We start from the raw sequence: 201,968 nt of genomic DNA, 5'->3' as shown, positions 1-201,968 counted from the left end.
CTCCCACCCGGCTGACCGCCGCGCTCACGGCCGCCCCTCCGCCCCACAGGGAAAGAGCCAGATAAACGAGAGCGGAGCAGACTGCCGAGCCGATCAGAACTCGATAGCGCCATCCGGAGAGCTTCACAGACTGATTCATAGATTCAGTCTCTTGAAAATCGGCTGGGGTATAGCCCGTATCAGACACATGATCCAAGCCCAGAATCCGGGTACGTAAAGCACCGCCTTCCTGGATTCGATGCCCGCGACAATCCGTCGGGCGACTGTCTCCGGTTGTGCAACCAGTAACGCCGGTATCTTCAGCCCCTGCGTCATCGGCGTATCGACAAATCCGGGTTTGATCGTGATCACATGCACGCCCGACTTGAACAGACGTGGGCGTAAACCTTCACAAAATGTGGAAACCGCTGCCTTGGCTGAACCGTAGACATAGTTGCCGGGCCGCCCGCGATCCCCGGCAACCGAGGAAATAACCGCCAGCGTGCCGCTGCGCTGGACAGCCATCCGGTCAGCCAGCAGCGTCAGCAGCGCAATCACCGAAGTGCCATTGGTGACGAATGCCTGCACAGTCAGCTCGATGCTTTTTTCGCACGCGGTCTGATTCGGCAAGGAGCCGTAGGCAATCAGGCAAATATCCACCGTCTGCAATGTCGCCAGGCAGTTCTCCAACATCATCGAGTGCGCGGCGATTTCGTTGACATCCATCACGTACGGCGTAACCGCACTCGCACCGCGTATTTGCAGGTCGGCGCAGGTCTGTCGCAGTTTTGGCGCATCCCTGGCGACAAGAAAGAACTGACTGCCTTCAGCCGCCCAATGACGCGCGCAAGCGCTGGCGATCGCCGATGTGGCGCCCACAATGAGTATTTTTTTCATTGAATGACTCGCTGCCAGAAACGGGAAATCAGGGCCGGGTCACGCATCGCTTCCACTTGCTCCCAGGCGGGATAGGCTCGGCGGAAATCACTGCCGCTCATGTGGGCGTCCTTTGCCGGATACAAACGGCCACCCGCTTCCCGGACGATGGCATCGAGGCTCGGCAGGAGTTTTCTGCTCAAGGTTTTGTTCTGTGGAAAGTCCAGCGCCAGTGAGGTGCCCGGCATTGGAAATGACAGCAGCCCGGGCGATGCGATATCGCCGCAGCGCTTGAGTACTGCGAGAAAGGATCCGCTGCCGCTGCGGGCAATGGATTTGAGCAGTTCGGCCAGTGCCGCTGGGGCCACCGAGCTTGGCAAGACACACTGAAACTGCTGGAAGCCCTTGTGTCCGTAAAGGCGGTTCCAGTGCTCGATGCTATCCAGTGGATAGAAAAATGGACGGTAAGCAAGCGTGCGACATTGCCTGATTACCGGTTGCCGTTGCCAATAAAAATGGTTGAACAGTTTCAATGTGATTGGATTGACCAGCGACACGGGCAGCCGAATCGGCAAACGCAGCGAATGTGAAGTGGCAGCCTCAAGCGGACCCGTTTCGCAATGATTGCCGGCCGTATAAACACCCCGCCCTTGCGCACTCCCCTTGGCCAGACAATCGATCCACGCAACGCTGTATTCGTGGCCGGCATCCATTTCACCCGACAGGTCAAAGAATGCCTTCAAGCTGTCAAAGCGCACCCGCAAGGTATCGATGAGGCTGGACTGGATTCTGCGCAGGCGAAGACTTACCCAAGTGATGATCCCCGTAAGGCCCAATCCTCCTATTGAGGCTGCAAACCACTGCGGGTTTTCCGATGCGGAACACACCATCGGCGGTTGCATGGATCGATGCAAACCGAAACTCATCACAGAATGGGCAAACGTGCCGCAGCGATGATGATTTTTGCCGTGCACATCATTGGCCACCGCACCGCCCAGCGTCACATGTTGCGTCCCGGGCGTAACGTGCAAAAACCAGCCGCGCGGGATGGCCAGTTGCAGAATCTCGCCCAAGGTGATTCCGGCCTCGGCACAAATCCAGCCGTTATCCCAATCGGCATCTATCAAGCGATTCAGAGTACGCATTTGCAACACATGATCACTGGCAGCCAGACAGCTGTCGCCATAGCTTCGGCCATTGCCGAAGGGCAACGAAGAGCCGTAAATTTCGACCACCCGATGCCACTGCGGTCCCAGGTCGGTTTGCCAGTGGCATGGATGGCCGGTTTGTGGAGCGGAGGGGTAATTGCCCCATGACGAGAGCGACAATTGAGTATTCTCCCTGCGGTAACTGAGCCCGTTGACAGTTTCGTGAGTCACTCGAAATAATTGATTTCAAACTTGTTGCTGTGTTCTTCCTCACGAAACGCCCTCAGTACACCTCTAAGTTTGACAGCGGATACTGAGTCCACTGCATAGAGAGACACTGAGTCCTCTGCCGAGGTTATATTTGGAACGACCAACTTCAAACTGGCAACTTTTATAAAATACGCCGGCCGCTTGCTGAACCACTCGTCATAAATAAAAGCGTATTTAACATCGTGACGCCTCATCAAATCACCGATCCACAACGAGTTACTTTCCAAGCGCCCAAATTTCAACACTTCATAATTCGCCAGACCGGTGAGGTCTAGTACATATTGATCGGTCACCAATGAAACCAGCCCCAAATCGTTGACGGCTAACGGCTCATTCAAACGAGAGGCAATCAATGCCATCATGTACTGTTGATTGTAGATATTGGCAGATGCCCATGGCGTACTCAATGTCACATACACAAAGCTGGTAAAGGCCACAGGCAAACAACTGAATACCACTAGCATCCAGCGCCCGCTCAGATACCTGCTGCAGGCCACCAGAAAAAAAAGCGAAACAAATGCAAGCCAATACACTTCATATCGGCCGTACCAACCCGACTTGCCAAATACCATATGCAGCACCGTGACGTTTAACAACAGCAACACCAGTGCCATTCTTCTGGAGTAAATACAGCAAAGCATCAACACACCGAAAACCACCCAACCCCATAGCTTGAATTGCGCCAGCGCATGTGCAGCAAGGGATTGAAGATCGGAAATATCTGATTTGGAAAGTACCGAAGATGGCAACACATCGAGTCCGACGCTTTGCAGGAACAGGCTGAAGGCTGCAAGGGCCATCAGTATGGCAACACCACAATAAACTACTCTCCAGCGCTCACCGCTCATAAAAAGATAGCCCAAGGCGGGAAAGGAAATTGCCAAATCTTCGTAACGTACCAGCGGCAGCAAGAAAATCGCCAAATACAGAACGATCGATACTTTTTGTTCTCCGAAAAACTCTTTACGAATAACACCTGCGGCAATCAAAACCGTCAGATAAACTTGCAAGCTGTGTTCCATCCCGTTGAAGACAAGTCCATATAGATTCAACGAAAAAAAACAACCCCATCGCGATCAGCACCGAAAACTGACGATTCAAGCGCTTCAACAAATCAAACATCAACAGAAAAGTCAGAAGCGAAAAGATGATATTCAGCACCAGTGGCGCATAGTAAAACGCATCCCCCAACATTGAGAAAGGCGCAAGCAAAACAGGCCATATAATGCTTGACGAAGGGGCAGAATACTCTCCCGCGTTAACTCCGTAGTGCCCCGCCCATATATTCCTGGCCATCTTCATATGAATATATGGATCATCCAGCGTATAGATCATCACACCATGATTCATCATCATGATCGATAGAAACAAAACACCTGCCGGAACAAAAAAAATGAATACGGCTGTCCATACTTCCGGAGCGCTTATGCGCTGACTTGCGGAAACGCTGGTTATGACTTCACCCATTTTTGATTAAACCCTTGATCAGCCTAATGAATAGCCACAGGCACGGTGTGCTCTGGCTTATTCGTTTCATGCCGCCACCCAGAAAATCAGACAAAACACTGCGCCCATTGCCAGGCTCAGGCGATCACGCACGGCAAAGACCACCGGGTCGTCATTCATCCGGCCGCGATGGGTCAGCAACCAGATTCGGGTAATCCAGAGCAGCAGCACGGGGCAGGCCAGCCAAATCCAGCGAGGGTGCGCATACAGCGCGGTCGTCGCACCGTCATGGATGTAAAGCGCCAGCACCATGACAGCCAGGTACCCGGATGCAGCGCCCAACGAGGAGAGCATTGCCAGATCCGCTGGAAAGTAGTCGCGTCCGCCGGTTCTCCCGGTGATGCCGCTGTTGAGCGCCAACAACAGTTCGGCGTAGCGCTTGATCAGCGCCAGGCTCAAAAACATGAACATGGAAAAGGCCAGCATCCAGACCGTCAGTTCCAGTTCGAAAGCAGCTCCGCCAGCAATGATGCGCAGGGTATATAGAAGGGCCAAAGCAATGACATCGAGCGCCATAAGCCGCTTCAGCACCAGCGAATAAACCAGCGTCAGCAAGTAATAACAGGCAAGTACCACCACGAATTGACGCGGCAGCCAGATCCAGGCCCCCGTGAAGGCCACCAGCAACAGCAGAGGAAAAACCATCAACCCGGACTTGATCGACAAATTTCCACTGGCGAAGGGTCGAGCGTGTTTGGTTGGATGCTTGCGATCATCGGCAAGGTCAAGCAGGTCGTTCAGAACATAGACACCCGATGCGCATAATCCAAAAAACAGGAAGGCCAGCACGCCGTACCACAACGACATCGGATTGACCAGTTGATGCGCGGCGAGCAAGGGAATAAAAATCAGGGTGTTCTTCACCCATTGATGAATGCGAAAGGCTTTGTACCAACTCCTGAAGTTCGAAGCGTAGGCACGATCCACCTGAACGACGTTGCCCAAGTGCCTGGCGGCAAGTTCGACACCCGGTAACGGATTGACGACATAGCCTTGCCTGGCGGAACGCCATACCGGGAGATCGTCGAGTGAGTTGCCGACGTAGTCGAATCCCCCGTCACCGTACAGCTCCACCAACAAATCACGCTTATTCATCCCCGACAGGTTGCACTCAAGCGTGGTTGCCAAAACCTCATCGAACACCTTCAGGTGCTCAGCTATGCGTAACGCCAACGAATGATGGCTGGCCGTGGCCAGCACTATTTTCCGGCCGCTGTTGCGTTGCGCCTCGATCATCCATAGAACATCCGGATCGTAGGGCAATGTCGTGACATCGATGGCCGTTGCATGAGCTAACTGTTCTTTCAGGTAGGATCGACCGCGACCGAGCCAGATCAAGGGTTTGCAACATTGCAGCGGGGCCTGCCTCATAAAGGCCATTGCACATTCGAACAACAGATCAGTCTTCAGAAGCGTTCCGTCCAGATCGATGACGAATGGCGTCGTCGACAGGCAAGGGGCATTTACCGACGGTGCATCAGGCAGAGATACGTTCATGGCTGGCGCTCCCGACACAGCACAAACCGGAAAAAGCAGTACCCCAGCAGCAGATTCATCAGGGAAAACCCAGACACCGTCACCAGCCCCGGCAAATTGCGTGAATCGGCAAATACGCCCACGCCATAACTCAAAACACCCATCACGCTCATGAACATCAGATACGCCACCACCGACGTTCGGGTCTCGAACGTGTAGAGCGCGTTCATGTAAAACGAGAAGGATGCGGCAATGCAAAACGCGGCGAAGTTACTGGCAGACTGGTCCAACTGAACCGCGCTGCTCAGTACAAAAAAAATCTGCCAGTGAACCAGCGTTGCGGCCAGGCCGATTGCCGTTTGCGCGGGAAATCCTTTCCACAAGATCCTCATCGTCAATCCTTGCTGTCACTGCAACGGGCGGGGCTTTCACGCTAGGGCAAGGTACGGGTGCGGTCTACTGTCAGAAATTACAGGTAGGCGCTGGTTTCTGACCAACGGTCACCATTGCAATAACCGCCCGTGGGGCGGCTCTTTCATGACGATGAAGCCGTAGTCGCCGATCAGGTAGAGGCGGTAATAGAGGCTGTCCACCAAGGGTGGATAGCCCATCAGACCGGCGTGGGTCGCGTTGCGCCGTTCGCGTTCTGCAACCACATTGGTGATGCCCGCCGACGGCAGGGTTTCGGCGAGCATGAAGTAGTCGATGTTCAGCAAGTAACGCAGCACCGGCAGTTGTTTGAACGTCCCCTCCGCCCCCGCGAGCCAGCGGTCGGAGTACGTCACCGAGAGATAAATCCGTTTGGCTTCGCGCAGTTCTCGATGGGACGAGATGTCGTGGCTGAGGCTGTAGAGCGCACTGCTGGCGAACGTTTTTTCCATCGTCAGCACCCGGCCATAAGCGAAGGACAGCGACAGCGTGGCCAGAAGCGCAATCGCCAACACCAAAGGCAACCGTTGATGCAGCGGCATCAACCCCAGCCAGGCCAGATAGAACAGCAACATCAACAGCACGCCAAACCCCATCAGGGCGCGTGCGCCTTCATTGAAATCGCGAAACAGCAGGGTCATGCCCGGCACCAGCAGCACAACCAGCGGCAATGCCAGCAGGCAGCTGAAGCTCAGCAGCAAGCCCTTGGCGCGGGACAGGTGGCGCTCGCGAATCTGCCGCCCCAACTGCACGGCGCCGGTCACAGCACACAGCACCAGCGCAATAAAAACCGCCGTGTAACCGCCGTGAAACAGCAGCGCAACCTTCTCCATCACCCGAGCGAGATTGATGCCGATCTGCAGCCACGGATCGGCGCCGGGATTGAGCAATTGCGCGCGCCCGGCGTCAGTGAATGGATAGGCCGTGACGCTGTAGATCAGCACCGCCAGCAGCAGTTGCGCCAGCCGCCAGCCTGACCGGTGCCAGAGTTCATCCCACGGCACTTGCCGATGAACATTGCGCAGCAATTCCAGGCAGCACAACCCGAGAAACACATTCAGGCTGATCTGATACAGCCCGATCGCCAGCGCCAGCAACGCTGACGGCACCAGCCATCGCTGAATGCGTGAAGCGCCGCAAAAAGTGATCGCGTAAATCACCGCGACCAGACTCAGTGCCATGCCGGCCCCGTCGTATTGATAGGACAGGTTCTGCAACAGGAAGGGGTTGTACCAGAGCGGCAACGGCACCAGACAGCAGGCCAGGGTCGGTTCGGGAAAATAATGGAAGGTCAGCCGGGTCAGAGCGAACGACATCACTACGGTGGCGAGCAACAGCGGTAATGGAAAAATGTTCGGTGCTGCGCCGGTAAATGTCAGCGCCTGATACAGCCAGTCCATGAACAACCGCCCCTGCGCCGCCCAGGCATTGCCGGCAGCCAGAGTGCGCCAGTTGTCGTCGATGTAGGGGAAGTCGGCGAGGATCAGCGGCAGGATGTAGAGCAACGTGGCGATCAGGAAGAACAGTACGACCTGACGGCGGCCTAGTTCTCGTACGAGAAAATCGCTGATCCTCATACCTGCGCCTCTGTTCACGGCTGCGCTGGAAACAACGTAGATAAACCTTCGAACATGACTCTGAATCAGAAGTCGTTTTTTGCGCTGATTTCAGACCAGCGGCATCAACTCACACCCATGAAAAAGCCCCGGACTTTCGACCGGGGCTTTCAGGTTTCAGCGACAACGAATTACGAAGCCGAACGCATCGCGCCCTGTACCGAATCCTTCGGTTGCAGCTTGAACACGTAGAACAACACGGTCAGCAGCACCAGGAACGCCGGGCCCACATACAGCGCCACGCGAGTATCCGGGAAGTACGCCATCAGGCCGACCACCAGCACCAGGAACGCCAGCGCCAGATAGGAGCTGACCGGGAACAGCCACATTTTGTACTTCAGGCCGGCCCGTTCGCTGGCGCTCAGGCCTTTGCGGAATTTCAGCTGGGCCAGCAGGATCATCACCCAGGTCCAGATCGCGCCGAAGGTGGCGATGGATGTCACCCAGACGAAGACTTTTTCCGGTACCAGATAGTTGAGCAGCACGCCCAGCAGCAGGGCGAAGATCGACAGCAGCAACGCCCGACGCGGTACGCCGTTGCTCGAGGTGCGAGCGAAACCGGCCGGCGCCTGACCGTTCTGCGCCAGGCTGTAGAGCATGCGACCGGTGCTGAAGATGCCGCCGTTGCACGACGACAGTGCGGCGGTGATCACCACGAAGTTGATGATGCCGGCGGCGGTCTTGATGCCCAGACGCTCGAAGGTCATCACGAACGGACTGCCCTGGGTGCCGATTTCGTTCCACGGGTAGATCGACAGGATCACGAACAGCGCGCCGACGTAGAACAACAGGATCCGCCAGAACACCGAGCCGATCGCATTCGGGATGGTCTTCTGCGGGTTCTTCGCTTCACCGGCGGTCAGGCCGATCATTTCCACGCCCAGATAGGCGAACATCACCATTTGCAGCGACATCAACACACCCGTCACACCGTTGGGCATGAAGCCGCCGTGGGCCCACAGGTTGGAAATCCCCAGCGCCACGCCGTCGTTGCCGAAACCGAAGGCGATGATGCCGATGCCGCCGAGCACCATGGCGATGATGGTGACAATCTTGATCAGGGCGAACCAGAACTCGAATTCACCGAAGGCCTTGACCGCGATCAGGTTGATCGAGCCCATGCTGACCAGCGCCGCCAGCGCCCAGATCCAGCGCGGCACATCGGGGAACCAGATGCCCATGTACACCGCCACCGCCGTGATTTCAGCGACGCAGGTCACCAGCCACAGGAACCAGTAGTTCCAGCCAGTGAGAAAGCCCGCCAGCGGGCCGAGGTAATCCTGTGCGTAACGGCTGAAGGAGCCGGCGACCGGGTTGTGCACGGCCATTTCGCCGAGGGCGCGCATGATCACCAGGATCGCCAGACCGCCGATGATGTACGAGAGCATGATCGCCGGGCCGGCCATTTCGATGGCCTTGGCCGAACCGAGAAACAGACCGACACCGATGCAGGCGCCGAGCGCCATCAGGCGAATATGCCGTTCACCGAGTTCGCGTTTGAGCGGACCGCCTTGAGCGGTTTCGCCATGGGGCGGGTGATTGCCGACTGGCATGGGGGACTTCCTCGTCTTGTTATTGGATGTGACCACCGAGTGTTCAGCGTCGGCCGATAAGCCTGCGCCTGGGTAAAACCGGCCCTGCCTCGTGGGCAGGGCCGTCCCGCAGAAGCAACCTGCGGGATCAGCGGGCCGTGCAGTATAAAAAGCTTGCGACAGGTTTTTTCACTCTATAAGGCATCTGATTCAGACGTAAACCTCGACAATCTTGCGGTTTACGAGACAAATCATCCTGCATTTCGAGGATTATTCACCGCACAAATGGGCGCGGAGTATTGCACAGCAATGGTGCAACGTCATGCCGCAACCGGGTCTGAAGGTTTACTCAGATGACGCCGGCCACCGTTCTTCACAATTTTTTCACCGACGCCAACCACCGACTAAGCTTCAGACAAGTCCGATCAATCTGCGTGAATGGATCAATCGACTATGGGCGCTTTGTGGCAAACCGATTCGAGTGAAAAAGTGGTTCCGACTGAACGTGTGGATGAAGCGCCTGTCCCTGAAAAACCCCGTCGCAATCGGCACGGGTGGAAGGCTTTCTGGCTTCTGGTGGTGATCATCGCGATTGTCGTGGGCCTGGCTGCGATGAAGGAAATGCGCACCTCGCGTTTTCAGTCCCGCGAGGTCAGCCAGTACGCCGCCAAACTCAAGTACGAATTGCAACCGGGGCCCAGCGAAGCGATCCGCTATCCAGGCAACGGTCCGTTCGATCTGCGTCTGGGTTACAGCTCGCTGGACGAATTCCTGCCACGGCTGATCAAGCGCAACTACGTGATCACCGAGCAGACTCGCTTCTCCCCGGCCCTGCTCAATTACACTGACAAGGGCCTGTTCGTGCCCTATTCAGAGAAGATCCAGGCCGGGCTGTCGATCACCGATTGCCGGGCCGCGCCGCTGTATCAGTACAACTATCCGCAACAGCTGTATTCGAGTTTCGAGTCGATTCCGCCGGTGGTGGTCAACAGCCTGCTGTTTATCGAAAACCGCTTTCTGCTCGACCCCAGGCAACCGCTGGCCAACCCGGCGGTGGACTGGCCGCGCTTCGGCATGGCCGCGTGGTCGCAAGTTGCCAAGCTGCTGCACTTGCCGGGGCAGTCGGCCGGTGGCAGTACCCTGGCCACGCAACTTGAGAAATACCGCCACTCACCCGATGGCCTGACGGTGTCCGGCGCGGAGAAAATCCGCCAGATGATTTCCGCCAGCGTGCGCGCCTATCAGGGTGGCCCGGACACCTTGCCGGCGCGGCAGAACATCGTTCGCGATTATCTCAACAGCGTGCCGCTGTCGGCGGTGCCGGGGCATGGTGAGGTACATGGCATGGCCGAGGGCCTGCGGGTCTGGTATGGCGCCGATTTCAACGAGGCCAACCGAACACTCGCCAGTACCGCCACCGATCCGAAATCCATGGCGGACAAGGGCCTGGCCCTGCGCGAGATGCTCTCGCTGATGATCGCCCAGCGCCGCCCTTCGCATTACCTGACCAAGGGACGAGAAGAACTGGTCGAACTGACCAACAGCCACTTGCGCCTGCTCAAGCAGAACGGCGTGATCGACGCTGCCCTGGCCGATGCCGCGTTGGCCAGCACCATCAGCTACCGCGACTGGCAGACCCAGCCGACGATTCAGCCGATCGAAACCAACAAGGGCATCAGTGTCGCCCGCAGCCGGCTGGCGTCGATGCTCAACCGTCCGCTGTACGACCTTGACCGCCTCGACTTGTCCGCCACCAGCACCCTGCAAGGCGAACTGCAAACCCAGGCCACCACTTACCTGAAGAAACTCGCCGACCCGGCCTATGCCGCTGAAATCGGCCTGATGGGCGAACGCCTGCTGACACCCACCAGCACCACTCAGGTGCGCTACAGCTTCACCCTCTTCGAGCTGACCCCGGACGGTTCCCGCGTGCGGGTGCAGACCGACAGCACCGACCAGCCGTTCGACATCAACGAGGGCAGCAAGCTGGAACTGGGCTCCACAGCCAAGATGCGGGTGCTGACCACCTACCTGCAAATCATCGCGGAGCTGCATGACAAGTACGGGGCCATGAGCGCGCCGGAACTGAAAAAAGTCGAGGTACCGGATCAGGATCGCCTGAGCCAGTGGGTGATCGATTACCTGATCCAGAACAAGGATCACGACCTGTCGAAGATGCTCTCCGCCGCCCTCGACCGCAAATACTCGGCCAGTCCTGGCGAGGCGTTTTTCACCGGTGGCGGCCTGCATGTGTTCCATAACTTTCGCAAGGAAGACAACGGCCGCCTGCCGACCCTGCGCGATGCCCTGCGCGAGTCGATCAACCTGCCGTTCATTCGCCTGATGCGCGATCTGGTGCGCTACACCACCTACTCAGGTCCCAACAACAGCGCCGAACTGCTCAAGGACGACCGCGACCCAAGACGTCAGGAATACCTCGCCTCGTTCGCCGACCGAGAGGGCACCTCGTTCCTGCTCAAGTTCTGGAAAAAGTACCGGAACAAGGACACCCAGGCCCGGCTCGACACCTTCCTCGACAGCATGCGCCCGACTCCGATCCGCATGGCCGCCGTGCACCGTTACCTGCTGCCCGACGCCAGCCAGGAAGACTTCAACACCTTTGTGCGCTCGCATCTCAAGGGCGTCAAAATCACCGAAAAACTCACCGACGAACGCCTGGAACGGCTCTATCTGGCCTACGGCCCCGGCACCTACGACCTGCCGGATCAGGGTTTCATCGCCAAGGTTCACCCGCTGGACCTGTGGATGATCGGCTACCTGCTCAACCACCCGGACGCGACGTTCAAGGACATCGTCAAGGCCAGCCAGTTCGAGCGCCAGGAAGTCTACAGCTGGCTGTTCAAGAGCAAGCACAAGGGCGCCCGCGACAGTCGCATCCGAACCATGCTGGAAATTGAAGCGTTCCTCGACATCCATCAGCGCTGGCAGAAAGTCGGCTATCCATTCGATCACCTGGTGCCGTCGCTGGCCACCGCGATCGGCAGTTCCGGCGACCGCCCCGCCGCGTTGGCCGAACTGATCGGCACCATTCTCAACGACGGCGTGCGCATGCCGACCCTGCGCATCGACAGTCTGCACTTTGCCGCCGGCACGCCTTACGAAACGAAACTGGTCAATGATCCTCACGTCGGCAAACGGGTGATGCCGTCCGAAGTGGCCACGGCGATGCGTGAAGCGCTGTCGCAGGTGGTGGACTCGGGAACGGCCAAACGTGTTTCCGGCAGTTTCAAACTGGCTGATGGAACACCGCTGACCATGGGTGGAAAAACCGGTACCGGTGACAACCGGATCGAGGCCATCGGCTCCGGCGGGCGAATTCTCAGCTCGAAATCGATCAACCGCACGGCGACCTTCGTGTTCTACATCGGCGACCACCATTTCGGCACGCTCACCGCGTTCGTGCCGGGGCGTTCGGCGGAGAACTTCAAGTTCACCTCGGCCTTGCCGGTACAGGTCCTCAAGGGCATGGCGCCGATTCTGATGCCTTACCTGCAACCGGGCAGCGACTCACAGTGCCGTGCCCCGCAGACAACGACCGTGGCCCTGGCTTCAGATTGAACCGATAGTGGGCGGTAGTTATGTGTTTTATACATATCAATATTCAATGATTAACGTATCAACCCGACACGGAGACAACAGGCATTTAAACTAATTAATCGAGACATTGAACGTTAGGCTGAGAATTCATTACTTGTTCAAGGCCTGCACAATGACAGCAACATCCACATATAAAGGGCAACATTACGATTTAATTAAATCGCGCATCGATCCGGTATTCAGGGCTATGCAATTGCATCGGGCCCGAGCCCTGGGAAAGGCGTCACTCAACCGTGAGTCATGGATGGTCACGACTCCGGATGCCGAGCTGGAACGCCTGTCCGCCGATAACCGCCGCGCCTGGGGCGCGCAGAACCGCATTGACAGAATGCTCGGGAGCCTTCAGGACGTTTATGCATTTGCCGAGCCTTTGCTGAAGAAGAAGTTGCTCGAACAGTTCAATGTCGAAGTCGATGTGAGAAATACATACGTCAGACTCTACGAGGCGGCGACAACCCCCTGGTACGTGATTGATATCACGAAAGCGTCACGGGCCCGCACCGTTTCAATGCTCGACGCCGCGCTGCACAACTTCGCGCACGATGAAACCTATCAACACTACTCGACATTCATTATCAAAACCGATGCGGCCCGCGACTTGTTCGACGTCTCGCCGATTGGCAAAACAATCAGCATCAGCCAGTTTCAGACGCTGTGCCGGGAACTGGACATCGGGGCCCGGTACAGGGCCCATCTCGAAACATTCCTGCTGAACAAGGAGCCAGTCGCCGAGACCTATCTGCGCACACGCGTCGAGCAAAGTCAGCAAGCTGAGCTGAAGGCTGCCGCCCGCATGGCGCAGATCAAAAAGGACATTGGCCCCGGTGCCTACGTGTTGATTCGCGAGCTGTTGCTGGGCCGGCAGAATCTGGTACTCGACGGTCAGGCCATGTGCGTCTGCGATCTGGGCCTGATGGACCTGACCTTGACGGGGATCGTGATCATTCGCCCCGACCCGGCACAGGCGCAACACTCGCAGAAAATGATTGCCTACGTGCCGCACGACCCCGACCACCCGCTCAAGGAATACGCTTCGACACTGGCGTTCATGGACGAGCTGACACGCCAGTTACGGGCAAACAGAACGCTGCCGTCCTCCGGTATCAGCTATCGCCAGTTTTTCAGCCAGTTTGTTGATCAGGAACAGCGCGGGCACTTTTTCGCCGGGCTCGAGCAGCGCCTGACGTATGTCAAATGGTACGCCAGGGAACCGGGGGATCCGCGACCGTCCTGGCGGGAAACCCCGGTCGAGAAACCTCAGCTGCAATTCAGCGCACCGCCGATCACAGCCCCCCTGTGGACGTATCTGTACCAGCAACGACTCAATAAAATTCTCAACGACGCGCGCGGTCTCGCAGTATCGACCGCCGATGCCGACAGCCACGCGCGCTGGGCCTGGTGGGAGAACTTCAAGAAGATCGCCTCGGACATCTTCAATGCCGCGCTACTGGTGATGACGCCCTTTGTTCCGGGACTGGGCGAACTGATGATGGCCTATACCGCTTATCAGATCGTCAACGACGCCGTCGAGAGCGTGGTGGACATGATCCAGGGGCATTGGGTCGAGACGGCAGAATATGTGGTGGGAGTCCTGACCGATGTCCTGCAACTGGAAATCTTTGCCGCCGGTTCTGAAACAGGTCACGCTTTGGGGCTCAAACCGTCACTCTTGGTAGAGGGAATGAAACCGGTACAGTCGTTCGACGGTAAAACCCGTCTCTGGCACCCGGACCTCAGACCTTACGAACAACCGCAGCTGGCGCCACCGAAGACATCACGCCCCGATGCACTGGGGCTGCACAGGCATGCCGGCAAGATTGTCTTGCCACTCGAGGGCAAGCACTACGAAGTGCAGCGCGACCCGCGCAGCGGACTTCATCGGATTCGCCACCCGACACGCCCAAACGCCTATTCGCCCGAGCTGCGCCATAACGGTCAGGGAGCCTGGGTCCATGAGGGGGAAAAACCGCAGGACTGGCACGGCCCCAGGCTCATGCAGCGCCTTGGTCATAGCGTTGATGGCTATACCACCGCCGAACAGGATCACCTGCGCAATATCAGCGGGACGCCGCAAGCTTCGCTGCGACGCATGCACGTCGAAAATGCCGCTCCCCCGCCCCTGCTGGCCGACACGCTCACACGCTTCAACACTTGGAATGAGGCCAAAAACGTGGGCCGGCTGATCCGCTCGGGGCAGCCGCTGGACCCGGCCTCGTACTGGTTTGAACGAATGGTGCCGGACATGCCCGGCTGGCCGGCCGACAAAGCCCTGAAGGTTTATGAAAACGCCGATCTGACCGGTAGTTATCGCCAGTACGGCAACCGGCAAGCCACGGACCGGCAGACGCTCGGCATCAGCCTGGCCGACATGATGGCCGGCAAGCTCCCGGAGCGGCTCGTGAATTTCCTGGACGATACGCAAATGAAAGCGTTGCTAGGCAACCAGTATCCGAAAAACCAACGGGCACAGGTCTTGCGCAACCAACTGGCGGATATCGTGGAAACCCGCACGCCGGACATCTTCCAGTACCAGTACCGACTCAAGGATCACAACAGCGATGCCCGGGTTCAACTGCTGCAGCAGCAGTATCCGCAACTGCCTTCCAGGGTCGCTGAAACCCTGCTGACAAGAGCGACTCCCGATGAACAGCAGGTCATGCTCGAGGAGCGACGCATCCCGCTGCGCCTTAGGGACCAGGCCCGGGAAAGCGCTTTTGAGGTCAGCGCTGCGCGCGCGGCTGAAGGCTTGCATGAGCCGGCACTGAGGGGGCCCGACACCGAACGCCTGACCCTCAATGCCCTGAAGTTTCATACCGACACGTTTGCCGATTTACGCATCGATGTGCGCGAAGGCACTTATGACGGTCCGCTACGCTGCAGCGCAGGCAGTACAGAGGCCACGACCCGACGTGTGTTGATCAGGGACGAACATGGCCAATATGAAGTGCGCGACGGCGCGAACCATAAGCTGCACGAGGGCGGCGACTTGTATGAGGCCATCCTGCAGGCGCTGCCTGCTGACAAGCGCGCGGCCCTGGGCTATCGCACCGGGCAGGGAGAAATGTTCAGGCAATGGGTGATGGCCAAAACCCAGGCGCCCGCCGAGCGCAGGACATTACTCGCCCGGCCCCCGATCCGCCCGGTCGTACCACTGGAAACCGAGTTGCTGCTGCGCGGAGGGGGACTGTCCAGAGAGGCCCGGACCGTGGAAGAAAAAGTCAGGAACCTCTATCCGCATTTCAACGAAAACGAAGTAGCGGCTTTCAGCCGATCGCTGCATGCCAATGGCGATCCTCATGCGCATATCGATCGGCTTGAACGCGAGCTCAAGACGTTGAAGCAGGAACTCGAACAGTGGCGACAACGCTACCTGAGCAATTGGGATCCCGATGCCGCCGATACCAACCTGCCTCAAGGCTACTGGGACTATCATCGCAAGGGCGGACGCTTCATTGCCGACCGGCTGCTGGAGTGTTTCGAAAGAAAGTCCGAAGTGTTCGGCGAGCGCTCCACGAGCCTGGAGAGCGGCTATGCGCTGGATCTGTCCAAGGAGTTTCTAGCCCATGACCTTGAACGTTGGTGGCGGGAGATGCCGAGCGAGCTCAAGCCCTGGCTCGAACAGGTCACGACCCTGAACCTGGATGGCTCACGGTTCTCCCCGGCACCGAACGGTCTGCTCAAGGACTTTCATCATCTGCGCCAGTTCAGCGCCAGAGGCTGTGGATTGCCCGCACTCCCTGAAAGCGTCGGCAAGATGCGGCTGCTCGAGACACTGCGCCTGAACGACAATCAGATCCGGTTGACGCCTCCCGCCCTTGAGCAACTGCGTAATCTGACACGCCTTGAAACCCTCAGGCTGGATGACAACCCTCTGGGCACGCCGCCGAATATCGAGCGTATGCCCAGACTCAAGGTGTTGAGCCTGGTGAACGCCCATATCGACACCTGGCCCGAGGGGCTGTTTGCGAAGGCCCGGCCTCGAGGCTTCTTTCTGGACCTGCGGATGAACACGATCAGGGATGTCCCCCAGGTACCTCTGGGCTCCAATGAAGCGCAGCTGATTGCACGCTCCCGACTTCACGGGGATCGGTTGTCGTCGTCCGCGCGCGCCACGTTCGAGGCGTACAGAACGTCGGTGGGCAGGGCCCCTCACGACACCTATTCCACTGTCGCCGATGACCTGCTCGAACGGTGGCCCGTCTCTGTCGACACGTCCTTTATGGAAGAAACGGCGGGCGTGGGTGCCTACCGGGCGGAAGCCTGGCATGCGGTGGCCAGCGAACCCGGTTCCGACGGATTTTTCAGGGTTCTGCAAGACCTGACCCGTTCCGCCGATTACGAGCAGGGGGGAGAGGCGCAGGACCAGTTGACCGACCGTGTATGGCGAATGATCGGTGCCATGGACATCGATACGCCGCTGCGCGAAGACCTGTTCCTCATGTCGACCGATCCTGAAGGCTGCGAGGATGCCGGCGCCCAACTGTTCAACAACATGGGCGTCAAGGTACTTGCCTCCGAGGCCCGCTCGTTTTCCACCCACCGCGCGGAACTGGAAAGCAAGCTGGTAACGCTGGCCAAGGGCTCGGCGCGCCTTGGACAAGTCGGCGAAATTGCCCGGGCAGACATCCGGGCGCGCGAGGGCAACCCCGATGAGGTCGAGGTGCATCTGGCCTATGAAACCGGTCTGGCCAAACGCCTGGAACTGCCCTGGCAGTCCGAAGCCATGAAGTTTCGCCCGGTCGCCGGGGTCGATGACGCGACCATCGACCGTGCGTACGACACAGTGATCGAGCGCGAAACAGGCGACGGTCTGGTCAACCAGATGATCGAGCAGCCGTTCTGGGAAGCGTACTTGCGTGAGACCTGGCCTGGAGAATTCGAAAGCAATAAACGTGTTCACCTGGAAAAATTCGATCTGCTGGAGGATCTGCGCTCGGCCCAGGAGGACTGGGTTCGTTCGGCACAGCTGCCGCCGGAACAACGCTATCTGCGCAGGCATGCCCTCAGTGAGCTTGCCCGCAAACTGTCCGTACCCGAGGAGGAAGTCTTCACACCAGAACCGATGAGCGACCAGACCTACGAACGCTTGCTGCGAGACATCGGCTATCAGGAGAAGGAACTGAGCAGAAGGCTGACCCGCGAAGCCATGAGCCGGGCGAGGATCTGACCCTCGCCACGCCCTGAAGGCAGCTGCCTTCAGGGCGTGGCACAGGCGCGACCTAGACCTCCGAATCCCAGATCACGGTGATGTTACCGGCATACCGTCTGGCCTTGCCGGGTTGCAACATCTGCTCCACGTAGAACGCCGGTATTTCAAAGTGCAAGGTGCCCGCCGCCCGCTCCAGAACGCGCTTGGGTTGAAAGATCGTCCCCTGCGAATCGTCCGTCAGAGGCCTTTGTCTGACCGGTTGACCGGCCATGTCGGTGATGCCGTGAGGCAGGCTCACGCTGAGGTAGACCTGCGGGAACGTCGAGCCGGTTTCGGTATCACGCAGGGCACAGGCACCGATACCGCCATACTCGCACTGGAAGAACATCTTGAATTTCGAAGAGGCGGAAATGTTGAAGGTCTGATCCCGGAACAGTCGTGCAGGCCGGCGTCCTTCCTGAAGCCAGGCCTGCCAGCCGCCCTGCGGCACCAGTTCGATCCTGTTGCCACCCGGCGGCAGGGCGACCTTGAGTACATGCTGGACATCCAGTACGAAGCGAAAGGTAAGGCTCGAATTGTCCGGCAGCATGTTGTCGCCCATGTCAAAGTCGCCGCCAGGCGCGATGGAATAACTCAGTTCCCCCGTGTACAGCCCCGCCGACATGACCAAGGGATCGGGGGTGCGCAGTTCGTAACCCAGATCCAGGTAGTCGTAGGTCATCCACGGAATGGAGTAGGCTGCTGCCTTGCTGCACGCCGAATCGCTCGGGGTCCGCCAGAAAAACGTATAACTGTCAGGCCCGTAGGTGGCCATCGCGCCATGCTGACAGGAGCCGGGCGCACCTCCCCATGAGCCACCGACCCACAATCGATTGTGTCCCTCCAGATCGTTCGAGGCACCCGTCAGATCGGTCACGGTGTCGCTCAGGACATATTGCGATCCAAGGGCTCCGATCCGGATTTCCACGGGATGCGACTCCCCCGTCACCACATTCGAGACGTTCAGACTTCGCCACTGCGCTGGCGCCTTGAGCGTCGCCCCGGCCCGTTCGGGCGCTCCGGGTTCGATGGCGTGGATTGCGGAAAAACGCAGTGGCAACCGTAGACCGGACAGGTTGTAGGCCTTGCAATCATTGACGTATGTGGCGCAATAACCACTCTGCGGGGTCTGGTTGATGAATTGATTGTTTTGCGGATTGGCGGGATCGGGAATGAAACTGGCGCGAATCTCTTGAGTGACCGCCAGCGCCGAGGACGAAAACACTCCTGCGAGCACGTGAACAAAAAACCATCCTTTACCGAACGTCCTGACTGTTCCAAAGCTGAAATCCATTGACCCTTCCTTGCACTGAAAGCCGTGGTGAATGCTTGAGGTTGTCCTTCAATTACCCCGCCGGAGCTGCCGCGCTGAACATGATGTTGACGGTGCCGTAGTAATCACCCGGTTTGTAGCCTCCGGCCTGCTCTCTGGGCTCGATCTCCAGGGGCACCCGCACGCCGAGCTTTGCCTCTTCGGCCGACACCACTTGCAGCGGGAACGGATTGTTGGTGAGCTCCTTGCCGTTGAATGTCACCCGCAAATTGATGTTTTCCCGAGAATCGCGGCCATTGGTCAGGTAGGGAAAACTCTCCAGGCGTGCTTCTATGGCACTGCTGTCATGTTTCACATCAAAGTTGCGACGCAGCGTTCCCAGCTTCGAAGTGTGCACATTCCAGTGCAGGCGCTGTTCACGATGTATCCAGTCCGGCTCGCTGGGAATGACATAGAAGTTCAAGGTGGGAATATCCACCGAAACGAAGAATTCGATCTCCTCGCGCGCGGCGAATGCCCAGGTTCCCGTCAACGCCAGCCCGCTGGCTGAGGTCAGAGCGATCCATTGTCTGATCATTTTCCGATACCCGTTACTTGCATGAATGAAGAGCAATTGCCTGTGCCTTCGGACGCTGTCACCCGGCGACACGCAGGTTTTTCTTCGCCTCACCTTCGACCAGAATGAAGCGGTATTCACGTCCCGGTTTCTTCTCGAACTCGAATGACTTGCCCGCCATGACATGGTGCTTGGTGGTTGGCTCGCAGTCGGTTTCATCGGTTTTCGAGCAACTCTTGAACTCATCGATCACCACCACCGTATTGCCGTTGTTACGCACCTTGTAAGCACCGGCACTGTCTTCGATCACGCTGTCGAAACGCGCATTGGCCGGACGCACGAAGAAAATGGTGCCGAAGCCGGCCATGACGTTCACGCCCGCCGTCAGCGTCTTTTTGTAGTCCTCGCGCTCTTCCTGAGAGACCGCGAATTCGTCTTCCTTTTCCGGCACCACCGGCACGAACCGCACCCGGAAATAACGCTCCTTGTCCCGTTCGCCCATAAACAGTAAACGGGTGCCCTGCATGCCCTGGGCCGGAATGATCAAACGGGCCGGGCTGGCCATCAGACCGTCCCGCGCACTGGCATCGGCCTGGACTTTCACGGGCACTTCGGAGGATGTGCCATCGGCGTTGTAAATGATTTCCAGCACATTGATCTTGACGAATGCCGTGCTGTCACCGCTGTTGTAGACACGTTTCAGATACGTGCTTTTATCACCGGCCAGATAGTCGTAGACGACGCCGATATTGATGTTCGGACCGGCGTAAGCACTTTGAAAAAGCAAACCTGCCACCAGCAGAGCAACGAGTTGTTTCATCAGCAGAACCTCGATTTGAGTACAGTGACTCGATCAGATTTCCGAATCCCAAATCACCACGACCGTACTGGAATACCTGTTTCCACGATCAGCCTTGAGTATTCGTTCGGTGTTGGCCTTGTCGATTTCGAAATGCAGGGTTCCGGGCTTGCGATCGACATAGATTCCCGGTTGAAAAACGATGGCCCTCGACTCCTGCGGGAACAGTTCCTGTCGCTTGACTGGCCGTCCACTGGTGTCGGTCAAACCGTTGGGCAGGGTCACACTGACGATGATCGGTGTGCCGTAGTTGGTCCCCTCATTCCATAATCCACAGGCCGTTACCGTTCCGGAGCCGCACTCCAGGTACATCTTGAATCTGGAGCTGGCCGAGATGTGGAAGGTCTGGTCGCTGAACAGGCGTTCCGGGGCCCGCCCTGAGTTCAACCAGCGCTGCCACCCGCCCTCGGGTTGCAAGGTAATCCGGTTGCCACCCGGTGGCAGATCCACCTTCAGTGTGTGCTGTACGTCCAGCACGAAATCCAGCGTGAGGTTGCCGTCATCCGCCCCCATGAACGGCCCCATCGTGAAATCGGCGCTGCCTCGACCGACGCTGTAGGTCAACGATCCGGTGTACAACCCGGACGACATGCTCAAAGGATCAGGCGTGCGCAACTCATAGGCGATATCGAGGTATTCGAAGGACATGTGCCCCACGTCGAATGCAGCCGTCTTGATGCAGGTTCCAGGCTGAGGCGTTTTCCAGAAAAACTGGTAAGTGGTCGGGCTGTAATAGCCAACGCCGCTGTACTCGCATGGCGGCGGCGCGTATACCCAGGAATTGCCGGTCCACAACTTTCGATGCCCCTCAAGCACATCGGTCTGTCCCGTCAGTTCGGTGACCGGTTTACTCAGTTGAAACTTCGACCCGATACCGCTGATACGGACTTCAACGATGCTCGTTTGCTGAGTTTCATGATTGATCACGTTCAACTGTCGCCATTCGGACGGCACTTTTACCCACACGCCGTTACCCGAAAACATGGGGGTGAAGGAGCTGAAGCGAATCGGCACCTGAATACTGAACATGTTGTTGTCCGCGCATTGGGCCGGATGACTGGCGCAATAACCACTGTTCGGCGTCTTGTTGATGAACACGTTTTTATTGGGTTGCGACGGATCGGGCTGGAACAGCGCCCGGATCTCCTGGTTTGCCGCGTGCGCACCTGATGTGCCCAGCACGCTCAGCAAGCCCAGCCAACAGGCTGTTTTCTTCATCGCTCAGCCCGCCTTCTGATCGGTGAATGTGGCATCGGCCAGGGTGTCGGGGCTGCAACGCAGGTCACCAATCATCAGCACGTTGTTCTCCACTCGCCCATGTTGCGGATCGAGGCGGAACTGGCACAGCAACTGGTCCGCGTAGCGAACCTCCAGCGTCGGAGAACCCTCGTTCATTTCCATGGAGAAGAACCCGTCCACTTCGCTCACTCCGCGGCTGGCGTGATTGATGACGTGATGCCCCTTGAGCGGTCGCCCCTGAGGGTCGAGCAGACGGCCGAGCACGGTCAGGGTTTTCATCACCTTCACCTTGCGATACTCCACGCCGCCCTTGTTCAAGTGATAACGGGTGCGCGGCGGTTCGATGGACGCTGCCGGCACGTCGTTGCCTTCGAAGTCGAAGCTCACGGAACTGTTCTTGTAGGCCGTGAGGGGAATGAAGTTGCGTCCCGGCCGCAGGGCTGCGCTGCCACCACTCAAGTCGTCGGCGCGCAAAGCGATGCCATCGATGTCGGACTCGACATCCACGATCATTCCCGCCCCTCGCCCCTGATGCTGGCTGGTCATCACGATCTGCTGCCCACCAATCGCTACGGTGCTGTCGAGGTTCAGCCCCCCGGTGTAATTGCCGTTGTAGGAAGAGCGCTGAACGAAACCATCGCCGTTGATACTGTCGGTGCTGAAATATGCCTGGCCGTTCAGACCGACTCCGTAGGTGTCGGTGATGAGCGTTGCCGCCACGCTCTGCAGCGCGTGACCTTCAAGGGTTTTGCGATAACCCAGAGAAGCGTTGTTATCACGGCTGCCATCGCGGGCCGTGCGGGTGCCGATGCTGCCGGAAATCTGCTGACCCGGACCGCCGAGCGCCACGTTGAGGCTCAGATCGATGCCCCGGTTGCGTGCATCGCCACTGCTGTAACTGCCGGGACGGTCGAACACTGACAGACGCCAGTTCGAGTCACTGCCAAACACCGTGGTGCGCTGGGTCCAGCCCAGGTCGACACCGATGCCCTCGACGTTACCCTCGCTGTGAGCCACCCGGGCGTTGATCGAACTGTTGCGGCTGAGACGATGATTGAGCGCCAGCGATGAATTGCTGGTCTGCCCGACGAACACATTGCGCTGACGAATGCGTGTGCCGTCAGGCAAGGTGTCGTAGGTGTCAGTGGTGTCCAGCCAGCTGCGGTTGTGACTGATCACCAGACTGCCCGAGCCATAGTTGTACAGGCCTTGCAGGTCGAGACCGGTGCCATGGTCCTCGGTCTGGTAGAAATTGGCATACAGGCTGATGCTGTTGGCCAGGGTCCAGTCGACGGAAGTGCCGTATTGCAGCTTTTCCCGGACTTGACGCGCCGACAGCCCGAGGATGACCCGCGGGTGCAGCAAGTAGTTGAGCGAAGCCCCGGCGGTTGCGTCGCCACTGGCCTGTTTGTCCCAGTTGCTGAGCAACTTGGTCTCCTGACCGGCAAACAGGTTGTAGCGCCAGCGCTCGTCGGGGTTGCGCCAGTTGTTCGGCTTGTAGACCAGCTCCTGGGTGGTCGAGGTTGTCTGGCCGTCTTCGATCAGACGCACCTCCACTTCATAAATGCCCCCGGGCAAGGGCCGGGTGTCGAGGGTCTGCAAACCGGCGGGCACCGACTGGGTGTTGATGAGCAGTCCGTCGCGGTAGATTTCCACCGACGCCTGACGGTTGGCGGTGACATAGATCGGGTAGACGCTGGGGTTTTGCAGGTCGATCGCCAGGCTGTCGGAACTGCCGTACATCACGCCCACAGTGGTATCGGGGCTGGTGCCAAAGGAACGCGGCTGACGGGTCAAGCCTTCCGACGTGGGGGTGAAATAGCCCAGGCGCAGAAAACTGCCTTGCAGTTCGCGTTGCGTGTGCAGCTCGTAGACCGCGTGATAGAGCTGGTCGTCGGGGCCACCCAGGCGGGCCAGTTGCATATTGAACGTCTGGCTCCAGTTGCCTAGGCTGCTGCTGGCTTCGAGGCCGAAACGCCCACCCAGATCCTGCTCCTGGCCGCCATTGAGATTGAGCTGATTACGCACGATCAGGCCGGTGCTGCCCTGATCCGGCTGGTCGTAAAAACGCTTGGCCTCGGTGTCGCGCTCGGCATTCTCGGTGAGGATGGAAACCAGCGAATTTTCCAGGTTGTAGTGCACCGCCAGCATTTGCTCGGGGCATTGACCGGTGCAGGATCCCAGCGCCACGCCGGGTTTGAGGTAGCTTGCCCATTTTTCCCGTTCGACGGCGCCGAAACGGTTTTCGCTGGTATCGGTGAAGTCGAGCAGGGTCAGGCGGTCATCACGAGACAGCACGATCATCGCCTCGCCCAGCGGCTGCTGATCGAGTTCGACCCGAACAGCCAGGGGGACATCAAAAAAGTGCTCCTCGAAGTCTTTCGGCAAGCCTTTGGCCTGCGCGAGCAAACTACGCGGTGTCGTACCGACAGGTTCGGGAGCCGCTACTGCGCCAGCACACAACAACAGCGCAAACGCAGCCGCGACGGGGGTCATCGGGAACATGAACACGGACTCTGATGGCGATCGGAAAAAGTCCGGCTGACAGACATTCGCGTCAGCCAGCCGGCTTTTGTTACTTCAAGGGTTAGAGCGCGGCGCCGACGGGAGGAACAGCGTCGAACATCATGGTGACTGCGCCGGTGTAATCGCCCGGGGTGAAGTTGGTGCCGGCGGCGGTGATGCGCAGCGGTGCACGGTAGTTCACATCGGACTCGGCCTCGCCAACAACCATTTGCGGGGTCTGGGTCAGAACCTTGTTATTGAACTCGACTTTGAGATCAATGATGCTTGAGCCGCCGACCAGTTTCGGCACGCCTTCCAGATAGCCATGAACCGAACCGTTGGTGTTGCGCACATCGAAGAAACCTTCCACGGGTTTCATGGTTCCGGTAATCGGGCTGAAGCTCATGTCCTGATCCTTGTTGACCAGGTCAGCATCCGTTGGCACCACATAGAATCCGTTGGTCGGTACATGGGCGACCAGGCTGATGGAGTGACGTGCTTCACCGGCAGCGAAGACCACGGAAGAGCTCAGAGCCAGAACAGCCAGTGGGGCAGCGAAAGCGATTTTCTTGAACATCGGTCAGTACCTGTTTTCTTTTAAAGGATCGAAGCGTTGAACCTTCAAATCATTCACGCCGACAGGGGCTGTGTTGACATGAAGTTTCAACGCCGGGGCATGATCGACTGTTCACTCCGGAATGTAAGCAGGCAACTTCCCACAAACTTGTAGTTAAACCAGCTCATGACCAGAAAGAAAAAACGCGATATTTTCGATATTCAAAATAACGACTGTCAGTTTAACCCTACATACAGTTTCATATAAAAAACCACACAGCAATTCCAACTAAGCAATGCAAGGATAATTGCACTTTCCAAAGCATTTACTCAATCATTTATAGAGTTTCAACTTTAACTTTCCGGTCATTGATACAGATATTTCTCAGTGTTACAGACGCTCGAAATTCGGCTTCAGATCCGCCCACCGCTCGTCAGGGAGAAGGCACGCTCAGTGAAAAAGCCCTTGCCCGCAGCAAAAGATATATCTTAAGTTGTATCTAAACACGACGAGAGAACACTGAAATGAGAGACCATCATTCCCCCCACCGCGAGCAAGGCGACAGCCGTGACGGCTTCGAAAAGCGCCATGGTCGCGAACGCGGCGGTCGCGGCCCGCGTGTATTCGCTCCGGGCGATCTGAAATTGCTGCTGCTGGCGCTGATCGCCGAGCAGCCGTGCCACGGTTACGACCTGATCCGCCAGATCGAAACCATGTTCGACGGCGCCTACAGCCCCAGCCCCGGCGTGATCTACCCGACCCTGACATTCCTCGAAGAGAGCGAAATGATCACCGGCGACGCCGAGGGCGGCAAAAAGCGTTACGCAGTGACTGATGTCGGCCGCCAATCCCTCAGCGAACAAGCGGTGGCGCTGGACGGCGTGCGCATGCGCATCGACGTCAGCAAGCGCTCGCTGCGCGGCCACGACCGGCCGCCGGAAATCCATGAAGCGGTGCACAACCTGCGCCACGCCCTGCAAATGCACCACGGGCGCTGGAGCCCGGAAGAAATCCTGCGAGTGCGCGACCTGCTCAACGACACCGCCAAAGCCATCGTCGACGGCCCCGCCGTTCAACCTGCCCCGGAGAAAGCCGAATGACCGCAGTCGATACCCAAACCATTCACCGCGTCATGCATGAAATCAAACGTCGCCGCCTGGAAGTGTTGCGGGTGGTCGACCTGACTCCACGCATGCGCCGCATCACCCTCGGCGGGCCGGAACTGGCAGGTTTCATCAGCCTCGGCACCGACGATCACGTCAAACTGCTGTTCCCGCAGAACGCCGAACAGGCCGCCGCGCTGGAAACCCTGGTGCTCGGCGCCGGCAAGAGCGACGTGCCGATGCCCGAGATGCGCGACTACACCCCGCGTCGTTATGATCTGGACAAGCTTGAACTGGACATCGATTTCGTCCTGCACGGCGACGGCCCTGCCTCGACCTGGGCGGAACAGGCCAAACCGGGGCAGTTCCTGCACATCGGCGGCCCGCGTGGCTCGATGATCGTGCCGGACATTTTCGACAGCTACCTGCTGATCGGCGACGAAACCGCCCTGCCCGCCATCGCCCGCCGCCTGGAAGGACTGGCGGCCAATCGCAAGGCGCTGGTGGTGATCGAAGTGGAGAATGGCAAGGAGCAGCAAACGCTGGAAAGTGCGGCGCAGGTCAACGTGATCTGGGTGCTGCGCGAGGGCGGCAAGGACAACCTGCTGACCACTGTCAAACAATTGCAGGTGCCCAAGGGCAATCTTTATGCGTGGGTGGCGACCGAGACCAAGGTTTCGCGGCAGATCCGCCGGGTGCTGCTCGATGAACACGGACTCGACGAGAAGTTCGTCAAAGCGGTCGGTTACTGGCGCGCAGAAGGCTCCGAAGAAGAGTGAATACGAGCGGCGGCGCTGCTAAAGGCGCCGCCCCTGCCAGCGATCAATCCCGATCACCAGCAACGCCATCAGCACAAACCCCAGCAGAATCCCCCCGGCATTGACGAACACCTGTGGATAACCCAGCAGGGCCACGTCAATGAACGGATACGCGTAAGCCCCCAGCAAATGCCCGCGCAACAGCGCATAGGCGAAGTACACCAGCGGATAGATCAGCCAAAGCGGCAGGTGCTTCAGACGCAAAGAGCCCTTCGGCACACACAACCACCAATAAGCCAGAAACAGCAGCGGCATTACGTCGTGGAGCAATTCGTCAGCGATAAACTGCCAGCCCTGCGGGTGCCACAGATGTCGCAGCAGAATGCTGTAGGCCAGTCCCACTACGGCAATGCTCACCGCGATACCACTGCTGACCCAGGGTTGCAGAAACCAGCGCCGCGCGGTGGATTCACGATCGGCCACCGCGCAGGTCAGCACCACAGCCACCAGGGTGTTGGTGAGCACGGTGAAATAACTGAAGAAACTCACCAGCCCGCCCAGCAGACTGGCGCCGACGCTCAGCCGGGCGAAGAAAATCAGGTACAGCTGAATTCCCAGCCCGGCCCAGCCCAGCACCGCAACCGAAGTGATCAGGCGTCGCCGCAAGACGGCGTTCATCTCAGAGCGGACGCTTGGTGCGCATCAGTTTCACGTACAGCCGCTCGACTTTCTCCCGCGCCCACGGCGTCTTGCGCAGAAAGGTCAGGCTCGACTTGATGGTCGGATCGCTCTTGAAGCAACGGATGTCGATGCGCTCGGCCAGGCCCGACCATTCGTAGTGGGTCACCAGCGCATTGAGGATCTGTTCGAGGGTCACGCCGTGCAGCGGATCGGGGTTGTGGTCGTTCATGCCGGGCCTTTGGGCGAAGTAAAAATGCAGAAGCCGCGCACCTTAGCCGAGGGCATGGGCGGGTGGAAGGCCTTGGATTAAATGTAGGCCAACCGGAGAAGATCGCAGCCTGCGCCAACGCCTGCAATGCGCTGTATTGCCGCACTGTTACCGAATCCGAAAGGGTTCATGTCAGCAAAAGCCCTTTGTGTTTTTGTAACAGGACATTATCCTGCCGCCCTTCTGCTGAACCGCTTCACTGCCTGCGTCAAATCGTAGCGGCCAGTTTATCCCCCAAAAAAGATCAAGAAAGACCCAATTCATGCCCGATTTTCCGTTCTCCCGAGACAGCGCTATCTCAACCCTGCGCCTGATCGGCGGCTGCACCGCCCTTGGCCTCGCCACCTGCACCCAGGCCGCCCCGGCCTTCGACAGTGAATCACCGTGGATGCTCGGTGACTGGAACGGCACCCGCAGCGAACTCGCGGCAAAAGGTATCGACTTCAAGCTCGACTACACCGGCGAAATGGGCAGCAACCTGCACGGCGGCTACGACCACGACCGCACCGCGCGCTACAGCGACCAATGGGGCCTCGGCACTCATCTGGACCTGCAAAAACTGCTCGGCTGGAACGACGCCGAATTCCAGTTGACCGTGACCAAACGCAGCGGCAACAACATCAGCAACGACCGCATCAACGACCCGCGCGTCGGAGGCTTCACCTCGGCCCAGGAAGTCTGGGGCCGTGGCCAGACCACCCGCCTGACGCAGATGTGGTACCAGCAGAAATTCTTCGACCAGAAGCTCGACATCAAGGTCGGCCGCTTCGGTGAAGGCGAAGACTTCAACAGCTTCCCGTGCGACTTCCAGAACCTGGCGTTCTGCGGCTCGCAGGTCGGCAACTGGGTCGGCGGCATCTGGTACAACTGGCCGGTCAGCCAATGGGCGCTGCGCGTCAAATATCACCTGACGTCAGAGCTGTACGCGCAAGTCGGCGCCTATGAGCAGAACCCGTCGAACCTTGATCGCGGTAACGGCTTCAAGCTCAGCGGCAGCGGCACCCAGGGCGCAATCCTGCCGATCGAACTGGTGTGGAAGCCCAAGCTCAACGGCCTGCCGGGCGAATACCGCGCCGGTTACTACTACAGCAACGCCAAGGCTACCGACGCCTATAAAGACAGCAACGGCCAGCCGGCAGCCCTGAGCGGCGAAGCCTATCGCAGCGCCTCGAGCAAACACGGCGTATGGCTCGGCGTGCAGCAGCAGATCACCAGCGTCGCCAGCGACAACTCCCGCGGCCTGAGCGTGTTCGCCAACGGCACCATGCACGACAAGAAGACCAACGCCATCGACAACTACGTCCAGGCCGGCCTGGTCTACAAAGGCCTGTTCGACGCCCGCGCCAAGGACGACATCGGTTTCGCCCTGGCCCGCGTCCACGTCAACCCGGCCTACCGCAAAAACGCCGAAGCGACCAACCAGGCCCGCGCCGTCTACGACTACGACGATCCGTCGTTCCTGCCACCGCAGGACACCGAATACAGCGCCGAACTCTACTACGGCGTGCACGTCACCAACTGGCTGACCGTGCGCCCGAACCTGCAATACATCCGCCATCCGGGCGGTGTGGACAAGGTCGATGACGCACTGATCGGCGGGATCAAGGTCCAGTCGTCGTTCTAAAAGAACGACAAAGAAACCTGTGGGAGCTGCGGTGCGACGATTCGACTTGCCAGCGATAGCGGTGGGTCAGACAGCAGATATGCCGGCAGATAGATCGCCATCGCTGGCAAGCCAGCTCCCACAGGGATCGAAGAAAAATTCGATAGCAAGACAAGTTTTTATCTGAACCATGCCCACGCCAAATCGTCATCTAAAGTGACTACAGCGCGGGACTACATAAACGTCACGGAGAATCACACTATGAGCACTGAAGGTGCTTCGAGTCGAAGCCGTCTTCTGCCGAACCTGCTCGGCATTCTGCTTCTGCTGATGGGCCTGGCCATGCTGGCCGGGGGAATCAAGCTGAGTACGCTCGGCGGCTCACTGTATTACCTGCTGGCCGGTATCGGCATCACGCTGACCGGCATTCTGATGCTGATGCGTCGTCGCGCAGCATTGGGCCTGTACGCCATCGTGCTGTTTGCCAGTACCGTCTGGGCGTTGTGGGAAGTCGGCCTGGACTGGTGGCAACTGGTGCCGCGTCTGGCGCTGTGGTTTGTCCTCGGTTTCGTGATGCTGCTGCCGTGGTTCCGTCGCCCGCTGCTGCTCGCGGGCCCGGCGCCGATGGGCACCGGCGGCCTGACCGTGGCCGTGATTCTGGCCGGCGTCACCGCCCTGGCCAGCCTCTTCACCCACCCGGGCGAAATCTTTGGCGAACTGGGTCGCGACACCGCCGACACCACCAGCACCGCGCCAGCCATGCCTGATGGCGACTGGCAGGCCTACGGCCGCACCGAATTCGGTGACCGCTACTCGCCGCTGAAGCAGATCACCCCGGCCAACGTCGGCAAGCTGCAGGAAGCCTGGCGCATCCAGACCGGCGACCTGCCGACTGCCGATGACCCGGTGGAGCTGACCAACGAAAACACCCCGCTCAAAGCCAACGGCATGCTCTACGCCTGCACCGCCCACAGCAAAGTGCTGGCGCTGGATCCGGACACCGGCAAGGAACTGTGGCGCTTCGACCCGCAGATCAAGAGTCCGGTCGGCTTCAAGGGCTTCGCGCACATGACCTGCCGTGGCGTGTCGTACTACGACGAAGCCGCGTACGCCAAGTCTGAAAACGCCGCGTCCGCTGTCATCTCCGAGGCCGGCAAAGCCGTCGCCCAGGCCTGCCCGCGTCGCCTGTACCTGCCGACCGCCGATGCCCGACTGATCGCACTCAACGCCGACACCGGCAAAATCTGCGAAGGCTTCGGCAATAAAGGCGTGGTTGACCTGACCCAGGGTATCGGCCCGTTCACCGCGGGTGGCTACTACTCCACCTCGCCTGCCGCGATCACCCGTGATCTGGTGATCATGGGCGGCCACGTGACCGACAACGAATCGACCAACGAGCCATCGGGCGTGATCCGCGCCTTCGACGTGCGTGACGGTCACCTCGTGTGGAACTGGGACAGCGACAAGCCAGACGCCACCGAGCCTTTGGCGCCGGGCGAAACCTACAGCCGCAACTCGGCCAACATGTGGTCGCTGGCCAGCGTCGATGAAAAACTCGGCATGGTTTACCTGCCACTGGGCAACCAGACTCCTGACCAGTGGGGCGCCGACCGCACCCCGGGCGCCGAGAAATTCAGCGCCGGCGTCGTGGCTCTGGACCTGGCCACCGGTAAAGTGCGCTGGAACTACCAGTTCACCCACCACGACCTGTGGGACATGGACGTCGGCAGCCAGCCAACCCTGCTGGACATGAAAACCGCCGACGGCATCAAGCCTGCGCTGATCGCCCCGACCAAACAGGGCAGCCTGTACGTCCTCGACCGTCGCGACGGCACGCCGATCATCCCGATCCGCGAGATCCCGGTTCCGCAAGGCGCCGTGAAAGGCGACCACACCGCCCCGACCCAGGCCCGTTCGGACCTGAACCTGCTGGCCCCGGAACTGACCGAAAAAGCCATGTGGGGCGCCAGCCCGTTCGACCAGATGCTGTGCCGCATCCAGTTCAAGGAACTGCGCTACGAAGGCCAATACACGCCTCCGTCGGAACAGGGCAGCCTGATCTATCCGGGTAACGTCGGCGTGTTCAACTGGGGCGGCGTCTCTGTCGACCCGGTTCGCCAGATGCTGTTCACCAGCCCGAACTACATGGCCTTCGTCTCGAAAATGGTGCCGCGCGAAAAAGTCGCCGCCGGCAGCAAACGCGAGAGCGAAACCGCTGGCGTGCAACCGAACACCGGCGCGCCATACGCGGTGATCATGCACCCGTTCATGTCGCCACTGGGCGTACCGTGCCAGGCCCCGGCCTGGGGCTACGTCGCCGGTATCGACCTGACCACCGGCAAAGTCGTCTGGAAACGCAAGAACGGCACCAGCCGCGACAGCTCGCCAATCCCGATCGGCTTCACCCTGGGCGTGCCAAGCATGGGCGGCTCGATCGTCACTGCCGGCGGCGTCGGCTTCCTCAGCGGCACGCTGGACCAGTACCTGCGCGCCTACGACGTGAACACCGGTAAAGAACTGTGGAAATCGCGCCTGCCTGCCGGCGGCCAAGCGACCCCGATGACCTACACCGGCAAGGACGGCAAGCAATACGTCCTGCTCGTTGTCGGTGGTCACGGCTCGCTGGGCACCAAGATGGGTGACTATGTGATTGCGTACAAACTGCCGGAATAAGTTTTAGCGGCGGTAAGGAAAAAGGCGATGCCCTGTGAGGGGTGTCGCCTTTTTTTGTGGGCTGCGGTTTTTAAACGGGGTGTTTATGTCCTACAGACGGGGTTTTGGCGGGGGATGTTTCTGACATGTCGCGTCGGTTGTGGCTCGGAAATGGGGTGGATAGGCTTTGGGGGTCGCTGAAACATTCAGCGAACGGGCTTCGCAGTCCGCTCAACTCACTTGGTGCATAATCGCCACCCCAAACTGAAGTGCCTCGGTACTTTTCGTTTGCTTATGGTGGCTGTGCGCGGGATACCTTCGGGTATGCCGGAGTTTGCCAAGTGATCCGGTCTGCGAACCCGCGCACAGCTGCCACCCTCCATCGCTTCGCAGCGATTCGTGGTAGCTCAATTTGTCACTTGGAGTTCCACCATGAAAAAGCCAACACCGAATCCCCCCGAATCAAACGACACCTCACCCTACGAATCCGCCGATTCGAAGAAACTCCACGAAGCCGCCGAACGCGCGCTCGACCACCATTTCAATCCGATTCCAAAAAAATGCCCCGGCCGCCGACCGAGCCAGATGTTCCAGATCTCGCCAGACATGGACGATGAAAGCCTGTTGGCCCATGCCTGTGAGTCCCTGGCTACAGCAAGCGTCATGGCCAGTGATGTAGCGGCTTTTGTCGATACGCCGCAGCGGCATCGGATCCTGGGGATTCAGCAGGTGATCATGCTGGCGGAACTGGCGGTGAATCGGGTGCTGGATAACGTCGAAGTACAACGTTACCCAACACACAGCTAAGCCGCCCTGACAAAATCGACTGCCAGCCACAAACCGCATTCGCTGGCAGATCGACTGGGACGCAGAGCGTCCCGGGCTGCATTCCCACGCAGAGCGTGGGAACGATCAAAGTCGCCCTGACGGAATCGACTGCCAGCCACAAACCGCATTCGCTGGCAGATCGATTGGGACGCAGAGCGTCCCGGGCTGCATTCCCACGCAGAGCGTGGGAACGATCAAGTTACAGCCATGCGCGGGAGGGCCTACGCCCTGCCAGGTTCCATTCCCCGGTCGACCAACCCGCGCATGGCTCCCCAAAAAACAGGATGAGCGTTAGCTCGACAAAGCTCTTGATCTTGATCCACCCGTCCCTTCGGAAGGCTGAGTGGAGGTGTTCATCCGGGGATTGGCGCGCAGCGCCGTTTGGCGAAGCCGAACTCATCGACGAAGTCGATGCCCCCGGAGGGACGCCGGAGCGAAGGAACCCGAGCCTGCGAGGGCCGAACGCCGGGACGAGCCTTTTTGGGTACTTTTTTGGCGTTTGAAAAAAGTGCCTCGCCGTAAGGGCGAAACCGCCAGCGGGCGCACCCGAAGAAACGGATATTCACCCAAAACCCCAGAGCATGGTCGGCCCAAAGGCCGCCAAGCCCAACCCCCAAAACCCTGTCAAAACCCTGAACACACAAGCAGAAACACCCACCCCCATTGAAACCACCCAAACCCTGCCCCATCTAACAGCCATACCCAATTGCGCAGGTGCCCCATGAGCGACCAGCAAGAATTCCCCGAAAACCCCGACGACATCACCGAAACCGACGCCGAACACATCGAACACCACGTCCCCGGCAAAGGCCTGGCCCTGCCCGGCCAGAACCTGCCGGACAAGGTCTACATCATCCCGATCCACAACCGCCCGTTCTTCCCTGCCCAGGTCCTGCCGGTCATCGTCAACGAAGAACCCTGGGCCGAAACCCTCGAACTGGTCAGCAAATCCGAACACCACTCCCTGGCCCTGTTCTTCATGGACACACCCCAGGAAGACCCGCGCCACTTCGACACCAAGGCATTGCCGCAATACGGCACCCTGGTCAAGGTGCACCACGCCAGCCGCGAAAACGGCAAACTGCAATTCGTCGCCCAGGGCCTGAGTCGCGTGCGCATCAAGACCTGGCTCAAACACCATCGCCCGCCGTATCTGGTGGAAGTCGAATACCCGCACCAGCCCACCGAGCCGACCGACGAGGTCAAGGCCTACGGCATGGCGCTGATCAACGCGATCAAGGAACTGCTGCCGCTCAACCCGCTGTACAGCGAAGAGCTGAAGAACTACCTCAACCGCTTCAGCCCCAACGATCCGTCGCCGCTGACCGACTTCGCCGCCGCCCTCACATCGGCGACCGGCAATGAGCTGCAGGAAGTGCTCGACTGCGTGCCGATGCTCAAGCGCATGGAAAAAGTCCTGCCGATGCTGCGCAAGGAAGTCGAAGTCGCGCGCCTGCAGAAAGAAATCTCCGCCGAAGTGAACCGCAAGATCGGCGAGCACCAGCGCGAGTTCTTCCTTAAAGAACAGCTCAAGGTCATCCAGCAGGAACTCGGCCTGACCAAGGACGACCGCAGCGCCGACCTCGAGCAGTTCGAGCAGCGTCTGGAAGGCAAGGTCCTGCCGACGCAGGTGCAAAAACGTCTCGAAGAAGAGATGAACAAACTGTCGATCCTCGAGACCGGATCGCCGGAGTACGCGGTCACCCGCAATTACCTCGACTGGGCGACCTCGGTACCGTGGGGCGTGTATGGCGAGGACAAACTCGACCTCAAGCACGCGCGCAAGGTGCTGGACAAACACCACGCCGGCCTCGACGACATCAAGGACCGCATTCTCGAATTCCTCGCGGTCGGTGCCTATAAAGGCGAGATCAGCGGCTCCATCGTGCTGCTGGTCGGCCCGCCGGGCGTGGGTAAAACCAGTGTCGGCAAATCGATCGCCGAATCGCTCGGCCGGCCGTTCTACCGCTTCAGCCTCGGCGGCATGCGCGACGAAGCCGAGATCAAGGGCCACCGCCGCACCTACATCGGCGCGCAGCCGGGCAAACTCGTGCAGGCGTTGAAAGACGTCGAAGTGATGAACCCGGTGATCATGCTCGACGAGATCGACAAAATGGGTCAGAGCTACCAGGGCGACCCGGCCTCGGCGCTGCTCGAAACCCTCGACCCGGAACAGAACGTCGAATTCCTCGACCACTATCTGGACCTGCGGATGGACCTGTCGAAAGTCCTGTTCGTCTGCACCGCCAACACCCTGGATTCGATTCCCGGCCCGTTGCTGGACCGGATGGAAGTGATTCGCCTGTCGGGCTACATCACCGAAGAAAAAGTCGCCATCGCCAAGCGCCACCTGTGGCCGAAACTGCTGGAAAAGGCCGGCGTGTCCAAGGGCAGCCTGAGTATCAGCGACCCGGCGCTCAAAGCCTTGATCGACGGTTACGCCCGTGAAGCCGGCGTGCGCCAGCTGGAAAAACAGATGGGCAAACTGGTGCGCAAAGCGGTGATGAAGCTGATCGACGACCCGAAAGCGGCGATCAAGATCGGCCCGAAAGACCTCGAAGCGTCCCTCGGCCATCCGGTGTTCCGCAACGAACAAGTGCTGTCCGGCACCGGCGTGATCACGGGACTTGCCTGGACCAGTATGGGCGGCGCGACACTGCCGATTGAAGCGACGCGGATTCACACGCTCAATCGAGGTTTCAAACTCACCGGGCAACTGGGCGATGTGATGAAGGAGTCGGCGGAGATCGCCTACAGCTACGTCAGCTCGCACCTGAAACAGTTCGGTGGTGACGCGAAATTCTTCGACGAAGCTTTCGTCCACCTGCACGTGCCGGAAGGTGCGACACCGAAAGACGGCCCGAGCGCCGGCGTGACCATGGCCAGCGCCCTGCTCTCCCTCGCCCGTAATCAGCCGCCGAAAAAAGGCGTGGCGATGACCGGCGAGCTGACGCTGACCGGCCATGTGCTACCGATTGGCGGGGTGCGTGAGAAAGTAATTGCGGCAAGACGGCAGAAGATTTTCGAGTTGATTTTGCCGGAGCCGAACCGGGGTAACTTCGAGGAACTGCCAGATTACTTGAAGGAAGGCATCACTGTGCATTTCGCCAAGAAGTTTTCGGATGTGGCGAAGGTGCTTTTCTAATTTGAAGACTGGCCCCGCCCATTGGACGAGGCCTTCTGCATATAAAAAACAGCGATAGCCATAATTATAAAAAAGAATAAAAAACTGTCACATATGACAGTTTCAATATCATTCCTGGAAAACCACACTGCCTGCTCGATCCAACGAGCAGGCCGCCATCATGCCCCAGCAAATCAAATATCTGTTCGCAAGCGGAAAAGCTGACTTTACAAGAACCGGAACGATAGCAAACATCCCTGCCCCGCTCACCGACCTTGAAATGACCCCTGAAGGAGCATTCAGTCAATTGAGCAACAGCATTAGTATCGATTTGGTTCAATACAAGGGACAAGCCAGTGAAGTTCAAGTGCAAATCTCGCTTGCAGACCCCGACAACCCTAAAGTCGTTGGTTATCATGAGTACAGGAATACTGCAGACCACAGACCTTCAAGGGAACTTTTTTCCTTTGACATTTCCAACGCCATGATCACTTCAATAAAAACACAACTGACACCCCAGACATCCTTTTTTGAGATAACCCAATTAAGTTTTGAGGCACTCTCTAATGATGGCGATCACAAGCGCACAATAACAGGAACCGCAAAACTCCTGATTAATGAAATGCAATAAACCAAACGACAACCCAGAGTGGCAAGACCATGTCAAACCTGAACGCTGTTGTTGTAACCGCGAAATTTCAATTAACGATCGATATCAAAGCTGAAGGATTTAGCTTTTCTTCAAAAACAATTGTAACGGATAACGTGGATGGCTGGACGTCTGACGGAAAAACCGTGGAACTGGACATTCTGACGGAAAACTCTGCATCCAAACAGATAATAACTCTCAAAATCTCTCAAGAGGAAGCTCCCATAGTTATCTCTATTGCCCAGAGCACATTGGGAAGAAATGGATTAAACCAAGTGCATTACAACAACATCCAACAAGATCTGGAAAGTACAACGACCAAATTATCAAGCAACCTGTTCAAATACGATGTATCGAAAATAGAACTGGAAGCAACTTCGGACTTACTTGATCAGAGCTGTAAAATTTCAGGCTTCGGAAGTATTCTGATCCACCATGTCTAGGCATTGACTCTATCTGTGGATTCTCTTGGAAAACTTCACAGATAGATCTCCATCACTCACAGCGAAATGCCCCTGAATCGCGTCCTTCGCCGTCACAATTTGTCTCATCTTCAGTTATGCTCGCCGTTCGTCGCCAACGCCGGAGCCACTGAGTCCATGTCCCCCCTTCGCCTGTTTGTCCCGCTGTCCCTCGCCCTGCTGGCCGCCTGCGCCACGCAACCGAAAACCAACGTGACCGTGGAAAAACAGAGCGAATGCCCGGTGCGGCTGAGCAACGGGCAAAATCTGATCGTCACGCTCCCGAGCAACCCGACTACCGGTTACCGCTGGGCCATCCAGGATTCGGCCGGCGGCGTATTGCGCGCCCTCAGTCCCGAGGTCTACAGCAACCCGGAAGATGCCGGCGTGGTTGGCGCGGCCGGTCTCTCGACCTGGCGATTCCAGGCTTTCGCCCCCGGCACCGGGCGTCTGCGCCTGACTTCGCAGCAACCCTGGGCGCCGGAAGTGTTGCCGGTGGAGACCTTTGACTGCGCCATTTCGGTGAACTGATCGTGGGCTGGCTGATCCTGGCGCTGATGGGCGCAGTGACCTTTCTCTATGGCCTCAGCACCCATGCAGCGCTGCTGTGTCTGCTGGTCAAACCGTTGCCGGTGTTGGCGTTGCTCGGCTGGCTGCATGACGCGCCACCCAGCGACTATCGGCGCTGGATCAGCCTCGGTCTGATTTTCTCGCTAGTCGGCGATGTATTGCTGGCGTGGCCGGGGGATCTGTTTGTGTTTGGTCTGGGGGCGTTTCTGCTGGCGCATCTGTCGTACCTCAAGGCCTACCTCAGCGATTGCCGGCGCCTGGCCCTGCTGCCGCTGATCCTGGCGCTCAGTGTGGGCGCCGTGTTGTTGGGTATCCTGATTTCCAGCGGGCTCGGTCCATTGACCGTGCCAGTGATCGTCTACGGCACCGCCATCAGCGCCATGCTCTGGCGCGCGCTCGCCCGACTCGGCAGCGGCGTACCACAACGCTCAGCGCTGCTCGCGGCGGGTGGCGCGGTGGCGTTCGTGTTCTCTGACAGCGTGATCGGCATCAACCGGTTTGTCGCACCATTTCATGCGGCACCTTACGTGATCATCCTCAGTTACTGGTTGGGGCAGTGGGGGATTGCGGCATCGGCATTTGCGAGAAGCCAAAAAAATTTATACCCCGACACAAATTAAGCTTGTGTCGGCATATTTTATTACGCAACGATCTAAAGCACTGTCATTTATTACAGTAGACGCTCATTTTCCAACTTCATAAGATCAGCCAGCCCTAAAGATAATAAAGTTTTCAGGCTATCAAAAGGATCTGATCATGAATTCACCAAACAATACCTCACCCTTAATCGCAACCGGCACCTTGACCGCCAGTGTGAATGGTATTGATAACTTTAATGCCGAAAATCTTTTATTGATAAGCGATGGAAGAACTATTGCTATTGGCGGGATCCAAAGAACCCGATCGCACTTTCACCCAGCCGGTGGCCCAGGTGCCTGAATCCTCATTTCCAGTGGACTCGGGCCGTTGACCGTGCCGGTGATCGTCTACGGCACCGCCATCAGCGCCATGCTCTGGCGCGTTGGCGTTCGTGTTTATCACCGCCTCCACTTTCCAAAATAGAGATAGATATATTTGAACTAAAAATCCGCCACCCATAATTAAGTAGAATTAAAGACTGTAAGTTCTGACAGTTATCAGCCGCTTTTTCCAATCTTAAACTGCGCCAGCGACTTCACTTCCTTTTGTCGCACATCAGAGGATTTTGAATATGGGCATTCAGAGCGGTTCATCCAATTCGGTGGCCAATACGTTCACTTACCAAATTGATAGCGGTGAGGCAGGCGAGTTTTACTATGCGCAGGGATACTCGGGAAGGTATCTCGAAATCACTGGGGCACGGGACGACTGGGAGCATCAACTTGAGCAAATGATCTTTCGATTTGATCCTGCTATCACAAGCGGGCAATACTCGCTCGACAGCCCTGTCGTTCAAGTCGGAGTACTGACTGGCTGGGTCAATATCCGTTACACCCCAATATCCATGACCCTGAAGCTCACGGTCGATCATGCGTCCCAGCACATTTACGGTGTGTACGACATTCAGACGAAAGAGGATTACGCGGGTGGCAACAACCCCGGTATCAGAGTAAATGGGCTGTTCGACGTGAACTGGAGCACCACCAATTCGCGCCGTCGATAATCAAAAAACTCTCCCAGATATAAACGTCAGACTCAGGCGGCAAACCCTGCGGTTGCCAGAGCCTGAGTCTGAAGACGTGTGAAGTCCTCAAACAACAGAATGAACCCAATTCACACAAGGCCTCCCCCCCACGCCCCGATACACGGTTTATCAGACAACCCGCGCATCTGCGCGCCAGTTTGGCTAAAATGCCGGCCTTTTCATCGACACCGCCGGAACCGCCGTGAGCAAAGAACCCGATCGCATTTTCGCCCAGCCGATGGCCCAGGTGCCTGACTTCGCCTTCAACGAAGACGTGGTGCGGGTGTTCCCGGACATGATCAAGCGTTCGGTGCCGGGTTACCCGACCATCGTCGAGAACCTCGGCGTGCTCGCGGCGCAGTTCGCTCAACCGAACAGCGTGCTCTACGACCTCGGTTCGTCCCTCGGCGCCGTCACCCAAGCCCTGCGTCGCCATGTGCGCACCGACGGTTGCCGGGTGATCGCAGTGGACAACTCGGCGGCGATGGTCGAACGCTGCCGCGAGTATCTCAACGGTCAGGATTCGATGTTCCAGGAGTTGCTGCCGGTCGAGGTGATCGAAGGCGACATCCTCGCCCTCGATTTCAAACCGGCCTCGGTGGTGGCGCTGAACTTCACTCTGCAATTCATCGCCCCGGATCAGCGCACGGCGTTGCTGTCGCGTATTCGCCAATCGTTGCTGCCGGGCGGCGCGCTGATTCTGTCGGAGAAGCTGCGCTTCAACGATGCCGAAGAACATGCGCTGCTGACCGATCTGCACGTCGCGTTCAAGCGCGCCAACGGTTACAGCGAACTGGAAATCGCCCAGAAGCGCAGCGCCATCGAAAACGTCATGAAGCCCGACAGCCTCGAAGAACACCGCGAGCGTCTGCTGGCCGCCGGGTTCTCGAAAGTCGTGCCGTGGTTCCAGTGTCTTAACTTTGCCTCGTTGATTGCCTTGCCATGATTGATCTGTCCCCCCTCGCCCGCCGGCTGGCCGGCACGCCGCTGGCCGAATGGGCCAACACCCTGCAAGTGCAGCTCGACAAGAAAATGGAAAAAGGCCACGGCGATCTGGAGCGCTGGCAAAGTGCGCTGGACGCCCTGCCGAAGATCCAGCCGAGCGAAGTCGACCTGCTCAACGGTTTGAAACTCGATACCGATTGCGACGATGAAACCCGTGCACAAATGCGCACTGCGCTGATGGGGCTGTCGCCGTGGCGCAAGGGGCCGTTCGATCTGTTCGGCGTGCACGTCGATACCGAATGGCGTTCGGACTGGAAGTGGTCGCGGGTTTCTCCGCATCTGGATCTGAAGGGCAAACGCATCCTCGATGTCGGTTGCGGTAACGGCTACTACATGTGGCGCATGCTCGGTGCCGGCGCCGACAGCGTGATCGGAGTCGATCCTAACTGGCTGTTCTTCTGCCAGTTCCAGGCGGTACAGCGTTATCTGTCAGAGCCGAATGCCTGGCACCTGCCGTTCCCGTTCGAAGACCTGCCGCCGAATCTTGAAGGCTTCGACACGGTGTTTTCGATGGGTGTGTTCTATCACCGTCGCTCGCCGATCGAGCATTTGCTGGCGTTGAAGGATTGCCTGGTGAAGGGTGGCGAACTGGTGCTGGAGACGTTGGTAGTCGAAGGTGACAAGCATCAGGTGCTGGTGCCGGAAGACCGTTATGCGCAGATGCGTAACGTGTGGTTTCTGCCGTCGGTGCCGGCGCTGGAATTGTGGCTGCGTCGTGCCGGGTTTACTGACGTGAAATGCGTGGATGTGAGCACCACCACTGTTCAAGAGCAGCGCGGGACAGAGTGGATGAAGTATCAGTCGCTGAGTGATTTCCTTGATCCGGAAGATCACAGCAAGACGATCGAAGGGTTGCCGGCGCCGATGCGGGCGGTCATCGTCGCGAAGAAGTAACGATCCCTTCCAGACACTGCAAAAAATTGTGGGAGCTGGCTTGCCAGCGATAACGGTGGATCAATCGACATCAATGCTTGATGTGCCGACGCCATCGCTGGCAAGCCAGCTCCCACAGGGTTTGATGGAGTTCTTCAGTCTGCGGGTTTTGCCCGCCGCGCTCTGAAGAACTCGGTCAACACCGCCCCACACTCTTCCGCCAGCACCCCGCCTTCATACAGCACGCGATGGTTGAGAAAGCCCTGAGTGAAGAACTGGCCCTGGCTCTGCACAATCCCGGCCTTGGGCTCCAGCGCGCCGTACACCACCCGCGAAACCCGCGAATGCACGATCAGCCCGGCGCACATGCTGCACGGCTCGAGCGTCACGTAGAGCGTGCTGCCCGGCAGACGATAGTTATCCACCGCTTGCGCGGCAGCGCGGATCGCGACCATTTCAGCGTGTGCGCTGGGATCACTGGTGCTGATCGGGCAGTTGAAACCACGGCCAATGATCTCGCCGTCCTGCACCAGCACCGCGCCCACCGGCACTTCGCCGAGTGCTGCACCTTGCGCCGCCAGCTCCAGCGCCTCGCGCATGAAGTCGCGGTCACGGCTGCGGTCGATGATCGCCGCGGGGCGAATCTGGCGCATCACTTCACCTCGATGGCGGCCATCAGGCCGGTTTCCATGTGGTCGATCACGTGGCAGTGGAACATCCACACCCCGGGGTTATCCGCCACCAGCGCCACTTGCGCGCGCTCGTTCTTGCCCAGCAGGTAGGTGTCGGTGAAGTACGGCACGATCTTGTGCCGGTTCGACGCAATCACCTTGAAACTCATGCCGTGCAGGTGGATCGGGTGCTGGTACTGAGTCATGTTCTTCAGTTCGAAAATATAGCTCTGGCCGAGTTTCAGGCTGGCGATTGGCCGGTCGGCGCAGGTCTTGTCGGTGATGTCCCAGGCCTTGCCGTTGATCTGCCACAGGCTCGGTGGCTTGCCGTTGTCGACATTCACCGACACCGAACCGACCCATTCGAAATTGAAGTTGAGTTTCTCGGCCCTGGCCAGGTCCGGCTCGGCCACCGGGTTGGCCGGCAGTGCTTTCGGCCAGTCGGTCGGCGCGTCGTTGTTGGCCACCGAACGCAGGGTGCCCAATCGAACCGGACCGTTGCGCAGCGACAGTTCCTCGCCGGCCGGCGGTGCCTTGATCGCCAGGCAGATGCGCATGCCGGGGCCGAGCCAGTATTCCTTGCCCAACGGGCGCGGCTCGACCGGGTTGCCATCCAGCGCATAGATCTGCGCTTCAACGCCGGGAATGTTGATGCGATAGGTCAGGGTGTTGTCGAGATTGAGCAGGCGTACGCGGGTGATCTGCCCGGCCGGCAACTCGATCACCGGGGTCGGCACGCCGTTGATCGTCGACAGCCGCCCCGCCGTACCGCCACGGGCGGCTTCACGCGGGATGCTGAATTCGACGAAGTTGCCCTCGTCGTCGATGTGCCAGTTCTTCAGGCTCAGGGTCTTTTCGTACTTGAACCCGGTCGGCTCGCGCTCCTCGACAATCAACGGTCCGACCAGCCCGCGCCCGAGCTCCTCGCTGCTGCTGACGTGCGGGTGATACCAGTAACTGCCGGCGTCCGGCACCCGGAATTTGTAATCGAAGTATTCACCCGGCAGTACCGGCAGTTGCGAAACATAGGGTACGCCGTCCATTTCCAGCGGCAGACGGATCCCGTGCCAGTGAATGGTCGTCGCCACGGGCAGATGGTTGATGAAGCGCACCCGCAGCCACTCACCCTGACGCACGCGCAATTCGGTGCCCGGCGCCGATGGGCCGAAGGCCCAGGCTTCGGTCTTGCGCCCCGGTACCAGCTCGACGTCCAGCGGTGCAGCGATCAGCTCATAGTCATGCCCTGCGTCGGCATCGGCCAACTTGCCCAGCCAGTAACGCGACGCGCCCCCCGCTCCCACGCCAACGACAACAAGACCGGCCAGGCCACCGAGGATTTGGCGACGGGTAAAGGACATGAACTCAACTACCTCACGTATCTGCGGCGGGCCTGTGCGCCCGCAAAAGGCGAATACGATACACCTGCGCCTGCGAAACGGTAAGGGCAGCGTGGCGGATGGCCGCACATCAAAGACGATCTCGGGTAGTAACCCTGTACCGCACTTCCCTTGAGCGAATGGGTCACCCTCCGACCTCACTCTCAAGGAATAGAGCGAATGAACCCGACAGAACAACGTACGCTGCCCAATGACGCCGACAGAGCTGCACTCAAGGTCATGGCCACCCAAGTAGTCACGGCGTGCCCGAGTCTCAACGACACGGCCCGACAGGTTGCCATTGAAGTTCTCGCCAGGCAGGGCGTTACCGGCCTCGACCCCGATCACGTCTATTACCATCGATTCAGAACAGCTCAGAGCCTGTCCACATCATTCACCGGTTGGCAGCACTATGGCGAAAAGCCCTATGAAAGCCTGACCCTGACGCAACTGGTAATACACCGGTTCCGCGCCACGGATCAGGACAACGCCGACTTGCTCGGTGTATACGGCGGTTTTTACAGCGCAGGACCAGACTCCGAAAACTTCGATGCAAGCAACGAAGTCCGGCTGCACGGTCACGAGGTGATCAACGACTTCTGGAACCTCAATTTCAGCGAGCGTTACCGCAACGGGTTGCAGTCGTTCTGGAATCAGCACTCCAGCGAATTCCGCACACTGGCCAAATGCAACTTCCTCGGCAAAGCCGTTGAAGCCCGGGAGCTCGGCCACCTGAACGACGAAGACTTCCAGACTGCAATCAGCGCGGTCATCGGACCGCTGAGCTGGCCCGTGAGCCTGCCAAGTCTGCAAGCCGAGTTCATGCCCGGCCATGGCCTGCGGGTTTGCGCACTGGATATCGACGGCCGCGTGGCCACCGACATCCTGCGCATCATCGACTCGACCGGCCGGCAAATCCTTTATGTGCCCGGCGACAACCAGCCATTTCATGTGCTGGACACCCCCGCTGACCTGCATTGGTGGGCCTTGCAACAGTTGAACGAGAAAGCGCCGCGTGAGCTCTTCCTCAAACATTTCTCGCTGGCTGACCGGCACTGGATGACCGAACACATCAGTGACCTGATGAATCGACTGGTCAGCACCTGGGGGCATTCGGATCATCATCTGATCAACCGTAACGATCACACGGTCACGGTGGATGCATTCAGCTGGCTGCGTGACTGTGCCCATAGCGCGATGTTCGCCGAAGCGGATCTTTCCCTGACCTCAAACGCGGATCTGCGCAAGAAACTGTGGATCGGTTATCTGAGCGCCGGCCTGAAAATATTTGGCCCGATGACCGTAGTGGGCTGGCCCGTGGCATTGCCGGTCATTGGCGCCAGTCTCGCCGACATGGGGCTGAACATTGACAGGGCGGTCAATGGCAGGACTGCCGCGGAACGCAAGGAAGGTGTCCTGGCGGCCATTTTCAGCGGCATCGACGCGCTGTTTAATATTCCGTTTCTCAAGGGCACAGGCGCACTGGCGGAGCTCGACGTGCCGTCAGAAGCCATCGAAGCAAGCGAACTGACAGAAGCCGATACAGCAGCGGAACTGGAGCCAGAACAACCGAATGACATCGTGCCTGTTCTGCCAGAACAGCCCTCGGTCATATCCGAACCAGTGCAAGCTTCACAAATCCCGCAACGCTTTCAATCCAACGCAATCCTCGACGGTCTTGATCCGGTTACGGAGCCGGGCAAATATCGCGGCATCTACAGACTCGACACCGATCCTCCCTACGCCATCCAGATGAACGACACGGCCTACTGCGTCCGTTACTTCAACGACTCACAGGGTGGCGGATTCTGGGCGATCATCGACCCGGCCAAACCCAGCCAACTGATCCACGCCATACCCGTGCGCTTGAACAGCGAAGGCCTGTGGGAGCGCATGACCCGACTGGGACTCAAGGGAGGCGGCCAGTGCCTGGGCAGGCAATGCACCGTCGATGTGGCACTTGAACTTGATACACGCGAACCCTCGCCCGCTGAGCCGGAGCCGTTGGTCACACAACCTGGACCGTCAAACCCTGCGCCCAGCGAGCCGCCGAACATCCGACTGGTCAAGACGCCTTACGCAGTCGATCCGCAGCGGGAGTTCGAACTGAGGCGTTGGGCCCTGCAATTACGTGAAACCCATATTCAACTGCGAATTGGCCCTGACGGCGGGCTGATCGCTCCGGATCGCTATGCCCTGTATTTCGCCGATAAAGCCCGCGCGCTTCGGATCTCCGCCAGGCGCTTCTACAAGAACCTGCCATGGGCAAACCTGCCGCCACGCCCGCCGATACCTGCAATTACCTCTTCAATGACCTTCATGGATTTCGTAGCACAGGCACTCAAGGAAGCGCCCGGTCTGGTGATCGGCGAAACCCCGGGCCGAATCACCAGCATGCGACTGATCATTGAAAACATGCCTGCTCTGGCGCGCGAAGGCGTCAAGACGCTTTATGTGCGCCGACTGCTCAGCGACTTTGCCCAGGCTGACCTGAATGCATACTTCAAGTCCGGCGTCATGTCCGAGGACTTGCAGCAGTACCTGAGTCGCCTCGGTACCGATCCGGCAGGGCGGTTCGACGAACTGGCACTGGTCAAAAGCGCCCGAGAAAACGGTATTCGAGTCCAGGCGACCGATTGCGCGGCCTCCTACAAAAGGCCCGATACGCTCGCACGGCCCGAGGAGCAAATCATGACCAATCACCTGACAGCCGACATCATGTTTATCGACAAGAACCTGAATGACGTCGGCAAGTGGGTGGTACTGACAGGCGTGGAAAACACCAATACGTTCAGGGGCGTTGCCGGCATCAGCGAACTGGAAGGCGGCATTGGCTTGCGCATTGAAGAAGTTGATCCGGGACTGGGCGAACGTGTCTCACCGGACCCAGGCATCGATATAGAACGGGGCCCGCATTCAGAAACGCTGGTACAACGCGGGACTTTCGATACCCATTACGTCGACGCGCTGGTGCAATTGGAAGCGGCGCCGGTCAGCCGAAGCGAACTGCAAATACACCGACTCCTGTATCGCGCGGGCATGTATGTTTTCGAACGTTCGCAAGGTACCTATCGGTTGTTCCACAGAAGTGTGAACGGCGAGATTGTACAAACCCCTGTCCAGACCTTCGCAGACGGGCGCTATTACATTGATCGCCCATCCTGGGGTCCGGTACACCGCGTCCCCTACGATAATCTTGAGCAGTTATCCAGCGCACTGAAACAGATGGGGCTGCAACTGCAAAGCCGCCTTCCCCACTGACCTGCCCATTGCCACAAACAAAAAAACCCTGGCCGAAGCCAGGGTTTTTCATTGCATCAATACAACCGGTGTCGCGGGATCACTCCCACTCAATCGTCGCCGGCGGCTTGCTCGACACGTCGTAAGTCACGCGGGAGATGCCTTCGATTTCATTGATGATGCGGCCGGAAACGGTTTCCAGCAGTTCGTAAGGCAGGTGTGCCCAACGTGCGGTCATGAAGTCGATGGTTTCCACGGCACGCAGGGCCACGACCCAGGCGTAACGGCGGCCATCGCCGACCACGCCAACCGATTTCACCGGCTGGAACACGACAAACGCCTGGCTGACCTTGTGGTACCAGTCGGCCTTGCGCAGTTCTTCGATGAAGATGTGGTCGGCGCGACGCAGCAGGTCGGCGTATTCCTTCTTCACTTCGCCAAGGATGCGCACGCCCAGGCCCGGGCCCGGGAACGGGTGACGGTAGACCATGTCGTACGGCAGGCCCAGTTCCAGGCCCAGACGACGGACTTCGTCCTTGAACAGTTCGCGCAGTGGCTCGACCAGTTTCAGGTTCATTTCTTCCGGCAGGCCGCCCACGTTGTGGTGCGACTTGATCACGTGGGCCTTGCCGCTTTTCGCGCCAGCCGACTCGATCACGTCCGGGTAGATGGTGCCCTGAGCCAGGTACTTGATGTTGTCCAGTTTGCAGGATTCGGCATCGAACACGTCGATGAAGGTACGACCGATGATCTTGCGCTTCTTCTCCGGATCGGCTTCGCCGGCCAGGTTGTTCAGGAACTGGTCTTCCGCGTTGGCGCGGATCACCTTGACGCCCATGTTCTCGGCGAACATGGCCATCACCTGCTCGCCTTCATGCAGACGCAGCAGGCCGTTGTCGACGAAGACGCAGGTCAGCTGATCACCGATGGCCTTGTGCAGCAGCGCCGCAACCACCGAGGAATCCACACCGCCGGACAGACCCAGCAGCACGTTGTCGGTACCGACCTGTGCGCGGATGTTGGCGATGGCGTCTTCGGCGATCTTCGACGGGGTCCACAGGGCTTCACAGCCGCAGATGTCGAGAACGAAACGCGACAGGATGCGACCGCCCTGCTTGGTGTGGGTCACTTCCGGGTGGAACTGTACGCCGTAGTAAGCGCGCTCGTCGTTGAACATGCCGGCGATCGGACAGCTCGGGGTGCTGGCCAGGATGTGGAAGTCGCTTGGCATCTTGGTGACCTTGTCACCGTGGCTCATCCACACGTCGAGGCCGAACAGGCCGTCGGCGTCGATGTGGTCTTCGATGCCGTCGAGCAGACGGCTCTTGCCGACCACGTCAACACGGGCATAACCGAACTCACGCAGTTCGGAGCCTTCAACCTTGCCGCCCAGTTGCTCGGCCATGGTCTGCATGCCGTAGCAGATACCGAAGACCGGAACGCCCAGGTCGAACACCGCTTGCGGGCAGCGCGGGCTGTTGGCTTCGTGCACGGACTCGGGACCGCCGGCGAGGATCACGCCTTTTGGCGCAAATTCGCGGATCGCATCTTCGTCCATGTCGAACGGGTGCAGTTCGCAGTACACACCGATCTCGCGCACGCGGCGGGCGATCAGTTGGGTGTATTGCGAGCCGAAGTCGAGGATCAGGATGCGGTGAGCGTGAATATCGAGGGCCATGATTCAGTCTCGTCTAAGTCATTCAGAAACAGTCGTGATTCAGAAACAACTCGGGGCTGAATAAAACAGCCCCGGTTGCTTAGCTTGTTGCTTGAAGGCTCAACCTACGCGGTAGTTTGGCGCTTCCTTGGTGATCTGCACGTCGTGAACGTGGGACTCGGCCATGCCGGCACCGGTGATCCGCACGAACTCAGGCTTGGTGCGCATTTCTTCGATGTTGGCGCTGCCGGTGTAACCCATCGAAGAACGCAGACCGCCCATCAACTGGTGGATGATCGCGCTCAGGGTGCCCTTGTAAGGAACACGGCCTTCGATCCCTTCAGGTACAAGCTTCTCGGCGCCTGCCGAGGAGTCCTGGAAGTAACGGTCGGAGGAACCTTGCGCCTGGGACATGGCGCCCAGCGAACCCATGCCGCGATAAGCCTTGTACGAACGACCCTGGAACAGTTCGATCTCGCCCGGCGCTTCTTCGGTACCGGCGAACATCGAGCCCATCATCACGCAGGAAGCACCAGCCACGATGGCCTTGGACAGGTCACCGGAGAAACGGATACCGCCGTCGGCGATCAACGGAACACCGGTGCCTTCGAGGGCAGCGGCAACGTTGGCGATGGCACTGATTTGCGGAACGCCGACACCGGCGACGATACGGGTGGTGCAGATCGAGCCAGGGCCGATACCGACCTTGACGGCGTCGGCGCCAGCTTCGGCCAGAGCCTTGGCGGCAGCGCCGGTGGCGATGTTGCCGCCGATCACCTGCACTTCAGGGAAATTCTCTTTGACCCAGCGAACGCGGTCGATCACACCCTTGGAGTGACCGTGAGCGGTGTCGACCACCACCACATCCACACCGGCATTGACCAGGGCTGCAACGCGGTCACCGGTGTCTTTACCGGTACCGACTGCAGCGCCAACGCGCAGACGACCCTGGTCGTCCTTGCTGGCCAGCGGGTAGGCCTTGGCTTTTTCGATGTCTTTGACGGTCATCATGCCTTTGAGGGCAAACTTGTCGTCGACGATCAGGACTTTTTCCAGGCGGTGCTTGTGCAGCAGCTCGCGGACTTCGTTCTTGTCGGCGCCTTCGCGAACAGTGACCAGACGCTCTTTGGGCGTCATCACTTCACGAACGGTGGCATCCAGACGGGTTTCGAAGCGTACGTCACGGGAAGTGACGATGCCGACCAGGTCGCCATCGTGCAGCACCGGAACGCCGGAAATGTTGTGCATGCGGGTCAGTTCGAACAGATCACGAACCGTGGCGTCAGCCTCGATGGTGATTGGGTCCTTGACCACACCGGCTTCGAACTTCTTGACCTTGCGAACTTCGGCAGCTTGCTGCTCGATGGTCATGTTCTTGTGGATAATGCCGATGCCACCTTCCTGAGCCATGGCAATTGCCAGACGGGCTTCGGTGACGGTGTCCATGGCGGCAGAAACCAGAGGAATGTTCAGCTCGATGCCACGGGTAAGGCGGGTCTTCAGACTGACTTCGTTAGGAAGCACCTCGGAATAACCGGGCACTAGGAGAATGTCGTCGAAGGTCAGAGCTTCTTGGCTGATACGCAGCATCGCGGGGGCTCCCGAGCGGGAAAATGGAAGCGCGCCATTATACTCAGACACCCTACCGGGCTCAATGTAAAACTTGTCTTATATCAATGTTGCTGATGTACGGGAAAAGTTGCCCTTACAGCTCGACCTTGACCCAGCTCACCGGCTGATCCAGCCAGTCGGCGAATTCGTCGATGAAACTCTGCTTGAACCCCGCCTCCAGCCAGTTGTTGAAGATGAAACCGAGGTTGGAAAACCCGCATTCCTGTAAATACAGAAAACCGTTGATATCGTCTTCATGCCCGCATTCGGGGCAGGTGAAGTTGTCGGTGCGGCCCGGCATCCAGTCTTCCAGACTTTCGAACAGCGCTTCGCCGATCTCCTGCCGGCACTCGGCGCAACCGGCCTCTTCGAGAAAACCCTTGGCCGGGGTGTAGATGCAGCGTTTGGTGATGACTTCCAGCCCATTGATCGGCTCACCGAACGGCAGCGCCTCGGGATGCAGCACCACCGCGCGGGCACCATCGGCTATGGCGTAGGCCATTCGATTGCCAGTGCGTCCGCAGGTGCTCAGTTCTTCCTTGACGATATTCTTGCGCACCAGCCAGCGCAGGATCGCCCGGGCCCGGGGCTCGTGCACCGGCAGGTTGGAGATTTTCGGGACGATGATGCTCTGCGAATTCATGAAAAGTCCTGCGGTATGGCTTCTGACGCCTTCGCGGGCAAGCCCGCTCCCACAAGGTTCTCAGTCGCTCACACATCCTGTGTACATCTGAGAAATCTGTGGGAGCGGGCTTGCCCGCGAAGAGGCCCTAAAGGCCGGCAGCTTAATCCCTGAGACAATCCGGTCAAGTGCTTAAATATCGACCGATCAGCGCCAGACCGCTCGCCAGCACCAGCCAGGTCACCAGCCGCACGAAGGCTTCGCGGGACAATCGCATGGTCAGTCGACGTCCAATCCACAGCCCCAGCGCCATAGCCGGCAACAGGCACAGCGCTAGCATCAACAAAGGTAGCTCGGCATACACCCCGGCGATGGTGAACAGACTCAAACGCACCACCGTGCTGCAACTGATCAGCGCACTTTGCGTGGCCCGCGCCGCGTCCTTGGGCAGTCGGCTGTTGAGGTAGATCGCATACAGAAAGCCGCCACTGCCGAACAACGCTCCGAACAGCCCGCCCACCGTACCCATCGGCAATGCCCACCCGGCGGACAACTGCGCCGGTCGCGCCTTGATCCACAAGCTATAAACCGCGTAGGCACTGATGAACAGCCCCATCAGCAGCAACAGCAGATCGGACTTGAGGTTAAGCAGGAAAATCACCCCCAGCGTGCAGCCCACCGCCATGCACGGCAGCAGCCGCAGCAACTCCGGTTTCGCCACATCCCGCCGCGACGGCAGCAGATTGCCGAACGCCGCGACGAAATCCAGCAGCACCAGCAACGGCACGATCTTCGACAACGGCATGAACAGAATCAGAATCGGCCCCGCCACCAGCGCCGTGCCGAAACCGGCAATCCCGAACACGATGTAGGCCAGCGCGATGGCCAGTCCGATCACCACCCAGCCCTGCGCGCCCCACGACCATTCGCTCAACAACCCCGCCACGCTCATTCGCTCGCTTCCTTTATAAGCCTGCGATGACTTTAGCCAGCGCCGAGGGTTGCGACTAATATCATCGAAACCGCCAAGCCATCTCGAAAAGGCATGCCTCGTGCTTTCAACCCGTCAATTGCGCTACTTCGTGGAAATCGCCGAGAGCGGCAGCTTCAGTGCCGCGGCCGAGCGCCTGTTCATTGCCCAGTCAGCGTTGAGCCGACAGATCAAGGACATGGAAACCCGCCTGCAAACGCCGCTGTTCGAACGCACCGCGCGCCAGCCTCGGCTCACCGCCGCTGGCGAAGCGCTCCTGCCCCGGGCGAGAAACCTGCTGAATGAATTGAACAAGGCCAGCACTTTGGCCACGGAAATTGGCCAAGGGCAGCGCGGTACTTTGCGAGTGTGCCACTCGAGTACCGTGCCGATCAGTGGTCGGTTGTTGCGCGACATGAGCGTTTACCTGGAGCAGCAGCCCGGGGTTTCGCTGGACATCGGCACGCTCTCCTCGGAGGCGCAACTTGAAGAGCTGGCCGAGGGCCGGCTCGACATCGGCCTTCTGCGCCTGCCGGTGCTGCGCCAGCGCGAGGGCATTCAGATTGTGCCGCTCTACACCGAACGTTTGCTGCTTGCAGTGCCGGCGGATCATCGACTGGCGTTGGCAGAGGCGGTCGATCTGGCGCAATTGAAGGACGAAGCGTTCATCTCCATCCCGCATCCGCAGCGCGGCGGGCTGAGTTATTTGTGCGCCGACCTGTGCATGCGTCACGGTTTCTTCCCCCAGGCTGCTCGGGTGATGTCGCGCAAGACTACGCAATTGCAGTTGATCCAGGCCGGCTTCGGCATCGCTCTGCTGCCGGAATCGATGCAGGACATCGCGCCTGCGGGTGTGAGATTTCTGCCGCTGACCGGCGATTGCCAAAGCACTGTCGCCCTCGCATCTCGGCAAAATCCCACACCTCTGGTGCAACACTTCCTCCAGACATTCACCGGCGAATGCCTTTAAACTGCGCCCCATGATTAAAGATCCCTTTGCAAGACTCGGCCTCGACCGCGAAGTCCTGACCGTCAGCCAGCTCAACGGCCGCGCGCGGGTGTTGCTCGAAGACGTGTTCAGCAACATCTGGGTCGAAGGCGAAATCTCCAACCTCGCCCGCCCGGCGTCCGGCCACGTGTATTTCACGCTCAAGGACAGCGGCGCGCAGGTGCGTTGCGCACTGTTCCGGCAGAATGCGGCGCGGGTGCGTCAGGCGCTGAAGGACGGCCTGGCGGTCAAAGTGCGCGGCAAGGTCTCGCTGTTCGAAGGGCGTGGCGACTATCAGCTGATCCTCGACACCGTGGAGCCTGCCGGCGACGGTGCCCTGCGCCTTGCTTTCGATGCCCTGAAGGAAAAGCTCAGCGCCGAAGGCCTGTTCAGTGCCGAGCGCAAGCTGCCGCTGCCGGCCCATCCGCAGCGCATCGGCATCATCAGTTCGCCGACCGGCGCGGTAATCCGCGACATTATCAGCGTGTTCCGCCGCCGCGCGCCGCAAGTACAACTGACGCTGATTCCCACCGCCGTTCAGGGCCGCGAAGCCACCGCGCAGATCGTCCGCGCCCTGAAACTGGCGGATGCCCGTGGCTTCGACGCGCTGATCCTGGCCCGTGGCGGCGGCTCGCTGGAAGACCTCTGGTGCTTCAACGAAGAAGCCGTGGCCAGGGCGGTGGATGCCTGCGTGACGCCGATCGTCAGCGCGGTCGGCCATGAAACCGATGTGTCGATCAGCGACTTCGTGGCGGACGTGCGCGCACCGACACCGTCCGCCGCTGCTGAACTGCTTGCCCCGGATTCCAGCCACCTCATCCGTCAGGTCGAAAGCCTGCATCGCCGACTGGTGATGCGCATGCGTGACCGCCTGATGCGCGATCGCCTGCGCCTTGAAGGCATGACCCGCCGCTTGCGCCATCCTGGCGAGCGTCTGCGCCAGCAGGCACAGCGTCTGGATGATCTGGACATGCGCATGCGCCGCGCCTTCGAGCGCCAGCTCAATACCCGCCGCGAACGCCTGATCCGTCTGGAAACCCGCCTCGCCGGGCAACATCCGGGACGCCAACTCGCGCTGCTGCGCCAACGCCTCGACAGCCTCGCCGAGCGCCTGCCACGCGCCATGAACGAAGGCCTGAAACGCCGTCGCCTGCAGTTGCAAAGCCAGATGCAGACCCTGCACGTGGTCAGCCCGCTGGCGACTCTCGGCCGTGGCTACAGCATTCTGCTGGATGAGCGCGGCAACGCGATTCGCAACGCCGCGCAGACTCACACCGGCCAGCGTCTCAAGGCCAGACTGGGCGAAGGCGAACTGCAAGTGCGCGTCGAGGACAATCACCTGACGCCTGTCACCCTTTCTTTACTGGACTGATCCATGCCGCGTTTTCTTGCTCCGCTGCTGTTGCTGTGCCTGACCGTCAACGCCCACGCCGACAGTTACATCACCCGCCTGCTGAACAAACCGGTGCCGGGCGGCGTGGCTGTCGTCGATCTGGGCACCGCTGCGCAAGCGCCGAAAGCCACGTATCAGGGCAAACCGGTGCTGGTGGTCAAGGAGCAGAACAACTGGCTGGCGATTGTCGGCGTTCCGTTGACCGTCAAACCCGGCATTCAGCAGATCAGCAGTGGCGGCCGAAACCTCAATTTCAGTGTCGGCAACAAGAAATACCCGGAACAGCACATCACCCTGAAGAACACCCAGCAGGTCAATCCAAACCCCGCCAACCTCAAGCGTATCGAGGGCGAACTGGCCGAGCAGATCAAGGCCTATCGCAGCTTCAGCCCGAACACCCCGAGCAATCTGCTGCTGGACAAACCGGTCAACGGGCCGCTGTCGAGCAAGTTCGGCGTGCGCCGTTTCTTCAACGGCGAAGAGCGCAATCCGCACGCAGGTCTGGACTTCGCGGTGCCGGCCGGCACGCCGATCAGGACTCCGGCAGCGGGCAAGGTAATTCTGATCGGCAACTACTTCTTCAATGGCAACACGGTGTTCGTCGACCACGGCCAGGGCTTCATCAGCATGTTCTGCCATATGTCGAAGATTGATGTGCAGAACGGCCAGCAACTGGCGCGCGGCGCGGTGGTGGGCAAGGTGGGCGCTACAGGTCGAGCGACCGGGCCGCACATGCACTGGAACGTCAGCCTGAACGATGCGCGGGTCGATCCGGCGATTTTCATTGGGGCTTTCCAGCCTTGATTTCCGGCTGAACCCCCACCAGCAGGGATTGCGCACGACGATTGGTCCGCGCAATCCCCGCAAACAATTACAGCCATATCAAGAATAAAATCTCGGAAAAAACCGCTTTCCGGATATTCCTCTCAATTTTTTTCGACTGCTTGCCATCCTCATCCCCCGCGGTTAGGGTTGAAGGCATGAAAACCTCTCACACCCTCATTCAGCTTCGCCAGCACCGCAGCCTGTGCCTCGTCAGCGCACGACTGCCGGGCTGAATCGCTGCACCTCGTCCCACGCTTTTCCAAGAACGTTCGTTCCACCGGCAGGCCGCCTCTTTTCGGCCCAGACAATAAGGAATTTCCCGATGAGCATGCTCAAAGACCCGTCTTCGAAATACCGCGCGTTTCCAGTGATCAACCTGCCGGATCGCACGTGGCCGTCGAAAACCATCGATGCCGCGCCGATCTGGTGCAGCTCCGACCTGCGTGATGGCAACCAGTCGTTGATCGAGCCAATGGACGCGGTGAAAAAGCTGCGCTTCTGGAAAACCCTGGTGCAAGTGGGCGTGAAGGAAATCGAGGCGTCGTTCCCGGCCGCTTCGCAAACCGACTTCGACTTCGTGCGTACCCTGATCGAGGACGGCCACATCCCGGACGACACCACCATCCAGGTGCTGACCCAGGGCCGTGAAGACCTGATCGAGCGCACCTTCGAATCCCTGCGCGGGGCCAAGAAAGCGATCGTTCACCTGTACAACGCCACCTCCCCTTCTTTCCGTCGCATCGTCTTCAACCAGGACAAGGACGGCATCAAGGCCATCGCCGTGAACGCCGCCAAGCTGTTCGTCAAATACGCCGCCATGCAGCCGGACACCGAGTGGACCTTCGAGTACTCGCCGGAAACCTTCAGCGCCACCGAGCTGGAATTCGCCAAGGAAGTGTGTGACGCGGTGATCGAGGTCTGGAACCCGACGCCTGAGCACAAGATCATCCTCAACCTGCCGGCCACCGTTGAATGCGCGACCCCGAACGTCTACGCCGACCAGATCGAGTGGTTCCACCGCAACATCAACCGTCGTGACAGCGTGATCATCAGCCTGCACACCCACAACGACCGTGGTACCGGCGTGGCCGCCACCGAACTGGGCCTGATGGCTGGCGCCGATCGCGTCGAAGGCTGCCTGTTCGGCAACGGCGAGCGTACCGGCAACGTCGACCTCGTGACTGTGGCACTGAACATGTACACCCAGGGTCTCAATCCTGGGCTGGATTTCTCCGACATCGACGGCGTGCGCAAAGTGGTCGAAGAGTGCAACCAGATCCAGGTTCACCCGCGCCACCCATACGTCGGCGACCTGGTGCACACCGCCTTCTCCGGCTCCCACCAGGACGCGATCCGCAAGGGCTTCGCCCAGCAGAAATCCGATGCACTGTGGGAAGTGCCGTACCTGCCGATCGACCCGGCCGACATCGGTCGCAGCTACGAGGCGGTGATCCGCGTCAACAGCCAGTCGGGCAAGGGCGGCATCGCCTACTTGCTGGAACAGGAATACGGCATCAGCCTGCCGCGTCGCATGCAGATCGAATTCAGCCAGGTCGTGCAGCGTGAAACCGATCGCCTGGGCCTGGAGATGACCGCGCAGCAAATCCACGCGCTGCTGCACAGCGAATATCTGCAAGCCAACACCCCGTACGCGCTGGTCAGCCATCGCCTGCAGGAAGAAAACGGTAACAGCGCCGTCGAAGTGGAAGTGGCGAGCAAAGGTCAGGGCGAAACCAACCTGCACTGGCGTGGCAAGGGCAATGGTGCGCTGGAAGCACTGGTGGCCGGTCTGCCGATCCCGGTTGAGATCATGGACTACAACGAACATGCCATCGGCGCGGGCACTAACGCCAAGGCGGCAGCCTACATCGAACTGCGTGTGAACGGCGAACGTGCGGTGCACGGCGTGGGCATCGATGAAAACATCACCACCGCCAGCTTCAAGGCACTGTTCAGCGCGCTGAACCGCTCGCTGAGCCAGCCGGAAGCTAAAGCGGCGTAACTGACCGCTGCAATGCAAAAGGCCCCGGAGTGCGAACTCCGGGGCCTTTTATTTTCTATCTGATCGTTCCCACGCTCTGCGTGGGAACGATCTAGGTGATCTGGGCTATCAGGTGAACTCGAAGGTATCCGCGTCCAGATTCGCCGGGAAGCGCTCGCGGTAAGCCGCCAGCGAAGCCGCTTCCAGAACCACCTTGAACACCCCGTCAGCCTCCCCCGCCGCCAGCAACGTCTCGCCCTGAAAATCCAGCACCTGACTGTCGCCGGTATAGGCAAAGCCCTTGCCATCGGTGCCAACCCGGTTGACCGCCGCCACATAGCACAGGTTTTCGATGGCCCTGGCCGGCAGCAACCGGTTCCAGTGCTGACGCCGCGCGCCCGGCCAGTTGGCGGTGTACAGCAACAGATCGGTGTCCTGAGCGTCGCGGCTCCACACCGGGAAGCGCAAGTCGTAGCAAATCAGCGGACGCACCCGCCAGCCCTTGAGTTCGAACTGCACCTGGCGTTCGCCGGGGGTGTAGTGATTGTGCTCGCCCGCCATGCGGAACAGGTGACGCTTGTCGTAATGCAGCACTTCGCCGTCCGGCCGCGCCCACAGCAAGCGGTTGCGGTGACTGCCGTCAGCGGCCTGGATGATCACGCTGCCGGTGACGACCGCGTTCAGCTTCGCCGCCTGGGCCCGCAGCCATTTGCTGGTCGGGCCGTTTTCGGCTTCGGCCAGGGTTTCGGATTCCATGGAAAATCCGGTGGTGAACATTTCCGGCAGGATGATCAGATCGGCACCCCGCGCCTGCTCCAGCAACGCGTCGAAATGCTCGAGATTAGCCTGTCGATCATGCCAGGCCAGGCTGGTCTGGATCAGCGCCAGATTCAGATCAGGCAACGCACTCAGATCACGCATAATTTTGCCGCCGCTTCCCGCAGCGTCTCCTCACGTTTGGCAAAGCACAGGCGCACCAGGCGCTGGCCTTCGGGTGGATGCTGGTAAAACACCGACACCGGAATACTCGCCACGCCATGCTCACGGGTCATCCACATCGCCATTTCGACATCGTTCAAGTCAGGGCGAATTTGCGAGTAATCGACCAACTGGAAATAGGTGCCGGTGACACGGGTGAAACTGAATCGCGACGGCGCCAGCAAATCGCAGAACAGATCACGCTTGGCCTGATAGAAGCCCGGCAGCTCTTCGACGTGTTCCGGATGCTCGGCCATGTAATCGGCCAGGGCGTATTGCAACGGCGTCACGCCGCAGAAACTGACGTACTGATGCACCTTGCGCAGCTCCGCCGTCAGGGCCGGCGGCGCCACGACGTAGCCGGTTTTCCAGCCGGTGACGTGATAGGTCTTGCCGAACGAGCTGACCACGAAGGCGCGCTGATACAGCTCTTCATGGGCCAGCACGCTGACATGCGGCACGCCGTCGAACACCAGATGCTCATAGACTTCATCGCTGATCACGTAGATGTCGCGATCACGGATCAACGCCGCCAGTTGATCCAGCTCGGCACGGCTGATCAGCGCACCGCTCGGGTTGTGCGGGGTGTTGAGGATGATCATGCGCGTGCGTGGGCTCAGGGCTGCGCTGAGTTTGTCGAAATCGATGGAGAAATCTTTCAGCCCAAGTTGCACATGCACGCAGCGCCCACCGGCCAGTTCCACCGACGGCTCGTAGCTGTCGTAGGCCGGGTCGAACACGATGACTTCGTCGCCGCTGTGGATAACCGCCTGAATGGCACAGAAAATCGCCTGGGTCGCGCCGGGAGTAACGGTCACTTCATTGTCGGCATCGACGTTGGCGCCATAACTGCGGGCAATCTTCGCCGCAATCTGCTGGCGCAGCGCCGGCAGGCCAGTCATGGGCGAATACTGGTTATGGCCGCTGGCAATGTGTCGACCGACCGCGTCGCGCAGTGCCTGCGGGCCGTCGAAATCGGGAAAACCCTGGGAAAGGTTGATCGCTCCGGTCTGCGCCGCGAGCTGAGACATCTGCGTGAAAATAGTGATGCCGACATTCGGCAGCTTGCTGGTGATCATCGGGAGCCCCTTGCAGGTGAGCTGCAAGTTTCAAGCTGCAAGCGACAAGTTTCAAGCATCAATCCTTCGCCCACAAAAAAGGACTCTGAACAGAGCCCTTCCTTGCTTCCACGCTTTAACTCGAAGTTTGCAGCCAGAACCCCGCAGCTGCTCTTTTTACTTCTTGTCGCGACGCTTCTTGTCGGCCTTTTTGTGGTGCGACATCAAGCGACGCTTCTTGTTGACCTGGCGGTCGGTCAGCGTGTTCTTGTTGCCTTCGTACGGGTTCTCGCCGCCCTTGAACTCGATACGGATCGGCGTACCGACCAGTTTGAGCACGCGACGGTAAGTGTTTTCCAGATAGCGCACGTACGACTTCGGCACTTTCTCGATCTGGTTGCCGTGGATCACGATGATCGGCGGGTTCGCCCCACCCAGGTGAGCGTAACGCAGCTTGATCCGGCGGCTATTGACCATCGGCGGCTGGTGCTCGCTGACCGCGTCTTCGAGAATCTGCGTCAGGCGGCTGGTCGGCCAGCGGGTGACCGCCGACTTGAACGAGTTCTGCACCGAAGCGTAGAGGTTGCCTACGCCAGTGCCGTGCAAGGCCGAGATGAAGTGAATGTCGGCGTAATCAACGAAGAACAGACGACGTTGCAGCTCGACCTTCACGTAGTCGCGCTCGCTCGGGGTCATGCCGTCCCACTTGTTGATAGCGATCACCAGCGCACGACCCGCCTCGATGGCGAAACCCAGCAGGTTGAGGTCGTGATCGACCACGCCTTCGCGGGCGTCCATCACGAAGATCACCACGTTGGCGTCTTTGATCGCCTGCAGGGTTTTGACCACGGAGAACTTTTCGACTTCTTCGTGGATCTTGCCGCGCTTGCGCACACCGGCGGTGTCGATCAGCGTGTACTTCTCGTCGTTACGCTCGAACGGGATGTAAATACTGTCGCGGGTGGTGCCGGGCTGGTCGTAGACGATTACCCGGTCTTCACCGAGCATGCGGTTGACCAGGGTCGACTTGCCGACGTTCGGACGGCCGATGATGGCAATCTTGATCCCGTCTTTTTCGCTCGGGCCAGGAATGCGCTTGGCTTCCTCGCCTTCGGCGACTACTTCTTCCTCTTCACCTTCCGCCGGCTCGTCATCATCGCGCGGGAAGTCGCTCAGGGCGGTTTCCAGCAGTTGAGTGATGCCGCGACCGTGGGCACCGGCGATCGGGATCGCATGGCCCATGCCCAGCGGGGCGAATTCGGCGCGGGCCATTTCCGGGTCGATGTTGTCGACCTTGTTGGCCACCACGTGGGAGCGCTTGTTACGTTTGCGCAAGTGTTCGGCGATCATCTGGTCGGCGGCGGTGAAACCGGCCTTGGCATCTACCAGGAACAGAACCACATCCGCTTCTTCGATGGCCAGCAGCGACTGCTCGGCCATTTTTTCGTCCATACCATGCTCGTCACCGGAGATACCGCCGGTGTCGATCAGAATGTAGGAACGCCCTTGCCACTTGGCCTCACCGTACTGGCGATCACGGGTCAGACCGGACAAGTCGCCGACGATGGCGTCACGAGTCCTGGTCAGGCGGTTGAACAAGGTGGACTTGCCGACGTTCGGTCGGCCCACCAGGGCGATTACGGGAACCATGCGGCTCTCCACTTCGTTATTTCAGAAAATACAAAAGCCGCTGCGAGGCAGCGGCTGGTGCTCGGGGCAACACCCGTGGGTGCTGCAAACCCTGCAGAAGCAAGGCCGCCTGGGGAATTAACCCCAAGCATAGTTGTTACTTGATGGTCAGGGCTTCCAGTTTGCCGCTGTTGCCATACACATAAATCGTGTCACCCACCACCAGCGGACGGGCACGCAGGCCGTCGCTGTCGATGCGTTCGCGGCCGACGAAACGACCGTCCACCTGACTCAGCAGGTGCAGGTAACCTTCCAGGTCACCGACTGCAACGTAGCTGGAGAACACTTCCGGCGCCGACAGTTGACGACGGGCCAGCGAGTCGTTGCTCCACAGTGCAGTAGTGGAACGCTCGTCGACGCCTTCAACGGTGCCCGACGACAGGCTTACGTAGACGTTGCCGAAACCCTGGGCAACACCGGCGTAGCTCGACGCGTCGCGCTGCCAGAGTTGACGGCCGCTTTCCAGATCCAGTGCCGCAACGCGACCCTGATAGCTGGCGACGTACAGGGTACCGCCGGACAGCAGCAGACCGCCGTCGATGTCGACCACGCGCTCCAGTTCCGAACGACCTTGTGGAATCGCGATTCGCTGTTCCCAGACCGGCACGCCGTTGGAAATGTCGAGCGCGACCACTTTACCGGTCGACAGGCCAGCCACCGCGAGGCGGTTGGTGACGATCGGTGCGCTGGTGCCGCGCAGGGTCAGTACGGCCGGCGTGCTGTCATACACCCAACGCTGGTTGCCGGTGGACGCGTCCAGACCGATCAGACGATCGTCCTGGGTCTGAACCACCACCACGTCACCGTTGTTGGCCGGTGGCGCGAGGACTTCGCTGTTGACGCGCGAGCGCCACTTCTCTTCACCGTTGATGGCGTCGAGGGCAACGACTTCACCGCGCAGGGTGCCGACCATGACCAGACCGTAACCCACGCCAACGGCGCCGGACACAGGCAGTTCGAGGTCTTTCTTCCATTTCACGTCGCCGTTGCCGCGATCCAGGCCCATCACGATACCGGTCACGTCGGCCGCGTAGATGGTGTCACCGTCGATCGCCGGCACCAGCATGTTGTAGGTTTCGCCCTGACCGTCACCGATCGAGCGGCTCCACTGCTTGTGCAGGACTACTTCTTCCTTGAAGTCGGTCAGCTCGGCCGGTGGCAGTTCTTTTTTGCTGTTGCTGCTGCAACCCGCGGCCAGAATGGCCAGAGCCAGCAATGCTGCATGCTTCCAACGGATCACGTCACGCATCCCCTTTGGCCAGGTCGTCCAGCTTGATTTGAAGGCCACCGACCGCCGCTTCATCCGACAGTGCCGCCTTGGCTTTTTGATACGCCGCGTTCGCTTCGTCGGTACGGCCCAGCTGCACCAGCAGGTCGCCCTTGAGTTCTTCGCGAGTGGCCAGGAACGACTTGTCGGCATCGCCTTCGAGCAGTTTCAGGGCTTCATCGGCCTTGTTCTGTGCGCCCAGTACCTGCGCCAGACGCTGACGGGCGATCTCGCCCAGCGCCGGGTTGGCCGGTTTGGCAACGATGGCCTTGAGTTCGGTCGCCGCGTCGTCCAGCTTGCCGCTGTCGACCGCGACCTTGGCCACGAACAGGCTGCCGTACTGCGCGTAGGCAGAACCGCCGAATTCGCTGTTGAGCTTGCCGGCCAGATCCGCAACGCGCGCGGCGTCAGGCTTGCCGTCCGGGGTCAGCGTGGTTTCCAGCAATTGCTGATAGAGCACCGAGGCGCCTTGCGACTGGTTGCTCTGATACTTGTGATAAGCCTGCCAGCCGAACACGATGACCAGCGCCAACAGGCCGCCGGTGACCAGAGGTTTGCCGTTGCGTGTCCACCAGTCCTTCAAATCCGCCAACTGTTCGTCTTCGGTACTCGACACCCCAATACTCCTTAATCGCTAAATCGGCTGTTTGGACAGCTTCAACCCTGCACGACGCAGGTGGCCAGGTGTGCAGCGAGCGCATCCCAGGCAATGCTTTGTTGTTCGCCCTGGCCACGCAGGGGTTTGAAACCTACCACTTGCTGGGCCATTTCGTCGTCACCCAGGATCAGTGCGTACAGCGCACCGCTCTTGTCGGCTTTCTTGAACTGGCTCTTGAAGCTGCCGGCGCCGGCATTGACTTGCAGGCGCAGGTTGGGCAGCTGGTCGCGTACCCGCTCGGCCAGGGCCAGACCGGCCAGCTCTGCTTCTTCGCCGAAGGCGCAGAGATAAACGTCGACCTGACGGGAGATTTCTTCCGGGATCTGCTCCAGGGTTTCCAGCAGCAGTACCAGACGCTCGATGCCCATGGCGAAACCGACGCCCGGGGTCGGCTTGCCGCCCATCTGCTCGACCAGACCGTCATAGCGCCCACCCGCGCAGACGGTGCCCTGGGCGCCGAGCTTGTCGGTGACCCATTCGAATACGGTTTTGCTGTAGTAATCCAGACCACGCACCAGCTTCGGGTTGAGCACGTAAGGAATGCCGACGGCATCCAGACGGGCCTTCAGGCCTTCGAAGTGGGCACGGGATTCGTCATCCAGGTAATCCGCCATTTTCGGCGCATCGACCAGCACGGCCTGGGTGTCGGCATTTTTGGTGTCGAGCACGCGCAGCGGGTTGGTCTTCAGGCGACGCTGGCTGTCTTCGTCCAGTTTGTCGTGGTGCGCCGAGAGGTACTCGACCAGCGCTTCACGATAACGGCCGCGGGATTCGCTGGTGCCGAGGCTGTTGAGTTCAAGCTTGACCGCATCGCGAATGCCCAGCTCGCCCCACAGGCGCCAGGTCATGATGATCAGTTCGGCGTCGATGTCCGGACCGTCGAGGTTGAACACCTCCAGACCGATCTGGTGGAACTGGCGATAACGGCCTTTCTGCGGACGCTCGTGACGGAACATCGGGCCGATGTACCAGAGTTTCTGCACCTGGCCACCGCCGGTGATGCCGTGCTCGAGCACTGCACGTACGCACGCGGCCGTGCCTTCCGGACGCAGGGTCAGGGAGTCGCCGTTGCGGTCTTCGAAGGTGTACATCTCTTTTTCGACGATGTCGGTCACTTCACCGATCGAGCGCTTGAACAGCTCGGTGAACTCGACGATCGGCATGCGGATCTGCTTGTAACCGTAGTTATCCAGCAGGCGCGAAACGGTGCCTTCGAAATAGCGCCATACCGGCGTCTGTTCCGGCAGGATGTCGTTCATGCCACGAATGGCTTGCAGAGACTTGCTCACAGAAATTCCTTAATTCGTTCGATCAGCCGCGCGCGATAACCGCTGCGTCAGCTTCGACCTTCTCGGCCGCTTTCTCGCGGATCAGCTTTTCCAGCTCGTCCACCAGATTGTCATTCGTCAGTTTCTGCGACGGCTTGCCGTCGATGTAAATCAGGTTTGGCGTGCCGCCGGTCAAGCCGATATGGGCTTCCTTGGCTTCGCCGGGGCCGTTGACCACGCAACCGATCACCGCGACATCCAGCGGCACCAGCAGGTCTTCAAGGCGCCCTTCCAGCTCGTTCATGGTCTTGACCACATCGAAGTTCTGCCGCGAGCAGCTCGGGCAGGCGATGAAGTTGATGCCACGGGAACGCAGATGCAAAGACTTGAGAATGTCGTAACCGACCTTCACTTCCTCGACCGGGTCGGCCGCCAGCGAGATGCGGATAGTATCGCCAATCCCCTCGGCGAGCAGCATACCTAGGCCTACGGCGGATTTCACTGTACCGGAGCGCAATCCACCGGCTTCGGTGATGCCCAGGTGCAGCGGCTGGACGATTTCCTTGGCCAGCAGACGGTAGGCTTCGACGGCCATGAACACGTCGGAAGCCTTCACACTGACCTTGAAGTCCTGGAAATTCAGGCGTTCGAGGTGTTCGACGTGACGCAGGGCGGACTCGACCAGCGCAGCCGGGGTCGGCTCGCCGTATTTCTTCTGCAGGTCTTTTTCCAGGGAACCGGCGTTGACGCCGATGCGGATCGGAATCCCGCGGTCGCGGGCGGCATCGACCACCGCACGCACGCGGTCTTCGCGACCGATGTTGCCCGGGTTGATGCGCAGGCAGTCCACACCCAGTTCGGCCACGCGCAGCGCGATCCTGTAGTCGAAATGGATGTCGGCAACCAACGGCACCTTGACCAGTTGCTTGATCTTGCCGAACGCCTCGGCGGCGTCCATGTCCGGTACCGAAACGCGGACGATGTCGACGCCGGCGGCTTCCAGACGGTTGATCTGCGCGACGGTGGCAGCGACGTCATTGGTGTCGCTGTTGGTCATGCTCTGCACAGCGATAGGGGCATCGCCGCCCACGGGCACATTACCGACCCAGATCTTGCGCGATTCGCGACGTTTGATTGGAGATTCGCCGTGCATGACTTATTGACCCAACTTCAGGCGAGCGGTCTCGCCACTGGTGAACGGAGCGACATCGACCGGCTGGCCGTTGTAGCTGACCTGCGCGCCACGGGCAACGCCCAGACGCACGGCAAACGGAGGCTTGCCAACGACAGACAGGCTGTCGCCCTTACGCTTGAGGCCGCTGTACAACACTTTGCCGCTGCCATCGGTCACTTGAGTCCAGCAATCGGCGATGAACTGCACCTGAACCTGCCCCTGACCTGCGGCCGGAGCAACGGGCGCTGTCGGCGCGGGTGCAGCGACGGCCGGAGCTGCCGGGGCAGCAACGGTCGGTGCAGGCGTGGCCGGAGCGGCAGGTGCCGGATTTGCAGGAGCAGCAACCACAGGCGCTGGCGTATGAGCCGGTGCAGCCGGAGTCGCAGCTGGCGCTGCGGTCTCGGTTTCGGCACCGCTCGATTCAGCCGTGGTTTCCGATTGAGGCAGCGCCAGAGCGGCCGAGCCCTCGGCTTCGCCTTCCGCGACGGCCTGGTCTTCCGGCTCGTCCAGCGGATGAATCTGGGTCGTGCCGTCGGCGCCTTCGACTTCGACGTGCTCCGGGGCGAGGCCAATCAGGTCCTTGGTGCGCTGCGAAGTCTGATCCTGCCACCAGACGAAACCACCGCCGATGACCGCAATCAGCAGCAACAGGCTGACGATACGCAAAATAGTGTGGGAAACCCGCACCGGCTCTTCGATACGGCCCAGCGCGTGGACATTGCTGCCCTGGGAGTCGGTGCCGGTGGACTGGTCGAATTGCTGGACCAGAACGGTCTGGTCCATACCGAGCAATTTGGCGTAGGCGCGAATGTAGCCGCGAGCGAAGGTATGCCCGGGCAACTTGTCGAATGCGCCGGCTTCAAGATTGCTCAGGGAAGTCACGGTGAGGTTGAGCTTGAGGGCCACTTCGGCCAGCGACCAGCCATTGCTTTCGCGGGCCTGGCGCAGGGTCTCACCGGGGTTAACGCGATTCGCTGCTACAACTTCGGGATGCGCCGCTTTCATCATTGCTCCGACAGGTATTGCTGATATTCCGGCGTACCGGGATAGAGTCGTTTTAATTGCAGGCCCGCACTGGCGGCCTTGTCGCGATCTTCAAATACTTTTGCCAACCGAACGGCGAGCAACAGACTACGTGCATTTTGCTCGGAGAGCTGGCTGAAACGGTCGTAATAGTCACGCGCGGGCACATAATGCCTGTCTTCGAATGACAACTCAGCCATTTCCAGCAATGCCCGTGGCTGCTGACGGTTCAAACGCAGCGCCTTTTCCAGCTGCTGCTGCGCCAGATCACGCTGACCGAGCTTTGCCGCCGTCATGCCGAGGTTCTCGAATACCCGCGAACGCTCAGGATACAGGGTATCGGCAGCCGCCTGTTCAAAACGCTCGTAGGCTTCCTTGTAACGCTGTTCTTCGTAGAGAAAACTGCCGTAGTTGTTGAGGATGCGCGCATCGGCGGGACGGGAGGACAAAGCCTTGCGGAAGTGTTCATCAGCAAGCGCAGGCTCCATTTCGGCCTGGAACACCAGGCCCAGCGCGGCGTTGGCGTCGGGATCCGACCCGTCCAGCTCCAGGGCTTTCTTCAGTGGAACCTTGGCCCGTTCGGTCATGCCCTGCTGCAAGTATCCCAATCCCAGCTGCACGTAGGCAGCTCGCGCTTCGTCACGGCCCTTGCTGGTCTTCATCGGGTTGTAGTCGCCCGACAGGACACAACCAGCACACAGGCTGGCCAACAGCAACAGCAGCGCAAAGCGCAGGGACATAGAGATCCTCTCTTAGTTAGTGTTCGCGGCGTTCTGTGCCAGATCGCTGTCGGCGCTCAATTCGCGCACGGCGATGTAACGTTCGCTGCGACGGGTGCGATCCAGCACCTGCCCTACCAATTGACCACAAGCCGCGTCGATGTCTTCACCACGGGTGGTGCGCACGGTGACGTTGAAACCGGCCTGGTGAAGCTGATCCTGGAACCGGCGGATGGCGTTGTTGCTCGGCCGCTCGTACCCGGAATGCGGGAACGGGTTGAACGGAATCAGGTTGATCTTGCACGGAATATCCTTGAGCAGCTCGATCATTTCCACGGCGTGCTCAAGTTTGTCGTTGACGTCCTTGAGCAAGGTGTACTCGATGGTCAGCACACGTTTCTCGCCAAGGGCGGACATGTAGCGCTGGCACGACTCGAGCAGCATCTTAAGCGGATATTTCTTGTTGATCGGCACCAATTGGTTACGCAATGCGTCATTCGGTGCGTGCAGGGACAACGCCAGGGATACGTCGATGTGCTTGGCCAGCTCATCGATCATCGGCACCACACCCGACGTGGACAGGGTCACGCGGCGCTTGGAGATCCCGTAGCCCAGGTCATCCATCATCAGATGCATGGCGGCCACGACGTTGTCGAAGTTCAGCAGCGGTTCGCCCATGCCCATCATCACCACGTTGGTGATGGCGCGGTCGATGGTAGCCGGAACACTGCCGAAGGATTTGTTGGCAATCCACACCTGACCGATGACTTCGGCGGCGGTGAGGTTGCTGTTGAAGCCTTGCTTGCCGGTGGAGCAGAAACTGCAGTCCAGGGCACAGCCTGCCTGGGACGAAACGCACAAAGTGCCGCGTTTGCCCTGGGGAATGTAAACGGTCTCGACACAGCTGCCGGACGCCACGCGCACCACCCACTTGCGGGTGCCGTCGCTGGAAATGTCCTCGCTGACCACTTCTGGACCACGGACCTCGGCAACAGCCTTGAGCTTTTCGCGCAAGGCCTTGCTGACGTTCGTCATGGCGTCGAAATCATCGACGCCAAAGTGGTGAATCCATTTCATTACCTGACCGGCACGGAAACGCTTCTCCCCGATTGAGTCGAAGAATTTTTCCATTTCCGGCTGGGTCAGACCCAGCAGGTTGGTTTTAACAGTCGATATCGTCATGGATTCACCTTCACTCTTAAGCCAATGCTTAGCGAGTGGTTACTTCAGTAGCTGCGAAGAAGTAAGCGATTTCGCGAGCAGCAGCGGCTTCGGAGTCCGAACCGTGAACGGCGTTGGCGTCGATCGATTCAGCGAAGTCAGCACGGATGGTGCCTGGAGCAGCTTCTTTAGGGTTGGTAGCGCCCATCAGCTCACGGTTGCGAGCGATGGCGTTTTCGCCTTCCAGAACCTGAACGACAACTGGACCCGAAGTCATGAAGGCAACCAGGTCGCCGAAGAAACCACGAGCGCTGTGCTCAGCGTAGAAGCCTTCGGCTTCGGCTTTGGACAGTTGCTTCAGTTTCGAAGCTACAACGCGCAGGCCAGCGTCTTCGAAGCGAGTGGTGATCTTGCCGATCACGTTTTTAGCAACGGCGTCAGGCTTGATGATGGAGAAAGTACGTTGAACAGCCATGGTGTAACTCCAGAAACGGTAATTTGCGAAAAATTAAACCCGCGAATTATACGCGGGTTCTTGGGTATTGCCTAACCTGCGAGGACGATCAGTCCAATTCATCGGCCCAGAGAGTCTGAACCGCCTCCAATACCTTCTCGCCAACACGACCAGAGGTATTGTCGAAGTCCGGCAGCTCTTTGATCCACTGCTGCAACTCGACGAAATTGACAGAATACGGATCTACACCCGGCTTGGCCTCAGCCAGCTCTTCTGCAATACGTTGAACATCATTCCAACCGTAGCTCATGACAGTCTTACCAGTCAGTGCGGCGCTTCGGCCGCATGGTTAAGCGAATATTTCGGAATCTCGACGGTGATGTCTTCTTCACCGACGATCGCCTGACAAGCCAGGCGCGACTGGGCTTCCAGACCCCAGGCACGATCCAGGAAATCTTCCTCCAACTCGTCGGCCTCTTCCAGCGAGTCAAAACCCTCGCGAATGATGCAGTGACAAGTGGTGCAGGCGCAGACGCCGCCGCAGGCGCTTTCCATCTCGATGTGGTGTTCGTGAGCCAGCTCGAGGATCGACGTGCCGGGTGCAGCGTCAACGACCATGCCTTCAGGGCAGAACTTCTCGTGGGGCAGAAAAATGACCTGCGGCATCAGATATCCTCGATTTCATTCAGATTGCGCCCGGACAGAGCGGCCTTCACCGTCTGATCCATACGACGGGCTGCAAAAGCATCGGTCACTTGCGACAGACGCTTGGTCTGCTGCTCGATGGCGTAACCATCGGTGCCTTTCATCAGTTCGGTCAGTTCCTGCACTTGCAACTCGATGACCATGCGCTCTTCAGCGTCGAGCAAACGCTCGCCATCCGCCTCAAGAGCGCCCTGCACCGCTTCGATCAGGCGCTGGGCATCGACTTGTTGCTCGCGAAGAACGCGGGCGACCTTGTCGTCATTGGCGTGCTGGAACGAATCTTTCAGCATCTTGGCGATTTCGCCATCGGTCAGGCCATAGGACGGCTTGACCTGAATGCTCGCCTCAACGCCCGAACCCAATTCACGGGCAGAGACGCTGAGCAGACCGTCGGCATCGACCTGGAAGGTCACGCGAATTTTCGCTGCACCTGCCACCATCGCCGGGATGCCGCGCAATTCGAAGCGAGCCAGGGAACGGCAGTCGGAGATCAATTCACGCTCGCCCTGCAACACGTGGATCGCCATGGCCGACTGGCCGTCTTTGTAAGTGGTGAAGTCCTGGGCGCGAGCGACGGGGATGGTGGTGTTGCGCGGAATCACCTTCTCCATCAGGCCGCCCATGGTTTCCAGCCCCAGGGACAGCGGGATCACGTCGAGCAGCAGCAGTTCGCCGCCATCGCGTTTGTTGCCGGCCAGGGTATCGGCCTGGATCGCAGCACCGATGGCCACCACTTGATCCGGGTCGATTTCAGTCAAAGGCTGACGACCGAAGGCTTCGGCGACGGCTTCGCGAACACGTGGAACGCGGGTCGAACCACCGACCATGACCACGGCGTGCACATCTTCCAGCTCGACGCCGGAATCACGAACGGCGCGGCGGCAGGCTTTGAGGCTTCGGGCAACCATTGGCTCGATCAGCGCATCGAAGGCTTCACGAGTCAGCTGAGCCTTCCAGTCGCCGTAAGCAACTTCAACACTGTCAGAATCCGTCAGGGCTTCTTTAGCGGCGCAGGCAGCTTGCAGCAGGCTGCGCTGTGCGCCCGGATCGAGGTCGGCGGACAAACCGGCGCTCTCGATGATCCAGCCGGCAATCGCGTGATCGAAATCATCGCCGCCCAGCGCGCTATCGCCGCCAGTGGCCAGGACTTCGAAGACACCGCCAGTCAGGCGCAGAATCGAAATATCGAAGGTGCCGCCGCCCAGATCGTAAATGGCGACCAGGCCTTCGGCATGCTGATCCAAACCGTATGCCACGGCCGCAGCGGTCGGCTCGTTGAGCAGACGCAACACGTTCAGACCGGCAAGTTTCGCCGCGTCCTTGGTAGCCTGGCGCTGAGCATCGTCGAAATACGCCGGAACGGTGATCACCGCGCCCACCAGCTCACCGCCAAGGGTGGCTTCAGCGCGCTGACGCAATACTTTCAGGATATCGGCGGACACTTCGACCGGGCTTTTCGGGCCCTGCACGGTGTCGATGAACGGCATGTGCGATTCGCCGCCGACAAAGCGGTACGGCAGCTGATCGCCCAATTGCTTGACGTCGGACAGGCCACGACCCATCAGGCGCTTGACCGACAGCACGGTATTCAGGGGATCGGAGGATGCGGCCAGCTTGGCCGACTCGCCGACTTCGACGCGATCGGCGTGATAACGCACGGCGGAAGGCAGGATGACCCGCCCTTCGGCATCGGCCAGCGGCTCGGAAAGACCACTGCGCAACGCAGCGACCAGCGAATTGGTAGTGCCCAAGTCGATTCCCACAGCCAGACGACGCTGGTGCGGTTGAGGACTTTGGCCGGGTTCGGCGATCTGCAGTAGGGCCATCGTGATCAGGACTTATCTGTATATCAGGCGTGCGACCGGAGCGGCACTGGGTTAATCGTCGAGGCGCTCTTCTAACTGGCGCACTTCGTAGGTGAGCTTGTCGAGGAACTGCATGCGCCGCATCAGGCGTTCGGCCTGTTCGCGTTGCGCTGCATCATCCCAACAGGCTGCGAAGCTTTCGTTGAGCTCTTCCTGGGCGGTTTTCAGGCGACGCTTGAAAGCCGCGACACCGTCCAGGTCGGCACTGTCCTGCAGATCTTCGAGCTCTTCGCGCCATTGCATCTGCTGCAGAAGAAACTCGGGATCGTGGACGGTGACTTCCATCGGCACTTCATGCCCGCTGATGGTCAGCAGGTAGCGTGCACGCTGGGCCGGACTCTTGAGTGTCTGGTAGGCATCATTGAGCCGAGCAGACTGCTCCAGCGCCGACCGCTGCTCGCGCTCGGAAGCATCGGCAAAGCGGTCAGGATGAACACCGCGCGCCAGCTCACGATAGCGCGTGGCCAACTGCTCGAGATCCAGACGAAAGCCCGGTTGCAGCTCGAATAAAGCGAAATGACAAGGAGTACCCACGACAAGCCTCAGATGTTGAAGCTTTCGCCGCAGCCACATTCACCGCGTACGTTGGGATTGTTGAACTTGAAGCCTTCGTTCAATCCTTCCTTGACGAAGTCGAGCTCGGTGCCGTCGAGGTAGGCCAGGCTTTTCGGGTCGATGATCACTTTCTCGCCGTGACTTTCGAACACCTGATCTTCTGCAACCACCTCGTCGACAAACTCCAGCACGTAGGCAAGGCCGGAACAGCCTGTGGTGCGAACACCCAGACGAATCCCTTCACCCTTGCCGCGCCCGTCGAGGGAGCGCCGCACGTGTCGAGCAGCCGCTTCTGTCATGCTGATAGCCATCGTTGACTCCTTACTCGTCGCCAAATCTTGAAAGTCAGATCAAGCCTTTCTTCTGCTTGTAATCGCGAACGGCCGCCTTGATGGCGTCTTCAGCGAGAACCGAGCAGTGGATTTTCACTGGCGGCAGGGCCAGTTCTTCGGCCAGCTGAGTGTTCTTGATGGTTTCAGCTTCGTCCAGAGTCTTGCCCTTCATCCACTCGGTAGCGAGGGAGCTGGAGGCGATAGCCGAACCGCAGCCGTAGGTCTTGAACTTGGCATCTTCGATAACGCCCTGATCGTTGACCTTGATTTGCAGACGCATCACGTCGCCGCACGCCGGAGCGCCGACCATGCCGGTGCCGACATCAGGATCTTCCGCGTTCATCTTGCCGACGTTGCGCGGGTTTTCGTAGTGGTCGATGACCTTTTCGCTGTAAGCCATGATTCTCAATCCTCACTCATCAGGGCCGCTCTTGAGACCCTGCAACTGCGCTGCGTAAACCGCCGCGTCGCTACAGGATCTGTATCCGGCGGCTTCTATATTTAGTGTGCCGCCCACTCGATCTTCGAGATATCGACGCCGTCTTTGTACATGTCCCACAGCGGCGACAGAGCGCGCAGCTTGGTAACGGCCTCGCAGACTTTCTGCGCGGCGTAGTCGATTTCTTCTTCGGTGGTGAAACGGCCGAAGGTGAAACGGATCGAGCTGTGTGCCAGTTCGTCGTTGCGGCCCAGGGCGCGCAGTACGTACGAAGGCTCAAGCGACGCCGAGGTGCAGGCCGAACCGGACGAAACCGCCAGATCCTTGAGCGCCATGATCAGCGACTCGCCTTCAACGTAGTTGAAGCTCAGGTTCAGGTTGTGCGGAACGCGGGCGGTCAGGCTGCCGTTGACGTACAGCTCTTCCAGGTGCTCGACCTGCTTGTAGAAGCGGTCGCTCAATGCCTTGATACGGACGTTTTCGGCAGCCATGTCTTCCTTGGCCACACGGAACGCTTCGCCCATGCCAACGATCTGGTGGGTCGCCAGGGTGCCGGAACGCATGCCACGCTCGTGACCGCCACCGTGCATGGTCGCTTCGATGCGCACACGCGGCTTGCGGCTGACGTACAGCGCGCCGATGCCTTTGGGGCCGTAGGTCTTGTGGGCGGAGAAAGACATCATGTCGACTTTCAGTTTCTGCAGGTCGATTTCGACCTTGCCGGTGGACTGAGCGGCGTCGACGTGGAACAGGATGCCTTTGGAACGAAGCAGCTCACCGATGGCGGCGATATCGTTGACGGTGCCGATTTCGTTGTTCACGTGCATTACCGACACCAGGATGGTGTCTTCGCGCAGCGCGGCTTCGATCATGGCCGGGGTGATCAGGCCATCTTCGGTCGGATCGAGGTAGGTGACTTCGAAACCTTCACGCTCCAGTTGGCGCATGGTGTCGAGGACAGCCTTGTGTTCGATCTTGGAGGTGATCAGGTGCTTGCCCTTGGAGGCGTAGAAATGTGCCGCACCCTTGATTGCCAGGTTGTCGGACTCGGTGGCACCGGAGGTCCAGACGATTTCACGCGGGTCGGCGTTGACCAGATCGGCCACCTGACGACGGGCGTTTTCGACGGACTCTTCGGCTTTCCAGCCGAACACGTGGGAACGGGACGCCGGGTTACCGAAGTTTCCGTCGACCAGCAGGCATTCACTCATTTTTTGCGCAACGCGCGGATCGACCGGGGTGGTCGCAGAGTAATCAAGGTAAATCGGCAATTTCATGGACTATCTCCTAAATCAGGCTGGCTGGCGTGCCGCTAGCTCTCTGGCTGTCATTCGACGGCGGACGCTTCAATCTTGTCCAGGCGCGGCGCCTTGCCATTGCAACGACGCTGATCCTGACGCTGGGCCACTTCCTGCACCTCACGGCGAGTTACGAGGTCGGCCAAGCTGATACCGCTGAGAAATTCGTGAATCTGCAGGCTCAGGTCGCACCACAGGTGATGGGTCAGGCAGGTGTCACCGGAGTGGCAGTCGCCCTGGCCCTGGCATTTTGTTGCATCGACCGATTCGTTCACCGCATCGATCACCTGAGCCACCTGGATGCCCTGCATGTCGCGGGACAACTGGTAGCCACCGCCCGGACCGCGAACACTGGAAACCAGGTTGCTGCGGCGCAGCTTGGCGAAAAGCTGTTCGAGATAGGACAGGGAGATGCCTTGGCGCTCGGAGATATCGGCCAGGGACACCGGCCCGTGTTGCGCGTGCAACGCCAGGTCAAGCATGGCGGTCACGGCGTATCGGCCTTTTGTAGTCAGTCGCATGGACAATTACCACGGAGTTCGGAATGGGCGGGAGTATGCAATTCCCGAGCATTTAAGTCAACTATAAGACCTAGTGCTTTAGTCGGGTTTACCCGCAAAAGAGCGCGCGAATCATAGCAGGGTCTGCGGCCTAATGGCACACCGGTCGGCAGCAGCCCTACAAGTGCGTCAGTGGAGCTTGGATTCGTCCTTGCCCTTGACGCAGGCGAAGTCTTCTTCACGCAGCTCGGGCAGATCTTTCGCACAGTAATTACTGCCCAGATCCTTCAGCGCGCCGCACATCCCCTCCAGACGCCCGTCCACCGCTTGCAGGTGATCGAGCAACTGGCCGATGGCGCGCGCCACCGGATCGGGCATGTCCTCGCTGACACCATAGGCGTCGAAGCCGATCTTCTCGGCCATCGCCTTGCGCTTGGCGTCAGCCTCATCATCGGATTTAACGATGATCCGGCCCGGAATCCCCACCACAGTGGCACCCGGTGGCACTTCTTTGGTGACGACAGCATTGGACCCGACCTTGGCGCCAGCACCCACAGTGAACGGGCCGAGCACCTTCGCACCTGCCCCCACCACAACGCCATCACCGAGGGTCGGATGACGCTTGCCCTTGTTCCAGCTGGTACCGCCCAGGGTCACGCCCTGATAGATCGTCACGTCATCGCCGATTTCAGCGGTTTCACCAATCACGATACCCATGCCATGGTCGATGAAGAAGCGTCGACCGACCTTGGCCCCCGGATGGATCTCGATCCCGGTCAGCCAGCGACCGAAGTTCGACACCAGCCGCGCCAGCCATTTCAGATCATTGCGCCAGAGCATGCCGGCCAGTCGATGAATCCAGATCGCATGCATGCCGGGGTAGCAGGTCAGGACTTCAAAAGCGTTACGCGCCGCCGGGTCCCGGTGGAATACGCTCTGGATATCTTCACGCAAACGCTCGAACATCATTAATCCTTCCGCTTAAGGAGCTCGCCACGGGCCGCTTTCTGGGTTTCCGTGAGGATGCCACGCAAAATATTCATTTCCGCCCGGCTGACCGAGCTGCGTCCGTACAACCGGCGCAGGCGCGCCATCAAGTGCCGCGGCTTTTCCGGATCGAGGAATTCGATGGCCACCAGGGTCTGCTCCAGGTGCTCATAGAACCGCTCCAGCTCATCCATGGTCGCAAGCTCTGCGCTTTTCACGGAGGCCACTTCTTCCTTCTCGATCTTGCTCGGCTGGCCTTGTGCAGCCAGCCACGCCATGCGCACTTCATAACTCAACACCTGCACCGCCGCCCCGAGGTTCAGCGAGCTGAATTCAGGATCGGAGGGGATGTGCACGTGATAGTGACATCGCTGCAGCTCGTCATTGGTCAGGCCGGAATCTTCACGACCGAACACCAGCGCGATCTCCGCGCCCTGCCCGGCCTCCTCGACCACTTTGATTCCGCACTCGCGCGGATCCAGCAATGGCCAGGGAATGCGCCGGTCACGGGCACTGGTGCCGAGCACCAGATTGCAACCGACCAGGGCGTCTTCCAAGGTGGCGACGACTTGCGCGTTTTCAAGGATGTCACCGGCACCCGAAGCGCGGGCATCGGCTTCGTGATGCGGAAAGACTCGCGGATCAACCAGCACCAGACGCGACAGGCCCATGTTTTTCATGGCGCGCGCGGTCCCGCCGATGTTTCCCGGATGGCTGGTGTTGACCAGGACGACACGAATATTTTGCAGCACGGCGGGCGCTCTCGGACTCGGCAAAGGGGTGCAAATCTTACAGAACAGCCTACCGTTAAGCTATGAAAGCGAACAGCGACCTTCACCTGAAGAAAAGTTCTGATAGAATGCGCGGCTTTCTTTAACAACCTTAGGTGACACATCCATGCAGCCCATGCTGAATATCGCGCTGCGCGCCGCCCGCAGCGCCAGTGAACTGATCTTCCGCTCCATCGAGCGCCTGGATACCATCAAGGTCGACGAAAAAGACGCCAAGGATTACGTATCCGAGGTCGATCGCGCCGCCGAACAGAAAATCATCGACGCCCTGCGCAAGGCTTACCCGAATCACTCGATCATGGGTGAAGAGACCGGCCTGCACGCCGGCACCGGCATCGAAGGCGAAGAATACCTGTGGATCATCGATCCACTGGACGGCACCACCAACTTCCTGCGCGGCATTCCTCACTTCGCTGTCAGCATTGCCTGCAAATACCGTGGTCGCCTGGAACACGCTGTTGTTCTGGATCCGGTTCGCCAGGAAGAATTCACCGCCAGCCGTGGTCGCGGCGCTCAACTGAACGGTCGTCGCCTGCGTGTCAGCGGTCGTACCAGCCTGGACGGCGCCCTGCTCGGCACCGGTTTCCCGTTCCGTGACGACCAGATGGACAACCTCGACAACTACCTGGGCATGTTCCGCGCCCTGGTTGGCCAGACTGCCGGCATCCGCCGCGCCGGTTCGGCAAGCCTGGACCTGGCTTACGTAGCCGCCGGCCGTTTCGACGCGTTCTGGGAGTCGGGTCTGTCCGAGTGGGACATGGCCGCTGGCGCCCTGCTGATTCAGGAAGCAGGCGGCCTGGTGAGCGACTTCACCGGCGGTCACGACTTCCTTGAAAAAGGCCACGTCGTTGCCGGCAACACCAAATGCTTCAAGGCAGTTCTGACGGCGATCCAGCCACACCTGCCGGCCTCGCTGAAGCGCTAAGCGTTTCGCGAAACCAAAAAAAAAACACCCTTCGGGGTGTTTTTTTATGGGCATGAAAAAGCACCCCGAAGGGTGCTTTTTTTATAAGCCGTCAACCAATCACTGGCCTGGCTCGTTCTGCGACAGGATCAGCTTGCCCTCCTTGTCGACCGGGATCTGGTTGCCCGGATCACGATCCATCCGCACCTTGCCTTCCTTCCCATCCAGCGAATACCGGACGTCGTAGCCCACAACCTTGTCGCTGATGTCATTCACCGTGTTACAGCGAGTCTGAGTCGTGGTGTAGGTATCACGCTCCTGCATACCCTCCTGAACCTTGTTACCGGCGTAACCACCACCGACCGCACCGGCCACCGTGGCAATCTTCTTGCCCGTGCCGCCGCCGATCTGATTACCCAGCAGACCACCCGCCAACGCACCGACCACGGTGCCGGCGATCTGGTGCTGATCTTTCACCGGCGCCTGCCGGGTCACCGTCACGTCCTTGCACACTTCACGTGGAGTCTTGATCTGTGTTTTGACCGGCTCTACGGCCAGCACTTGCGCATACTCAGGGCCGCTTTTAACCAGGCTGTAGGTGGCAACAGCACCCCCGGCAGTCACACCGACAGCACCCAATACCGCACCAACCAGCAACGACTTGTTCACATGAACCTCCTGACCATCACATGCGGGAACGCGCCCGCGCTTCTCCCAGCCTTGGAGCAAAAAAAAAGACGCGAGTTCAACTCGCGTCTTTTTTGACTGACCGCCGGAAAATCGATGGCCGTTATGGACGGTCGTCGACTTCCTTCTCGGTGTTGGCCGGAGGAATGAGATCTTCAGTGCTCAGGTTCAGCCAGATCAACACCACGTTCGCGATGTAGATCGACGAGTAGGTACCCGCCAGAACACCGATAAACAGGGCGATGGAGAAACCGAACAGGTTATCGCCACCAAAGAACAGCAGCGCCGCGATCGCCAGCAGGGTGGAGATCGACGTCGCCATGGTCCGCAGCAAGGTCTGAGTCGTCGAGATATTGATGTTCTCGATCAGCGAAGCCTTGCGCAGGACACGGAAGTTCTCACGCACCCGGTCGAATACGACGATGGTGTCGTTGAGCGAGTAGCCGATGATCGCCAGCACCGCCGCCAACACCGTCAGGTCGAAGGTAATCTGGAAAAACGACAGGATACCGATGGTCACGATCACATCGTGGATCAGCGATACGATGGCGCCGACCGCGAACTTCCACTGAAAGCGGAAAGCCAGATAGATCAGGATGCCGCCGAGCGCCAGCAGCATGCCGAGGCCGCCCTGGTCACGCAGCTCTTCACCGACCTGCGGGCCGACGAACTCGACACGCTTGACGGTAGCGGGGTTATCGCCGCCGACCTTTTGCAGCGCTTCTGCCACCTGATGACCCAGTTGCGGGTCTTCACCCGGCATACGCACCAGCAGGTCGGTGGTTGCACCGAAGTTCTGCACGACGGCCTCGTGGTAACCCGAGGTCACCAGCTGCTCGCGCACCTTGGTGACGTCAGCCGGACGCTCGTAGGTCAGCTCGATGAGCGTACCACCGGTGAAGTCAAGCCCCCAGTTCATGCCCTTGTGGAACACACTGAAGATTGCCAGCAAGGTCAGAAATACGGTGACGCCGAACGCAAAGTTGCGGACGCCCATGAAGTTGATTGTACGTAACATGGCAGCCCCTTAAATCCACAACTTCTTGAAGTCACGTCCGCCAAAGATCAGGTTGACCATTGCGCGGGTCACCATGATGGCCGTGAACATCGAGGTAAAGATCCCGAGGGACATGGTCACTGCAAAGCCTTTCACCGGGCCTGTGCCCATGGCGAAGAGGATGCCGCCGACCAGCAAGGTGGTCAGGTTGGCGTCGAGAATCGCAGTGAATGCCCGGCCGAAGCCTTCGTTGATTGCACGTTGCACGGTCATGCCGGCGGCGATCTCTTCACGAATCCGCGAGAAGATCAGCACGTTGGCGTCGACCGCCATACCCATGGTCAACACGATACCGGCGATACCCGGCAGGGTCAGCGTAGCCCCCAGCAGCGACATCAGCGCCAGCAGCAACACCATGTTCACCGCCAGTGCAACGGTGGCGATCAGGCCGAAGAAGCGGTAGATGGCGATGATGAACAGCGAGACGAACAACATGCCCCACAGCGATGCATCGATACCCTTGGTGATGTTGTCCGCACCCAGGCTCGGGCCGATGGTGCGTTCTTCAGCGAAGTACATCGGAGCAGCCAGACCACCGGCACGCAGCAACAGCGCCAGTTCGGACGACTCGCCCTGGCCGTTCAGGCCGGTGATACGGAACTGCGCACCCAGCGGCGACTGAATGGTCGCCAGGCTGATGATTTTCTTCTCTTCCTTGAAGGTCTGCACCGGCACGTCTTTTTCGACGCCGTCGACCACTTGCTTGACGTAAGTAGTGACCGGGCGCTGTTCGATGAAGATCACCGCCATGCTGCGACCGACGTTGCTGCGGGTCGCGCGGTTCATCAGATCGCCACCGTGACCATCCAGGCGGATGTTCACTTCAGGCGTACCGTGCTGCGAATCGAAACCGGCCTTGGCGTCAGTCACCTGGTCACCGGTGATGATCAGACCACGCTCGATCTGCGCAGGAGGACGCTTGCCTTCACGGAATTCGAAGGTCTCGGAAGTGGCTTTCGAAGCGCCCGGCTCTGCAGCCAGACGGAACTCCAGGTTGGCCGTCTTGCCGAGGATACGCTTGGCTTCGGCAGTGTCCTGCACGCCCGGCAGCTCAACCACGATACGGTTGGCGCCCTGACGCTGGACGATCGGTTCGGCAACACCCAGCTCGTTGACGCGGTTACGGACCGTGGTCAGGTTCTGCTTGATGGAGTATTCACGGATTTCCGCCAGCTTGGCCGGGGTCATCGCCAGACGCAGCACCGGTTGACCATTGAGATCGGCCGGCACAATGTCGAAATCGTTGAAATTCTTGCGGATCAGCGCACGGGCCTGTTCGCGGGAATCAGCATCGCTGAAGCCCAGCTGAATGGCGCCATTGAGTTGCGGCAGGCTGCGATAACGCAGTTTCTCTTTGCGCAGCAGGCTCTTGACGTCGCCTTCGTAGACTTTCAGGCGGGCGTCGAGGGCTTTGTCCATGTCCACTTCCAGCAGGAAGTGCACACCACCGGACAAGTCCAGACCCAGCTTCATCGGGTGCGCAGCCAGGTTGCGCAACCATTGCGGGGTGGTTTGTGCCAGGTTCAGCGCGACGACGTAGTCATCACCCAATGCCTTGCGGACAACGTCCTTGGCCGGCAGCTGGTCTTCAGCCTTGGTCAGACGGATCAGACCGCCCTTGCCGTTCGCAGCCAGGCTCGAAGCCTTGACGTTGATCCCGGATTCCTTGAGCGCGGTGCTCACGCGATCCAGATCGGCCTGATTGACCTGCAGGGCCGTGCTGGCGCCGCTGATCTGAATGGCCGGGTCATCGGGGTATAGATTCGGAGCGGAATAAATCAGACCGATCGCCAGCACCGCCAGGATCAGAATGTATTTCCACAGAGGATATTTGTTCAGCATCACGCCGCCCGTTATGAACGCGGGGCGCCTTGCGCGCCCCGTCGATTGAGTAGAAGTTGGAACCTTAGATCGCTTTCAGCGTGCCTTTTGGCAGCGTGGCGGCGATGGCGCCCTTCTGGAACTTCATTTCCACGGTGTCGGAAACTTCCAGAACCACGAAGTCATCGGCCACTTTGGTGATCTTGCCGGCGATGCCGCCGGTGGTGACCACTTCGTCGCCCTTCTGCAGGCTGCTCAGCAGGTTCTTCTGCTCTTTGGCGCGCTTGGCCTGTGGACGCCAGATCATCAGGTAGAAGATGACCAGGAAGCCGACCAGGAAAATCCACTCGAAGCCGCCGCCCATAGGCGCTGCAGCCGGTGCAGCCGCGTCAGCCATGGCATTAGAGATAAAAAAGCTCATTTAGCACTCCAGTTGCAAATGTTGAATCTTGGGGTCAGAAAACTCAGTCCAAAGGCGGAACGGGAAGCCCGCGTTTGGCGTAGAAGGCATCGACAAAGGCGGCCAATGTACCCTGTTGAATAGCCTCGCGCAAACCAGCCATCAGCACCTGATAATGGCGCAAATTGTGGATGGTATTGAGCATGCTGCCGAGCATTTCGCCGCACTTGTCCAGATGATGCAGATAAGCGCGGGAGAAGTTCTGGCAGGTATAGCAATCGCAGGTCGGATCCAGTGGCGAATCATCATGGCGATGGAACGCGTTACGGATCTTCAGCACGCCTGTATCAACGAACAGATGCCCGTTGCGGGCATTACGGGTTGGCATCACGCAATCGAACATGTCCACACCGCGGCGCACACCCTCAACCAGATCTTCCGGTTTGCCAACGCCCATAAGGTAACGAGGTTTGTCAGCCGGCATCATGCCCGGCAGATAGTCCAGCACCTTGATCATTTCGTGCTTGGGTTCGCCCACCGACAGACCGCCGATGGCCAGACCGTCGAAGCCGATCTTGTCCAGGCCTTCCAGCGAGCGCATGCGCAGGTCCTGGTGCATGCCGCCCTGAACGATGCCGAACAACGCCGCGGTGTTGTCGCCATGGGCATTCTTCGAACGCTGGGCCCAGCGCAGCGACAGTTCCATGGACACGCGGGCCACGTCTTCGTCAGCCGGGTAAGGGGTGCATTCGTCGAAGATCATCACGATGTCCGAGCCCAGGTCGCGCTGGACCTGCATCGACTCTTCCGGGCCCATGAACACTTTCGAGCCGTCGACCGGGGAGGCGAAGGTCACGCCCTCCTCCTTGATCTTGCGCATGGCGCCGAGGCTGAACACCTGGAAACCGCCGGAGTCGGTCAGGATCGGGCCTTTCCACTGCATGAAATCGTGCAGGTCGCCGTGCTCCTTGATCACTTCGGTACCCGGGCGCAGCCACAGGTGGAAAGTGTTGCCCAGAATGATCTCCGCGCCGGTGGCGACGATGTCACGCGGCAACATGCCCTTGACCGTGCCGTAGGTGCCCACCGGCATGAAGGCCGGGGTCTCGACGGTGCCACGGGGGAAGGTCAGACGACCACGACGGGCCTTGCCATCGGTGGCAAGCAGCTCGAACGACATACGACAGGTGCGACTCATACTGTTTCCTCTGGGCCGCGGGGGGCGGGATTACGGGTGATGAACATCGCATCACCGTAGCTGAAAAAGCGGTATCCGTTATCGACCGCGGCTTTGTAGGCAGCCATGGTTTCCGGATAACCGGCGAACGCCGAAACCAGCATCAACAGCGTGGACTCGGGCAAATGGAAATTGGTGACCAGGGCGTCGACCACATGGAACGGCCGGCCCGGGTAGATAAAGATGTCGGTGTCGCCACTGAACGGTTTAAGTACGCCATCGCGGGCGGCGCTTTCCAGCGAACGCACGCTGGTGGTGCCGACAGCGATGACGCGACCGCCACGCTCACGGCAAGCGGCGACGGCATCGACCACATCCTGACCGACTTCCAGCCACTCGGTGTGCATGTGGTGATCTTCGATCTTCTCCACGCGCACCGGCTGGAAGGTGCCGGCGCCGACGTGCAGCGTGACGAACGCCGTCTCGACGCCCTTGGCGGAGATCGCTTCCATCAGCGTCTGATCGAAATGCAGCCCGGCAGTCGGCGCCGCCACCGCGCCGAGCTTCTCGGCATACACGGTCTGATAGCGCTCGCGATCCGAACCTTCGTCCGGGCGGTCTATATAAGGAGGCAACGGCATGTGGCCGACGCGATCGAGCAGCGGCAGCACTTCTTCGGCAAACCCCAGCTCGAACAGCGCATCGTGACGCGCCAGCATCTCGGCTTCGCCACCACCGTCGATCAGGATCTTCGAACCCGGTTTCGGCGACTTGCTGGAACGCACATGAGCCAGCACGCGGTGGGTATCGAGCACCCGCTCGATGAGGATTTCCAGCTTGCCGCCGGAGGCTTTCTGCCCGAACAGCCGCGCCGGAATCACCCGGGTATTGTTGAACACCATCAGATCGCCGGGGCGCAAATGCTCCAGCAGATCAGTGAATTGACGGTGTGCCAGGGCGCCGCTGACCCCATCCAGGGTCAACAGGCGACTACCGCGACGCTCGGCCAAAGGATGGCGGGCAATCAGCGAATCAGGAAGCTCGAAGGTAAAGTCAGCAACGCGCATGATGAGGTTCGTCTAGCAGGGCCGGAAAGTCTAGCGGAAATATCGAAAATTGACCATGAAACGTGATTGACCAACGGTAGGCACCTCTCTATACTTCGCCGCCATTGAGCCCTGATGGCGGAATTGGTAGACGCGGCGGATTCAAAATCCGTTTTCGAAAGGAGTGGGAGTTCGAGTCTCCCTCGGGGCACCACATAGCAGTATCTGAGAGTCTCTACCAGCCTCTCAGACCCAAAGAAACCGGCCACTTGGCCGGTTTTTTTGTGCCTGCTTGACTACCCCTGTCTCCCCTTATCCGTTGTATCCCTGTATCCCTGCTTGTATCCTGAGAAAAATACCTAACTTTGGGATACAAGGATGAAGCGCGCAGACATCAAGCGCCGCCCTCTCGCTGACACGACACTTGCGGGATTGGAGCCGGAATCAAAGGAATACCGGGAGCTGGACGGAAACGGCCTCTACTTCAGGGTTAAACCTGATGGTGGTAAATCCTGGCAGCTTCGCTACAAACGTCCGGCGGGCAATTGGGCTTGGATGGGGCTAGGGGGTTACCCTGAAGTGAGTGGTGCGTTGGCGCGGGACAAAGCTGCCGAACTACGCAAGGTAGTTAGCAGCGGGGCCGATCCTCTCGAACAGAAACGCTCTGCCAAAGCTGCCATTGACGCTGCCAGGACTAGGACCTTCAGAGCTGCTGCGGAAGCTTGGCTGAAGGCCAAAGAAGAAAAGGGCCTCGCTCCCTCCACTCTTAACAAAATCCGCACTTACCTCGATAAGGACATCCTCCCGGCATTGGGAAATAAGCCCCTCGACGAAATCACCCGTACCGACTGCGCAGACCTCCAGGCATCCCTCGAAGCGCGAAACGCACACAACGTGGCGGAAAAGTGTCGCACCTGGATCAATCAGATCTTCGGCCGAGCCATCGGCTTAGGGCTCACCGAAAACGATCCGGGTAGTCGCCTCCGTGACATTGCAGCCCAAGCCCCCAAGACTCAGCAGCATCCACACCTGCTGGAACCTGAGCTGGCTGAATTCCTCCACGCGCTCAAAAACACACCAAGCAGACTGACAGCCCGCACCGCCGCTTGGCTTTGTGTCTGGACAGCATCGCGCCCTGGCATGGTCCGCTTGGCTGAGTGGAAAGAGTTCGACCTTGAAAAAGCTATTTGGACGACACCTGCTGCCAAGATGAAGATGCGTCGGGATTTTGTATGCCCCCTTCCCCATCAAGCTGTTACCGCTCTGAAGGATCTGCACTGCTTAACAGGACGGAGTCGCTGGCTTTTCCCCGGCGTAGGAGCCAAGAACCCAACTATTAGTGAAAACACAATCAACAAAGTCTTTGCAACCATCGGCTACAAGGGTCGTCTTGTTGGACACGGTACTCGGCACACCGCAAGCACGTTGCTTCGAGAACATGGCTGGCCGAAGGAGCATGTTGAAGCGCAGCTGGCTCACAAAGAGGAAGGCATCTCAGGGGTGTACAACAAGGCCCAATACCTTGAGCAACGCGTAACGATGATGCAGTGGTATGCCGATCATCTTGATGGACTCGCAGCTGGCAATGTAGTGCAAGCCCAGTTTGGAAAGGCGATATGAGATCACTTAACCAGACTATCTCTAAAACCGGTGTAACGGGTGTTACTCGTGTAACAACTCCACCCAACCTATTGAAAATATTATATTTTCTTAAAGCTACACCTGATCCGAGCTCGACAAACTCCGCGTGTAACGCTGCTGACGTGTGTAACCGTCATCGAACCACAAGCCCCCTGCTGGCAGCTGTTTTGCCAGATACACCTCGCTGGGGCAGTACGCACGGTACGGGGCGAGGGGTATCTTAATGAACAGGAATCTTGGCACCGAAGCTTTAGAGCTTGAGATTGCCGGGGTAGACGTTGGCTGCCTGCTTTGGGATCTTGATGAGGTCGAACTCGCTGTCCGTGAGTTGGCGCTATACAGCCAATTCTCCGAGCACTTCCGTGATGCGTTTACCTGCATCCACAATGCAACATCTTTCTGGCTCAAGGACGGCCAATACGCTGACTGTGCTGAATCAGCGACAAAGACAATGTTTCGACTTCGCGACCCTATTGAAGAGCATTTCTACTTTTCCGAACAGACCTCACTGCCCAGAGCCGTTCGCCGCTTCCTTGGCATTGATCATCCCGCAAGCGACACGCAACTCGTAGCGACTTATGCGCTTATTCAAGCTGTACAGGCGGTTGAAGTCCTTGCGAACTGGCTATTCGACCTAGAACGCTCCCTCTACGATCTGGATCTAGATCTGGTGGAGCAGATCAGACAGACCGACCCCAAACAATACCTCCTCCTCATTCAGAGAGAACGAAAGCGAAAGAGCGACTTCGAAATCGAGGCACGAGAGGAGTTTGCTGATTTCAATGGCGAGGCCTCCAAGACTTTGATGCTTGCTTCACTTTATCAACAAGCGGACTGGGCGGACATTTCGCGCAATGACTTTAGCGCATCAGGTTTTCTGCGAAGAGCGCTGGAAAAGGCTTTTGCCGCAAAAGCGTCGGAAAAGGGCAAAGCGGCCGGAAAGGCTAACGCCAAGCCAGGCACAATCAAACAAGAGAACACCAAGAAGCTTTTTGAGGACATAAGCAAAGCGGCAAAAAGCCAAATATCTTCCAACCCCAACATAACGGAAACTGAATTGGTCAAAGCGCTAGTCGACTTGGGCAAGGCATCAGCCCCAACCGTTAGAAAATACCTGAGAAAAGGTAAATTTCTCCCTAGATAAAATTTCGCTGTACCGACGAAAAGCAAACCATGTTTGCTTTTTTTTCGTCTTTTAGTCTGCGCCTGTCTCTCACCTTACAGGCACGACTATGTCTAACTCCCGCGCGTCAACAATCAACCAAATTCCTTATCGCGACCCCGCGACAACCTTGATCAGAATATCCGAAGTCATGGCTATCGTTGGCCTGGCACGCCCCACTATTTACAAGCTAATGCAGTGCCCAAAGAGCGGCTTTCCACGCCCGGTAAAACTGAGCACAAGCACCGCACGCGGAGCGCCAGTGGCGTGGGTTCTTTCCGAAATCCAAGCATGGGCACGCAGCCGCATTGAGGCGCGTGATCAGGTGGCCGCATGAATCGCAAAATCGCAGAGAAAGCTTTGATGCATCCGTTTTCAGTGCTGCGTCAAATCGGGTTTTCACCTCGCCTTATGCAGCGCCTCGAGCGCTATCGCAGCAAGCAGGACAAATTAGGTCGCATGGTAAGCGTACTCAGCTGGGCCGACGGCACTTGGTGCGCCCTATCCCTCCATTGCGAAAAGACCGGGGCTGTTGTCGTCGACGAAGGCCAGCAGGTCGACGCTTACGAAGACGCCCGCTCCATGCTCAGCGGCGGCTTCCTGCCTCTTCTATCCCTGCGCTGGGAAGCCCTTGCCTGAAACGAAAACGCCTCCGGGGGCGATCCGGAGGCGTTGAGGTCAATCTACATGCCCGAACAATTTATGCCGCACCTGAAAAAACCGCAAGCCATCAGCGCAGTTGCACTTTCGAAACACGGACGTTACTCTCTGGCCGTCGCTGCAAATTCAGCGACCGGGTTTGGCGACCCGAGCTCATACAGGCGCACAGGCGCCCCCATACCGATTGCAGGCGCTTTTTTTGTGCCCGCACTCCTGCTTTATGGCGGCTGTGCGTGGGAGACCTTCGGGTCTGCCGGGGTCCTGTATGCCCGGTTCGCCAACCCGCGCACAGCTGCCACCCTTACATCGTTTGGCGACGATCAGTGGCAGCTCCTCACATACAGGAGCTTCACCAATGCACGCCCTCAATCCGTCCAAAATTCGCGCCGCTGCACACCGTGCGATGGCTCTCGCCGCTTTACATGCCAACTCCAGCCTCGCTACACGCCTCTCCCGCTACAACGCTCACATGGCCAAAGCCCGCGCGCTCGAAACCTCAGGCGGTGCCCAATGAATAACGCTTTGAGTTTTGCCCTGCCCGAAGACCTGCTCTGTGTGAATCCGACCGCCGAAGCCGGCGTACCTATCGACGCCATCACCTGCGCCATCGACCGCGCTGACTCGGTACTCACGCTGCTGGAAGATCACTTCGAAAACGAATCCTCACGCCTTGCCAATCACGTCATCGCCGCCGTCCTCTGGGACGTACGCGGCACCCTCGGTTTGATCAAAACGCTGGCTATGCACGGTGACAACACTTCGGCCCCTGCGGTGCAGAAAGGCGGTGCGCTATGAGCATTTCCACCACACCGGGCCACGCCACCTTTTCTCGCGTTAATGCCACCGACCTGAAGCTGTTTCGGGTGAATGCCGGGGTACCCGTCGAAGACGCACTGGAGATGGTGTCGCTGCTGCAGCATCACGCAAACCAGCTCAATTTCGACGCTGCAATGAGTGACCACGGCGAGCGTTTCAGTTGGCCCGCCCTGTACCTGGGCGAGATGGCGAAAGCGCTGATCGACGACATCAACGACGCGCTGTTTCTGCCGAGGGCTGACACATGAGCCAACGCTCGAACAACGCTAAACGCCCGAGCTTTGCCGACGTGAAAGCCGCCGCGCTGAAAGACATCGAGCGTGTCTTGTCGCACTGGCTGCCCAACGGCAAGCGCGTGGACGGCGGCAAGGAATACACCGCCCCCAATCCGACCCGTAGCGACAAGCGCGCCGGATCGCTCAAGGTCAATTTGAACAAGGGCACCTGGGCAGACTTTGCCACCGGCGACAAAGGCGGCGACCTGATCGATCTGGTGCGCTATCTGGACGGCGGCACCGATGTTGAAGCCTGCCACAAACTGGCGGACTGGCTGAACGTCGCGCCCGGCGCTGCCAATACCAAAGTCGCCCCGAGCAAGCCCAAGGCAGCAACATGGAACGCCATCCAGCCGATCCCGGCCGAGGCCATGAACAAGTGCCCGGCCAAGCACCGTGATCACGGTGTGCCGTCCAAGGTGTGGATCTATCGTGATGCGCAGGGTCAGCCGCTTATGGCGCTGTATCGCTTCGACCTCAGCCCGGATGCAGACGGCAAGCCGAAGAAGGTCTTTGCACCCCTGACGTGGTGTCAGCGTGCCGATAGCCAAACCCAGCAATGGCGCTGGCAGGGGCTGCCGGATCCGCGTCCACTCCTACGCCTTGATGAACTGGCCCAGAGTGCTGACGCACCAGTGGTTCTGTGCGAAGGCGAGAAAGCGGCCGATGCCGCCGCCGAGCTGTTGCCGACCTACGTGGCCACCTGCTGGCCGAACGGCTCCAACTCCTGGCACAAAGCCGACCTGACGCCGCTCAAGGGACGCGACGTGGTGTTGTGGCCGGACAACGACGACAGCGGTAAAACCTGCATGGCCACCGTTGCCGAAAAGCTGCGCGAAATCGGCGCCGCCTCGGTCCGGGTCATTGCGCTCGAGGTGTTCAAACGAAAGCCGACGCTGAAAAACGACCGTGCCGCGTTTGCCAAGGGTGGTCAATGGCATGAAGGCGACGATGCCGCCGATGCGCTTGGCAAAGGCTGGACCGCCGGCCACTTCGCCGAACTGGAAAGCAGCAGCGAGCTGTTCGGTGTGATCGAAGAAAAACCAGTTGTTGCACAGGTGGAACCCAAGCCGGAACCAGAGCCGGAAGTGAAACCCAAAGCAGCAGCCAAGCGACCGGCAAAATCGAAGAATGACCTGATGCCCGGTGGCTTTCGCCTGACTCCCGAAGGTGTTTTTTATGCCGGCGATGACGGCGAAGCACGCCCGGTGTGTTCGCCGCTGGCAATCCTTGCGCGTACCCGTGACGAGAAGGGCCACAACTGGGGCTTGCTGGTCGAGTTCGACGACCCCGACGGCACCAAGAAACGCTGGAACATCCCGGCGCGCACCATGACCGGCGATTTCGGTAAGGACGTACTCGGCCCTTTGGTGGACATGGGATTGCGTCTGGCTGGCAGTCGTTCGGGGCGCAACGCACGCAACGATTTGCAGAGCTACCTGGGCGGCTTTGACAGTGCTCAACGTGCGCGGCTGGTCACCCGTTTGGGCTGGCATGACAACGCCTTTCTGCTGCCGGAGCAGCAGGTCGGCATACACACGGAACACCTGCACTTCTACGAGGCCGGCGCGCAGCTTCCGCCGATCAGCGAAGCGGGTACGTTGGAACAGTGGCAACAGCAGATCGGCGCGCTGTGCATCGGCAACCATCGCTTGGCATTTGTCGTCGGCGTGGCCTTCGCCGGTCCCCTGCTGAACATGCTCGGCCACGAGTCGGGCGGCTTTCACCTGTACGGCGACAGCTCCGGCGGCAAGACCACGCACCTGCAAGTCGCCGCCTCGATCTACGGTGGGCCGCGTCTGGTGCGCTCGTGGCGCTCCACTGACAACGCGCTGGAATCGATCGCTGCCGCGCATTCCGACGGGCTTCTGGTGCTCGATGAAATCGGCATGTGTGATGCCCGCATCATCGGCGAGACGGTGTACATGCTCGGCAACGGCACCGGCAAGGCCCGCGCCAATGATCGAGGCCAAGCAGGCCGGCAGGTGCAGGAATGGCGCCTGCTGTTTCTCTCCACCGGCGAGAAGACCTTGGCCCAGCACATGGCCGAAGCCAACAAAGAGCTGAAAGCCGGCATGGAGGTACGGATGCTCGCCGTTCCGGCGGATGCCAGCAAAGGCCTAGGCATGTTCGACACGCTCAACGGTTTCGAGGACGCCGCAGCACTGTCCGACGCACTCAAGGCCCGTGTGGCGAACTACTACGGCACGCCGCTCACCGCCTTTCTAACCGCGCTGTGCGAACCCGGCAAACGCCAGGGCTGGGCAGCGATCCTGCGCCGCACGCTGGAAGGCTTTATTGCCCAAGCGCTCCCGGCTTCCGCCAGTGGACAGGCACACCGTGCCGCCGCGCGCTTCGGCCTTGCAGCGGCCGCTGGTGAGCTTGCCACGGCTATGGGCATCACCGGCTGGCCGGACGGCACGGCTACCACCGCCGCTCGGGTGTGCTTGAACGCCTGGCTCCATGAGCGCGGTGGCGCCGGTAACTTCGAGGGCGATGCGATCTTGGCGCGGCTGCGCCAGGTCATTGAGCGCTTCGGCGAGAGTCGCTTCACCCGGTGGGAATCGGCGGCAGCGAAGATCGACGAACACGGCCCGCGCACCATCGACCGCCTCGGCTTTCGCAAGACGCTGGAGCACGGCATGGGCGACACCATGCACACCACCAACACCTACTACGTGCTGACCGAGGCGTGGCGCTCGGAGATCTTTCGCGGCATGAACATCAACGCCGTGAACAAGGAGCTGTTGCAACGCGGCGTGCTGGAACCGAGCAGCGACGGGAAGGCGTCGAGTCTGGTGCGGTTACCCGGTCTCGGTCAGCAACGCTGCTACATCGTGAAGACGATTCCGGGAACGGATGACAGCGAGGCTCGGGCTGCCTGAGGGCAACCCCGCTGATCGAGGTAGCGCCGGCTGACTCCCGGCCTCGCCAGCCGCTCATTCAACCCAAACTCAATTTTTGAAGGAACAAGACAGATGAACGAATTCCAAACCTCCACCGAACAACACGAATTGCTGGCCAGCGATCCAGATGGCCATGAAACAGGGCTCTCGTTGCCCGTAGCAACTGCCGGCGAAGAGAGCAGCATATGCGAGAAGAAGCGGGTGTTGCTGGACGAAATCGCAGACCTGAAGATCCGTCGCGATAGCCTCTTGAGGGAGGCAGCAGAGCACTACGCTCATATAGAACCATTGGAAGCGCTCTTGGAAAACGAGGAGGAACTCGACGCAGATCGGTTGTACGAAACTCGAAAACAGTACAACACCCTCAAAATTCCTTACGACTCCTGCAAGACACGCGCGGGTAATGCAGAGGCTCGGATTCAACGGCGTGAGCAGCTGGTCAATCACGAAACGCTAATGGCGGGTTACACCGATTCGATGGATAACTGGAAAGCCGACGAACAAGAGCTCAACGAGAAACGCCAAAGTCTTAGCACCCGCTTGGCACAGATCCAGCAGCAGGCGGAAGAGGATATGGCCAAGGCCCGGCAAGCCGAAACTGATGCCGCGACCGCCTATGCGCAGGCCGTCGCCTGGGGCGACACCGAGGGCGAAAAGAACGCCAATGCCGACGCGCAGAAAGCCGCGAAAAATCTCGCTACGGCGACCGAACATAATCGGCGCCAACACCTGATCATCACTGCGTTGGAACAGGAACTGGCCATCGTCGACCAGCACATTGCCGAAGCGCAAAGGGAATATCAAACCATCCAGAGAACAGCCATGTCGCTGGCCCGAACAGTGCTGGAAGAACAGTGGAACGAACAAGCACAAGCGCTTATAGATAAGGGCGCCAAACTGTGGGCAGCCGAAGGAATGCTTGGTGGGGAACACCTCACGTTGATGAAGCTGGTGATTCCAACCAAAGGCGAAGACTTCTACAACTGGACCTGGCGTGAGTTGTCGGATCGATCCGGCAATTACAACGTGCAAGACATTCTCTCGCTGTAACGCGCTGAACCACCGAAACAGCCTGCGCAGGTAGGCTGTTTAACCCACACAGGCTACAAAATGATCATTCAATTTGACCTTAGAAACACCCCCAACTGGAAAGAAATACTGAAAGCACGAATAGTGTCCTTAAAAGAAATGATGGAATTCGTGGACAAACCCCGCGTAAAAACGGAACTCGAGACTCTCACTGTAAAATTGATCAAAGCCGAGATCATTAGCATCCGAGAGTTTCTGAAGCTGTCAGAATAGTGCTGAACTTGTGAGCCACCCGAACATTCAAACTGTCATCAAACAAACATAGGAAAAAACCATGTCCAAACTTGCCGAATACCGTCAGCTGGAAAAACACCTGGCCGAGCAAATGCAGGCGCTGGAAGCGCTGAAAAGCGACGGCGCGCTGAAAAAAGAGATTGAATTCGAGACTAAGCTGCGCGAACTGCTGGACCAGTACGGCTTCAGCCTCAAGCACATCATCAACCTGCTCGATCCGCAGAGCACGAAGCGCGCTTCGACACCGGCGGCGACACCTGGTAAACGCAAGCCTCGCGAACTGAAGGCCTACAAGAATCCGCATACCGGTGAAGTGGTTGAAACCAAAGGCGGGAACCACAAGACGCTCAAAGAGTGGAAAACCAAGCACGGTTCCGACGAAGTTGAAAGCTGGGTTCGCAAATAACGCAGGTTGAATAAAAGGCCTCTCAGAGGCCTTTTCTTTTGTTGATCACATCCTTCGCGCCTGCGACCTCACCCTCTAAGAATCATCACCAGCAAAAGGAGTCAACGTTGTGGACACAATGAGCAGACGTGAAATTTGCGTTCTGTTGTCTCGACGCCTTCCCCAATGCACCATCACCTGCTCGATAAATACCGACCGTAGCTTGTCTATCGAAGTGATAGGCCCCGACCAGCGACAATTCACCATCGCGCACATTGATCGCTCCAGCGCAGCTCTACCCATCTGGGCTAATGCTAGGTGCCTTGCCCTACGCCCTCGACTGCTTTCCTGTAGTTCGCTGCAGCCTTCTCGATCATCACTCTGCGCTCCTCACGGGTGATGAAGCCTTCCGCGAAGTCTGGCTCTGCCCTCCCAACCGCTAGAAACGAGCTGCTCCTGGCTGCCCTCCACGATTTTTTCTTAACGACCGCGTCTGCCCAATAGCCGCCGCTCACGGACGTCTGCTTTCGGCCAAAAGCAGACGCCTATGAACGGCTAATGCCGACCCGATACGTAAACTCAACGTTATCTGAATCATGCTAGGTCTTTAGCATGATTTCCAATAAACAGTGGAAGCCACATAAATAATTTCAGTTATACCCGCCACTCCCTCTATACCCCCTAATAATTCATGTGGCTTATATGAGAAGCTTCTGCTCTGGCTCTATATCTTTTTTCTTTAAGAAAAAGACAACTCCCTGCTGAGGCAAAATACCGCCATCTACTCGATAAATCTTTTGCGTGGCGCTATCAATTGTTAGCTTTGAAGGTGATGACATGACGGGGGCAAGATCAAACTCAAAACCTTCTGGATACGTTGCAATTATATCCAGGCCGATAAGTGGTAATTTTGTACCCTGATAATCTGTAATGTCACCTTTATAGACCTGTTGATATACGGTTTTGTATTCAACAAAGCTGCCGGGCGGGATAGTAATGGTATATTCAACTGACGTCTTTCTTCCGTCATTTACAATGCTGATATTCTTTTTAATCGATTTTGATTTATCATAATGAACAAGATGATTGCCATCTGTCGAGGTGCACTCTGCCAGCAAAATATTGTATGGATTTCCGCCAAGTGGATCCAAGTCGAGTCTAACAGGATCACTGACAACTGCCTGACTTAGATTATGCAACTCATACCTGACGGTATGCGTACAGCGTATGCCCTCGTCGCATTTTTCAAAATTATAGACCCACTTGGCCTCCTTCCTAATCACTTTATTCTCTATAATATCTTGCCTGATTACTTTGAATATCTCTTCCGGTATAATTGTTTTAAACAATGAATCAAATACGTTTATATTTATTGCGTCATTTAGCTTATTCAATTCTGCTTCTTTTTCGGTGCGCTGGGCGAGCTCCAGTTTATTGACGATAAAAACCGTAACAAAAATTGCTGCAGCTAAACCATAAAGAAAATTCTTTGCAAGATTTATTATCTGAAGACTCCATGGATATGAAATCTCTTGAAAGCTCTCCGTACTTCCGTCTGACCTTGATATCGTTTTAGTCACCATCTCGAAAGGGGTGTTGGAAGACCAAATATCTAGAGAGAAAGCTAATAGCGTGATCGCTAAGACGATTCCAAAATATGCCGCATGTTTCTTATTCATGAACTCTCTCGCTACATTTAAGCACTTTGAAAAACTAGATTTTTGACAGTGCGCATTCATTGAACTAATTCAATAGCCATTGACACTTAAGATGCGGAACGGTTAAACAATGCCGGTCCGCACTACTACATTAAAATACAGTTTTAAGGCAATTATAATGCGCTCAATGCCGATTCTATGTCTCTCACAGCATATTGAAGCTGGTCCGACAAAGGAGATGCTAAAGCGGGACCTGCCAACGAAACAAACAGTTCCTCATCAAAAAGTGGTGAGCCGGATAACTTCGCTTTCGCAAGCAGAATGGCGAATGCAAAATGACCATATGGATGCGTGCTTTCGAGGTTCGAAACTTCATCCTTAGATAAAGTATTGAGCATTTTTAATCCGAGATCCACCTCTCCCATCTTCAATGCGATAATTGAATAATTGGTTTTATAGATAGCCTTAGATGGGTCTTTATTGTTTGCGGCTTGGTAGTATTCTAAAGCTTTCTGATCCAATCCTAAACTCCCAGCAGTCAATCCTCCAAGATTGTAAATTGGCGCGGTATCAACCCCAAGCTTTATCAATCTTTTAAAGTCAGTGTAAGCAGTATCGAATGAGCGAGTTTTGCGAAGGCCCTGCAATATTTTTACAGCAATTTTTAGACTGAAATGGCATATTGGCGTCTCCTTTTGGCGAACGATTTCTGAAGCTGAGAACCTTGCCAGTTCTATTGTTCCGGCTGAATCCAATTCGATATTATCGGTTTCCTTTATCTCGTCAAAATCACTAGCGCAGAAAATACCGGCGGAAACCTCCAGCGCTGGATACTCTGCAGCAATCTCCTTCGTAAATGCTAATATTTTAGATTCGCTGTAGCTATTATTTTTCCCAGCAATACAGACTGAGCCACTATCTAACACGGCAATAATATTCTCATGAGAAAAGGTGACCTGTGCCCCTCTGTAGAGCCTAGCTAATGCTTTGTTGAGTGCGGCAGTGCCATATTTCTTTAAGAACTCAGCCTCCCGGGTGAACCTGAAAACGACTGCAAAAGGTGGCTCTGAATCATCGGCATGATTTTTTATGAATTCTTGCAAGGTGTGGATATCAAAGCTTCCAATTGAATCATGATCCGAAGATAAATATCTTGAAGTATTAGGCAGAAGATGACCAATACTACCCGCAGGTATCGCCTCTAAGTGCGAGCCAGCATCAAGTTCTATCTTGGCGGTTTCAGACGCATCAATAAATGCAAACGATAGTTCTGGTTGCGTGTTAAAGACGACAATACGGCTGCTTTCGACCCTAGGGTAAGTCCCAAGAGTACGAGTTGTCCTCCCGTCATTTATTGAGAATTTTTTCTTGCCGGTGAATGTAGGGTGGTAAACTTTAAACTCCTGCCCTATGTTAACACCAACATTTGAACCAATATCAATTGCAACCACTCCTGTCCTTAAATCTTGTTCAATGACCCTTCCGCAGCTGGATAATATTTCATCATAAAATATAACTTGATTCCGACCGGCCGCTTTAGCCCTGTAAAGTGCTGTGTCAGCAAGATCAAGCAGTGCTGCAGACGGGTCTTCACTAGGATCTAAATGGGAAGTGCTTATATGAAATGCTACCCCAATACTTGTTGTTACACCACGATCAGGAATAGGAGGAGGTGTCAGCGCAGTCAAGTTGTCACTTTTACAGAGCCATCGCCATTCGATGTCAGTAGGAAGAACTTCATCACATACAGAACATCTAAACTGGTTTGCCCATATTAGAAACTGCTCCTTGGCTGCCCTTGCTGTTATCAATATGAGAAACTCCTCACCTGAAGGGTGACCAATTTCAATGGAAGTTAGCGGCGACGACTCTTGGATTTGTAAAGCACATTTCTCCAAACGACTTCCGAATGTCTTTAATACTTGATCACCATACAAATGCCCCCAAGTATCATTTACCTGTTTAAAATAATCGATATCTAATGCCATTACCGCTAAAGTTTCTGGAAGTTCACTCTCTTGCGCTTCAAAATCAGGAGCTGGCTGATTTCCAATATTACCTAGCCGTGATTTTAGCGTGTCTCTAAATGCGTCTTTAGCTAGCAGATGGGTAAGTGAATGATGAGATACTCGATAAGCGTTTGAGGCACCTTCTTGAATTTTCTCTATAATCAATTTGTATTTTTTGCGAGTTTCCAATCGTGGGGATTTTGTGAAAGTCAAGGAAACTGTCGCATCATATTCTTTGATATAATATCGCGCCGTCAGGCTACTTGCAGCATGGTAAGCAACTAATTCGGCTTTGGATTTTTCCAGGCTTTGAGCTAGAGGTGCAGTAACAGCTCCCCCCTCAAACTCTATCCACTTGTCTTCACTTTTAAAGTGGATAACACATTTGACATTCTGTGGAGAAAGCTCAGTTATTAGCGCTTTATTAAGAGAGATCAACTTATCGAGTTTCATATTTTTCTTTTTCTCGCCATTTTTAAAAATCATGTATTTTTGTTATGAAAAACTGCGGTAAAGAGTGCACCCTTCCGATTTTGTGCTGATGGCAAAAGGCTGCCACAAATTTTCTTCTGGCGCTATTCAATTAGTATTCGTCCTTGTTTTGGATGACGTATCAGTCAATAGACTGACTAGATTTGAGCGCTAATAATGACTCTTATTACCCCTTCATCGAGCAGCGGCTTATAACGGGAATGAGTTGTCGATCTACATTTGCTTATGAGCGAAATCTGCTTAGCAAAGCCTCTGCCATGATTCGAAAAAGATCCTTTGGGAACGGCAGCTATTGGCCGAGGCTGTGTAAAAACGTTTTTCAGCGCGACAGGCACTCAAGCCCGGACTGAGAATCGCGCTTCTACGTAAAATCCGCACCTGCTGACGTGCCGATAAATTTCAGATTCGACGTAAACGAGCACACTCCGATTTTGGCGAAGCGTTTTTACACATTCTGGGCCGGTAGCGGTCACTTGCCGATGTCCGCTTCTGGCGGAAAGCGGTCGCTGGGATTGGATGCAGTAGCCGCCTTCCCCCCCAACTGATTGGCTAAAGTCTCAAATCATCTGCGCGGCGAAGCAATTTTTATGCATGCCGTATCTAAGCCTCTCTGCTGTGGCCGCATGAGCTAGGCTTTGCGAAACCCTTATTTCCAGGATGGATCGCATGCCAAATAACTCAGCTTCTAATATCGCCACCGCTGACGCCCTGACATTGCTCCTGCACAACCAGCATGCACTGGCGGCGGCAATCGAGGAGGTTGCCGTTTGGCTTGCAGCCAGTGGCGCAGCAGTCGTTGCAGATAACGCTGTGATGGCTATGGAGACCTTGGACACAAATGCAAAAGCGATCACAGATGCGATTATGCGGATACGGCAATCTTAATCTCGCCGTTACTGGCAGCAATCGGCCAGAAGCAGTTCTTCGAAGTGTCTAATGAAGAAGGACCGACTCATGGTCCATTTGACTAGAGCGAGTACCAAATCTTTCATTAGTCGAAAAAAAACCGCCCCTGCCGAAGCCAAGGCGGTTCACAGCTCGACCTTAAGGCAGGTCGTCTAAGCGGTCACGCAGCAATTCATAGACGTGATAAACACGCGCACAAACCACCACGACATCCCACGCATGTTTCAAGAACTTGAACATGCTTGGCCCTCCCGTAGTTGGGCCAGCCTCCAGCGCGCTTATCCCGGAACACGCACGCTTTTCGGAACACACCAAGCGTTCCCTATGAGGTGGCTAAGCCATTGAACTCTCGGTTACATCCGGCACGGATTCCTAGGCCCGTGTAGAGAGTCGCAACTCGCGTCAGTACTGACTAGCAGCTCCCAGTCGGCTGTGCGCGAATCTGGCCCGATGTTAACCAATTTATTCCAGCTCCGGGGGGCGCAGTGGCGCACAACTCGACATAACACCAGAGGCTTTTTGGTCCGAAGGTAGGATTTACGGGGCTTCGGCTGGGTTTAGTTTTTTAAATATTTTTTTCACGGGTATAAGTTTTGGACAAAAAACAAACAAAAAGCTGCCAGCCCTTACCCGCCGGGCTCTTCTGCGCGTCGTCATCGCAAAGATGGCGGGCGGCCATCAGACCGCCAATCGTTAATTATTGCCACCAGTAGTGCCACCTGTGTAAGCTCCTTTCACACCAAGCGTTCCCTGTGAGCGAGCCATGTCGGCCCCTAACCGGAATGGCAGAAAAAACCGCCTACCTAAGGCGGTTTTTTTTGTCTGCGATTTGCGAATCCCATGTAAAAGCTAACGTTTTTTCCAATCAGTTGTATTAAAGGTCGAAGATTCCAGCTGAATCGCCCTTAGTTTATAGACGAATGATCACCGCTTGTGGCCGTATGCGGTCGCATGGGAATGTCCGTTTCTGGCCGTTAGCGGACTCGGAAGCGACCGCTTCTGGCCGAAAGCGGCCCGTTACGACTGCTGACTGATCGCTGGCAGAGCGGCCAAACTGATGATTACAGCCCGTTAATCGCATCAATTGGGCGGACTGGGAGTGGGGAATTACCTGGTCTCCTGCGCATGGACATGACCTCCTCCGTCCCTCTTTCGAGCATCGGAGCGTTACACCAGACGGCAGAGTTACACGCCTAAATGTTTGTGTACGCAGCCGATGTAACATCATAAATAATCAATAAATACAGTTACTTAACAACCATCGTTACACCAGTTACACGAGTTACACCGCATTTTTGAGGGGTACATACCCCCACACCCCGTAAGCATCAATCCCACCAGCGAACGTCAGGTGTATCTCCCGCAGTGTGCCGGGGCCCCTGAGGTTTTCTTCGAGACACGGGGTCGGAAACCCGCGGGATCTTGAGACTGGCTGATTTTTTTGCATTGGTTGACAGGTTGACACGGTTGACGACCGAAGACGTGTGGAATCATCGACACTACAGGCCATCGTTACCGAAGCGGTAACGATGGCCTTTTTTCAACGAAATACTTTCGATTTCAATGATCGAAATTCAATAAGCTCGAAGTCGTGCTGCTAACAAGATCCCGCGGGTTTCCGGCCCCGTGTCCTTCAGATAGTCCCAGGGTCCCCGGCGGCTTTCTGGCGACTGATTGCTTTCTGCCATGTTGCAGCTAACCTCCACCACTGCTAGCCATCGCGATTTCAGCCCGTACGGCACACATGGTTAGAACATTTGAGTCATTACCGATCCGACACACGGAAGCGAGGACTAGCATATGCCATCATTTATCGTGAATAGAAACGTTCAAGCAAATGGCGACTACGAAGTGCACAACACGACGACTGGCTGTCAGTTCATGCCGTTGCCTGCCAATCAGGCATCGCTGGGAAGTCATACATCGTGCTTTGGTGCTGTAAGCGCCGCTCGAGCGGCTAACCCCACCCTAAGGATTAATGGTTGTTACTATTGCTGCAATCCTTGCCACACCAGCTAGATTCTCGATTAACGATAGGGGATTTTTAGCCTACATCTGAGATTGTGCGATCATAGGGCCAAGCAAGCTGTATCCCTACGTGTATCCCGAACCGTGAAATCTGGCTGTAGGCCACGGATTACATGGAAGACTACAGTCTCCCTCGGGCACCAAAATTAGAAAAGGTCTTGCTTAGCAAGGCCTTTTTTTTCGTCTGTCGGAAAGTGCCGCTGGCTCTCCGGCGAGATCTCACACAGGTTCACAACATGGAAACGTCACTGGAAACCGTCGCCCTGTTCTCCCTCAAACTCGCGTACGAGGAAGAAGGCCTGAGCCCGATTCTGCGCGATGACATGGTCATGGGCGACTATCAGAAAGACGTGTTCGAACTGCTGGTGCGCCGGGGTGATGTCGAGACGATCCAGTTCAAGATGAACGAGTGCCTGGCGCTGGCGATGGATGCGTTGGGTGGCGTCGAGAAACCGTTGGGGCGGGAACTGCACAAGTTGTCGACCGACTTCAGTCAGGCGCAATCGCTGGAGCAACTGGATCAGCCGCTCCTCGCGCTCAAGGGTTATTTGAAGGACATTCTTTAAGCTACGCAGATGAAGAAAGTGGCGCGCAGCTTCTATTTTGATATCTTGCCGTCCACTCGCCAGAGGCCGGTCAACCGCCTCTGTTATCGCGCACTCGGGAGTAAACCAAAATGGATGCTGTGTTGTGCTTGCTGGTGATGGCTGGAACCTGGCTGTGGGTAGTGAAGCAACGGGGTGAGTGGAACCTGTTGCTTGCCAACCTTGCCGGCGCCGGAAGTGGCGTGGTTACCGGCATTGTGTTCACGCTGATTTACGACGCAATCATTGGTACGTCGATGGCGACACCCAACCTGAATCACAGTCTGTTGGTGTTCATCACCAGCGCGGGCGTTCTGGCGGGGGTATGGCTGTGGATTGCCAATCGCCGTCAACCCGAACATCCGGTTGCACGTCAGTTGCTCGGCGCGGTGTGTGGCCTGGTCGCCGGCATGGCGACCCTGCTGTTTCTGGCGGTGAATTATTTCCCCCACACGTGACAGGACGGCGTGACTGCTTTGCAGTCAGCGCCGAGCCTTCAACACCCGAATATCCGTCGCAAACCCATCCGCACCGACAATTTTCTTCCAGCCCACATATTGGAACTCGCCCCGCTCATCGATGTAATCGCCCTTCTCCACCGATCTGCCGCCGACGATCGCCACACGCTTTTCCTCGCCACACCCGCCATCCGACGGCCGCACGGTGTAGATCACATACGGCTTCACATACTGCGTGGCGCGAAAGTATTGGCCGCAGACTTCATCGACGGTAATCAGCATGGTTTTCAGGCGCGCTTCGCCGTCCATGTCTTCGTGAAGTTTGAGGAAGGAGATTTCGCCGACATCGCTGTAGCCGAGTGAACGGGCCCGTTGGTATTCGGGGGAGTTCTGGTGGGCGATGCGGCCTTGCTCCGCGGCCTGGTTCATTCTGTCGGCGAACTCGGCTTTGCCACGGGCAATCATCGCATCGGCCTCGGCCGCCACGTTTTCGCATTGAGCGAATTCCCGGGAGGCGAGGTACTGGGGCGGCAGGTTCGGGCGGTGCTCATTCATGCTCCCTTGGCTGTTCTCCAGATCGCCCATCACCTCAAAGGCACCGGGCACGCGACCGCTTTGGACGTCGGCCATTTTTTCCTGCATGCGCTGACAGTTGGCGAGGTAATACTTCCAGCTGTTTTCCGGGTGCTCTTTCCAGGCGGCGAATGCCGGAGTCAGCGTGGTAGCAAAGACGAACGCGCAAAACAGACGGCAGGTTTTGAGAGCAGGCATGAGTAGTCCATTACGGAAATGAAGTCAGTGGCGCGACGCTACTATTTTGCTATCTTGCCGTCCACTGTCGACCAAGGTGCCAAGGGCCTGATCAACACCGATTCCGAAGGAAGAATGCGATGGAAATAGCCGTTATGTTTTTTGCCTGGGCGGCCATGTGGGTATGGGTTGTCAGGCAGCGTGGTGCCTGGAATCTGATCCTCGCCAATGTGCTCGGTGCCGCCAGCGGCATGATGGTAGGCGTGGTGGTCTCGGAGTTTTACATTCGCCTGTTCGGGGCGGACCGGCCGCCCATACCCGGGCTCATGGGCACAGTGCTGCAGATGCTGACAACCGCTGCGGCGCTGGTGGGTGTATGGATGCTGGTATCCCATCGATCGCAGGTCGAACATCCTGTTGCGCGTCAGCTACTGGCAGGTCTTTGCGGCACCGTGGCCGGCCTGACAACATTTATGTTTTTTGCACTCAAATAATTTTACCGGCGTTGAATGCGATGGTTGCTGTAGCAGCGGATGTCTATTTTGCTATCTTGCCGCCCATCTCAGCACTGCGTGCGCTGAATTCAGGTTTTGCAGGTTTAAGGAAAGGATCGAATGGAGTTTCTGCGTTTTCTGGCATTTGTCGCGGCCTGGGGTTTCATGTGGCGCTGGGTGGTGAAAAACCGCGGCAGCTGGAATCTGTTTTACGCCAACCTGGTCGGTGTCGCGGGCGGTTTCATTGTTTCGATGGTTGTGCTGGCGATCACTTTTTCATTGTTCCCTTCGGCGCATCGCTACGAAGCCGCGCAGACTGAAAACGTCGTGGCGCAGCGGGAAGCCGAGCCGACCTCGTTGCTGCCGGAAGCCGAGGCGGTTGCGAGCCCTGCTGCGCTGAAAGATGCTCCGGTGTTTGCCGCTATCGAGCCGGACAACAAGCCCTCTCCAGCGGATTCCGCGTTGCTGCCGAACTATGCCAGTCGCGCGCCGAAGACGATGTCGGTGCAAACCGTGATCGACCAGAGTGACGATGAGGGGCGCAAGGCCCTGACGGCGCTGAGCAAAAAACTGCGCGCCGACGTCCAGGGCGACAAGTCGATGCTCGCGTATGTCATGTGCAGCCCGTTCGTGACCAGCACCTTGCGCTTCCCCGCGTCTGCCCGGTTTGCCGACAGCAAAAGCCTGACGCCGCAACGCTTCAAAGATCAGGTTTACACCTTCAGCAACACCGTCACCGCACGGAACATGAATGGCGACGATGTGAAGTACCGCTTCGACTGCTCCGTACAGGAACAGCCAAGCGTCGACGCGACACCTGCCGAATGGCGCCTGTTGGCGCTGAAGCTGGAAAAAACAGGCTCTTAAGCCTGGTTTAAGGGTTCGAGGCGCTGGCTGCGCTATCATCGCCGGCCTGTGTGCCTTGAGCTTTTCCCCCGATGCCTCCGACACCTGATGACCTGAGCCCGTTGCCCGCTGTTCTGGCCGGGCCGTTGCTGCGACGGCTGGAACCGACGCGCATCGTTCTTTGGCTGGTCGGCAGCCGCGAGCTGTCGCTGACCCTGCGCCTGCAAGGCGTAGGGAACATTCCTCTCGATAGCGGGAAATGCAACGTCATTCCGGTAGGCACCCGGGCGTTTGTTCACCTGATTGACGTTCCGCTGGAAACCGCCCTGCCCTGCGATACCCGCATCGACTACGACCTGTTGATCGATGGCCAGCAGCCCATCGCCGACTGGGCGCCACACCTGCTCTACGACGACGCCACCAGCCCGAACTTCGTCCTGCGCTCGCGCATCGACCAGTTGCTCCATGGATCCTGCCGCAAACCCCATCACCCGGCAGCCGACGGCCTGCTCTGTGTTGACCGGTTGCTGGACGCCGAAACCGATCCGCAGCAACGTCCCGCCCTGTTGATGATGAGCGGTGATCAGGTTTACGCCGACGATGTGGCCGGTCCGATGTTGCGGGCGATTCATGCCTTGATCGAGCGCCTCGGTCTGTTCGGTGAACACCTCGAAGGCGCAGTAGTCAGCGACAGCGAGAAACTCTACGAACACCCCGCCAGTTACTACCACCGTGCGGATCTGCTGCCGGCACTCGAGAGCAACGAGACACTGCGCGAGCGTTTCTTCGGCGGTGCGCGCAAGCCGATTTTCACCAGCAGCAGTGCCGACAATCACCTCGTGACGTTTGCCGAAGTCATGGCGATGTATTTGCTGGTGTGGTCGCCAACACCCTGGACACTGGTCAATCCGCAACCACCGGCACTGACGCCTGAACGCCTCAAGCGCTACGCCCTCGAGCGGACCCGCATCGACGATTTCAAGGTCGGCCTCGGCCAGGTGGCCCGGGCATTGGCGCATCTGCCGAGCCTGATGATCTTCGATGACCACGACATCACCGATGACTGGAACCTGTCCGCGCAATGGGAGGAAACGGCCTACGGCCACCCGTTCTCCAAGCGCATCATCGGCAACGCGCTGATCGCCTACATGCTGTGTCAGGGCTGGGGCAACAATCCGGATGCATTCGGCGCAGTGCTGGAGAAAACCCGCGGCCTGAGCGCCAGCGGTGACGACCGCTATCTTGACACTCCCGTGCAGGACGAACTGATTGAGGAACTTCTGCGCTTTCAGCAATGGCATTTCGTAATGCCAACCAGTCCGGCGCTGGTGGTACTCGACACCCGAACCCGACGCTGGCGCAGCGAAATGGCGCTCAAGCAACCGTCGGGTCTGCTGGACTGGGAAGCCTTGAGCGAACTGCAGCAGGAACTGCTCGACCATCCATCGGCGATCATCGTCTCGCCGGCACCGATCTTCGGCGTGAAGCTGATCGAAACCGTGCAGCGAGTGTTCAGCTGGTGCGGTTATCCACTGCTGGTGGACGCGGAAAACTGGATGGCCCATCGCGGCGCAGCTCAGGTGATCCTGAACATTTTCCGACACTCGCGTACACCGGGCAGTTACGTGGTGCTGTCAGGCGACGTGCATTATTCCTTCGTCTACGAAGTCCTGATCCGACACCGCAAGGCCGGCCCTCGCATCTGGCAGATCACCAGCAGCGGCATCAAAAACGAGTTCCCGCCGACCCTGCTGGAATGGTTCGACCGTCTCAACCGCTGGCTCTACTCACCACGCTCGCCGCTCAACTGGCTGACCAAACGCCGCCGCATGCGCATCGTTCCGTATGTGCCGGAACACGCCGAAGCGGGTGAACGGCTGTGGAATTCGGCGGGGATTGGTCAGGTGTTTTTCAATCAACAGGGACAGCCGAACGACATCATCCAGCACAACGCGAATGGCGCACCGAAGACCCGGATGCTGGCGCCGGATTTGTCGGACTACCCTGATTAGAAAATCTCACGTAGACAGTGAGAGGGATGGCAGGCTCGTCGGAATCAGCTTACAGAAGACCCAGAAACGTCTCGATGAGACTTCGGTGATACTCAGCACACCGCAGGCAGTCCGTCTGTGGCACAACCACTGATAGGTATCGCCTTGTCATCCTGTACTCGTTTCTGAACGTTCTTTGCATCAAGCGAGGTGTGAAATGGACACTATCAACTACACCACAGCTCGTGCGTACTTGGCTGAAACCATGGATCGCGTGAATGAAGACTGCGCCCCACTTCTGGTAACCCGTCAAAAAGGCGAGCCTGTAGTGATGATGTCTCTGGCCGAATATAACGCGCTGGAAGAAACGGCTTATCTGCTGCGCTCTCCGGCCAATGCCGAGCGCTTGATCAAATCGATTGGCGAAATGCGCGCTGGAAAAGCCAAAGTCAGGCAACTAATTGAAGAATGAAAATCCAGTTCACGCCAACGGTCTGGGAAGACAACTTATGGCTTCAGCAAAACGATAAGGCCGGTCTCAAACGAATCAATCTTCTGATCAAAGCGATCCAGCGCCAACCCTTTGAAGGCTTGGGTAAACCGGAGCCGCTCAAGCACAACATGAGCGGCTTCTGGTCACGGCGGATAACTGCCGAGCATCGCCTGGTGTATGCAATCGTAGACGGCAAAATCTGCGTCATAACTTGCAGATTTCACTACTGACCGAAGGATGAGACATGGCTCAGGGAACGGCCAACTCCTCTGACAATCATCCCCACCTCTCGCTCATCAATCGTCAGCGGCGGCAGCAACCGGATCGTCTTGCCGCGCGTGACGTTGATCAGCAGTCCATGATCCCGCGCGGCAATCAGTGTCAGGTCGCGGATCGGCTGTTTGAGTTCGATGCCGATCATCAGCCCTTGCCCGCGAATCGCCAGCACATTCGGATTGTCCGCCAGCTCTGCACGCAAGCGGGTCAGCAGGCACTCGCCCTGGACCCTGGCATTTTCCAGCAGGCCTTGTTCCTCGATGATCTCGAGCACGGTGCAACCCACCCGGCACGCCAGTGGATTGCCGCCGAAGGTGCTGCCATGGCTGCCGGGGGTGAACAGATCGGCCGCCCGGCCCCGTGCCAGGCAGGCGCCGATCGGCACGCCGTTGCCCAGGCCTTTGGCGAGAGTCATGACGTCGGGAACGATGCCTTCGTGCTGGAACGCGAACCAGCGACCGGTGCGACCGATGCCGGTCTGGATTTCGTCGAGCATCAGCAGCCAGGCGTGACGGTTGCACAATTCACGCAGGGCCTTGAGGTAGCCGGGCGGCGCCAGTTGCACGCCGCTTTCACCCTGAATCGGCTCGACCAGAATCGCCACGATTCGCTGGCCATGCTTGCGCTGTACCTGCTCCAGCGCCTCAAGATCGCCGAACGGAACCTTGACGAAATCCCCGGGCAAGTCATTGAAACCCAGGCGCACCGCCGGGCCATCGCTGGCGGACAAGGTGCCGAGAGTACGACCATGAAATGCGTTGGCCATCACCACCACCAGCGGCTGTTCGATACCTTTGCGCCAGCCGTACAGACGCGCCAGTTTCAGCGCGGTTTCGTTGGCCTCGGCACCGGAGTTATTGAAAAACGCTCGCTCCATCCCCGCCAGCTGCGTCAGCTTCTGCGCCAGCGATTGTTGCCAGTCGATGCTGTAGAGGTTGGAGGTGTGCAGCAGCAATCCCGCCTGCTCGCTGATCGCCGACACGATGCGTGGGTGCGAGTGGCCGACATTGGTCACCGCCACGCCCGCCACCGCGTCCAGATACTCGCGGCCCGCCTGATCCCAGAGTCGGGTGCCCAGGCCTTTGATGAAGCTCAATTCCAGCGGTTGATAGGTGTTCATCAGGGCGGCGGTCATGTCGGCAAACTCCAGCGAGGTGAGAGGTGCTGGCAGTATGGTTATCCATCTGAACTGGATAAACTCGGCAAAACTTCAATCATTTAAAAGCCTGGTTTGATAATGGATCTGTTCCAGTCGATGAGCGTGTACGTCAAGGTTGTGGAGTCCGGCAGCATGACGGCGGCCGCCTTGCAGTGCGAAATGTCCACGACCATGGTGGGCAATCACCTGCGGGCGCTGGAGCAACGGCTCGGTGTGCAATTGCTGCAACGCACCACCCGCCGCCAGCGGCTGACCGAGTTCGGCAGCGTTTACTACCAGCGCTGTCTGGAAGTGCTCGGCCTGGTCGCCGACTCCGAACGCCTCGCTGAACAGACGCTGGATGAACCGCGCGGCATTCTGCGGGTTACTGCGCCGCTGACCTTTGGCGTCGAACGCCTGGCCCCGGCGCTCAGTGAGTTTTCCCTGCAATGTCCGCAGGTCAAACTCGATGTGATCCTGACCAACCGCCGTCCGGATCTGCTGGAAAGCGGTCTCGACGTGGCCTTCCGATTGGGCCATTTCGACCAGTCCAACCTGATCGCCCGCCCGCTGATCGACTACACCCTGACCGTCTGCGCCTCCCCGGAATACGTGGCCCGACGCGGCATGCCGCTCACGCCTGAGGAACTGCGTCAGCACGACTGTCTGTCCTTCGCCTACCCCGCCGGCGATGACTGGCAATCGGTGGAAAAACAGTGGCGCCTTAGCGGCCCCGACGGAGAAATCATGGTCGACGTCAAAGGCCCGATGCTGATCAACAGCTCCGCCGGCCTGCATCAGGCCGCGCGCACCGGCATGGGCATCGTGATGCTGCCGGACGCGCTGGTGGAACAGGATCTGCGCGACGGCAGACTGGTCGTCGTGATGCCTGACTACCAGCCGCCGAACCGCCCGATGCATCTGCTTTACGCGCCGGATCGCTATCGGCTGCCGAAACTGCGTCGCTTCGTCGAATTCGCCATGCAGATGTGGGGCAGACCCTGATCGGATTGAAAAGCCGACGATCATTTTGACAGAGGCTATGATTCAGCTCTCCTTTCCAGCATGGATGCTGCGCAATGCTCACGATTCTGCAAAACACTCCGCTACGGGTTTACCTGATTTTTCTGCTGGTGGTTTATTTCGGCATCAAGTCGTTTTCTCCCCGACGCGAAAGCCGTGCCTCTATGCTGATAACACCCCCGGCGTTTTTGGCGTGGTCGTTGTATTCACTGAACCTGTCGATCAACCCGGCCTTGTTTTTCAGCACCTGGCTCGGCGCGCTGTTGCTGGGCGGCCTCTCGGCCTGGCTGGTTTTCTCTCGGCGGGGCGTGGTGCTCGACGACTCCGCGACAGGGCTGATCATGCCGGGCACGGTAAAAATCCTGATCATGTACCTGATGTTCTTTTCCGCGAACTACTACTTCGGTTACCAGCATGACGTGAATCCGGAGCTTTCCGCGTCCCCGGACATGCTGCTGCTCAAAGCCTGCATTGCGGGCTTCATGTGCGGCCTGATCGGCACCCGTTCTCTAAAGCTCTACTGGACGCTGCGTGGCCTGACGTCCCGGCGACTACCGGAGAACGCTGTCGCCAATGATTGAGACAAGGCACGCGCAGTGTCTGGTTGCTCATCACAAATCATCCGGACAAATAATCGGCACCACCGGCCCCTTGCTCCGTGACAACGCCGCCGCGCTCCCCTAAATTAGTCGGCCTGAAAAAGCCCCCAGCGCTTTCTCGTCTCATCTCAAGTTAAAAAAGTAGTGAAATTTCAATGTCCGATTTCAACACCGCTGAATCCGTAGTCACTCTGTCGTCCAAAGCGGAATACGAAAACTCCATCAATCTTTCACAACACATCCCACAGGCGAAGATCATCAGCGAGATGGTGCTGGACGCGTTCCAGTCGAGCCGCGAGAGCGATCAGATCCGCGAACTGCGCGCCGCGATCCGTCAGGCCCACGACCGCTTCGATGACGACCAGGCCTATGAGCTGATGGGCGAACTCAAGCGCCTGAAGGACGCCGAAGCCGCCGACATCGCCGCCCTCGAAGACCTCAGCAGCAAATTCCCGATCAGCCGCATCCTGTCCAGCTTCAAGGACGATCCGGCGTTCCAGGAAATCGTCTACGGCCTGGCCCTCAAGGTGCTGAACCAGACCCATCAGGCGATCAGCAACCCGAGCGGCGGCAAGAGCAAGGCCGCACGCGCCAAGAAAGACGTCGAGGTGTTCAGCATCAGCAAGGACGGCATCAGCGTGACCCTGCCGCTGCGCACACCGCGTTCGCGCCTGAGCGTAGATCGCGAGGCGCTGGAGTTCCTCGGCTTCACCTTCGTCGGTGAAGGCGAAGAGGCGGAAATCGAAGGCGAAACCTTCGTCGACAACGCCGGCACCGAGCACGCGATCAACCGCAAGAACATCATCACCGCGCTGCAACAGCAGACCGCGTTCGACGGTTACAGCATCGCCGCCCAGTAATACCGGCGCTGACGAAAAAGCCCCGCTCTGACATTCAGGCGGGGCTTTTTGTTGTCCCTGATCGGCGTTATGCCGACGGGTGCACGGCGGCAATCATATCGACTTCGATGGCTGCGTTTTTCGGCAACTGATAGACGCCGACGGTGGTGCGGGTATGGCGCCCGACATCGCCCAACACATAACTGAATACGTCCGAGGCGCCGTTGGCGACTTCGCTGAGGTCGACGAAATCCGGGGTGGACTTCACGTACACCGTGACCCGCAACAACGACCTGACCTTGTCCAGCGAACCGACTGCATCGACGATAAAGGCCAGACAGCGCATCGCGCTGATGCTCGCCGCAGCCTGCGCATCCTTGAGCGTCAACTCCTGCCCCACCCGCCCCGGATACTGAATCTTGCCCTCGGTGCGCGGCACCATGCCACTGATGTAAATCTCATCGTGATGACGGATCAACGGCGCGTAATTGCCACCCACCGTGTTCTCGCCATTGATGTCGTAATTCAGCTCTTTTGCCAGGGCAATGAAGCGCTCGTCGCAGGTCATCCTCTCAGTCATTTCGCCCAGCCTCTTGATCGATGCATGTAGTTGGATCCGAATCTAGGGCTTTTGCCTATCGACCGCAACCTGTCGATTTCTAGCTAGTCGTTTCGGGGGAATGGCTGATTACCCCACCCTTTTGGGAGAGAGTCCGTTCGCGACAAAGGGCGTCGTTTCTCCATCATCCGAGCAACAAAAAACCCCGCTCATCTCTCGATGAGCGGGGTTTCTCGTACAACGTTCGAACCTTACGGCGCGTACGTCAGCAGCAGCTCGGTCGGCACCTTGAAGTCCAGGGACATCATGACGCTCAACGCGGTGATGGTGAAGATCGAGAACACGAACAGCTTGCGTGCCCAGACCGTGTCATCCACCGCCTTGTAGCCGGTCCAGGCCATGTACAGCCAGTACATGCCCATGGCCGCGGCGACGGCGAGGTAGCTCATGCCGGCGTAACCGCTGAAGGTCAGCATCAAGGTCGCCACGAGGAAGGCCAGGATGTAGATCAGGATGTGCTTCTTGGCCACCTGGATTCCGCGCTTCACTGGCAGCACCGGAATCGATGCGGCCAGGTAATCGTTGAAGCGGAAGATCGCGATGGCGTAGGAATGCGGCATCTGCCACAGGCTGAACATCACCAGCAGGGTCAGCGCGGCCATGTCGAAGCTGTTGGTCACGGCCACGTAACCGATCACCGGCGGCATGGCGCCCGACAGACTGCCCACCAGCGTGCCGTGAACCGACTTGCGCTTGAGGTACAGGCTGTAGAAGCCGACGTAGATGATGAAGCCGATCACGGCGAACAATGCGGCCAACGGGTTGGCCACCTTGTACAGCAACGCAACGCCGGCGACACCCAGGACGGTCGCATAGACCAGGGCCAGTTTCAGGGAGATCAAGCCCTGGACCAGCACCCGGTTCTTGGTGCGTTCCATCTTCAGGTCGATGTCGCGGTCGATGCAGTTGTTGAACACGCAACCGGAGGCCACAACCAGGGAAGTGCCGATCATGGCTGCCAGAAACACGGCCAGATCGACATGCCCTTTCGAGGCCAGGAAGAACCCGCCTGCCACAGAAAGCACGTTACCGAAAATGATCCCCGGTTTGGTGATTTGGATAAAGTGCTTGAGCGACATCGGGTTTACCTCACTTCGCCATCATGTAGGTGTGGATGCTGAACATGATCCACAGCGACAGACCGACCAGCAGCACGATCACGATGGCCGTAAAGACGAACGCAATCACGTTGTTACGTTGAGCGATGGAACGGTCCAGGTGCAGGAAGTAATACAGGTGAACGATCACCTGGATCACGGCGAACAGCAGGACGATTGCCAGCGTCGTCGACTTCGGCAGGGTCGGGAACATCACCAGGCCGAACGGGATGACGGTCAGGATTACCGACAGGATGAAGCCAATGGCGTACGACTTTACGCTGCCGTGGCCAGCATCATGGCTGTCATGGGAGTGTGCATTAGCCATTACAGGGTCCCCATCAGGTAAACAACGGTGAATACGCAGATCCACACCACGTCCAGGAAGTGCCAGAACAGGCTCAAGCAGCTCAGACGGGTCTTGTTGGTCGCCGTCAGGCCGTGCTTGTTGACCTGGTACATCATGATGCCCATCCAGATCAGACCGGCGGACACGTGCAGACCGTGGGTACCGACCAGCGTGAAGAACGCCGACAGGAAGCCCGAACGGCTAGGACCGAAGCCCTCGGAGATCAGCAGGTGGAACTCGTTGATCTCCATGGCGATGAAGCCTGCGCCGAGCAGGAAGGTCATGAACAACCAGCCCAGAACCTGCTGCTTTTTACCCTTGTACAACGCCAGCATGGCGAAGCCGTAGGTGATCGAACTGAACAACAGCAGAGCGGTTTCGCCCAGCACGTATGGCAGTTCGAAGATGTCGTGGCCCGACGGGCCACCGGCGACGTTGTTTACCAGTACCGCGTACACCGCGAAGATCGACGCAAACAGAATGCAGTCGGTCATCAGGTAGAGCCAGAAACCGTATACGGTCATCTCGCCCGAGTCGTGGTGATGGTCATCGTGCCCATGGTCATGACCATGGGCGTGTCCAGCATTGGTCACTAAGTTCGACATTGTTTAAGCCTGTTCCAACTTGGTTTCAACACGGGTTGCGGAAGCAGGGATCTTCCCGGCCGCTACCAGACGCTTGTGCTGCTCGGCTTCGATGCGCTCGATCACGTCGACCGGCACCATGTAGCCCTGATCGTCACGTGCTGCGTGGATCACGAAGTAGATGACAGTGCCGGCCAGGCTGGCGATCGCCAACCACCAGATGTGCCAGATCATCGCGAAACCGAACACGGTCAGCAGTGCGCCCATCACCACGCCAGTGGCGGTGTTGTTCGGCATGTGGATCGGTTCGTACTTGGCCGGAGCCTTGTACGCGGTACCGTTTTCCTTGGCCTCGGTGAACGGATCGATGCAGTCTGCTTTTGGCAGTACAGCGAAGTTGTAGAACGGAGGTGGCGACGAGGTCGACCATTCCAGGGTATGGGCATTCCACGGGTCACCGTGTTCGCACATGTTTTCCGGTTTCTTGCGGTCACGCACCGACACGTACAGCTGGATCAGCTGGCAGGCGATACCGACAGCGATCATCACCGCACCGAACATGGCAACGTACAGGTACGGTACCCACTCAGGGTTGGTGGTGGCGTTCAGACGACGGGTCATGCCCATGAAGCCCAGAGCGTAGAGCGGCATGAACGCGACGAAGAAGCCCGAGATCCAGAACCAGAACGCTGCTTTACCCCAGCCTTCGTGCAGCTTGAAGCCGAACGCTTTCGGGAAGTAGAAGCCGAAGCCTGCGATGTAGCCGAATACCGCGCCGCCGATGATCACGTTGTGGAAGTGCGCGATCACGAACAGGCTGTTGTGCAGAACGAAGTCAGCACCCGGGATGGCCAGCAGTACGCCGGTCATGCCGCCGATGGCGAAGGTCACCATGAAGCCCAGGGTCCACAGAACCTGGCTGGTGAAGCGCAGACGGCCCTGGTAGATGGTGAACAGCCAGTTGAACAGTTTCACACCCGTCGGGATGGAAATCAGCATCGTCGCCAGACCGAAGAAGGCGTTGACGCTGGCACCCGAACCCATGGTGAAGAAGTGGTGCAGCCAAACCATGAAGCCCAGTACCGAGATCGCGCCCGAGGCGTAGATCATCGAGTGATGGCCGAACAGTTTCTTGCCGGTGAAGGCCGAGATGACTTCCGAGAAAATGCCGAACGCCGGCAGGATCAGGATGTAAACCTCAGGGTGGCCCCATGCCCAGAACAGGTTGACGTACATCATCGGATTGCCACCAAGTTCATTGGTGAAAATGTGGAAATCCATGTAACGGTCAAGGGTCAGCAGTGCCAGGGTAGCGGTCAGGATCGGGAACGAAGCCACGATCAGAACGTTTGCCCAGGTGCAGGTCCAGGTGAAGATCGGCATGTCCATCAGTTTCATGCCAGGGGTACGCATTTTCAGCACGGTCGCGAGGAAGTTGACCCCGGTTAGCGTTGTACCCAGACCCGATAGCTGTAGCGCCCAGATGTAGTAGTCCATCCCCACGCCAGGGCTGTATTGCAGACCCGACAGCGGTGGATAGGCAACCCAGCCGGTCTTGGCGAATTCGCCGACGCCCAGGGACAGGTTGATCAGCACGACGCCGGACACCAGCAGCCAGAAGCTCAGGGAGTTCAGGAACGGGAACGCAACGTCACGTGCGCCGATCTGCAGCGGCACTGCAAGGTTCATCAGGCCGGTGAAGAATGGCATCGCCATGAAGATGATCATGATCACACCGTGAGCGGTGAAGATCTGGTCATAGTGTTCAGGTGGCAGGTAGCCAGGCGAACCCTCGGTGGCCATGGCCAGCTGGGTACGCATCATGATGGCGTCGGCAAAACCGCGCAGCAGCATGACCATGGCGACGATGATGTACATCACGCCGATTTTCTTGTGGTCGACCGACGTCAGCCACTCGGTCCACAGGTAAGTCCACTTCTTGAAGTAGGTGATTGCAGCGAACAACGCCAGACCACCGAGCGCGATCATCGAGATGGTGACCATCACGATCGGCTCGTGGAAAGGGATCGCTTCCCAACTTAATTTACCAAACATCGTTTACTCCTCTGCCCCGGCAGCTGAATGCGAATTCGAGTCCATATCCGTTGCCGCCACTTCTTTCTCTTTCTTCTCGTGCTTCAGCGGCTTGCCCGGTTTCATGCCTTCGTACTTGTCGACGATGGTCTGGAACAGGTTCGGCGTGACAGAGGAGTAGAGCTCGACTGGATTGTTCTGGCTTGGCTTGGCAAGGGCTGCGTATTCAGCGGCTTCAAGCTGTTTAGGTGCCTTTTTGACTTCACTTACCCAGGCGTCGAAATCTTCCTGAGAAGTTGCGATCGCTTTGAATTTCATACCGGTGAAACCAGCGCCGCTGTAGTTGGCGGAGATACCGTCCATTTCAGCGTTGCGGTCAGCGATCAGGTGCAGCTTGGTGGTCATGCCCGCCATCGCATAGATCTGGCCGCCCAGGCCCGGGATGAAGAACGAGTTCATCACCGCGTCCGAAGTGATCCGGAAGTTAACCGGGGTATGCGCCGGGAACACGATCTTGTTGACCGTGGCAATGCCTTGTTCCGGGTAGATGAACAGCCACTTCCAGTCCAGCGCGACCACTTCGATGGTCACTGGCTTGACGTCGGATTCGATCGGACGATACGGATCCAGCGAGTGGGTCGACTTGTAGGTGATGTAACCCAGGGCAATGATGATCAGGACCGGGATGGTCCAGACTGCCACTTCGATCTTGGTCGAGTGCGACCATTTCGGGGTGTAGACGGCGTTCTTGTTCGAGGCGCGGTACTTCCAGGCGAACAGGAAGGTCATGACGATGACCGGCACAACGACCAACAGCATCAGCAGCGTGGCGGTGATGATCAGGTTGCGCTGTTCCAGGCCGACCTGGCCCGTTGGATTGAGCAAGGTCATGTTGCAGCCTCCCAGCAACAACGTGCCGAGCAGCGGCACTAGGCCTAGTAATCTGGGGTACCTGTTTTTACTCATCTCACGACCTCTAAAGCAGCTTGCGCAATGCAGTTGGGTTTTGATCGCCAACACTTCACCCTGCCAAGGGTTGGCATTTTCTTTGGATTGAATAAGGGCTGCCCGTCGCGCGTCAGACGCTCGACAAAACCTGGGACAGCGGTCAGTTCTTATTCGAATTCGTGGTCAAAGGCCTTGTTACAGACCAATTCCATTTGGTGCGGAAAGTTGGAAGGCACCGACACCTGGGTGTCTCGCAAGCCTCTCGGCTGCCCGACACCCGACTTCCTGCTCGCCTCCTTAATAAAGGCTGAACAGTGCCGGGAATTCAGTGCGGGCGATTGTAGATAGGTAGCGCCCTATACACCATGTCTTATCCCGAAATAATTTTTATCGCTCAGAGCAACAATCCATCAACGTTTTTGCAAAAGTGACCCATGTTATCGAAATCGATTCTCAACAAAAACACCAAAAAGTGTACGTCTATCCGCATCAGTTCAGACAGCTCCGTGGGCTTTTTCCCACCGCGCGATTCGCGCAAAGCCCGATATCCCAAGGCTTTTGGCCATCTGTCAGAGTCTGTTAAAACTGCCTGATCCGGCACCCCCGTGCAAAGAACGAAAAACGCCGGAACAGACCAATCCTTTTTTGTAACAGCACTCCAATCCGAGCCGGTGAAACGCGCTGCGACACGGCGCGTGTGACAACATGTCGCACACCTGTCGCACCCTTCCTTGCCGTTCGTCACGGTGTTTTCACACAGACCCTGAAATGCCAAACGCCCCGATTTGCGTCACCGCAAATCGAGGCGCTTGTATTATCGGCGCAGGCGCCGAAAAGTTGATTCAGCGCAATGCTTTTCGGTTACGCGAGGTCAGCAGCGGCACCAGGATCACCACCAGCACGAAGGCCAACAGCGCCCATTGAGCGAGCGACAGGCCGAGAATCGGCGGGTACGGCGTCGAGCAGAAACCGTCGACCTGGAAGCCCAGCGGGAAGATCTTCGCCAGCGGCAGGTCATCGACGATCGGCTGCAACACATCGATGCCGCAGCTCACCGCCGGATAGAACTGGGTGTACACGTGATGCCCGGCGACACCGGCCCCGGCGATGGCACAAATCACCACCAGCACCTCGAACACGGTGATGCTGCGTCGGGTGCGCATGGCCGCGCCGATGAACGCGAACAACGCGATCAGCAGCAACGCATAACGCTGCAGGATGCACAGCGGGCACGGCGCCTCGCCCAGCACGATCTGCATGTACAGCGCACCGCCGATCAGCGCCAGGCAGATGATGCCCAGCAACACCAGATAGCGCCGCTCACGTCCCAATCGAATCGTTTCCTCGCTCATCGCGTTTCCCTTTCATGTCCATGGTTCAGCTGGCCGGCGGCTGCGCTTGCAGTTGCGCCATCAGGCTGATGTTGTCTTCGATATGCCAATTGGCCGCGATGCGACCGTTGTCGATCTGATAGATATCGGTTGCCCGGAAGTCTACACGCTGGCCCTGCCCTTTGAGAGCCTTGAACGTGCCGGTGAAATGCCCGCGAAAGTGCAGATGCACCACCACGCGATCCCCGGCGACGATCATTTGCTCGATCTCGCAACTCAAGTCCGGCACCGCCGTGCGAAAGAACTTCGACGCCAGCAGCGGCCCGGTTGGCCCCTGCACCCGGCCTTCCGGCGGGGTCTTGTCGACGAACTGCGGCGACAGGGCGGCGGTGGCCAACGCCTCTTCGCCCGTGTTCCAGAAACTGCCGTAACGCCGCGCCGCCAGCTCCATCGCATCGCGCTGGGCCTTGGGCAGGCTCTGATCGACGATCAGGGTCTGGGGTTCGATCAAGGCGGATTCGGCGAACGCGAACGGACTGGACAGCAAGGCAACCGACAGGCCCAACGTGGCCAGGCTGAAACGACGGGAAGAGGCGAAGTGCGACATGGGGGCGATCCTGATCATGTAAACGAACGAGCGCCTATCATCAGCATCGGGGAATAAACGATAAACCGGTTAAGAAACGATTAACCTTTAAACAGAATTTAAGAATCAAGTCCGCGTAACGGCCAATCGCGGGCAAGCCCGCTCCCACAGGTTCGGTGTCGTATACACATTCTGTGAACGACGCCGAACCTGTGGGAGCGGGCTTGCCCGCGATAGAGGCGACTCGGTCCTGGATTACTCCAGAGCAGCAGCCGGCCCGAAGAACTCATACCGGCTCTGCTTCTCAGGCACGCCCAGCGCCTTCAGGTGACGCTTGATCGCCCCCATGAAACCTTTCGGCCCGAGGAAGTAAGCGTCCACATCACGCTCCGCCGGCAGCCACTCGCCCAGTTGCTCCTCGCTCAACAACCCGACCTTGTCCGCCGCCGGGCTCACGCCGTCATCTTCGGCGTAGCAATAGAAGCGCTTGAGCTGCGGATGACGCGCGGCCAGACCATCGATCCAGTCACGGAACGCATGCACGCTGCCATTGCGCGCGCAGTGAATGAAATGCACCGGACGCTCGGTTTCCAGCGCCGCTTCCAGCATCGCCAGCGTCGGAGTGATGCCGACGCCGCCGCTGATCAGTACCAGAGGTTTGTCGCTGGCGGTCAGGGTGAACTCGCCCGATGGCGGGAACAGCTGGATGCTGGCACCGACATGAAGCTGATCGTGCAGGTAATTGGAGGCACGGCCGCCCGGTTCGCGTTTGACGCTGATGCGGTACTGGCCTTTATTGGCCAGGGCCGACAGCGAATAGTTGCGACGGATCTCTTCGCCGTCGAGGATCAGCTTCATGCCGATGTACTGGCCTGGTTCGGCCGCCAAGATCGGGCCCTTGTCCGCCGGCTCGAAGTAGAACGAAGTGATTTCCGCGCTCTCCTCGACCCTGGCCGCGACGATGAACTCCCGCGCCCCGCGCCAGCCGCCGACGGCCTGTTCTTTCTGGTCATAGATGGCGGTTTCGGCACCGATGAGAATCTCGGCCAGCTGACCGTAGGCTGCGCCCCAGGCGCTCATCACCTCCGGGGTGGCGATTTCTTCGCCGAGCACTTCGGAGATGGCGCGCAGCAGGCAGGTTCCGACGATCGGGTAGTGCTCCGGCAGGATCTGCAACGCCACGTGCTTGTTGATGATTTTCGCCACCAGATCGCCCAACTGGTCGAGTTGATCGATGTGTCGCGCATACATCAACACGCCGTTGGCCAGGGCGCGAGGCTGGTCACCGCTGGCCTGGTGGGCCTGGTTGAACAGCGGGCGGACTTCCGGGTACTCGGAGAGCATCATGCGGTAGAAATGGGTGATCAGCGCTTCGCCGCCGCTTTCCAGCAGAGGCACGGTGGATTTGATGATGGCACGATCCTGAACGCTAAGCATAAGGGTGACTCCTGAGCTTTCTCTAAAAGTGCCTTAGCTATTCCAGTATTCGTGCCAACTATTTTGTTCATATAAATCAATAGCTTGAAAATAATGTAGTCAGATCGACACAAGCACCTCTATAGTCGCTTGGACTACAACGTGTCTCTTTGACTACAGGCCTATGTCCGCCAAATCATTGCTCACCGCCCTGCTCCCACTGGTCTCCGACCTGTCCCGCGAACTGCCCGAAGGCGAGCGCTACCGACGCCTGCTCGAAGCCATGCGTGCCCTGTTGCCCTGCGATGCCGCCGCATTGTTGCGCCTCGACGGCGAGTGGCTGGTGCCGCTGGCGGTGGACGGATTGAGTACCGACACCCTCGGCCGCCGGTTCAAGGTCAGCGAACACCCGCGCTTTGAAGTGCTGCTGGCCGGCGAAGGGCCGACCCGTTTCGCTGCCGACAGCGATCTGCCCGATCCGTACGACGGACTGGTCGACGGCCTCGACGATCATCTTGAAGTTCACGATTGCCTCGGCTGTCCGTTGTTCGTCGATGAAAAGCTGTGGGGGCTGATCACCCTCGACGCCCTCGATCCGGAGCGCTTCGAACCGATCGAACTCGACGCCCTGCAAGCCTTCGCCAGCCTCGCTTCGGCCACGGTCAACGCCGCCGAACGCATCGAACGTCTGGCGACCCGCGCCGAAGACGAACACCAGCGTGCCGAGGTCTATCGCCAGGCCAGCGGCCAGCAGAACCGCGAAATGATCGGCCAGAGCAAGGCCCACAAACGGCTGGTGGAAGAGATCAACCTGGTCGGCGGCAGCGACCTGACGGTGCTGATCACCGGCGAAACCGGAGTCGGCAAGGAGCTGGTGGCCCAGGCGATCCACGCCGCCTCCAAGCGTGCCGACAAACCGATCATCAGCCTCAACTGCGCAGCGCTGCCGGACACGCTCGTCGAAAGTGAACTGTTCGGCCACGTGCGCGGCGCCTTCACCGGTGCCACCAGCGACCGGCGCGGCAAGTTCGAACTGGCCAATGGCGGCACGCTGTTTCTCGATGAAGTCGGCGAGTTGTCGCTGACCGTCCAGGCCAAGCTGTTGCGGGTGTTGCAGAGTGGTCAGTTGCAGCGCCTGGGTTCGGACAAGGAGCATCAGGTCGACGTGCGCCTGATCGCTGCGACCAACCGTGATCTGGCCGAAGAAGTGCGCAGCGGCCGCTACCGCGCCGACTTTTACCATCGCCTCAGCGTTTACCCGTTGCGGGTGCCGGCGCTGCGTGACCGGGGTCGCGATGTGCTGTTGCTGAGCGGTTACTTCCTGGAACAGAACCGCTCGCGCATGGGCCTCAATAGTCTGCGCCTGAGCAGCGACGCCCAGGAAGCGCTGCTGGCCTACACCTGGCCGGGCAACGTGCGGGAACTGGAGCACTTGATCGGACGCAGCGCGCTGAAGGCGCTGGGCAACTGCAAGGTGCGACCGAAGATTCTCAGTTTGAGCGCGATGGACCTCGATCTGCCGCGCGAGGTTGTGGATAACTCGCCGACGCCGTCCGAAGCGACTGCCGCTCTGCCATTGATCAGCGGCGACCTGCGCAGCGCCACCGAGCAGTATCAGCGGCAGTTGATCAGTGCAGCGCTTGAGCGCAATCAGGACAACTGGGCCAGTGCCGCCCGTGAACTGGGGCTGGACCGGGCGAATCTGGGGCGGATGGCGAAGCGGTTGGGGATGAAATAAAAGTCCCGCCGTCGGATTGGCGCCGGAATCCCTAAAGCCTGCCGGTTACAAGTCGATAACCCGGCATCGATACCTGCTGGCGATCCGTGCGATCGCTGCTCACCTTTTTCCACAGAAGGTTTTTATGTCTTCCAACAAAGCCCGCGCAGATTCACTTTCGCTTCTGCTGTTTACCTTGCGCAGCGGCAAGCTGATGGCGATCAACCTGCTGAAGGTCAGTGAAATCATCCCCTGTCCGCCGCTGACCAAGCTGCCGGAGTCGCACCCGCACGTCAAAGGCATCGCCACTTTGCGCGGTGCTTCGCTGTCGGTGATCGACCTGAGCCGCGCCATCGGCGAGCGGCCGCTGGAAGATCCGAACGGCGGCTGCCTGATCGTCACCGACGTCAGCCGTTCGAAACAGGGTCTGCATGTGCAGGCGGTGAGCAAGATCGTGCATTGCCTGACCACTGACATCAAACCGCCGCCGTTCGGTTCCGGCGGTTCGCGCGCCTACATCACTGGCGTGACCTCGGTGGACGGCACGCTGGTGCAGGTGCTGGACATCGAAAAAGTCATCCACGGCATCGCCCCGGCGCAGATCGAAATGGCCCCGACCGAGCTGAGCATGGAAGACGCCGAAGTGCTGGGCAACGCGCGGATTCTGGTGGTGGACGACAGCCAGGTCGCGCTGCAGCAATCGGTGCACACCCTGCGCAACCTCGGCCTGCAATGCCACACTGCGCGCAGCGCCAAGGAAGCCATCGACTGCCTGCTGGACCTGCAAGGCACGGCGCAGCAGATCAACCTGATCGTCTCCGACATCGAAATGTCCGAGATGGACGGCTACGCCTTCACCCGCACCCTGCGCGAAACCCCGGACTTCGCCCACCTCTACGTGCTGCTGCACACCTCACTCGACAGCGCGATGAACAGCGAAAAGGCCCGCCTCGCCGGCGCCAACGGTGTGCTGACCAAGTTCTCCTCGCCGGAGCTGACCCACTGCCTGATCGAAGCGGCCAAATTCGTCGCCGCTCAGGGCCACTGAGTCTTGGGCGAGACGTTCTGCTTCCTGATGCGGCGCGACCTGAGCCAGGACGTGCCGGCCATCGAATGGCCGAACGGCATCGAAATCGCCACCTACAGCGCCGAACGTGCAGCCGCCGTGCATGAGCTGATGCAGTTCGGCTACCGCGAAGGCGGTGGTCGGGTGCCAGCGCCGGACGTCTGGCAACAGCAGTTTGAAAACGACCCGGAATACGATCCTGCACTGTGTTTCATCGCCAGCGATGCCGAAGGCGTCATCGGCGTGGCGCAATGCTGGACCAGTGCCTACATCAAGAATCTGGTGGTGCATCCTCGCGCTCAGGGTCGTGGATTGGGTCGGGCGTTGCTGCTTCATGCGTTCAAGGCGTTTCAGGATCGGCGCGAAGGGTTTGTCGACCTGAAGGTGCTGGAGAGCAACCAGCGAGCGCAACGCTTGTACGAAAGGTCTGGAATGTACGTGGTTCGCCGGGAACTGGTGCCGGACTGACAGACCGCCATCGCTGGCAAGCCAGCTCCCACAGGTTTCCGGGTGTTTGCAAAATCTGTATTCGCCATCAATCCCTGTGGGAGCGGGCTTGCCCGCGATGGCGGCCTCAAGACAACTTTTCCTCCTCAGGCATACTCCAACCCTGGCCTAACCCCAAGGATGCCCGACCATGAAAACCGTTACCTTAAGCCTGCTCTGCCTCACCGCACTTGCTCCTCTGGCACACGCCTCCAGCCCCGACGCCTGGGCGGCCTACGACAAAACCGTGCTCGCCAGTTGCACCAAGGCCAGCGGCCTGAAAAACGCCAAACCGGTCGGCAACGCCGCGCAATTCGATGACCGCGTCGGCTACACCGCGCTGTTGCTGCAAGGCCAATACCCGCAAAAACACATGAAGGGCCAGCAAGGCACCGAGTTGTGCCTGTACAACAAAAAGTCGAAAACCGCGTTCGTCACCGAATGGGACTCGATCCGCCCGACCGCCAAACCCTGAGCGAATGGCGCACAACTTGCTTCACTCCGGGCCTGTACGGCGGCTTTATGTCGCCGATTCACACCCTGATTGAAGATTGCCCGCTCAATGAATACGACCTTTTCCTGCGTAGGCTGCGGCAAATGCTGCACCGATCACCATGTGCCCCTGACCCTGGCCGAAGCCCGCATGTGGGCGGCTGACGGCGGTCAGGTGATCGTGCTGGTGGAGGCGTTTCTCGCCAACGGCCTCGGCCTGCCGGAGCAGCAGCGTGAACACGCTCAGCGGCGTTCGGCGGTAGTACGCAGCGGAATGTCCGACGCCCATGTGGCGATCACTTTCGCTGCCTACAACGTTGGCCCCTGCCGGAATCTTGACGAAGACAAGCTGTGCCGCATTTACGAGCGCCGGCCGCTGGTGTGCCGCATCTATCCCGCCGAAATCAATCCGCACATTGCGCTGAACCCCGCCGCCAAGGACTGTCCGCCAGAGTCCTGGGAGCAAGGGCCGCAGTTGATCGTCGGCGGTGAGCTGGTGGATCAGGAACTGGTGACGCTGATCCAGCGCTCCCGTCAGGCCGATCGGGATGACATCCAGACCAAGGACGCGATCTGCGGCCTGCTCGGCATCCGCACCACCGCGCTCAAGGGCGACGGGTTTACCGCGTATCTGCCGGACATGGGCGCGTTTGCCTCGGTGATCGATCAGGTCACGGCGCAGCCATTGAGCGAAGGTTCCAGTGAATGGCTGTTCCATGTCTCCGGCGACGACATCGCCGGGCAAGTACGGGCGGCCGGGGCACAGGTGGTGTCCGAACCGCCGCAGACCTACGCGTTCATCTCGTTGCGAGCAGCCTGAGCGCCCTGCCGCCGCCCCCAGAATTCCCGCGCCAGCGAACGCAAATCCCCCGCCAGCCCCGCCACATCCTGTGAGTTGAGCTGGCTCTGGCGCCCCTCATCCACCGTCAGCTCGCACGCCGTGCGAATACTGACGATGTTGCGGTTGATGTCCTCACTCACCGCGCTCTGTTCTTCAACCGCCGCCGCAATCTGCAGACTCATCTCGGTGATCTGCTCGACCCGGCCGCTGATCCCGTCCAGGGCCCGGGCCGCACGCTGCGCCTGTTCGACGCTGTTATCCACATGTTCGCTGCTCTGCTGCATCACCAGCACCGCATCCCGCGCGCCGTTTTGCAGGGTGCTGATCATCCGTTGAATCTCGTTGGTCGATTGTTGAGTGCGCTGAGCCAGACCGCGCACCTCATCGGCCACCACCGCAAACCCGCGTCCGGCATCCCCGGCCCGGGCCGCTTCGATCGCCGCGTTGAGCGCCAGCAGGTTGGTCTGCTCGGCGATGCTGCGAATTACCTCCAGCACCCCGGAAATTTCGCTGCTGTGGCCTTCGAGTTGATGAATCACCTCGGTCGCCCGCCCCAACTCCTCGGCCAGCCGCAACACCGCACTGCGACTCTCGCCGACCAGCAAATGCCCCTCACGGGTTTCCGTCCCGGCCATATCCGCCGCCACCGACGCCTGCTGCGCATGACTGGCGACCTCGGCCACACTGGCCGCCATCTGATGAATCGCCGCCGCCACCTGATCGGTTTCCGCCTGCTGAGCCAGCGTGCTGGTGTGACTGCTGTGCAGGTGATCCACCAATTGCGCCGCATGCCCGGCCAGCCGCTGCGAGGCATCACCGATCCGCCCCACCACCGCACCGACCTGCGCCTCAAGCATCTGCAACGCAAACTCGATCTGCCCGAACTGATCCTGCCGCCCGGTATAAATACCCTGACTCAACGGGTTGTCGGCAATCCCTCGCGCCCGCTCGGTCAGACGCTCCAGCGGCCGCAATAGCCAACCCACGCCCAAGGCACACGCGCCGCTGCCGACCACCAGCGCAGCCGCTTCGATGCCCATGGACTCCGGCCGCAGCCAGGCTTCAATCCCCAGTACCACCGCCAGCACTGAACTGGTCAACGCCATGATCTTCGCCCGCAAACTCAAGCTTGGCAGCCGCTGCCACCGCGCCACCCGCCCCTCGCGCAACTGCGCATACGCCCGCTCCGCCGCCGCCATCTGCCGCGCATCCGGCCGCGTGCGCACCGACTGATACTCCACCGCCGCACCGTTCTGCGTGACCGGCGTGACATAGGCACTGACCCAGTAGTGATCACCGTTCTTGCAACGATTCTTCACCAGCCCCATCCACGACCGACCGCCCTTGAGCGTCTGCCACATATGGGCAAACGCCTGCGCCGGCATGTCCGGATGACACAGCAAATTGTGCGGCGCACCCAGCAGCTCGTCGCGGCTGTAACCGCTGATCCTGATGAAGTCGTCGTTGGCGTAGGTGATCGCGCTGGTCAGATCGGTGGTCGAGAGAATGTTCGTATCCGGCGCAACATCGACATTGCGCCCGGTCACCGGGAGATTGATCTTCATGGAAAGCGCGCTCGTTTTATTGGAAAGAGTCGGCAGGGCTGCTGACTCTAAGCGCACTCACTGGTGAAACGTTGATCTGGCTCAGGAACTGAGCAATTAGCCATCACAGTGACCGAAAATCACAGCAACGGCCGAGGCGGGATTGAATCAGCGCTTGCCCATCGAACGGCGAGTAGCCGAAGGTGCCACACCCGGAATCTTGGCATGACGATCACCGTCCTTGCCCTTGAACTGCGGCTGCTTCGCCGCTTTGGCAGCCGCCAGATCACCTGGTTTGAACGGAAACTTGAAGGCAGGAATGGTCGGCTTGGATTCACCGGCCTCGGCCAGCTCTGCCGGGACATCGCTCACAGCGTTGTCGATTGGGGAAGTCATGAAAGCTCCGCGAAGCAAAAAGTCCGGCCCGGTGGACGAGCCGCGAAAGCGCGCAGTATACCTGCGTGAGCGGAGTTTAAAGAGCCCCCAAAAGGATACGACCAGTGCCTTTTTGGGACAGGTCGACTAACGGATCACCCCTCCCGATCTACCCAAAAGCACTACAGCAACAAACGGTACACCCAACACATATCCAAACATCCGAAAATGGAACGCGGAGCGTCCCGGGCGGCATTCCCACGCGGAGCGTGGGAACGATCAAAACAAAAGCAGTCCGTTTTCTGCTCATGCTTTCTGCTTTCTGCTTTCCACCTTTCGCTTTTCACCACTCAAAACGATGAGCGTTAGCTCGAGTAAAGCTCTTGACGTGCCGGCCCCATCGGAAGGCTGAGTGGAGGGATTTATCCGGGGGTGGGAGCGCAGCGACCGTGCGGCGCAGCCGCATGCATCGAGAGGAGGTGCAGCGAAGCAAACCGTAGGCGATGCCCCCGGATGAATCCCGGAACGAAGGAACGCCGAGCCACAGCGAGGCGCCGAACGCAGGGGCCAAGCCCTTTGGTTACTTTGGGGCGTTTGCCAAAGTGACCCGCCGTAAGGGCGGAACCATAAGCGGCCGTTACCGCAGCAACGGATATACACACAAGAAAACTGACAGCGCCGTCAGTTAGCCGTCACCCTCCTGACCCCCAAACAAGTTTATAAAGACAAAACCTGCCCAAACCCCGTCCCCCTGGCGCCCCACAAGCATGCAAATCCAGAAGAAAAAGGCCCTGCTCGCCACCCTGCTGATCGCCCTCGCAGCCGCCGGTCTGTGGTACGCATACAAACCCGCCCCGGCCAAACTCGCCGCCCCCACTGCCATCCCGGTGCGAGTCGTCGCCGTCAGCGAAAAAGATGTCCCCCGCTACACCAGCGGCATCGGCTCGGTTCTCTCGCTGCACAGCGTCGTGGTGCGCCCACAGATCGACGGCATCCTCACCAAACTCCTGGTCAAAGAGGGCCAGTTGGTCAAACAGGGCGACCTGCTCGCCACCATCGACGACCGCTCGATCCGCGCCAGCCTCGACCAGGCCCGGGCGCAACTGGGCGAAAGCCAGGCGCAACTGCAAGTCGCTTTGGTCAACCTCAAGCGCTACAAACTGCTCAGCGTCGACGACGGTGTATCGAAGCAGACCTACGACCAGCAGCAGGCACTGGTCAACCAGCTCAAGGCCACCGCCCAAGGCAATCAGGCCGCGATTGACGCGGCACAGGTACAACTTTCCTACACCCAGATTCGTTCCCCGGTCACCGGCCGCGTCGGGATTCGCACGGTCGACGAAGGCAACTTCCTGCGCATGACCGACACCCAGGGTCTGTTCACCGTGACCCAGATCGACCCGATCGCCGTCGAGTTTTCCCTGCCCCAGCAAATGCTGCCGACCCTGCAAGGTCTGATCAGCGATCCGCAGCGCGCACAGGTCAAGGCCTACATCGGCGCCGACACCGACGGCGAAACCGGCAACCTGCTCGGCGAAGGTCACCTGACCCTGATCGATAACCAGATCAACGCCAACACCGGCACCATCCGCGCCAAGGCCGAGTTCGACAACCCCAACCAGAAACTCTGGCCCGGCCTGCTGGTGACGGTAAAGATTCAGACGGCACTGGATAAAGATGCGCTGGTGGTTCCGCCCACTGTCGTACAACGCGGACTCGATCAACACTTCGTGTACCGGGTCAACGGCGACAAGGTTGAAGCGGTGCAGGTGCAGATGGTTTATCAGGGCAGCGGTCAGGACATCATCAAGGGCGTGAAACCCGGCGACGTGTTGGTCAGTGATGGCCAGTCGCGGCTCAAGCCTGGTTCGACCGTGCAGGTCATGAGCGAACCGCCGCAGGTGGTGCAAGCGGAGCCCAAGCCATGAAGCAGCACAAAGGCGTTTCGACCTGGTGCATCGATCACCCGGTGGCGACGATTCTGCTGACCATCGCGCTGGTGCTGGTCGGGGTGATTGCCTTCCCGCGCCTGCCGATTGCCCCACTGCCGGAAGCGGAATTTCCGACGATTCAAGTCTCAGCACAGTTACCCGGCGCCAGCCCGGACACCATGGCTTCTTCCGTGGCCACGCCGCTGGAGGTGCAATTCAGCGCCATTCCCGGCATGACCCAGATGACCTCCAGCAGTGCGCTGGGCTCCACGTTGCTGACCCTGCAATTCACCCTCGACAAGAGCATCGACACCGCCGCCCAGGAAGTGCAGGCCGCGATCAACACCGCCGCCGGCAAACTGCCGAAAGACATGCCGACCCTGCCGACCTGGAAGAAGGTCAACCCGGCCGACAGCCCGGTGCTGATCCTCAGCGTCAGCTCCACGCAAATGCCCGGCACTGAACTCAGCGATCTGGTGGAAACCCTGCTCGCGCGTCAGATCAGTCAGATCGACGGTGTAGGCCAGATCAACATCACCGGTCAGCAACGTCCGGCAATTCGCGTACAGGCCTCGGCCGACAAACTGGCGGCCATCGGCCTGACCCTCGCCGATATTCGTGTGGCGATCCAGCAGACCAGCCTCAACCTCGCCAAGGGTGCGTTGTACGGCGACTCAAGCATTTCCACGCTGTCGACCAACGACCAGTTGTTCCACCCCGAGGAATACAGCCAGCTCATCGTTTCCTACAAGGACGGCGCCCCGGTTCACCTGAGGGATGTCGCGAAAGTCGTCAACGGTTCGGAAGATGCCTACGTGCAAGCCTGGGCCGGCGATCGACCGGGCGTGAACCTGGTGATCTCGCGCCAGCCCGGCGCCAACATCGTCGAAACCGTGGACCGGATTCAGGCCGCCCTGCCCGGCCTCGAAGCCATGCTGCCGGCCTCGGTGCAGGTCAAAACCCTGATCGATCGCACCCAGACCATCCGCGCCTCGCTGCATGAAGTGGAAATCACGCTGCTGATCGCGATCCTGCTGGTGGTGGCGGTGATGGCGCTGTTTCTGCGCCAGTTGTCGGCGACGATGATTGTGTCGGCGGTGCTCGGTGTGTCGCTGACCGCCAGTTTCGCGCTGATGTATTTACTCGGCTTCAGTCTGAACAACCTGACGCTGGTGGCCATCGTGGTGGCGGTAGGTTTCGTGGTCGACGACGCCATCGTGGTGGTGGAAAACATTCACCGCCATCTGGAGGCCGGCGACAGCATGCGCGACGCCGCGATCAAGGGCGCCGGCGAGATCGGTTTCACCGTAGTGTCGATCAGTTTCTCGCTGGTGGCGGCGTTCATTCCGCTGCTGTTCATGGGCGGTGTGGTCGGGCGCCTGTTCAAGGAATTCGCCCTGACGGCCACCTCGACCATCATGATTTCCGTGGTGGTGTCGTTGACGTTGGCGCCAACGCTGGCAGCGCTGTTCATGCGCAAACCGGTGCATCACGCCCATGACAAACCGGGCTTCAGTGAACGCCTGCTCGGCTGGTACGAAAAAGGCCTGCGCCGCGCCCTCGCTCACCAGAAATTGATGATCGGCGTGTTCGGCATTTCCGTGGCGCTGGCGATTGGCGGCTACGTGTTTATCCCCAAGGGTTTCTTCCCGGTGCAGGACACCGGCTTCGTCCTCGGCACCACCGAAGCCGCTGCCGATATTTCCTACAGCGACATGGTGAAAAAACACCTGGCAATGGCCGAAATCGTCGCCGCCGACCCAGCCGTGCAGGCGTTTTCCCACTCGGTCGGAGTGTCCGGCAGCAACCAGACCATCGCCAACGGCCGCTTCTGGATCGCCCTGAAAAAACGCGGTGACCGCGATGTTTCGGCCAGCCAGTTCATCGACCGCATCCGTCCGCAACTGATGAAAGTCCCCGGCATCGTGCTTTACCTGCGCGCCGGCCAGGACATCAACCTCAGCTCCGGCCCAAGCCGTGCGCAGTATCAATACGTGCTCAAGAGCAACGACGGGCCGACCCTCGCCACCTGGACCCAGAAACTCACCGAAAAGCTACGTAGCATCCCGGCGTTCCGTGACATTTCCAACGACCTGCAACTGGGCGGCAGCATCACTCACATCAGCATCGACCGCAGCGCCGCCGCGCGTTTCGGCCTGACGGCGAGTGATGTCGACGAGGCGCTGTACGACGCCTTCGGCCAGCGGCAGATCAACGAGTTCCAGACCCAGGTCAACCAGTACAACGTGATCCTGGAACTGGACACCAGACAGCGCGGCAAGGCCGAAAGCCTCAACTATTTCTACCTGCGCTCGCCGCTGAGCGGAGAAATGGTGCCGCTGTCGGCGCTGGCCCGATTCGACGCACCGACCATCGGCCCGCTGTCCATCGCCCACGACGGCATGTTCCCGGCCGCCAATCTGTCGTTCAACCTGGCGCCCGGCGTGGCACTGGGCGACGCGGTCATCCTGCTCAATCAGGCCAAGGCCGAGATCGGCATGCCGACCGCGATCAGCGGCAACTTCCAGGGTGCGGCCCAGGCGTTCCAGAGTTCGTTGAAAAGTCAGCCATGGCTGATTCTCGCGGCACTGGTGGCGGTGTACATCATCCTTGGCGTGCTCTACGAGAGCTTCGTCCATCCGCTGACGATCATCTCGACCTTGCCGGCGGCGGGTCTCGGCGCGGTGATCATGCTGTGGATCTGCGGGCAGGACTTTTCGATCATGGCGTTGATCGGGTTGGTGCTGCTGATCGGTATCGTGAAGAAGAACGGCATCCTGATGATCGACTTCGCCCTGGAAGCGCAGCGTCATCGCGGCTTGTCGCCGCAGGATGCGATTTTCGAGGCATGTATCACGCGGTTCCGGCCGATCATCATGACCACCCTCGCCGCGCTGCTTGGCGCCCTGCCGCTGATGCTCGGTTACGGCACCGGCGCCGAACTGCGCCAGCCGCTGGGAATCGCAGTGGTGGGTGGGCTGCTGGTCAGCCAGATGCTGACGCTGTTCACCACGCCGGTCATATACTTGTGGCTTGAGCGGCTGTTCCACAAGCCCAAACCTGCGCCCGTCGCGGCGCTGGCAACGACAGACTGAGGCGGGTCATGCGCGTTCTGATTATCGAAGACGAAGAGAAAACCGCGGACTACCTGCACCGCGGCCTGACGGAACAGGGTTACACCGTGGATCGGGCCCGCGACGGCGTCGAGGGCCTGCATCTGGCGCTGGAAAGCGACTACGCGGTGATCGTTCTCGACGTGATGCTGCCGGGCCTCGACGGCTTCGGCGTGCTGCGCGCGTTGCGTGCGCGCAAGCAGACACCGGTGATCATGCTCACCGCCCGCGAACGGGTCGAAGACCGGATCCGCGGCCTGCGCGACGGCGCCGACGATTACCTCGGCAAACCGTTCTCCTTCCTCGAACTGGTGGCGCGCCTGCAAGCGCTGACCCGGCGCAGTGGCGGCCACGAACCGGTGCAAGTGAGCATCGCCGATCTGTGGATCGATCTGATCAGCCGCAAGGCGACCCGCGCCGGCACCCGGCTGGATCTGACCGCGAAGGAGTTTTCGCTGCTCAGCGTGCTGGCCCGGCGTCAGGGCGAAATCCTCTCGAAAACCGCGATTGCGGAAATGGTCTGGGACATCAATTTCGACAGCGACGCCAACGTGGTCGAAGTCGCGATCAAACGCCTGCGGGCCAAGCTCGACGGGCCGTTCGACGAGAAACTGCTGCACACCATACGTGGCATGGGATATGTGCTGGAGAGCCGTGGTGTCCAGTAATTCCATCGCCCTGCGCCTGAGCGGGATGTTCACGCTGGTGGCGCTGCTGGTGTTCCTGTTGATCGGCGGCGCGCTGTATCAACAAGTGGACAAAGGCCTCGGCCTGCTGCCGGAAGCGGAACTGGATGCACGTTACAGCGTGCTCGAATCCGCGCTCAACCGCTATGGCACTCCTGAGCATTGGGTGAAGATCAACGCCAAGCTCAAGCTGCTCGGCGAAGAGGACAAGCGCATCCGTTTCTGGGTGGTCAGCGGCAATCCGGGCTACGAGTTCGGCGAGCCGGATGCCTTGATCCGCTCATTCGCCCAAGGCCCCTTGGGCATGCGCGACCTGCAACTGCCCGATCATCCCTATCCGCTGAAAGTGCTGCTCACCGAACTACCGGCCAAGGATCAGCGCCCGCCCCTGCGCTTCATGATCGGCATCGACACCGAGACCTTTCATCAGACCCAGCATCAGTTGCTGATCGCGCTGGTCAGCCTGGCGGTGATCGGTGTGCTGCTGGCGTCGGCATTGGGTTACTGGGTGGCGCGGATCGGCCTCAAGCCGCTGATCAAACTGTCCCACGAAGCCCAACGCCTCGCCCCGCCGCTGCGGGCCGGGCGTCTGCGACTGTCGCCGTTGCCGCCGGAACTCGAGCAATTTGTCGATTCGTTCAACTCGACGCTGGAGCGGGTTGAACAGGCTTATTCGCGGCTCGAATCCTTCAACGCCGACGTCGCCCATGAGCTGCGCTCGCCACTGACCAACCTGATCGGCCAGACCCAGGTTGCCCTGACGCGCGGGCGCTCTGCCGAGCATTATTTCGAAGTGCTGCAATCCAACCTCGAAGAGCTGGAACGCCTGCGCTCGATCATCAACGACATGCTGTTTCTGGCCAGCGCCGATCAGGGCAGTAAAGCCACCAAACTGACCTCAACGTCGCTGGCCGATGAAGTGGCGACCACCCTCGAATACCTCGACTTCATTCTCGAAGATGCGCAGGTCCAGGTGCGGGTAAGCGGCGACGCGCGGGTACAGATCGAGATCGCCCATCTGCGCCGGGCCTTGATCAATCTGCTGAGCAACGCGGTACAACACACCGCGCCCGGTCAGGTGATCGAAGTCCAGATCGCGGTCGAGGACCATCAGGTCAGCATCGGCGTAGCCAACCCCGGTTCGCCGATTGCCAGCGAGCATTTACCGCGCTTGTTCGAGCGTTTCTACCGGGTCGATGCGTCGCGCAGCAACAGTGGCAACAATCACGGGTTGGGGCTGGCGATCGTCAAGGCGATCGCGTTAATGCACGGCGGCGATGTGTTTGTGCGCAGTGATCGCGGGATGAACACCTTCGGGATCCACCTTCCGGTCTGAGGTCAGGGATCATTGCCATTCGCGCAACAGTCATTTATGAAAATCACGCTGTTTCCCAACGCCCGGCAACCTTATCTTTGCCCGCACCAAACAGCACTTGCCAAGCAAGAAGGTTTTCAAGATGTCCAACAGTATGGGTATTGCCAGCGCTTTCGTTTTGTCCTCATTGATCCTGTCGCCGCTGGCGATGGCTGAAGAATCGCAGACGTTCGTAGCGCAAAATGCCGCTCGCGCTCACGCATTCGAACAGCATCAGGCAGAAGTGATGGCCAAGGCGCAGGACGCTACGCAAGCCCCACAGGCCGCAACTTCGCAGGCTCAAGCTTCCGAGAAAGACAGCTGAGTCGCGCACCGCGCAACGTTTCCCTCGACGCGGTTGTTTGGCTCTTCCCGTTCAACCGTCGTCCTTGCAGGCCGCTGATATTCAGCGGCCTTTTTTCGTTGTGGTCTGAACGCTGTCTGGTTCGTCTTTAACAACTGGAAACATCCCGCACCTCAAGACATTGAAGTGTCAGTTGACCCAAGGAGCTTTACCGCACGTGCGTTACCCAGTTCGCTTCACCCCGCTGTTCATTGCAATTGCCGCAACGATTGCCCCCACTGCCCACGCCGCCGAAGCCGAGAAACAGGGTTTCGTCGAAGGCGCGAGCCTCAACCTCAATGCCCGCAACTACTACATGAACCGCAACCGTCTGCAGCAGACGGACGACAACATCGAGTGGGGCCAGGGTTTCCTCGGCAAATTCGAGTCGGGTTACACCGAAGGTACGGTCGGCTTCGGCCTCGATGCCCACGCCATGCTCGGTCTGAAGCTCGACGGCGGTGGCGGCACCGACAACTCCAGCATCCTGCCGGTCAGCGACGGCAGCGGCAAAGCGCCGGGCTCGTTCTCCACGGCGGGCGGCACCCTGAAAATGCGTGCGTTCGATACCGAGCTGAAGGCCGGCGACCTGTTCCTTGCCAACCCGGTGATCGCCGGTGGCGAGACGCGCATGCTGCCGCAGACCTTTCGCGGCCTCAGCCTGACCAACCACAGCTTCGACGGCTGGATGATCGAAGGTGGTCAGGCCAGCTTCACCAAACCCTACAACCAGAGCGGCCACAAACGCATCGGCACCTCTTACGGCACCCTAGCCGACGGCGACAAGAGCCAGCACCTGAACTGGGCCGGCGTGGCCTGGAGTGGTGTCGAAGGCCTGACCAGCAGCCTGTATGCCTCCGAGTTGAAGGACATCTGGAACCAGTACTACTACGACCTCGACTACACCAGGGCACTGAATGATCGGGTGACCTTCAACCCGGGCCTGCACTTCTATCACACCCAGGACACCGGCGACGCGCTGCTGGGCAACATCGACAACAACACCTACAGCCTGCATTTCACCGTGGGCATCGGCAGCCACAGCGTTACCGCCGCGTATCAGCGGGTCAACGGCAACACGCCGTTCGATTACATCAGCCAGGGTGACAGCGTTTACCTCGACAACTCGCAGCAGTATTCGGACTTCAACGGCCCGAACGAGCGTTCGTGGAAGCTCAAGTACGCCTACGACTTCGCCGGCGTCGGCTTGCCGGGTCTGACCTCGTCGCTGTCCTACTCGCGCGGCACGCTGGACCTGACCAAGGTCGATCCGCACAGCAAGGGTTACGCTTCGTGGTACAGCGCCGAAGGTCGCAACGCCAAGCACTGGGAACGCGACATCGACCTCAAGTACGTGGTGCAAAGCGGACAGGCCAAAGACCTCGCGGTACGCCTGCAATGGGCGACCAACCGCGGCGGCAACGGTTACGGCGCAATCGATACGGACACCGATGAATACCGTGTGATCATCGACTACCCGATCAACGTCTTCTAAGATCGGCACTACGATAAAAGGCCAGCCTGACGCGCTGGCCTTTTTCTTGCCTGTGGCAGCGAGCGGGTACAACTACGCTTAGAAGAATCTCCAATCGAAAACCGGACCATGATCGCGAGCCGCACCCCTACCGTTCCCGGCACGACCGGACGCTCCGAGCTGCTGTTGATCCTTGGCAGCCTGCTGAGCGTGATCGCGATTGTGTGCATCGTGACGTTCCTGCTGATCCGTGAACGCGCCAACGCCCAGGAATCGGCGACCCGTAGCGCTACCACCATCGCCCAGTTGATCGATGCCGATGTGCTGCGCACTGTCGAGCTGTATGACCTGACGCTGCAAGGGCTGATTGCCGCTGCCCAGCGTGACGACCTGAAAGATGTGTCGCCGCAGATCCGCCATCTGGCGTTGTTCGATCGCTCCACCACGGCGCGCTTCAAGGGCGACATCCTGCTGCTCGACAAGCATGGCGAAGTGATCGCCGATTCCTCACGGGTCGATCCGCTGCCAGGCAATTTCGCCGACCGTGACTACTTCCTCGCCCACGCCTTCAAACGCGACACCGGCATGTTCATCAGCCGTCCGTTCAAGCCCCGCTGCGACTGCGATGACGCGGACCAGTGGCGGATCAGTTTCAGTCGGCGCATCTCGTCGGACATCGGCGAGTTCCTCGGCGTGGCCGTGGCGTCGATGAAACTCGATTACTTCGATCAGCTGTTCAACAGCCTCGACATCGGCATCGACAGCACCCTCAACATCATCAATAACGACGGCATCCTGCTGGCACAGAAGCCTTATCTGCAGAGCGATTCGATCGGCAAGAGCTTTGCCGCGCGGCCCAATGTGGTGCGGATCCTGCGCGACAGCAACGGCAATGGCAGTTTCAACAGCATCTCGAGCATGGATCATCAGCAACGGCTGTACACCTACTCGCGGGTCGGCAATCTGCCGCTGACGGTAATCGTTGCCCTGTCCAGCGAGGAAGTGTTCGGCGCGTGGCGACGCACGGCGATCCTGATCAGCGGCGCCACCGGCGTGTTGTGTGCCGGCCTGCTGTGGCTGACCTGGCTGCTCGCCCGGGAGCTGCGCCTGCGGCATCGGGCCGAACATGAACTGGCACAACTCGCCGCAACTGATGCCCTGACCGGGGTCGCCAACCGGCGGATGCTCGACCAGTCGCTGCGCCACGAGTGGTTCCGCGCCCAACGCTCGGGCCAACCCCTGTCATTGCTGATGATCGATGCGGACCACTTCAAGGCCTTCAATGACCGGCATGGACATCAGGCCGGGGATCAGGCGTTGCGTGAACTGGCGAGAGTGATCACCGCCAATGTGCGGCGTCCGGCGGATCTGGTGGCGCGGTATGGCGGTGAGGAGTTTTCGGTGATCCTCGCGGAAACCGACAGCGTCGGGGCGCAGCAGATCGCCGAGCACATTCGTGCAGCGGTGGAGCAATTGCCGAGCCTGAATCAAGACCAGTCACCGATGACCGTGAGCGTCGGTATCAGTACCTGGACGGCGACGAGCGAAATCAGTCTGGAACAACTGTTGTTCGCGGCGGATCGGGCGCTGTATCAGGCCAAGGAAGGTGGCCGGAACCAGGTCGTCGTGGCTTGATGGGGGTTTTGGCCTTTCCGGCCTCATCGCTGGCAAGCCAGCTCCCACAGAGTTTTGGGTGTATTGAGGATCTTTGGATAACTGGAGAACCTGTGGGAGCTGGCTTGCCAGCGATGAGGCCGGTACAGCCAATGCAAAACCAGCAGGCATAAAAAAAGGCCACCCAAAGGTGGCCTTCAAAAAACTAGAGAGGTTTTTTACTTACACCGCCGCAACCGGGCGCATGTAAGAGATTGGTGCAGTGCTGGCGTCTTCGAACGTCACGACTTCCCAGGCATCTTTCTGCTCAATCAACTTGCGCAGCAGCTGGTTGTTCAGTGCGTGGCCGGACTTGAAGCCCTTGAACTCACCAATCAGGCTGTTGCCCAGCAGGTACAGGTCGCCAATCGCATCGAGGATCTTGTGCTTCACGAATTCGTCTTCGTAGCGAAGGCCGTCTTCGTTCAGTACGCCATCGGCATCGACCACGATCGCGTTTTCCACGCTGCCGCCGAGTGCGAGGTTGTGCTTGCGCAGGTACTCGATGTCACTCATGAAACCGAAAGTACGGGCGCGGCTGACTTCTTTTACGAACGAAGTGCTGGAAAAATCCACGCTTGCACTTTGGGTGCGATCCCGGAAAACCGGGTGATCGAAATCGATCTCGAAGCTCACCTTGAACCCTTCGAAAGGGACGAAAGTGGCGCGCTTGTCGCCGTCTTCCACTGTCACTTCACGCAGGATGCGGATGAATTTCTTGGCGGCGTCCTGTTCTTCCAGGCCAGCCGATTGAATCAGGAATACGAAAGGTCCAGCGCTGCCATCCATGATCGGGACTTCAGACGCGGAGAGCTCGACGTAGGCGTTATCGATGCCCAGGCCAGCCATGGCCGAGAGCAAGTGCTCCACCGTGTCTACCTTCACGTCACCGTTGACCAGCGTCGTCGACATGGTTGTCTCGCCGACGTTGGCCGCGCGAGCCGGTATCTCGACAACCGGATCGAGATCGGCACGACGAAAGACGATCCCGGTGTCGACAGGTGCAGGCTTGAGGGTCAGGTAAACCTTCTCCCCGGAGTGCAGACCTACACCGGTGGCACGGATAATATTTTTCAGTGTGCGTTGTTTAATCATGGCATGGGCCGCTTCAGCGCAAATTGCGAACTGGTATCAACAAAGGCTGGCGATGATAGCAGACCGAGCCTTTGCTGAACACCAATCACCTGAATACCCCTGATACATTTCATCAATCGGCCTGACGACGCAGGAAAGCCGGGATGTCCAGGTAGTCCAGGTCATCTTGCGGATTCATCTTCGCGGCAGTCGCAGCACCGGCCTGAGCCTGGTTGCGCATGACGGTCGGACGGTCCAGGTCACGGTAATTCACCGCTGGCTGTTCCTGACGAGCGGGTGCCGGTTGCTGCACTTGAGCAGCCGCCATCGAGGTGTGAACGGTGTTGTCGATGACCTTCACAGGCTTCTCGATTTTTGCGCCCAGACCAGTGGCAACCACGGTCACGTGCAGTTCATCGCGCATGTCCGGATCGATAACGGTACCGACCTTGACCATTGCGTGCTCGGAAGCGAAGGCTTCGATGATCGAACCCACGTCGGAGTACTCACCCAGGGACAGGTCAGGACCGGCAGTGATGTTCACCAGGATGCCGCGTGCGCCTTGCAGGTTCACGTCTTCCAGCAGCGGGTTGCGGATGGCCGCTTCGGTCGCTTCACGTGCACGGTTCGGACCGCTGGCGCAGCCAGTGCCCATCATCGCCATGCCCATTTCGCTCATCACGGTGCGTACGTCGGCGAAGTCGACGTTGATCATGCCCGGACGCTTGATGATGTCGGAGATACCGCGAACGGCACCGGCCAGTACATCGTCAGCCTTGGCGAAAGCCGACAGGAGGCTTGCGTCCTTGCCGAGGATGGTCAGCAGTTTTTCGTTCGGAATGGTGATCAGCGAGTCGACGCTTTCCGAGAGCATGCGGATGCCTTCGTCGGCGATCTGCATACGCTTGCGGCCTTCGAACGGGAACGGACGGGTCACGACCGCAACGGTCAGGATGCCCATTTCCTTGGCCACTTCGGCGATGATCGGCGCAGCACCGGTACCTGTACCGCCGCCCATGCCGGTGGTGATGAACACCATGTTGGTGCCGGCCAGCACTTCAGCGATGCGCTCGCGATCTTCCAGCGCAGCCTGACGGCCGACTTCCGGGTTGGCGCCGGCGCCCAGGCCTTTGGTCACGCCGGTGCCCAGTTGCAGAATGGTGCGCGCGCCGATGTTTTTCAGCGCTTGAGCATCGGTGTTGGCGCAGATGAATTCCACGCCTTCGATGTTGCTCTTGACCATGTGATTGACAGCGTTGCCGCCGCCACCGCCAACACCGATAACTTTGATTACCGGGCTTGCGGGGATGTTGTCTACGAGTTCGAACATTTTCCCTCTCCTTACATTCTCTAGTTTTTTCGCCTACTGCTGTTTGTTGCGGTGCTGCGGTAAAGCGTTAGAAGTTGCCTTGAACCCACTTCTTCAAACGGTCCAGCAACGGCGCCTGCGGCTCATCGTTGCTGTAGCTGTCGCGGCTGCCGATGCCCGAGAACGAGATCCCGTCGGACTGCTTCTGCAGGCCGTACATCAACAAGCCGACGCCAGTGGAATAAATCGGGTTGCGTACCACGTCATCCAGCCCCTTCACGCCATGCGGCACGCCCAGGCGGACCGGCATGTGGAAGATTTCTTCGGCCAGTTCCGTGGCGCCTTCCATTTTCGAGGTACCACCGGTCAGCACGATGCCGGCCGGGATCAGGTCTTCGTAGCCGCTGCGACGCAGCTCGGCCTGGATCAGGGTGAACAGTTCGTCGTAACGCGGCTCGACCACTTCGGCCAGGGCCTGACGGGACAGTTCACGCGGCGGACGGTCGCCGACGCTCGGCACCTTGATGGTCTCGCCGGCACCGGCCAGTTTGGCCAGGGCGCAGGCATAGCGGATCTTGATCTCTTCGGCGTACTGGGTCGGGGTGCGCAACGCCATGGCGATGTCGTTGGTCACCTGATCACCGGCAATCGGGATCACGGCCGTGTGGCGGATCGCGCCTTCGGTGAAGATCGCGATGTCGGTGGTGCCGCCGCCGATGTCGACCAGGCACACGCCCAGCTCTTTTTCGTCGTCGGTCAGGACCGAATAGGCCGAGGCCAGTTGCTCGAGAATGATGTCGTCGATTTCCAGACCGCAGCGACGCACGCACTTTTCAATGTTCTGTGCGGCGTTGACGGCGCAGGTGACCACGTGAACCTTGGCTTCCAGACGCACGCCGGACATGCCCAGCGGCTCGCGCACGCCTTCCTGGTTATCGATCACGTAATCCTGCGGCAGGGTGTGCAGCACACGCTGGTCGGCCGGGATCGCCACGGCCTGGGCGGCATCGAGTACACGCTCCAGGTCCGCCGAGCTGACTTCGCGATCACGGATCGCGACGATGCCGTGGGAGTTCAGGCTGCGAATGTGATTGCCCGCCACACCGACGAACGCCGAGTGAATGCGGCAGCCCGCCATCAGTTGGGCTTCTTCGATCGCGCGCTGGATCGACTGCACGGTGGACTCGATGTTGACCACCACGCCTTTCTTCAGGCCGCGGGACGGATGAGTGCCGATCCCGACGATTTCCAGCGAGCCGTCGTCCGCAACCTCGCCGACCAGCGCCACCACCTTGGAGGTGCCGATATCGAGACCGACGATCATTTTGCCGCTTTGCACGTTTGCCATGGGTCCTGCCTCTTCTTAATTCTTTGCGACAGCGGGTTGGGCTGTCGTCGGCGCTACTGGTTCCCGCCAGCCAACAGCAAGGCCGTTGGCGTAGCGCAGATCGATGCGCGCAATGTTCGTAATCTGTTCTTTGAGCGTCTTGTCATAGATGGCAATGAAGCGGCGCATCTTTTCCACCAGGTTGCCGCGTCCCAGCAGCAGCTCGATCCCGGGGCCGGAACTGCCGGCACCGGTGGTCAGGAACCAGCTGCCACGTTCACGCAGCTCCAGCCGCGCAATCGAGAAGCCCAATGGCCGGAGCATCTGGCTCAGCACCTGGTATTGCTGCATCACTTGCTGCTGGGCCCGCTGCGGACCGAACAGCTGCGGCAGGTGTTCGTAGTTCGCCAGTTCCTTGGGCGTGAACGCCTGGCCCTGGTTGTTGAGCAACGACTCGTCGCCCCAACGGGCCACCGGCAGTTGCTCTTCGAGGCGGATCACCACCTGGTCCGGCCACACCCGACGTACTTCGGCGTGGGCGATCCACGGCATCTGCTCAAGCTCTGTTCGCATGCTCGCCAGGTCGATGGTGAAGAAGCTCGACGCCACGTACGGGGCGATCCGCTGCTGCACCGCCTGCTGGCTGATGTAACTCAGGTCGCCCTGCACCGCGATCTTGGTGATCGGCCGGTCGGCGTACGGCAGCAATCGCTGCGCGCCTTCGTAAGTGCCGAACCCCAGGGCCACCAGCAGCACCGGCCAGAACAGACCTTTCAAGAAGCCGAAGTTGGCTTTTGGCAGGCGCGCGGACATCGGCTCTTTGGCCACCATTCGGCTGGCACCCCGCGGCACCGGCTTGCGGCCGGGTGCGGGTGGCTGATGTCTGAGCTGTGCGCCTTGCATGGTCTTAACCTCGCGCCTCTTTCTTGCCATCGGCATCGACACTGGCGGCCAGAATGGCCAGGACCAGTTGCTGGAAATCCAGACCGGCCGCTTTCGCCGCCATCGGTACCAGGCTGTGGTCGGTCATGCCGGGAGCGGTGTTGACTTCCAGGAACCAGAATTTGCCGTCGGCGTCCTGCATCACGTCCGCCCGGCCCCAACCGGCGATACCCAGCGCCTCGCAGGCTTGCGCCGTGAGGTCCATGAGTTCTTTTTCCTTGGCGGCATCGAGCCCGCACGGAATCCGATACTGGGTATCGTTGGCGATGTACTTGGCGTCGTAGTCGTAGAACGTGTGTGGCGTACCCAGGGCGATTGGAGGCAACACCTGGTCACGCAGGGTGGCGATGGTGAACTCGGGACCGTGGATCCATTGCTCGACCAACACTTGCGAATCGTAGGTACTGGCCGCTTTCCATGCGTCGATCAACTCGGACGCGGAAGTCACTTTGGCCATCCCGATACTTGAACCTTCATGCGCCGGTTTGACGATCAAAGGGAAGCCCAGTTCCGTCGCCGCCGAAATACAATCGGCCTCGCTGCGCAGCACGGCGTGACGCGGCGTCGGAATCCCGAGCGTGTGCCAGACCTGCTTGGTGCGCAGCTTGTCCATCGCCAGTGCCGAAGCCAGGATGCCACTGCCGGTGTACGGAATGCCGGCCACTTCGAGCAGGCCTTGCATGCTGCCGTCTTCACCGCCGCGACCGTGGAGGATGATGAACGCACGGTCGATCTTTTCGCTCAGCAGGCGCTGCAGGATATCGGCACCGACGTCGATGCCGAACGCGTCCACACCCGCGCTTTGCAGCGCGGTGAGCACGGCGTTGCCGGACTTCAGCGAGACTTCACGCTCGGCACTCAGGCCACCGAACAGCACGGCCACCCGGCCGAAATCCTTCGGGGCGATGGTGGAGAACAGGTTGGCGTAGGCAGCAGTCATTTCAACTTCCCCTCGACCGATGCCGCCACGGCACCGGCGAACAACTCGCTTTTCAACAGTTTCGGTGCGAGGCCACCGATATCACCGGCGCCCTGGCACAACAGAATGTCGCCGGCGCGCAGCAGCGGCTTGACCAGCGGCGCCAGATCGACGCCGCGCTCGATGTAGATCGGATCGAGCTGACCGCGCTGGCGGATGCTGTTGCACAGTTTGCGGCTGTCGGCCCCCGGGATCGGCTCTTCGCCGGCCGGATAGACTTCCATCAGCAACAGCACGTTGGCATCGGCCAGTACATTGACGAAATCGTCGTACAGGTCGCGGGTGCGGCTGTAACGGTGCGGCTGGTAGACCATCACCAGACGGCGCTCCGGCCAGCCACCACGCACGGCTTTGATGACTGCTGCCACTTCGGTCGGGTGATGACCGTAGTCGTCGACCAGCATCACGTTACCGCCGTCCACCGGCAGTTCGCCGTAGACCTGGAAGCGTCGGCCGACACCCTGGAAGCCGGACAGGCCCTGGACGATGGCCTCGTCGCTGACGCCTTCGTCGGTGGCGATGCAGATGGTCGCCAGGGAATTGAGCACGTTGTGATTGCCCGGCATGTTCACGGACACATCAAGAGGCTCGCGATCAGGGCGCAGCACGGTAAAGAAGGTCTGCATGCCCTGCTGACGAACATTGATCGCGCGCACGTCGGCGTCTTCGCTGAAGCCATAGGTCACGGTCGGACGTTTGACCAGCGGCAGGATTTCACGCACCACCGGATCATCCAGGCACATCACCGCCAGACCGTAGAACGGCAGGTTGTGCAGGAACTCGACGAAGGTTTTCTTCAGCTTGTTGAAGTCACCGTCGTAGGTCGCCATGTGGTCGGCGTCGATATTGGTGACCACGGCCACCAACGGCTGCAGATGCAGGAAGCTTGCGTCGCTTTCATCGGCTTCGGCGATCAGATAACGGCTGGTGCCGAGCTGGGCATTGGTGCCCGCAGCATTCAGACGGCCACCGATGACGAAGGTCGGATCCAGGCCACCGGCCGCGAACACCGAAGCGATCAGGCTGGTGGTGGTGGTTTTGCCATGGGTACCGGCGACGGCGATGCCGTGGCGGTAGCGCATCAGTTCGGCGAGCATTTCGGCACGCGGCACCACCGGGATCCGGCGTTCCAGCGCAGTTGCGACTTCCGGGTTGGACGTATTGACGGCGCTCGACACCACCAGCACATCGGCGGCAGCGGCGTTCTCGGCACGGTGGCCGATGAAGATCTGCGCACCGAAGGATTCCAGGCGCTCGGTCACCGGCGAAGCTTTCAGGTCCGAACCGGACACTTCATAGCCCAGGTTCAGCAGCACTTCGGCGATGCCGCACATGCCCACGCCACCGATGCCGACGAAGTGGATGCGACGGATGCGGCGCATTTCCGGTTGCGGCATGGCTTTCTGATTCTCAACCATGGGCCACCTCCAGACAGGTATCGACCACGCTACGGGTGGCTTCGGGTTTCGCCAGACGGCGGGCCGCTTGGGCCATTTGTTCGAGTCGTTGCGGTTGCATCAAGACCTCTGTCAGGCGCGCGGCAAGGTCCGCGGCGCCAGTCGTTCTTTGCGGCATCAGGAAGGCAGCGCCTTCACGGGCCAAATAATCGGCGTTGCGAGTCTGGTGATCGTCGATCGCGTGGGGCAAGGGCACCAGCATCGAGGGCAGACCGGCGGCGGCCAGTTCACTGATGGTCAATGCGCCGGCGCGGCACACCACCAGGTCAGCCCAGCCATAGGCCTGGGCCATGTCTTTGATGAACGGCTGCACCTGCGCGTCCACGCCGGCGGCGCGGTAGCGCTCTGCAGTCACTTCATCGTGGTTTCTGCCCGCCTGATGGAACACTTCCGGACGCAAGTCGGCAGCGACTTGTGCCAGGGCTTCAGGCAGCAACTTGTTCAACGGCTCTGCGCCCAGGCTTCCGCCCAGGATCAGCAAACGCGCCTTGCGTCCGGCCAGGGCCGGGCGCGGTGTTTCGAGGAACAGCTCGCTGCGCACCGGGTTACCGGTGGTACGGCGGCTGTCCGACAGGGTAAAGGTGTCGGGGAACGCTTCACACACCCGGGCGGCGAACGGCACCAGCAACCGATTGGCGGTGCCGGCCACGGCGTTCTGCTCATGAACGATCACCGGCACGCCGGCCAGTTTGGCGGCAAGACCACCGGGACCGGTCACATAGCCGCCGAATCCGACCACGCACACCGGACGCAAGCGGCGAATGATCGCCCGCGCTTGCCATACCGATTTCAGCAGCATGAACGGCGCCTTGAGCAGCGACAGCTTGCCCTTGCCACGCAGGCCACTGGCGTTGATGCGGTGCAGTTCAATACCTGCCGCCGGCACCAGATCGTTCTCGATCCCGCGCGGCGTGCCGAGCCAGTGCACGGTGTAGCCGCGCGCCTGGAATTCGCGGGCACAGGCCAGCGCCGGGAACACGTGGCCACCGGTGCCGCCGGCCATGATCAATACGTTAGCGCCCATGGTTCGGCTCCTCGGCGAAGTCGCTCTCATGGAATTCCATCTCTTCACTGCCCAGGTGGGTCCGGCTCTCCCACTCGATCCTCAGCAACAGGCCAAGGCAGGCGCAGCAGATCACAAGGGAACTGCCGCCGTAACTGAGGAACGGCAAGGTCAGGCCCTTGGTCGGCAGCAGACCGACGTTCACGCCGATGTTGATCAGGAACTGGCCGATCCACAGGAACGACAGACCATAGGCAACATAAGCGGCAAAAAACTGTTTGGCTTTCTCGGCCCAAAGACCGATGTACATGCCGCGAATACACACGAACACGAACAGCGCCACGGTGCACAGCGAACCCACGGCGCCGAGCTCTTCAGCCAGCACCGAGAACACGAAGTCGGTGTGGGCTTCCGGCAGATAGAACTGCTTCTGCACGCTGTTGCCCAGGCCAACGCCCAGCCATTCACCGCGACCGAACGCGATCAAGGCTTGCGACAATTGATAACCGGCGCCGAACTGGTCGGCCCAAGGGTCGGCGAAGTTGGTCAGACGCGCCATCCGGTACGGCTGCATCTGGATCAGCAACACCACCGCACCGACGGCCAGTACCACCATCAGCGAGAACCGGAACAGCCCGACCCCGCCGAGGAACAGCATCGCCGCCGCCGCGCCCATCATCACGACGGTGGCACCGAAGTCCGGCTCCATCAGCAACAGGCCCGCCATCGGCAACAGCACGATGAACGGCTTGAAGAAGCCCATCCAGCTCTCGCGCACTTCTTTCTGGCGACGCACAAGATAACCGGCGAGGTAGATCACCACGAACACCTTGGCGATCTCGGACGGCTGAACGTTGAAGAAGCTGAAACCGATCCAGCGCATCGAACCGTTCACCTCACGGCCGATCCCCGGGATGATCACCATCACCAACAGGCCGAAAGCACCGATCAGCATCATCCAGCCCAGGCGCTGCCAGGTGGCGATCGGGATCATCATCGTGACGATGCAGGCACCCAGGCCGAGCACCACGTAGATCAGGTGACGAATCATGTAATACAGCGGGCTGCCCGACTGCACGGCCGCCACTTCGGTGGAGGCCGAGGCGATCATGATCAGGCCCAGACCGAGCAACGCCAGGCAACCGGCGAGCATCGGGAAGTCGAGGTCGATTCCGCGTCCGGTAATGAGCGGCGACGGGTATGGCTTGATGATGTTTCTCAAGCTCATGCCAGATCCTCCACGGCGCGGACGAACTGGTGACCACGGTCTTCGTAGTTCTTGAACATGTCGAAACTGGCGCAGGCCGGCGACAGCAGCACCACGTCACCCGGTTGGGCGGCGGCGCGGCATTGGGCGACCGCGTCGACCAGCGTAGTGGCGCGAATCAGCGGCACGGCATCGCCAATGGCTTCGCCGATCCTGTCGGAGTCGCGGCCCATCAGGATCACGGCGCGACAATGGGCCGCCACCGGATCGCGCAGGTCCTTGAAGTCGGCACCCTTGCCGTCGCCACCGGCGATCAGCACGACCTTGCCGTCGATGTCCGCGCCCAGACCTTCGATGGCCGCCAGTGCGGCGCCGACGTTGGTGGCCTTGGAATCGTTGTAGTAACCGACGCCGTCCAGCTCACGTACCCACTGGCAACGGTGTTCGAGGCCGGCGAAGGTGCGCAGGGCCGCGAGCATGGCGTCGAACGGCAGCCCGACCGCGTGGCCGAGCGCCAGCGCCGCCAAGGCGTTGGACTGGTTGTGGGCGCCGCGAATCTTCAGTTCGCGCACCGGCATCAGGTTCTGGAATTCGAAGGCCAGGTACTTCTCGCCATTCTCTTCGCGCAGACCGAACGCCTTGAAATCCGGTTGGGTCAGGCCGAAGGTCCAGCACGGCTGGCCCTCGCCCATCAGCGGACGGGTCAACGCATCCTGACGGTTGACCACGAACTGCTTCGCACCCCGGAAGATCCGGTGTTTGGCCAGGTGATAGGCCGGCAGACCGCTGTAACGGTCCATGTGGTCTTCGCTGATGTTGAGCACGGTCGCCACTTCGGCGTTGAGCTGGTCGGTGGTTTCCAGCTGGAAGCTCGACAGCTCCATCACGTACAGCTCGACGTCATCGCTGAGCAGATCCAGCGCCGGCGTACCGAGGTTGCCGCCCACGGCCACGCGCTTGCCGGCCGCAGCCGCCATCTCGCCGACCAGGGTGGTGACAGTGCTTTTCGCGTTGGAACCGCTGATGGCCACAATCGGCGCCTTCGCGTTACGCGCGAACAGCTCGATATCGCCGGACAGCTTCACGCCACGGGCCGCGGCGGCTTGCAGGGCCGGGGTCGCCAGCGCCAGGCCGGGGCTCACGTAGAGCTCGTCGGCACGGCACAGGAACTCGACGTCCAGCTCGCCACAACGCACTTCCACGTGCGGATAGTCACGCTGGAGCGTGGCCAGTTCCGGTGGATTTTCCCGCGTGTCGGCCACGGCAAACGCCACGCCCCGGTTCGCCAGGAAGCGAACCAGGGACATGCCACTCTTGCCGAGGCCGACAACGATGCGGAAGTGGTCAGAAGCGATCAGAGACACTCGTTCTACCTCAGCTTCAGGGTGGCAAGGCCGATCAGCACGAGAATCACGGTGATGATCCAGAAACGGACGATCACGCGCGGCTCGGGCCAGCCCTTGAGTTCAAAGTGGTGGTGAATCGGCGCCATGCGGAACACACGGCGACCGGTCAGCTTAAAGGACGCAACCTGAATGACGACTGACAGGGTTTCCATCACGAACACGCCGCCCATGATGAACAGGACGATTTCCTGACGGACGATCACCGCGATGGTGCCCAGGGCAGCGCCCAGCGCCAGTGCGCCGACGTCACCCATGAAGACTTGCGCCGGGTAGGTGTTGAACCACAGGAAGCCCAGGCCGGCACCGATCAGCGCGCCGCAGAACACGATCAGCTCGCCTGCGCCCGGTACATAAGGGATCAACAGGTATTCAGCGAATTTCACGTTACCCGACAGGTAGCAGAAGATGCCCAGGCCACCGCCGACCATCACTGTCGGCATGATCGCCAGACCGTCGAGGCCGTCGGTGAGGTTGACCGCGTTGCTCGAACCGACGATCACAAAGTAAGTCAGCACGATGAAGCCTGCGCCCAGCGGAATGCTGTAGTCCTTGAGCATTGGCAGGATCAGGGTGGTTTCCACCGGAGTGGCAGCAGTCATATAAAGGAAGATCGCCGCACCGAGGCCGAACACCGACTGCCAGAAATATTTCCAGCGGCTCGGCAGACCACGGGAGTTCTTCTCGATGACCTTGCGGTAGTCGTCGACCCAGCCGATGGCGCCGAACAGCAGGGTCACCAGCAGCACGACCCACACGTAGCGGTTGCTCAGGTCAGCCCACAGCAGGGTGCTGACGCCGATGGACGACAGAATCAGCGCGCCACCCATGGTCGGCGTACCGGATTTGGACAGGTGCGATTGCGGGCCGTCGTTACGAACCGATTGGCCGATCTGACGGTTCTGCAGGGTGCGGATCATCCACGGGCCGTAGCACAGCGACAAGACCAGCGCGGTCAGCACACCGAGGATCCCGCGCAGGGTCAGGTACTGGAAGACCGCGAAGCCTTTGTAGAACTGTTGCAGATACTCCGCTAGCAGCAGCAGCATTAATGTTTCTCCAGACTGGACCCGCACAGGGCCGCAACGATGTTTTCCATCGCTGCGCTGCGCGAACCCTTGATCAAAATGGTGGTGTTTGTGTCCTGCTCGGCGGCGAGGGCCTGGATCAGTTCGGCCTGTGTGCCGAAGTGATGCGCCTCTTTGCCGAATGCGTTCACGGCGTGGACCATGTTCGGCCCGACGGCGTATAGCGCGGAAACCTTGCCCCGGGCGTATTCGCCCACGTCGCGGTGCCCCTGCTCCGCCCAGTCGCCCAACTCGCCGATATCCCCGAGCACCAGAACGGTGCGGCCGGAAAAGCCGGCGAGTATATCAACGGCCGCGCACATCGAGGTGGGGTTCGCGTTGTAAGTGTCATCGATCACGCGCATACCGTTTTTCGCCAGTTGCGCGACGGTGCGACCCTTGACCGGTTGTACCGCGCCAAGCCCGGTGGCGATGCCGAACAGCGACACGCCCAGAGCGTGGGCGGCAGCGGCGGCGGCCAGGGCGTTGGCGACGTTGTGGGTGCCGAGCAGGTTCAGTTGAACCCGTTCCACACCTTCAGGACTGTGCAGGTTGAACGCCGGGCAGCCGCGGGCATCGGTGGCCAGGTCGCTGGCATGGAAGTCCGCCTGAGTATTGCTCAATGCGAAAGTCAGCACTTTGCGACCGGCAGCGCGGGTCTTCCAGATACCAAACGCCTTGTCATCGAGGTTCAGCACCGCGACGCCATCGGCAGCCAGTCCTTCGATGATTTCGCCCTTGGCTTCGACGATTTTCTCCGGCCCGCCGAACTCACCGACGTGGGCGGTTCCGGCGTTGTTGAGGATCGCTACGTGCGGCTTGGTCAGCCCGACGGTGTAGGCGATTTCACCCAGACGCGAAGCACCCAGTTCGATCACTGCCGCGCTGTGTTCCGGGGCGAGTTCGAGCAGGGTCAGCGGTACGCCGAGGTCGTTGTTCAGGTTGCCACGGGTCGCGTGCACCGAGCCGCGCGTGCGCAGGATGCTCGCAAGCATTTCCTTGACCGTGGTCTTGCCGCTGGAGCCGGTAACGGCCGCGACCGGTTTGGTGAACGCGGCACGGTTCAAGGCACCCAGCTGGCCGAGGGCCTGGCGAGTGTCCTTGACCAGCAATTGCGGCAGCGTGCTGTCGGCGACTTCGCGCTCGACCAATGCCGCAACGGCGCCTTTGGCGGCGACTTCATTCAGATAGTCATGACCGTCGAAACGCGGGCCGGTCAGGGCGATAAACAGTTGGCCAGCCTTGATCGCGCGGCTGTCGATGCTCACGCCGTCAAAACTGGCGTCGGCGCTGATCAGACGGGCGTCAAGCGCGTTGGTCAGTTCGCTGAGTTTCAGGGCCTTAAGCATGGGCCACCTCCCACGCGGTCAGGGCGTGATCAGCCTCGACCAGATCGGAAAACGCATGGCGCTCGCCGTTGATTTCCTGATAGTCCTCGTGACCTTTGCCGGCCAGAACGATCACGTCATCCGCCGAAGCACCGGCAATCAGTTGTGCGATGGCCTGGCCGCGACCGGCCACGAACGTCACGTTATCCACAGCCGTGAAGCCGGCGCGGATGTCATCGAAAATTACCGCCGGGTCTTCGGTGCGCGGATTGTCATCGGTCACCAGCACGCGGTCGGCCAGACGCTCGACCACTTCGGCCATCAGCGGACGCTTGCCGCGATCGCGATCACCGCCGCAGCCGAACAGGCACAGCAGTTGACCTTTGACGTGCGGACGCAACGCGGTCAGTACTTTTTCCAGGGCGTCCGGGGTATGCGCGTAATCGACCACAACCAGCGGCTGAGTGCCGCCGCCGAGACGCTGCATGCGTCCGGCCGGGCCTTCGAGTTTCGGCAATACCTTAAGGATTTCGTCAAGCGCGTAGTCGAGACCGAGCAGCGCACCGACGGCGGCCAGCACGTTGCTCAGATTGAAACGACCGAGCAGCGTGCTGCGCAGATGGTGCTCGCCCTGCGGCGTGACCAGCGTGGCTCGCACGCCATGGTCATCGAACTGCGCTTCACGTACATAGAGATAGGCGCTGCTGTCGAGCAGGCTGTAAGTAATCAGTCGCGACTCGCGCTTTTCAGCGGCCAGTTGCCGGCCGAAATCGTCGTCGAGGTTGACCACGCGGCACTTCAAGTCATTCCAGGCGAAGAGCTTGGCCTTCGCCTCGGCGTAGGCCTCCATGGTGCCGTGATAATCCAGGTGATCGCGGGACAGGTTGGTCATCACTGCCACGTCGAACGCCAGCGCAGTAACCCGGCCCTGATCCAGACCGTGAGACGAAACTTCCATGGCCACGGCTTTGGCGCCGGCCTTTTTCAGGTCGCCCAGAGTCGCTTGCATGGCAATCGGATTCGGCGTGGTATGCAGGCCGCTTTGCAGCGCGCCATGAAAACCGGAGCCGAGGGTGCCGACGATGCCGCAATGCTGGCCGAGCAGGTCCAGCGCCTGCGCCACCAGTTGGGTCACGCTGGTCTTGCCGTTGGTGCCGGTCACGCCGATCAGGTTCAGGTGATGACTTGGCTCACCGTAAAAACGCCCGGCGATGTCCGACAGCTGCGCTGCCAGGCCTTTGACCGGAATCAGCGGCACTTCGGTGATCGGCAGCACGGTGGCGCCTTCCACTTCATAAGCCACGGCGGCAGCACCGCGCTGCAAGGCGTCGGCAATGTGCGCACGACCGTCGAACTTGCCGCCCGGCACCGCGAGGAACAGGTCCCCCGCGCGTACATTGCGACTGTCGAGCGCCAGTTCACGGATCAACAGATCGTGGCCGGCGTGGGGGAAAATCTTGTTCAGACTCAGAGACATCAGCCGCGCCCTCCATTGGCTTTCAGCGGAACGGCCGGGGTGGCGTTGGCCTGTTGTGTGGTCGGCAGGTTGTCCGGGGTGACGTTCATCAGGCGCAGGGTGCCCGACATCACACGGCTGAACACCGGCGCCGAAACCAGACCACCGAAGTAACCGGCCTTGGTCGGTTCATCGATCACCACGACGATTGCATAACGTGGATCGCTCATCGGGCCGAAACCGGCGAACAGCGAGCGGTAAGAGTTTTCGGCGTAGCCCTTGGTGCCGACCGACGTTTTACGCGCAGTACCGGACTTGCCGCCCACGTGATACGCCGGCACCTGCGCACGGAACACGCCGCGCGGGGCTTCGATCACTTGTTGCAGCATGCCTTGCATGGTTTTCGCGACGGCCTCCGGCAGCACCTGGGTGGTCTGCGGCGCCTTGTCGGTTTTGATCAGGGTCAGCGGTGCGAGGCGACCGTTGTTGGCCAGCGCCGAGAATGCGTGCACCAACTGGATCGCGGTCACGGAAATACCGTAGCCGTATGACAGCGTTGCGGTCTCGGCCTTGCGCCACTCACGGTAGTTCGGCAGGTTGCCGACACGTTCGCCCGGGAAGCCGAGGCCGGTGTCCTGGCCGAGGCCGACTTTCTGTGCGAGGCGGAAAATGGTTTCGCCGCCGATATCGAACGCGACCTTACTCATGCCGACGTTACTGGAATTGATCAGAATGCCGGTCAGGTCGAGTACCGGACCTTCGGTCTTCGATACGTCCTTGATGGTGTACTTGCCGATCTGCAGGGAGCCCGGATACACCTCGACAGTGTCGCTCGGCTTCCAGCGGCCAGTTTCGATCGCGGCGCTCATCGAGATCGCTTTCATGGTCGAACCGGGTTCGAACACGTCGATCATCGCGCGGTTACGCATCATCGCCGGTTGCAGGTTGCGACGGTTGTTCGGGTTATAGGTCGGCTGGTTGACCATGGCGAGGATCTCGCCGGTTTTCACGTCCATGATCACCAGACTGCCGGCTTTCGCGCCGTTCTCGATGATCGCGTTGCGCAGTTCGCGGTTGGCCAGGTATTGCAGACGCAGGTCAATCGACAACGCCAAGGGCTTGCCGGCCTTGGCGTTTTTGGTGACCTGGACATCCTTGATCAGCCGACCGCGCCGATCCTTGATGACTTGCCGCTTGCCGGGCACGCCGGCCAGCCATTCGTCGTAGGCCAGTTCGACACCTTCACGACCGTGGTCATCGATATCGGTGAACCCGACCATGTGCGCTGTCACTTCACCGGCCGGGTAGAACCGGCGGAACTCTTCGATGCCATAGACGCCCGGCACTTTCAGGTCGAGTACGGCCTGGCCCTGCTCGGGGGTCAGCCCGCGCACCAGATAAATGAATTCCTTGTTGGCCTGGGCTTCGAGACGTTCGGCCAGGGCTTTCGGATCCTGCCCCAGCGCGGCGGCCAGTGCCGGCCACTTCTCTTTGGCGGTCTGCATTTCCTTGGCGTTGGCCCACAGGGTGGTCACCGGCGTGCTGACGGCCAGCGGCTCGCCATTACGGTCGGTGATCAGGCCACGGTGCGCCGGAATAGGAATATGACGAACGCTGCGCGCATCGCCCTGGCCTTTAAGGAAGTCGCGGTCCACCACTTGCAGGTCGATGATGCGCCAGCAGATCGCGGCCACCATCATGCCCAGCAGACCGACCACCAGACGGAAGCGCCACGGGAAGAGTGCCCCTTCGAGTTTCATCATGGCGCCACCATCTTCACGTCAGCCGCACCGGGGATGTGCATCTTCAGTTGTTCGGTGGCCAGCACTTCAATCCGGCTGTGGGCGGTCCAGGTACTTTGCTCCAGGATCAGGCGCCCCCATTCGGCCTGCGCCTTGTCGCGCACGCTCAGTTCGTTGTACAGGGTGTTGAGCAACTGCCGATTCCAGTGGGCGCTGTAAGACACGCCGATGGCCGACACGAGCACGCCAATGAACAGGAGCAGCATGAAAAAGCTGCCGCCGGGCAATGGCTTGGCGAAAAGCTTGCTCACCGCAACTTCTCCGCGACACGCATGACGGCGCTACGAGAACGTGGGTTGGCTTTGAGTTCGGCGTCGGAGGCCGTCTGCGCTTTGCCATGGACTTTGATTTTCGGTTCGAACGCAACGTGGCGAACCGGCAGATTGCGCGGCAGGTTGTCGGCTTCGCCTTTCACCAGCTTGCGCATGAACAGTTTGACAATACGGTCTTCCAGCGAGTGGAAGCTGATCACGACCAGACGGCCGCCCACTTCCAGGCATTCGAGCGCGGCTTCAAGCCCTGCTTCCAGGTCGCCCAACTCGTTGTTGACATGAATGCGCAGCCCCTGGAAAGCGCGGGTTGCCGGGTTCTTGCCCTTTTCCCACGCCGGGTTGGCGACTTTCAGGACTTCGGCCAGATCGGCGGTGCGCTCGAACGGCGTGACATCACGGCGCTCGACAACGGCACGGGCCATGCGACCGGAGAAGCGTTCTTCGCCGTACTCTTTGAAGACACGGGCAATTTCTTCCACTGGCGCGGTGTTGACGAACTCGGCTGCGCTGATGCCACGGGACGGATCCATGCGCATGTCCAGCGGGCCGTCGTTGAGGAAACTGAAGCCGCGCTCGGCGTCATCGAGCTGCGGCGAAGACACGCCCAGATCCAGCAAAATGCCGCTGACCTTGCCTGTCAGCCCCTGTTCGGCAACCACCGAACCAAGCTCGGCAAAGCTGCGCTGCACAACGACAAAGCGGCCGTCTTCGGCCGCTAGCGTTTGCCCGGTGGCAATCGCTTGAGGATCCTTGTCGAATCCGATGAGCCGACCGTCCGGCCCGAGCTTGCTCAGGATCAACCGGCTATGCCCGCCACGTCCGAACGTGCCGTCCAGATAGCAGCCATCAGGACGTACGGCGAGAGCCTCGACGGCTTCGTCAAGCAGTACGGTGATGTGGTTAAAGCCGCTATCAATAGTCACAGGATCAGATCACGCAGTTCGTCAGGCATGGCGCCCGGTTGTTGTATGGCAGCCAGGTCAGCGGCAGAAACCGCGTTCCAGGCATCTTCGTCCCACAGCTGGAACTTGTTCAGTTGGCCCACCAGCATCGCGCGCTTGTCGAGCTTCGCGTATTCGCGCAGACGTGGCGGCACCAGGAAACGCCCACTGCCGTCGAGCTCGAGGTCAACGGCATTACCAATCAATAAGCGTTGCAGACGACGGTTCTCTTCGCGAAGCGAAGGGAGCGCGCGCAACTTGGTTTCAATAATTTCCCACTCATCGAGCGGGTAGACACACAAACACGGATCAACGGCATCAATGGTCACGATCAACTGGCCGGAACTGCGCGAATCGAGCTCGTCACGGTACCGGCTCGGCATGGCGAGACGGCCCTTTGCGTCGAGACTGATAGCGTTAGCTCCGCGAAACACGTCTGCGTTTCTCCAATTTTTATCGTTTTGAGCTCAAAAAACCCACTTCATGCCACTTTCCGCCACTTGCGCACACTATAGGAATGCGCCCACCACACCGTCAAGGCGCGGATTAAAGGAAAACCCTTACAGAACGGAGATTTAGGAGCATAAAAGGAGGAGTAACGAGAATCTGGCGGATGCTTTTATCCAATAACTTGAAGCAGCACTGAAAGCTGCGCTCGAAAGTTAAAGTGATTTGTTAAGAGTAAGATTTTTTCGGTATTACAAAAGCGCTTCTGCTGTTGATTGAAGCAAGGTGGGAAATGGCTATTACTGCGTTTGCCGCTGCCGGTTTCCAGCGCAGGCCTGCTGATAATAAACAGCCCTGTCGTCTTTAATTCAAGCAGGGAAAAGAAAAAGGTGGAGAGTCGATCTGTAAGCCGGGTTCTGTCTTGAACAGTCATTCGTCTACGATGGCCATCACTGGACATCTTTAGCAACCTACCCGGTCCCAGCGCGGGCCACGCCTTGGGACCCTATTTGGTCTTGCTCCAAGTGGGGTTTACCTAGCCACGAACTGTTGCCAGACGTGCGGTGCGCTCTTACCGCACCTTTTCACCCTTACCGGCGCCGAAGCGCTTAGGCGGTTATTTTCTGTGGCACTTTCCGTAGGCTCACGCCTCCCAGGCATTACCTGGCACTTCGCCCTATGGAGCCCGGACTTTCCTCCCCCCCCTAATTTTCATAGAGGGCAGCGACTGTCCGATCGACTCTCCGCCGCGCAGGTTAACGGCAGAGCGGCCGAAGAACAAGCGCTAATAGCCCGCAAACCGGTCTGCGCGACGGGTTACGCGTCTTTTTGCTGATCCAGCGCCACCTGATACAGCACGTTTTTGCGCTCACCGGTGATTTGCGCTGCCAAGGCCGCCGCGCGCTTGAGCGGCATCTCTTCCAGCAACAGATTGAGGATACGCATCGCCTCACTGCTGACGGCGTCTTCGGACTCCGGCGCGGTCCAGCCCGCCACCACCACAACACATTCGCCGCGTTGCTGGTTGCTGTCCGCCTCGACGAATGCCCGTAACTCGCTCAGCGGCAATCCCTTGAGTGTTTCAAAGGTCTTGGTGATTTCACGAGCGAGCAATGCAGGACGATCAGCGCCGAACACCGCCTCCATATCCTGCAGGCATTCAAGAATGCGATGCGGTGCCTCGTAGAAAATCAGCGTGCGCGGCTCTTCCTTGATGGCTTCAAGGCGCGCCTTGCGCCCCACCGCCTTCGCCGGCAGAAAACCTTCAAAGATGAAACGATCAGACGGCAGACCAGCAGCCGACAGCGCCGCGATCAACGCGCAGGCACCTGGCACCGGCACCACATTGATCCCGGCGGCACGCGCCTGACGCACCAAGTGATAACCCGGATCGGAAATCAGCGGCGTACCGGCATCGGAAATCAGTGCAACGTTATCACCCGCCAGCAGACGAGTTATGAAGCGACTGCCTTCATCTCGCTCGTTGTGTTCATGACAGGCCGCCAGCGGTGTGGAGATGCCGAAGTGCTGCATCAGGCGCTGCGAGTGGCGCGTATCTTCGGCGGCGATCAGCGCCACCTCGCGCAGGATCTTCAACGCCCGCGCGCTGATGTCATCCAGGTTGCCGATGGGCGTCGCCACCACATAAAGCGAGCCCGCAGCGGAATTCAAAGGACCTGGAGCAGTCAAAGCGCACACCTCATGATCGGTAAAAGCCGCCATTGTAGCGCGTAGTACGTCGAACGATGCGCTCGGGTCGGACACGGTTTGTCGCACCATTGTGAGGCTGCGCACTCTTTGTATCAGCTAAATTGACGGTTTCACGCCAGTAACATCGCGCCCCGGCCAGTGCTTGGGTACAATTCGACGCTAATTTGATCGAGTATCAGGAACACTTACATGATCGCTTGCCTGCGGCTGTTCACTGCCCTCTGCCTCGCTGCCTTGCTGGCGGCTTGCGCCAGCTCCCCTTCCTCCAGCCTTGGCGAACTTCCACGGACCCCGGATGCCACCATCGAGCAATTGCTCGAACAGGCTGCCCAGGCCAAATCGCCGGACAAGGCTGCGCTGTTGCGCCTGAGTGCGGCAGACATGGCGTACCGCCAGGGCAATGCCGGACAGTCCGCGCAAATCCTGCAGCAAGTGCCGATGGAACAACTCCAGCCGGGCCAGCAGGCATTCGCCAGCACGCTGTCTGCTGAACTGGCCATGACCCGCAATCAGCCGAAAGCCGCGCTGACTGCCTTGAGCCATCCAAGCCTGCAACGCCTGAGCGAACTGTCCGTACCGCTGCAAGTTCGCGCCGGCACGGTTCACGCCCGCGCCCTTGAAGCCGACGGCCAGACCCTGGCCGCAGCCCGCGAGCGCATCTTCATCGCGCCGATGCTGGAAGGTGAAGCTGCCAGCAAGAACCACGAAGCGATCTGGACCCTGATTGCGTCGCTGCCGGCCGATCAACTGCAAGCGAACACCACCGATGACCTCGGCGGCTGGATGAGCCTGGCCCTGGCGGTGAAAACCGCCGGCACCCTGGAACAGCAGCAAGCCGCCATCGACAACTGGCGCAACCAGCATCCAAAGCACCCAGCCGCGATCAACCTGCCGCTGCCCCTGACCAAACTCAAGGAACTGGCCAGCCAGCCCCTGAGCAAGATCGCCCTGCTGTTGCCACAGGACGGCCAGCTGGCCTCGGTCGGCAAGGCCCTGCGTGACGGCTTCATGGCCGCACACTATCAGGCTCAGCAAGCCGGCCAGAAACCACCGGCCATCGAGTTCTACGACAGCTCGAAACTGACCAATCTCGACGAGTTCTATCGCAAGGCCCAGGCCGATGGCGTGCAACTGGTCGTCGGCCCGCTGGAGAAGCCGCTGGTCAAACAGTTGAGCACTCGCCCGCAACTGCCGATCACCACCCTCGCTCTGAACTACAGTGAAGGCGATCAAGGCCCGGCGCAGTTGTTCCAGTTCGGTCTGGCGGCTGAAGACGAAGCCCGCGAAGTCTCCCGCCGCGCCCGCGCCGACGGCCTGCACCGCGCCGCCATCATGGTGCCGAAAGGCGAATGGGGCGACCGCGTCCTGCGCGCCTTCAGCCAGGACTGGCAAGCGAATGGCGGCAGCATCGTCGCCACCGAACGCGTTGACCAGCCAGTACAATTGGCCCAGCAAATCGCCGACATGTTCCAACTGCGTCAGAGCGAAGCCCGTGCCAAGAGTCTGCAGAACGCCGTCGGCACCAACGTTGCCGCTCAGCCTTCGCGTCGCCAGGACATCGAATTCATCTTCCTCGCCGCGACACCGCAACAGGCGCAGCAGATCAAGCCGACCCTGAACTTCCAGTACGCCGGTGACGTGCCGGTTTACGCGACCTCCCATGTATTCAGCGCCAGTGGTGACGTCAATCAGTACAACGACATGAACGGCGTGCGCTTCTGCGAAACCCCGTGGCTGCTGGAAACCAGTGATCCGCTGCGTCAGCAGGTCACCGCGCAATGGCCCCAAGCCGGCGGCAGCCTGGGTCGCCTGTACGCAATGGGTGTCGATGCCTACCGCCTGGCACCACGCCTGGACCAGCTCAAGGCACTGCCGGACAGCCGCATCGAAGGTCAGTCGGGCAGCCTGGGCATGACCCAGTCCCAGCGCGTGGTGCGTCAATTGCCATGGGCGCAGTTCGTCAGCGGTCAGATCCAGCGCCTGCCGGACACTCCTCGCTGATGCCCGACAGGTCACACCTGCAAAGCGGCAAGAATGCCGAGCGCCAGGCGCTCGAGCATCTGCAACACCAGGGTCTGCGCCTGCTGGCGCAGAACTGGTTATGCAAACGCGGTGAGCTTGATCTGGTCATGCTTGATGGCGATACAGTAGTATTCGTCGAAGTCCGCTACCGAAAGAACACTCAATGGGGTGGCGCACTCGACAGCATCGATGGGCGCAAACGGCAGAAACTGATTTTCGCCGCACAGTATTTTCTTCAGCGTGAATCACGTTGGGCCAATTCCCCCTGTCGCTTCGACGTGGTGGCTATCGACAGCCACCAGGGTCAGTTGAACTGGTTGCAGAATGCGTTCGACAGCTGACGCCTGCTCCACCCCGGACACTTTCACTCAACACTTTTGCTCTTTGCTTTGCGGGCTGCACATTCATGTGCCGGACAGCCGCGCTAATTAAGGTCACACAGATGGACATGCAATCCCGAATTCGCCAGCTTTTCCAGGCCAGCATCGACACCAAGCAACAGGCGATGGACGTACTTGCACCGCACATCGAGCAAGCCAGCCAGGTGATGGTCAACGCCCTGCTCAACGAGGGCAAAATGCTCTCGTGCGGTAACGGCGGCTCGGCCGGCGATGCCCAGCACTTCTCCTCGGAACTGCTCAACCGTTTCGAGCGCGAGCGCCCGAGCCTGCCTGCGATAGCGCTGACCACCGATAGCTCGACGATCACCTCGATCGCCAACGACTACAGCTATAACGAAGTGTTCTCCAAGCAGATTCGCGCACTCGGTCAGCCGGGTGACGTGTTGCTGGCCATTTCGACCAGCGGCAACTCGGCGAACATTATTCAGGCGATCCAGGCCGCACATGATCGCGAAATGATTGTCGTAGCATTGACCGGACGCGATGGCGGAGGCATGGCTTCACTGCTGCTGCCCGAAGATGTCGAGATTCGCGTACCGGCCAACGTCACCGCACGTATTCAGGAAGTCCACTTGCTGACGATCCATTGCCTTTGCGATCTGATCGACAGCCAACTGTTCGGGAGTGAAGAATGACCCCTCATCGCCTTGGCCTTCTGGCCTTGACCCTGTGCCTCGGCATCAGCGGCTGCACCTCCGTGGTGAATGCCAGCCGTGAAGCGCCGATCGAAGACGACCGCGGCACCCGCACTTTCGGCAGCAAGATCGATGACTCGCTGATCGAAACCAAAGTTGGCGTTAACGTGGCCAAGGCCGATCCGGCCCTGGACAACGACTCGCACATCGTCGTCACCAGCTTCAATGGCGTGGTGCTGCTGGCCGGCCAGACCCCGCGCGCAGACCTCAAGGAGAAGGCCGAACAGGCCGCCTCCAATGTTCAACGCGTGAAGAAGGTTCACAACGAACTGCAAGTGTTGCAGCCCTCCTCCCTGCTGGCCCGCCAGAACGATGCCTGGCTGACCACCAAGATCAAGACCCAGATGCTCACCGATGCCAGCATTCCCGGCTCGCGCATCAAGGTCGTGACCGAGAACGGCATCGTTTACCTGCTGGGCCTGCTGACCAAACAGGAAGCGGCCCAGGCGACCAACCTGGTTCAAGGCGTTTCCGGTGTGCAGAAAATTGTGAAGCTGTTCGAGTACATCGACTGACCGCAAAATGCAGGCACAAAAAAGGCGATCCAACCGGATCGCCTTTTTTATTACTTCACCACTTTCAGGCTTGGCCGACCGCTTGGGCGCGGTGGCTCACTGTCCGGTGGCGGAACGTCGTCGTCCTGCTCGAGCTCGTCCTCGTCATCCATCGGCGACTCGAGATCGAACACCATTCCCTGACCGTTTTCCCGGGCGTAGATGCCCAGGATTGCAGCAATCGGCACGTACAGACTGTGCGGGACGCCACCGAAGCGCCCTTCGAAGGTCACCACGTCGTTGTCCATGTGCAAGTGCCGCACGGCACTTGGCGAAATGTTCAGGACGATCTGCCCGTCACTGGCAAATCCCTGTGGCACCTGCACTGCCGGGTACTCGGAATTGACCAGCATGTGCGGGGTGCAATCGTTATCCACAATCCACTCGTAGAGCGCGCGGACCAGATAAGGTCGACTGGAGTTCATAGCGGCTCCTTAAGCCTTAGCGCATGTCGCGTTCGACACCAGACAGACTCGCCTGGAATGCCTCACGCGCAAACTGGCGCTCCATATAATCAAGCAGCGGCTTGGCGGGCCGCGGCAGTTCTATACCCAGAATCGGCAAACGCCAGAGTATTGGCAATAGGCAGCAATCCACCAGACTTTGTTCCTCACTGAGGAAAAACGGCTTGTCGGCAAACAGCGGCGACACGCCTGTCAGGCTTTCACGCAATTCCTTGCGCGCCACCGCACGCGCCGCTTCCTTGGTGCGCGAATCCAGAATCAGATCCACCAGACCACACCAGTCACGCTGAATGCGATGAATCAGCAGACGGCTGTTGGCACGCGCCACCGGGTACACAGGCATCAATGGCGGATGCGGGTAACGCTCATCCAAGTACTCCATCACCACGGTCGACTCCCACAACGCCAGGTCACGATCGACCAGCGTCGGCAGACTGCCGTAAGGGTTCACCTCAATCAGTTTAGGCGGCTGACGACCAGCCTCCACAAAAATGATTTCGGCGCTGACACCCTTCTCTGCAAGCACGATGCGCACTCGGTGGGAATAGTGGTCGGCGGGGTCGGAGTAACAGGCCAACCGATTGGTCACGCCCATGGCGATCCTCCTCGCTTGTTGAAATAGTCGGAGCCGGAAAAACGCGCGCGCCCAGAGGGCGCCTCCCGCAACCGCTGGCGAACCAGACGTTGCGTTTTCAGAGGCGCCCTTGGGCGCGCGCGATTAACAGCAATTGCTTGAAGCGTTATCAGTGCACGTCTTTCCAGTATTCACGCTTGAGCAGGTAGGCGAACACAAAGAAGAACGCCAGGTACAGCAAGACGTAAGTACCGATGCGCTGATGTTGCAGCTTAACCGGGTTAGCCGAGTAAGCCAGGAAGGTTACCAGATTCTTGACCTTCTCATCGAACTGCTCTTCGTTGAGAGTTCCGGTTTTCGGCACGATGGTCAACTGGTCGCACGCTTCATGAGTCAGAGGCGTACCGGTCAGCGGGTCATATTGCTTCTTGCCGTCCTCGACGATCTGTACCTGCTTGCAACCCACGACCTGACGACCTTGCAGGCCGACCAGCACGTTAGGCATGCCGACGTTCGGGAAGACCTTGTTGTTCACACCCCATGGGCGCGCTGGATCCTCGTAGAACGATCTGAGGTAACCGTAGAGCCAGTCGGTGCCGCGAACACGAGCCACCAGCGTCAGGTCCGGCGGCGCCGCACCAAACCAGGTCTTGGCGTCGGCCGGTTGCATGCCGATGTTCATGTGATCGCCGATCTTGGCACCAGTGAACACCAGCTTCTCCAGCATCATTTCGTGCGGAACGCCGAGGTCATCGGCAACACGCTCGTAACGCTGGAACTTGGCACTGTGACACCCCATGCAATAGTTGGCGAAAGTACGCGCACCATCCTGCAGGGCAGCCTTGTCGGAAACGTCGATGTCGACCTTTTCCAGTTCCGGACCACCGTGTTCAGCGGCGAAAGACAGCACTGGCAGAGCAGCAAAAATCAGAGCAAAAAATAACTTTTTCATCAGCCAGTCACCCTTTCCGGAACCGGTTTGGTCTTCTCGAGCCTGGTATAGAACGGCATCAGAATGAAGTAGGCGAAGTACAGGAAGGTGCAGACCTGCGACAGCAGCGTACGGCCTGGCGTCGGGGCCAGAACGCCCAGAATGCCGAGGATCACGAACGAAATGCAGAACACCACCAGCCAGATCTTGCTCAGCCAGCCTTTATAGCGCATCGATTTGACCGGGCTGCGATCAAGCCACGGCAGGACGAACAGCACCGCAATGGCCGCCCCCATGGCGATAACGCCCATGAGTTTGTCAGGGACCGCACGCAGGATTGCGTAGAACGGAGTGAAGTACCAGACCGGTGCAATGTGCTCTGGAGTCTTGAACGGGTTGGCCTGCTCGAAGTTAGGTTTTTCGAGGAAGTAACCGCCCATTTCCGGGAAGAAGAACACAATGAAGCAGAAGATGAACAGGAACACCACGACGCCGACGATATCTTTCACGGTGTAGTACGGGTGGAACGCAATGCCGTCCAGCGGGATACCGTTTTCGTCTTTGTGCTTCTTGATGTCCACGCCGTCCGGGTTGTTCGAACCGACTTCGTGCAGCGCCAGGATGTGCAGCACCACCAGACCGAGAATCACGATCGGCAACGCAACCACGTGCAGGGCGAAGAAGCGGTTCAGGGTGATCCCGGAAATCAGGTAGTCACCGCGGATCCACTGGGTCAGGTCGTTGCCGATGACCGGGATCGCGCCGAACAGCGAGATGATCACCTGGGCGCCCCAGTAGGACATCTGGCCCCATGGCAGCAGGTATCCCATGAAGGCTTCAGCCATCAGCGCCAGGTAGATCAGCATGCCGAAGACCCACACCAGCTCACGCGGTTTCTGGTACGAACCGTAGAGCAGGCCACGGAACATGTGCAGATAGACCACGATGAAGAACGCCGAAGCGCCGGTGGAGTGCAGCAGGCGCAGGATCGAACCGTACTCGACGTCGCGCATGATGTATTCGACGGAGGCGAACGCCTCTTCCGCCGACGGGGTGTAGCTCATGGTGAGCCAGACACCGGTAACGATCTGGTTGACCAGAACGAGCAGCGCCAGCGAACCGAAGAAGTAAAAGAAGTTGAAGTTTTTTGGCGCGTAATACTTGCTGAGATGGTCTTCCCACATCTTGGTGGCGGGGAAGCGTGCATCAACCCAATCCATGAACTTGCTCATCACGCTTTCTCCGTATCGACGCCAATGACAATCAGGTCATCGGTCTCATAGGAATGCGGGGGTACTGGCAGGTTCAAAGGCGCAGGTTGCGACTTGTAGACGCGGCCAGCCAGATCGTAGTGGGAACCGTGGCAAGGGCAGAAGTAACCGCCTACCCAGTCTTTGCCCAGATCCGCGGGTGCCACTTCGGGACGGAAGGTCGGTGAGCAACCCAGGTGAGTGCAGATCCCGATCAGCAGCAGGATTTCCGGCTTGATCGAACGCACTTCAGGGTCGACATAAGTGGGTTGCGTGGAGTTTTTGGAGGTCGGATCGGAGAGCTGGCCCTCGATCTTCTTGAGATTCCCCAGGATTTCCTCGGTACGGCGGACAATGAACACCGGCTGGCCGCGCCATTCAGCAATCATCTGCTGCCCTGGCTCGATTTTGCTGACATTCACTTTCACCGGTGCTCCGGCAGCCTTCGCCTTGGCACTGGGAAACCATGACCCCACGAACGGGACCGCAGCCCCCACCGCTCCTGCAGCACCCACCACGGATGTGGCTGCTACCAAGAAGCGACGCCGGCCTGCATTCACGCCGTCATTGCTCATTCAGTCCTCTCCCATCAGCTTTGTGGCCTGTTAAATCAGGCGTCTACTAAATTGAAACTATGTACTTATAAAAATTTTGCCGAATGGTAATGAAAACCCCCAATTCTGACAAGGTAATTACCCGGAGGGCTGGCCCTCAAGCCTTGTAGTATAGGGGGTCTACGAATGTGGCAAGTTGTCACAGCGCAATTATTCAAGAAATCGCACGCATAAAAAAACGCCCGGTTCCGCGAGGAATCGGGCGTTCTTTTTGAACGTGGAAGCGAAATTAACGCTTCGAGTACTGCGGACGCTTACGCGCTTTACGCAGACCAACTTTCTTACGTTCAACTTCACGGGCGTCGCGAGTAACGAAGCCAGCTTTGCGCAGAGCGCTACGCAGGGTTTCGTCGTAGTCCATCAGAGCGCGAGTGATGCCGTGGCGGATTGCGCCAGCCTGACCACTTACACCACCACCGATGACAGTGACGTAGATGTCGAACTTCTCGACAGTCTCAGTCAGTTCCAGCGGCTGACGAACTACCATGCGGGCAGTTTCGCGACCGAAGAACGTGTCCAGGGAGCGGTTGTTGATGGAGATGTTACCAGTACCCGGACGCAGGAAAACGCGTGCGGTTGCGGTCTTGCGACGGCCAGTGCCGTAATTTTGAGTCGCCGACATAATGAACTATTCCGTTAAATCTTCAGTTCTTGGGGCTGCTGAGCAGTATGAGGGTGTGCAGCGCCCGCATAGACTTTCAGCTTACGGTACATGTCGCGACCCAGTGGGTTTTTAGGCAGCATGCCTTTAACCGCGGTCTCGATCACGCGCTCAGGGGCCTTGGCGATCAGCTTTTCAAAGTTGATCGACTTGATACCGCCCGGGAAACCGGAGTGGGAGTAGTACATTTTGTCAGTGGTTTTAGCGCCGGTAACACGGATCTGCTCGGCGTTGATTACGACGATGTAGTCGCCGGTGTCAACGTGAGGAGTGTACTCAGGCTTGTGCTTGCCACGCAGACGGCTCGCGATTTCGGTGGCCAGACGACCCAGGGTCTGACCAGCAGCGTCGACGACAAACCAGTCGCGCTTTACTGTTTCCGGTTTAGCAGTAAAAGTTTTCATTCTTTATAGCCTCAGGGGCCGCCTGTAAATAAGACGGCGGATCTTACTGAATAGTGCGTACTTTGACAAGTCAAAGGCAGCCGGATACAGACGCTTTCGGGGGCTCGGGTCGGCGCGTCCGTTCAACGGCAAGATTCTTCGGCGGCGGGGCATCACTTCCACTGCAGAAAGAGGTCGGCAATTATGCAGATTGCGAAAAAAATTTCAACCTGCTTTTATGCTTGTTTTGCCCAAGGAGCACCCGATGGACTATCGCCAGCTAGGCCGTACCGACCTGAACGTGAGTGCAATCTGCCTCGGCACCATGACCTGGGGCGAGCAAAACACTGAAGCTGAAGCCTTCGCCCAGATCGAACGGGCAAAAGAGGCCGGGATCAATTTCCTCGACACTGCCGAAATGTACCCGGTGCCGCCAAAAGCCGACACCTACGCCACCACCGAGCGCTACATCGGCAATTACTTCAAGAGCCGTGGCGACCGCGCCGACTGGATTCTCGCCAGCAAGATCGCCGGCCCCGGCAACACCATCGACTACATCCGCGACAAGAACCTGCGCCACAACCGCCAGCACATCACCGAGGCCGTGGACGCCAGCCTCAAACGCCTGCAGACCGACTACATCGATCTGTATCAATTGCATTGGCCGGAGCGCAGCACCAACTTTTTCGGACAGCTGGGCTACAAGCACCAGACCGAAGCCAACCTGACGCCGCTCGAAGACACCCTTGAGGCGCTCGATGAGCAAGTGAAGGCCGGCAAGATCCGCCACATCGGTCTTTCCAACGAAACGCCGTGGGGCACCATGCGTTTTCTCGCCCTGGCCGAAGCCCGTGGCTGGCCGCGCGCCGTATCAATCCAGAACCCGTACAACCTGCTCAACCGCAGTTTCGAGATCGGCCTGGCGGAAATCGCCATCCGTGAACAATGCGGCCTGCTCGCCTATTCGCCGCTGGCGTTCGGTTTCCTGTCGGGCAAGTACGAAGGTGGGGCGCGCCCGCCAAAAGGCCGCCTGAGCCTCTACAGCCGCTTCAGCCGCTATTTCAACCCGCAATCGGAAGCGGCCTGCAGCCGTTATGTGGCACTGGCCCGTGAACATGGCCTGGATCCGGCGCAAATGGCCCTGGCCTTTGTGAACCAGCAACCTTTTGTCACCAGCAACATCATCGGGGCGACGACACTGGAGCAACTGGACAGCAATATCGCCAGTTACGAGCTGAAACTGTCGAAGGAAGTGCTGGAAGGGATCGAAGCGATTCACAAGGATCATCCGAACCCGGCGCCGTAATCCACGCCGGTGATCGCTCCCACGCTCTGTGGACTGCCCCCCCCAAAGCGGACGCAGAGCGTCCATGTCGGCATTCCCACGCAGAGCGTGGGAACGATCACGCTGCATTACAGCGACCGCGCAATAATCTCCTTCATGATTTCATTGGTGCCGGCATAGATCCGCTGCACCCGCGCATCCGCCCAGGCCCGGGCCACCGGGTATTCCCACATGAAACCGTAGCCGCCATGCAGTTGCACGCACTCGTCGAGCACCTTGCATTGCAGGTCGGTGCCCCAATACTTGGCCATCGCCGCCGTCGGCACGTCGAGCTTGCCTTGCAAATGCAGCTCCAGGCAGCGATCGACGAACACCCGGCCGATCTGAATCTCGGTGGCCATTTCCGCCAGTTTGAAGCGGGTATTCTGGAAGTCGGCAATCGACTTGCCGAACGCCTTGCGCTCGCGGGTGTAATCCAGCGTCCATTGCAGCGCCGCCTCGGCTGAAGCCAGGCCGCCAATCGCCACGGTCAGACGTTCCTGCGGCAGTTCCTGCATCAGATAAGCAAACCCCGCCCCGGCCTGACCCAAGAGATTTTCCTTTGGCACGCGCACGTCCTGGAAGAACAATTCCGACGTGTCCTGAGCCTTCATTCCGACCTTCTCCAGGCGTTTGCCCTTGTCGAAGCCCGGCGTGTTCGCCTCCACCAGAAACAGGCTGGTACCCTTGGCACCGGCCTTGGGATCGGTCTTGGCCACGACGATCACCAGATCCGCCAGGAAGCCATTGGTGATAAAGGTTTTCGAACCGTTGATCACATATTCGTCGCCATCCAGTACCGCCGTGGTCTTGACCCCTTGCAGGTCGGAACCGGCGCCCGGCTCAGTCATTGCGATGGCCGTAACCATCTCGCCAGACACCAGTTTCGGCAAGTATTTCTGCTTCAGCGCCTCGCTGCCGTAATGCAGGATGTACGGCGCAACGATGTCCGAATGCAGCGAGAAACCGATGCCGGTCAGGCCCAGCCGCCCCACTTCCTCGATGACCACCGCACTGTAGAGAAAGTCCGCCCCCAGCCCGCCGTATTCCTCCGGCAGGTGCGAGCACAGCATCCCCGCCTCCCCCGCCTTGTTCCACAGTTTGCGGTCGATGTAGCCTTGTTTTTCCCATTGCCCATGGAACGGCACGGCCTCTTTTTCGAGGAATGTTCGTACGCTGTCGCGGAACAATTCGTGCTCGGAGCTGAACAGGGTTCTGGGAATCATGCGTCACCTTTTCTTTATTGTTGGAGGGGTCAGACCTTCAGAGACTAAGCCTCGCTTCCGATACAGGACACTGGACACATCCGACAAAAAATAAGACGATCCAGCCGTCTGGTGACCACTTTCCCTTATAAAAACAAAAGTTGAATTATGTCCAAGCAAGTCTCCACGCCCTTGCGGCGCGTCAGCATCCTGGCGATCGACCGGGTTTTCGCTTCCACCCTCATGCAAGCCAAGGATTTTTTCCATCTGGCCAGCCTGCGTTACGGCAAACAACTGGGCCATGGCCTGACTCCGGCGTTCGAAACCCGCCTGGTCAGCCCTGACGGCAAACCGGTGAACAGCTTCAGTGACGTGATCATGCCGGTGGACGGCGGCCTGGAAAACGCCGACGTCATCATCCTTCCAGCCTTCTGGGACGATTTCGATACGCTGTGTCGGCGTTATCCACAGATCCTGCCGTGGCTACGCGAACAACATGCCCGGGGCGCCGTGCTGTGCGGCGAGGCCACCGGCGTGTTCTGGCTGGCCGAGGCCGGGTTGCTCAACGGCAAGGAAGCGACCACCTACTGGCGCTTCTTCAACGCCTTCGCCGAGCGTTTCCCGCAGGTCTATCTCAATCAGGACAAGCACCTGACCGACGCCGACAACCTGTATTGCGCCGGCGGCACAACCTCGGCCTGCGATCTCTACATCTACCTGATCGAGCGCTTCTGCGGCGCCAACGTGGCTCAGGCTGTGGCCCGCGACATTCTCTATGAAGTCCAACGCAGCTACGCACCGGGACGCATCGGTTTCGGCGGCCAGAAACTGCATCAGGACGTGATCATCCTGCAGATCCAGCACTGGCTCGAAGAGCATTTCGCCGACAAGTTCCGCTTCGAAGACGTGGCCCGCGAGCACGGCATGAGCATCCGCAACTTCATGCGCCGCTTCCAGACCGCCACCGGCGACAAACCGCTGCACTACCTGCAACGGCTGCGCATCGAGACCGCCAAGGGTTTGCTCTCCGGCAGTCGCAAGAGCATCAAGACCATCAGCTACGAAGTCGGCTACGACGATGCGAGCTTCTTCGCACGCCTGTTCCGCCAGCACACCGAACTGTCGCCGAACCAGTACCGGCAGCAGTTCCAGCAAGCGGCCTGACGATTCGACCAGACACAAAAAAGGGCCTGCATCTGCAGGCCCTTTTTGTTTGCCGAATCCGCTTAAGGCTTGTGCGCCCGGGACAGGAATTCGTGCGATTGCATCTCCAGCAGACGGCTGAGGGTACGCTGGAACTCGAACGTCAGACGCCCGCCGGTGTACAGGTCTTTCAATTCGACTTCGGCAGAAATGATCAGTTTGACGTTACGGTCATAGAACTCGTCGACCATGTTGATGAAGCGTCGGGCGATGTCGTCGGTGGTGACGCTCATCTGCTCCACGCCACTGAGCAGCACGGCGTGGAAGATCTTGCCCAGCTCGATGTAGTCGTTCTGGCTGCGCGGGCCGTCGCACAGTTCGCGGAAATCGAACCAGGCCACGTCGTCGCAAGTACGCAGGGCACGGATTTCGCGGTTCTCGATGATCAGCACATCGTTTTCCACCGCCGCCGTGCATTCAGGCGTCAGCGCGCGGAAGCTCTTGCGCAGGCTTTCGTGGGCGGCTTCGTCCAGCGGATAGTGGAACAGCTCCGCTTGTTCGAGGTGGCGCAGACGGTAGTCGACGCCGCTGTCGACGTTGACGATCTCGGTGTTCTGCTTGATCAGCGCGATGGCCGGCAGGAAGCGCGCACGTTGCAGGCCGTCCTTGTACAGGCCGTCCGGCACGATGTTCGACGTGGCGACCAGGGTCACGCCGTTCTTGAACAGCTCTTCCATCAGCGTGCCGAGGATCATGGCATCGGTGATGTCGGAAACGAAAAATTCATCGAAGCAGATGACTCGCGATTCAGTCGCAAAACGCTTGGCGATGATGGTCAGCGGGTTTTTCTCGCCGCCGAGGGTTTTCATCTCTTCGTGCACGCGCTTCATGAAGCGGTGGAAGTGAGTGCGAGTCTTTTCCTTGAATGGCAGCGCTTCGAAGAAAGTGTCCACCAGGTAAGTCTTTCCGCGACCCACGCCGCCCCAGAAATACAGGCCCTTGACCGGCGTCTGATCCTTTTTGCCAAACAGCTTGCCCAGCAAACCCGGCTTGTTCTGCTCGGCCGCGATCAGATCGTCATACAGGCGTTGCAGATGACGCACGGCAGTTTCCTGCGCCGCATCATGGAAGAAGTCCGGGCGTTTCAGATCAGCTTGATATCGTTCTAGGGGCGTCATAATTCGTTAGCAAGGCAACAAAAACGGGCCGTCACTGTAGCGATGGCCCGTGGGAATGGCAATCGGCCCTTGGTCGGGCCGGCCCGTTGATTATTCCTGAACCGGTGTCAGAGCGATCCGCAAGGCCTCGACAGCCGCATCCCGCGCAGCCACGTCGGCGAACGCCGGGCTGTCGCCGACACACTCGCCTTCCAGCCAGACGCTGAAGCTCAGGTCTTCGCTGCGCACATCCAGCGCTTGACCCGATTGCAGTTGCTTGGTCACCTGACCGGCGGTTTTACCGTCGGCGAAGTTGCGCGACAGCAACAGTTGCTCGCCATCGGCCGCCAGCAGACGGAAGCGGAAGCTGCCGTCGTCTTCACGGAAGCTGACGAAACGTGCGGCTTTCGCGGCTTTCTTCTTGGTGGTCGCGGCCACCTGAACCTGATTGACGAACGAACGCAGGCCGACCGCTTCGCGCATCTCGTTGAGGAACGGCGTCGCCACCGCACGGGCCTTCTTGGCGCCGTGTTGCAGGATGTCTTCCAGATCTGCCGGACGCTCGATCAACTGGTGATAACGCTCGCGGGATTCGCCCAGCTCGTTGTCGAGCAACTGGAACAGACGGTTCTTCGCCTCGCCCCAACCCAGACCGCCCAGCAGCTCGCTGCGGAACTCGTCGGCCTGCGCCGGTGTGGCGAACGCCTGGAACAGGGTGAACAGGTGAGAGTTGTCCGGATCTTTCGCTTCGCCCGGCGCTTTGGAGTCGGTAACGATCCGCGAGATCGCGTCCTTCATGTCCTTGGCGCTGGTGAACAGCGGGATGGTGTTGTCGTAGCTCTTGGACATCTTGCGACCGTCCAGGCCCGGCAACGTGGCCACGCTCTCCTCGATCAGCGCTTCGGGCATGGTGAAGAACTCCTTGCCCTGGCCGAACAGGTGGTTGAAGCGCTGGCCAATGTCACGGGCCATTTCCACGTGCTGGATCTGATCGCGACCGACCGGCACCTTGTGCGCGTTGAACATCAGAATGTCCGCCGCCATCAGTACCGGATAGCTGTACAAACCCATGGTGATACCGGCATCCGGGTCTTCGCCGCTCTCGAGGTTCTTGTCCACCGAAGCCTTGTAAGCATGGGCGCGGTTGAGCAGGCCCTTGGCGGCCACGCAGGTCAGCAGCCAGGTCAGCTCGGGGATTTCCGGGATGTCGGACTGACGGTAGAAGGTCACTCGATCCACATCCAGGCCACCGGCCAGCCAGGTCGCGGCGATTTCCAGACGCGAGCGCTGGATGCGCAGCGGGTCATCGCACTTGATCAGGGCGTGATAGTCGGCCAGGAAGTAGAACGAATCGGCGTTGCTGTCGCGGCTGGCGAGAATCGCCGGGCGGATGGCGCCGGCGTAGTTGCCCAGGTGCGGGGTGCCGGTGGTGGTGATGCCGGTGAGGATGCGGGTACGGTTCGTCATGGGTAATCGCTTGTCAGACTGCAATCAATTCGAGAGACGCGGCAGGATCAGATCCTTGAGATCGGTCAGCTTGCCATGAAAAAAGTGTCCGCATTCTGCCACTTTCAGCAGCTCATGGGGGCGCGGGAGTTTTTCAGACCAGTCGTAGACCAGCTGCGGATCGATCACTTCATCGGTTTCCGGCTGGATCACCGTCAGCTCACCCTGCTGCGGCAATTGATCCTGATCACCCAGACGCATCACCGCCGGCGCGACCATGAACAGATGCTTGAGCGTGATGCCCCGAGATTCGAGACGACCGCCGAGACTTGCTGCAACAAATCCACCGAAGGAGAAACCGAACAGGGTCAGCGGCAGATCCGGGTGTTTTTCCAGCAGCCATGCAGCAGCGGCCTGGGCGTCATCGACTTCACCGGTGCCCATGTCATGGGAACCGTCGCTGGCACCGACGCCGCGATAGTTGAAGCGCAAGGTGATCAGGCCTGCGTCGCGCGCGGTGCGCTGCAGGGTCGAGACGACCTTGTTGAGCATGGTGCCGCCCTGCACCGGGTTCGGGTGGCAGATCAGCGCGATACCGCGAGGCTGCTCGTTGTCCAGATACAAAGACTCAAGTTGCCCCACAGGGCCATCAATCAATACAGGGGTTTCACGCATCAGCAAGGAAGGAACTCCGTGACCTCGAATCGGGTCGACTCGTCTAGCAAATTGTCTGTGCCAGTCTATTGCGAGTGAATCGCGGTATACAGCGCAGGTTCGAGCCGTTAACGTAAAGCAAAGCCGTTTATAGAGGAAGGACTCGTGGAACACTCGCTCTTAGTTTGGTTGTTACCGACTCTTGCCCTGGTTGTGGGTGTCGCCATTGGTTTCCTGATCGCTCGCGTTGCGCCGAACGCCGCGCCCAGCCGCACGCAGCGTCAACTGGACGATATTCAGGAACGTTTCGACAGTTATCAGAATGAAGTGGTGACCCACTTCAACAGCACCGCCAATCTGGTCAAGAAACTGACCCAGAGCTATCAGGAAGTGCAGGATCACCTCGCCGAGGGTGCCAACCGCCTGGCCCTGGACGAGCAGACTCGTCAACGCCTGCTGGCCTCGCTGCATTCCGAAGCAGCCCAGGCACCACGGGAACGCCTGACGCCACCACGGGATCAGGAGCCGCCGCGTGACTACGCGCCGAAGACCCCGAACTCGCCGGGCATGCTCGACGAGCATTACGGTCTGAAGAAGTAATCAGCCTTCGCGCCAACAAAAAGCCCCCGGACAATCACTTGTCCGGGGGCTTTTTTGTACCTGACGGTTACGGGTACTGCTGAACCGTGCCCGGTTGTTGCTGACCACCGTACTGCTGGCCAGGGATGGCTTTGAGGTTGACCTCGACACGGCGGTTCTGCGCCCGGCCGTTGACGTCACCGTTGCTGGCAATCGGATTATCCGGACCGGCACCGCGGGCGCTCAGGTTGGCACCGCTGACGCCTTGCGAAGTCAGGTAGGTGGCAACGCTCTGCGCACGACGCTGGGACAGGTCCATGTTGTGCTGACGGCTGCCGGTGCTGTCGGTGTAGCCGACGATTTCGATCTGGTTCTGGTTGAACTCCTTGAGGGAGTTGGCCAGGTTGTTCAGCGGCTGATAGAAGCTGGAAGCGATGTTCGCCGAATCGGTGGCGAAGGTGATGTTGCCCGGCATGATCAGCTTGATCTGATCGCCCTGACGCTGCACTTCAACCCCGGTGTTGGCCATGCTGGCGCGCAGTTTTTTCTCCTGCTGGTCGGCGTAGTAGCCGTAACCGGCGGCCGAGGCACCGACGACGGCCGCGCCGATCAGCGCGCCCTTGCCGCGGTTGTTGTGGTCGATGGCGGCACCGGCCAGCGCGCCGGCCAGTGCACCGAGGCCACCGTACTTGGCGGTTTTGCTCATGCCCTGGGAGCCACCGTCGGCCTGACCCTGGTTGTCATACGGGTTGGGCGAGGCGCAGCCGGACAAAACGGCCACGGCAGTAGCGACAATAATCAAACGACGCGTGGTGAACATGGAGTGCTCCTACTTTTGCATTCTGTGGTGCAGCGGCCATTGGCAACTGGCCCGTGCGGGCGTTGGATCATGACAATGCACAAAAATTCCGCCGGGCACCCGTGACAAAATGTTTAGACACGCACAAACGGGTTCTCACGCATTTCATCCCCCAGACGCGTATCCGGACCATGCCCGGCCACAACGGTCGCGTCTTCATCCAGGGTGTACAGCCGCTGCTTGATCGATCGCACGATGGTCGCCTGATCGCCGCCCCACAAATCCGTGCGCCCTACTCCGCGACGAAACAACGTGTCGCCAGCTATCAACAGCTTAGCCTCGGAAAACCAGAAGCTCATGGAACCTGGCGTATGCCCCGGCGTGTGCAGTGCCACGCCACAGCCGCAAGCCAGTTCTTCATCGTCGCTCAACCAGCGATCCGGCGACGGCACCGGCGTATAGGGCACACCGAACATCTGGCATTGCATCTCGAGGTTGTCCCACAAAAACTGGTCTTCCTTGTGCAAATGCAGGGTCGCGCCGGTTTTTTCCTTCATTTGCCCGGAGGCAAGGAAATGATCGAGGTGCGCGTGGGTGTGAATGATGCTGACGACTTTCAGGCCCAGCGCATCGAGGCGCGCCATGATCAGATCGGGATTGCCGCCCGGGTCGACGACGATGGCTTTTTTGGTGATCGGGTCGCCGATGATCGTGCAGTTGCACTGGAGCGGGCCGACGGGGAAGGTTTCGCGAATCAAGGCAGTTGTCACAGCGGTCATTGAATAGTCCCGAATCGATGAGCAGGCGCCGAAACGTACGCAGCGCGAGTCTTCAGAATTCTACGTCAACTGCCGATACAGGTCGCCGGGGCAGTATTCTGACGCCACTAATCAAAATAGTGGCCAAATGATGTCAATTTGAAAATTCTCGTGCAAAATCGCTTTCTTTGTAGCGGTCGCAATACGGAAAGGCCGCAGAGCATTCAGGAACCAATATGCCTACTCCAACCGGATATTCCTACACCACGTTCACGACGATGACCGGCAACAAGGCACTCGACAGCCTTCTGGCTGGTGACTACTGGACAGGGACGCTGTTTCACAAAAGCGGCACCCCGACCCTGCTGACCTATAGCTTCGTCACCACCAACAACTCCTATTTCGCTCGCGACTACAGCCCTAATAATGAGTATCTGAACGGGTTCACCCTGTCCACGGCTCAGGAAAATGCGGTGACCAGCGCTCTGAGCATGTGGAGCTCCGTTGCCAATCTCCAGTTCACTCGTGTGCAGGAATCCATCTCCAGCGTAGGCGACCTGCGTTTTGGCGGTTATCTGGGCATGGACTCAAAATATGCGGCATGGGCATACTTCCCGGATGAAACCCCGGTAGCAGGCGATGTCTGGATAGGCCCGCAGACCAACGATCCGTCCCCGGTCAAAGGTTCATACGACTATCTGACTTTTGTGCATGAGATCGGCCATGCCCTGGGCCTCAAGCATCCGTTTGAAGCCAGCAGCGATAACCGCACCATCCTCACCCCGGCCCTGGACGATGTCCGGTACACGGTGATGAGCTACAACGACTCCTACTCCTACCAGCCGACCACTCCGATGCTGCTGGACATTCTGGCGATCCAGAAACTGTACGGTGCCAATACCCAATATCAGTCAGGCAACAACTTTTACAACTGGGCTCCAGACCAATCGGTTTTCGAAACCATCTGGGATACCGGCGGCGTCGATGCTATCGACGGCAGCAACCAGCTTCAGGCCGTACGTATCAACCTGAACGAAGGCGCATTCAGCCAGATCGGTAAGGCATTCCTGCAAACCGATACCATGACTTCGTTCAACGAAGGGCTGGCCATTGCCTACGGCACCAAAATCGAAAACGCCTACGGTTCGGCGTTCAATGACACCCTCATCGGCAATGACCTGAGCAACCTGCTCGACGGCATGGCAGGTGCCGACACGATGGACGGCGGCGCAGGCAACGACATCTATGTCGTCGACAACATCGGTGACGTGGTGATCGAGAACGGTACCTCGGCATCGGAAATCGACTCGGTGTACGCATCCATCAGCTACACCCTGACCAACAATGTCGAGAATCTGACTCTGCAAGGCAGCGCCGACCTCAATGGTACCGGCAACGCGCTTAACAACCAGATCTTCGGCAACTCGGGCAACAACATCCTTGATGGCGGCGCGGGTGCAGACATTCTGGTGGGCGGTACCGGCAACGACACCTACATCGTCGACAACGCCGGTGATGTCATCTTCGAAACCAGCACTCTGGCGAGCGAGATCGACAGTGTCCTGGCCTCGGTTTCCTACGTGCTGAGTGCCAATATTGAAAACATCACGCTGACCGGTACCGGCAACACCTTCGCGGTCGGCAACAGCCTGAACAACGTGCTGACCGGCAACGATGGCAACAACGTCCTCGACGGCGGCGCCGGCCTCGACACCATGATCGGTGGCAGAGGCAACGATACCTACAGCCTCGACCAGTTCGGCGAACTGGCACTGGTGCAGGAACTGGCCAATGAAGGTACCGACACCCTGTCCATCACTTTCAATGCCACGCCGCAGACCAGCACCATTGACTTGAATCAGAGCAATCTGAACAACATGGAGAATGTCGCAGTGCTGGGGGCCGGCGTGTTCAACGTGCTTGGCAACAGCCTCGACAACACTCTCATCGGTAATGGCGACAGCAACCTGCTCAACGGTGGCACCGGTGCCGACACCATGATTGGCGGCGCCGGCAACGATATCTATGTGGTGGACAACGTCGGCGACGTAATCATCGAAACCAGCACCCTGGCTTCGGAAATCGACTCAGTGTACTCGACGGTCAGTTACACCCTGGGCGCCAACGTTGAGTACCTCACCCTGCAGGGCAACGCCAACATCAATGGTACCGGCAACAGCCTGGCCAACCTGATCACCGGCAACTCCGGCGACAACATCCTCGATGGCGGCGTCGGTGGCGGCGACGTTCTGGTCGGTGGTGCCGGCAACGACACCTACATCGTCGACAGCATCAATGATGCAATCTTCGAAACCAGCACCGTGGTCGGCGAGATCGACACCGTTCAGTCCTCCGTGGACTGGACACTGGGCGCCAATCTCGAAAATCTTGTGCTCACCGGCATGGGCAACACGTCGGGTAACGGCAACGAGCAGGACAACGTGATCACCGGTAACGCCGGCAACAACATCGTCAATGGCGGCGCCGGGGCCGATACCATGAACGGTGGCGCCGGTAACGACATCTATGTGGTCGACAACATCGGCGACGTGGTCATCGAGAACGGTACCTCGGCATCGGAAATCGACTATGTGTATGCGTCGATCGACTACACCCTGACCAACAATGTCGAAAACCTGGTCCTGCAAGGCAACGCCAACCTCAATGGTACCGGCAACGCGCTGAACAACCAGATCACCGGCAACGCGGGCAACAACGTCCTCGACGGCGGTGCCGGGGCCGACATCATGATTGGCGGGACCGGCAACGACACCTACATCGTCGACAACGCCGGTGATGTCGTCGTCGAAACCAGCACCCTGGTGTCGGAAATCGACACCGTTCTCTCGTCGATCAGCTACACCCTGGGTGCCAATGTCGAGTACCTCACCCTGCAGGGCACCGCCAACATCAACGGTACCGGCAACAACCTGGGCAACCTGATTACCGGCAACTCCGGCGACAATATCCTCGACGGCGGCGTCGGCGGCGGCGACGTTCTGGTCGGCGGGGCCGGCAACGACACCTACATCGTCGACAGCATCAATGATGCAATCTTCGAAACCAGCACCGTGGTCGGCGAGATCGACACCGTCCAGTCATCCGTGGACTGGACGTTGGGCGCCAACCTCGAAAATCTCGTGCTCACCGGCACCGGCAACACTTCGGGCACCGGCAACGAGCGGGACAACATGATCACCGGTAACGCCGGCAACAACGTCATCAACGGCGGCGCCGGCGCCGACACCATGAACGGTGGTGCCGGCAATGACATCTATGTGGTCGACAACGTCGGTGACGTGGTCATCGAGAACGGCACTTCGGCATCGGAAATCGATTATGTGTACGCGTCGATCAACTACACCCTGACCAATAATGTCGAAAACCTGATCCTGCAAAGCAGCGCCAACCTCAACGGTACCGGCAACGCACTGAACAACCAGATCACCGGCAACTCGGGCAACAACGTCCTCGACGGCGGTGCCGGGGCCGACATCCTGATTGGCGGGACAGGCAACGACACCTACATCGTCGACAACGCCGGGGATGTCGTCGTCGAAACCAGCACCCTGGCGAGCGAGATCGACAGTGTCCTGGCCTCGGTTTCCTATGTGCTGGGCGCCAACATTGAAAACATCACGCTGACCGGTACCGGCAACACCTTCGCGGTCGGCAACAGCCTGAACAACGTGCTGACCGGCAACGATGGCAACAACGTTCTTGACGGCGGCGCCGGCCTCGACACCATGATCGGTGGCAAGGGCAACGATACCTACAGCCTCGACCAGTTCGACGAACTGGCACTGGTGCAGGAACTGGCCAATGAAGGTACCGACACCCTGTCCATCACCTTCAATGCCACGGCGCAGACTAATACCATTGACCTGAATCAGAGCAATCTGAACAACATGGAGAACGTCGCAGTGCTGGGGGCCGGCGTATTCACCGTGCTTGGCAACAGCCTCGACAACACCCTGATCGGCAACGCCGACAGCAACCTCCTCAACGGCGGCACCGGAGCCGACACAATGGTTGGCGGCGCCGGCAACGATATCTATGTGGTGGACAACGTCGGTGACGTGATCATCGAAACCAGCACCCTGGCTTCGGAAATCGACTCGGTCTACTCGACAGTCAGTTACACCCTGGGCGCCAACGTCGAGTACCTCACCCTGCAGGGCACCGCCAACATCAACGGTACCGGCAACAGCCTGGCCAACCTGATTACCGGCAACTCCGGCGACAATATCCTCGACGGCGGCGTCGGCGGCGGCGACGTTCTGGTCGGCGGGGCCGGCAACGACACCTACATCGTCGACAGCATCAATGATGCAATCTTCGAAACCAGCACCGTGGTCGGCGAGATCGACACCGTTCAGTCCTCCGTGGACTGGACACTGGGCGCCAATCTCGAAAATCTCGTGCTCACCGGCATGGGCAACACGTCGGGTAACGGCAACGAGCTGAACAACGTGATCACCGGTAACGCCGGCAACAACATCATCAATGGCGGCGCCGGCGCCGACACCATGAACGGTGGTGCCGGCAACGACATCTATGTGGTGGACAACGTCGGTGACGTGGTCATCGAGAACGGCACTTCGGCATCGGAAATCGATTATGTGTACGCGTCGGTCGATTACACCCTGACCAACAATGTCGAAAACCTGATCCTGCAAGGCAGCGCCAACTTGCACGGTACCGGCAACGCACTGAACAACCAGATCACCGGCAACTCGGGCAACAACGTCCTCGACGGCGGTGCCGGGGCCGACATCCTCACGGGTGGCGCGGGGGCCGACACGTTCGTGTTTGCGGCGGTCAATCAAATGGGCATCGGAGCCAACCGTGACGTCATCACTGACTTCAACAGCCTGCAGGGAGACAAGATCGACCTGACTCAGTTTGATGCCAACTTGCTGACTGCCGGTTTCAACGGGTTCAGCTTTATCGGTGCTGCCGATTTCACCGGAGCAGGTCAACTGCGCTTCATCGACCACGTACTATCGGGCAACGTCAGTGGCAACGCTGGTGCAGACTTTGAAATCCAGCTGGTGGGCGTAAACGACTTCAACACCAACGATCTGGTCGCCTGATACAACGTTTTCCCCCGGCCCGCTCGCGGGTCATACAACAAAAACGCCTCGATTGATTCGGGGCGTTTTTGTTTGCCTTGATCGAGCCCGAAGTCTCAGCTCAAAACTCCGAGTTCTTTGGCCCGCGCCACCGCCTGTGTCCGGCGCTCCACTCCCAGCTTGCTGTTGATATGGCTGGCATGGGTTTTAACCGTGTGCAGCGAGATGAACAACTGATCGCTGATTTCCTGATTCGAGCAACCCCGAGCAATCAACCGCAAAACGGCGAGCTCTCGACTGCTGAGCTGTTCAGTGACGGCCGACTCCGCAGTCGAGCGAGCCGGCGTCTGGGGAAAATGCTCGAGCAATTGCTGACCGACAGGTGTCGGTGCGGTCAGAGACAATTGCCCCCGCAGCCAGTCCGCATGTTCTTTGACCAGCGCATCGAAGGGTTGCAGGACCCCGCCGGCCGCCGCTTCCAGCGCCTGACTCAACGCCTTGCGGGCTTCGGGTTCGCGCCCATCCGCCAGCAGCAACGCCACTTTTTGCGTCAACGCCATCACGCTGAGCAGCTGTCGTCCGGTTTGCTGGCCGTTCTCCAGCAGCACGTTCAGCCGACCCTCAGCAAGCATCGGCTGCCCCTGAATGACATCCAGCAGCGCCTGCTGCAATTCGACATGCAACGGCAGCTGCGGATGAAACTCCGGCGGAGCCGCCGCGCGTTCGCCGGTGTAGGTCTGGCCCAGTCGCGCCAGCCAGGCTTCGGCCAGGTCAATCCGCCCCTGCGCCAGCCACAACTCGCATTTGACCAGAGTAATCATCGCCAGATAGTAGATCGGTGGCACATCCCAGATGTGCATCAGACGCTCGGCTTCTGCCAGTTCGGCGAAAGCCCGGGCGTAATCACCGCTGTTGCCGTCCAGGCGGGCGATCACGCAGTGACCGATCAGCACGCTGATGTCGCGACAGGCCCGCGCTTCAGTCAGGCCTGCCTGCAATCGCACCCTTGCCGCCTGCGGCTGCAACCGCATGGCCAGCAGAAAACCCTCGTACAGCGTCAGTCGCGCACGCACGGCGTACAACCGCTGTACGGACAAGCCGCGCAAGCGCTCCAGCCCTTGGCGCACTTCATCGAGCGCGCGCAGGATTTCGCCCCGTGCCTGCAGGACGCGGGCACGATCGTAATGCGCCAGCGCCTCGAACAATGGATTGCCGACCCGCTGCGCCAGTTCAAGCGACTCGCGGTTCAGGCCCCGTGCACGCCACAGATCACCGTCGGCGATCGCGAGGTTGGACAAGGTCGACAGGCACATCAGGCGCTGGCCGTAGCGCTTGGCCGGCAGGCTTTCCAGTGCCTCGCTGCAATATTCGATGGTCTGCTCGCGATGGCCCCGCCCACGGGCGATGATGCCCTTGAGCGCCAGCCATTGGGCCAACATCGATTTCTGTGCAGTGGCAGAAGGTGCCGGCAGAAACCGGCTCAGGTGACTGGCGAGTTCTTCGGCCGCGTCGAGCTGACAGGCCAGTCCCAACGCCCAGCTGTACAACACGATCAGGCGCGGGGTGCTGATCAGCAGGCTGTCAGGCAAGTCCATTTTCCAGCGCAGCAGCATGCCGACGTTCTGCTCGGCCAGCAGTTGTTCTTCGGACAGGTTCTGTACCAGATTCGCCGCAACGTCCAGATGCCCTGCACGCAATGCCTGTTCCACCGCTTCATCCAGCAGGCCCTGGGCATTGAACCAGCGGCAAGCGCGCAGGTGCAGCGTGGCCGCCGGTACCAGCGCCCCGGCGACGGGACGACTGCGCAGCAAATCCGAAAACAGATGGTGATAACGATACCAGTGCCCGTGCTCGTCCAACGGCACGAGGAATACCTGATGTGCCAGCAGAAAACGCAGGATCTCGGCACTGTCATGGGATTCGCGCACCGCGTCGCACAGCTCGCTGCAAAAGCGCTCCTGCGGTGCGGTGTCATAAAGGAACGCCTGCACCACGGCGGGCAGGCAGTCGATGACTTCCTCCAGCAGGTATTCACGGATCAGCCCTTCCCCGCCGCTCAACGCTTGAGGCAAGGCCGATTCGGTGCCGGCTTCAGAAATCGCCAGCAGCCAGAATCGCAACCCGGCCACCCAGCCTTCGCTGCGCTGGATCAGGTTTTCCAGCGCCTCGCCACGCAGTGAGCTGCTGTGACGATCGAGCAGTGCCAGGGCTTCATCGTGGGTCAGGCGCAGATCCTGTTCGTGCAGTTCCAGCAACTGGCGCGACAGGCGCAGACGGGCCAGGTGCCAGTCCGGGCGCTGCCGACTGGTGACCATGACCAGCAGACCATCGGGCAAATGGTTGAGGAAAAACTGCAGGCAACGATCAAGCACCGGCCCTTGCGCGAGGTGGTAATCGTCGAGCACGAGCAGCAACGGCGAGGTCGGTAGCAGGTGCAGAGCCAGTTCATCGAGCAAGCCGTCGAGCCATTCCTCGAAGGCGAATGGCTGATGACGCTGGCGCATTTTCAATAAACCGAGTGCGCGGCTGCCGAGTTCGGGAAAGTAGTCTTGCAGACCCTCGAGCAAGCGCTCGAGGAAGCGTCCCGGATCACTGTCGCGAGCGCTCAGGCCCAGCCACAGACTTTGCCAGTGCGCCGGCAAACTCTGGCAGAACTCCACCGCCAGCGAACTCTTGCCAAAACCGGCCGGAGCGCTGACCAGCAACAGGCGCCCTCCGAGCCCCGCACTCAGGCGCTCGCACAAACGGGGTCGCAGCACGTAGCCATCGGGTAGCGGCGGGCGAAAAAAACGCCCGTCCAGTGCCGCGACGGCAACGCTTGCGGGACCCGGAAGTGGGGACAGATCAGTCATGGCCGGCTCTTGTTCGTATGGCTGTTGGCGGCGTAGCAGATGTCCGCAGACTAGCCTTAAACGGAGCGGTTATGAAGGTCGTTGCTACAAATGGCTACAAAAAGCCTACGGAAAAATTGATAGCAAAAAAAACGCCCCGAACCAGTCGGGGCGTTTTCACGAGGATGCGGCCTCGGTTTACAGCAGCTTAGCGAACACCGTCCTGACGCAGGGCGGCCGGGGTGAAGTCGCTGGTGGTGGCGGTGAAGCCGAAGTCATACGCCGACTTCTCTTCGTTCTTCATGCCCAGCGCCAGATAACGACCGGATTGCAGATCGTAGAGGGTTTCCAGGGCATACCACGGCACTTGCTTGTCGTAGTAGTTCTCGGCGTGCGCTTCGGCGACGCGCCACAGTTGGCCACGACCGTCGTAGTGGTCGATGACAGCGGCTTGCCAGGTGTCTTCGTCGATGAAGAAGTCACGCTTGGCGTAGATGTGACGCTGACCTTCCTTCAGGGTCGCGGTCACGTGCCAGACGCGACGCAGTTCATAACGCGCCAGATCCTGGTTGATGTGCCCGGCCTTGATGATGTCGGTGTACTTGAGTTTCGGATCGTCGAGCTTGTAGCTGTCGGAGGCGATGTACATCTCCTGCTTGCCGACCAGTTTCCAGTCGTAGCGATCCGGTGCGCCGTTGAACATGTCCAGGTTGTCGGAGGTACGCAGGCCGTCCGCCGCGGTACCCGGGCCGTCATAGGACACTTGCGGTGCGCGGCGCACACGACGCTGACCGGCGTTGTAGACCCACGCCGAACGCGGTTCCTTCACCTGGTCGAGGGTTTCGTGCACCAGCAGCACGCCACCGGCCAGACGTGCCGGCGCGGTCACTTTCTGCTTGAAGTAGAACAGGATGTTGCCCGGGTTCGCCGGATCGTAATCCTTCATCTTGTCGCGGAACACGAACTGGTCCTGGAAGTACACCAGGCTGAACGAGCCGTTCGGTTGCGGCGTGGCCTGGGTCACCAGACGCGTCACGCTGCCGCCGCGATAGCGGGTGATGTGGTTCCAGATCACTTCCACACCGGTTTTCGGAATCGGAAACGGCACGGCGGTATCGAAGTTTTCCAGACCGTTACCGCCCGACACCAGGGTCGTGGTGGTGGCGTTCTTCTTGATGGCTGCGAACACCGCATCCGGCACGGTGGCACCGCGATGGGACGGATAGACCGGCATCTTGAAGGTGTCAGGATAGCGCTGGAACATCGCGTATTGGCCCGGCGCGAGCTTGGCCTTGTACTGATCGACGTTCTGCTTGGTGATGGTGAACAGCGGTTTCTCACTGGCGTACGGATCGGACAGGAAACCTTTGCTGTCGACGGTGCCGGCATTTTTCGGCATCGGTTTCCAGGCCGGGATCGAGCCGTCGGCGTTACCGGCCATTTCGGCGCCCATCGGGGTCAGGCTCTTGCCCAGCTTGTCCGCTTCGGCGGCAGGCACCGCCGCCATGACGCCGGTCGCCAGCAGCGACAGGCTCAGAACACCGGCGTGGAACAGACTCTTTGTTATTTTCATAAATTCGTTCGTCCTGAAATGCAGTGCTTAGAAGTTCACGCCGAGGCTGAGCGCCACGAAATCGCGGTCATCCACGGTGGTGTACTTGCCGTCGAAGAAGTTGGTGTACGCCAGGCTCGCGGTGTAGGTGTTCTGATACTCGGCATCGACGCCCAGACTGACGGCCTTGCGACCTTCCTCGAAGTTGCCGCCAGGGCCTGGCGAGTAGCCGCTGACGTCGTGGGACCAGGCCACGTTCGGCTTGAGGTTCACACCGGCGAAGACATCGTTGTATTCCCAGATCGCACGGCCGCGGTAGCCCCAGGACATCGACGTGGTGAAACCGTCGTTGTCGCAATTGCGGCTGCGGTTGTTCTGCGGCGAACCTGGTCCGGCACCGTTGATGGTGCCGTTGTTGAGGATGTTGACGCAGGTGTTGGTGGTACCGGTGGCTGGCAGCTCGCCCGGGCCATAGACCGGATCGCGGCCATAGCGCTTGTCGGATCGGCTTTCGAGGCCGCCCACGTAAGTCATGCCCACTTCACCCACCAGGGTCAGACGGCTGGCGCCCATGACCTGATCGAAGAAGTGCGTGAAGGTGGTTTGCAGTTGAGTGATTTCCTTGCGCTCGTAGCCATGCAGATCCTGGCCCGGCACGCCATTGAGCAGCGATGCGTTGGCGTAAGGGCCACCCAGCGGACGCACACCGGCGAACAGGATGTCGGTGGAGTTAAGTTGCACGGGTGCATTCGGGCGATAGCTGATCTCACCGCTCCACGCCGTACCGGTAGGCAAGGTGGTGGAGAAGCTCAGACCGTAGAGGCGGATGTCTTCAGGGTACTCGACGAAGTACTTCGAATTGCCCGCGACCAGCAGCGGCCCGAGTGCCTGAAACGGACCTGGCAATGCGGCTACGCCGTTGTACACCGATTGCGGCGCGCCAGTGGCACTGAAGATCGGCGCACGGCTGTGGTAATTCATGAAGTAGGCACCGAATTCGGTGTCCAGCGGTTCGAACATGTACTTGAGGGACGCGCCCCACTGGCCGCTGTCGCGCGCATCGCGATCGGCGCCGCGCGGCACCAGCACGCCTTCTTCATTGACGTTGACACCGTTGGCCGCCAATGGCCCCAGGGCAATGGCCGGGATCTGCGAGCGCTTGTTGAGTACGCGCAAGTTGTCGGTGCAGCCGTCGGCAATAATGTCCGGCTGGGAGAAGAACGTGCCGCAGTTGTCGACGACGGTCTGGTCCCATTCCAGCTGATAGAAGGCTTCGGCCGACAGGTTGTCGGTCAGGCTCTGGGACACGTAGAACATGTTGACCGGGATCAGGCCTTCCTTGATCTCGGCGCCTGGGCGACGGAACGCGGAAACGTCGATCGGGTTGATCGAGTTGATGCCGCCACCGATGAAGGTACTTTCACCCCAGCTCACCACCTGTTTGCCCAGACGCACGGAGCCCGGCTGATCGGCGATCGCGTAGTTGTGGTAGACGAAGGCATCGAGGATCTGGCCGCCGGCGGACTTGGCGCCTTCCTTGCGGTTGCTGTCGCTGATGTCCTTGAACTCGCGGCTCTCGTCCTTCAGTTCGAAGTCGTACCAGTACTTGCCACGGACGAACACGCCGGTGTCGCCGTATTTCAGTTCAAGGTCATGGATGCCCTTGAAGATCTTCGAGAAGGTTTCGCCGCTCTTGAAGTTGGCGTGGCCGTCGTCGGAAGTCTGGGACAGACCGTGACCGCCATTGTTGACGCCGATGAGGTTCTTGTTCGGGCTCTGGGTGGACCAACTGGCACCGATCGACAGGGAGGAGTCGAACTGGCCTTCGATTTCACCGACGTTGAAACTGACGCCGAATGCGGGCCCGGCGAGCGAAGAAGCAAGACTGACGGCCAGAGGCAGCTTTGCCCGGCGCCAGAACTGGTTTACTGAGGTCATCGACGCTACTCCATGTGCATTATTGTTATGGCAGTGAGTACTTTTAAGAACGCCTGAAGGACCGGGTGCCAGAGGCTTCCCGAAATCGCTTCAATGTTGCATCGCCCCGTTTGTGCGTGTGCCCCGTTCTTAAAAATCCTTGAGCGGACTATAGCCAGCAGGTGGTACTGCTTGATCCCTCTAAAGTGTGATTTGCAGCTGCCGGCCACTCTGGAACAGTCCTTTCGCCAGTCCGACACATGTCGGCACGGCAAGGATGGCTGAAAATTCGGATTTCACAAGCCAAGCGCTTGCTTGGTGGGTCTGGCGCGCCGTTTTCGGCGCGCCAGCGGACGCTCAAAGCGTCGAGAGGAAGGTGCTGTTGTTGGCCTGCCATTCGGTGATGTCGAGGCGGATGCGCTTCTTGTCGAGCTTGCCGACACTGGTCTTGGGAATTTCAGTAACAAGCGCGATCTGACTCGGAATCGCCCACTTGCTCAAGTGCCCCAGTTCTACGAACGGCTTGAGGTGTTCCTTGAGCTCGCGCGCCCCGATAACGTGCCCTTCGCGCACCACCAGCAAGGCAAACGGGCGCTCGCCCCACTGCGGATCGGCGATCCCCACCACTGCTACTTCACGTACCGCGACGTGCCGGCTGATCAGGTCTTCGAGGTCCAGCGAAGAGATCCACTCGCCGCCGGTCTTGATCACGTCCTTGATCCGGTCGCGGATGTCGATCACGCCCATGCTGTCCAGCGTGGCGACGTCGCCGGTGTGCAGCCAGCCGCCGGCCCACAGCTCGGCGCCCTTCTGCGGTTCGTTGAAGTAACCTTCGGTCAGCCACGGTGCGCGCAGCACCAGTTCGCCCTGGGTCTCGCCGTCCGCCGGGAGGAAATTGCCCTCGGTGTCGACGATGGCTGCTTCGACCAATGGCCCCGGCACGCCGGCCTTGATCCGGTAAGTGGTGCGCTCGTCTTCGGTGCCTGCCATCAATTCGTCGTTCAGATGCGCGCACGAAACCAGTGGCCCGGTTTCCGACATGCCGTAAGCGGCCGTCAGTTGAATGCCCTTGCTTTTGGCTGTTTCATACAGTGTTCGATTGAGGGCACTGCCGCCGATGACGATTTTCCAGCCGCCGAAATCGGTGCCCTGCGCGCCTTTGGCATTGAGCACCATCTGCAGGATGGTCGGCACGCAATGTGAAAACGTGACCTTTTCCTTGCGCCACAGCTCGACCAGGAATTCCGGGTCGTAACGCCCCGGATAAACCTGCTTGAGCCCGAGCATGGTCGCCACGTACGGCAAGCCCCACGCATGCACATGGAACATCGGGGTGATCGGCATGTACACGTCGTTGGTGCCCAGCAGCCGCACACTGTCGATGGCGCCCATGATGGTCGACACGCCCATGGTGTGCAGCACCAGTTGCCGATGGGTGAAATACACACCTTTCGGATTGCCGGTGGTGCCCGTGGTGTAGAACGTGGTGGCGACCGAGTTCTCGTCGAAATCCTGGAAGTCGTACTGGGGACTGGCGGCCGCCAGCAATTGCTCGTATTCGCCGACCAGATTCGGCAGATCGGCGGTTTTTTCCGCAAGATCGGTCAGCAGCAGGGTTTTCTCCACCGTGGTCAGGTGCGGCGCGATGGCCTGATACAGCCCGACGAACTCGCTGTTGACCAGCACGAAGCGGTCCTCGGCGTGGTTCATGGTGTAGAGGATCTGTTCCGGCGACAGACGCACGTTGATGGTGTGAATCACCGCGCCGATCATCGGGATCGCAAACATGCACTCCAGGTAGCGATGGCTGTCCCAGTCCATTACCGCCACGGTGTCACCCGCCTTTACGCCGGCCGCCGTCAGCACGTTGGCCAGCCGCGCAACACGCTCGATCAGGGTCGGGTAGCTGTAACGCAGCTGGTCACGGTAGATGATCTCGCGGGTTTTCTCGTAACGGGCGCCCGACATCAGCAGCCGTTTAATCAGCAGTGGATACTGGTACGCCCCTTCGGCGGGCGGAATAACGCGAGTCTGCAACATAAGAATCCCTTTTCTGACTGCACGGTGTTGGCGTTGGAGTTTCGTACTCTAGAACCGTTATACGTCAGCCAAATCAGCCAAAGGAATGATTTGCAGAGCCGTACAAATGCTAGCTTTGCGCCAGCATTTGCCGGAATCCGTTACGTTACCGCAGGGTCAATGCATTTCGGTGAACGCGAGTTTCACGCCGATGGCGATCAGCACCGCGCCCATGGTGCGGTCGAACCAGTGGCCCATACGGGCGAAACCGGCGCGCACGCGCTGCTGGCTGAACAACATTGCCACCAGGCAGAACCAGGTCGCGGTCGCGACGGCGAGATAGATGCCGTAACCGGCCTGGACTGCCAGCGGGGTGTGCGGGTTGATCACCACGGTGAACAGCGACAGGAAGAACAGCGTGGCTTTCGGATTCAGGCCGTTGGTCACGAAACCCGAGGTGAAGGCGCCACGGGCGGTGCGCTCACCGGCCTCTTTATGCAGATCATCGGTCACGGTTTTTGCCGGTTGCGCGCGCAAGGCCTTGAAGCCGATGTACAGCAGGTACGCGGCCGCCGCCCATTTCAGGGCGTTGAACAGCACGATCGATTGGGAAACGATCAGGCCGATCCCCAGCAACGAATAACCGACGTGCAGGAAAATCGCCGTGCCCACGCCCAACGCCGTCCAGGTTCCGGCACGACGCCCGTGAGTCACGCTTTCGCGCACCACCACGGCGAAATCAGGACCGGGACTGGCGACGGCCAGCAGGTGGATCAGGGCAACGGTCAAGAATTCGGTCCAGTACATGGGGGCTCCTTTCGGCCAAGCGTAACGAGTTGTTTCATCTGGTAGGCTCGGCAGATTACGCCTTCCCTTCAAAGCACGACAGGTACAGTTGATGACGAACGCCCACCGCGCCGTATTCCTCGATCACCCTTCGCTGGATCTTGGCGATCTCGATCTGAGCCCTTTGCGTGACTGCTTCAGCGATCTGCAACTGTTCGCCCAGACGTTGCCTGCGCAGGTTGCCGAACGCCTGCAAGGTGCGACCGTGGCGATCAGCAACAAGGTCCTGATCGACGCCGCCGCCATGGCCGCCAACCCACAGCTGAAGCTGATCCTGATCACCGCCACCGGCACCAACAACGTCGATCTGGCCGCCGCCCGCGCCCACGGCATCACCGTGTGCAACTGTCAGGGATACGGCACGCCGTCGGTGGCGCAGCACACGATCATGCTGTTGCTCAACCTCGCCACGCGTCTGGCCGATTATCAAAAAGCCGTCAGCCAAGGCCGCTGGCAGCAAGCAAAACAGTTCTGCCTGCTGGATTACCCGATCGTCGAGCTGGAAGGCAAAACCCTTGGCTTGCTCGGTCATGGCGAACTCGGCGGCGCGGTCGCGCGACTGGCCGAAGCCTTCGGCATGCGCGTGTTGCTGGGGCAGATTCCGGGGCGCCCGGCCCGTCCGGATCGCCTGCCACTGGAAGAATTGCTGCCGCAAATCGACGCCCTCACCCTGCACTGCCCGCTCAACGAACACACCCGGCACTTCATCGGCGCCCGCGAACTCGCTTCGATGAAACCCGGCGCCTTCGTGGTCAACACCGCCCGTGGCGGGTTGATCGATGAACAGGCCCTGGCCGATGCTCTGCGCAGTGGTCATCTCGGCGGCGCGGCCACCGATGTGTTGAGCGTCGAACCACCGACCAACGGCAATCCGCTGCTGGCCGCCGACATCCCGCGCCTGATCGTCACCCCGCATAACGCCTGGGGCAGTCGCGAAGCGCGGCAGCGAATCGTCGGCCAACTGGTGGAAAACACCCGGGCGTTCTACAGCGGTAAGGCGCTGCGGGTCGTCAGTTGATAAACTGCGGCACTTTTTTTCACAGGAGCAGTTATGGATCCGCGCAGTGAAGTACTGCTTCGTCAGGCCGAGTTATTCCAGGGTTCGGTGTTGTTGGCCGGTTTGCCTGCCGATGATCTTTTGGGGCGCCTGCCCGAGGCGTTTGGCTGGTGCTGGCATGCCGGCGATCAGGCTGCGCTCGAAGCGCGCTTCGAAGGGCGTAGCCATTTTGGCGTGAACGTGCCGGAGCGCGAATTCACCAATGCCGTGGTGTTCCTGCCCAAGGCCAAGGACCTGACCGATTACATCCTCAATGCCGTGGCTTCGCGCTTGGCCGGGCGTGAGGTGTATCTGGTCGGGGAGAAACGCAGCGGTATCGAAGGCGCCTCCAAACAGCTCAACCCGTTCGGCAAACCGCGCAAGCTCGACAGCGCACGACACTGTCAGCTGTGGCAAGTGACGGTGGCCAACGCACCTGAAGCCAAACCGCTGGAAAGCCTGGCGCAAACCTACGAACTGCCGCTGGCCGAAGGCCCGTTGACAGTCATCAGCCTGCCGGGCGTGTTCAGCCATGGCCGACTGGATCGCGGCAGCGCCCTGCTGCTGGAACACCTGGACAAACTGCCGAGCGGTCATTTGCTGGACTTCGGTTGCGGTGCCGGCGTGCTTGGCGCGGCGGTCAAGCGTCGTTACCCGCACAATCAGGTCACGTTGCTCGACGTTGATGCCTTCGCTGCCGCCAGCAGCCGGCTGACCCTGGCCGCCAATGGTCTGGAAGCCGAGGTGCTGACCGGTGACGGCATCGACGCCGCGCCGATGGGTTTGAACGCGATTCTGAGCAATCCACCGTTCCATGTCGGCGTCCACACCGATTATTTCGCCACCGAGAATTTGCTGCGAAAAGCGGCCAAACATCTGAAAAACGGCGGCGAACTTCGTCTGGTTGCCAACAGCTTCCTGAAATACCAGCCGCTGATCGAGGAGCATCTCGGAGTCTGCGCGATCAAGGCCGAAGGCAATGGTTTCCGGATTTACCGGGCCAAGCGCGGCTGAAAATTAGCACTTGCCGAATGGATTGCGCCTAGGCAGAATCCGCTCCGTCCTAGGGGAGTAGTCTCCCACGAGCGCCAAGCTCGTCCGGCATACGTCAACATACTTGATCCTCAGATCATGGCGTATGCGACCCAAGCGTCCGCACCAGACGGATCGCAGGGTTTGACAAGACCTATGACACGCACACCTTACCCGGGGCGGGAAGGCTGTACGTGTCATAGCCGTGTCGACCCGCCCCTTAGGAAATCCTGATGCTGGACTCGTTACTCGTTCCCACCGCAATCGTTGCCTTGGCCGAAATCGGCGACAAGACGCAACTGCTCGCGCTGATTCTCGCCGCTCGCTTCCGCAAACCCTGGCCGATCATCGCCGGTATCGTGGCTGCGACCCTGGCCAACCACGCGGCAGCCGGTGCGGTCGGCGCCTGGTTCGGCAGCTTCTTCTCCGATTCCGTCCTGCACTGGATTCTCGCCGCAAGTTTCGCCGCCACCGCCCTGTGGACGCTGGTGCCGGACAAGATGGATGACGATGAAGCCAGCACCGCCCGCAAGTTCGGGCCATTCCTGACCACGCTGATTGCGTTCTTCCTCGCGGAAATCGGTGACAAGACCCAGATCGCTACCGTGATGCTGGCGGCGCAATACCCGGAGCTGTGGCTGGTGATCATCGGCACCACGGCGGGCATGCTGATCGCCAACGTGCCGGTGGTACTGGCGGGTAATTTTGCAGCGGAGAAACTGCCACTGACCCTGATCCGTCGACTGGCCGCCTCGGCGTTCCTGATCCTGGCAATCGTCGCGGTCTACAAGGCAATGCAGAGCAGCGGCTGGGTTTGATCCGGCAGATCGCTCCCCCACTCAGTGTGGGAGCGATCATGGTTTCAGGACTTGGGCGCTTTCTCGTAAAGCGGCATGACCTTCGGAATCGCCGCCTGCAACGCAGCCGTGCGGCTGCTGGAAGACGGGTGAGTGCTCATGAACTCCGGCGGCGCGCCTTCAGAGGCCTTGCTCATCTTGTTCCACAGGGTAATGGCGGCATTCGGGTTGTACCCGGCACGCGCGGCCAGTTCCAGACCGATCAGGTCGGCCTCGTTCTCGTTGGCGCGGCTGTTGGGCAGCGTCATGCCGTAGTTGGCCACGGTGTCGGCCAGCGCCAGGCTGTCCTGACCCAGGCCGAGCAACGCACCGGCGCCCTGCTTGGCCATTTCGATGCCATAAGCCTTGGACATGGCTTCACGACCATGCTCGCGCAGGGCGTGGGCGATTTCATGGCCCATGACCGCGGCGATTTCATCGTCGGTGAGTTTCAGGCTGTCGATCAGACCGGTGTAGAAAATGATCTTGCCGCCAGGCCCGCAGTTGGCGTTGAGCTCGTCGCTCTTGATCAGGTTCACTTCCCACTGCCATTGCGCCGCATCCGGACGGAAGTTCGGCGCCTGAGCGATCAAGCGGTTGGCAATCGCCTGAACACGTTTGGCATCGTTGCTGGTCTTGTCCAGCACGCCTTTGCTGGACGCTTCGCCCACGGTCTTCTGATAGGACTGGGCATACATCTGGTCGACCTCTTGCGAGGACAGCATGCTGAACATGTACTGCTTGCGCTCGACGCCCACGGCACCGCCGCTGGTGGTGTTGACCGACTGACAACCGGCCAGCAACAGCGCTGCGCTCAGTGCACTTACAACCAATGTCTTGTTCATTCAAAAGCTCCCTGAAAACCTGCCGCGTATCCTAGGCGGGTAATGGTATCGACGCCAGATACAACGGACGTGTTGCACCTGATTTCAGAAGACCTCCTTCTGACCTGTAGGAAAACATTCATATCCACCGACAAACCCGCTGCAACTGCGTCGCTCACTGATCCATTTGCGACATTGCGCTGCAATTACTCTCTCTATACCTCATGGCTCAATAGTGGCTGCCGATACAACAGCGCAGACGTCCTCTCGCGTGCGGAGCTCCCATGAAGTTCAAGTCGATCCAGTTTTCCGTGGCAGCCCTGGCCGGCGCCATCGTGCTCAGCGTAGTCGCTGCGCTGGTGCTGTATGCGCTGTTCTCCGGTGCCCGCACCCAGGAAATGGTCCAGCAACGGACTCAGGCCCAGTTCGAGCAAGTCATCGAACAGCGCCTGACGTCGCTGGCGCAGACTCAGGTCAGCCAGATCCAGCGCGAACTGGAAGCGCCGCTGCTGATTGCCGGCGGACTGGTGCGCGTCAACGCCCTGCTCGGCACACCGGGCGCCGACGGCCAGCCACGCCTGAACGTCAGCCGCGAGCAACTGATCAGCCTGATCAAGGAAAACGTCGAGAAGAATCCGAAGATTCTCGGCACCTACATCGGCTGGGAAAAGAACGCACTGGACCACAATGACGCGGCCTACGTCGGCACTCAGGTTGTCGGGATCGATCCCGCCAACGGGCGCTTCCTGCCGTGGTGGTTCCGCAACGACGACGGCACCCTGGGCCTGGACAAACTGGTGGACGTCGACGACCAGAAAGTCCTGTCCACCGGCGTGCGCGCCAGCGAGTACTACCTGTGCTCGAAAGAAACCAAAAAGTCCTGCGTGATCGATCCCGCCCCGTACAAGGTCGGCGACAAGATCGTCATGCTCGCCTCCTTTATTGAACCGATCATGCTCAACGGCGCCTTCCAGGGCATCGTCGGCGCCGACCTGTCGGTGAACTTCATCCAGGAAATGCTCCTGGGCGCTAACCAAAAGCTGTACAGCGGCGCCGGGCAAATGGCCCTGATCGGCAGCAACGGCCGGATCGTCGCCTATACCAAGGACCCGAGCAAATTCGGCGAGAAGGTCAGCGACATTCTCGACGCCCAACAGATTGCCAACATGGCCAATCTCAAGCGCGGCGAAGTGACTTACACCGTCAATAAAGAGCAAGGCCGGATCGAGTTGTATCTGCCGTTCGGCATCGGCCAGACCGACACGCGCTGGACACTGATGCTGCAACTGCCGCTAGACGCGGTGATGGCTGATCTGCAAAAGCTGCAAGGCGACCTCGATGCCCAGCGCAAATCCGACACCTTCGGCATGGCCATGGTCGGCCTGATCATCGCCGGCCTCGGCCTGCTGGTGATCTGGCTGGTGGGCCACGGCATCGCCCGTCCGCTGAAGCAAATGGTGACCATGCTCGATGACATCGCTCAGGGCGAAGGTGACCTGACCCGTCGTTTGACCAGTGATCGCAACGACGAACTCGGCTCCATCGCCAAAGGCTTCAATACCTTCCTCGCCAAATTGCAGGGGATGATCACGCAGGTGGTGGCGTCGGTACAGAGCGTCAGCGATTCCTCGGAGCACACCGCGGACATCGCGATCCGGACCAATATCGGCATTCAGAAACAGATGGCCGAGATCGATCAGGTGGCCACCGCCGTGCAGGAAATGACCGCCACCGCCCAGGACGTCGCGCGCAACGCGACCCAGGCGGCACAAGCCGCCAGCCATGCCGATCAGGCCGCCAGTCAGGGCATGCAGATCGTGCGTGACACCTCCAACTCGATTGGCGTGCTGGCCGTGGAAATCGGCAAGGCCGTGGACGTGGTGCAGACCCTGGCCAAGGACAGCGAAAACATCAACGCGATCCTGATCGCCATTCGCGGGATCGCCGAGCAGACCAACCTGCTGGCCCTCAACGCGGCGATTGAAGCGGCCCGCGCGGGTGAACAAGGACGCGGTTTTGCGGTGGTGGCCGATGAAGTGCGCAACCTGGCGCAGAAAACCCAGCAGGCCACCGAAGAAATCCAGAGCATGATCCAGCAACTGCAACAGGGTACTCGCGATGTAGTGCGGGTCATGGAAGACAGCCAGAACCGCACCGACGAAAGCGTGCAACACGCGGCCAAGGCAGCCGAAGCGCTGGAAACCATCACCCAGGCAGTGTCGGTGATCAACGACATGAACACCCAGATCGCCAGTGCTGCCGAAGAACAGAGCGCGGTGGCCGACGACATCAACCGCAACGTGATCAATATCGGTCAGGTGGCCAATGAAGTGGCGGGTGGTGCGGATGAGTCGAGTTCGGCGAGTGCGGATCTGACCAAACTGGCGGAGCAGCAGCGGCGGTTGATCAATCAGTTCAAGGTGTAAAGACGCCGGAAGGTCCTTCGGACCTTATCGCGAGCAAGCTCGCTCCCACAGGGGAGCGTGTGATCACAAAGTGTGTGAGCACCGAAAATCCAGTGTGGGAGCGAGCTTGCTCGCGATTGGGCCGCGAGCAGCGACACATCAGGCCGGAGTCAGACACTCCGGCCCGTTGAGCTTCGGATCATTGACCAGATTCGCCAGCACCCGCTCGCGCAAGGCAGCGGGTTCGCTGGCGAGCAGGCCTTGCAGGACATGCAGCGGCGTCTCGAGATCGAGCCACGCCGCCTGCCCCGCCTCATCGAGAATCAACGGTCGGCGCTGACTGGCCGCCGGCTGGGTGATCACTGCAGTGCTCAGCCAAACCTGCTCCTGCACCGGATACGCCTCCCAGATCGCCGCAAAATACAGCGAAGCCCCCTCCCCCGGTGTCAGCCAGTACGGCCGTTTGCGCACATTGCCGCGCCATTCGTAGAAACCGTTGGCCGGCAGCAGACAGCGCCGCAGACGCAGGGCTTCACGGAACATCGGCTGTTCGGCGACGGTTTCGGCCCGAGCGTGGGCCGGCGTGCGTGACAGGTCGGTCAGCCACGGCGGCGTCAGGCCCCAACGGGCACGGGCCAGCGTGCGCTGGCCGTCAGGTTCGGCGCGCAGCATCAACACCGAATCGTTGGGGGAAATGTTCCACTGCGCCTGCTGATCGGCAGGAAAACCTGGCAGGCTCGCGAAATCGCGGTTCCAGCGAAACAGGGCATAACGTCCACACATGGGGCAGCACGACTCACAAACAAAACGAACGCCAGCCTAACAGACCAGCGTCCCGGGATAACTGTCCGGTTCATCGCCGGGCAGCGGCAGCGCGGCATTGTACGCACGGATCAGCTCGCGGGCGTATTCGGCCTGGTCGTTATCGACCGACAGGCCCAGCAAACCGAAGATCGGCAACTCCCCCGTGCCGCCCAGCAGATCGCGCCCGACCAGATGCGCCTCGATGCCTTCGCTGGCGAGCATGCCCTTGAGCATCTCGCCTTCCATCAGGTTTTCCGGTTCGTAGATTCGCTGCATGGGCGCCCCTCACTCATTTTCGCTGAAGACTTCCAGAAACCAGTCCTCTCCGTGGACCTGCAAAACAAACGTGATCGGCCGACAACACACCTGACAGTCTTCAATATAGGTCTGGTCGCCAGCGGAGAGATCCACGGTCGTCTCGACCTCTTCACCACAATACGGACATTCATATACTGCGCTTTCCAGCATCGCGGTCTCCCGGGTGACTTGTGCGTATAATCGCCGGTCTATTTGCAGGGCTATTTTTGTCTGGCTACTTTTTCAGACCGTGCCCCGTTGGTTTTCGATCAAAACCTTTACTTACCCTAGCCGTTTCCAACAAGAGAGCATGATGGGCGAATTCGATGCCATCCGACCTTACGACGACAGCGAAGTACCTGCGGTACTGGCGCGACTGCTCGGCGACAAGGCGTTTCTAGATATCCTCACCCACTTCCGCTTCCCGCGTTTTGCCGGTGCCTTCGGCTGGATGCTCAAACCACTTATAGCCCATCGGCTGCGTCGTGAGTTTGCCGACGTGACCTCCGTGGCCACTTTGCAGGACAAGGTCGAGTTCTACGTCGACCACACCATCGAGCGCGCCACCGACGGCGTGACCTACACCGGTGTCGAGCAATTCAAGTCCGGCAGCGCTTATCTGTTCATTGCCAACCACCGCGACATTGTGATGGATCCGGCCTTCGTCAACTACGCCGTGTACCACGCCGGCCTGCCGACCCCACGCATCGCAATTGGCGACAACCTGCTGCAAAAGCCGTTCGTCAGCGATCTGATGCGTCTGAACAAGAGCTTCATCGTGCACCGTTCGATCACCGGGCGCCGCGAGAAAATGGCGGCGTATCAACTGCTGTCGGCGTACATCAACCACTCGATCCGCAACGATTGCGCCTCGATCTGGATCGCCCAGGCCGAAGGCCGCGCGAAGGACGGCGACGACCGTACCGAATCGGCGATCCTCAAGATGTTCCACATGAGCCGCAAGGACGAGCCGTTCGGCGAAGTCATTCAGTCGCTGAACCTGACCCCGGTGTCGATCAGCTACGAATACGACCCGTGCGACCAGGCCAAGGCCCGCGAGCTGTACATCCGCGCCACCACCGGCACCTACAGCAAGGCGCCGGGCGAGGATGACGTGAGCATTGCCAAGGGCATCACCGGCTACAAGGGCCGGGTGCACGTGAACTTCGCCGCGCCGATCACCGAGCTGTTCGAGGACACCAAGCAATTGGCGGTCGAAATGGACAAGCAGATTCTCGGCGGCTACCGGTTGTTCCCGGTGCATTACCTGGCATACGCGCAGTGGGCTGATGCCGATCCGCAACTGAACGTGCCGAAGGCTGCCGAAGTGTTTGGCGCCGAGGAACTGGCCAAGGCCCAGGAAGAATGGCAAAGCCGTCTGGACGCTTGCCCGCAAGAGCATCGTCCGTATCTGGTGCTGCAATATGCGACGCCGGTGCGCAATCAGTACCGGGTCAAGGCTGGCCTGCCGCTGTAAGCGGTTTCGGCAAGAGACAAAAACGGCGCCTTCGGGCGCCGTTTTTCGTTCAGAAGCGGGTACTGATCCAGGACACCAGCAATGCCAGGCCCAGGCAGGCAAAACCGAAGCGATAGAAGAAGCGGTTCATGCGCAGGGTCGCCCAATCGAGCACCGGTTCCTGATCCGGCTGACTCTGACGCTGGGCCGCGATACTGGCCATGGCCCGTTGTTCACGGCGGCGGGTCGCGTGCAGCAGCCAACTGCCGGGAAAGGCCAACAGCAAGGCCAACAGGTTAATCAGCTTGGCGGGATGGGCAGTAAACAGCGTCATCAAGTGCAGCGACATCACAGACCTCAATCTAGACCGGTATGGCGAGCGCCAGACCGACGACCGCGGCGCGGATTCTACCGAAACCCTCCCCGACTGCCCTACCCTTTACGACAAATAACCCGTCAATCGACCGATGGCTGTCCTGTGTCACGGCATCGTCATTTGTTTCAGTCACCCTGCGCGCCTCGAAACCGACACGGAACGCGACATGCTTCACGCTGAAAACCAGGATCGCCTGTACCTCATCTCCCCGTCCGACGAGCAGCAAACCCTCGTCGGCAGCCTGGCCTTCAATGTCCAGGATCGCCACTGGCTGGTGTATTGCGCCCTCGGCGGGCACCAGCATGCGGACTTGCCCGAGACCGACCTGCTGACCGGCGTCAGCGTTCTCGACTTCTATTCACAAGCCGCCTGAACGAAAAAGCCCGGAGCCATCACTGGCCCCGGGCTTTTTCACATCAACCGAACACTTACTCGGCGAGGACCTGACCCACGGTCGGGTCCTTGAACAGACGGGTCAGCGCATCGCTCAGCACGTCGCTGACCAGTTTGGTGTTGGTTTCCTGGTTCGGCGCCATGCCGAAACGCTGGTCCAGCGAGGCACCGTAACGGCCGCTGTAGCGACGGTTGGCGTTCTGCACGTCGGAGCGGAAGGTCGCGCCGATGGTGGCCTCGGTCACGTACATGCCTTCTTTCGGCGACTGGTATTTCAGTTCCGCCAAGGTCACGGTCAGTTGCGGTGCATTGGGCGCGTTGTTGGTCGGAGTGAACCCGAGCAGACGCACGGCCGCCTCAGCCTGGGCCTGCAACTTCGGCAGGATCTGCTCGCGCTGAACAGTGATGGCGCTGGTTTCCGGGTACAGGCCGCCACGGGTGCCGAGGGTTGGCGACGGACGACCATCGACCACACGAACCACGACAGGCTGGCCGTGGCCGACCGGTGCCAGCTGAGTGGTCAGCTTCGGTTCCGGGCTCAGTTGTTGCGGGCTGTGGGCGCAGCCAACCAGGGTCAAACTGGTCACAGTGATCAAACCGAACAACAGGCGTTGCAACATGCTCTTCTCTCCAGAATCAGGCACAGACAGGCCGGCAGTATAGCGGTGCGCCACTGTGGGTCACCAGCACTGAAATCTCAGACAAAACCCGCTGCCAGCGGTTCCTGTCACAGATTCTTCACCCCCCATACACGTGCGCGTCACGGCCCTTTGCCAATCTTCCTCACAGATCCCCAAAAGGAACACTGCCATGCGCTATCTGATCTCGTTGTTCGCCCCACGCCCGCTGCATCGCAGCTTTGCCCTGCTCGACCGCAACGGCCATTGCCAGGCCTTCAAGCAATGCAGCCTGCAACCGATGGGTGACGGCTGGGTGGAAATCGAGGAAATCCGTCTCAACTGGCTGCACCAGCCACTGCCCGCCAGCGCCCGGGTCGAACAGCAGCGCCCACGCGCACGGGCTCAAGCGATGTTGAGCATCTGACCGGATGCCTAATAAAAGTCATTAAACTCGACCAACTCCGCGCATTTCTTCGATACAATCTCCCCCCGATTATAAGGACGTCTCCTGATCGGGCCCCGCAACAGCGTCAATGCGCTTGCATTGGCATCCAAATCGCCCACAGAGAGCCGCCCACACAGATCGAGTGAAGCTGGCGTGCTTGCTGTTTCCCTGGCAAATCCCGCTTTTCGCGAATCTGCAGAGCTGTCATGACGCTCGGCCACTGAGTTGTTTGCCCCTCCGGGCACGGTGCCAGCCCCGGACAGCCCTTTTTGAGGTTCACGTCTTCAAAAGAGCGTGAAAAAAACGGGTTTTCACAACTTCACAAGAGTGTGGCGAGCAAATGAATAGTTTTGCGTCTGAACATGCACCATTAGCGTCTGAAACAGCCCAACGACACAGGAACGGGAACGCCTCGACTACCGGAGCCTGAAGCCTGTCCGCTACGGATTTGGTTGCACAAACGGATGTCTCGACCATAAGTCGAATTGCCAGCCCCGTGCCGAAATGAGTTCATGGGACTCTTTAAGCCAGGCCGCACGCATCCGTCGAAGTTGCGAAAAATTGCGAAGATTCGGACATGGCACACCTGACCAAGGATACCCGGGGCTCAACTGACCTGCCCTGGACGCCTGGCAGCCATGCCGACAATTTGGTGCTGCAGATTTTGGAGACGCGTTAAATGGCGCATAACGAAGCAGTCGACGTAGTTCTGGTTGGGGCCGGCATCATGAGTGCCACCCTCGCAGTACTGCTCAAAGAGCTCGACCCGGCGATCAAGCTGGAAGTCGTCGAGTTGATGGATTCCGGTGCCGCGGAGAGTTCCAACCCCTGGAACAACGCCGGTACCGGCCACGCCGGCCTGTGCGAGCTGAACTACACGCCGCAGGCTGCCGACGGCACCGTCGACATCAAGAAGGCCGTGCACATCAACACCCAGTTCGAGGTGTCGAAGCAGTTCTGGTCGTACCTGACCAGGAAAGGCACGTTCGGCTCGTGCAAATCCTTCATCAGCCCGGTGCCGCACTTGAGCTATGTCGAGGGCGAGAAAGGCGTGTCGTTCCTCAAGGAACGTTTCAATACGCTGCGCAAGCACCACGCCTTCGCCGACATGGAATACACCGAAGACAAGGCGAAGATGACCGAGTGGATGCCGCTGATGATGCCGGGTCGTCCGAAAGACCAGGTGCTCGCCGCCACCCGCGTGATCAACGGCACCGACGTCAACTTCGGCGCCCTGACCAATCAGCTGCTCAAGCACCTGACCAGCGCACCCGATGCCCAGGTCAAGTACTGCAAGCGCGTGACCGGCCTCAAGCGTAACGCCAACGGCTGGACCGTCAGCATCAAGGACGTCAACAGCGGCAGCAGCCGTGAAGTCGACGCCAAGTTCGTATTCCTCGGCGCCGGTGGCGCGGCCCTGCCGCTGCTGCAAGCCTCGGGCATCGAAGAGAGCAAAGGCTTCGGCGGCTTCCCGATCAGCGGCCAGTGGCTGCGTTGCGACAACCCGGAAGTGGTCAAGCATCACCAGGCCAAGGTTTACAGCCAGGCCGCCGTGGGTTCGCCACCGATGTCCGTGCCGCACCTGGACACCCGCGTGGTCGATGGCAAGAAATCCCTGCTGTTCGGGCCATACGCCGGCTTCACCACCAAGTTCCTCAAGCACGGTTCCTTCATGGACCTGCCGCTATCGGTTCGCGCCGGCAACATCGGGCCGATGCTGGCCGTGGCAAAAAACAACATGGACCTGACCAAGTACCTGGTCAGCGAAGTGATGCAGTCGATGGAACAGCGCCTGGAATCCCTGCGTCGTTTCTACCCCGAGGCGAAAGCCGAAGACTGGCGCCTGGAAGTGGCCGGCCAACGGGTGCAGATCATCAAGAAAGACCCGAAAAAAGGCGGCATCCTGCAGTTCGGTACCGAACTGGTTGCTGCGAAGGACGGCTCCCTCGCCGCCCTGCTCGGCGCTTCGCCAGGCGCTTCGGTGACCGTTTCGATCATGCTGGAACTGATCGAGAAATGCTTCCCGGCCAAGGCCAAGGGTGAGTGGGCTGCCAAACTGGCGGAAATCTTCCCGGCCCGCGAAAAGGTCCTGGAAACCGACGCTGCGCTCTATCGCAAGATCAACACGCAGAACAACGTCGCGCTGGAACTGGTTGAAGCCAGCAACGAGACCGAAAGCTACGCCTGATTCGGCTCCATGAAAAACGCCCCGCACTCGGTGAGTGCGGGGCGTTTTTTTATGCCTGTGGAAAACTTCGGCCGATCAGCCGCGGGCTTTTTCGATCAGCTCGATGTATTCCGCCGCGTTGCGTTGATCGCGGATCTGGTCGACGAAGGTCTGGCCGTGCTCGTCCTTTCCGTCCAGGTCATAACCGGCGGCAACGAAGAACGTCAGGAAACGCTCGAAATCGTCGATACGCAGGCCACGGTAAGCCTTGACCAGTTTGTGCAGCGACGGCGAAGTGGCGTCGACCGGCTCAAAATCGAGGAACAGCTTGATCTGCTCATCGCCGATCTCGTCACCAATCACTTGCTTCTTATCTTTACGCATTGCCGACTCCAGCTCGCAGACATTTCACGGGGCGGGCAGTTTACCCCTGCGCAGGCACAAGGCTCAACGCGAGCGCGTGCTGCCGGTGTGCAAATCGGCCCAGATGTGGCCGTTGGCGTAGGTCAGGAACTGGCAATACACGGTGTCGTTGCGCAACAGATCAATCACCACCCGGTACTGGGCCAGCGGGTAGTAGAGCGTCAGTGTCTTGCTCTTGGCGTCATACGCCGGCTTTTTCAGGCTTTTGCTTTCGCCATCGAAGTTGACCAGCACCTGATTGATCGTCGCTCCCTTGTTCAGGGATTTGCCTTTGAGGCGGATCATCAAAGACGAGGTGACCGGAATCGGCTGCTGATTGGACTGGCGCTGGGCCCCCACCACCACAGAATAGTCGGTGACCTGCAACAATTGCTGCTGCTCGGGCTCGGCATCACGCAGAGTCAGGTCGTCGGGCGGCAGGAATTGGCTGTGCAGCGGGGCGGCGGCCAGGGGCAGGCTGAGGGTCAGCAACAGGGCGGCGCAGCTGCGGATCAAGAGGCTCATGACAGACTCCGGGAGGCGGGGCCGAGCACTCTAGCATGGGTATCGCGGATGGATCAGCACACACAAAACAACTGTGGGAGCGTGGCTTGCCCGCGATAGCGTCGGCATATCCGACATCAATGTGTCAGACAGTCCGCCATCGCGGGCAAGCCCGCTCCCACAGGGATCGGGGTTACCCGGAATTACATGCCTTTGACGGCGAAAATTCCGTTGGCGTTGCGCCAGTAGCCTTTGTAGTCCATGCCATAACCGAAGATGTAACGGTCGATGCACGGCAGACCGACGAAATCGGCTTTCAGGTCAGGACGGGCCTTGCGGTCGTGATCCTTGTCGATCAGCACGGCAGTGTGCACTTTGCGCGCGCCGGCGTGACGGCAGAAGTCGATGATCGCGCCCAGGGTGTGACCTTCGTCGAGGATGTCGTCGATGATCAGCACGTCACGGTCGATGAACGAGACTTCCGGCTTGGCTTTCCAGAACAGGTCGCCGCCGCTGGTTTCGTTGCGGTAACGGGTGGCGTGCAGGTAGGACGCTTCCAGCGGGAACTGCAGATGCGTCAGCAGTTTGCCGGAGAAGATCAGGCCGCCGTTCATCACGCAGAACACCACCGGGTTGCTGTCGGCCAGTTGTTCGTTGATTTGTGCACCGACGCGGGCAATGGCAGCCTCGACTTCAGCTTCGGTGTACAGGCAGTCAGCCTCTCGCATGATTTGACGGATATGCTCGAGATCAGCGGACATGGCGCTCTCCAGGGGGACGGATTTCGGAAAAGCGGGCAAAGGTACGCATCAACCGGGGCCGAATCAAGCATTTGTGGACTAACGTACTGTATGTCCTATAGGACATCACCCTCGGATAGATTAATCTAGGCCGGTTTTTTTGCCCGCCGCCGGAGCCTTTCCCCATGTCCATCCAAGAGATCCGCCATCCGCTGATCCGTCACAAACTTGGCCTTATGCGCCGTGCAGACATCAGCACCAAGAATTTCCGCGAGCTCGCTCAGGAAGTCGGTGCCCTGTTGACCTATGAAGCGACCAAAGACCTGCCGCTGGAAACCTACGATATCGAAGGTTGGTGCGGCACCGTGTCGGTCGAGAAAATCGCCGGCAAGAAGATTACCGTCGTGCCGATCCTGCGTGCTGGCATCGGCATGCTCGAAGGCGTGCTGAGCCTGATCCCGGGCGCCAAAGTCAGCGCCGTCGGCGTTGCCCGTAACGAAGAAACCCTGCAGGCCCACACCTATCTGGAAAAACTGGTTCCGGAAATCGACGAACGCCTGGCGATGATCATCGACCCGATGCTCGCCACCGGCAGCTCCATGGTCGCGACCATCGACCTGCTGAAGAAAGCCGGTTGCAAGGACATCCGCGCAATGGTGCTGGTTGCCGCGCCGGAAGGTATTGCCGCCGTCGAGAAAGCTCATCCGGACGTGATCATCTACACCGCGTCCATCGATCAGAAACTCAACGAGCACGGTTACATCATTCCTGGGCTTGGCGATGCCGGTGACAAGATCTTCGGCACCAAGCAGAAGGACGCGTAAGCATGCAGCAAGAGTTCAACGATCCGCTCTGGCGCACGGTACTGTCCGGCGCACAGATGCTGTTCGTGGCTTTCGGCGCCCTGGTGCTGATGCCACTGATCACGGGCCTGGACCCGAACGTGGCACTGTTTACCGCAGGTTTAGGCACGATTCTGTTCCAGATCGTCACCGGGCGTCAGGTGCCGGTGTTCCTGGCATCGAGCTTTGCCTTCATCACCCCGATCATTCTCGCCAAGGGTCAGTTCGGCCTCGCCGCGACCATGGGCGGCGTGATGGCGGCCGGTTTCGTTTACACCTTCCTCGGCCTGGCCGTGAAGATCAAAGGCACCGGGTTCATTGACCGTCTGCTGCCGCCAGTCGTAATTGGCCCGGTGATCATCTCCATTGGCCTGGCGATGGCGCCGATTGCCGCGAACATGGCGATGGGCAAGGCTGGCGACGGCTCGGAGCTGATCCATTACCAGACCGCAATGATGATCTCGATGCCGGCGCTGCTGACCACGTTGATCGTGGCGGTGTTCGGCAAAGGCATTTTCCGTCTGGTGCCGATTATTTCCGGGGTGCTGGTGGGCTTTGCCCTGTCCTTCTACTTCGGCGTGGTCGACACCGCGAAGATTGCCGCAGCACCATGGTTCGCCCTGCCAGCCTTTACCGCTCCGGAGTTCAACTGGCAGGCGATCCTGTTCATCGTCCCGGTGGCGCTGGCCCCGGCCATCGAACACATCGGCGGCGTGATTGCGGTCGGCAGCGTGACCGGTCGCGACTACCTGAAGAAGCCGGGCCTGCATCGCACACTGCTCGGTGACGGTATCGCCACCACGGCTGCCGGCCTGTTCGGTGGTCCGCCCAACACGACCTACGCGGAAGTGACTGGCGCGGTGATGCTGACCAAGAACTACAACCCGAAAATCATGACCTGGGCGGCGATCTTCGCCATCAGCCTGGCGTTCATCGGCAAGTTCGGCGCCCTGCTGCAAAGCATTCCGGTGCCGGTGATGGGCGGGATTCTGTGCCTGCTGTTCGGTTCGATCGCGGCGGTGGGGATGAACACTCTGATCCGTCACAAGATCGACCTGGGCGAGGCGCGCAATCTGGTGATCGTTTCGGTGACCCTGGTGTTCGGTATCGGTGGTGTGCTGGTCGGCACCGGCACCGGTCCGGATGATTTCGGGCTCAAAGGCATCGCGCTGTGCGCGGTGGTGGCGATTGCGCTGAACCTGCTGCTGC

The 201,968-nt window shown here is 59.4% G+C and carries 180 protein-coding genes, 1 tRNA gene, 1 other RNA gene, 3 pseudogenes and 1 riboswitch (1 of these 186 only partly in view); of the genes and pseudogenes, 75 read left to right on the top strand and 110 right to left on the bottom strand.

The annotated features are described in order from the left end of the window. Window positions 1–135: 135 nt before the first annotated feature. The 8 genes from CAF77_RS22685 to CAF77_RS22650 all read right to left on the bottom strand — a co-directional run bounded on the left by CAF77_RS22685 (window position 136) and on the right by CAF77_RS22650 (window position 8,853). On the bottom strand, window positions 136–876 hold the full coding sequence (locus tag CAF77_RS22685; RefSeq protein ID WP_085655323.1) for an SDR family oxidoreductase: 741 nt from the start codon (window positions 874–876) through the stop codon (window positions 136–138). Beyond that, entirely contained in the window at window positions 873–2,183 is a 1,311-nt protein-coding gene (locus tag CAF77_RS22680; RefSeq protein ID WP_085655322.1) for an FAD-binding oxidoreductase, read from the bottom strand. The genes CAF77_RS22685 and CAF77_RS22680 overlap by 4 nt, the downstream gene beginning before the upstream one ends. A 47-nt stretch (window positions 2,184–2,230) precedes the next feature. Further along, entirely contained in the window at window positions 2,231–3,283 is a 1,053-nt protein-coding gene (locus tag CAF77_RS22675) for a hypothetical protein (RefSeq protein WP_139831618.1), read from the bottom strand. Then, window positions 3,237–3,740 carry a hypothetical protein gene (locus tag CAF77_RS22670; protein ID WP_085713966.1) on the bottom strand — a complete coding sequence of 168 codons (504 nt, stop codon included), beginning with the start codon at window positions 3,738–3,740 and terminating at the stop codon, window positions 3,237–3,239. The genes CAF77_RS22675 and CAF77_RS22670 overlap by 47 nt, the downstream gene beginning before the upstream one ends. Before the next feature lie 66 nt (window positions 3,741–3,806). Further along, on the bottom strand, window positions 3,807–5,276 hold the full coding sequence (locus CAF77_RS22665; RefSeq protein ID WP_064383874.1) for a UbiA family prenyltransferase: 1,470 nt from the start codon (window positions 5,274–5,276) through the stop codon (window positions 3,807–3,809). Beyond that, on the bottom strand, window positions 5,273–5,647 hold the full coding sequence (locus tag CAF77_RS22660) for a GtrA family protein (protein ID WP_064383875.1): 375 nt from the start codon (window positions 5,645–5,647) through the stop codon (window positions 5,273–5,275). Before CAF77_RS22660 ends, CAF77_RS22665 begins: the two co-directional genes overlap by 4 nt. 108 nt (window positions 5,648–5,755) lie before the next feature. Then, window positions 5,756–7,261 carry a glucosyltransferase domain-containing protein gene (locus CAF77_RS22655; RefSeq protein WP_085655320.1) on the bottom strand — a complete coding sequence of 502 codons (1,506 nt, stop codon included), beginning with the start codon at window positions 7,259–7,261 and terminating at the stop codon, window positions 5,756–5,758. Window positions 7,262–7,431: 170 nt separating this feature from the next. Then, entirely contained in the window at window positions 7,432–8,853 is a 1,422-nt protein-coding gene (locus CAF77_RS22650; protein ID WP_011335773.1) for an amino acid permease, read from the bottom strand. Between the two features lie 432 nt (window positions 8,854–9,285). On the opposite strand from CAF77_RS22650, the gene CAF77_RS22645 reads away from it, so the two are divergent. Both CAF77_RS22645 and CAF77_RS22640 read left to right on the top strand, forming a co-directional pair. Beyond that, window positions 9,286–12,411, top strand: coding sequence for a transglycosylase domain-containing protein (locus CAF77_RS22645; RefSeq protein WP_085655319.1), 3,126 nt, complete (start codon window positions 9,286–9,288; stop codon window positions 12,409–12,411). A 283-nt stretch (window positions 12,412–12,694) separates the two neighbouring features. Further along, entirely contained in the window at window positions 12,695–17,617 is a 4,923-nt protein-coding gene (locus CAF77_RS22640; protein ID WP_085655318.1) for an NEL-type E3 ubiquitin ligase domain-containing protein, read from the top strand. Between the two features lie 52 nt (window positions 17,618–17,669). On the opposite strand, the gene CAF77_RS22635 is transcribed toward CAF77_RS22640, so the two are convergent. From CAF77_RS22635 to CAF77_RS22610, 6 genes are all read right to left on the bottom strand, one after another. Continuing rightward, the gene (locus CAF77_RS22635) at window positions 17,670–18,932 is read right to left on the bottom strand and encodes a hypothetical protein (protein ID WP_011335778.1); all 1,263 of its coding nucleotides are present in this window, start codon (window positions 18,930–18,932) and stop codon (window positions 17,670–17,672) included. Window positions 18,933–18,984: 52 nt separating this feature from the next. Further along, window positions 18,985–19,488 (bottom strand): CS1 type fimbrial major subunit, encoded by a 504-nt coding sequence (locus CAF77_RS22630; protein WP_064383880.1) that lies wholly within the window; start codon window positions 19,486–19,488, stop codon window positions 18,985–18,987. Window positions 19,489–19,546: 58 nt separating this feature from the next. Beyond that, the gene (locus CAF77_RS22625) at window positions 19,547–20,287 is read right to left on the bottom strand and encodes a hypothetical protein (RefSeq protein WP_064383881.1); all 741 of its coding nucleotides are present in this window, start codon (window positions 20,285–20,287) and stop codon (window positions 19,547–19,549) included. A 33-nt stretch (window positions 20,288–20,320) separates the two neighbouring features. Further along, the gene (locus CAF77_RS22620; protein ID WP_085655317.1) at window positions 20,321–21,544 is read right to left on the bottom strand and encodes a hypothetical protein; all 1,224 of its coding nucleotides are present in this window, start codon (window positions 21,542–21,544) and stop codon (window positions 20,321–20,323) included. A gap of 3 nt (window positions 21,545–21,547) precedes the next feature. Further along, window positions 21,548–24,070 carry a CS1-pili formation C-terminal domain-containing protein gene (locus CAF77_RS22615; RefSeq protein WP_085655316.1) on the bottom strand — a complete coding sequence of 841 codons (2,523 nt, stop codon included), beginning with the start codon at window positions 24,068–24,070 and terminating at the stop codon, window positions 21,548–21,550. A gap of 82 nt (window positions 24,071–24,152) precedes the next feature. Then, the gene (locus tag CAF77_RS22610) at window positions 24,153–24,647 is read right to left on the bottom strand and encodes a CS1 type fimbrial major subunit (protein ID WP_011335783.1); all 495 of its coding nucleotides are present in this window, start codon (window positions 24,645–24,647) and stop codon (window positions 24,153–24,155) included. A gap of 503 nt (window positions 24,648–25,150) precedes the next feature. Between CAF77_RS22610 and CAF77_RS22605 the strand changes: the two genes are divergently transcribed. Together CAF77_RS22605 and CAF77_RS22600 are read left to right on the top strand one after the other, a co-directional pair. Further along, the gene (locus CAF77_RS22605) at window positions 25,151–25,726 is read left to right on the top strand and encodes a PadR family transcriptional regulator (protein ID WP_085655315.1); all 576 of its coding nucleotides are present in this window, start codon (window positions 25,151–25,153) and stop codon (window positions 25,724–25,726) included. Further along, complete coding sequence (locus tag CAF77_RS22600; protein WP_064383885.1) at window positions 25,723–26,508, top strand: siderophore-interacting protein; 786 nt, start codon at window positions 25,723–25,725, stop codon at window positions 26,506–26,508. Before CAF77_RS22605 ends, CAF77_RS22600 begins: the two co-directional genes overlap by 4 nt. A gap of 18 nt (window positions 26,509–26,526) precedes the next feature. On the opposite strand, the gene CAF77_RS22595 is transcribed toward CAF77_RS22600, so the two are convergent. Next, window positions 26,527–27,165 (bottom strand): Pr6Pr family membrane protein, encoded by a 639-nt coding sequence (locus CAF77_RS22595; protein WP_064383886.1) that lies wholly within the window; start codon window positions 27,163–27,165, stop codon window positions 26,527–26,529. Window position 27,166: 1 nt separating this feature from the next. After that, the gene (locus tag CAF77_RS22590) at window positions 27,167–27,397 is read right to left on the bottom strand and encodes a VF530 family DNA-binding protein (RefSeq protein ID WP_007956650.1); all 231 of its coding nucleotides are present in this window, start codon (window positions 27,395–27,397) and stop codon (window positions 27,167–27,169) included. A gap of 301 nt (window positions 27,398–27,698) precedes the next feature. Here CAF77_RS22590 and CAF77_RS22585 point away from each other — a divergent pair, with 301 nt between their 5' ends. The 13 genes and pseudogenes from CAF77_RS22585 to cmoB all read left to right on the top strand — a co-directional run bounded on the left by CAF77_RS22585 (window position 27,699) and on the right by cmoB (window position 40,885). Next, window positions 27,699–29,060 (top strand): carbohydrate porin, encoded by a 1,362-nt coding sequence (locus tag CAF77_RS22585; RefSeq protein WP_064383887.1) that lies wholly within the window; start codon window positions 27,699–27,701, stop codon window positions 29,058–29,060. 240 nt (window positions 29,061–29,300) lie between these two features. After that, window positions 29,301–31,712 (top strand): glucose/quinate/shikimate family membrane-bound PQQ-dependent dehydrogenase, encoded by a 2,412-nt coding sequence (locus CAF77_RS22580; RefSeq protein ID WP_064383888.1) that lies wholly within the window; start codon window positions 29,301–29,303, stop codon window positions 31,710–31,712. 411 nt (window positions 31,713–32,123) lie between these two features. Next, window positions 32,124–32,498 carry a DUF6124 family protein gene (locus CAF77_RS22575; RefSeq protein ID WP_064383889.1) on the top strand — a complete coding sequence of 125 codons (375 nt, stop codon included), beginning with the start codon at window positions 32,124–32,126 and terminating at the stop codon, window positions 32,496–32,498. A 742-nt stretch (window positions 32,499–33,240) separates the two neighbouring features. Next, complete coding sequence (gene lon / locus CAF77_RS22570) at window positions 33,241–35,664, top strand: endopeptidase La (protein WP_064383890.1); 2,424 nt, start codon at window positions 33,241–33,243, stop codon at window positions 35,662–35,664. Window positions 35,665–35,824: 160 nt separating this feature from the next. Continuing rightward, complete coding sequence (locus CAF77_RS22565; RefSeq protein WP_064383891.1) at window positions 35,825–36,274, top strand: hypothetical protein; 450 nt, start codon at window positions 35,825–35,827, stop codon at window positions 36,272–36,274. Between the two features lie 29 nt (window positions 36,275–36,303). Continuing rightward, the gene (locus CAF77_RS22560; protein ID WP_064383892.1) at window positions 36,304–36,735 is read left to right on the top strand and encodes a hypothetical protein; all 432 of its coding nucleotides are present in this window, start codon (window positions 36,304–36,306) and stop codon (window positions 36,733–36,735) included. Between the two features lie 156 nt (window positions 36,736–36,891). Next, window positions 36,892–37,284: a protease inhibitor I42 family protein gene (locus tag CAF77_RS22555; RefSeq protein ID WP_064383893.1), complete on the top strand. Its 393-nt coding sequence runs from the start codon at window positions 36,892–36,894 to the stop codon at window positions 37,282–37,284. 2 nt (window positions 37,285–37,286) lie between these two features. Further along, window positions 37,287–37,943: a lysoplasmalogenase gene (locus CAF77_RS22550; RefSeq protein WP_170928983.1), complete on the top strand. Its 657-nt coding sequence runs from the start codon at window positions 37,287–37,289 to the stop codon at window positions 37,941–37,943. 136 nt (window positions 37,944–38,079) lie between these two features. Beyond that, entirely contained in the window at window positions 38,080–38,262 is a 183-nt protein-coding gene (locus CAF77_RS29120; protein ID WP_139831617.1) for a hypothetical protein, read from the top strand. Then, window positions 38,263–38,358: pseudogene (locus tag CAF77_RS29565) on the top strand (lysoplasmalogenase); the annotation flags it as partial. Window positions 38,359–38,533: 175 nt separating this feature from the next. Continuing rightward, window positions 38,534–38,965, top strand: a complete 432-nt coding sequence (locus CAF77_RS22540) for a hypothetical protein (RefSeq protein WP_064383895.1) — start codon at window positions 38,534–38,536, stop codon at window positions 38,963–38,965. A 259-nt stretch (window positions 38,966–39,224) separates the two neighbouring features. After that, a complete protein-coding gene (cmoA, locus tag CAF77_RS22535; protein WP_219736936.1) occupies window positions 39,225–39,932 on the top strand; it encodes a carboxy-S-adenosyl-L-methionine synthase CmoA in 708 nt (235 codons plus the stop codon). Next, window positions 39,929–40,885 carry a tRNA 5-methoxyuridine(34)/uridine 5-oxyacetic acid(34) synthase CmoB gene (gene cmoB / locus CAF77_RS22530; protein WP_064383896.1) on the top strand — a complete coding sequence of 319 codons (957 nt, stop codon included), beginning with the start codon at window positions 39,929–39,931 and terminating at the stop codon, window positions 40,883–40,885. The genes cmoA and cmoB overlap by 4 nt, the downstream gene beginning before the upstream one ends. A 134-nt stretch (window positions 40,886–41,019) precedes the next feature. On the opposite strand, the gene tadA is transcribed toward cmoB, so the two are convergent. Further along, complete coding sequence (gene tadA / locus CAF77_RS22525) at window positions 41,020–41,517, bottom strand: tRNA adenosine(34) deaminase TadA (RefSeq protein ID WP_064383897.1); 498 nt, start codon at window positions 41,515–41,517, stop codon at window positions 41,020–41,022. Next, entirely contained in the window at window positions 41,517–42,893 is a 1,377-nt protein-coding gene (locus CAF77_RS22520; RefSeq protein WP_064383898.1) for a multicopper oxidase family protein, read from the bottom strand. The genes tadA and CAF77_RS22520 overlap by 1 nt, the downstream gene beginning before the upstream one ends. Before the next feature lie 198 nt (window positions 42,894–43,091). On the opposite strand from CAF77_RS22520, the gene CAF77_RS22515 reads away from it, so the two are divergent. After that, window positions 43,092–46,172: a membrane-targeted effector domain-containing toxin gene (locus CAF77_RS22515; RefSeq protein WP_064383899.1), complete on the top strand. Its 3,081-nt coding sequence runs from the start codon at window positions 43,092–43,094 to the stop codon at window positions 46,170–46,172. Between the two features lie 79 nt (window positions 46,173–46,251). Here the strand turns inward: CAF77_RS22515 and guaA are convergent, their stop codons facing one another. The 4 genes from guaA to CAF77_RS22495 all read right to left on the bottom strand — a co-directional run bounded on the left by guaA (window position 46,252) and on the right by CAF77_RS22495 (window position 50,993). Beyond that, a complete protein-coding gene (gene guaA, locus CAF77_RS22510) occupies window positions 46,252–47,829 on the bottom strand; it encodes a glutamine-hydrolyzing GMP synthase (protein WP_011335797.1) in 1,578 nt (525 codons plus the stop codon). Window positions 47,830–47,928: 99 nt separating this feature from the next. Continuing rightward, a complete protein-coding gene (gene guaB, locus CAF77_RS22505) occupies window positions 47,929–49,398 on the bottom strand; it encodes an IMP dehydrogenase (protein ID WP_011335798.1) in 1,470 nt (489 codons plus the stop codon). Between the two features lie 115 nt (window positions 49,399–49,513). After that, window positions 49,514–50,062: a hypothetical protein gene (locus tag CAF77_RS22500; RefSeq protein WP_011335799.1), complete on the bottom strand. Its 549-nt coding sequence runs from the start codon at window positions 50,060–50,062 to the stop codon at window positions 49,514–49,516. Between the two features lie 163 nt (window positions 50,063–50,225). After that, window positions 50,226–50,993: a sulfite exporter TauE/SafE family protein gene (locus CAF77_RS22495; protein WP_064383900.1), complete on the bottom strand. Its 768-nt coding sequence runs from the start codon at window positions 50,991–50,993 to the stop codon at window positions 50,226–50,228. A 100-nt stretch (window positions 50,994–51,093) separates the two neighbouring features. Here CAF77_RS22495 and CAF77_RS22490 point away from each other — a divergent pair, with 100 nt between their 5' ends. The 4 genes from CAF77_RS22490 to leuA all read left to right on the top strand — a co-directional run bounded on the left by CAF77_RS22490 (window position 51,094) and on the right by leuA (window position 56,219). Then, on the top strand, window positions 51,094–51,981 hold the full coding sequence (locus CAF77_RS22490; RefSeq protein ID WP_085655314.1) for a LysR family transcriptional regulator: 888 nt from the start codon (window positions 51,094–51,096) through the stop codon (window positions 51,979–51,981). A 10-nt stretch (window positions 51,982–51,991) separates the two neighbouring features. After that, window positions 51,992–53,371 (top strand): exodeoxyribonuclease VII large subunit, encoded by a 1,380-nt coding sequence (gene xseA, locus CAF77_RS22485; RefSeq protein WP_085655313.1) that lies wholly within the window; start codon window positions 51,992–51,994, stop codon window positions 53,369–53,371. A gap of 3 nt (window positions 53,372–53,374) precedes the next feature. Continuing rightward, on the top strand, window positions 53,375–54,196 hold the full coding sequence (locus tag CAF77_RS22480) for a peptidoglycan DD-metalloendopeptidase family protein (protein WP_085655312.1): 822 nt from the start codon (window positions 53,375–53,377) through the stop codon (window positions 54,194–54,196). A gap of 343 nt (window positions 54,197–54,539) precedes the next feature. Continuing rightward, window positions 54,540–56,219: a 2-isopropylmalate synthase gene (leuA, locus tag CAF77_RS22470; RefSeq protein ID WP_064383904.1), complete on the top strand. Its 1,680-nt coding sequence runs from the start codon at window positions 54,540–54,542 to the stop codon at window positions 56,217–56,219. 108 nt (window positions 56,220–56,327) lie between these two features. Here the strand turns inward: leuA and CAF77_RS22465 are convergent, their stop codons facing one another. The 21 genes from CAF77_RS22465 to trmJ form a co-directional block, all read right to left on the bottom strand. Then, on the bottom strand, window positions 56,328–57,119 hold the full coding sequence (locus tag CAF77_RS22465; protein ID WP_064383905.1) for an amidohydrolase: 792 nt from the start codon (window positions 57,117–57,119) through the stop codon (window positions 56,328–56,330). Continuing rightward, entirely contained in the window at window positions 57,107–58,255 is a 1,149-nt protein-coding gene (locus tag CAF77_RS22460; RefSeq protein ID WP_085655311.1) for a pyridoxal phosphate-dependent aminotransferase, read from the bottom strand. The genes CAF77_RS22465 and CAF77_RS22460 overlap by 13 nt, the downstream gene beginning before the upstream one ends. A 156-nt stretch (window positions 58,256–58,411) precedes the next feature. Beyond that, window positions 58,412–59,884 carry a ribosome biogenesis GTPase Der gene (gene der, locus CAF77_RS22455; protein ID WP_064383907.1) on the bottom strand — a complete coding sequence of 491 codons (1,473 nt, stop codon included), beginning with the start codon at window positions 59,882–59,884 and terminating at the stop codon, window positions 58,412–58,414. A 136-nt stretch (window positions 59,885–60,020) separates the two neighbouring features. Further along, window positions 60,021–61,172 (bottom strand): outer membrane protein assembly factor BamB, encoded by a 1,152-nt coding sequence (gene bamB / locus CAF77_RS22450; protein ID WP_039765728.1) that lies wholly within the window; start codon window positions 61,170–61,172, stop codon window positions 60,021–60,023. Further along, the gene (locus CAF77_RS22445) at window positions 61,165–61,806 is read right to left on the bottom strand and encodes a tetratricopeptide repeat protein (RefSeq protein ID WP_011335807.1); all 642 of its coding nucleotides are present in this window, start codon (window positions 61,804–61,806) and stop codon (window positions 61,165–61,167) included. Before CAF77_RS22445 ends, bamB begins: the two co-directional genes overlap by 8 nt. 41 nt (window positions 61,807–61,847) lie before the next feature. Beyond that, the gene (hisS, locus tag CAF77_RS22440; RefSeq protein WP_064383908.1) at window positions 61,848–63,137 is read right to left on the bottom strand and encodes a histidine--tRNA ligase; all 1,290 of its coding nucleotides are present in this window, start codon (window positions 63,135–63,137) and stop codon (window positions 61,848–61,850) included. Window positions 63,138–63,159: 22 nt separating this feature from the next. Then, entirely contained in the window at window positions 63,160–64,269 is a 1,110-nt protein-coding gene (gene ispG, locus CAF77_RS22435) for a flavodoxin-dependent (E)-4-hydroxy-3-methylbut-2-enyl-diphosphate synthase (protein WP_053152544.1), read from the bottom strand. Between the two features lie 3 nt (window positions 64,270–64,272). After that, complete coding sequence (locus CAF77_RS22430; protein WP_085655310.1) at window positions 64,273–65,295, bottom strand: RodZ family helix-turn-helix domain-containing protein; 1,023 nt, start codon at window positions 65,293–65,295, stop codon at window positions 64,273–64,275. Beyond that, window positions 65,295–66,053, bottom strand: a complete 759-nt coding sequence (gene pilW / locus CAF77_RS22425; RefSeq protein ID WP_007956682.1) for a type IV pilus biogenesis/stability protein PilW — start codon at window positions 66,051–66,053, stop codon at window positions 65,295–65,297. Before pilW ends, CAF77_RS22430 begins: the two co-directional genes overlap by 1 nt. 12 nt (window positions 66,054–66,065) lie before the next feature. Further along, window positions 66,066–67,214 (bottom strand): 23S rRNA (adenine(2503)-C(2))-methyltransferase RlmN, encoded by a 1,149-nt coding sequence (gene rlmN, locus CAF77_RS22420; protein WP_064383910.1) that lies wholly within the window; start codon window positions 67,212–67,214, stop codon window positions 66,066–66,068. Between the two features lie 28 nt (window positions 67,215–67,242). Further along, on the bottom strand, window positions 67,243–67,668 hold the full coding sequence (ndk, locus tag CAF77_RS22415) for a nucleoside-diphosphate kinase (protein ID WP_039765715.1): 426 nt from the start codon (window positions 67,666–67,668) through the stop codon (window positions 67,243–67,245). A gap of 88 nt (window positions 67,669–67,756) precedes the next feature. Then, window positions 67,757–67,957 (bottom strand): Fe-S cluster assembly protein IscX, encoded by a 201-nt coding sequence (gene iscX / locus CAF77_RS22410; RefSeq protein ID WP_064383911.1) that lies wholly within the window; start codon window positions 67,955–67,957, stop codon window positions 67,757–67,759. A gap of 14 nt (window positions 67,958–67,971) precedes the next feature. Further along, window positions 67,972–68,313 carry an ISC system 2Fe-2S type ferredoxin gene (gene fdx, locus CAF77_RS22405; protein ID WP_007956685.1) on the bottom strand — a complete coding sequence of 114 codons (342 nt, stop codon included), beginning with the start codon at window positions 68,311–68,313 and terminating at the stop codon, window positions 67,972–67,974. Next, the gene (gene hscA, locus CAF77_RS22400) at window positions 68,313–70,178 is read right to left on the bottom strand and encodes a Fe-S protein assembly chaperone HscA (RefSeq protein ID WP_064383912.1); all 1,866 of its coding nucleotides are present in this window, start codon (window positions 70,176–70,178) and stop codon (window positions 68,313–68,315) included. The genes fdx and hscA overlap by 1 nt, the downstream gene beginning before the upstream one ends. Window positions 70,179–70,229: 51 nt before the next feature. Further along, a complete protein-coding gene (hscB, locus tag CAF77_RS22395; RefSeq protein WP_064383913.1) occupies window positions 70,230–70,751 on the bottom strand; it encodes a co-chaperone HscB in 522 nt (173 codons plus the stop codon). Window positions 70,752–70,759: 8 nt separating this feature from the next. Further along, window positions 70,760–71,083 carry an iron-sulfur cluster assembly protein IscA gene (gene iscA, locus CAF77_RS22390; protein ID WP_003227904.1) on the bottom strand — a complete coding sequence of 108 codons (324 nt, stop codon included), beginning with the start codon at window positions 71,081–71,083 and terminating at the stop codon, window positions 70,760–70,762. Window positions 71,084–71,117: 34 nt separating this feature from the next. Then, a complete protein-coding gene (iscU, locus tag CAF77_RS22385) occupies window positions 71,118–71,504 on the bottom strand; it encodes a Fe-S cluster assembly scaffold IscU (RefSeq protein ID WP_003227907.1) in 387 nt (128 codons plus the stop codon). A 101-nt stretch (window positions 71,505–71,605) separates the two neighbouring features. Then, window positions 71,606–72,820 carry an IscS subfamily cysteine desulfurase gene (locus tag CAF77_RS22380; RefSeq protein WP_007956689.1) on the bottom strand — a complete coding sequence of 405 codons (1,215 nt, stop codon included), beginning with the start codon at window positions 72,818–72,820 and terminating at the stop codon, window positions 71,606–71,608. 50 nt (window positions 72,821–72,870) lie between these two features. Then, window positions 72,871–73,362, bottom strand: coding sequence for a Fe-S cluster assembly transcriptional regulator IscR (gene iscR / locus CAF77_RS22375; RefSeq protein WP_007956690.1), 492 nt, complete (start codon window positions 73,360–73,362; stop codon window positions 72,871–72,873). A gap of 168 nt (window positions 73,363–73,530) precedes the next feature. Continuing rightward, window positions 73,531–74,307 (bottom strand): serine O-acetyltransferase, encoded by a 777-nt coding sequence (gene cysE / locus CAF77_RS22370; RefSeq protein ID WP_007956691.1) that lies wholly within the window; start codon window positions 74,305–74,307, stop codon window positions 73,531–73,533. A 2-nt stretch (window positions 74,308–74,309) separates the two neighbouring features. Next, complete coding sequence (gene trmJ / locus CAF77_RS22365) at window positions 74,310–75,080, bottom strand: tRNA (cytosine(32)/uridine(32)-2'-O)-methyltransferase TrmJ (RefSeq protein WP_064383914.1); 771 nt, start codon at window positions 75,078–75,080, stop codon at window positions 74,310–74,312. Between the two features lie 145 nt (window positions 75,081–75,225). Here trmJ and suhB point away from each other — a divergent pair, with 145 nt between their 5' ends. Then, on the top strand, window positions 75,226–76,044 hold the full coding sequence (suhB, locus tag CAF77_RS22360) for an inositol-phosphate phosphatase (RefSeq protein ID WP_007941397.1): 819 nt from the start codon (window positions 75,226–75,228) through the stop codon (window positions 76,042–76,044). A gap of 99 nt (window positions 76,045–76,143) precedes the next feature. Here the strand turns inward: suhB and CAF77_RS22355 are convergent, their stop codons facing one another. The 6 genes from CAF77_RS22355 to queA form a co-directional block, all read right to left on the bottom strand. Continuing rightward, window positions 76,144–76,692 carry a glycine zipper 2TM domain-containing protein gene (locus tag CAF77_RS22355; RefSeq protein ID WP_007956693.1) on the bottom strand — a complete coding sequence of 183 codons (549 nt, stop codon included), beginning with the start codon at window positions 76,690–76,692 and terminating at the stop codon, window positions 76,144–76,146. Between the two features lie 121 nt (window positions 76,693–76,813). After that, a complete protein-coding gene (secF, locus tag CAF77_RS22350; RefSeq protein ID WP_064383915.1) occupies window positions 76,814–77,728 on the bottom strand; it encodes a protein translocase subunit SecF in 915 nt (304 codons plus the stop codon). Window positions 77,729–77,737: 9 nt separating this feature from the next. After that, on the bottom strand, window positions 77,738–79,609 hold the full coding sequence (secD, locus tag CAF77_RS22345) for a protein translocase subunit SecD (protein ID WP_011335820.1): 1,872 nt from the start codon (window positions 79,607–79,609) through the stop codon (window positions 77,738–77,740). A 64-nt stretch (window positions 79,610–79,673) separates the two neighbouring features. Further along, complete coding sequence (gene yajC / locus CAF77_RS22340; RefSeq protein WP_007956696.1) at window positions 79,674–80,009, bottom strand: preprotein translocase subunit YajC; 336 nt, start codon at window positions 80,007–80,009, stop codon at window positions 79,674–79,676. Between the two features lie 43 nt (window positions 80,010–80,052). After that, complete coding sequence (tgt, locus tag CAF77_RS22335) at window positions 80,053–81,168, bottom strand: tRNA guanosine(34) transglycosylase Tgt (RefSeq protein ID WP_170928987.1); 1,116 nt, start codon at window positions 81,166–81,168, stop codon at window positions 80,053–80,055. A 14-nt stretch (window positions 81,169–81,182) separates the two neighbouring features. After that, window positions 81,183–82,232: a tRNA preQ1(34) S-adenosylmethionine ribosyltransferase-isomerase QueA gene (gene queA, locus CAF77_RS22330; protein WP_085655308.1), complete on the bottom strand. Its 1,050-nt coding sequence runs from the start codon at window positions 82,230–82,232 to the stop codon at window positions 81,183–81,185. Between the two features lie 108 nt (window positions 82,233–82,340). Between queA and CAF77_RS22325 the strand changes: the two genes are divergently transcribed. The 10 genes from CAF77_RS22325 (at window position 82,341) to CAF77_RS22275 (ending at window position 91,400) form a co-directional block, all read left to right on the top strand. Continuing rightward, window positions 82,341–82,425: transfer RNA gene (locus tag CAF77_RS22325), tRNA-Leu, on the top strand. 164 nt (window positions 82,426–82,589) lie between these two features. Next, on the top strand, window positions 82,590–83,831 hold the full coding sequence (locus tag CAF77_RS22320) for a tyrosine-type recombinase/integrase (protein ID WP_085655307.1): 1,242 nt from the start codon (window positions 82,590–82,592) through the stop codon (window positions 83,829–83,831). A gap of 244 nt (window positions 83,832–84,075) precedes the next feature. Then, the gene (locus CAF77_RS22315) at window positions 84,076–84,996 is read left to right on the top strand and encodes a hypothetical protein (RefSeq protein WP_085655306.1); all 921 of its coding nucleotides are present in this window, start codon (window positions 84,076–84,078) and stop codon (window positions 84,994–84,996) included. Window positions 84,997–85,084: 88 nt separating this feature from the next. Then, complete coding sequence (locus tag CAF77_RS22310) at window positions 85,085–85,351, top strand: AlpA family transcriptional regulator (protein ID WP_085655305.1); 267 nt, start codon at window positions 85,085–85,087, stop codon at window positions 85,349–85,351. Beyond that, the gene (locus tag CAF77_RS22305; RefSeq protein WP_085655304.1) at window positions 85,348–85,653 is read left to right on the top strand and encodes a hypothetical protein; all 306 of its coding nucleotides are present in this window, start codon (window positions 85,348–85,350) and stop codon (window positions 85,651–85,653) included. The genes CAF77_RS22310 and CAF77_RS22305 overlap by 4 nt, the downstream gene beginning before the upstream one ends. Before the next feature lie 531 nt (window positions 85,654–86,184). Further along, a complete protein-coding gene (locus CAF77_RS22300) occupies window positions 86,185–86,469 on the top strand; it encodes a hypothetical protein (protein WP_085655303.1) in 285 nt (94 codons plus the stop codon). Further along, on the top strand, window positions 86,466–86,738 hold the full coding sequence (locus CAF77_RS22295) for a DUF3077 domain-containing protein (RefSeq protein WP_085655302.1): 273 nt from the start codon (window positions 86,466–86,468) through the stop codon (window positions 86,736–86,738). The genes CAF77_RS22300 and CAF77_RS22295 overlap by 4 nt, the downstream gene beginning before the upstream one ends. Continuing rightward, a complete protein-coding gene (locus CAF77_RS22290; protein ID WP_085655301.1) occupies window positions 86,735–89,650 on the top strand; it encodes a DUF927 domain-containing protein in 2,916 nt (971 codons plus the stop codon). Before CAF77_RS22295 ends, CAF77_RS22290 begins: the two co-directional genes overlap by 4 nt. Before the next feature lie 228 nt (window positions 89,651–89,878). Next, complete coding sequence (locus CAF77_RS22285) at window positions 89,879–90,721, top strand: chromosome segregation protein SMC (RefSeq protein ID WP_085655325.1); 843 nt, start codon at window positions 89,879–89,881, stop codon at window positions 90,719–90,721. Between the two features lie 313 nt (window positions 90,722–91,034). After that, entirely contained in the window at window positions 91,035–91,400 is a 366-nt protein-coding gene (locus tag CAF77_RS22275) for a histone-like nucleoid-structuring protein, MvaT/MvaU family (RefSeq protein WP_085655299.1), read from the top strand. 677 nt (window positions 91,401–92,077) lie between these two features. Here the strand turns inward: CAF77_RS22275 and CAF77_RS22265 are convergent. Continuing rightward, a complete protein-coding gene (locus tag CAF77_RS22265; RefSeq protein WP_085655297.1) occupies window positions 92,078–93,058 on the bottom strand; it encodes a hypothetical protein in 981 nt (326 codons plus the stop codon). A 152-nt stretch (window positions 93,059–93,210) separates the two neighbouring features. Next, on the bottom strand, window positions 93,211–95,532 hold the full coding sequence (locus CAF77_RS22260) for a GGDEF domain-containing protein (protein WP_085655296.1): 2,322 nt from the start codon (window positions 95,530–95,532) through the stop codon (window positions 93,211–93,213). Window positions 95,533–96,204: 672 nt separating this feature from the next. On the opposite strand from CAF77_RS22260, the gene CAF77_RS22255 reads away from it, so the two are divergent. From CAF77_RS22255 to CAF77_RS22240, 3 genes are all read left to right on the top strand, one after another. Then, the gene (locus CAF77_RS22255; RefSeq protein WP_085655295.1) at window positions 96,205–96,423 is read left to right on the top strand and encodes a hypothetical protein; all 219 of its coding nucleotides are present in this window, start codon (window positions 96,205–96,207) and stop codon (window positions 96,421–96,423) included. A gap of 2,285 nt (window positions 96,424–98,708) precedes the next feature. Next, window positions 98,709–99,038 carry a hypothetical protein gene (locus tag CAF77_RS22245; RefSeq protein ID WP_007956700.1) on the top strand — a complete coding sequence of 110 codons (330 nt, stop codon included), beginning with the start codon at window positions 98,709–98,711 and terminating at the stop codon, window positions 99,036–99,038. A 110-nt stretch (window positions 99,039–99,148) separates the two neighbouring features. Then, the gene (locus CAF77_RS22240) at window positions 99,149–99,514 is read left to right on the top strand and encodes a hypothetical protein (protein ID WP_085655293.1); all 366 of its coding nucleotides are present in this window, start codon (window positions 99,149–99,151) and stop codon (window positions 99,512–99,514) included. 24 nt (window positions 99,515–99,538) lie between these two features. On the opposite strand, the gene CAF77_RS22235 is transcribed toward CAF77_RS22240, so the two are convergent. After that, entirely contained in the window at window positions 99,539–100,285 is a 747-nt protein-coding gene (locus tag CAF77_RS22235; protein WP_085655292.1) for a hypothetical protein, read from the bottom strand. 119 nt (window positions 100,286–100,404) lie between these two features. Here CAF77_RS22235 and CAF77_RS22230 point away from each other — a divergent pair, with 119 nt between their 5' ends. The 5 genes from CAF77_RS22230 to CAF77_RS22210 all read left to right on the top strand — a co-directional run bounded on the left by CAF77_RS22230 (window position 100,405) and on the right by CAF77_RS22210 (window position 104,318). After that, a complete protein-coding gene (locus tag CAF77_RS22230; protein WP_085606881.1) occupies window positions 100,405–100,758 on the top strand; it encodes a hypothetical protein in 354 nt (117 codons plus the stop codon). Between the two features lie 120 nt (window positions 100,759–100,878). Beyond that, window positions 100,879–101,625: a hypothetical protein gene (locus tag CAF77_RS22225; RefSeq protein WP_064383934.1), complete on the top strand. Its 747-nt coding sequence runs from the start codon at window positions 100,879–100,881 to the stop codon at window positions 101,623–101,625. 71 nt (window positions 101,626–101,696) lie between these two features. Beyond that, window positions 101,697–103,616 carry an alkaline phosphatase D family protein gene (locus tag CAF77_RS22220; protein ID WP_085655291.1) on the top strand — a complete coding sequence of 640 codons (1,920 nt, stop codon included), beginning with the start codon at window positions 101,697–101,699 and terminating at the stop codon, window positions 103,614–103,616. 196 nt (window positions 103,617–103,812) lie between these two features. Beyond that, on the top strand, window positions 103,813–104,067 hold the full coding sequence (locus CAF77_RS22215; protein WP_064383936.1) for a type II toxin-antitoxin system prevent-host-death family antitoxin: 255 nt from the start codon (window positions 103,813–103,815) through the stop codon (window positions 104,065–104,067). Further along, window positions 104,064–104,318: a Txe/YoeB family addiction module toxin gene (locus CAF77_RS22210; protein WP_064383937.1), complete on the top strand. Its 255-nt coding sequence runs from the start codon at window positions 104,064–104,066 to the stop codon at window positions 104,316–104,318. The genes CAF77_RS22215 and CAF77_RS22210 overlap by 4 nt, the downstream gene beginning before the upstream one ends. Here CAF77_RS22210 and CAF77_RS22205 read toward each other — a convergent pair. Continuing rightward, entirely contained in the window at window positions 104,312–105,499 is a 1,188-nt protein-coding gene (locus CAF77_RS22205; RefSeq protein ID WP_085655290.1) for an aspartate aminotransferase family protein, read from the bottom strand. The genes CAF77_RS22210 and CAF77_RS22205 overlap by 7 nt on opposite strands. 102 nt (window positions 105,500–105,601) lie before the next feature. Between CAF77_RS22205 and CAF77_RS22200 the strand changes: the two genes are divergently transcribed. From CAF77_RS22200 to CAF77_RS22190, 3 genes are all read left to right on the top strand, one after another. After that, window positions 105,602–106,507, top strand: coding sequence for a LysR family transcriptional regulator (locus CAF77_RS22200; RefSeq protein ID WP_007956710.1), 906 nt, complete (start codon window positions 105,602–105,604; stop codon window positions 106,505–106,507). 74 nt (window positions 106,508–106,581) lie between these two features. Further along, window positions 106,582–107,106 (top strand): DUF6622 family protein, encoded by a 525-nt coding sequence (locus CAF77_RS22195; RefSeq protein ID WP_064383939.1) that lies wholly within the window; start codon window positions 106,582–106,584, stop codon window positions 107,104–107,106. Between the two features lie 173 nt (window positions 107,107–107,279). Then, window positions 107,280–107,984: a hypothetical protein gene (locus tag CAF77_RS22190; RefSeq protein WP_064383940.1), complete on the top strand. Its 705-nt coding sequence runs from the start codon at window positions 107,280–107,282 to the stop codon at window positions 107,982–107,984. Between the two features lie 67 nt (window positions 107,985–108,051). On the opposite strand, the gene CAF77_RS22185 is transcribed toward CAF77_RS22190, so the two are convergent. The 9 genes from CAF77_RS22185 to hmpA all read right to left on the bottom strand — a co-directional run bounded on the left by CAF77_RS22185 (window position 108,052) and on the right by hmpA (window position 116,948). Next, window positions 108,052–108,543, bottom strand: a complete 492-nt coding sequence (locus tag CAF77_RS22185; protein WP_007956714.1) for a RidA family protein — start codon at window positions 108,541–108,543, stop codon at window positions 108,052–108,054. 230 nt (window positions 108,544–108,773) lie between these two features. Beyond that, on the bottom strand, window positions 108,774–109,661 hold the full coding sequence (cyoE, locus tag CAF77_RS22180) for a heme o synthase (RefSeq protein WP_007956716.1): 888 nt from the start codon (window positions 109,659–109,661) through the stop codon (window positions 108,774–108,776). Between the two features lie 10 nt (window positions 109,662–109,671). Next, complete coding sequence (gene cyoD / locus CAF77_RS22175; RefSeq protein ID WP_007956718.1) at window positions 109,672–110,007, bottom strand: cytochrome o ubiquinol oxidase subunit IV; 336 nt, start codon at window positions 110,005–110,007, stop codon at window positions 109,672–109,674. Further along, window positions 110,007–110,633 (bottom strand): cytochrome o ubiquinol oxidase subunit III, encoded by a 627-nt coding sequence (locus CAF77_RS22170; protein WP_007956720.1) that lies wholly within the window; start codon window positions 110,631–110,633, stop codon window positions 110,007–110,009. The genes cyoD and CAF77_RS22170 overlap by 1 nt, the downstream gene beginning before the upstream one ends. Window positions 110,634–110,636: 3 nt before the next feature. Next, complete coding sequence (gene cyoB, locus CAF77_RS22165; protein ID WP_064383941.1) at window positions 110,637–112,667, bottom strand: cytochrome o ubiquinol oxidase subunit I; 2,031 nt, start codon at window positions 112,665–112,667, stop codon at window positions 110,637–110,639. Between the two features lie 3 nt (window positions 112,668–112,670). After that, window positions 112,671–113,612: a ubiquinol oxidase subunit II gene (cyoA, locus tag CAF77_RS22160; RefSeq protein WP_011335843.1), complete on the bottom strand. Its 942-nt coding sequence runs from the start codon at window positions 113,610–113,612 to the stop codon at window positions 112,671–112,673. A gap of 824 nt (window positions 113,613–114,436) precedes the next feature. Continuing rightward, window positions 114,437–114,946 carry a disulfide bond formation protein B gene (locus CAF77_RS22150; protein WP_064383942.1) on the bottom strand — a complete coding sequence of 170 codons (510 nt, stop codon included), beginning with the start codon at window positions 114,944–114,946 and terminating at the stop codon, window positions 114,437–114,439. A gap of 25 nt (window positions 114,947–114,971) precedes the next feature. After that, the gene (locus tag CAF77_RS22145; RefSeq protein ID WP_011335845.1) at window positions 114,972–115,532 is read right to left on the bottom strand and encodes an ester cyclase; all 561 of its coding nucleotides are present in this window, start codon (window positions 115,530–115,532) and stop codon (window positions 114,972–114,974) included. Between the two features lie 234 nt (window positions 115,533–115,766). Continuing rightward, entirely contained in the window at window positions 115,767–116,948 is a 1,182-nt protein-coding gene (gene hmpA, locus CAF77_RS22140) for an NO-inducible flavohemoprotein (RefSeq protein WP_064383944.1), read from the bottom strand. A gap of 163 nt (window positions 116,949–117,111) precedes the next feature. Here hmpA and norR point away from each other — a divergent pair, with 163 nt between their 5' ends. The 5 genes from norR (at window position 117,112) to CAF77_RS22115 (ending at window position 121,508) form a co-directional block, all read left to right on the top strand. Further along, the gene (gene norR, locus CAF77_RS22135; protein ID WP_085655289.1) at window positions 117,112–118,665 is read left to right on the top strand and encodes a nitric oxide reductase transcriptional regulator NorR; all 1,554 of its coding nucleotides are present in this window, start codon (window positions 117,112–117,114) and stop codon (window positions 118,663–118,665) included. 124 nt (window positions 118,666–118,789) lie between these two features. Next, window positions 118,790–119,692 (top strand): chemotaxis protein CheV, encoded by a 903-nt coding sequence (locus CAF77_RS22130; RefSeq protein ID WP_007956731.1) that lies wholly within the window; start codon window positions 118,790–118,792, stop codon window positions 119,690–119,692. Between the two features lie 27 nt (window positions 119,693–119,719). After that, entirely contained in the window at window positions 119,720–120,178 is a 459-nt protein-coding gene (locus CAF77_RS22125; protein WP_085655324.1) for a GNAT family N-acetyltransferase, read from the top strand. 169 nt (window positions 120,179–120,347) lie between these two features. After that, window positions 120,348–120,671, top strand: coding sequence for a hypothetical protein (locus CAF77_RS22120; protein ID WP_064383947.1), 324 nt, complete (start codon window positions 120,348–120,350; stop codon window positions 120,669–120,671). A gap of 87 nt (window positions 120,672–120,758) precedes the next feature. Next, complete coding sequence (locus CAF77_RS22115; protein ID WP_064383948.1) at window positions 120,759–121,508, top strand: YkgJ family cysteine cluster protein; 750 nt, start codon at window positions 120,759–120,761, stop codon at window positions 121,506–121,508. Here the strand turns inward: CAF77_RS22115 and CAF77_RS22110 are convergent. From CAF77_RS22110 to CAF77_RS22105, 3 genes and pseudogenes are all read right to left on the bottom strand, one after another. Continuing rightward, window positions 121,478–122,569, bottom strand: a complete 1,092-nt coding sequence (locus tag CAF77_RS22110; RefSeq protein WP_371915544.1) for a methyl-accepting chemotaxis protein — start codon at window positions 122,567–122,569, stop codon at window positions 121,478–121,480. The two genes, CAF77_RS22115 and CAF77_RS22110, sit on opposite strands and share 31 nt — an antisense overlap. 243 nt (window positions 122,570–122,812) lie before the next feature. Beyond that, window positions 122,813–123,094, bottom strand: a pseudogene (locus CAF77_RS29790) (PAS domain-containing protein); the annotation flags it as partial. Window positions 123,095–123,241: 147 nt separating this feature from the next. Then, window positions 123,242–123,469, bottom strand: coding sequence for a hypothetical protein (locus CAF77_RS22105; protein ID WP_085655287.1), 228 nt, complete (start codon window positions 123,467–123,469; stop codon window positions 123,242–123,244). A gap of 746 nt (window positions 123,470–124,215) precedes the next feature. Between CAF77_RS22105 and CAF77_RS22100 the strand changes: the two genes are divergently transcribed. The 7 genes from CAF77_RS22100 (at window position 124,216) to CAF77_RS22070 (ending at window position 133,984) form a co-directional block, all read left to right on the top strand. Beyond that, entirely contained in the window at window positions 124,216–125,376 is a 1,161-nt protein-coding gene (locus tag CAF77_RS22100; protein WP_085655286.1) for an efflux RND transporter periplasmic adaptor subunit, read from the top strand. Then, the gene (locus tag CAF77_RS22095) at window positions 125,373–128,474 is read left to right on the top strand and encodes a multidrug efflux RND transporter permease subunit (RefSeq protein WP_085655285.1); all 3,102 of its coding nucleotides are present in this window, start codon (window positions 125,373–125,375) and stop codon (window positions 128,472–128,474) included. Before CAF77_RS22100 ends, CAF77_RS22095 begins: the two co-directional genes overlap by 4 nt. 8 nt (window positions 128,475–128,482) lie before the next feature. Beyond that, the gene (locus tag CAF77_RS22090) at window positions 128,483–129,160 is read left to right on the top strand and encodes a heavy metal response regulator transcription factor (protein ID WP_011335857.1); all 678 of its coding nucleotides are present in this window, start codon (window positions 128,483–128,485) and stop codon (window positions 129,158–129,160) included. Next, window positions 129,150–130,514 carry a heavy metal sensor histidine kinase gene (locus CAF77_RS22085; RefSeq protein WP_085655284.1) on the top strand — a complete coding sequence of 455 codons (1,365 nt, stop codon included), beginning with the start codon at window positions 129,150–129,152 and terminating at the stop codon, window positions 130,512–130,514. Before CAF77_RS22090 ends, CAF77_RS22085 begins: the two co-directional genes overlap by 11 nt. Window positions 130,515–130,635: 121 nt before the next feature. Next, window positions 130,636–130,857 carry a hypothetical protein gene (locus CAF77_RS22080; RefSeq protein WP_041475427.1) on the top strand — a complete coding sequence of 74 codons (222 nt, stop codon included), beginning with the start codon at window positions 130,636–130,638 and terminating at the stop codon, window positions 130,855–130,857. 196 nt (window positions 130,858–131,053) lie between these two features. Further along, on the top strand, window positions 131,054–132,370 hold the full coding sequence (locus CAF77_RS22075; RefSeq protein WP_085655283.1) for an OprD family porin: 1,317 nt from the start codon (window positions 131,054–131,056) through the stop codon (window positions 132,368–132,370). 108 nt (window positions 132,371–132,478) lie between these two features. Continuing rightward, on the top strand, window positions 132,479–133,984 hold the full coding sequence (locus CAF77_RS22070) for a sensor domain-containing diguanylate cyclase (protein WP_064383955.1): 1,506 nt from the start codon (window positions 132,479–132,481) through the stop codon (window positions 133,982–133,984). A gap of 201 nt (window positions 133,985–134,185) precedes the next feature. Here the strand turns inward: CAF77_RS22070 and lpxC are convergent, their stop codons facing one another. The 18 genes from lpxC to rsmI form a co-directional block, all read right to left on the bottom strand. Beyond that, entirely contained in the window at window positions 134,186–135,097 is a 912-nt protein-coding gene (gene lpxC, locus CAF77_RS22065) for a UDP-3-O-acyl-N-acetylglucosamine deacetylase (RefSeq protein ID WP_007956752.1), read from the bottom strand. A 112-nt stretch (window positions 135,098–135,209) separates the two neighbouring features. After that, on the bottom strand, window positions 135,210–136,406 hold the full coding sequence (gene ftsZ / locus CAF77_RS22060) for a cell division protein FtsZ (RefSeq protein ID WP_007956754.1): 1,197 nt from the start codon (window positions 136,404–136,406) through the stop codon (window positions 135,210–135,212). 67 nt (window positions 136,407–136,473) lie between these two features. Continuing rightward, window positions 136,474–137,733 carry a cell division protein FtsA gene (gene ftsA, locus CAF77_RS22055; RefSeq protein WP_007956755.1) on the bottom strand — a complete coding sequence of 420 codons (1,260 nt, stop codon included), beginning with the start codon at window positions 137,731–137,733 and terminating at the stop codon, window positions 136,474–136,476. A 15-nt stretch (window positions 137,734–137,748) separates the two neighbouring features. Next, on the bottom strand, window positions 137,749–138,615 hold the full coding sequence (locus CAF77_RS22050; RefSeq protein WP_007956757.1) for a cell division protein FtsQ/DivIB: 867 nt from the start codon (window positions 138,613–138,615) through the stop codon (window positions 137,749–137,751). 4 nt (window positions 138,616–138,619) lie between these two features. After that, window positions 138,620–139,594, bottom strand: coding sequence for a D-alanine--D-alanine ligase (locus CAF77_RS22045; protein WP_064383956.1), 975 nt, complete (start codon window positions 139,592–139,594; stop codon window positions 138,620–138,622). Then, window positions 139,591–141,051 carry a UDP-N-acetylmuramate--L-alanine ligase gene (murC, locus tag CAF77_RS22040; protein ID WP_011335862.1) on the bottom strand — a complete coding sequence of 487 codons (1,461 nt, stop codon included), beginning with the start codon at window positions 141,049–141,051 and terminating at the stop codon, window positions 139,591–139,593. The genes CAF77_RS22045 and murC overlap by 4 nt, the downstream gene beginning before the upstream one ends. Then, window positions 141,044–142,114, bottom strand: coding sequence for an undecaprenyldiphospho-muramoylpentapeptide beta-N-acetylglucosaminyltransferase (murG, locus tag CAF77_RS22035; RefSeq protein ID WP_064383957.1), 1,071 nt, complete (start codon window positions 142,112–142,114; stop codon window positions 141,044–141,046). The genes murC and murG overlap by 8 nt, the downstream gene beginning before the upstream one ends. Beyond that, window positions 142,104–143,321, bottom strand: a complete 1,218-nt coding sequence (gene ftsW, locus CAF77_RS22030) for a putative lipid II flippase FtsW (protein ID WP_064383958.1) — start codon at window positions 143,319–143,321, stop codon at window positions 142,104–142,106. Before ftsW ends, murG begins: the two co-directional genes overlap by 11 nt. After that, complete coding sequence (murD, locus tag CAF77_RS22025; RefSeq protein ID WP_064383959.1) at window positions 143,318–144,664, bottom strand: UDP-N-acetylmuramoyl-L-alanine--D-glutamate ligase; 1,347 nt, start codon at window positions 144,662–144,664, stop codon at window positions 143,318–143,320. Before murD ends, ftsW begins: the two co-directional genes overlap by 4 nt. A 5-nt stretch (window positions 144,665–144,669) precedes the next feature. Continuing rightward, a complete protein-coding gene (gene mraY / locus CAF77_RS22020) occupies window positions 144,670–145,752 on the bottom strand; it encodes a phospho-N-acetylmuramoyl-pentapeptide-transferase (protein ID WP_015096766.1) in 1,083 nt (360 codons plus the stop codon). Then, a complete protein-coding gene (gene murF, locus CAF77_RS22015; RefSeq protein ID WP_064383960.1) occupies window positions 145,752–147,119 on the bottom strand; it encodes a UDP-N-acetylmuramoyl-tripeptide--D-alanyl-D-alanine ligase in 1,368 nt (455 codons plus the stop codon). The genes mraY and murF overlap by 1 nt, the downstream gene beginning before the upstream one ends. Beyond that, window positions 147,112–148,575, bottom strand: coding sequence for a UDP-N-acetylmuramoyl-L-alanyl-D-glutamate--2,6-diaminopimelate ligase (locus CAF77_RS22010; RefSeq protein WP_064383961.1), 1,464 nt, complete (start codon window positions 148,573–148,575; stop codon window positions 147,112–147,114). Before CAF77_RS22010 ends, murF begins: the two co-directional genes overlap by 8 nt. Beyond that, a complete protein-coding gene (locus CAF77_RS22005; protein WP_170928985.1) occupies window positions 148,575–150,314 on the bottom strand; it encodes a penicillin-binding protein 2 in 1,740 nt (579 codons plus the stop codon). Before CAF77_RS22005 ends, CAF77_RS22010 begins: the two co-directional genes overlap by 1 nt. Beyond that, entirely contained in the window at window positions 150,314–150,607 is a 294-nt protein-coding gene (gene ftsL, locus CAF77_RS22000; RefSeq protein ID WP_007956777.1) for a cell division protein FtsL, read from the bottom strand. The genes CAF77_RS22005 and ftsL overlap by 1 nt, the downstream gene beginning before the upstream one ends. Beyond that, on the bottom strand, window positions 150,604–151,551 hold the full coding sequence (rsmH, locus tag CAF77_RS21995) for a 16S rRNA (cytosine(1402)-N(4))-methyltransferase RsmH (RefSeq protein WP_064383963.1): 948 nt from the start codon (window positions 151,549–151,551) through the stop codon (window positions 150,604–150,606). Before rsmH ends, ftsL begins: the two co-directional genes overlap by 4 nt. Then, window positions 151,548–152,003 (bottom strand): division/cell wall cluster transcriptional repressor MraZ, encoded by a 456-nt coding sequence (gene mraZ, locus CAF77_RS21990; protein WP_007917012.1) that lies wholly within the window; start codon window positions 152,001–152,003, stop codon window positions 151,548–151,550. The genes rsmH and mraZ overlap by 4 nt, the downstream gene beginning before the upstream one ends. A gap of 402 nt (window positions 152,004–152,405) precedes the next feature. Next, window positions 152,406–152,759: RNase P RNA component class A (gene rnpB, locus CAF77_RS21985), an RNA gene on the bottom strand. 73 nt (window positions 152,760–152,832) lie between these two features. Next, window positions 152,833–153,738, bottom strand: a complete 906-nt coding sequence (gene rsmI / locus CAF77_RS21980; RefSeq protein WP_074690999.1) for a 16S rRNA (cytidine(1402)-2'-O)-methyltransferase — start codon at window positions 153,736–153,738, stop codon at window positions 152,833–152,835. 177 nt (window positions 153,739–153,915) lie between these two features. On the opposite strand from rsmI, the gene CAF77_RS21975 reads away from it, so the two are divergent. The 4 genes from CAF77_RS21975 (at window position 153,916) to CAF77_RS21960 (ending at window position 157,359) form a co-directional block, all read left to right on the top strand. Continuing rightward, on the top strand, window positions 153,916–155,727 hold the full coding sequence (locus tag CAF77_RS21975; protein WP_064383964.1) for a penicillin-binding protein activator: 1,812 nt from the start codon (window positions 153,916–153,918) through the stop codon (window positions 155,725–155,727). Further along, the gene (locus CAF77_RS21970) at window positions 155,727–156,089 is read left to right on the top strand and encodes a YraN family protein (protein ID WP_064383965.1); all 363 of its coding nucleotides are present in this window, start codon (window positions 155,727–155,729) and stop codon (window positions 156,087–156,089) included. Before CAF77_RS21975 ends, CAF77_RS21970 begins: the two co-directional genes overlap by 1 nt. A gap of 101 nt (window positions 156,090–156,190) precedes the next feature. Continuing rightward, window positions 156,191–156,784: a phosphoheptose isomerase gene (locus CAF77_RS21965; RefSeq protein WP_064383966.1), complete on the top strand. Its 594-nt coding sequence runs from the start codon at window positions 156,191–156,193 to the stop codon at window positions 156,782–156,784. Continuing rightward, window positions 156,781–157,359 carry a BON domain-containing protein gene (locus tag CAF77_RS21960; protein WP_064383967.1) on the top strand — a complete coding sequence of 193 codons (579 nt, stop codon included), beginning with the start codon at window positions 156,781–156,783 and terminating at the stop codon, window positions 157,357–157,359. The genes CAF77_RS21965 and CAF77_RS21960 overlap by 4 nt, the downstream gene beginning before the upstream one ends. A 50-nt stretch (window positions 157,360–157,409) precedes the next feature. Here CAF77_RS21960 and CAF77_RS21955 read toward each other — a convergent pair whose 3' ends face one another. From CAF77_RS21955 to rplM, 7 genes are all read right to left on the bottom strand, one after another. Continuing rightward, window positions 157,410–157,823 carry a ClpXP protease specificity-enhancing factor gene (locus CAF77_RS21955; protein WP_064383968.1) on the bottom strand — a complete coding sequence of 138 codons (414 nt, stop codon included), beginning with the start codon at window positions 157,821–157,823 and terminating at the stop codon, window positions 157,410–157,412. 16 nt (window positions 157,824–157,839) lie between these two features. After that, on the bottom strand, window positions 157,840–158,457 hold the full coding sequence (locus tag CAF77_RS21950; RefSeq protein WP_011335872.1) for a glutathione S-transferase N-terminal domain-containing protein: 618 nt from the start codon (window positions 158,455–158,457) through the stop codon (window positions 157,840–157,842). Between the two features lie 148 nt (window positions 158,458–158,605). Further along, complete coding sequence (locus CAF77_RS21945; RefSeq protein ID WP_064383969.1) at window positions 158,606–159,388, bottom strand: cytochrome c1; 783 nt, start codon at window positions 159,386–159,388, stop codon at window positions 158,606–158,608. Beyond that, window positions 159,388–160,599, bottom strand: a complete 1,212-nt coding sequence (locus CAF77_RS21940) for a cytochrome bc complex cytochrome b subunit (RefSeq protein WP_064383970.1) — start codon at window positions 160,597–160,599, stop codon at window positions 159,388–159,390. Before CAF77_RS21940 ends, CAF77_RS21945 begins: the two co-directional genes overlap by 1 nt. Next, entirely contained in the window at window positions 160,599–161,192 is a 594-nt protein-coding gene (petA, locus tag CAF77_RS21935; protein ID WP_007917031.1) for a ubiquinol-cytochrome c reductase iron-sulfur subunit, read from the bottom strand. The genes CAF77_RS21940 and petA overlap by 1 nt, the downstream gene beginning before the upstream one ends. Before the next feature lie 268 nt (window positions 161,193–161,460). Continuing rightward, window positions 161,461–161,853, bottom strand: coding sequence for a 30S ribosomal protein S9 (gene rpsI, locus CAF77_RS21930; RefSeq protein ID WP_007956794.1), 393 nt, complete (start codon window positions 161,851–161,853; stop codon window positions 161,461–161,463). Window positions 161,854–161,867: 14 nt separating this feature from the next. Next, a complete protein-coding gene (gene rplM, locus CAF77_RS21925) occupies window positions 161,868–162,296 on the bottom strand; it encodes a 50S ribosomal protein L13 (protein WP_003228062.1) in 429 nt (142 codons plus the stop codon). 244 nt (window positions 162,297–162,540) lie between these two features. Here rplM and CAF77_RS21920 point away from each other — a divergent pair, with 244 nt between their 5' ends. Beyond that, window positions 162,541–163,581, top strand: coding sequence for an NADP(H)-dependent aldo-keto reductase (locus CAF77_RS21920; RefSeq protein WP_085655282.1), 1,041 nt, complete (start codon window positions 162,541–162,543; stop codon window positions 163,579–163,581). A gap of 107 nt (window positions 163,582–163,688) precedes the next feature. On the opposite strand, the gene CAF77_RS21915 is transcribed toward CAF77_RS21920, so the two are convergent. Continuing rightward, on the bottom strand, window positions 163,689–164,825 hold the full coding sequence (locus CAF77_RS21915; protein WP_007956797.1) for an acyl-CoA dehydrogenase family protein: 1,137 nt from the start codon (window positions 164,823–164,825) through the stop codon (window positions 163,689–163,691). Between the two features lie 246 nt (window positions 164,826–165,071). Here CAF77_RS21915 and CAF77_RS21910 point away from each other — a divergent pair, with 246 nt between their 5' ends. Further along, window positions 165,072–165,968, top strand: a complete 897-nt coding sequence (locus CAF77_RS21910; protein ID WP_170928984.1) for a GlxA family transcriptional regulator — start codon at window positions 165,072–165,074, stop codon at window positions 165,966–165,968. Window positions 165,969–166,030: 62 nt separating this feature from the next. Here the strand turns inward: CAF77_RS21910 and zapE are convergent, their stop codons facing one another. The 3 genes from zapE to CAF77_RS21895 all read right to left on the bottom strand — a co-directional run bounded on the left by zapE (window position 166,031) and on the right by CAF77_RS21895 (window position 169,225). Further along, window positions 166,031–167,125, bottom strand: coding sequence for a cell division protein ZapE (gene zapE, locus CAF77_RS21905; RefSeq protein WP_011335877.1), 1,095 nt, complete (start codon window positions 167,123–167,125; stop codon window positions 166,031–166,033). Between the two features lie 90 nt (window positions 167,126–167,215). Then, window positions 167,216–168,571: a tryptophan--tRNA ligase gene (locus tag CAF77_RS21900; protein ID WP_085655281.1), complete on the bottom strand. Its 1,356-nt coding sequence runs from the start codon at window positions 168,569–168,571 to the stop codon at window positions 167,216–167,218. A gap of 24 nt (window positions 168,572–168,595) precedes the next feature. Further along, on the bottom strand, window positions 168,596–169,225 hold the full coding sequence (locus CAF77_RS21895) for an alpha/beta hydrolase (protein ID WP_064384163.1): 630 nt from the start codon (window positions 169,223–169,225) through the stop codon (window positions 168,596–168,598). Window positions 169,226–169,369: 144 nt separating this feature from the next. Between CAF77_RS21895 and CAF77_RS21890 the strand changes: the two genes are divergently transcribed. After that, window positions 169,370–169,804: a YhcB family protein gene (locus CAF77_RS21890; RefSeq protein ID WP_039766275.1), complete on the top strand. Its 435-nt coding sequence runs from the start codon at window positions 169,370–169,372 to the stop codon at window positions 169,802–169,804. 67 nt (window positions 169,805–169,871) lie between these two features. On the opposite strand, the gene CAF77_RS21885 is transcribed toward CAF77_RS21890, so the two are convergent. Continuing rightward, complete coding sequence (locus tag CAF77_RS21885) at window positions 169,872–170,603, bottom strand: OmpA family lipoprotein (RefSeq protein WP_007956806.1); 732 nt, start codon at window positions 170,601–170,603, stop codon at window positions 169,872–169,874. A 113-nt stretch (window positions 170,604–170,716) separates the two neighbouring features. Next, window positions 170,717–171,361 (bottom strand): MBL fold metallo-hydrolase, encoded by a 645-nt coding sequence (locus CAF77_RS21880; RefSeq protein WP_064383974.1) that lies wholly within the window; start codon window positions 171,359–171,361, stop codon window positions 170,717–170,719. A 215-nt stretch (window positions 171,362–171,576) separates the two neighbouring features. Between CAF77_RS21880 and CAF77_RS21875 the strand changes: the two genes are divergently transcribed. Continuing rightward, window positions 171,577–176,436, top strand: a complete 4,860-nt coding sequence (locus CAF77_RS21875; RefSeq protein WP_085655280.1) for a M10 family metallopeptidase — start codon at window positions 171,577–171,579, stop codon at window positions 176,434–176,436. 95 nt (window positions 176,437–176,531) lie between these two features. Here the strand turns inward: CAF77_RS21875 and CAF77_RS21870 are convergent, their stop codons facing one another. The 5 genes from CAF77_RS21870 to CAF77_RS21850 form a co-directional block, all read right to left on the bottom strand. After that, on the bottom strand, window positions 176,532–179,267 hold the full coding sequence (locus CAF77_RS21870; RefSeq protein WP_064383976.1) for a LuxR C-terminal-related transcriptional regulator: 2,736 nt from the start codon (window positions 179,265–179,267) through the stop codon (window positions 176,532–176,534). Window positions 179,268–179,454: 187 nt separating this feature from the next. Next, window positions 179,455–180,819: a DUF1329 domain-containing protein gene (locus CAF77_RS21865; RefSeq protein ID WP_039766281.1), complete on the bottom strand. Its 1,365-nt coding sequence runs from the start codon at window positions 180,817–180,819 to the stop codon at window positions 179,455–179,457. Between the two features lie 27 nt (window positions 180,820–180,846). Continuing rightward, window positions 180,847–182,736: a DUF1302 domain-containing protein gene (locus tag CAF77_RS21860; protein ID WP_064383978.1), complete on the bottom strand. Its 1,890-nt coding sequence runs from the start codon at window positions 182,734–182,736 to the stop codon at window positions 180,847–180,849. A gap of 336 nt (window positions 182,737–183,072) precedes the next feature. Continuing rightward, window positions 183,073–184,755, bottom strand: coding sequence for a fatty acid--CoA ligase (locus CAF77_RS21855; RefSeq protein WP_085655279.1), 1,683 nt, complete (start codon window positions 184,753–184,755; stop codon window positions 183,073–183,075). Window positions 184,756–184,911: 156 nt separating this feature from the next. Beyond that, window positions 184,912–185,541, bottom strand: a complete 630-nt coding sequence (locus CAF77_RS21850) for a LysE family translocator (protein ID WP_085655278.1) — start codon at window positions 185,539–185,541, stop codon at window positions 184,912–184,914. Window positions 185,542–185,632: 91 nt separating this feature from the next. Here CAF77_RS21850 and CAF77_RS21845 point away from each other — a divergent pair, with 91 nt between their 5' ends. The 3 genes from CAF77_RS21845 (at window position 185,633) to CAF77_RS21835 (ending at window position 188,466) form a co-directional block, all read left to right on the top strand. Continuing rightward, window positions 185,633–186,598 (top strand): 2-hydroxyacid dehydrogenase, encoded by a 966-nt coding sequence (locus CAF77_RS21845; RefSeq protein ID WP_085655277.1) that lies wholly within the window; start codon window positions 185,633–185,635, stop codon window positions 186,596–186,598. A gap of 33 nt (window positions 186,599–186,631) precedes the next feature. After that, window positions 186,632–187,630, top strand: a complete 999-nt coding sequence (locus CAF77_RS21840; RefSeq protein ID WP_064383982.1) for a class I SAM-dependent methyltransferase — start codon at window positions 186,632–186,634, stop codon at window positions 187,628–187,630. Between the two features lie 40 nt (window positions 187,631–187,670). Continuing rightward, window positions 187,671–187,793, top strand: a riboswitch (yybP-ykoY riboswitch). Between the two features lie 88 nt (window positions 187,794–187,881). Then, a complete protein-coding gene (locus CAF77_RS21835; RefSeq protein ID WP_007956837.1) occupies window positions 187,882–188,466 on the top strand; it encodes a TMEM165/GDT1 family protein in 585 nt (194 codons plus the stop codon). Between the two features lie 44 nt (window positions 188,467–188,510). On the opposite strand, the gene CAF77_RS21830 is transcribed toward CAF77_RS21835, so the two are convergent. Then, on the bottom strand, window positions 188,511–189,329 hold the full coding sequence (locus CAF77_RS21830; RefSeq protein ID WP_011335892.1) for a M48 family metallopeptidase: 819 nt from the start codon (window positions 189,327–189,329) through the stop codon (window positions 188,511–188,513). Between the two features lie 263 nt (window positions 189,330–189,592). Here CAF77_RS21830 and CAF77_RS29785 point away from each other — a divergent pair. Both CAF77_RS29785 and CAF77_RS29780 read left to right on the top strand, forming a co-directional pair. Next, window positions 189,593–190,876, top strand: a pseudogene (locus tag CAF77_RS29785) (HAMP domain-containing protein); the annotation flags it as partial. 15 nt (window positions 190,877–190,891) lie between these two features. Continuing rightward, complete coding sequence (locus CAF77_RS29780; RefSeq protein ID WP_371915543.1) at window positions 190,892–191,734, top strand: methyl-accepting chemotaxis protein; 843 nt, start codon at window positions 190,892–190,894, stop codon at window positions 191,732–191,734. A gap of 138 nt (window positions 191,735–191,872) precedes the next feature. Here the strand turns inward: CAF77_RS29780 and CAF77_RS21820 are convergent, their stop codons facing one another. The 3 genes from CAF77_RS21820 to CAF77_RS21810 are packed head-to-tail and all read right to left on the bottom strand — an operon-like array spanning window position 191,873 to window position 192,985. Further along, the gene (locus CAF77_RS21820) at window positions 191,873–192,496 is read right to left on the bottom strand and encodes an SOS response-associated peptidase (RefSeq protein ID WP_085655275.1); all 624 of its coding nucleotides are present in this window, start codon (window positions 192,494–192,496) and stop codon (window positions 191,873–191,875) included. 36 nt (window positions 192,497–192,532) lie between these two features. Continuing rightward, window positions 192,533–192,793: a putative signal transducing protein gene (locus CAF77_RS21815; protein ID WP_064383985.1), complete on the bottom strand. Its 261-nt coding sequence runs from the start codon at window positions 192,791–192,793 to the stop codon at window positions 192,533–192,535. A gap of 9 nt (window positions 192,794–192,802) precedes the next feature. Beyond that, complete coding sequence (locus tag CAF77_RS21810; RefSeq protein WP_011335896.1) at window positions 192,803–192,985, bottom strand: CPXCG motif-containing cysteine-rich protein; 183 nt, start codon at window positions 192,983–192,985, stop codon at window positions 192,803–192,805. Window positions 192,986–193,127: 142 nt separating this feature from the next. Between CAF77_RS21810 and CAF77_RS21805 the strand changes: the two genes are divergently transcribed. Then, window positions 193,128–194,291 carry a 1-acyl-sn-glycerol-3-phosphate acyltransferase gene (locus CAF77_RS21805; protein ID WP_170928982.1) on the top strand — a complete coding sequence of 388 codons (1,164 nt, stop codon included), beginning with the start codon at window positions 193,128–193,130 and terminating at the stop codon, window positions 194,289–194,291. 49 nt (window positions 194,292–194,340) lie between these two features. Here CAF77_RS21805 and CAF77_RS21800 read toward each other — a convergent pair whose 3' ends face one another. Next, window positions 194,341–194,619 (bottom strand): hypothetical protein, encoded by a 279-nt coding sequence (locus tag CAF77_RS21800; RefSeq protein WP_011335898.1) that lies wholly within the window; start codon window positions 194,617–194,619, stop codon window positions 194,341–194,343. Between the two features lie 193 nt (window positions 194,620–194,812). On the opposite strand from CAF77_RS21800, the gene CAF77_RS21790 reads away from it, so the two are divergent. Beyond that, window positions 194,813–195,019: a hypothetical protein gene (locus CAF77_RS21790; RefSeq protein ID WP_039766399.1), complete on the top strand. Its 207-nt coding sequence runs from the start codon at window positions 194,813–194,815 to the stop codon at window positions 195,017–195,019. Between the two features lie 55 nt (window positions 195,020–195,074). Here CAF77_RS21790 and CAF77_RS21785 read toward each other — a convergent pair whose 3' ends face one another. Further along, entirely contained in the window at window positions 195,075–195,659 is a 585-nt protein-coding gene (locus tag CAF77_RS21785) for a YajG family lipoprotein (protein WP_007951676.1), read from the bottom strand. A gap of 190 nt (window positions 195,660–195,849) precedes the next feature. Between CAF77_RS21785 and CAF77_RS21780 the strand changes: the two genes are divergently transcribed. Both CAF77_RS21780 and mqo read left to right on the top strand, forming a co-directional pair. Then, window positions 195,850–196,083, top strand: a complete 234-nt coding sequence (locus CAF77_RS21780) for a hypothetical protein (RefSeq protein WP_039766297.1) — start codon at window positions 195,850–195,852, stop codon at window positions 196,081–196,083. 700 nt (window positions 196,084–196,783) lie between these two features. Next, entirely contained in the window at window positions 196,784–198,292 is a 1,509-nt protein-coding gene (gene mqo, locus CAF77_RS21775; protein ID WP_064383988.1) for a malate dehydrogenase (quinone), read from the top strand. A 75-nt stretch (window positions 198,293–198,367) separates the two neighbouring features. On the opposite strand, the gene CAF77_RS21770 is transcribed toward mqo, so the two are convergent. The 3 genes from CAF77_RS21770 to CAF77_RS21760 form a co-directional block, all read right to left on the bottom strand. Continuing rightward, the gene (locus tag CAF77_RS21770; RefSeq protein WP_064383989.1) at window positions 198,368–198,655 is read right to left on the bottom strand and encodes a PA4642 family protein; all 288 of its coding nucleotides are present in this window, start codon (window positions 198,653–198,655) and stop codon (window positions 198,368–198,370) included. Between the two features lie 63 nt (window positions 198,656–198,718). After that, the gene (locus CAF77_RS21765; RefSeq protein WP_064383990.1) at window positions 198,719–199,198 is read right to left on the bottom strand and encodes a hypothetical protein; all 480 of its coding nucleotides are present in this window, start codon (window positions 199,196–199,198) and stop codon (window positions 198,719–198,721) included. A gap of 182 nt (window positions 199,199–199,380) precedes the next feature. After that, a complete protein-coding gene (locus tag CAF77_RS21760; protein ID WP_007951681.1) occupies window positions 199,381–199,938 on the bottom strand; it encodes a hypoxanthine-guanine phosphoribosyltransferase in 558 nt (185 codons plus the stop codon). A 164-nt stretch (window positions 199,939–200,102) separates the two neighbouring features. Between CAF77_RS21760 and upp the strand changes: the two genes are divergently transcribed. Beyond that, window positions 200,103–200,741, top strand: a complete 639-nt coding sequence (upp, locus tag CAF77_RS21755) for a uracil phosphoribosyltransferase (RefSeq protein ID WP_007951682.1) — start codon at window positions 200,103–200,105, stop codon at window positions 200,739–200,741. Window positions 200,742–200,743: 2 nt separating this feature from the next. After that, window positions 200,744–201,968 carry the 5' portion of a uracil-xanthine permease family protein gene (locus CAF77_RS21750; protein WP_064383992.1) on the top strand. The gene runs 50 nt beyond the window's last position, so the window shows 1,225 of its 1,275 coding nt (coding positions 1–1,225); its start codon is at window positions 200,744–200,746; its stop codon lies off the right edge, out of view.

The organism is Pseudomonas sp. R15(2017) (genome assembly GCF_002112685.1).
GTDB classification, from domain to species: Bacteria; Pseudomonadota; Gammaproteobacteria; order Pseudomonadales; family Pseudomonadaceae; genus Aquipseudomonas; species Aquipseudomonas glycinae.
This window is presented reverse-complemented; position numbering and strand designations above follow the sequence as displayed.

Coding starts and splice junctions, on each gene's coding strand:
- CAF77_RS22685 (WP_085655323.1), bottom strand. CDS start 876: ATGAAAAAAATACTCATTGTGGGCGCCACATCGGCGATCGCCAGCGCT.
- CAF77_RS22670 (WP_085713966.1), bottom strand. CDS start 3,740: ATGGGTGAAGTCATAACCAGCGTTTCCGCAAGTCAGCGCATAAGCGCT.
- CAF77_RS22665 (WP_064383874.1), bottom strand. CDS start 5,276: ATGAACGTATCTCTGCCTGATGCACCGTCGGTAAATGCCCCTTGCCTG.
- CAF77_RS22660 (WP_064383875.1), bottom strand. CDS start 5,647: ATGAGGATCTTGTGGAAAGGATTTCCCGCGCAAACGGCAATCGGCCTG.
- CAF77_RS22655 (WP_085655320.1), bottom strand. CDS start 7,261: ATGAGGATCAGCGATTTTCTCGTACGAGAACTAGGCCGCCGTCAGGTC.
- CAF77_RS22650 (WP_011335773.1), bottom strand. CDS start 8,853: ATGCCAGTCGGCAATCACCCGCCCCATGGCGAAACCGCTCAAGGCGGT.
- CAF77_RS22645 (WP_085655319.1), top strand. CDS start 9,286: ATGGGCGCTTTGTGGCAAACCGATTCGAGTGAAAAAGTGGTTCCGACT.
- CAF77_RS22640 (WP_085655318.1), top strand. CDS start 12,695: ATGGTCACGACTCCGGATGCCGAGCTGGAACGCCTGTCCGCCGATAAC.
- CAF77_RS22635 (WP_011335778.1), bottom strand. CDS start 18,932: ATGGATTTCAGCTTTGGAACAGTCAGGACGTTCGGTAAAGGATGGTTT.
- CAF77_RS22630 (WP_064383880.1), bottom strand. CDS start 19,488: ATGATCAGACAATGGATCGCTCTGACCTCAGCCAGCGGGCTGGCGTTG.
- CAF77_RS22625 (WP_064383881.1), bottom strand. CDS start 20,287: ATGAAACAACTCGTTGCTCTGCTGGTGGCAGGTTTGCTTTTTCAAAGT.
- CAF77_RS22620 (WP_085655317.1), bottom strand. CDS start 21,544: ATGAAGAAAACAGCCTGTTGGCTGGGCTTGCTGAGCGTGCTGGGCACA.
- CAF77_RS22615 (WP_085655316.1), bottom strand. CDS start 24,070: ATGTTCCCGATGACCCCCGTCGCGGCTGCGTTTGCGCTGTTGTTGTGT.
- CAF77_RS22610 (WP_011335783.1), bottom strand. CDS start 24,647: ATGTTCAAGAAAATCGCTTTCGCTGCCCCACTGGCTGTTCTGGCTCTG.
- CAF77_RS22605 (WP_085655315.1), top strand. CDS start 25,151: ATGAGAGACCATCATTCCCCCCACCGCGAGCAAGGCGACAGCCGTGAC.
- CAF77_RS22600 (WP_064383885.1), top strand. CDS start 25,723: ATGACCGCAGTCGATACCCAAACCATTCACCGCGTCATGCATGAAATC.
- CAF77_RS22595 (WP_064383886.1), bottom strand. CDS start 27,165: ATGAACGCCGTCTTGCGGCGACGCCTGATCACTTCGGTTGCGGTGCTG.
- CAF77_RS22590 (WP_007956650.1), bottom strand. CDS start 27,397: ATGAACGACCACAACCCCGATCCGCTGCACGGCGTGACCCTCGAACAG.
- CAF77_RS22585 (WP_064383887.1), top strand. CDS start 27,699: ATGCCCGATTTTCCGTTCTCCCGAGACAGCGCTATCTCAACCCTGCGC.
- CAF77_RS22580 (WP_064383888.1), top strand. CDS start 29,301: ATGAGCACTGAAGGTGCTTCGAGTCGAAGCCGTCTTCTGCCGAACCTG.
- CAF77_RS22575 (WP_064383889.1), top strand. CDS start 32,124: ATGAAAAAGCCAACACCGAATCCCCCCGAATCAAACGACACCTCACCC.
- lon (WP_064383890.1), top strand. CDS start 33,241: ATGAGCGACCAGCAAGAATTCCCCGAAAACCCCGACGACATCACCGAA.
- CAF77_RS22565 (WP_064383891.1), top strand. CDS start 35,825: ATGCCCCAGCAAATCAAATATCTGTTCGCAAGCGGAAAAGCTGACTTT.
- CAF77_RS22560 (WP_064383892.1), top strand. CDS start 36,304: ATGTCAAACCTGAACGCTGTTGTTGTAACCGCGAAATTTCAATTAACG.
- CAF77_RS22555 (WP_064383893.1), top strand. CDS start 36,892: ATGTCCCCCCTTCGCCTGTTTGTCCCGCTGTCCCTCGCCCTGCTGGCC.
- CAF77_RS29120 (WP_139831617.1), top strand. CDS start 38,080: ATGAATTCACCAAACAATACCTCACCCTTAATCGCAACCGGCACCTTG.
- CAF77_RS22540 (WP_064383895.1), top strand. CDS start 38,534: ATGGGCATTCAGAGCGGTTCATCCAATTCGGTGGCCAATACGTTCACT.
- cmoA (WP_219736936.1), top strand. CDS start 39,225: ATGGCCCAGGTGCCTGACTTCGCCTTCAACGAAGACGTGGTGCGGGTG.
- cmoB (WP_064383896.1), top strand. CDS start 39,929: ATGATTGATCTGTCCCCCCTCGCCCGCCGGCTGGCCGGCACGCCGCTG.
- tadA (WP_064383897.1), bottom strand. CDS start 41,517: ATGCGCCAGATTCGCCCCGCGGCGATCATCGACCGCAGCCGTGACCGC.
- CAF77_RS22520 (WP_064383898.1), bottom strand. CDS start 42,893: ATGTCCTTTACCCGTCGCCAAATCCTCGGTGGCCTGGCCGGTCTTGTT.
- CAF77_RS22515 (WP_064383899.1), top strand. CDS start 43,092: ATGAACCCGACAGAACAACGTACGCTGCCCAATGACGCCGACAGAGCT.
- guaA (WP_011335797.1), bottom strand. CDS start 47,829: ATGGCCCTCGATATTCACGCTCACCGCATCCTGATCCTCGACTTCGGC.
- guaB (WP_011335798.1), bottom strand. CDS start 49,398: ATGCTGCGTATCAGCCAAGAAGCTCTGACCTTCGACGACATTCTCCTA.
- CAF77_RS22500 (WP_011335799.1), bottom strand. CDS start 50,062: ATGAATTCGCAGAGCATCATCGTCCCGAAAATCTCCAACCTGCCGGTG.
- CAF77_RS22495 (WP_064383900.1), bottom strand. CDS start 50,993: ATGAGCGTGGCGGGGTTGTTGAGCGAATGGTCGTGGGGCGCGCAGGGC.
- xseA (WP_085655313.1), top strand. CDS start 51,992: ATGATTAAAGATCCCTTTGCAAGACTCGGCCTCGACCGCGAAGTCCTG.
- CAF77_RS22480 (WP_085655312.1), top strand. CDS start 53,375: ATGCCGCGTTTTCTTGCTCCGCTGCTGTTGCTGTGCCTGACCGTCAAC.
- leuA (WP_064383904.1), top strand. CDS start 54,540: ATGAGCATGCTCAAAGACCCGTCTTCGAAATACCGCGCGTTTCCAGTG.
- CAF77_RS22465 (WP_064383905.1), bottom strand. CDS start 57,119: ATGCGTGATCTGAGTGCGTTGCCTGATCTGAATCTGGCGCTGATCCAG.
- CAF77_RS22460 (WP_085655311.1), bottom strand. CDS start 58,255: ATGATCACCAGCAAGCTGCCGAATGTCGGCATCACTATTTTCACGCAG.
- der (WP_064383907.1), bottom strand. CDS start 59,884: ATGGTTCCCGTAATCGCCCTGGTGGGCCGACCGAACGTCGGCAAGTCC.
- bamB (WP_039765728.1), bottom strand. CDS start 61,172: ATGCGTGACGTGATCCGTTGGAAGCATGCAGCATTGCTGGCTCTGGCC.
- ispG (WP_053152544.1), bottom strand. CDS start 64,269: ATGCACGGCGAATCTCCAATCAAACGTCGCGAATCGCGCAAGATCTGG.
- CAF77_RS22430 (WP_085655310.1), bottom strand. CDS start 65,295: ATGAAAGCGGCGCATCCCGAAGTTGTAGCAGCGAATCGCGTTAACCCC.
- pilW (WP_007956682.1), bottom strand. CDS start 66,053: ATGTCCCTGCGCTTTGCGCTGCTGTTGCTGTTGGCCAGCCTGTGTGCT.
- rlmN (WP_064383910.1), bottom strand. CDS start 67,214: ATGACGATATCGACTGTTAAAACCAACCTGCTGGGTCTGACCCAGCCG.
- ndk (WP_039765715.1), bottom strand. CDS start 67,668: ATGGCTGTTCAACGTACTTTCTCCATCATCAAGCCTGACGCCGTTGCT.
- iscX (WP_064383911.1), bottom strand. CDS start 67,957: ATGAGCTACGGTTGGAATGATGTTCAACGTATTGCAGAAGAGCTGGCT.
- fdx (WP_007956685.1), bottom strand. CDS start 68,313: ATGCCGCAGGTCATTTTTCTGCCCCACGAGAAGTTCTGCCCTGAAGGC.
- hscA (WP_064383912.1), bottom strand. CDS start 70,178: ATGGCCCTACTGCAGATCGCCGAACCCGGCCAAAGTCCTCAACCGCAC.
- iscA (WP_003227904.1), bottom strand. CDS start 71,083: ATGGCTATCAGCATGACAGAAGCGGCTGCTCGACACGTGCGGCGCTCC.
- iscU (WP_003227907.1), bottom strand. CDS start 71,504: ATGGCTTACAGCGAAAAGGTCATCGACCACTACGAAAACCCGCGCAAC.
- CAF77_RS22380 (WP_007956689.1), bottom strand. CDS start 72,820: ATGAAATTGCCGATTTACCTTGATTACTCTGCGACCACCCCGGTCGAT.
- iscR (WP_007956690.1), bottom strand. CDS start 73,362: ATGCGACTGACTACAAAAGGCCGATACGCCGTGACCGCCATGCTTGAC.
- cysE (WP_007956691.1), bottom strand. CDS start 74,307: ATGTTCGAGCGTTTGCGTGAAGATATCCAGAGCGTATTCCACCGGGAC.
- suhB (WP_007941397.1), top strand. CDS start 75,226: ATGCAGCCCATGCTGAATATCGCGCTGCGCGCCGCCCGCAGCGCCAGT.
- secF (WP_064383915.1), bottom strand. CDS start 77,728: ATGTTACGTACAATCAACTTCATGGGCGTCCGCAACTTTGCGTTCGGC.
- secD (WP_011335820.1), bottom strand. CDS start 79,609: ATGCTGAACAAATATCCTCTGTGGAAATACATTCTGATCCTGGCGGTG.
- yajC (WP_007956696.1), bottom strand. CDS start 80,009: ATGAGCTTTTTTATCTCTAATGCCATGGCTGACGCGGCTGCACCGGCT.
- tgt (WP_170928987.1), bottom strand. CDS start 81,168: ATGTCGTTCGAGCTGCTTGCCACCGATGGCAAGGCCCGTCGTGGTCGT.
- queA (WP_085655308.1), bottom strand. CDS start 82,232: ATGCGCGTTGCTGACTTTACCTTCGAGCTTCCTGATTCGCTGATTGCC.
- CAF77_RS22320 (WP_085655307.1), top strand. CDS start 82,590: ATGAAGCGCGCAGACATCAAGCGCCGCCCTCTCGCTGACACGACACTT.
- CAF77_RS22315 (WP_085655306.1), top strand. CDS start 84,076: ATGAACAGGAATCTTGGCACCGAAGCTTTAGAGCTTGAGATTGCCGGG.
- CAF77_RS22310 (WP_085655305.1), top strand. CDS start 85,085: ATGTCTAACTCCCGCGCGTCAACAATCAACCAAATTCCTTATCGCGAC.
- CAF77_RS22305 (WP_085655304.1), top strand. CDS start 85,348: ATGAATCGCAAAATCGCAGAGAAAGCTTTGATGCATCCGTTTTCAGTG.
- CAF77_RS22300 (WP_085655303.1), top strand. CDS start 86,185: ATGAATAACGCTTTGAGTTTTGCCCTGCCCGAAGACCTGCTCTGTGTG.
- CAF77_RS22295 (WP_085655302.1), top strand. CDS start 86,466: ATGAGCATTTCCACCACACCGGGCCACGCCACCTTTTCTCGCGTTAAT.
- CAF77_RS22290 (WP_085655301.1), top strand. CDS start 86,735: ATGAGCCAACGCTCGAACAACGCTAAACGCCCGAGCTTTGCCGACGTG.
- CAF77_RS22275 (WP_085655299.1), top strand. CDS start 91,035: ATGTCCAAACTTGCCGAATACCGTCAGCTGGAAAAACACCTGGCCGAG.
- CAF77_RS22265 (WP_085655297.1), bottom strand. CDS start 93,058: ATGAATAAGAAACATGCGGCATATTTTGGAATCGTCTTAGCGATCACG.
- CAF77_RS22260 (WP_085655296.1), bottom strand. CDS start 95,532: ATGATTTTTAAAAATGGCGAGAAAAAGAAAAATATGAAACTCGATAAG.
- CAF77_RS22255 (WP_085655295.1), top strand. CDS start 96,205: ATGCCAAATAACTCAGCTTCTAATATCGCCACCGCTGACGCCCTGACA.
- CAF77_RS22245 (WP_007956700.1), top strand. CDS start 98,709: ATGGAAACGTCACTGGAAACCGTCGCCCTGTTCTCCCTCAAACTCGCG.
- CAF77_RS22240 (WP_085655293.1), top strand. CDS start 99,149: ATGGATGCTGTGTTGTGCTTGCTGGTGATGGCTGGAACCTGGCTGTGG.
- CAF77_RS22235 (WP_085655292.1), bottom strand. CDS start 100,285: ATGCCTGCTCTCAAAACCTGCCGTCTGTTTTGCGCGTTCGTCTTTGCT.
- CAF77_RS22230 (WP_085606881.1), top strand. CDS start 100,405: ATGGAAATAGCCGTTATGTTTTTTGCCTGGGCGGCCATGTGGGTATGG.
- CAF77_RS22225 (WP_064383934.1), top strand. CDS start 100,879: ATGGAGTTTCTGCGTTTTCTGGCATTTGTCGCGGCCTGGGGTTTCATG.
- CAF77_RS22220 (WP_085655291.1), top strand. CDS start 101,697: ATGCCTCCGACACCTGATGACCTGAGCCCGTTGCCCGCTGTTCTGGCC.
- CAF77_RS22215 (WP_064383936.1), top strand. CDS start 103,813: ATGGACACTATCAACTACACCACAGCTCGTGCGTACTTGGCTGAAACC.
- CAF77_RS22210 (WP_064383937.1), top strand. CDS start 104,064: ATGAAAATCCAGTTCACGCCAACGGTCTGGGAAGACAACTTATGGCTT.
- CAF77_RS22205 (WP_085655290.1), bottom strand. CDS start 105,499: ATGACCGCCGCCCTGATGAACACCTATCAACCGCTGGAATTGAGCTTC.
- CAF77_RS22200 (WP_007956710.1), top strand. CDS start 105,602: ATGGATCTGTTCCAGTCGATGAGCGTGTACGTCAAGGTTGTGGAGTCC.
- CAF77_RS22195 (WP_064383939.1), top strand. CDS start 106,582: ATGCTCACGATTCTGCAAAACACTCCGCTACGGGTTTACCTGATTTTT.
- CAF77_RS22190 (WP_064383940.1), top strand. CDS start 107,280: ATGTCCGATTTCAACACCGCTGAATCCGTAGTCACTCTGTCGTCCAAA.
- CAF77_RS22185 (WP_007956714.1), bottom strand. CDS start 108,543: ATGACTGAGAGGATGACCTGCGACGAGCGCTTCATTGCCCTGGCAAAA.
- cyoE (WP_007956716.1), bottom strand. CDS start 109,661: ATGTCGCTCAAGCACTTTATCCAAATCACCAAACCGGGGATCATTTTC.
- cyoD (WP_007956718.1), bottom strand. CDS start 110,007: ATGGCTAATGCACACTCCCATGACAGCCATGATGCTGGCCACGGCAGC.
- CAF77_RS22170 (WP_007956720.1), bottom strand. CDS start 110,633: ATGTCGAACTTAGTGACCAATGCTGGACACGCCCATGGTCATGACCAT.
- cyoB (WP_064383941.1), bottom strand. CDS start 112,667: ATGTTTGGTAAATTAAGTTGGGAAGCGATCCCTTTCCACGAGCCGATC.
- cyoA (WP_011335843.1), bottom strand. CDS start 113,612: ATGAGTAAAAACAGGTACCCCAGATTACTAGGCCTAGTGCCGCTGCTC.
- CAF77_RS22150 (WP_064383942.1), bottom strand. CDS start 114,946: ATGAGCGAGGAAACGATTCGATTGGGACGTGAGCGGCGCTATCTGGTG.
- CAF77_RS22145 (WP_011335845.1), bottom strand. CDS start 115,532: ATGTCGCACTTCGCCTCTTCCCGTCGTTTCAGCCTGGCCACGTTGGGC.
- hmpA (WP_064383944.1), bottom strand. CDS start 116,948: ATGCTTAGCGTTCAGGATCGTGCCATCATCAAATCCACCGTGCCTCTG.
- norR (WP_085655289.1), top strand. CDS start 117,112: ATGTCCGCCAAATCATTGCTCACCGCCCTGCTCCCACTGGTCTCCGAC.
- CAF77_RS22130 (WP_007956731.1), top strand. CDS start 118,790: ATGTCTTCCAACAAAGCCCGCGCAGATTCACTTTCGCTTCTGCTGTTT.
- CAF77_RS22125 (WP_085655324.1), top strand. CDS start 119,720: ATGCGGCGCGACCTGAGCCAGGACGTGCCGGCCATCGAATGGCCGAAC.
- CAF77_RS22120 (WP_064383947.1), top strand. CDS start 120,348: ATGAAAACCGTTACCTTAAGCCTGCTCTGCCTCACCGCACTTGCTCCT.
- CAF77_RS22115 (WP_064383948.1), top strand. CDS start 120,759: ATGAATACGACCTTTTCCTGCGTAGGCTGCGGCAAATGCTGCACCGAT.
- CAF77_RS22110 (WP_371915544.1), bottom strand. CDS start 122,569: ATGGGCATCGAAGCGGCTGCGCTGGTGGTCGGCAGCGGCGCGTGTGCC.
- CAF77_RS22105 (WP_085655287.1), bottom strand. CDS start 123,469: ATGACTTCCCCAATCGACAACGCTGTGAGCGATGTCCCGGCAGAGCTG.
- CAF77_RS22100 (WP_085655286.1), top strand. CDS start 124,216: ATGCAAATCCAGAAGAAAAAGGCCCTGCTCGCCACCCTGCTGATCGCC.
- CAF77_RS22095 (WP_085655285.1), top strand. CDS start 125,373: ATGAAGCAGCACAAAGGCGTTTCGACCTGGTGCATCGATCACCCGGTG.
- CAF77_RS22090 (WP_011335857.1), top strand. CDS start 128,483: ATGCGCGTTCTGATTATCGAAGACGAAGAGAAAACCGCGGACTACCTG.
- CAF77_RS22080 (WP_041475427.1), top strand. CDS start 130,636: ATGTCCAACAGTATGGGTATTGCCAGCGCTTTCGTTTTGTCCTCATTG.
- CAF77_RS22070 (WP_064383955.1), top strand. CDS start 132,479: ATGATCGCGAGCCGCACCCCTACCGTTCCCGGCACGACCGGACGCTCC.
- lpxC (WP_007956752.1), bottom strand. CDS start 135,097: ATGATTAAACAACGCACACTGAAAAATATTATCCGTGCCACCGGTGTA.
- ftsZ (WP_007956754.1), bottom strand. CDS start 136,406: ATGTTCGAACTCGTAGACAACATCCCCGCAAGCCCGGTAATCAAAGTT.
- ftsA (WP_007956755.1), bottom strand. CDS start 137,733: ATGGCAAACGTGCAAAGCGGCAAAATGATCGTCGGTCTCGATATCGGC.
- CAF77_RS22050 (WP_007956757.1), bottom strand. CDS start 138,615: ATGCAAGGCGCACAGCTCAGACATCAGCCACCCGCACCCGGCCGCAAG.
- CAF77_RS22045 (WP_064383956.1), bottom strand. CDS start 139,594: ATGACTGCTGCCTACGCCAACCTGTTCTCCACCATCGCCCCGAAGGAT.
- murC (WP_011335862.1), bottom strand. CDS start 141,051: ATGGTTGAGAATCAGAAAGCCATGCCGCAACCGGAAATGCGCCGCATC.
- murG (WP_064383957.1), bottom strand. CDS start 142,114: ATGGGCGCTAACGTATTGATCATGGCCGGCGGCACCGGTGGCCACGTG.
- ftsW (WP_064383958.1), bottom strand. CDS start 143,321: ATGAGCTTGAGAAACATCATCAAGCCATACCCGTCGCCGCTCATTACC.
- mraY (WP_015096766.1), bottom strand. CDS start 145,752: ATGCTGCTGCTGCTAGCGGAGTATCTGCAACAGTTCTACAAAGGCTTC.
- murF (WP_064383960.1), bottom strand. CDS start 147,119: ATGCTTAAGGCCCTGAAACTCAGCGAACTGACCAACGCGCTTGACGCC.
- CAF77_RS22010 (WP_064383961.1), bottom strand. CDS start 148,575: ATGTCTCTGAGTCTGAACAAGATTTTCCCCCACGCCGGCCACGATCTG.
- CAF77_RS22005 (WP_170928985.1), bottom strand. CDS start 150,314: ATGAAACTCGAAGGGGCACTCTTCCCGTGGCGCTTCCGTCTGGTGGTC.
- rsmI (WP_074690999.1), bottom strand. CDS start 153,738: ATGGCGGCTTTTACCGATCATGAGGTGTGCGCTTTGACTGCTCCAGGT.
- CAF77_RS21975 (WP_064383964.1), top strand. CDS start 153,916: ATGATCGCTTGCCTGCGGCTGTTCACTGCCCTCTGCCTCGCTGCCTTG.
- CAF77_RS21970 (WP_064383965.1), top strand. CDS start 155,727: ATGCCCGACAGGTCACACCTGCAAAGCGGCAAGAATGCCGAGCGCCAG.
- CAF77_RS21965 (WP_064383966.1), top strand. CDS start 156,191: ATGGACATGCAATCCCGAATTCGCCAGCTTTTCCAGGCCAGCATCGAC.
- CAF77_RS21960 (WP_064383967.1), top strand. CDS start 156,781: ATGACCCCTCATCGCCTTGGCCTTCTGGCCTTGACCCTGTGCCTCGGC.
- CAF77_RS21955 (WP_064383968.1), bottom strand. CDS start 157,823: ATGAACTCCAGTCGACCTTATCTGGTCCGCGCGCTCTACGAGTGGATT.
- CAF77_RS21950 (WP_011335872.1), bottom strand. CDS start 158,457: ATGGGCGTGACCAATCGGTTGGCCTGTTACTCCGACCCCGCCGACCAC.
- CAF77_RS21945 (WP_064383969.1), bottom strand. CDS start 159,388: ATGAAAAAGTTATTTTTTGCTCTGATTTTTGCTGCTCTGCCAGTGCTG.
- CAF77_RS21940 (WP_064383970.1), bottom strand. CDS start 160,599: ATGAGCAAGTTCATGGATTGGGTTGATGCACGCTTCCCCGCCACCAAG.
- petA (WP_007917031.1), bottom strand. CDS start 161,192: ATGAGCAATGACGGCGTGAATGCAGGCCGGCGTCGCTTCTTGGTAGCA.
- rpsI (WP_007956794.1), bottom strand. CDS start 161,853: ATGTCGGCGACTCAAAATTACGGCACTGGCCGTCGCAAGACCGCAACC.
- rplM (WP_003228062.1), bottom strand. CDS start 162,296: ATGAAAACTTTTACTGCTAAACCGGAAACAGTAAAGCGCGACTGGTTT.
- CAF77_RS21920 (WP_085655282.1), top strand. CDS start 162,541: ATGGACTATCGCCAGCTAGGCCGTACCGACCTGAACGTGAGTGCAATC.
- CAF77_RS21915 (WP_007956797.1), bottom strand. CDS start 164,825: ATGATTCCCAGAACCCTGTTCAGCTCCGAGCACGAATTGTTCCGCGAC.
- zapE (WP_011335877.1), bottom strand. CDS start 167,125: ATGACGCCCCTAGAACGATATCAAGCTGATCTGAAACGCCCGGACTTC.
- CAF77_RS21900 (WP_085655281.1), bottom strand. CDS start 168,571: ATGACGAACCGTACCCGCATCCTCACCGGCATCACCACCACCGGCACC.
- CAF77_RS21895 (WP_064384163.1), bottom strand. CDS start 169,225: ATGCGTGAAACCCCTGTATTGATTGATGGCCCTGTGGGGCAACTTGAG.
- CAF77_RS21885 (WP_007956806.1), bottom strand. CDS start 170,603: ATGTTCACCACGCGTCGTTTGATTATTGTCGCTACTGCCGTGGCCGTT.
- CAF77_RS21880 (WP_064383974.1), bottom strand. CDS start 171,361: ATGACCGCTGTGACAACTGCCTTGATTCGCGAAACCTTCCCCGTCGGC.
- CAF77_RS21875 (WP_085655280.1), top strand. CDS start 171,577: ATGCCTACTCCAACCGGATATTCCTACACCACGTTCACGACGATGACC.
- CAF77_RS21870 (WP_064383976.1), bottom strand. CDS start 179,267: ATGACTGATCTGTCCCCACTTCCGGGTCCCGCAAGCGTTGCCGTCGCG.
- CAF77_RS21865 (WP_039766281.1), bottom strand. CDS start 180,819: ATGAAAATAACAAAGAGTCTGTTCCACGCCGGTGTTCTGAGCCTGTCG.
- CAF77_RS21860 (WP_064383978.1), bottom strand. CDS start 182,736: ATGACCTCAGTAAACCAGTTCTGGCGCCGGGCAAAGCTGCCTCTGGCC.
- CAF77_RS21855 (WP_085655279.1), bottom strand. CDS start 184,755: ATGTTGCAGACTCGCGTTATTCCGCCCGCCGAAGGGGCGTACCAGTAT.
- CAF77_RS21850 (WP_085655278.1), bottom strand. CDS start 185,541: ATGTACTGGACCGAATTCTTGACCGTTGCCCTGATCCACCTGCTGGCC.
- CAF77_RS21845 (WP_085655277.1), top strand. CDS start 185,633: ATGACGAACGCCCACCGCGCCGTATTCCTCGATCACCCTTCGCTGGAT.
- CAF77_RS21840 (WP_064383982.1), top strand. CDS start 186,632: ATGGATCCGCGCAGTGAAGTACTGCTTCGTCAGGCCGAGTTATTCCAG.
- CAF77_RS21835 (WP_007956837.1), top strand. CDS start 187,882: ATGCTGGACTCGTTACTCGTTCCCACCGCAATCGTTGCCTTGGCCGAA.
- CAF77_RS21830 (WP_011335892.1), bottom strand. CDS start 189,329: ATGAACAAGACATTGGTTGTAAGTGCACTGAGCGCAGCGCTGTTGCTG.
- CAF77_RS29780 (WP_371915543.1), top strand. CDS start 190,892: ATGATCACGCAGGTGGTGGCGTCGGTACAGAGCGTCAGCGATTCCTCG.
- CAF77_RS21820 (WP_085655275.1), bottom strand. CDS start 192,496: ATGTGTGGACGTTATGCCCTGTTTCGCTGGAACCGCGATTTCGCGAGC.
- CAF77_RS21815 (WP_064383985.1), bottom strand. CDS start 192,793: ATGCAGCGAATCTACGAACCGGAAAACCTGATGGAAGGCGAGATGCTC.
- CAF77_RS21810 (WP_011335896.1), bottom strand. CDS start 192,985: ATGCTGGAAAGCGCAGTATATGAATGTCCGTATTGTGGTGAAGAGGTC.
- CAF77_RS21805 (WP_170928982.1), top strand. CDS start 193,128: ATGGGCGAATTCGATGCCATCCGACCTTACGACGACAGCGAAGTACCT.
- CAF77_RS21800 (WP_011335898.1), bottom strand. CDS start 194,619: ATGTCGCTGCACTTGATGACGCTGTTTACTGCCCATCCCGCCAAGCTG.
- CAF77_RS21790 (WP_039766399.1), top strand. CDS start 194,813: ATGCTTCACGCTGAAAACCAGGATCGCCTGTACCTCATCTCCCCGTCC.
- CAF77_RS21785 (WP_007951676.1), bottom strand. CDS start 195,659: ATGTTGCAACGCCTGTTGTTCGGTTTGATCACTGTGACCAGTTTGACC.
- CAF77_RS21780 (WP_039766297.1), top strand. CDS start 195,850: ATGCGCTATCTGATCTCGTTGTTCGCCCCACGCCCGCTGCATCGCAGC.
- mqo (WP_064383988.1), top strand. CDS start 196,784: ATGGCGCATAACGAAGCAGTCGACGTAGTTCTGGTTGGGGCCGGCATC.
- CAF77_RS21770 (WP_064383989.1), bottom strand. CDS start 198,655: ATGCGTAAAGATAAGAAGCAAGTGATTGGTGACGAGATCGGCGATGAG.
- CAF77_RS21765 (WP_064383990.1), bottom strand. CDS start 199,198: ATGAGCCTCTTGATCCGCAGCTGCGCCGCCCTGTTGCTGACCCTCAGC.
- CAF77_RS21760 (WP_007951681.1), bottom strand. CDS start 199,938: ATGTCCGCTGATCTCGAGCATATCCGTCAAATCATGCGAGAGGCTGAC.
- upp (WP_007951682.1), top strand. CDS start 200,103: ATGTCCATCCAAGAGATCCGCCATCCGCTGATCCGTCACAAACTTGGC.